The sequence below is a fragment of the Ferruginibacter sp. SUN002 genome, from assembly GCF_050611725.1.
Classification (GTDB): domain Bacteria; phylum Bacteroidota; class Bacteroidia; order Chitinophagales; family Chitinophagaceae; genus Ferruginibacter.
The window spans coordinates 692058-922743 of the sequence record NZ_JBODJB010000001.1; the positions used below are offsets into that span (position 1 = coordinate 692058).

Annotated in this window: 206 protein-coding genes and 3 tRNA genes (2 of these 209 only partly in view); 121 read left to right on the forward strand and 88 right to left on the reverse strand. The window is 36.1% G+C overall.

The window, feature by feature from the left end; all coding sequences use genetic code 11:
* The 3 genes from nrfD to ACQ33O_RS03045 all read right to left on the reverse strand — a co-directional run.
* A protein-coding gene (gene nrfD / locus ACQ33O_RS03035; protein WP_430994080.1) for an NrfD/PsrC family molybdoenzyme membrane anchor subunit crosses the window boundary here: on the reverse strand, nucleotides 1-1288 show its 5' portion. 167 nt of this gene lie to the left of the window's left edge; 1288 of the gene's 1455 nt are visible here — the first part of the coding sequence; the start codon lies at nucleotides 1286-1288; its stop codon lies beyond the left edge, outside the window.
* A gap of 193 nt (nucleotides 1289-1481) precedes the next feature.
* Complete coding sequence (locus ACQ33O_RS03040) at nucleotides 1482-4679, reverse strand: TAT-variant-translocated molybdopterin oxidoreductase (protein ID WP_430994081.1); 3198 nt, start codon at nucleotides 4677-4679, stop codon at nucleotides 1482-1484.
* A 102-nt stretch (nucleotides 4680-4781) separates the two neighbouring features.
* Nucleotides 4782-6020, reverse strand: a complete 1239-nt coding sequence (locus ACQ33O_RS03045) for a c-type cytochrome (RefSeq protein WP_430994082.1) — start codon at nucleotides 6018-6020, stop codon at nucleotides 4782-4784.
* Nucleotides 6021-6258: 238 nt separating this feature from the next.
* Between ACQ33O_RS03045 and ACQ33O_RS03050 the strand changes: the two genes are divergently transcribed.
* Entirely contained in the window at nucleotides 6259-7167 is a 909-nt protein-coding gene (locus ACQ33O_RS03050; protein WP_430994083.1) for a formyltransferase family protein, read from the forward strand.
* Nucleotides 7168-7233: 66 nt separating this feature from the next.
* Nucleotides 7234-7980: a carboxypeptidase-like regulatory domain-containing protein gene (locus ACQ33O_RS03055; protein WP_430994084.1), complete on the forward strand. Its 747-nt coding sequence runs from the start codon at nucleotides 7234-7236 to the stop codon at nucleotides 7978-7980.
* 6 nt (nucleotides 7981-7986) lie between these two features.
* Here the strand turns inward: ACQ33O_RS03055 and ACQ33O_RS03060 are convergent, their stop codons facing one another.
* Nucleotides 7987-9663 (reverse strand): tetratricopeptide repeat-containing sensor histidine kinase, encoded by a 1677-nt coding sequence (locus tag ACQ33O_RS03060; RefSeq protein WP_430994085.1) that lies wholly within the window; start codon nucleotides 9661-9663, stop codon nucleotides 7987-7989.
* 206 nt (nucleotides 9664-9869) lie between these two features.
* Between ACQ33O_RS03060 and ACQ33O_RS03065 the strand changes: the two genes are divergently transcribed.
* From ACQ33O_RS03065 to ACQ33O_RS03075, 3 genes are all read left to right on the forward strand, one after another.
* The gene (locus tag ACQ33O_RS03065) at nucleotides 9870-10415 is read left to right on the forward strand and encodes a hypothetical protein (protein ID WP_430994086.1); all 546 of its coding nucleotides are present in this window, start codon (nucleotides 9870-9872) and stop codon (nucleotides 10413-10415) included.
* 131 nt (nucleotides 10416-10546) lie between these two features.
* Nucleotides 10547-12523 carry a type I pullulanase gene (gene pulA, locus ACQ33O_RS03070; RefSeq protein WP_430994087.1) on the forward strand — a complete coding sequence of 659 codons (1977 nt, stop codon included), beginning with the start codon at nucleotides 10547-10549 and terminating at the stop codon, nucleotides 12521-12523.
* Between the two features lie 66 nt (nucleotides 12524-12589).
* On the forward strand, nucleotides 12590-13231 hold the full coding sequence (locus tag ACQ33O_RS03075; RefSeq protein WP_430994088.1) for a hypothetical protein: 642 nt from the start codon (nucleotides 12590-12592) through the stop codon (nucleotides 13229-13231).
* A 53-nt stretch (nucleotides 13232-13284) separates the two neighbouring features.
* Here ACQ33O_RS03075 and ACQ33O_RS03080 read toward each other — a convergent pair whose 3' ends face one another.
* Both ACQ33O_RS03080 and ACQ33O_RS03085 read right to left on the reverse strand, forming a co-directional pair.
* Nucleotides 13285-13635 (reverse strand): DUF2200 domain-containing protein, encoded by a 351-nt coding sequence (locus ACQ33O_RS03080; protein ID WP_430994089.1) that lies wholly within the window; start codon nucleotides 13633-13635, stop codon nucleotides 13285-13287.
* A 265-nt stretch (nucleotides 13636-13900) separates the two neighbouring features.
* Complete coding sequence (locus ACQ33O_RS03085) at nucleotides 13901-14302, reverse strand: hypothetical protein (RefSeq protein WP_430994090.1); 402 nt, start codon at nucleotides 14300-14302, stop codon at nucleotides 13901-13903.
* Between the two features lie 81 nt (nucleotides 14303-14383).
* Here ACQ33O_RS03085 and ald point away from each other — a divergent pair, with 81 nt between their 5' ends.
* Together ald and ACQ33O_RS03095 are read left to right on the forward strand one after the other, a co-directional pair.
* Entirely contained in the window at nucleotides 14384-15505 is a 1122-nt protein-coding gene (gene ald / locus ACQ33O_RS03090; protein ID WP_430994091.1) for an alanine dehydrogenase, read from the forward strand.
* A gap of 150 nt (nucleotides 15506-15655) precedes the next feature.
* Nucleotides 15656-16783: a hypothetical protein gene (locus ACQ33O_RS03095; RefSeq protein ID WP_430994092.1), complete on the forward strand. Its 1128-nt coding sequence runs from the start codon at nucleotides 15656-15658 to the stop codon at nucleotides 16781-16783.
* Between the two features lie 46 nt (nucleotides 16784-16829).
* On the opposite strand, the gene nudK is transcribed toward ACQ33O_RS03095, so the two are convergent.
* Together nudK and ACQ33O_RS03105 are read right to left on the reverse strand one after the other, a co-directional pair.
* A complete protein-coding gene (gene nudK, locus ACQ33O_RS03100; RefSeq protein WP_430994093.1) occupies nucleotides 16830-17408 on the reverse strand; it encodes a GDP-mannose pyrophosphatase NudK in 579 nt (192 codons plus the stop codon).
* A 372-nt stretch (nucleotides 17409-17780) separates the two neighbouring features.
* On the reverse strand, nucleotides 17781-18134 hold the full coding sequence (locus ACQ33O_RS03105; protein WP_430994094.1) for a helix-turn-helix domain-containing protein: 354 nt from the start codon (nucleotides 18132-18134) through the stop codon (nucleotides 17781-17783).
* Nucleotides 18135-18164: 30 nt separating this feature from the next.
* On the opposite strand from ACQ33O_RS03105, the gene ACQ33O_RS03110 reads away from it, so the two are divergent.
* The 3 genes from ACQ33O_RS03110 to ACQ33O_RS03120 all read left to right on the forward strand — a co-directional run bounded on the left by ACQ33O_RS03110 (nucleotide 18165) and on the right by ACQ33O_RS03120 (nucleotide 21381).
* The gene (locus tag ACQ33O_RS03110; protein ID WP_430994095.1) at nucleotides 18165-18338 is read left to right on the forward strand and encodes a hypothetical protein; all 174 of its coding nucleotides are present in this window, start codon (nucleotides 18165-18167) and stop codon (nucleotides 18336-18338) included.
* A gap of 347 nt (nucleotides 18339-18685) precedes the next feature.
* Nucleotides 18686-20479 (forward strand): diadenylate cyclase, encoded by a 1794-nt coding sequence (locus ACQ33O_RS03115; protein WP_430994096.1) that lies wholly within the window; start codon nucleotides 18686-18688, stop codon nucleotides 20477-20479.
* Between the two features lie 11 nt (nucleotides 20480-20490).
* Complete coding sequence (locus ACQ33O_RS03120; RefSeq protein ID WP_430994097.1) at nucleotides 20491-21381, forward strand: nucleotidyltransferase domain-containing protein; 891 nt, start codon at nucleotides 20491-20493, stop codon at nucleotides 21379-21381.
* 4 nt (nucleotides 21382-21385) lie between these two features.
* On the opposite strand, the gene ACQ33O_RS03125 is transcribed toward ACQ33O_RS03120, so the two are convergent.
* The 4 genes from ACQ33O_RS03125 to ACQ33O_RS03140 form a co-directional block, all read right to left on the reverse strand.
* The gene (locus ACQ33O_RS03125) at nucleotides 21386-22291 is read right to left on the reverse strand and encodes a patatin-like phospholipase family protein (protein WP_430994098.1); all 906 of its coding nucleotides are present in this window, start codon (nucleotides 22289-22291) and stop codon (nucleotides 21386-21388) included.
* Nucleotides 22292-22670: 379 nt separating this feature from the next.
* Nucleotides 22671-24758 carry an alpha-ketoacid dehydrogenase subunit alpha/beta gene (locus ACQ33O_RS03130; protein ID WP_430994099.1) on the reverse strand — a complete coding sequence of 696 codons (2088 nt, stop codon included), beginning with the start codon at nucleotides 24756-24758 and terminating at the stop codon, nucleotides 22671-22673.
* A 592-nt stretch (nucleotides 24759-25350) separates the two neighbouring features.
* The gene (locus ACQ33O_RS03135) at nucleotides 25351-25725 is read right to left on the reverse strand and encodes a phage holin family protein (RefSeq protein WP_430994100.1); all 375 of its coding nucleotides are present in this window, start codon (nucleotides 25723-25725) and stop codon (nucleotides 25351-25353) included.
* A gap of 36 nt (nucleotides 25726-25761) precedes the next feature.
* The gene (locus ACQ33O_RS03140) at nucleotides 25762-27042 is read right to left on the reverse strand and encodes a M16 family metallopeptidase (RefSeq protein WP_430994101.1); all 1281 of its coding nucleotides are present in this window, start codon (nucleotides 27040-27042) and stop codon (nucleotides 25762-25764) included.
* 229 nt (nucleotides 27043-27271) lie between these two features.
* Between ACQ33O_RS03140 and ACQ33O_RS03145 the strand changes: the two genes are divergently transcribed.
* From ACQ33O_RS03145 to ACQ33O_RS03175, 7 genes are all read left to right on the forward strand, one after another.
* Entirely contained in the window at nucleotides 27272-28501 is a 1230-nt protein-coding gene (locus tag ACQ33O_RS03145; RefSeq protein ID WP_430994102.1) for a Glu/Leu/Phe/Val dehydrogenase dimerization domain-containing protein, read from the forward strand.
* A gap of 76 nt (nucleotides 28502-28577) precedes the next feature.
* Nucleotides 28578-29735, forward strand: coding sequence for a homogentisate 1,2-dioxygenase (locus ACQ33O_RS03150; protein WP_430994103.1), 1158 nt, complete (start codon nucleotides 28578-28580; stop codon nucleotides 29733-29735).
* Between the two features lie 145 nt (nucleotides 29736-29880).
* Entirely contained in the window at nucleotides 29881-31029 is a 1149-nt protein-coding gene (gene hppD / locus ACQ33O_RS03155; RefSeq protein ID WP_430994104.1) for a 4-hydroxyphenylpyruvate dioxygenase, read from the forward strand.
* 46 nt (nucleotides 31030-31075) lie between these two features.
* Nucleotides 31076-31495, forward strand: coding sequence for a MarR family winged helix-turn-helix transcriptional regulator (locus tag ACQ33O_RS03160; RefSeq protein WP_430994105.1), 420 nt, complete (start codon nucleotides 31076-31078; stop codon nucleotides 31493-31495).
* A gap of 4 nt (nucleotides 31496-31499) precedes the next feature.
* The gene (gene fahA / locus ACQ33O_RS03165) at nucleotides 31500-32705 is read left to right on the forward strand and encodes a fumarylacetoacetase (RefSeq protein WP_430994106.1); all 1206 of its coding nucleotides are present in this window, start codon (nucleotides 31500-31502) and stop codon (nucleotides 32703-32705) included.
* Nucleotides 32706-32717: 12 nt separating this feature from the next.
* Complete coding sequence (gene phhA / locus ACQ33O_RS03170; protein ID WP_430994107.1) at nucleotides 32718-33494, forward strand: phenylalanine 4-monooxygenase; 777 nt, start codon at nucleotides 32718-32720, stop codon at nucleotides 33492-33494.
* 1 nt (nucleotide 33495) lies between these two features.
* The gene (locus tag ACQ33O_RS03175) at nucleotides 33496-34353 is read left to right on the forward strand and encodes a flavin reductase family protein (RefSeq protein ID WP_430994108.1); all 858 of its coding nucleotides are present in this window, start codon (nucleotides 33496-33498) and stop codon (nucleotides 34351-34353) included.
* Here ACQ33O_RS03175 and ACQ33O_RS03180 read toward each other — a convergent pair.
* The 3 genes from ACQ33O_RS03180 to ACQ33O_RS03190 form a co-directional block, all read right to left on the reverse strand.
* A complete protein-coding gene (locus tag ACQ33O_RS03180) occupies nucleotides 34350-35588 on the reverse strand; it encodes a M16 family metallopeptidase (RefSeq protein ID WP_430994109.1) in 1239 nt (412 codons plus the stop codon). The two genes, ACQ33O_RS03175 and ACQ33O_RS03180, sit on opposite strands and share 4 nt — an antisense overlap.
* A 450-nt stretch (nucleotides 35589-36038) precedes the next feature.
* Nucleotides 36039-36269, reverse strand: coding sequence for a hypothetical protein (locus ACQ33O_RS03185; RefSeq protein WP_430994110.1), 231 nt, complete (start codon nucleotides 36267-36269; stop codon nucleotides 36039-36041).
* 353 nt (nucleotides 36270-36622) lie between these two features.
* Nucleotides 36623-37816 (reverse strand): aspartyl protease family protein, encoded by a 1194-nt coding sequence (locus ACQ33O_RS03190; RefSeq protein ID WP_430994111.1) that lies wholly within the window; start codon nucleotides 37814-37816, stop codon nucleotides 36623-36625.
* A 65-nt stretch (nucleotides 37817-37881) separates the two neighbouring features.
* On the opposite strand from ACQ33O_RS03190, the gene mqnC reads away from it, so the two are divergent.
* Nucleotides 37882-39006 carry a cyclic dehypoxanthinyl futalosine synthase gene (gene mqnC, locus ACQ33O_RS03195; RefSeq protein WP_430994112.1) on the forward strand — a complete coding sequence of 375 codons (1125 nt, stop codon included), beginning with the start codon at nucleotides 37882-37884 and terminating at the stop codon, nucleotides 39004-39006.
* Nucleotides 39007-39034: 28 nt separating this feature from the next.
* Here the strand turns inward: mqnC and ACQ33O_RS03200 are convergent, their stop codons facing one another.
* Nucleotides 39035-39676: a hypothetical protein gene (locus ACQ33O_RS03200; protein ID WP_430994113.1), complete on the reverse strand. Its 642-nt coding sequence runs from the start codon at nucleotides 39674-39676 to the stop codon at nucleotides 39035-39037.
* Between the two features lie 106 nt (nucleotides 39677-39782).
* A complete protein-coding gene (locus ACQ33O_RS03205; RefSeq protein WP_430994114.1) occupies nucleotides 39783-41948 on the reverse strand; it encodes a S46 family peptidase in 2166 nt (721 codons plus the stop codon).
* Nucleotides 41949-42075: 127 nt separating this feature from the next.
* On the opposite strand from ACQ33O_RS03205, the gene ACQ33O_RS03210 reads away from it, so the two are divergent.
* Nucleotides 42076-43611 (forward strand): GH3 family domain-containing protein, encoded by a 1536-nt coding sequence (locus tag ACQ33O_RS03210; RefSeq protein ID WP_430994115.1) that lies wholly within the window; start codon nucleotides 42076-42078, stop codon nucleotides 43609-43611.
* Here ACQ33O_RS03210 and kdsB read toward each other — a convergent pair.
* Nucleotides 43608-44327, reverse strand: a complete 720-nt coding sequence (kdsB, locus tag ACQ33O_RS03215) for a 3-deoxy-manno-octulosonate cytidylyltransferase (protein ID WP_430994116.1) — start codon at nucleotides 44325-44327, stop codon at nucleotides 43608-43610. The genes ACQ33O_RS03210 and kdsB overlap by 4 nt on opposite strands.
* A 121-nt stretch (nucleotides 44328-44448) precedes the next feature.
* On the opposite strand from kdsB, the gene ACQ33O_RS03220 reads away from it, so the two are divergent.
* The 3 genes from ACQ33O_RS03220 to ACQ33O_RS03230 all read left to right on the forward strand — a co-directional run bounded on the left by ACQ33O_RS03220 (nucleotide 44449) and on the right by ACQ33O_RS03230 (nucleotide 47989).
* Nucleotides 44449-45894 (forward strand): circularly permuted type 2 ATP-grasp protein, encoded by a 1446-nt coding sequence (locus ACQ33O_RS03220; protein WP_430994117.1) that lies wholly within the window; start codon nucleotides 44449-44451, stop codon nucleotides 45892-45894.
* A gap of 102 nt (nucleotides 45895-45996) precedes the next feature.
* Nucleotides 45997-46932, forward strand: a complete 936-nt coding sequence (locus tag ACQ33O_RS03225; protein ID WP_430994118.1) for an alpha-E domain-containing protein — start codon at nucleotides 45997-45999, stop codon at nucleotides 46930-46932.
* A 73-nt stretch (nucleotides 46933-47005) separates the two neighbouring features.
* Nucleotides 47006-47989 carry a transglutaminase family protein gene (locus ACQ33O_RS03230; protein WP_430994119.1) on the forward strand — a complete coding sequence of 328 codons (984 nt, stop codon included), beginning with the start codon at nucleotides 47006-47008 and terminating at the stop codon, nucleotides 47987-47989.
* A 28-nt stretch (nucleotides 47990-48017) separates the two neighbouring features.
* On the opposite strand, the gene ACQ33O_RS03235 is transcribed toward ACQ33O_RS03230, so the two are convergent.
* A complete protein-coding gene (locus ACQ33O_RS03235; protein WP_430994120.1) occupies nucleotides 48018-48758 on the reverse strand; it encodes a YARHG domain-containing protein in 741 nt (246 codons plus the stop codon).
* Between the two features lie 98 nt (nucleotides 48759-48856).
* Between ACQ33O_RS03235 and ACQ33O_RS03240 the strand changes: the two genes are divergently transcribed.
* Entirely contained in the window at nucleotides 48857-49465 is a 609-nt protein-coding gene (locus ACQ33O_RS03240) for a DUF2306 domain-containing protein (protein WP_430994121.1), read from the forward strand.
* A 13-nt stretch (nucleotides 49466-49478) separates the two neighbouring features.
* Here ACQ33O_RS03240 and dnaN read toward each other — a convergent pair whose 3' ends face one another.
* A complete protein-coding gene (gene dnaN / locus ACQ33O_RS03245) occupies nucleotides 49479-50594 on the reverse strand; it encodes a DNA polymerase III subunit beta (protein WP_430994122.1) in 1116 nt (371 codons plus the stop codon).
* A 108-nt stretch (nucleotides 50595-50702) separates the two neighbouring features.
* Here dnaN and ACQ33O_RS03250 point away from each other — a divergent pair, with 108 nt between their 5' ends.
* Together ACQ33O_RS03250 and ACQ33O_RS03255 are read left to right on the forward strand one after the other, a co-directional pair.
* Nucleotides 50703-51173 carry a regulatory protein RecX gene (locus ACQ33O_RS03250; protein ID WP_430994123.1) on the forward strand — a complete coding sequence of 157 codons (471 nt, stop codon included), beginning with the start codon at nucleotides 50703-50705 and terminating at the stop codon, nucleotides 51171-51173.
* Nucleotides 51174-51362: 189 nt separating this feature from the next.
* Complete coding sequence (locus tag ACQ33O_RS03255; RefSeq protein WP_430994124.1) at nucleotides 51363-53834, forward strand: helix-turn-helix domain-containing protein; 2472 nt, start codon at nucleotides 51363-51365, stop codon at nucleotides 53832-53834.
* A gap of 9 nt (nucleotides 53835-53843) precedes the next feature.
* Here the strand turns inward: ACQ33O_RS03255 and ACQ33O_RS03260 are convergent, their stop codons facing one another.
* The 3 genes from ACQ33O_RS03260 to ybeY all read right to left on the reverse strand — a co-directional run bounded on the left by ACQ33O_RS03260 (nucleotide 53844) and on the right by ybeY (nucleotide 56807).
* Nucleotides 53844-54359, reverse strand: coding sequence for a hypothetical protein (locus tag ACQ33O_RS03260; RefSeq protein ID WP_430994125.1), 516 nt, complete (start codon nucleotides 54357-54359; stop codon nucleotides 53844-53846).
* Nucleotides 54360-54388: 29 nt separating this feature from the next.
* Nucleotides 54389-56257, reverse strand: a complete 1869-nt coding sequence (mnmG, locus tag ACQ33O_RS03265; RefSeq protein ID WP_430994126.1) for a tRNA uridine-5-carboxymethylaminomethyl(34) synthesis enzyme MnmG — start codon at nucleotides 56255-56257, stop codon at nucleotides 54389-54391.
* A 127-nt stretch (nucleotides 56258-56384) separates the two neighbouring features.
* Nucleotides 56385-56807 (reverse strand): rRNA maturation RNase YbeY, encoded by a 423-nt coding sequence (gene ybeY / locus ACQ33O_RS03270; protein ID WP_430994127.1) that lies wholly within the window; start codon nucleotides 56805-56807, stop codon nucleotides 56385-56387.
* 73 nt (nucleotides 56808-56880) lie between these two features.
* On the opposite strand from ybeY, the gene ACQ33O_RS03275 reads away from it, so the two are divergent.
* Both ACQ33O_RS03275 and nadD read left to right on the forward strand, forming a co-directional pair.
* Nucleotides 56881-57114 carry a FeoA family protein gene (locus ACQ33O_RS03275; protein ID WP_229761705.1) on the forward strand — a complete coding sequence of 78 codons (234 nt, stop codon included), beginning with the start codon at nucleotides 56881-56883 and terminating at the stop codon, nucleotides 57112-57114.
* 13 nt (nucleotides 57115-57127) lie between these two features.
* Nucleotides 57128-57706, forward strand: a complete 579-nt coding sequence (nadD, locus tag ACQ33O_RS03280) for a nicotinate (nicotinamide) nucleotide adenylyltransferase (RefSeq protein WP_430994128.1) — start codon at nucleotides 57128-57130, stop codon at nucleotides 57704-57706.
* On the opposite strand, the gene ACQ33O_RS03285 is transcribed toward nadD, so the two are convergent.
* Entirely contained in the window at nucleotides 57703-58911 is a 1209-nt protein-coding gene (locus ACQ33O_RS03285; RefSeq protein WP_430994129.1) for a chromate transporter, read from the reverse strand. The two genes, nadD and ACQ33O_RS03285, sit on opposite strands and share 4 nt — an antisense overlap.
* A gap of 176 nt (nucleotides 58912-59087) precedes the next feature.
* Nucleotides 59088-60161 carry an iron-containing alcohol dehydrogenase family protein gene (locus ACQ33O_RS03290; protein WP_430994130.1) on the reverse strand — a complete coding sequence of 358 codons (1074 nt, stop codon included), beginning with the start codon at nucleotides 60159-60161 and terminating at the stop codon, nucleotides 59088-59090.
* Between the two features lie 53 nt (nucleotides 60162-60214).
* On the opposite strand from ACQ33O_RS03290, the gene ACQ33O_RS03295 reads away from it, so the two are divergent.
* On the forward strand, nucleotides 60215-60727 hold the full coding sequence (locus ACQ33O_RS03295) for a hypothetical protein (RefSeq protein WP_430994131.1): 513 nt from the start codon (nucleotides 60215-60217) through the stop codon (nucleotides 60725-60727).
* Nucleotide 60728: 1 nt separating this feature from the next.
* Here ACQ33O_RS03295 and mtgA read toward each other — a convergent pair whose 3' ends face one another.
* From mtgA to ACQ33O_RS03315, 4 genes are all read right to left on the reverse strand, one after another.
* Complete coding sequence (gene mtgA, locus ACQ33O_RS03300; protein WP_430994132.1) at nucleotides 60729-61616, reverse strand: monofunctional biosynthetic peptidoglycan transglycosylase; 888 nt, start codon at nucleotides 61614-61616, stop codon at nucleotides 60729-60731.
* A gap of 30 nt (nucleotides 61617-61646) precedes the next feature.
* A complete protein-coding gene (locus ACQ33O_RS03305) occupies nucleotides 61647-62282 on the reverse strand; it encodes a LysE family translocator (protein ID WP_430994133.1) in 636 nt (211 codons plus the stop codon).
* Nucleotides 62283-62342: 60 nt separating this feature from the next.
* Complete coding sequence (locus ACQ33O_RS03310; RefSeq protein WP_430994134.1) at nucleotides 62343-62852, reverse strand: DUF2480 family protein; 510 nt, start codon at nucleotides 62850-62852, stop codon at nucleotides 62343-62345.
* 237 nt (nucleotides 62853-63089) lie between these two features.
* Nucleotides 63090-65222: a peptidylprolyl isomerase gene (locus tag ACQ33O_RS03315; RefSeq protein ID WP_430994135.1), complete on the reverse strand. Its 2133-nt coding sequence runs from the start codon at nucleotides 65220-65222 to the stop codon at nucleotides 63090-63092.
* A 573-nt stretch (nucleotides 65223-65795) separates the two neighbouring features.
* Between ACQ33O_RS03315 and nadA the strand changes: the two genes are divergently transcribed.
* From nadA to ACQ33O_RS03340, 5 genes are all read left to right on the forward strand, one after another.
* Complete coding sequence (gene nadA / locus ACQ33O_RS03320) at nucleotides 65796-66800, forward strand: quinolinate synthase NadA (protein WP_430994136.1); 1005 nt, start codon at nucleotides 65796-65798, stop codon at nucleotides 66798-66800.
* Between the two features lie 77 nt (nucleotides 66801-66877).
* Nucleotides 66878-68029 (forward strand): SIR2 family protein, encoded by a 1152-nt coding sequence (locus ACQ33O_RS03325; RefSeq protein ID WP_430994137.1) that lies wholly within the window; start codon nucleotides 66878-66880, stop codon nucleotides 68027-68029.
* A gap of 242 nt (nucleotides 68030-68271) precedes the next feature.
* Nucleotides 68272-68982, forward strand: coding sequence for a hypothetical protein (locus ACQ33O_RS03330; RefSeq protein WP_430994138.1), 711 nt, complete (start codon nucleotides 68272-68274; stop codon nucleotides 68980-68982).
* 223 nt (nucleotides 68983-69205) lie between these two features.
* Nucleotides 69206-69901 carry a hypothetical protein gene (locus ACQ33O_RS03335; RefSeq protein WP_430994139.1) on the forward strand — a complete coding sequence of 232 codons (696 nt, stop codon included), beginning with the start codon at nucleotides 69206-69208 and terminating at the stop codon, nucleotides 69899-69901.
* A gap of 162 nt (nucleotides 69902-70063) precedes the next feature.
* Complete coding sequence (locus ACQ33O_RS03340) at nucleotides 70064-70711, forward strand: protein-glutamine glutaminase family protein (protein ID WP_430994140.1); 648 nt, start codon at nucleotides 70064-70066, stop codon at nucleotides 70709-70711.
* 15 nt (nucleotides 70712-70726) lie between these two features.
* Here ACQ33O_RS03340 and ACQ33O_RS03345 read toward each other — a convergent pair whose 3' ends face one another.
* Both ACQ33O_RS03345 and ACQ33O_RS03350 read right to left on the reverse strand, forming a co-directional pair.
* On the reverse strand, nucleotides 70727-70957 hold the full coding sequence (locus tag ACQ33O_RS03345; RefSeq protein ID WP_430994141.1) for a 4a-hydroxytetrahydrobiopterin dehydratase: 231 nt from the start codon (nucleotides 70955-70957) through the stop codon (nucleotides 70727-70729).
* Nucleotides 70958-70959: 2 nt separating this feature from the next.
* Nucleotides 70960-71391: an IPExxxVDY family protein gene (locus ACQ33O_RS03350; protein ID WP_430994142.1), complete on the reverse strand. Its 432-nt coding sequence runs from the start codon at nucleotides 71389-71391 to the stop codon at nucleotides 70960-70962.
* Between the two features lie 193 nt (nucleotides 71392-71584).
* Here ACQ33O_RS03350 and feoB point away from each other — a divergent pair, with 193 nt between their 5' ends.
* Nucleotides 71585-73702 carry a ferrous iron transport protein B gene (feoB, locus tag ACQ33O_RS03355; RefSeq protein ID WP_430994143.1) on the forward strand — a complete coding sequence of 706 codons (2118 nt, stop codon included), beginning with the start codon at nucleotides 71585-71587 and terminating at the stop codon, nucleotides 73700-73702.
* A 6-nt stretch (nucleotides 73703-73708) separates the two neighbouring features.
* Entirely contained in the window at nucleotides 73709-74347 is a 639-nt protein-coding gene (locus tag ACQ33O_RS03360; protein ID WP_430994144.1) for a hypothetical protein, read from the forward strand.
* On the opposite strand, the gene ACQ33O_RS03365 is transcribed toward ACQ33O_RS03360, so the two are convergent.
* A complete protein-coding gene (locus tag ACQ33O_RS03365; protein ID WP_430994145.1) occupies nucleotides 74344-74823 on the reverse strand; it encodes an SRPBCC family protein in 480 nt (159 codons plus the stop codon). The two genes, ACQ33O_RS03360 and ACQ33O_RS03365, sit on opposite strands and share 4 nt — an antisense overlap.
* 291 nt (nucleotides 74824-75114) lie before the next feature.
* Here ACQ33O_RS03365 and ACQ33O_RS03370 point away from each other — a divergent pair, with 291 nt between their 5' ends.
* The 8 genes from ACQ33O_RS03370 to corA all read left to right on the forward strand — a co-directional run bounded on the left by ACQ33O_RS03370 (nucleotide 75115) and on the right by corA (nucleotide 85796).
* Nucleotides 75115-75480 (forward strand): PadR family transcriptional regulator, encoded by a 366-nt coding sequence (locus ACQ33O_RS03370; RefSeq protein ID WP_430994146.1) that lies wholly within the window; start codon nucleotides 75115-75117, stop codon nucleotides 75478-75480.
* Between the two features lie 49 nt (nucleotides 75481-75529).
* Entirely contained in the window at nucleotides 75530-77674 is a 2145-nt protein-coding gene (locus ACQ33O_RS03375; protein ID WP_430994147.1) for a PspC domain-containing protein, read from the forward strand.
* 97 nt (nucleotides 77675-77771) lie between these two features.
* Nucleotides 77772-78857, forward strand: a complete 1086-nt coding sequence (gene gcvT / locus ACQ33O_RS03380) for a glycine cleavage system aminomethyltransferase GcvT (RefSeq protein WP_430994148.1) — start codon at nucleotides 77772-77774, stop codon at nucleotides 78855-78857.
* 7 nt (nucleotides 78858-78864) lie between these two features.
* On the forward strand, nucleotides 78865-79401 hold the full coding sequence (locus tag ACQ33O_RS03385) for a hypothetical protein (RefSeq protein WP_430994149.1): 537 nt from the start codon (nucleotides 78865-78867) through the stop codon (nucleotides 79399-79401).
* Nucleotides 79401-79883: an SRPBCC family protein gene (locus tag ACQ33O_RS03390; protein ID WP_430994150.1), complete on the forward strand. Its 483-nt coding sequence runs from the start codon at nucleotides 79401-79403 to the stop codon at nucleotides 79881-79883. The genes ACQ33O_RS03385 and ACQ33O_RS03390 overlap by 1 nt, the downstream gene beginning before the upstream one ends.
* A gap of 21 nt (nucleotides 79884-79904) precedes the next feature.
* The gene (locus tag ACQ33O_RS03395; RefSeq protein ID WP_430994151.1) at nucleotides 79905-80633 is read left to right on the forward strand and encodes a 2-phosphosulfolactate phosphatase; all 729 of its coding nucleotides are present in this window, start codon (nucleotides 79905-79907) and stop codon (nucleotides 80631-80633) included.
* Nucleotides 80634-80878: 245 nt separating this feature from the next.
* A complete protein-coding gene (locus ACQ33O_RS03400; protein WP_430994152.1) occupies nucleotides 80879-84634 on the forward strand; it encodes an SNF2-related protein in 3756 nt (1251 codons plus the stop codon).
* A 70-nt stretch (nucleotides 84635-84704) separates the two neighbouring features.
* Nucleotides 84705-85796, forward strand: a complete 1092-nt coding sequence (gene corA, locus ACQ33O_RS03405) for a magnesium/cobalt transporter CorA (RefSeq protein WP_430994153.1) — start codon at nucleotides 84705-84707, stop codon at nucleotides 85794-85796.
* Here corA and ACQ33O_RS03410 read toward each other — a convergent pair whose 3' ends face one another.
* The 4 genes from ACQ33O_RS03410 to ACQ33O_RS03425 all read right to left on the reverse strand — a co-directional run bounded on the left by ACQ33O_RS03410 (nucleotide 85797) and on the right by ACQ33O_RS03425 (nucleotide 88198).
* A complete protein-coding gene (locus ACQ33O_RS03410) occupies nucleotides 85797-86333 on the reverse strand; it encodes an AAA family ATPase (RefSeq protein ID WP_430994154.1) in 537 nt (178 codons plus the stop codon). It abuts the gene before it with no gap.
* A gap of 1 nt (nucleotide 86334) precedes the next feature.
* Nucleotides 86335-86886, reverse strand: coding sequence for a DNA-3-methyladenine glycosylase I (locus ACQ33O_RS03415; protein ID WP_430994155.1), 552 nt, complete (start codon nucleotides 86884-86886; stop codon nucleotides 86335-86337).
* Complete coding sequence (gene pnuC / locus ACQ33O_RS03420; protein ID WP_430994156.1) at nucleotides 86883-87512, reverse strand: nicotinamide riboside transporter PnuC; 630 nt, start codon at nucleotides 87510-87512, stop codon at nucleotides 86883-86885. Before pnuC ends, ACQ33O_RS03415 begins: the two co-directional genes overlap by 4 nt.
* A gap of 86 nt (nucleotides 87513-87598) precedes the next feature.
* A complete protein-coding gene (locus tag ACQ33O_RS03425) occupies nucleotides 87599-88198 on the reverse strand; it encodes a NifU family protein (RefSeq protein ID WP_430994157.1) in 600 nt (199 codons plus the stop codon).
* Between the two features lie 159 nt (nucleotides 88199-88357).
* Here ACQ33O_RS03425 and ACQ33O_RS03430 point away from each other — a divergent pair, with 159 nt between their 5' ends.
* Nucleotides 88358-89158, forward strand: a complete 801-nt coding sequence (locus ACQ33O_RS03430) for a hypothetical protein (RefSeq protein ID WP_430994158.1) — start codon at nucleotides 88358-88360, stop codon at nucleotides 89156-89158.
* 61 nt (nucleotides 89159-89219) lie between these two features.
* Here ACQ33O_RS03430 and ACQ33O_RS03435 read toward each other — a convergent pair whose 3' ends face one another.
* The 3 genes from ACQ33O_RS03435 to ACQ33O_RS03445 are packed head-to-tail and all read right to left on the reverse strand — an operon-like array spanning nucleotide 89220 to nucleotide 90720.
* Nucleotides 89220-89738 (reverse strand): DinB family protein, encoded by a 519-nt coding sequence (locus tag ACQ33O_RS03435; RefSeq protein WP_430994159.1) that lies wholly within the window; start codon nucleotides 89736-89738, stop codon nucleotides 89220-89222.
* 39 nt (nucleotides 89739-89777) lie between these two features.
* Nucleotides 89778-90221 (reverse strand): SRPBCC family protein, encoded by a 444-nt coding sequence (locus ACQ33O_RS03440; protein WP_430994160.1) that lies wholly within the window; start codon nucleotides 90219-90221, stop codon nucleotides 89778-89780.
* Nucleotides 90222-90240: 19 nt separating this feature from the next.
* Nucleotides 90241-90720, reverse strand: a complete 480-nt coding sequence (locus tag ACQ33O_RS03445; protein WP_430994161.1) for a DinB family protein — start codon at nucleotides 90718-90720, stop codon at nucleotides 90241-90243.
* 125 nt (nucleotides 90721-90845) lie between these two features.
* Here ACQ33O_RS03445 and ACQ33O_RS03450 point away from each other — a divergent pair, with 125 nt between their 5' ends.
* A complete protein-coding gene (locus ACQ33O_RS03450; RefSeq protein ID WP_430994162.1) occupies nucleotides 90846-91835 on the forward strand; it encodes a GlxA family transcriptional regulator in 990 nt (329 codons plus the stop codon).
* A gap of 68 nt (nucleotides 91836-91903) precedes the next feature.
* Here the strand turns inward: ACQ33O_RS03450 and ACQ33O_RS03455 are convergent, their stop codons facing one another.
* Nucleotides 91904-94225: an ATP-dependent helicase gene (locus ACQ33O_RS03455; protein WP_430994163.1), complete on the reverse strand. Its 2322-nt coding sequence runs from the start codon at nucleotides 94223-94225 to the stop codon at nucleotides 91904-91906.
* 142 nt (nucleotides 94226-94367) lie between these two features.
* Between ACQ33O_RS03455 and ACQ33O_RS03460 the strand changes: the two genes are divergently transcribed.
* The 4 genes from ACQ33O_RS03460 to ACQ33O_RS03475 all read left to right on the forward strand — a co-directional run bounded on the left by ACQ33O_RS03460 (nucleotide 94368) and on the right by ACQ33O_RS03475 (nucleotide 97341).
* Nucleotides 94368-94718, forward strand: coding sequence for a plastocyanin/azurin family copper-binding protein (locus ACQ33O_RS03460; RefSeq protein ID WP_430994164.1), 351 nt, complete (start codon nucleotides 94368-94370; stop codon nucleotides 94716-94718).
* 82 nt (nucleotides 94719-94800) lie between these two features.
* Nucleotides 94801-95496, forward strand: a complete 696-nt coding sequence (locus tag ACQ33O_RS03465; protein WP_430994165.1) for an SGNH/GDSL hydrolase family protein — start codon at nucleotides 94801-94803, stop codon at nucleotides 95494-95496.
* A gap of 69 nt (nucleotides 95497-95565) precedes the next feature.
* Nucleotides 95566-96927: a PQQ-dependent sugar dehydrogenase gene (locus tag ACQ33O_RS03470; protein ID WP_430994166.1), complete on the forward strand. Its 1362-nt coding sequence runs from the start codon at nucleotides 95566-95568 to the stop codon at nucleotides 96925-96927.
* Nucleotides 96928-96999: 72 nt separating this feature from the next.
* Nucleotides 97000-97341: a cupredoxin domain-containing protein gene (locus tag ACQ33O_RS03475; RefSeq protein ID WP_430994167.1), complete on the forward strand. Its 342-nt coding sequence runs from the start codon at nucleotides 97000-97002 to the stop codon at nucleotides 97339-97341.
* An 8-nt stretch (nucleotides 97342-97349) separates the two neighbouring features.
* Here the strand turns inward: ACQ33O_RS03475 and ACQ33O_RS03480 are convergent, their stop codons facing one another.
* Complete coding sequence (locus ACQ33O_RS03480; RefSeq protein ID WP_430994168.1) at nucleotides 97350-97844, reverse strand: hypothetical protein; 495 nt, start codon at nucleotides 97842-97844, stop codon at nucleotides 97350-97352.
* 265 nt (nucleotides 97845-98109) lie between these two features.
* Here ACQ33O_RS03480 and recA point away from each other — a divergent pair, with 265 nt between their 5' ends.
* Entirely contained in the window at nucleotides 98110-99129 is a 1020-nt protein-coding gene (gene recA / locus ACQ33O_RS03485; RefSeq protein WP_430994169.1) for a recombinase RecA, read from the forward strand.
* Nucleotides 99130-99185: 56 nt separating this feature from the next.
* On the opposite strand, the gene ACQ33O_RS03490 is transcribed toward recA, so the two are convergent.
* Together ACQ33O_RS03490 and ACQ33O_RS03495 are read right to left on the reverse strand one after the other, a co-directional pair.
* Nucleotides 99186-100049 (reverse strand): glycosyltransferase family 2 protein, encoded by an 864-nt coding sequence (locus tag ACQ33O_RS03490; RefSeq protein ID WP_430994170.1) that lies wholly within the window; start codon nucleotides 100047-100049, stop codon nucleotides 99186-99188.
* A 55-nt stretch (nucleotides 100050-100104) separates the two neighbouring features.
* On the reverse strand, nucleotides 100105-101532 hold the full coding sequence (locus ACQ33O_RS03495) for an FAD-binding oxidoreductase (protein WP_430994171.1): 1428 nt from the start codon (nucleotides 101530-101532) through the stop codon (nucleotides 100105-100107).
* Between the two features lie 86 nt (nucleotides 101533-101618).
* Between ACQ33O_RS03495 and ACQ33O_RS03500 the strand changes: the two genes are divergently transcribed.
* Together ACQ33O_RS03500 and thiL are read left to right on the forward strand one after the other, a co-directional pair.
* Complete coding sequence (locus ACQ33O_RS03500; RefSeq protein WP_430994172.1) at nucleotides 101619-102395, forward strand: inositol monophosphatase family protein; 777 nt, start codon at nucleotides 101619-101621, stop codon at nucleotides 102393-102395.
* Between the two features lie 38 nt (nucleotides 102396-102433).
* Nucleotides 102434-103456, forward strand: coding sequence for a thiamine-phosphate kinase (thiL, locus tag ACQ33O_RS03505; protein WP_430994173.1), 1023 nt, complete (start codon nucleotides 102434-102436; stop codon nucleotides 103454-103456).
* Nucleotides 103457-103458: 2 nt separating this feature from the next.
* Here the strand turns inward: thiL and nhaD are convergent, their stop codons facing one another.
* Nucleotides 103459-104733: a sodium:proton antiporter NhaD gene (nhaD, locus tag ACQ33O_RS03510; RefSeq protein WP_430994174.1), complete on the reverse strand. Its 1275-nt coding sequence runs from the start codon at nucleotides 104731-104733 to the stop codon at nucleotides 103459-103461.
* 523 nt (nucleotides 104734-105256) lie between these two features.
* On the opposite strand from nhaD, the gene ACQ33O_RS03515 reads away from it, so the two are divergent.
* Nucleotides 105257-106759, forward strand: coding sequence for a S41 family peptidase (locus ACQ33O_RS03515; protein WP_430994175.1), 1503 nt, complete (start codon nucleotides 105257-105259; stop codon nucleotides 106757-106759).
* Here the strand turns inward: ACQ33O_RS03515 and ACQ33O_RS03520 are convergent.
* Nucleotides 106746-107537, reverse strand: coding sequence for an amidohydrolase (locus ACQ33O_RS03520; protein WP_430994176.1), 792 nt, complete (start codon nucleotides 107535-107537; stop codon nucleotides 106746-106748). The two genes, ACQ33O_RS03515 and ACQ33O_RS03520, sit on opposite strands and share 14 nt — an antisense overlap.
* A 42-nt stretch (nucleotides 107538-107579) precedes the next feature.
* On the opposite strand from ACQ33O_RS03520, the gene ACQ33O_RS03525 reads away from it, so the two are divergent.
* The gene (locus ACQ33O_RS03525; RefSeq protein WP_430994177.1) at nucleotides 107580-108053 is read left to right on the forward strand and encodes a GAF domain-containing protein; all 474 of its coding nucleotides are present in this window, start codon (nucleotides 107580-107582) and stop codon (nucleotides 108051-108053) included.
* On the opposite strand, the gene ACQ33O_RS03530 is transcribed toward ACQ33O_RS03525, so the two are convergent.
* The 6 genes from ACQ33O_RS03530 to rlmD are packed head-to-tail and all read right to left on the reverse strand — an operon-like array spanning nucleotide 108040 to nucleotide 114501.
* Nucleotides 108040-108651 (reverse strand): DNA-3-methyladenine glycosylase family protein, encoded by a 612-nt coding sequence (locus ACQ33O_RS03530; RefSeq protein WP_430994178.1) that lies wholly within the window; start codon nucleotides 108649-108651, stop codon nucleotides 108040-108042. The genes ACQ33O_RS03525 and ACQ33O_RS03530 overlap by 14 nt on opposite strands.
* A 4-nt stretch (nucleotides 108652-108655) precedes the next feature.
* Complete coding sequence (cysS, locus tag ACQ33O_RS03535) at nucleotides 108656-110149, reverse strand: cysteine--tRNA ligase (protein WP_430994179.1); 1494 nt, start codon at nucleotides 110147-110149, stop codon at nucleotides 108656-108658.
* A gap of 60 nt (nucleotides 110150-110209) precedes the next feature.
* On the reverse strand, nucleotides 110210-111346 hold the full coding sequence (locus ACQ33O_RS03540; RefSeq protein WP_430994180.1) for an endonuclease/exonuclease/phosphatase family protein: 1137 nt from the start codon (nucleotides 111344-111346) through the stop codon (nucleotides 110210-110212).
* Between the two features lie 37 nt (nucleotides 111347-111383).
* Nucleotides 111384-112316 carry a rhomboid family intramembrane serine protease gene (locus ACQ33O_RS03545; RefSeq protein ID WP_430994181.1) on the reverse strand — a complete coding sequence of 311 codons (933 nt, stop codon included), beginning with the start codon at nucleotides 112314-112316 and terminating at the stop codon, nucleotides 111384-111386.
* Between the two features lie 55 nt (nucleotides 112317-112371).
* Complete coding sequence (locus ACQ33O_RS03550) at nucleotides 112372-113079, reverse strand: rhomboid family intramembrane serine protease (RefSeq protein ID WP_430994182.1); 708 nt, start codon at nucleotides 113077-113079, stop codon at nucleotides 112372-112374.
* A gap of 21 nt (nucleotides 113080-113100) precedes the next feature.
* Nucleotides 113101-114501, reverse strand: coding sequence for a 23S rRNA (uracil(1939)-C(5))-methyltransferase RlmD (gene rlmD / locus ACQ33O_RS03555; RefSeq protein ID WP_430994183.1), 1401 nt, complete (start codon nucleotides 114499-114501; stop codon nucleotides 113101-113103).
* A gap of 133 nt (nucleotides 114502-114634) precedes the next feature.
* Between rlmD and ACQ33O_RS03560 the strand changes: the two genes are divergently transcribed.
* Genes ACQ33O_RS03560 through ACQ33O_RS03570 form a run of 3 tightly spaced genes read left to right on the forward strand, consistent with a single transcriptional unit; the run spans nucleotide 114635 to nucleotide 119227 of the window.
* The gene (locus ACQ33O_RS03560; protein ID WP_430994184.1) at nucleotides 114635-116074 is read left to right on the forward strand and encodes a redoxin domain-containing protein; all 1440 of its coding nucleotides are present in this window, start codon (nucleotides 114635-114637) and stop codon (nucleotides 116072-116074) included.
* Between the two features lie 18 nt (nucleotides 116075-116092).
* A complete protein-coding gene (locus ACQ33O_RS03565) occupies nucleotides 116093-118024 on the forward strand; it encodes a peptidylprolyl isomerase (protein WP_430994185.1) in 1932 nt (643 codons plus the stop codon).
* 18 nt (nucleotides 118025-118042) lie between these two features.
* Nucleotides 118043-119227 (forward strand): toxin-antitoxin system YwqK family antitoxin, encoded by a 1185-nt coding sequence (locus ACQ33O_RS03570; protein WP_430994186.1) that lies wholly within the window; start codon nucleotides 118043-118045, stop codon nucleotides 119225-119227.
* A 14-nt stretch (nucleotides 119228-119241) separates the two neighbouring features.
* Here ACQ33O_RS03570 and metF read toward each other — a convergent pair whose 3' ends face one another.
* The gene (metF, locus tag ACQ33O_RS03575) at nucleotides 119242-120195 is read right to left on the reverse strand and encodes a methylenetetrahydrofolate reductase [NAD(P)H] (protein WP_430994187.1); all 954 of its coding nucleotides are present in this window, start codon (nucleotides 120193-120195) and stop codon (nucleotides 119242-119244) included.
* 307 nt (nucleotides 120196-120502) lie between these two features.
* Between metF and lptB the strand changes: the two genes are divergently transcribed.
* The 4 genes from lptB (at nucleotide 120503) to fabG (ending at nucleotide 124470) form a co-directional block, all read left to right on the forward strand.
* Nucleotides 120503-121261: an LPS export ABC transporter ATP-binding protein gene (gene lptB, locus ACQ33O_RS03580; RefSeq protein WP_430994188.1), complete on the forward strand. Its 759-nt coding sequence runs from the start codon at nucleotides 120503-120505 to the stop codon at nucleotides 121259-121261.
* Between the two features lie 333 nt (nucleotides 121262-121594).
* Nucleotides 121595-121999, forward strand: coding sequence for a hypothetical protein (locus tag ACQ33O_RS03585; protein WP_430994189.1), 405 nt, complete (start codon nucleotides 121595-121597; stop codon nucleotides 121997-121999).
* 147 nt (nucleotides 122000-122146) lie between these two features.
* Entirely contained in the window at nucleotides 122147-123658 is a 1512-nt protein-coding gene (locus ACQ33O_RS03590) for a GH3 auxin-responsive promoter family protein (protein WP_430994190.1), read from the forward strand.
* A gap of 56 nt (nucleotides 123659-123714) precedes the next feature.
* A complete protein-coding gene (fabG, locus tag ACQ33O_RS03595; RefSeq protein WP_430994191.1) occupies nucleotides 123715-124470 on the forward strand; it encodes a 3-oxoacyl-[acyl-carrier-protein] reductase in 756 nt (251 codons plus the stop codon).
* 95 nt (nucleotides 124471-124565) lie between these two features.
* On the opposite strand, the gene ACQ33O_RS03600 is transcribed toward fabG, so the two are convergent.
* From ACQ33O_RS03600 to ACQ33O_RS03610, 3 genes are all read right to left on the reverse strand, one after another.
* Nucleotides 124566-126173, reverse strand: a complete 1608-nt coding sequence (locus ACQ33O_RS03600) for a SulP family inorganic anion transporter (RefSeq protein WP_430994192.1) — start codon at nucleotides 126171-126173, stop codon at nucleotides 124566-124568.
* A 12-nt stretch (nucleotides 126174-126185) separates the two neighbouring features.
* Nucleotides 126186-126839, reverse strand: coding sequence for a carbonic anhydrase (locus tag ACQ33O_RS03605; RefSeq protein WP_430994193.1), 654 nt, complete (start codon nucleotides 126837-126839; stop codon nucleotides 126186-126188).
* Nucleotides 126840-126976: 137 nt separating this feature from the next.
* A complete protein-coding gene (locus ACQ33O_RS03610) occupies nucleotides 126977-127345 on the reverse strand; it encodes a hypothetical protein (protein WP_430994194.1) in 369 nt (122 codons plus the stop codon).
* 202 nt (nucleotides 127346-127547) lie between these two features.
* Between ACQ33O_RS03610 and ACQ33O_RS03615 the strand changes: the two genes are divergently transcribed.
* Nucleotides 127548-128198, forward strand: a complete 651-nt coding sequence (locus ACQ33O_RS03615) for a carbonic anhydrase (RefSeq protein ID WP_430994195.1) — start codon at nucleotides 127548-127550, stop codon at nucleotides 128196-128198.
* A 90-nt stretch (nucleotides 128199-128288) separates the two neighbouring features.
* On the opposite strand, the gene ACQ33O_RS03620 is transcribed toward ACQ33O_RS03615, so the two are convergent.
* The 4 genes from ACQ33O_RS03620 to ACQ33O_RS03635 form a co-directional block, all read right to left on the reverse strand.
* Complete coding sequence (locus ACQ33O_RS03620; protein ID WP_430994196.1) at nucleotides 128289-129062, reverse strand: enoyl-CoA hydratase/isomerase family protein; 774 nt, start codon at nucleotides 129060-129062, stop codon at nucleotides 128289-128291.
* 101 nt (nucleotides 129063-129163) lie between these two features.
* The gene (locus ACQ33O_RS03625) at nucleotides 129164-130417 is read right to left on the reverse strand and encodes a hypothetical protein (RefSeq protein ID WP_430994197.1); all 1254 of its coding nucleotides are present in this window, start codon (nucleotides 130415-130417) and stop codon (nucleotides 129164-129166) included.
* Between the two features lie 122 nt (nucleotides 130418-130539).
* Nucleotides 130540-132147, reverse strand: coding sequence for a transcription termination factor Rho (gene rho / locus ACQ33O_RS03630; RefSeq protein ID WP_430994198.1), 1608 nt, complete (start codon nucleotides 132145-132147; stop codon nucleotides 130540-130542).
* 291 nt (nucleotides 132148-132438) lie between these two features.
* Entirely contained in the window at nucleotides 132439-133422 is a 984-nt protein-coding gene (locus ACQ33O_RS03635; RefSeq protein ID WP_430994199.1) for a 2-hydroxyacid dehydrogenase, read from the reverse strand.
* 105 nt (nucleotides 133423-133527) lie between these two features.
* Between ACQ33O_RS03635 and ACQ33O_RS03640 the strand changes: the two genes are divergently transcribed.
* The 7 genes from ACQ33O_RS03640 to ACQ33O_RS03670 all read left to right on the forward strand — a co-directional run bounded on the left by ACQ33O_RS03640 (nucleotide 133528) and on the right by ACQ33O_RS03670 (nucleotide 141322).
* A complete protein-coding gene (locus tag ACQ33O_RS03640) occupies nucleotides 133528-135315 on the forward strand; it encodes a chloride channel protein (protein WP_430994200.1) in 1788 nt (595 codons plus the stop codon).
* A gap of 52 nt (nucleotides 135316-135367) precedes the next feature.
* Nucleotides 135368-136810, forward strand: coding sequence for an asparagine--tRNA ligase (gene asnS / locus ACQ33O_RS03645; protein ID WP_430994201.1), 1443 nt, complete (start codon nucleotides 135368-135370; stop codon nucleotides 136808-136810).
* 148 nt (nucleotides 136811-136958) lie between these two features.
* Nucleotides 136959-139283: a gliding motility-associated C-terminal domain-containing protein gene (locus tag ACQ33O_RS03650; protein WP_430994202.1), complete on the forward strand. Its 2325-nt coding sequence runs from the start codon at nucleotides 136959-136961 to the stop codon at nucleotides 139281-139283.
* Nucleotides 139284-139308: 25 nt separating this feature from the next.
* Nucleotides 139309-139542: a DUF3820 family protein gene (locus ACQ33O_RS03655; RefSeq protein WP_430994203.1), complete on the forward strand. Its 234-nt coding sequence runs from the start codon at nucleotides 139309-139311 to the stop codon at nucleotides 139540-139542.
* Nucleotides 139539-140042 (forward strand): cupin domain-containing protein, encoded by a 504-nt coding sequence (locus ACQ33O_RS03660; protein ID WP_430994204.1) that lies wholly within the window; start codon nucleotides 139539-139541, stop codon nucleotides 140040-140042. The genes ACQ33O_RS03655 and ACQ33O_RS03660 overlap by 4 nt, the downstream gene beginning before the upstream one ends.
* A 3-nt stretch (nucleotides 140043-140045) precedes the next feature.
* Nucleotides 140046-140519, forward strand: coding sequence for a hypothetical protein (locus tag ACQ33O_RS03665; protein WP_430994205.1), 474 nt, complete (start codon nucleotides 140046-140048; stop codon nucleotides 140517-140519).
* Between the two features lie 29 nt (nucleotides 140520-140548).
* Nucleotides 140549-141322 carry a zinc-dependent peptidase gene (locus ACQ33O_RS03670; protein WP_430994206.1) on the forward strand — a complete coding sequence of 258 codons (774 nt, stop codon included), beginning with the start codon at nucleotides 140549-140551 and terminating at the stop codon, nucleotides 141320-141322.
* A 4-nt stretch (nucleotides 141323-141326) separates the two neighbouring features.
* On the opposite strand, the gene ACQ33O_RS03675 is transcribed toward ACQ33O_RS03670, so the two are convergent.
* From ACQ33O_RS03675 to ACQ33O_RS03690, 4 genes are all read right to left on the reverse strand, one after another.
* Entirely contained in the window at nucleotides 141327-142040 is a 714-nt protein-coding gene (locus ACQ33O_RS03675; protein WP_430994207.1) for a hypothetical protein, read from the reverse strand.
* A gap of 70 nt (nucleotides 142041-142110) precedes the next feature.
* Complete coding sequence (locus tag ACQ33O_RS03680; protein WP_430994208.1) at nucleotides 142111-143496, reverse strand: hypothetical protein; 1386 nt, start codon at nucleotides 143494-143496, stop codon at nucleotides 142111-142113.
* 406 nt (nucleotides 143497-143902) lie between these two features.
* Nucleotides 143903-144463, reverse strand: coding sequence for a hypothetical protein (locus ACQ33O_RS03685; RefSeq protein ID WP_430994209.1), 561 nt, complete (start codon nucleotides 144461-144463; stop codon nucleotides 143903-143905).
* Nucleotides 144464-144756: 293 nt separating this feature from the next.
* Nucleotides 144757-145563 (reverse strand): M48 family metallopeptidase, encoded by an 807-nt coding sequence (locus ACQ33O_RS03690; protein ID WP_430994210.1) that lies wholly within the window; start codon nucleotides 145561-145563, stop codon nucleotides 144757-144759.
* A gap of 264 nt (nucleotides 145564-145827) precedes the next feature.
* Between ACQ33O_RS03690 and ACQ33O_RS03695 the strand changes: the two genes are divergently transcribed.
* The 26 genes from ACQ33O_RS03695 to ACQ33O_RS03820 all read left to right on the forward strand — a co-directional run bounded on the left by ACQ33O_RS03695 (nucleotide 145828) and on the right by ACQ33O_RS03820 (nucleotide 167183).
* Nucleotides 145828-146346, forward strand: a complete 519-nt coding sequence (locus ACQ33O_RS03695) for a helix-turn-helix domain-containing protein (protein WP_430994211.1) — start codon at nucleotides 145828-145830, stop codon at nucleotides 146344-146346.
* Nucleotides 146347-146434: 88 nt separating this feature from the next.
* Nucleotides 146435-147022, forward strand: a complete 588-nt coding sequence (locus ACQ33O_RS03700; protein ID WP_430994212.1) for a helix-turn-helix domain-containing protein — start codon at nucleotides 146435-146437, stop codon at nucleotides 147020-147022.
* Nucleotides 147023-147037: 15 nt separating this feature from the next.
* Nucleotides 147038-149689 carry an ATP-binding protein gene (locus ACQ33O_RS03705; protein ID WP_430994213.1) on the forward strand — a complete coding sequence of 884 codons (2652 nt, stop codon included), beginning with the start codon at nucleotides 147038-147040 and terminating at the stop codon, nucleotides 149687-149689.
* Nucleotides 149673-150107 carry a response regulator gene (locus ACQ33O_RS03710; protein ID WP_430994214.1) on the forward strand — a complete coding sequence of 145 codons (435 nt, stop codon included), beginning with the start codon at nucleotides 149673-149675 and terminating at the stop codon, nucleotides 150105-150107. Before ACQ33O_RS03705 ends, ACQ33O_RS03710 begins: the two co-directional genes overlap by 17 nt.
* A 123-nt stretch (nucleotides 150108-150230) precedes the next feature.
* A complete protein-coding gene (locus ACQ33O_RS03715) occupies nucleotides 150231-150992 on the forward strand; it encodes a DUF4382 domain-containing protein (RefSeq protein WP_430994215.1) in 762 nt (253 codons plus the stop codon).
* Between the two features lie 199 nt (nucleotides 150993-151191).
* A complete protein-coding gene (locus ACQ33O_RS03720) occupies nucleotides 151192-151560 on the forward strand; it encodes a hypothetical protein (RefSeq protein WP_430994216.1) in 369 nt (122 codons plus the stop codon).
* A 46-nt stretch (nucleotides 151561-151606) separates the two neighbouring features.
* The gene (locus ACQ33O_RS03725; protein ID WP_430994217.1) at nucleotides 151607-152755 is read left to right on the forward strand and encodes an AI-2E family transporter; all 1149 of its coding nucleotides are present in this window, start codon (nucleotides 151607-151609) and stop codon (nucleotides 152753-152755) included.
* An 87-nt stretch (nucleotides 152756-152842) separates the two neighbouring features.
* Complete coding sequence (locus tag ACQ33O_RS03730; protein ID WP_430994218.1) at nucleotides 152843-153424, forward strand: porin family protein; 582 nt, start codon at nucleotides 152843-152845, stop codon at nucleotides 153422-153424.
* Between the two features lie 55 nt (nucleotides 153425-153479).
* Nucleotides 153480-154238 carry an MlaE family ABC transporter permease gene (locus ACQ33O_RS03735; protein WP_430994219.1) on the forward strand — a complete coding sequence of 253 codons (759 nt, stop codon included), beginning with the start codon at nucleotides 153480-153482 and terminating at the stop codon, nucleotides 154236-154238.
* 4 nt (nucleotides 154239-154242) lie between these two features.
* Nucleotides 154243-155022, forward strand: a complete 780-nt coding sequence (locus ACQ33O_RS03740; RefSeq protein WP_430994220.1) for an ABC transporter ATP-binding protein — start codon at nucleotides 154243-154245, stop codon at nucleotides 155020-155022.
* Between the two features lie 19 nt (nucleotides 155023-155041).
* Nucleotides 155042-155902 carry an MlaD family protein gene (locus ACQ33O_RS03745; protein WP_430994221.1) on the forward strand — a complete coding sequence of 287 codons (861 nt, stop codon included), beginning with the start codon at nucleotides 155042-155044 and terminating at the stop codon, nucleotides 155900-155902.
* A complete protein-coding gene (locus ACQ33O_RS03750; protein ID WP_430994222.1) occupies nucleotides 155899-156297 on the forward strand; it encodes a hypothetical protein in 399 nt (132 codons plus the stop codon). The genes ACQ33O_RS03745 and ACQ33O_RS03750 overlap by 4 nt, the downstream gene beginning before the upstream one ends.
* A gap of 6 nt (nucleotides 156298-156303) precedes the next feature.
* Nucleotides 156304-157236: a YihY/virulence factor BrkB family protein gene (locus ACQ33O_RS03755; RefSeq protein ID WP_430994223.1), complete on the forward strand. Its 933-nt coding sequence runs from the start codon at nucleotides 156304-156306 to the stop codon at nucleotides 157234-157236.
* A gap of 119 nt (nucleotides 157237-157355) precedes the next feature.
* Complete coding sequence (locus ACQ33O_RS03760) at nucleotides 157356-157541, forward strand: Thivi_2564 family membrane protein (protein ID WP_430994224.1); 186 nt, start codon at nucleotides 157356-157358, stop codon at nucleotides 157539-157541.
* Between the two features lie 39 nt (nucleotides 157542-157580).
* A complete protein-coding gene (locus ACQ33O_RS03765; protein ID WP_430994225.1) occupies nucleotides 157581-158651 on the forward strand; it encodes an OmpA family protein in 1071 nt (356 codons plus the stop codon).
* Between the two features lie 17 nt (nucleotides 158652-158668).
* Nucleotides 158669-158854: a CsbD family protein gene (locus tag ACQ33O_RS03770; RefSeq protein WP_430994226.1), complete on the forward strand. Its 186-nt coding sequence runs from the start codon at nucleotides 158669-158671 to the stop codon at nucleotides 158852-158854.
* Nucleotides 158855-159052: 198 nt separating this feature from the next.
* A complete protein-coding gene (locus tag ACQ33O_RS03775; protein ID WP_430994227.1) occupies nucleotides 159053-160279 on the forward strand; it encodes an ice-binding family protein in 1227 nt (408 codons plus the stop codon).
* Between the two features lie 207 nt (nucleotides 160280-160486).
* Nucleotides 160487-160642 (forward strand): lmo0937 family membrane protein, encoded by a 156-nt coding sequence (locus ACQ33O_RS03780; protein ID WP_430994228.1) that lies wholly within the window; start codon nucleotides 160487-160489, stop codon nucleotides 160640-160642.
* Nucleotides 160643-160653: 11 nt separating this feature from the next.
* Nucleotides 160654-160959, forward strand: a complete 306-nt coding sequence (locus ACQ33O_RS03785) for a hypothetical protein (protein WP_430994229.1) — start codon at nucleotides 160654-160656, stop codon at nucleotides 160957-160959.
* Between the two features lie 19 nt (nucleotides 160960-160978).
* Nucleotides 160979-161257: a YtxH domain-containing protein gene (locus ACQ33O_RS03790; protein WP_430994230.1), complete on the forward strand. Its 279-nt coding sequence runs from the start codon at nucleotides 160979-160981 to the stop codon at nucleotides 161255-161257.
* A gap of 11 nt (nucleotides 161258-161268) precedes the next feature.
* Complete coding sequence (locus tag ACQ33O_RS03795) at nucleotides 161269-161619, forward strand: hypothetical protein (protein ID WP_430994231.1); 351 nt, start codon at nucleotides 161269-161271, stop codon at nucleotides 161617-161619.
* Nucleotides 161616-161981 carry a hypothetical protein gene (locus tag ACQ33O_RS03800; RefSeq protein ID WP_430994232.1) on the forward strand — a complete coding sequence of 122 codons (366 nt, stop codon included), beginning with the start codon at nucleotides 161616-161618 and terminating at the stop codon, nucleotides 161979-161981. Before ACQ33O_RS03795 ends, ACQ33O_RS03800 begins: the two co-directional genes overlap by 4 nt.
* Before the next feature lie 28 nt (nucleotides 161982-162009).
* Nucleotides 162010-162510: a hypothetical protein gene (locus ACQ33O_RS03805; protein ID WP_430994233.1), complete on the forward strand. Its 501-nt coding sequence runs from the start codon at nucleotides 162010-162012 to the stop codon at nucleotides 162508-162510.
* A gap of 194 nt (nucleotides 162511-162704) precedes the next feature.
* Nucleotides 162705-163391 (forward strand): DUF4468 domain-containing protein, encoded by a 687-nt coding sequence (locus ACQ33O_RS03810; RefSeq protein WP_430994234.1) that lies wholly within the window; start codon nucleotides 162705-162707, stop codon nucleotides 163389-163391.
* A 297-nt stretch (nucleotides 163392-163688) separates the two neighbouring features.
* Nucleotides 163689-165599 carry a RagB/SusD family nutrient uptake outer membrane protein gene (locus tag ACQ33O_RS03815; protein WP_430994235.1) on the forward strand — a complete coding sequence of 637 codons (1911 nt, stop codon included), beginning with the start codon at nucleotides 163689-163691 and terminating at the stop codon, nucleotides 165597-165599.
* A 237-nt stretch (nucleotides 165600-165836) separates the two neighbouring features.
* Nucleotides 165837-167183 carry a site-specific integrase gene (locus ACQ33O_RS03820; RefSeq protein ID WP_430994236.1) on the forward strand — a complete coding sequence of 449 codons (1347 nt, stop codon included), beginning with the start codon at nucleotides 165837-165839 and terminating at the stop codon, nucleotides 167181-167183.
* Nucleotides 167184-167190: 7 nt separating this feature from the next.
* On the opposite strand, the gene ACQ33O_RS03825 is transcribed toward ACQ33O_RS03820, so the two are convergent.
* From ACQ33O_RS03825 to ACQ33O_RS03835, 3 genes are read right to left on the reverse strand one after another with little or no spacing between them, the layout of a single operon-like run.
* A complete protein-coding gene (locus ACQ33O_RS03825) occupies nucleotides 167191-168198 on the reverse strand; it encodes a GNAT family N-acetyltransferase (RefSeq protein ID WP_430994237.1) in 1008 nt (335 codons plus the stop codon).
* 26 nt (nucleotides 168199-168224) lie between these two features.
* Nucleotides 168225-169109: a hypothetical protein gene (locus ACQ33O_RS03830; RefSeq protein ID WP_430994238.1), complete on the reverse strand. Its 885-nt coding sequence runs from the start codon at nucleotides 169107-169109 to the stop codon at nucleotides 168225-168227.
* Between the two features lies 1 nt (nucleotide 169110).
* Nucleotides 169111-173517 (reverse strand): DEAD/DEAH box helicase, encoded by a 4407-nt coding sequence (locus ACQ33O_RS03835; protein WP_430994239.1) that lies wholly within the window; start codon nucleotides 173515-173517, stop codon nucleotides 169111-169113.
* A gap of 258 nt (nucleotides 173518-173775) precedes the next feature.
* On the opposite strand from ACQ33O_RS03835, the gene ACQ33O_RS03840 reads away from it, so the two are divergent.
* Together ACQ33O_RS03840 and ACQ33O_RS03845 are read left to right on the forward strand one after the other, a co-directional pair.
* Entirely contained in the window at nucleotides 173776-174825 is a 1050-nt protein-coding gene (locus tag ACQ33O_RS03840; protein WP_430994240.1) for a hypothetical protein, read from the forward strand.
* Between the two features lie 114 nt (nucleotides 174826-174939).
* Entirely contained in the window at nucleotides 174940-176040 is a 1101-nt protein-coding gene (locus ACQ33O_RS03845; protein WP_430994241.1) for a Fic family protein, read from the forward strand.
* 16 nt (nucleotides 176041-176056) lie between these two features.
* On the opposite strand, the gene ACQ33O_RS03850 is transcribed toward ACQ33O_RS03845, so the two are convergent.
* The 4 genes from ACQ33O_RS03850 to ACQ33O_RS03865 form a co-directional block, all read right to left on the reverse strand.
* Entirely contained in the window at nucleotides 176057-177013 is a 957-nt protein-coding gene (locus ACQ33O_RS03850) for an SDH family Clp fold serine proteinase (protein WP_430994242.1), read from the reverse strand.
* Between the two features lie 47 nt (nucleotides 177014-177060).
* Nucleotides 177061-177267, reverse strand: a complete 207-nt coding sequence (locus ACQ33O_RS03855; RefSeq protein ID WP_430994243.1) for a hypothetical protein — start codon at nucleotides 177265-177267, stop codon at nucleotides 177061-177063.
* Nucleotides 177268-177778: 511 nt separating this feature from the next.
* Nucleotides 177779-180685 carry a type I restriction endonuclease subunit R gene (locus ACQ33O_RS03860; RefSeq protein ID WP_430994244.1) on the reverse strand — a complete coding sequence of 969 codons (2907 nt, stop codon included), beginning with the start codon at nucleotides 180683-180685 and terminating at the stop codon, nucleotides 177779-177781.
* Between the two features lie 65 nt (nucleotides 180686-180750).
* The gene (locus ACQ33O_RS03865) at nucleotides 180751-181677 is read right to left on the reverse strand and encodes a tyrosine-type recombinase/integrase (RefSeq protein ID WP_430994245.1); all 927 of its coding nucleotides are present in this window, start codon (nucleotides 181675-181677) and stop codon (nucleotides 180751-180753) included.
* An 87-nt stretch (nucleotides 181678-181764) separates the two neighbouring features.
* On the opposite strand from ACQ33O_RS03865, the gene ACQ33O_RS03870 reads away from it, so the two are divergent.
* A complete protein-coding gene (locus ACQ33O_RS03870) occupies nucleotides 181765-182826 on the forward strand; it encodes a restriction endonuclease subunit S (protein WP_430994246.1) in 1062 nt (353 codons plus the stop codon).
* Here ACQ33O_RS03870 and ACQ33O_RS03875 read toward each other — a convergent pair.
* Nucleotides 182819-184024 carry a restriction endonuclease subunit S gene (locus ACQ33O_RS03875; protein ID WP_430994247.1) on the reverse strand — a complete coding sequence of 402 codons (1206 nt, stop codon included), beginning with the start codon at nucleotides 184022-184024 and terminating at the stop codon, nucleotides 182819-182821. The two genes, ACQ33O_RS03870 and ACQ33O_RS03875, sit on opposite strands and share 8 nt — an antisense overlap.
* A 48-nt stretch (nucleotides 184025-184072) precedes the next feature.
* Nucleotides 184073-185662, reverse strand: coding sequence for a type I restriction-modification system subunit M (locus tag ACQ33O_RS03880; protein WP_430994248.1), 1590 nt, complete (start codon nucleotides 185660-185662; stop codon nucleotides 184073-184075).
* A 161-nt stretch (nucleotides 185663-185823) separates the two neighbouring features.
* Here ACQ33O_RS03880 and ACQ33O_RS03885 point away from each other — a divergent pair, with 161 nt between their 5' ends.
* The 3 genes from ACQ33O_RS03885 (at nucleotide 185824) to ACQ33O_RS03895 (ending at nucleotide 191271) form a co-directional block, all read left to right on the forward strand.
* Nucleotides 185824-187197: a hypothetical protein gene (locus ACQ33O_RS03885; RefSeq protein ID WP_430994249.1), complete on the forward strand. Its 1374-nt coding sequence runs from the start codon at nucleotides 185824-185826 to the stop codon at nucleotides 187195-187197.
* A gap of 75 nt (nucleotides 187198-187272) precedes the next feature.
* Nucleotides 187273-187557 (forward strand): hypothetical protein, encoded by a 285-nt coding sequence (locus tag ACQ33O_RS03890; RefSeq protein ID WP_430994250.1) that lies wholly within the window; start codon nucleotides 187273-187275, stop codon nucleotides 187555-187557.
* Nucleotides 187558-187575: 18 nt separating this feature from the next.
* Nucleotides 187576-191271, forward strand: a complete 3696-nt coding sequence (locus tag ACQ33O_RS03895; RefSeq protein ID WP_430994251.1) for an AAA family ATPase — start codon at nucleotides 187576-187578, stop codon at nucleotides 191269-191271.
* A 14-nt stretch (nucleotides 191272-191285) separates the two neighbouring features.
* Here the strand turns inward: ACQ33O_RS03895 and ACQ33O_RS03900 are convergent, their stop codons facing one another.
* Complete coding sequence (locus ACQ33O_RS03900; RefSeq protein WP_430994252.1) at nucleotides 191286-191987, reverse strand: hypothetical protein; 702 nt, start codon at nucleotides 191985-191987, stop codon at nucleotides 191286-191288.
* Between the two features lie 493 nt (nucleotides 191988-192480).
* On the opposite strand from ACQ33O_RS03900, the gene ACQ33O_RS03905 reads away from it, so the two are divergent.
* On the forward strand, nucleotides 192481-192933 hold the full coding sequence (locus ACQ33O_RS03905) for a surface-adhesin E family protein (RefSeq protein WP_430994253.1): 453 nt from the start codon (nucleotides 192481-192483) through the stop codon (nucleotides 192931-192933).
* 22 nt (nucleotides 192934-192955) lie between these two features.
* Nucleotides 192956-193432, forward strand: coding sequence for a hypothetical protein (locus tag ACQ33O_RS03910; protein WP_430994254.1), 477 nt, complete (start codon nucleotides 192956-192958; stop codon nucleotides 193430-193432).
* Between the two features lie 229 nt (nucleotides 193433-193661).
* Here ACQ33O_RS03910 and ACQ33O_RS03915 read toward each other — a convergent pair whose 3' ends face one another.
* The 4 genes from ACQ33O_RS03915 to ACQ33O_RS03930 all read right to left on the reverse strand — a co-directional run bounded on the left by ACQ33O_RS03915 (nucleotide 193662) and on the right by ACQ33O_RS03930 (nucleotide 197897).
* Nucleotides 193662-194579 (reverse strand): hypothetical protein, encoded by a 918-nt coding sequence (locus ACQ33O_RS03915; protein ID WP_430994255.1) that lies wholly within the window; start codon nucleotides 194577-194579, stop codon nucleotides 193662-193664.
* A 4-nt stretch (nucleotides 194580-194583) separates the two neighbouring features.
* The gene (locus ACQ33O_RS03920; protein WP_430994256.1) at nucleotides 194584-194862 is read right to left on the reverse strand and encodes a helix-turn-helix domain-containing protein; all 279 of its coding nucleotides are present in this window, start codon (nucleotides 194860-194862) and stop codon (nucleotides 194584-194586) included.
* A 496-nt stretch (nucleotides 194863-195358) separates the two neighbouring features.
* A tRNA-Phe gene (locus ACQ33O_RS03925) sits at nucleotides 195359-195431 on the reverse strand.
* Between the two features lie 171 nt (nucleotides 195432-195602).
* Entirely contained in the window at nucleotides 195603-197897 is a 2295-nt protein-coding gene (locus tag ACQ33O_RS03930; protein WP_430994257.1) for a RecQ family ATP-dependent DNA helicase, read from the reverse strand.
* A 363-nt stretch (nucleotides 197898-198260) separates the two neighbouring features.
* Between ACQ33O_RS03930 and ACQ33O_RS03935 the strand changes: the two genes are divergently transcribed.
* The 3 genes from ACQ33O_RS03935 (at nucleotide 198261) to ACQ33O_RS03945 (ending at nucleotide 201733) form a co-directional block, all read left to right on the forward strand.
* Nucleotides 198261-199196 carry a KpsF/GutQ family sugar-phosphate isomerase gene (locus ACQ33O_RS03935; protein WP_430994258.1) on the forward strand — a complete coding sequence of 312 codons (936 nt, stop codon included), beginning with the start codon at nucleotides 198261-198263 and terminating at the stop codon, nucleotides 199194-199196.
* Nucleotides 199197-199205: 9 nt separating this feature from the next.
* Nucleotides 199206-200288, forward strand: coding sequence for a mannose-1-phosphate guanylyltransferase (locus ACQ33O_RS03940; RefSeq protein ID WP_430994259.1), 1083 nt, complete (start codon nucleotides 199206-199208; stop codon nucleotides 200286-200288).
* A 296-nt stretch (nucleotides 200289-200584) separates the two neighbouring features.
* Complete coding sequence (locus ACQ33O_RS03945; protein WP_430994260.1) at nucleotides 200585-201733, forward strand: methionine aminotransferase; 1149 nt, start codon at nucleotides 200585-200587, stop codon at nucleotides 201731-201733.
* A gap of 12 nt (nucleotides 201734-201745) precedes the next feature.
* Here ACQ33O_RS03945 and ACQ33O_RS03950 read toward each other — a convergent pair whose 3' ends face one another.
* Nucleotides 201746-202321: an adenylate kinase gene (locus ACQ33O_RS03950; protein WP_430994261.1), complete on the reverse strand. Its 576-nt coding sequence runs from the start codon at nucleotides 202319-202321 to the stop codon at nucleotides 201746-201748.
* Nucleotides 202322-202530: 209 nt separating this feature from the next.
* Between ACQ33O_RS03950 and msrB the strand changes: the two genes are divergently transcribed.
* On the forward strand, nucleotides 202531-202974 hold the full coding sequence (msrB, locus tag ACQ33O_RS03955) for a peptide-methionine (R)-S-oxide reductase MsrB (RefSeq protein ID WP_430994262.1): 444 nt from the start codon (nucleotides 202531-202533) through the stop codon (nucleotides 202972-202974).
* Between the two features lie 3 nt (nucleotides 202975-202977).
* Here the strand turns inward: msrB and ACQ33O_RS03960 are convergent, their stop codons facing one another.
* A complete protein-coding gene (locus ACQ33O_RS03960; protein WP_430994263.1) occupies nucleotides 202978-203226 on the reverse strand; it encodes a hypothetical protein in 249 nt (82 codons plus the stop codon).
* A gap of 204 nt (nucleotides 203227-203430) precedes the next feature.
* Here ACQ33O_RS03960 and ACQ33O_RS03965 point away from each other — a divergent pair, with 204 nt between their 5' ends.
* Complete coding sequence (locus tag ACQ33O_RS03965) at nucleotides 203431-204537, forward strand: glycosyltransferase (RefSeq protein WP_430996151.1); 1107 nt, start codon at nucleotides 203431-203433, stop codon at nucleotides 204535-204537.
* Between the two features lie 37 nt (nucleotides 204538-204574).
* Here the strand turns inward: ACQ33O_RS03965 and ACQ33O_RS03970 are convergent, their stop codons facing one another.
* From ACQ33O_RS03970 to ACQ33O_RS03990, 5 genes are all read right to left on the reverse strand, one after another.
* The gene (locus ACQ33O_RS03970; RefSeq protein WP_430994264.1) at nucleotides 204575-205066 is read right to left on the reverse strand and encodes a SixA phosphatase family protein; all 492 of its coding nucleotides are present in this window, start codon (nucleotides 205064-205066) and stop codon (nucleotides 204575-204577) included.
* A 49-nt stretch (nucleotides 205067-205115) separates the two neighbouring features.
* Complete coding sequence (locus ACQ33O_RS03975) at nucleotides 205116-205493, reverse strand: four helix bundle protein (protein ID WP_430994265.1); 378 nt, start codon at nucleotides 205491-205493, stop codon at nucleotides 205116-205118.
* A 58-nt stretch (nucleotides 205494-205551) separates the two neighbouring features.
* A complete protein-coding gene (locus ACQ33O_RS03980; RefSeq protein ID WP_430994266.1) occupies nucleotides 205552-207399 on the reverse strand; it encodes an amidophosphoribosyltransferase in 1848 nt (615 codons plus the stop codon).
* Nucleotides 207400-207487: 88 nt separating this feature from the next.
* Nucleotides 207488-208204 (reverse strand): outer membrane beta-barrel protein, encoded by a 717-nt coding sequence (locus ACQ33O_RS03985; RefSeq protein WP_430994267.1) that lies wholly within the window; start codon nucleotides 208202-208204, stop codon nucleotides 207488-207490.
* 95 nt (nucleotides 208205-208299) lie between these two features.
* Nucleotides 208300-208373, reverse strand: a tRNA-Ile gene (locus ACQ33O_RS03990).
* 70 nt (nucleotides 208374-208443) lie between these two features.
* Between ACQ33O_RS03990 and ACQ33O_RS03995 the strand changes: the two genes are divergently transcribed.
* Entirely contained in the window at nucleotides 208444-209058 is a 615-nt protein-coding gene (locus tag ACQ33O_RS03995) for an HAD family hydrolase (protein ID WP_430994268.1), read from the forward strand.
* Nucleotides 209059-209082: 24 nt separating this feature from the next.
* Here ACQ33O_RS03995 and ACQ33O_RS04000 read toward each other — a convergent pair whose 3' ends face one another.
* Entirely contained in the window at nucleotides 209083-209328 is a 246-nt protein-coding gene (locus ACQ33O_RS04000; protein WP_430994269.1) for a hypothetical protein, read from the reverse strand.
* 70 nt (nucleotides 209329-209398) lie between these two features.
* Entirely contained in the window at nucleotides 209399-213265 is a 3867-nt protein-coding gene (locus tag ACQ33O_RS04005) for a TraB/GumN family protein (protein WP_430994270.1), read from the reverse strand.
* A 168-nt stretch (nucleotides 213266-213433) separates the two neighbouring features.
* Here ACQ33O_RS04005 and rimP point away from each other — a divergent pair, with 168 nt between their 5' ends.
* The 10 genes from rimP (at nucleotide 213434) to ACQ33O_RS04055 (ending at nucleotide 223586) form a co-directional block, all read left to right on the forward strand.
* Nucleotides 213434-213967: a ribosome assembly cofactor RimP gene (gene rimP, locus ACQ33O_RS04010; protein ID WP_430994271.1), complete on the forward strand. Its 534-nt coding sequence runs from the start codon at nucleotides 213434-213436 to the stop codon at nucleotides 213965-213967.
* A gap of 59 nt (nucleotides 213968-214026) precedes the next feature.
* Complete coding sequence (gene nusA, locus ACQ33O_RS04015) at nucleotides 214027-215277, forward strand: transcription termination factor NusA (protein ID WP_430994272.1); 1251 nt, start codon at nucleotides 214027-214029, stop codon at nucleotides 215275-215277.
* 106 nt (nucleotides 215278-215383) lie between these two features.
* Nucleotides 215384-218188 carry a translation initiation factor IF-2 gene (gene infB / locus ACQ33O_RS04020; protein ID WP_430994273.1) on the forward strand — a complete coding sequence of 935 codons (2805 nt, stop codon included), beginning with the start codon at nucleotides 215384-215386 and terminating at the stop codon, nucleotides 218186-218188.
* 178 nt (nucleotides 218189-218366) lie between these two features.
* A complete protein-coding gene (locus tag ACQ33O_RS04025) occupies nucleotides 218367-219740 on the forward strand; it encodes a peptidylprolyl isomerase (RefSeq protein WP_430994274.1) in 1374 nt (457 codons plus the stop codon).
* Nucleotides 219741-219874: 134 nt separating this feature from the next.
* The gene (gene hflX, locus ACQ33O_RS04030; RefSeq protein WP_430994275.1) at nucleotides 219875-221068 is read left to right on the forward strand and encodes a GTPase HflX; all 1194 of its coding nucleotides are present in this window, start codon (nucleotides 219875-219877) and stop codon (nucleotides 221066-221068) included.
* A 78-nt stretch (nucleotides 221069-221146) separates the two neighbouring features.
* Nucleotides 221147-221220 (forward strand) — tRNA-Asn (locus ACQ33O_RS04035).
* Between the two features lie 206 nt (nucleotides 221221-221426).
* Nucleotides 221427-221981 (forward strand): transposase, encoded by a 555-nt coding sequence (locus ACQ33O_RS04040; protein ID WP_430994276.1) that lies wholly within the window; start codon nucleotides 221427-221429, stop codon nucleotides 221979-221981.
* Between the two features lie 68 nt (nucleotides 221982-222049).
* Nucleotides 222050-222529, forward strand: a complete 480-nt coding sequence (locus ACQ33O_RS04045) for a hypothetical protein (RefSeq protein WP_430994277.1) — start codon at nucleotides 222050-222052, stop codon at nucleotides 222527-222529.
* Nucleotides 222530-222844: 315 nt separating this feature from the next.
* The gene (locus ACQ33O_RS04050) at nucleotides 222845-223078 is read left to right on the forward strand and encodes a hypothetical protein (protein WP_430994278.1); all 234 of its coding nucleotides are present in this window, start codon (nucleotides 222845-222847) and stop codon (nucleotides 223076-223078) included.
* The gene (locus ACQ33O_RS04055; RefSeq protein ID WP_430994279.1) at nucleotides 223062-223586 is read left to right on the forward strand and encodes a hypothetical protein; all 525 of its coding nucleotides are present in this window, start codon (nucleotides 223062-223064) and stop codon (nucleotides 223584-223586) included. Before ACQ33O_RS04050 ends, ACQ33O_RS04055 begins: the two co-directional genes overlap by 17 nt.
* A gap of 104 nt (nucleotides 223587-223690) precedes the next feature.
* Here the strand turns inward: ACQ33O_RS04055 and ACQ33O_RS04060 are convergent, their stop codons facing one another.
* Nucleotides 223691-223930 carry a helix-turn-helix domain-containing protein gene (locus ACQ33O_RS04060; protein WP_430994280.1) on the reverse strand — a complete coding sequence of 80 codons (240 nt, stop codon included), beginning with the start codon at nucleotides 223928-223930 and terminating at the stop codon, nucleotides 223691-223693.
* 424 nt (nucleotides 223931-224354) lie between these two features.
* Here ACQ33O_RS04060 and ACQ33O_RS04065 point away from each other — a divergent pair, with 424 nt between their 5' ends.
* Together ACQ33O_RS04065 and ACQ33O_RS04070 are read left to right on the forward strand one after the other, a co-directional pair.
* Nucleotides 224355-226016: a DUF1800 domain-containing protein gene (locus ACQ33O_RS04065; protein ID WP_430994281.1), complete on the forward strand. Its 1662-nt coding sequence runs from the start codon at nucleotides 224355-224357 to the stop codon at nucleotides 226014-226016.
* A 16-nt stretch (nucleotides 226017-226032) separates the two neighbouring features.
* Nucleotides 226033-227562 carry a DUF1501 domain-containing protein gene (locus ACQ33O_RS04070; RefSeq protein ID WP_430994282.1) on the forward strand — a complete coding sequence of 510 codons (1530 nt, stop codon included), beginning with the start codon at nucleotides 226033-226035 and terminating at the stop codon, nucleotides 227560-227562.
* 140 nt (nucleotides 227563-227702) lie between these two features.
* On the opposite strand, the gene ACQ33O_RS04075 is transcribed toward ACQ33O_RS04070, so the two are convergent.
* Nucleotides 227703-230686 carry the 3' portion of a gliding motility-associated C-terminal domain-containing protein gene (locus tag ACQ33O_RS04075; RefSeq protein ID WP_430994283.1) on the reverse strand. Its footprint extends 1987 nt past the window's final position, so 2984 of the gene's 4971 nt are visible here — the last part of the coding sequence; the start codon falls outside the window, past its right edge; the stop codon is at nucleotides 227703-227705.

Below are 230686 nucleotides of genomic sequence, written 5' to 3' on the forward strand. Positions count from 1 at the left end.
AGAACAAACCAAATGTACCTAAGTAGAAACCGATCTCATAAACACTCGGGCTATAATAAGTACTCCAGCTTGATGGTAAGAAATCTCTGTAAGTAGATGTAACAATAATTACGAACCTTTCGTACCACATACCGATGTTTACGATAATACTCATGAAGAAAGTAAATGCAATATTTCTTCTTAATTTTTTTACCCAGAACATTTGAGGAGATACCACGTTACAGAACATCATCAACCAATAGCTCCAACCGTATGGACTAAATAAGTTCGCTCTGTTTTGACTGAATGCATACCACTCGTAAGGATTTTGTCCGTACCATGCAATAAACAACTCAGTGATATAAGCGATACCTACAATAGAACCCGTCAATACAATTACTTTATTCATTGCTTCAATGTGGCCTAATGTGATATAGTCTTCTAAGAAAAATACTTTACGTAAGATGATCATCAAGGTTTGCACCATTGCAAAACCCGAGAAGATGGCACCCGCTACGAAGTAAGGAGGGAAGATGGTTGTGTGCCAACCCGGAACTACAGAAGTAGCAAAGTCAAAAGATACGATCGTGTGTACAGAAAGTACAAGAGGTGTACTTAAACCCGCCAACACCAATGATAAACTTTCATGACGTTGCCAGTGTTTGGTACTACCACTCCAACCGAATGATGCAACACCATATAATAATTTACGCAATTTAGTTTTAGCTCTGTCTCTTACTGTTGCCAAATCCGGCAATAGACCAGAGTACCAGAACAATAATGATACAGTAAAATAAGTTGATATCGCAAATACGTCCCACAACAATGGAGAGTTAAAGTTCACCCATAAAGGACCACGTGTATTTGGATAAGGTAATACGAAGAATGCCATCCAAACTCTACCCATGTGCCAGATCGGGAACTGACCGGCGCACATTACCGCAAAAATTGTCATCGCTTCTGCAGCTCTGTTCACACCTGTTCTCCAGCCCTGACGGAATAATAATAAGATCGCAGAGATCAACGTTCCGGCGTGACCAATACCTACCCACCAAACGAAGTTGGTAATATCCCAACCCCAACCGATGGTCTTGTTCAGGTTCCACTGACCGATACCGTAGGTAACCTCTCTGTAGACACTGTACACACCGAATAATAACAATGCAACACTAATCCAGAAACCAATATACCAAAGACGGCTTGGCTTCATCTCAATTGGACGTATAATGTCTTCCGTTACCTGGTGATAATCTTTATTACCATCAACTAATGGTTCCCTGATCTGTGATTCGTACTTTAATAATGACATATCTTTTAAAGTCAAAAGTGAAAAGTCAAAAGTGAAATCTTTATACCTTCCTCTTTTTTATTTTTAAATTTTTATTTTTTCTTTTGTTACGAACTATTGCTCTTTATTCAACTTCATTGGCGTCGCACTCTTCAGCATTTTATCTTTGCTGAGCCAATCCTCACATTTTCAAATTTCCAAATCTTCAAATCAACTAGTGATGAGCCGGCTCTGCTTTTTTCTCAGCAGCACTATGTCCTTCACCTTCTTTCGGTTTTTCGTTTGTTACGTGTCTATCGGTATTTTTAATTTTTACCTGATAGCTAACATTCGGTAAAACGTGCAATTGTTCTAATACATAGAAAGTGCGATTATCGTCTTTTCTTAATTTAGCCACTTCACTTTCTTTATCGTGTACATTACCAAAACTGATAGCATGTGTAGGACAAGCCTGCATACAAGCTGTTTTTACAGTTCTGATCATTGTTGGATCTTCTGCTTTTTTAGCGGCCAACTTACTTTCCTGTAAACGTTGTACGCAGAAAGAACATTTTTCGATCACACCTCTTGAACGAACAGTTACATCCGGATTCAATACCATTCTTGTAAGATCATCGTTCATCTGCATTACAGATTCATCCATATCTACACCGATCAATGGTCGTTGATTATCTTTAAAGCTATCTGCACCTGTGTAATCTAACCAGTTGAAACGACGAACTTTAAACGGACAGTTATTTGCACAATATCTTGTACCGATACATCTATTGTATGTCATTTGGTTCAAACCTTCACTGCTGTGGTTTGTTGCAGCAACCGGACAAACGTTTTCGCAAGGAGCGTTATCACAGTGTTGACACAACATTGGTTGGAACACAACATCAGGATTGTTCATATCACCGGTAAAATATCTGTCGATACGTAACCAGTGCATTTCATGAGCTCTCATTACCTGTGTTTTACCAACAACTGATACGTTGTTTTCTGCAGTACATGCTACAACGCAAGCACTACAACCGGTACAGGTATTCAAGTCAATATTCATTCCCCACTTGATACCAGGTTTTTCTTCCATGTTATCAGGGTAAATAGTAGCATCTTTTCTGAAATCTTTTCCTTTGTACGGAAGCAACATTGCTCTTTCGTGACGAGGTTCTGCCAACACCTCTGTAGGATCTTCGATGAATTGTGCCAATGATGTTTCGAAGATCACCGGACGACTTTCTGAAGAACCGTGTACCTGCGTTTGTGCTACAGCGTAAGTGTTACCTGTTTTTACAACATCAACAGGAGCAGAGTATCTGAATCCGTTCTCATCTTTCCAAACCAATGGATAAATATTTACACCTGCACCATTCGCAGAAGGACCTATATTTTCAGCTGTTTTTTCTTTGTTAGCGCTTGAACGGCCATAACCAACGGCTACTGCCACTGTATCTGCCTGAACACCCGGTATGATCAATACAGGCAACTCAACGCTCTTGCCATTCAAAGTAATTTTGATGGTTGGTTTTTCAGGAGTTACTTCATAGCTATCTCCCTGACGTTGGTTACCCAACACATCCAACCCTAATACTGCTTTCGCAAAAGCAGGGCTAACCATTGCGTAGTTATCCCAGGTTACTTTTGAAATAGGATCTGGTAATTCCTGCAACCAAGGATTGTTTGCTTGTTTACCTGTACCAACCGATACTTTTTGATAGATCGCTAATTCAAATTTTCCGCCTTTAGCTTGTGCTAATTTTGCAGAAGCCGCAGCAACACCGGCAGCATTGAATGTACCTGCTGCAACAGTAATTTCCGCAGGTTCAACCAAACCGGTTTGCAATGCAGTGTTATAAGCATCTGCAGAAGTTAGTTTAGTTGTCCAGTATGTTTTAAAGTAAGTTTCGTAATCAGTAACAGTAGCGCCTGCGGTCCATTTCAATAAAGACGTTTGGAATGCTCTTGTTTTAAATAGAGGGTTTATCACCGGTTGTTGGAATGCAAAGAAACCTGTTTTAGGTTCTGCATCGCCCCAGCTCTCTAACCAGTTGTGTGAAGAGATAACATATTTACAAGCTTCTGTTGTTTCATCCATTGTTGCATTGAAAGAAACGGATACAGGAACTTTCTTCAATCCGTCAACAAATTTTTTGCTGTCGTAATATGAATAAGCAGGGTTAGCATCGTAAACGAATACAGCACCAATTGAACCTGCATTCATTTCATCTACCAGTTTAACCACGTCAGCGTCTATCCCTTTACGATAGTTTGAAGTAGATGCCCAGTTAATGGTTTTACCATTAGCACCGATCGCTTCATTGATCGCATTTACAACTATCTGAAGATTTACATCATTGCTTCCGCATACAACCAACGCAGCGCCTTTATTTGCAGCCAACGCAGCAGCAGCCGTTTCAATACCTTTTGCTAATGCAGGATTTGAAATAGAAGGACCTGCAGTGCCTGTTAGTTTAGCCAATAAAGCTAAAGCAACGGCAGCTTTTTCTGATGGTTTGTGTGTAAAACGATCATCTGCATTACTACCTGTTAAACTCAAACCACTTTCAAATTGTATGTGGCGGCTCATTTCCTTTTTATCAGCAGTTACTCTTCTTCCTTTTGCATATTGAGCACTGAACTCAACAGGGCTTAACCATGTGCCTAAGAAATCGGCAGCAAGACTAACGATCACTTTAGCATTATCGAAGTGATAAGAAGGCAATGCCTTTTTACCATAACAAGCTTCGTTTGCCAGCAACATTCCGCTGTAGCTCACCGCATCGTATTGTACGTGGCGGCTGCCAGCTGGTTGTTTTGCCAAAAACTCACTAATGATCTGTAATGTAGATGGAGAAGAAATTGTAGAAGTTAATACAACTACCGGTTTCCCTGCCTGAGCAGTTAATCCTTCGCTAATCAATCTGTCGAAAGCATCGAAAGTAGGTACTTCTTTAAATGCTTTACCATCGTTTTGCATTGGGTAACGCAAACGAGTAATATCATACAGATCTAAAACCGAAGCCTGTGCCTGCGCACTTGTACCACCACCTGTTATTTTAGATGCTTCATTTCCTTCGATCTTAATAGGTCTGCCGTCTCTTTGTTTTACTATAACCGGAACCGCATCACCTTCACTTACATAAGTGCTTGCATAATAATTAGCAACACCTGGAATTAAATTATCGGGCTTTTGTAAATAAGGAACAGCCTTACGTACAGGCATTTCGCAACTTGCAGCAATGGTTGCAGCAGCAGTGCTGAATCCAAGATATTTAAGAAAATCTCTACGAGGCGTTTTTGCATTCAACATCCCATTGTCCAACTCTTCTATCGGCAACAACTCTTCTTTGAATTCGTTCTTTGCCGACTGCTCAAAAGCTTCAGTTTGATTTAGCTCTCCAAAATTTTGCCAGTACTTTTTTTCCATAATATACTATAATGTGCTGATGTGCTGATGTGCTAATTATTAATTATTGTGCTTCGGCCATTTCATTGGCATATCTGCACATTAGCACATCGGCTAATTATTTTAATAGTGACATTTTTGACATTCCGTTCCACCGATCTTTTCTACAGTTACACTATCCATTTTTCCTGCTTTAATATCGTTGTGGTATTTCTCGTAAATGCTGTAGAATTTATTGCCTTCGCCTGTTTCTTTGTTATAGAAATTAACCTTAGACTCTCTGTGACAGTTAATACACCATCCCATGCTTAGATCGCTGAATTGTTTTACTTCAGGCATTTCCTGAATAGCACCATGGCAGGTTTGACACTGTTGTTTACCCACTTTTATGTGTTGGCTATGATTGAAGTAAACATGATCGGGAAGGTTGTGAATTTTAACCCAAGGAATTTCTTTGCCCGGCTTATCGTACACTTGCTTATCAGGATTCCAGCCGGCATAAGCGTATAGTTTTTGAATTTCTGCTGTACCATTTACTTGTTGTCCGTTTTCTTTTACGATCGGCTCTCCTTTGTATTCTTTAATAGATTTGTGACAGTTCATACAAACATTTACCGAAGGTATGCTTGCCTGCTTGCTATCTTGAGCACCGCCGTGACAGTATAAACAACTGATCTGATTGGTGCCGGCATGTACTTTATGTGAGTAGTAAATGGGTTGTTCGGGTTGATAATCTTTCATTCTACCTAAACCAATTGCACCATTGATAGTAAAATAACCACCTACGGCGAACAATACTAAAACACCCAACATTAAATAGCTCTTATTTCTGTAGAAAGGAACCGGCTCTGATCTTAAAATACCTTCTTTTTCGTCTGATAATTTACGAAGACTGCTGTTTACTTGTAATAATATAAATGCAATGACTGCAAGTATGATAGTAAGAATTCCGAAAAGCAGTGAGTTATCTTCTTGGGGCTGATTTGGATCATCAGCTTTTTTTTCTGGTGCTTTGTAAGCATCTACATAATCCAATATAGCCTTAATATCCGCTTCAGGCATATTGAACTGTGTCATTTTAGATTTCCACTTAGCTAACAATGCCTTTGCATAAGGGTCTGTCTCAACCATGGTGTTAACATTGTTAACCCATTTGTAAGCCCAATTAGGATTGGGGGTTCTCTTACGCACATCTTTTAAGGCCGGCCCTGTACGATCCTCTAAGGGATGGTGACAGTTAGCACAATTGGCTTTAAAAAGGGCTTCCCCGTCTTGGGCAAAAGTTGAATTATTGAAAGAAACAAGTGCAACGAATAGTAAACTTGCAAATATTTTGTAAAAGCTTTTACGATAACGACTCATACAGTTTATAGCGGATGTCTTGGTGTGGAAAAATTTCCTTCTTTGGCTGCAAAAATAAGTCAGGATATTGACAATATATCAACATTTTGAAAAAAAATTTTTTCGCATTGGGCGTGAGTTTCAGCCGATTGATAAATTTTCGCCAAAGTCATTGTCATATTTTTGTAACTCGTTTTTGTATTCTAAATTTTCTGAAGATTGCTTCGCATTTCACAATTTTTTAAATGACTTTTGCCAAATGCTGGAAAAACTACAACAACGCTGGAAAGTAAACGGACTGAATCTGGTATTGATCATCTGCACTTTTGCATTGGGCGGAAGCCTCTGTGGATACGCCGGTAGAAAGATCCTTCAATTGGTTTCGATAGATAAAGGGCTACTATGGTTTATAGTATATATAGTCTTAATTACACTTTTGTGGCCAATCTGTGTTTTATTGGTCAGCATACCCTTGGGTCAGTTTGGGTTTTTCAAAAGATACCTTGGGAAGATATGGGGGAGGATCAATGGACGAAGGACGAGGGACGGCAGACAAGGGACAACAGTCCATGAGCCATGGGCCATGGCCCATGGAAGACCAACTATTGCGATTTTTGCCAGCGGAGCAGGGAGTAATGCAAAGAAAATAATTGAGTCAAACCCTTCTTTTACAATTGGACTGATCGTTTGTAATAAGCCGGGGGCGGGAGTTTTACAGATTGCTGCCGACAATAATATTCCTGCATTATTGATAGAAAAAGAACGATTTTTTAAAGATGATGCCTATTTAGAAAAATTAAAGGCGGCCGAAATTGATTTTATCATACTAGCAGGGTTTTTATGGAAGATCCCGAAAAAATTAATTGAAGCGTTCCCCAATAAAATAATCAATATCCATCCGGCACTGTTGCCAAATTACGGTGGTAAGGGCATGTACGGCCATCATGTACACCAGGCCGTTGTAGATGCAAAAGAAAAAGAAAGCGGCATTACCATTCATTATGTAGATGAATTGTACGACCATGGCAATATCATTTTTCAGGCAAAATGTGTAGTTACTGAAAATGATACTGCCGATACACTTGCTCAAAAGATTCATGAGCTGGAGCATGAGCACTATCCAAGAGTAGCAGCACAAGTCATAGAACAAATGCAAAAGCAGCGTTAAAAGAATTTATTTCGGCGAGATAAGAATATGAGTTGGTTTAATATTGTGTTTTGTAAAAAACAACAGGTGGCGCATTTTTTAAAAACATATTTCATTCTTCTGTGCATTTTATCTTTTGCAGGTAACAGCTTGGCGCAACTAACGGTAAGCGGTACTGTATACGACTCAACAAAAATTGTTCCTGTAAAAGGTGTGGTAATAAAAAGCAATAGCGGAACAACTGCTGTTACAGATTCTTCAGGGCGTTATTCTATTGTTACTTCCGACACCGATTCTTTGCATTTTTTTTATAACGATAAACCCACTGTGAAGTTTGCAGTAAAACAAATTGACGACATCAGCAGTTTTGACATTTCCTTACGTATACGGGTAAAGGATAAATACAAACATTTAAAAGAGGTAACCGTTTTTTCTAAATCCTATAAACAGGATTCGGTGGAGAACCGGTTACAGTATGCAAAAATATTCGACTATTCAAAACCGGGCATCAGCACAACCTCTTCGTCTTACTCTGGTGTACCCGGGCTTGATCTGGATGAGTTCGTAAATATATTTCGGTTTAAAAGAAACCGTCAGCTTCGCAGTATGCAGAACAGATTGATAGAGCAAGAACAGGAAAATTATATCAATTACCGATTTAATAAAAGCACTGTAAAAAGAGTTACCCGATTAGAGGGTGCGGCACTGGAAGATTTTATGAAACAATACAGGCCCGATTATGAGTTTACCAAAAACAGCACTACGGTTGAGTTTTATCAATATATATTGAACGCCTCTTATCAATATAAAAAAGATCAATTAATGAAAGAGTGATCTATATTACACCGGCACATGGATCGCTACTAAGGTTCCTTTAGCAGGGGTGCTGTCAAACTCAATGCTTCCTTTTAAATATTCAATTCTTGTCCGCATATTTTTAAGCCCCATTCCCTCTTCGTTCTCTTTAGACCTTACATCAAACCCTTTACCATTATCTTCAATAGTGATACTGATGCCATCCGCATCTTTGATCAAAGAAATGTCGAGATGATTGGCGCCACTATGCTTTATTACATTATTCACACACTCTTGCACTACACGATACAACACTGTTTCTGTATTGGCGGCAACCCGTTCGTTCAACCCTTCGCTATACAATTCAACTTTTAAAACACGACTGTCGATCTTGTCAACAAATTCCCTGATAGCATTTGCAAGTCCTTTTTTAAGCAATGCATTCGGCATCATTTGGTGACTAACGCTTCTTACTTCTTTACAGCTTTCATCTACAAGGCTTACAATTTTTTCATACGCCAATTTTTGTTGCTCATTTTTTAATTGTATATCACTTTCAAAAGCCGATAAATTCATTTTTGCAGCACTCATCATTTGTCCAACACCATCATGCAACTCCTGGGCTATTCGTTTTCTTTCATTTTCTTCTGCTTCTAATATTGCTTTGGTGGAAAGGTCTTGCTGACGGATAACAGCTTCCTGCAATTTTGTTTCCTGACGCAACTTGTATCTTCTGTAATTGGTATATCCGAGCAAACAGATCAACGATAATGCACCAATAGAACCAAAGAGCCAGTAATTCTTTTTTGTGAGTTGAAATTTTTGTTGCTGGATCAGTTTTTCTTTTTGTGCAGTTTGATACTTTGCTTCAGCGTCGGCCATCTGTTTGTTTCTTTCTATGTTGATCAAACTATCGCTGTAAGCGGAATATTTTTGTTGCCATTCATAGGCCTTTGCAAAATTATTCATACCTGCATATTCAACCGCCATATTATCTGCGGCAGCGACTAGAATATCCAAAGCACCAATAGACTCAGCAATGGCAATACCTTTGGTGTTATATTCAAGCCCTTCACTGTATTTATTCATCTTGTTAAGTACACTGCTAATGTTCACATTGTTAGCTGCAATTACAAATTGATCATTTGATCTTTCGGCTATCACCAGTGCCTGTTTATAACAATCTATTGCTTCGGCATATTTGCCCATCTGCTTATACATTACTCCAAGATTATTCAACGCAATAGACACCCGTTGAGTATTGTTTATCTTTTTATAAATATCCAAAGCTGTTTTGTAATATGCCGTTGCTGTATCAAAACGCTTTTCCATTTCATGCACAATTCCTTTATTATTGGCACAGTCTGCAATGGTCAATGAATCTTTAATAGCATAAGCGATCTCTTCTGCCTGTGCATGATAATTTAGTGCCTGCGAAAAATTTTTCTGCTCTCTGTACAATGCCCCGATATTGTTCAATGCTTTCGCTTTTGAAGATCGATCGCCTATATCTTCCGCCAACTTTTCTGATTGCTGATAGTTCTGCAAAGACTCTAAAGGCTTTCCCAACTGTCCGTAAATTTTTCCGATGTTGAAGTAAATACGTACGGCTCTTTTTTTATCTCCACTTTCTAAAGACTGCCTTAAAGTTTTTTGAAAGATCGTAAGCGACTGTTCGTATTCGCCTGTATTGAAAAGTTCTGTTGCCTCTTTAAGCAACATTGTATCAACCTGCGATTGACCAATCAAATTGAGGGAGCAAAAAATTATGAAGAAAAGAAAATGTTTCAATTTGGTTTCGGTTTAGATCTAAAAATACAGATTTTGATTTGAAGAAAACGATTTGTAGACCATTGTACATTTTCTCATCTTCAAATTTTCAAATCATCAAATCTCCAAATTAGAGTATTTTTGGTGAAAATATTTTTATGGATCAAACTACATTAGGCATTGGTACAAGGTTGCAACATACTCAACACGGCCCGGGGGTTATTATTGGAGTGAAATATGCTACCTATATTATTTCTTTTATTAACTATGGTATTAAAGAAATAGATAAAACAGATATACACCTTGAAGAGATCATTGCAGAAAATGCAACACTTGAATTGGAAACCACCAGTGATGTAGAAAAGTCTCTGTTAAAGATATTGCGTTTGTGGAACGGGGTGAGTGAAGTAGTGCCGTTAGGAGAAAAATGGGCAGGAGGCACCATGTTGTTGCAACCTGCCGATAAAACCTTAAAACCCAAAGAAATTCCGGTGGAAGATTTTTTTCACAAAATTGTTATGCTGAGAGATAGATTGAGAGTTTTAGAGCAAAATATCAACAGTAACAAAAAACTCAACGATGAAGAAAAAGTGAACATACAGCAATATATTACCCGTTGCTATGGGTCATTAACTACATTTAATGTATTGTTCAAAGATAAAGAGCATTGGTTTGTGGGAGAGAAAAGCGGCAAAGACGATTAACTCTTAATATTCTACATGCAATACCCGTCAATTCCGGAAGTGTATTTTTATTTATTATTTCATTCAATAATATACACTAAGCCCTTCTGTTTTGTACAGATATATTTACATTCGTTATTCAATTCAGCCAAATGAAAAAAATAACATTGATAGCAACACTACTTGTCGGCTTTCTTTTCAGCAATGCTCAAATGAAAAAAGAAATATATCCAACATATAAGGGTAAAGATCTTGGGTTAATTTACTCACCCCAACAATCTAAATTTAAAATTTGGGCACCTACTGCTACAAAAGCAGTTTTAAAATTATACCAACAACCACTTGATGGTGTTGCAACAAAAACTATTGAGTTAAAAAAATCAACCAACGGAACATGGGTAACATCCCTTAGCGGTAATCATCTTGGCGAATACTATACTTTTTGTGTTGAACATAACGGTAAGTGGTTAGACGAAGTTCCCGACCCTTACGCAAAAGCCGTTGGCACCAATGGTAAACGTGCCATGATTGTTGATCTTAAAAAAACAAACCCGACCGGTTGGGCAACGGACAGATCTCCTGTTTTAAAAAACCCGGTTGATGCTGTTATTTATGAATTACATGTTCGTGATGCAAGTATTGCTGCCAACTCGGGCATACAGCTTAAGGGCCGTTTTTTAGGGCTTACCGAAACCGGTACAAAAAACGCAAACGGACTTTCAACCGGGCTGGACCATATGGTTGAGTTAGGCGTAACACATATTCACTTATTACCGTCATTTGATTTTTATTCCAAAGAAGATGTTGCCGTAGATAAACAGGATTATAACTGGGGGTACAATCCGCAAAACTATAATGTGCCCGAAGGTATGTATGCCACCAATGCTGCAGATGGGAATGTACGCATCAAAGAGTTCAAGCAATTGGTTCAGGCATTTCACAAAAAAGGATTGAGTGTAGTAATGGATGTCGTGTATAATCATACCGGAGCAACCGAGACTTCAAACTTCAATCAACTGGTACCCGATTATTACTACCGTCATAACACCAATGGAAAATTCAGCGATGCAACAGGATGTGGCAATGAAATGGCCAGCGAAGCGCCTATGATGAGAAAGTTTATGATTGAGTCATTGGAATACTGGACAAAAGAATATCATATAGATGGGTTTCGTTTTGACCTGATGGGAGTACATGATATTGAAACTATGAATCAGATATCTGCTGCACTGCATAAGATCAATCCCGGTATATTATTATATGGCGAAGGTTGGACCGCAGGTGCATCTCCATTACCCGATAGCATACGTGCAATCAAAAAAAATGTTTCCTTACTTAATAAGATCGCTGTATTCAGCGACGATATTCGTGATGGCATTAAAGGCAGCTGGTACGATCATAAAGAAAAAGGATTTGTAAGCAACAATACAAAGAAAGAAGAAGATGTGAGGTTTGGCGTAGCAGCAAGCTGTGCACACCCCGGCATCAACTACAACAAAGTAAATTATATAAAAGCTCCGTATGCAAAATCGCCTGCTAGTACTATCAGTTATGCAGAATGTCATGATAATCATGCCCTGTGGGACAAGCTTGCCATTACATCTCCCGATGCAACGGAAGCAGAACGAAAAGAAATGCACAAACTGGCTTTATCCATTGTACTAACGTCTCAGGGTATATCTTTTTTACATGCAGGTACAGAGTTTTTGCGTAGCAAGAAAGGTGTAGAAAATTCTTATAATTCACCGGACAGCATTAATGAAATTGACTGGAGTTTAAAAACGAAAAACAAAGATGTGTTTGATTATGTACAACAGCTGATCAAAATGCGTAAAGCACATCCGGCATTTAGAATGCAGACAACAAAACAATTGAAAGAAAATCTATCTTTCCTATCTTCAAATGCAACAGGTGTTATTGGCTTTCAATTAAACGGCAGCAAAGTGGGAGATAAATGGAAACAAATACAGGTTTGGTACAATGGTACAAATACAGAGCAAGTTATTCGTATTTCAAAAGATATGAGCTGGAGAACGGCCATTATCAATAACCTCTTTGTAACGGAAAGTCCTGTTGCTACACTTACAGTAAAGCCGTATAGTTGCTCTGTTGTTTACAGTAACGACTAAACACAAATACCCACAAAATGGTATTGTTTAGAAATCAACTATTTTTTACTTTTACGAAAACCTTATATGAAAAAGATCTTACTGGCAACAATATTTTTTATTGGCTCTACCGCAGGATATGCTCAAGACGGCTTATTTTTCGTTGATATATTTTCCGGTGCCAGTCTGCCAAAATATACATTTAGCGTTGGTGGTGTTGATAGTGAAAGGGATATCTACCCGGGAGGTATTGTTGGGTCGGCATTATCTTTTTATCCTGAAAGATCTAAAATTGCTTTTCATTTTTCAACCTGCATTATTGGTAAAGGAGCCATCAACAATGCACCGGCAGGCTATTCAAAAGCAAAAAACAGGATCACATATTTACAAGCCGAATCATCACTAGGTTTATGTCTCGGAAAAAAAGAGCGTAAAAAATCTGCACCTACAGAAGTGCTTATTGGGTTATACTATGGTTTTGGGTTATCTGCCAAACAACAACTATACGCCACCGATGGCACCAGATATAAAAATAATCTGAGTTTTACATACGATTATAAAAAAACTGATTTTGGTTTTAAAACCGGACTATCCATTCCTTTAGGAAGCGTATTGTATATCACTGCTGCATACGAACATGGCCTTAGCAATATTGCACAACAAAGCAATACCACAATAAAGAATCGTTGTATATCGCTTACTGCCGGACTTCATCTGGGAGGAGATTAAAGTATTATATATTAGTCGGGTTATAGCCTTAGAAAAATCGTATAGGTTTCTCTCTACTCCCTCAATATCTTCTCCATCTTTTTACCCTTTGCCAATTCATCAATTAGCTTATCGAGATATCGCATCTTTTGAATGATCTCATCTTCAATATCTTCTACACGATACCCACATATTACACCGGTAATTTTTGAAGCATTCGGGTTGAATTTTGGAGCCTGCTCAAAAAAAGTTTTAAAACCATTCTTCTTTTCTATCTGTTGCTGCAGTGTTTTTTTATTGTAACCGGTGAGCCAAAAAATAATGGTATCTACTTCTTCTTTTGTTCGTCCTTTCCTTTCTGCTTTTTGAATATATAAAGGATATACGCTGGAGAATAAAAGTTTATATACCCTTTCTTTGTCCATTTTTATTGGTATTAGTTTAAACGAATTTATAAAAATTTATTTTTTTGTTGATGCTTTTAATGACGAACCATTTGCCTCCACTCCCGGCAGGGATTCGTAACTGCAGCGACATTGATTTTGCTTCTTTCAAAAAATATGCTTCGCATTTTTTGAATTTTGACTTTGTCGGGGCCAAACCAAAATAGACGACTAATGAATTAACTGGTGAAGATTTGAAGAAAAGAAAGCGCAACTTTTTAAGTCCCCTACGACCTAAAAAAACACATTATTTAGCTCTTACAAGTGTTGTCACTTTTTTACGCTTCTTTGTTGAACTAACTTCTAATGTATTCTTATCGATAAATTTTATATATCTATCTAACCCGGATATTTTCACATTCCGGTCATTATACTCTTGCAAATGCCATAAAGTAATATTGTGAGATGTATCCAAAGAATAATTAAATACCATCCCCTGCGGAAATTTCCACGAAAAATTTTTTCTCGGTATTGTTGAGGAATAATAATATTTATAATGAGAACTATCTATAAAAGTATATCGGCAGCTATCTGTTGAAGGTAAGTTATTAGGTATCCATGTAGTTCCAATCAAATCTTCATATGTTACTTTCTGAGAAAACGATTTTATGGAGACGGACAAGCCAAAAAATAATAGCAATATTTTCATTAAAGCAAGATAATAAAAATGGGTAGGAAGAAAGCTAATTTATCAACCAAAAAAGTACTACCTTTTATGTATAATAAGTAAATGATTATGCAAATAGGCGTTCCAAAAGAAATAAAAAATAACGAAGATCGTATTGCTATGACCCCATCAGGCGTTGTTCACCTTGTACGTTCGGGTCACGAAGTGTTTATACAAAAAGATGCAGGCATGGGATCGGGTTTTACAGATGAAGAATATATAGCAGCCGGTGCAAGTATTGTGAATACTGCAGCAGAGGCCTGGTCGAAAGAAATGGTCATGAAAGTAAAAGAACCCATCGCATCTGAGTATAGCTATTTCCGCAAGGGATTGATATTATTTACTTACCTACACTTAGCACCCGAGCCGGAACTAACGCAGGAGCTTATACGTAATGAAGTTGTGAGCATTGCTTATGAAACTGTACAATTAAAAAATGGTTCTCTTCCATTACTAACTCCCATGAGTGAAGTGGCTGGAAGAATGGCTACACAGATAGGCGCCCAGTTCTTAGAAAAACCGCATGGTGGTAAAGGAATCATATTAGGCGGAACCCCGGGTGTTAAAAGAGGCAAGGTAACTATCATCGGTGGTGGAGTGGCTGGTGTAAATGCGGCTAAAATTGCAACCGGCATTGGTGCAGAAGTAACCATTTTAGACCTCAGCCACCAAAGGCTTGGACAATTAGATGATATTTTCGGCAGTATGATCACCACTTTAATGTCTAACCCTCACAATATTGCCCGGTGCGTAAAAGAATCTGATCTGGTGATCGGCGCCGTATTGATACCCGGTGCCAAAGCTCCCAAATTAATTACTGAAGAAATGATCAAATCAATGGAGCCCGGATCTGTTGTTGTAGACATAGCTATAGACCAGGGTGGAATTATTGAAACCACTGATCGTATCACCACACATGATAACCCGGTTTATGTAAAGCATGGCGTATTGCATTATGCTGTGGCGAATATGCCGGGTGCTGTTCCTCGTACTTCTACATTGGCATTGACGAATGTAACGGTGCCGTATGCAGTAGAAATTGCTAATAAGGGTTATAAAAATGCTTGTCTGGAAAACGAGGCTTTATTGAAAGGTATCAATACATTGAATGGCTATGTTACATATAAGGCTGTTGCCGATGCACAGGGGCTTGAATATAGAGATGCGCTTTCATTATTAAAATAGTTAGTTATTTTTAGTGACATACTATTCAATTGCACCCTGAACGCATTCGGGATGTAACCATGCATGGTACAGGTTTCGATCCCTTCAAAAAAAATTTAACCTGAGTTATTTTCATTAAAAAAGTATTTTATTATTTTTATAAAAAACTATATGAGAAATTTACTTTTACTTGTATTCCTTTTTTTATCCGGTAAAATAGTATCACAAAATGTAGGCATTGGCATTACAAATCCTACCGAAGCAAAACTAGTGATCAATCATAACGCTCCTAACCTGTTGGCCATTCGAAATACCACAGCAGGTGCAGCCGGCAACATGACCGAATTCTTATTTCAAAGCGGCACACAATATACCGGTGCCATTAAAAGCATCAATACACAAAGCAATTATGCTCGACTGGGGTTTTTTACTTACGCTACCGGCAATAGTACAAACCTAAAAGAACGTTTATCCATAACCGATAGTGGCTTTGTCGGCATCAACCAAACAGACCCACAAACATTGCTTGTGATCAAGGGCAATTCAGATTACACTGTAGATAAAAGAAGAGTATTAATAGAAAATGCCAAGCTACAAATAAGTGCGCCGCTCAATGAAAATGCACTGGAGGTTGTTGGTGATGCCGTGTTCGATCAAAGTTATATTCAGCTTAATAGCTCCAGGTTAGGTATTGGAATAAGCCCGAGTTATGATCTTGATATAGCCAATTCATCTATCCGAATTGCTGATGGCAATCAAGGTACGGGAAAAGTATTAACAAGTAACAACTTAGGAGTTGCTACCTGGCAAGATCCTGCTAATGCAAAATCGCTTACAGCAACATTCACTGCAGATCAGGTAATTCCACCCAATACCGCTACAGCCATAAAGTTTCTTACAAATGTAGGAGATGGATTCAGCGACTTTGGAATCACCAACTTTAACAACAGCACCAATACTTTTACAGCTCCTGCAGATGGTAACTATCTTGTAGAGGCGCAGGTAAGATTTAGTGTTGCAGGTGGTAGTTTATCTCCAAATTATTATCAGTTCAGATTAGAGATTGTAAGGTCTTCTCCCAGCTTTGCAAGATTAGCCAGTTCATATAATAGCAAAACCACACCAAGCAGTGCCAGCTATTTACTCGACCCCTTTATCACAATTAGTAAAGTGGTTAAACTAACTGCAGGCGACGTTATTAAAATAAATGCCGAACATGATATACCGATAGGCACTTTTACTGTAAGTGTGATTAATCCATTAGGATATTATTCGTATTTGAATATTGTAAAATTGTAGTTGAGGTATTGCTCTTAAGAACTTAACTGTACCCACTTGGTGAGCTTTATAAAATATGATGCAGCTTTATATACTGTAGCAGTATTATTGTCTTTGCATCTTTTATTGCTCCGTTGTCGATCATCGTCATTGCTTGTTCAATGGGCATTTCCAATACTTCAATTTCTTCCTGTTCATGGGCAACTCCGCCACCATCATGTACTTTCATCGACCGATGATATTCCGCTACAAAAAAATGTAAAATTTCTGTGACCGATCCCGGAGACATATAGGCTTCAAATATTTTACGAACATCCGTAATTCTGTAACCGGTTTCTTCTTCTGTTTCTCTTCGGATGCAATCTTCCGGATTGTCTTTATCGAGTAGGCCGGCGCAGGCTTCTATGAGCATGCCGCTTTCGTTACCATTAATAAAAGTGGGTAATCGAAATTGTCGGGTAAGGATCACCGTATGTTGCTCTTTGTTATAGAGTAGTATCGCTGCCCCATTACCTCTATCATAGGCTTCCCTGTTTTGTGTTTCTATTCTGCCGTTCTTTTTGGCATATTCAAAAGTTATTTTTCTTAAGGTGTACCAGTTATCAGATAATATTTCTGTTTGCAGGATCTTTACTTGTGGCGTCATTTGAAAATTTTATTTGTACCAACAAAGTAAAGGAAATTAGTTAGTGTTTTAAATTCGGGTACAAGCAGATGCTCGGGAAAATACTTATCTGCAATTATAAATGTTGTCAGTCTGTACTGAGTTTATCGAAGTGTTGTCGAAGGTGGACTGATTTGTTATTTTTCTTTTTTGCCCCGAAATAATCGGGATTTACAACTTGTCTAAAAAAGAAACAAAAAAAGACCCCGACAAACGAGATTACGGCCCGTTTGTCGGTTGGTTCTTTGATTTGGCTTTTGTACTACTGTGACTTCAACATTGGTAATTCTACTCTTAGGATTGTTACAGTTTACTTTTTCAGGTTGAATTATTAAGGATTGGAAAGTGCTTTAGTTACGAATTTTCTTCAGTTTGTTTGGCAATGATGTTATCAAATTCCTTTAATTGTTTTAAAGGAATAGTGGCAAGGGTTTGTTTGAGGTTGGAAGATATGCTGGTTTGTTTGAGATTATTTAGTGGATGAGTGGTGGAATTGGTCTGGCCTGAGGGTGTCCATTGAAGGAGGTCGTTTGGTTCGCAGTGGAGGATGGTGCAAATGATCTCGATGTGATCTAAACGGAAAACACGGGTGGTGCCATTGAGGATTTTTCCTGCAGACATTCTTGAGATGCCGGCTTTTACTAAGGTACTGTAAGGTCTATCTATTCCTCTTGCCTTAAATATGGGGGCCAGGTTAAGTGTTAGCATAACAACTATGATTATAATGATGATTACGTTGTGAGTATTAAAAACTTAGTCGTTAAAAGTGAGGTGGTGGTTGCTTGTAATGAAAAATATTTTTGGAGTAATGAAATGGACGGGGATAGAAGTGATGTTGTCATTGATAGTAATGAAAATGATGATGTGAGTAGTGAGGCTGATGATGATCAAAGTGAAAACTACTTTGATTAAAGTGAAATGGCTTGTTCGGGATAATAGTTAGCAATTTAAATTCGGGCACAAGCGGATGCTTGCGCCAAGAGATTTTAATTTTGTTGTATGCTTGGCTCCTTGTGGTGATGTAAATAAAATCAACTATTGTAATTATTATTTAGCATTTGCTTTTCAAATGCCGGTCAAAGTCCGGAAGAACTTGTCGGCATCAAGTCATCCTATCGGAAGACTTGCGCCAGAGAGGATAGCGGATGAATAATATATTTCAATTAAATTTGTTTTCACTTCCCAAAGTTTTGCCTAATCTGTTTAAAAAAAAATAATACTTCTAAAATTGTTTCGTATAATTATATTAAACTACCTCAATGGTTAAAATTAAATCAGGATATCCACAGCTACTAAAATACTTTATGTGGGAATGGCAAGTATATTTTTTAATTTCTGCAAAAGTAAGAGCGGAAAGTTTGTTTAACGAGATAAATAGAAAACTTGACCCTGTTATTTTTATGATTGGGGTCAGTACCGAAGATCAAGGAAGCCCTCTTATTTGTTATGAGCCAGAGGATATGGATTACCTCGAAAACGATATTGATAAAGTAAAAGAATTAGCTGAATTGTTAGATTCGAAAGATCCTGATAGAAATATGTATTATACAGGTGATGGCATGAATGCTGAAATGAAAAATCGTCGAGTTCGAAAGAATTTCAGATTGGCCATAGAAAGAGCTCTCGACGAATCTGAATCATTTACAGATAAAATTCATTTTGTTGCTAATCCTGTTAATCGTAATGGTTATGATGTTTTTATTGTTCTTCAATTGAATAGAACCGCTTACAATTCTCATGTTTTTCTACATAAAGTTGATCCAGAAGAGCGATTAAAAAAACATCTTTCATTAATAGAGGCAGCCAAAGATATTTACCTTGAAAATCAATCACATCTTTTACACTTACCAAACGCAGGCAGAGATCGAGGTCCAGAGAGAGACTCCACAGAATTACTTCGTCTAGCAGCTAAAAATTTTTTATATACTATTGGATTAGTTGGAAGAAGTGATGCCCTTTTTAAATTTCAACCTGCTTGTGATGCAGTCAGTCTTACTTCTTATGAACGTTCAGAAAATGAAGGTTATATGATTATTGCTCAACAAGAGCATGAAGATATTGAAATGATACTGGAAATAGACAGCCCATTTTTAATAACTGAATATCGGAAATTACGTAAAGAACTACAACTAACAGGTAATGGATTAGCTGTTATTACAGATGGGCATAAAATTTATGGGTTGGGCAAGCAAAAGAATACATATAATCCTGCAAAAGAGGATATCTTTCATGTTTTTTTTAGAGGAAAATATTGCTATGACATTGTTCATAATGAAAGCACAATCCTTCGAATGCGTTATGGATCTCCCGATCATACGAATGAACAACTTAATAAAGAATCTTTCGCTCTTGATGCAAGACGAATATTTCCAGGAATAACTAGTGACCAAATTAATAATGTTTATAATCTTTCGATGATTCTAGCAAAACAAGATAGGGGTTCAATGCTAGTTTGCATCGATGATGCGGCAAATGAAGCTAACCGTTTGCATAATCAGTGTATTGGCATAAAACCCGTAAAACTTGATGCGGCATTGTTAATTAATTTGTCTTCTATAGATGGCGCTGTGATAGTTGACCGAAACGGGATTGCTTATGCAAAAGGAGCAATACTTGATGGTGTTGTAGGTTTCGAAGGGGATGCCTCTCGTGGATCTCGGTATAATTCCGCTATTACTTATTATGAACATCGAGGTTGGGAAAAGCCTACTATGATAATAGTTATTTCAGAAGACGGTATGGTGGATGTCATTCCTACACTTATGCCACAGATTATGCATTCCGAAATAACAAAGTTGATAAATATATTAGAAGGACTAAGCACCCCCGAAACTTTTGAAAGAACAACTTTTTATGAAATAATGAATCTTCTACAAAGAAGAAAATTTTATCTCACTAATGAGGAATGTAACAATATTAATCTTTTGAAGACAAAGTTGGAAAAACTAGATCAAACTTCAGGGGAATATACAATGTGGATAAAGCACGACAATTTTGTTCCAAATCGATTAATGAATAACCGATACTATCTAAAAGAAAAAGAGGAAATTTAAAAAATAAAATTATGCCAAAATTTACTGAAGACACGCTTAATATCTGGCGAATGCCGCCTAGCGATACGGAAGATACCAAACTTTCAAATGCAGAAAGAATGATACGTGAAGCCATTGCTAACGATGATAAACTCAATAAATTATCATACGAAATATATGGTCAGGGATCTTATGCAAATGATACAAATGTTAGACTTAACAGCGACATTGATATAAATATAAGATTGTTAAGTACTATATATGTCGATGTACCAGTAGGTAAAAGCTCGAGTGATTATGGATATTCTGATTCAAATTATAAGTTTGCAGAATATAAAACGGATGTATTCAATGCTCTTGTAAAATATTTTGGAAGCAGCGAGGTAAAAAGAAAAGATAAATGCATTGAAATAAAAGGTAATTCATATAGAGTGCAGGCTGATGTAGTCCCTACTTTTAAATATATTCGTCATTTTGAAAATGGTATAAAGCGAGAAGGGGCGAAATTTATCAGCGACACTATTGATGCTCATCAAAATTTTGCGTTACAACATATTGAAAGTGGAAAAAAAAAGAATCTTGATACCAGTAAAAGATTCAAACGACTAGTAAGAATTTTTAAGCGAGTACGTTATAAAATGATTGAAGATGGTATTATCGAAAATTCAAATATTACTTCATTTTTGCTTGAAAGTTTACTTTGGAATGTACCTTCAAATATTTATAACGAAAACCTTACTTGGACAGAAAGACTAAGACAATCTATTATTTATATTTACAATCAAACAAAAGATATTGAAACCTGTAAAGGCTGGACAGAAATTTCAGAATGCCTTTATCTGTTTCATTCGCAAAGGAAATGGTCTGTTTATGATGTCAATCAGTTTATGATAAAAACTTGGAACTATCTTGAATTTTCTTAGTCCGTTATAAGAACATTTTTTTTAAAGCATCTTCATTTTTTGCAAAAGATTCCCTTCCTAATTTCTGCAAGCTTTGTAGTTTGTTAGGATTTCTTTCCACCATATTAGTCCCATATTCTGGCTGATTAAAGCTATCATTAATTCTTATAAGGTTCAAGTTAGGAAAAAGATATTTTGATAAAATATCAGTGGTGTTCACATTTGATTTTAATATTTTTTCGAACAGCCTCAAAAACCAGAGCCATTGAAAGCACTTACCCTTAAAACCAATAGGCTTTTCAATAAAATTGCCAGTACCTAAACTTAGAAATTTAACTTCTGTTATTTTGGCTTCAAGAGATCCAAAAACATCTGTTATTGCAAAAAGAATAGGATTATTACCAACAAATCCTCCGTCCATGGCAACAATATCACCTTGGTTCTCGGTATGTATTTTAACCTTTTGAAATATTGGATAAGCTGCAGTTGAAGCCATCAAAGCCTCAACAATGTTGCACCCAAAACCAGGTTTAAAACTATGCTTCATTTTAAAAGCTTGTCGCACATCATTCTTAAATATTAAAGGTCGTTCGCTGTCATAGTTAGTGGCAACGATTCCAATACCAGTTTTAAATTCACTAAACTCTTTTTCTTTTAATACCCCTTGCAATTCTTGACGCAATGCTCTTGTCCTTTTCTTTGCTGTTCCTTTCGACATTATCTTTGGAATTAAATCTGTATACATTGCCTCTATTTTCGTCATGGGATATCCAAGAGCGATGAATGCTGCAATAATTGAACCCGTACTAGTGCCATAGATAAAATCAAATTTTTCATACAATGGCACACCAAACATCAATTCTAGTTCTTTTAAAATCCCTATAGTATATACTCCTTTTGATCCGCCGCCGTCGAGTGTAAGAATGTTCATATTATTATAAAATTATAAAAAGCTCTATTTAAAAATTTACTAATTCCGTAGTTCATGGTAACAACCAATGTACAAATTTTATTTTTATTAACCCGAATAATCCATTTGTTCTTCGTCTACACCAAAGGTTAGTATTATAAAATAAAACCATACAACGTTTCTCCTGTATTTAAAAAGTGTTTTTCCTGTATTTGTAATGTTGCCTATTTGCCCAATCAACATTCAAATGCCCACCGGCTGCCCGATAGAGCGGATACCCCACAGGCCGACGAAGGAGGCCGAGGAGTAGCAGCGATAGCGGGAACAAAAGTTGAGTGATGGTATACAACTCACAGCCCCCATTAAATGGAAAATGAAAAGTGAGAAGTGAAAGCAGGGATCAATAATTCAACAACCTCTCAATCGTTTCTTCCAATCTACTATACGCCATAAAGTTCTTTTCCAGTTCAATATTAAAAGGAATGGGTGTATCCAAAGAGGCACACCTCATAACAGGTGCGTCTAGGTGAGCAAAACAATTTTCAGATATCCATGCGGCAATTTCTCCACCAATGCCGCCGACGAGTGTGTCTTCGTGTAATATTAAAACCTTCCCTGTTTTGAGTACGGCTTTTTTTATCGCATCATAATCCAATGGTAATAAAGTGCGGAGGTCGAGAATCTCTATACTGATGTTGCTATGTTTTGCAGAATAGTCCATTGCCCAATGCACACCGGCTCCATAGGTAATGATGGTGATGTCATCGCCTTCGTCTACCGTACGGGCTTTACCAATTTCTGTTTCGTAATAATCATCGGGCACCAGGCCGCTGATGCTGCGATACAAAGCTTTGTGCTCGAAGTACAACACAGGGTTGGGGTCGTTAATAGCGGCTATCAACAATCCTTTCGAATCTTCGGGTGTGCTGGGATATACCACTTTTAAACCGGGTGTATGCACAAACCATGCTTCGTTACTCTGACTGTGAAAGGGCCCTGCGCCTACACCGCCGCCTGTTGGCATACGAATTACCACATCGGCATTTTGTCCCCAGCGGTAATGAATTTTTGCAAGATTATTTATTATTTGATTGAAGCCTACAGTTACAAAATCTGCAAACTGCATTTCCATTATGGCTTTATATCCTTCCAAGCTTAACCCGAGTGCAGCGCCTACAATGGCGCTTTCGCAGATGGGTGTGTTGCGTACCCTCTCTTTACCGAACTGTTGTACAAAACCTTCGGTTATTTTAAAGGCACCACCGTATGCTGCAATATCCTGTCCCATGAGAATGAGGTTGGGATGGAGTTGCATGCTTTGTTTTAAGGCATCGGAGATGGCATCGACGAAACGTTTTTCTGTGACCATGGACGACGGACCATGGACGACGGATTGGGCTTCTGTAGTCGGTTGTCGGTTGTCGGTCGTCATTTTTGCAAAGCGCCCCACTTTCTTATTCCTTATTTCGATCGCAGTATCTGTGGTTGGTGGTCTATCGTCCGTTGTCTTAACGGCGTATAGATCATTTACTTCCTCAGCGGTATCCGGATGAATAGGAGCAGATTGATTCCCGATCACCAATTCTGCTTCAATATGTTCTTTTATTTCATTGCGTATATTGGTAACCGATTGTTCCGTTAGTATGCCTTCGTTTAATAGATATGCTTCGTAATTCTTTATCGGGTCTTTCTTTTCCCAAAGTGTAAATAATTCCGGTGGCACATATTTTACACCACTAGCTTCTTCATGCCCACGCATTCTAAAGGTCATGCATTCTATCAAATATGGTTTTTGATTGTTGATACAGTATTCTCTTACGCCTTTGATTGTATCGTATACTTCTAAAATATTATTGCCATCGATTCGGATGCCCTCCATACCGTAGCCTTTGGCTTTATCTGCTAAACTAAAACACCTGAACTGTTCACTAACGGGTGTGCTTAACCCATATCCGTTATTCTCAATAATAAATATTACGGGCAGGTCCCACACGGCGGCAACATTCAATGCTTCGTGAAAATCACCCTCGCTTGTACCACCTTCTCCGGTGAATGCAACGGATACTTTATTCTGATGTTTTAATTTATATGCTAATGAAACCCCATCTGCAATGGCTAACTGCGGACCAAGATGCGATATCATGCCACACACGTAATGTTCTTTACTGCCGAAATGAAAACTTCTTTCTCTGCCTTTGCTGTAGCCGTCTTTATTGCCCTGCCATTGTTTGAATAATTTACTCAACGGCATTTTTCTTCCGGTGAATACACCTAGGTTTCTGTGCATGGGGAAGATCCATTCGTCTTGTTGCAATGCGGCTGTAACGCCTACCGCGATGGCTTCCTGGCCGATGCCACTAAACCATTTACTGATCTTTCCTTGTCTGAGAAGCACCAACATTTTTTCTTCGATCATTCTCGGGAGGAGAAGATCTTTATAGAGTGTGATGAGTTCCTGATCGGAAAGATTTTTTTTATCGAAGTTCATTTGGCTTTCGTTAGCGTTGGATAAATTTAAGGATATTCTTTTGTTTGTAGTTAGCTCTTTTAATGACTTACTATTCGCCTCCACACTCGGTCCCGATTGTATCGGGATAACTGCAACGGCGCTAATTTTGGTTCTTTTAAAAAAAATGCTTCGCATTTTTTGAATCCACCTTCGGTGTACCGAAACAAAATAGGCGTCTAATGCATTTACTGTTGATAACTTGAAGAAAAGAGTATTTGAATTGAGATTGCTTTTTGTGCATTGAAAAGTAAACTTCGATTATTGAAGTGCTTCTACGGCCTCATAAAAATGGCGTTAAGAAATTTATGGAATGGAGCGTAAGCAGCGAAAATGATGATAGATAAAAAACAGATGATAGTACTAATCTTTCATTTTTTTTAGCCGGGATTTAGCTTTTTCGCTGTAGCGGAATGCAATAAATTTTAGCCATTTTTATGAGGCCTTGATTTTTTTTGTTACTTTTTTTATCAAGAAAAAAAAGTAAATGAGGTGTAGCTAATTATCTGAATCAGGATTTTTTAAACCGTCTTCAACAAGCTGAAACTGACAGATTTTTAATTTGTAAAATAAACTATTCAGAAGAATTAGGATCCTGTTTCCCAACAGAAACCTTCACTCTTCCATTCACCAACCCATTAAAGAAAGAGAGTAAAATACTGAACAACATGGCGTGCCAAAAACTATCTATGGTAAAGCCATCAACAAGATGTTCGCCTAATAAAATAACGCAGGCATTGATCACAAAAAGAAAAAGTCCGAGCGTAAGTATTGTTGCAGGTAAAGTCAAGAGGATCAACAATGGTTTTAATATCACATCTAACACAGATAAAACCAAAGCAACAAACAAGGCTGTAAGCATATTTTTTATTTCTACTCCGGGAAGTATATATGCCAGCACAAAAACATTTACTGAGCAAACCAGTATTTTAAGTAACCAATTTTTCATATTCTTAAACGGTATTGGAAGGGCAAAGTTATTAGATTAAACCACAACTATTTCATAAAATTGATCGGGCTGCAGGTATTTGTTTGCAAGAGCCTGTAACTCAACGGCATCAATGGTCTTGATTGTTTTGATTGACTCATAAAAATAGGTTTCGTCGAGCCCATTCAGCAGTAAATTCTTCCATCTTGCAATGATCTGAAAAGGGCCTTCAAGATCTCCCAATAATGTACCAATCAAATAATTTCTCACCAACAACAGCTCTTCTTCGCCAATCAATTCTTCTTTCAATACCTTCATTTCCTTATACACTTCTTCGATCGTTGCTTCGCAAACATCTCTGCCTGCTTCAGTGCTGATCACCCAGGCACTTTGCTGAATATTATTTTGCAAATGGCTGTGTATACCATACGTGTAACCTTTATCTTCCCTGATATTGTTCATTAGTCTTGATCCGAAGAAACCACCGAACACTGCGTTCAATACCATCACTTTCATAAAATCAGGATGATGTCTGTTAGGGAACGGTTGTGCAATTCTGATTGCTCCCTGAACGCCTTTTGGATCATTGGTGATCCTATATTTTTTTTGTTCCGCAGGTTGAAAGTTGATTTGAGGAATCGGTTCTTTTCTTTCCTTAAGAGATAGTGTTCCAAAATTATTATTCAATTGCTCTTCGATATCATCGGGTAATTTACCGGCAACAAAAATGGCACATTCTCCGTTCAGGTAATATTCTTTGAAAAAAACTTTTATTTCATCTGCAGTTAAGGCATCCAGATCTTCCGGCACTGTATATTTTCCGTAAGGATGTTCCTTGCCGAATAAATATACATCCATCATTCTGTTAGCAACAAAATCACATTTTTGTAAATTAACAGAAAGGCGTTGTTTGGAATTTTGTTTATAGATGCTCAATTCTTCTTCAGAAAATATGGAGTCAGTGATCATCTCTTTTATCACCGGAAGTAATTTTGATAAATGCTTATTCAATGTATGCAGCGAAACAACAGCTGTTTCATTATAAGCCGCCCTGTTGATATGTGCTCCATAAAACTCAAAATGTTCGTTTATTTCAAAAGCACTTAAAGTAGAGGTGCCGTTCTTTAAAAGAAAATTGGTTGCAGCAGCCACCCCGTTCTTTTTCTCGAATACATTTCCTGCATAAAATACTAGCTCTACCTGCAAAACACTTTGTGCGCCGGCATCAACTGCATATACCGGCACACCATTCTTTAATACAAATTTTTTGTATGGTTTTATTGTCAGATCAAATTCTATTGCATCCTTTATTGGTGGGGCTATCGTTCTATTAAGCATTTGCTGGTTTTCCTTTTTAAGTACAGAAAGTTGATTCATTTGTGACGAACTGTAAAAATAAATTATTCTCTACCAAAAAAGCATAATTCATTAAAATTATGGCCATCAATCTCATTTATTCCCATTATCGGCCTTTCTCGGTTTTAACATACCACTTATAAAATAACCTGAACAATCTTTGTGAAATTCAATATAATGTAGTAGATTAGTTATTATAACAACTAATTCAATGTCTGATTTCTTGCGCAAATTTGAAGAAAAACCCACTGAGATCACTTTTGAATGGAATGATTCAAAAACAGATGCACAGGGTTGGCTTGTCATTAATTCTTTACGTGGAGGTGCTGCCGGTGGCGGACTGAGGATGCGTAAGGGTCTTACAAAAAACGAGGTCGTATCGCTTGCCAAGACAATGGAAATTAAATTCTCTGTGTCCGGCCCTGCAATTGGTGGTGCAAAATCAGGAATCAATTTTGATCCGGCTGATCCACGTAAAAGAGAAGTGCTTGAGCGTTGGTTCAAAGTGGTGGCACCCATCTTAAAAAGTTATTACGGTACCGGTGGTGATATGAATGTAGATGAGATTGACGATGTGATTCCTGTTACAGAAGAATATGGCATCTGGCATCCGCAGGAAGGAATTGTGACTGGGCACTACCACCCTACAGAACGTGATAAGATCAATAAGATCGGGCAGTTACGTGTGGGTGTTTCAAAACTGATCGAAGATGAAGATTATACGCCTTCAAAAAAGGAAGGGTACCGGATCGCTGATATGATCACCGGTTATGGTGTTGCAGAATCTGTACGACATTATTATCAGTTATTTAAAGACGAATTCCTCGATAATAAAACAGCCATCATTCAAGGATTTGGAAATGTAGGTGCATCTGCCGCTTATTTTTTGGCACAACGTGGTGTGAAAATTACCGGCATCATCGATATAACAGGAGCGTTGATCAATGAAAAAGGTTTCGACTTTGATACGATCAAAAAATTATTCCTCACCAGAAAGAACAATAAACTTGATCATCCTGATCTTATTTCATTTGAACAGGCCAATATTGAATTCTGGAAAACAAAGGCTGATATTTTTATCCCTGCTGCAGGTTCAAGATTTGTAACCGAACATCACCTCAATGAAATGATGAAATCGGGTATAGAACTGATTTCTGCAGGTGCTAACGTGCCGTTCAACGATACTGAAATTTTTTATGGTAAAATACTTAATAAAGCAGATGAGAATATTGCTGTCATCCCTGACTTTATTGCCAACTGCGGTATGGCAAGAGTTTTTGCTTATTTGATGCATAAGCATGTTACGATCAGCGATGAAGCGATTTTCAAAGATGTTTCAAAAACAATTTATAAAGCTTTAGATAAAATATACCAAAGAGATAAACAGAATAAATTGATCACACGTACAGCTCTGGAAATTGCTATTGAAGAATTGAGTTAGGCTAGAAACCCGGGGCAGACAGATCCATACCAATGAAAACGGATACATATTTTTTTAAATAAAAAATTAATGAGCTATGCCAATCTATCACCACGTCGGGAAGATTCCTGCCAAACGACACACAGTTTTCAAATCTGAAAACGATACGTTTTACTATGAGCAATTATTCGGCACAGAAGGTTTTCACGGGCATGCATCATTGTTATATCATACACACAGGCCAACACAGGTAAAAGAAATTTTAGGCTCAAAAAATGTTGCGCCAAAAATTGCGGTGGATAAAAACATCAAAGCTCTTTTACTACAGGGATTTAATGTCGATCCTGAAGATGATTTTCTTGATAGCAGAAAACCAATGCTGGTAAACAGCGATTGTGTAATTGGCCTAGCAGCACCAAAACAATCCCTAACAAAATATTTTTATAAGAATGCCGATTCAGATGAAATGTTGTTCATTCATAAAGGCGCTGGCACGCTGAGAACATTTATGGGTAATATTCCTTTTGAATATGGAGATTACCTGATCATTCCCCGTGGTGTTATTTATCAGATAGAATTTAATACAAGCGATAATCGTTTGTTGTATTTGGAATCGCATTCACCCATCTACACACCAAAGCGTTATAAAAATGCATCGGGGCAATTACTTGAACATTCGCCTTACTGCGAACGTGATCTTAAACTTCCTCAAACATTAGAGACATATGATGAAAAAGGTGAATTTTTAATTAAAATAAAAAAGCAGGATATGCTGCATGATTTTATTTACGCTACGCATCCTTTTGATGTGGTGGGGTGGGATGGATATAATTTCCCATTCGGTTTCAGCATTCACAATTTTGAACCGATTACAGGTAGGGTGCACCAACCACCACCGGTGCATCAAACTTTTGAAACCAATGCATTGGTCGTTTGCTCTTTCTGTCCACGTATGTACGATTATCATCCGCAAGCAGTACCTGCACCATATAACCACAGTAATATTGATAGCGATGAAATGATTTATTATGTAGACGGAGATTTTATGAGCAGAAATGATATCAAACAAGGTTATATCACTTTACATCCCAAAGGCATCCCACATGGACCAGCACCAGGTTCAATGGAACGCAGCATAGGACAAAAAGAAACAAAAGAACTTGCAGTGATGATCGATACCTTCAGGCCATTGATGATCACAGAAGATGCACTGAAAATTGATGATGGTAAATATTACAAAAGCTGGCTAGAGTGAGGGAGAAGATAGAAGCTGCAAGCCTCAAGGGAGAAGTCTGATAATTCAATGCTTATTCTTTGCTTGTAACTTATGCATATAAAATAAATCATCTAATTACATGCTTGTCCCTTGAGACTTGCAGCTTGCAGCTAAAAAATTTTTTATGGAACAAAAGACTCAATCCCCTGAAAAGATCTTCAAAGATGCACAGGATTTTTTGCCTTTACTTGGCACCGACTATGTAGAATTGTATGTAGGCAATGCAAAACAATCGGCGCATTATTATAAAACTGCATTTGGTTTTCAATCGCTTGCTTATGCCGGTTTGGAAACGGGTGTTAGAGACAGAGCTTCGTATGTGTTGGCACAGGATAAAATTCGTTTAGTGCTAACAACTCCATTAAACTCTGATTCTCCGATCAATGAGCATTTAGTAAAACATGGCGATGGTGTAAAAGTGATTGCCCTATGGGTAGATGATGCAACCAAGTCTTTTGAAGAAACCACCAAACGTGGAGCTAAGCCATTTATGGTTCCAACTAAAGAAAAGGATGAGTTTGGAGAAGTGGTACGTTCGGGCATTTATACCTATGGCGAAACAGCACATGTATTTGTTGAACGAAAAAAATACAAAGGCCTTTTTCTCCCCGGGTATCAACCCTGGAAAACTGAATACAATCCAGGGGAAATGGGATTAAAATATATTGACCATATGGTGGGTAATGTTGGTTGGGGAGAAATGAATCAATGGGTGAAATGGTATGAAGATGTGATGGGCTTTGTAAACTTTTTATCATTTGATGATAAACAAATTCACACAGAATATTCTGCGTTGATGAGCAAGGTTATGAGCAATGGCAATGGCAGGATCAAATTCCCTATCAATGAGCCTGCAGAAGGAAAACAAAGATCACAGATAGAAGAGTATCTGGACTTTTATGAGGGTCCGGGTGTGCAGCATATTGCAGTTGCAACAGATGATATTATTTCTACTGTTTCGCAATTGAGAGAAAGCGGTGTTGAGTTCTTAAGTGCTCCACCTCACACTTATTATGAACAGATTCCTGATCGTTTAGGTGAGCACATGAGTACAATGAAAGAAGATATCGGCGTACTAGAAAGATTAGGCATTTTGGTAGATGCAGATGAAGAAGGTTATTTGTTGCAGGTTTTCACCAAACCCGTGGAAGATAGACCCACCGTATTTTTTGAGATCATACAACGTATGGGTGCAAAAGGTTTTGGCGCAGGCAATTTTAAAGCTTTGTTTGAATCCATTGAGAGGGAACAGGCTAAGAGAGGTACATTGTAAACAGACCTTGGACAGACTAATTATTAATTTACAACAGCAATAATATATGAGTTTTTATTACGGATTTATTTTTGAAACAACCGCTAAGAAAATTAAAGTGGCGCTGCAACAACAATTCAATGAACATAAAATTGATATTACCGTAGATCAATGGGTAGTTTTGTTGGAACTACATGATTACGGCACATTGAACCAGGCAACACTTTGCAAACTCTGCGGTAAAGATGCGCCAACAACAACGCATATCATTCGTTTGTTATTAAAGAAAGATTTGATAAACCGTGATGTTTCTGTAGATGATAAACGTTGTTTTAATATCTCCCTTAATAAAAAAGGAAAAATGTTGATACAAAAATTATTACCGATAGTAATTGAATTTCGTAAACAAGGCTGGAACGAATTGAATAAAAAGGATGAACAACATCTGATCAGGATCGCAAACAAAATCTCTCAAAACTTAAGTTGACACAATGAATCTTGAACAATCAATAAAAGAGCACCAACATTTTACGATTCATAATTTACCTTATGGAGTATACGCTACACATTTAAAATCTAAACGAATTGGAGTGGCTGTTGGTGATTATATTTTAGATATGGCTGTTCTGTTTGATTGGGGAATTTTTCAGCCGGAAATAAAAGAGAATATTTTTGCCAAAGAGCAATTGAATGATTTTATTGCCTTAGGAAAAAATGTTTGGACAGAAACAAGAAATAAAATTCAGGATCTGGTAAAAAACAAACTAGCTTTTATCAATGAATATGAAGCGCTGCTCATAGATAAACAATCTGAAGCCACTATGTATGTTCCTGTACATATAGGCGATTACACGGATTTTTATTCTTCCGAAGAACATGCATCCAATGTTGGTAAAATGTTTCGTCCAAACATGGAGCCATTGTTACCTAACTGGAAACATATGCCCATTGCATATCACGGCAGGAGCTCTTCCATCATAACTACTAATACACCTGTTAAAAGGCCGTATGGACAAATATTAAAAGGTGAAGAAGTTATTTATTCCGCTTCGCAAACACTGGATATTGAAATAGAACTAGGGTTCATCATCGGTAAAGAAAATAAATTGGGAGAACCAATAAAAATAATCAATGCTACAGATTATGTTTTCGGCTGTGTATTGCTAAATGATTTTTCTGCTCGGGATATACAACGTTGGGAATACCAACCCCTTGGTCCGTTCCTGGGCAAAAACTTTGCAACATCCATTTCACCATGGATCATTACTTATGATGCGTTGAAAGAATTTCTAACAGAAGCTCCTCAACAAACTGTAGAAGTGCTTCCATACTTAGAAGAGATCAATCGAAAAAATTTTGATGTTGAGATCCATTTTGATATCAATAAAGAAAAGGTTGCTGTCACCAATTCAAAATATTTGTACTGGACCATTGAGCAACAAATAGCTCATCATACAGTGAATGGTTGCAATTTACGTATTGGTGATTTACTCGGTACAGGTACTATTTCGGGAAAACAGAAAAAAAGTTTTGGAAGTTTGTTAGAGATAACCTGGAATGGAAAAGAAAAGATCAGGATCAATAATAAAGAAAGAACCTTTCTGGAAAATGGAGATACAGCTACCTTGAAAGCATTTTGCAAAAAAGGTGATAAACAAATTGGTTTTGGAGAATTATCAAATTTGATAACGGCATAAATTCAATGACATATGTACAACCTGAAACAAGATTATGATAAGTACACTGAAGAAGATTTTTTAGTTTGGAAACTATTGTATCAACGGCAAAAAGTTTTGCTGCAAAACATGGCGTCCAAAGAATTTTTTAACGGTTTGGATGAAATGAATTTCAGCGATGATAAAATCGCTGACTTCAATTATGTAAATGAAGTGTTAGCAAAAACTACGGGTTGGCAAATTGAAGTTGTTCCAGGACTTATTCCTGACAAAGACTTTTTTGAATTACTAGCAGATAAAAAATTCCCATCTTCTACCTGGCTAAGAAAATTAGAAACCCTGGATTACCTCGAAGAGCCCGATATGTTTCATGATTGTTTTGCACATATGCCATTATTGACGGAGCAATTCTTTGTTGATTATTTACAGGCGCTTTCAAAAATTGCCTTGAAATACATTGATGATGCATTAGCTATTGAATTGATCGGCAGAATTTATTGGTTCACTGTAGAGTTTGGTCTGATCAAAGAGAAAGAAGGTATGCGTATTTACGGCGCAGGTATTTTATCATCGAGTGGTGAAAGTATTTTTTGTTTGAGCGACAAAGCCAACAGACAACGATTTGATGTTAAAGAAATTCTAGAAAAGCATTATTACAAAGATCATTTTCAGGACAGGTATTATGTTATTCATTCTTACAAAGAATTATTTGATGCCATTCCTGAAATTGAAAACATGATAGCAAAAGCGGTTACAAAAATTCCACATGAAAAAAATATTTATGCAACACCATTAGATTTTAACTTGTAAAATGAAAACCCTTAACCCAAAAGAATTAAGCACAAAAGCAATCGCCAATTTCATAACATCGGCTGTAATTCCACGCCCGATTGCATTTGTAAGCACAATTGATAAAGATGGAAATCCTAATTTGAGTCCGTTCTCGTTCTTTAATGCATTTAGCTCTGTTCCTCCGATATTAATTTTTTCTCCAGCTAAAAGTGCATTGACCGGTAATTACAAAGACACATATCATAACGTAAAAGCTGTTCCCGAATGTGTGATTCATATTGCTAATTATGCCATGGTAGAGCAGCTATCTGTGAGCAGTGGTTTATTTCCTCCTGATATAAATGAATTTACCAAGGCCGGTTTTACAGAGGAGAAATCCGTGTTGGTAAAACCACCACGGGTAAAAGAAGCTCCGATTGCTTTTGAGTGTAAAGTGAATCAGATTATAGAATTAGGCGACCAAGGTGCTGCAGGTAATCTGGTTATTTGTGAAGTATTGCTAATTCATCACAACGAAGATCTGGCTGATGAAAACGGAAATATCATTGCTGAAAAATTAGACCCTATCGCAAGATTGGGATACAATGACTATTTAAGACTCACTAAAGAAAATATTTTTGAAACTCCTAAACCATTAAAATCATTTGGTGTTGGTGTTGATGCCATTCCGGATTGGATAAAAAAAGATAATGCCCTTACCGGTAATGAGCTGGGTAAATTAGCCAGCATATCTGTCGTTCCTGAAAAAACAGAGATCGAAAATGAAACCGGTGAAATGCTCGCCATAAAAGACAAACAGCCTATTGACGCTATTAAATTTTTATTGCACCAAAATAAAATACGAGAGGCTTGGCTGGTTTTACTTAACACCATCTAATTGTTAGAATAATAATACAGCGTATTACAATTCTTCTCATCAAATATAATCTTGCTTTCGTTGATCAATTCTTCTGCGGTTACTGCATGGTATTTCTCCAATTCTGTATTAATCAGACCAGCGTCTCCCAATAGTTCATACATCGCTAAGTTTGTGGCACGATTCATCACACTCATATCTTCAAAACACATCATGCTTTCCGTTTTATTCTTAACTTTTTGCAATTCTTTATCGCTGATGCCTTCTTTTATCAATTTTGCAATTTCTTCATTCACCGCAGCTTCAGCATCTTTCATGTTTACACCCTTCACTAATTTCCCTTCGATGGTAAGTAAACCGGCATCGGTTGTTCCATGATGATAGCATTCAATATTACTGAATAGTTGTTTTTCTTTTACCAGCGATTGATACAATCTTGATGATCCGCCGCCGCTTAAAATTTCGGTGATGAGATCGGTAACATAATAGCGTTTATCTAAACGAGGATAAATATGCCAACATTTATACAATGCATCCAGCGGTACATCGGCTCTTACTTCCAATGTTCTTGCTGCTTCCTGTTTAGGTTCGGCAGGCAGGTTACGAAGATATTTTTCTCCCGAAGGAATAGGACCAAACCATTTATCGGCAAGCGCTTTCACTTGTTCTGTTGTTACATTTCCTGCAACTACCAAAATTGCATTTAATGGATTATAATGTTTTGCAAAAAAAGATCTTACGTCATCGAGGGTTGCATCTTCTACATGTTTCAATTCCTTGCCAATGGTTTGCCATCTGTATGGATGGGTTGTATAAGCAAGCTCTCTCATTTTCTTCCATACATCGCCATATGGTTTATTGATGTAGTGTTCTTTAAATTCTTCGCAAACTACTTTACGCTGAACTTCCAAGCTTTTTTTATCGAAAGCCAAACTCAACATTCTGTCACTTTCTAACCAAAAAGCTGTTTCAATATTCTCTGCAGGTAATTGACAATAATAATTTGTCAGATCATTGGTTGTAAAGGCATTATTATCTCCGCCTGCTACCTGTAAGGGTTCATCGTATTCTGGTATGTTTATGCTGCCGCCAAACATCAGGTGTTCGAACAAATGAGCAAAGCCTGTTTTTTCGGGGTTTTCGTCTTTTGCACCTACATCATATATAACATTCACCACCGCCATTGGGGTGCTTTTATCCTGATGTACCAATACTTTCAAGCCATTGTCAAGTGTAAATCTATCGAATTGAATCATGTGGCAAAGTTAAAGGATGAGGATTGTATTTAACGTAGTGCTTTATCAAAAAAACTCAATATTTATTCGCAGTAACGTTATTTATAATTACTTCGCAATAACCTAAAAATATTTGCAGGTGTCTTCAATAACACCCAATTTCCCTAGTAAGACATAGCAACAGGTTCCAATTATTAAAATGTAATATAATATTAAGTCTGTTTTGGATGGGGGATTGCTTGCTGCTTTAAAGTTGGCTAAAAACTTAGGCTTAAAAAGTATCCATATCAATTTTAATATATGTGATAAAAGCGCAATTGCGACTAATATACCAAAGAAGATACCAATGAAAGTTCTCATGCTCGAGTTTTACAAATTATTCTAATTACCGTTAACTTAATTAGTATGCAGGGGTTTTAAAGTCAGTAAAGACCTTAGTTGTATTAAACCATTTTGCCTACTTAAAAATATTTACAGGTATTTTTCAATAACACCTAATTTCTGCAATAAACCGTAAAAAGTAATTGCCATTGCCAGAGTATAATATATTATTAGTTCTGTTTTAGTTGGGGGAACTGTTGCGGTTTTGAAGTTGGATAAAAACCTCGGCTTGAAAAATATCCAAATCAATTTTGATAAATAAGCTAAAAAACCGATTGCTAACAGGATAGCAAAAAATATATCACTAAAAGATTTTAACATAATTAAATGGTTTAAAATGATTACTCAAAATTTATTGTCAACTTGGTTGCTCTTTTAATATCGCTCTGACTAGGTAATTTTGGAATTACATTGTCTCCTCCCCACCAACCCAAACATTGTCCAACTTCTTTTATTGTGATAGCAATCGCAATTATCCCCGCAAATACCATTAAGATATTAGCAATAAAACATCAAAGGCCTTTGATATAACATTGTTATAATCTGATGGCGTTTGCGATAAAATAAGGTTTGTGAAAATCGTAATAATGGAATCGTCCAGAGGATAAATAAGCAAAACAGATTTGCTACATCGAATGTAAATTTTATTGTGATAATAGCAAAATTTTATTTTATTATTTCAAAATATTTTTAGGTTTGATAAAAAACTCATTTACTTGTCCTTTACGGATAACAATGACCTTTATTTTTTGATTGGTAGTTTGTAAAATATTTTTATACTCATTTATATTGCCACTCAAATTGTTTTCTACCCCTACTATTATATCCCCTTTTTGTAAGCCTGCCTTTGTAGCCGGAGAGTTTTCTATAACATCGTCGATAACAATTTTTCCATCTACATAATAAATCGCCATACCGGTATAGGCATAATCAAACGGGTCATTAAAAGAATTGTTGGGCAAAAGGTGTATCTCTCTTTTTGGATAATTTAGAATGATGTTGAATCGGCGCAAAAGATCATTCCCTATCAATCCGCCTACAAAGGGGTAAGAGGTAACATTGTACAGATCATTATAAATAAAGGTGGGTACTTTTTTGAATTTAAAATGTCCAATTTGTACTTGTTTAATAACTGTTAACTGCATTCTCAATCTTCCGCCCATGCCTTCTGCTTGTGTGGTTACAAGTTTTCTTCGACTCAACAATATGCCACTATCCTTTGCAAAACTTTCACTCATTAAAAAACAAAGTCCGCCTCCTGTATCAAAATAGAAATTAAAATTTTTTCGTCGGGCATCTCTGATGTTTAAAGACACAATTGGCAAAGTTGTGAAAGCAGGTCGTAGTGTAGAACCTCCTTTTGGATAACTTATTTCACCCGGCGTGTAAACCTCTACTTCCTTTTTATCAAAATTCAGTTTTACTATATACCTGCTGAAAAAACTATACCCAATTATTCCATCTATTTTTTCTCCGTAAACACCCGATAATATTTCATAGTCATTTACATGAAAATTTAATTTATCAAGCGTTAGGCCTGGCAGATGCAGCTCCTGATTATATGCAAACGATACTTTGTGTGTACCTCCCATGCCGGTGATGGTTGTATCGGACGGTGTTAATTTTAAGGAAATGTTGGCACAGGTGGTTGAATCCAAAGAAATACCTCCGCTGCCGGTGTCTAAAATGAAATTCAGACTATCCTTTATATTATTCAAAGCAGCCTTAACTGTTATTACGCCTCCACTGTATTGTCTGAATGGAAATCTGGTAATGAATGTTGCCTGCGGTTGCGGATTTAGCAATTCCTGAGCATGGCTGTAAAAAAACAACAGTACAAAGGATAATATGCAAATATTTTTTTTCATCCGGCTGTTTATTAAAAATACAACCTTATGGGTGTACTTTTGTTATTAAATATACAAACGGTTTTATGGAATTAAATAATTTATACGAGAGAGCGCTGAATTTTGAATTTTTGAGTGTAGAAGAAGGTGTTTATCTTTTTGAAAATGCTCCATTGGCAGAGTTGATGTATGTGGCAAACGAATTAAGGATAAAGCAGGTGCCCCATGGTAAAGTAACATGGATCATAGACAGAAACCTCAACACAACCAATGTTTGCATTGCCAATTGTAAGTTCTGTAATTTCTATCGTATTCCGGGTCACCCCGAAGCATATATCACCGATATAGAAACATACAAAAAGAAAATTGATGAAACCATTCGTTATGGTGGGGAGCAGTTACTGTTGCAAGGTGGTCATCATCCAGATCTCGGATTGAGTTATTATGTAAATCTTTTTAAAGAATTAAAATCGCTTTATCCGAATATCAAATTACATACACTCGGTCCGCCGGAAGTTGCTCATATCACTAAACTTGAAAAAAGTACACATAGAGAGGTATTGATGGCGTTGAAAGAAGCAGGACTGGACAGTTTACCCGGACCCGGTGCTGAAATTTTAGTTGACAGGGTTCGTCGTTTAATAAGTAAAGGAAAATGTGGCAGTCAGGAATGGTTAGATGTGATGCATGAAGCACATAAGTTGGATATCACAACATCTGCAACAATGATGTTTGGACATGTTGAAACAATTGCAGAACGTTTTGAACATCTGGTAAAAATAAGAGAAGTACAAAGTCGCAAACCTGAACATGCAAAAGGATTTATTGCTTTTATTCCATGGACCTTTCAGGATGTAGATACACTGCTTGCAAAAATTCGTGGGGTACATAATTTAACTACTGCCGAAGAATACATTCGAATGATAGCAATGAGCCGTATCATGTTACCGAATGTAAAAAACATACAAGCAAGTTGGTTAACCGTTGGTAAGAAGACCGCACAAATTTGTCTGAATGCAGGGGCAAATGATTTTGGAAGTATTATGATTGAAGAAAATGTAGTGAGTGCTGCAGGGGCTCCTCATCGCTTTACCAGCAAGAGTATTCAGGAAGCCATTCGTGAAGGGGGGTTTGAACCGCAATTACGCAATCAACAATATGAGTTTAGAAAGATTCCGGAAGTGATGGAAGAACAGGTGATCGATTATTAGTTTTATTAAACAGATTGAACAAATTTATTTAGTCGGTTACTAAATCTTTTACATAACACTCTTTATTATTAATGAGTTGTTTTTCAAATCCCATTACCGTAATAAATTGTAAATGCTTTTTATTGTGCACGTTGGTATAGATAATTCGTTTTACCCCTTTGCCAATTAAAAAAGGTTTGCCTTTTTCAAAAATAAAACGTCCGATTTTATAATCTCTGTATTTCAGTAATGTGTAGTTGATGATCACTTCTGCATCGCCGTTATCATGCAATGTTGCACTGAAAATATTTGCGATCACCAGATCCCTTATCACCACAAAATTGAGTTTATCTTTTATTTGTAATTGATTCACTCCAGGAAAATAGGTTTCTATATCTTTTTTATAGAATGCTAAGAATTTCAGGATGAGTTTTTCATCTCCGTTAAACTCAAGCAGATCGAATCTTTCCTTTTTACTGTACACCAGTATCAAATAATATAAATTGATGGCCAGTAAAATGCAGTTGGTAATCAATACCGGAATGGCACTGAATACAATAGCATAGGTAATGAAGGCAATATTCCCCAGAGCATTAAACCATCTCGACTTCAAGTCGTGGTTTACCAACAAGGCAACAACCAATAGCAATGATGCTATGTAACCAAAATATGGAGCAATCGTTTGAAACATAGAAGACACAAAGATACATAGAGAGATTTTAGCTACAAGTTTCAATGGATAGCATGAAATTAGCAGACTTGTCCCTTTAAGCTTGTAGCTAAATACTAGGCAAGAACTATTTTCTCACCAACTTCAATTCATTGATCAGATTTTTTGCACCGCCTAATTTATCTATGCACCAAAGTACATATCTCACGTCTACACAAATTGTTCTGTTCAGGTCTTTATCAAAAGCAATTTTATGACTTAAGGCTTCGTAATTACCATCAAAAGCCAATCCTATTAAATTACCATTGCCATCAATAACAGGGCTACCGCTATTACCACCGGTAATATCATTTGTTGTAATAAATCCTATTACTAAATCATTTCTGCCTTTATCAATATACTGACCATAATCTTTTTTCTTCATTAATTCAATTTGCTTTGCAGGTAGATCAAACTCATAATCTCCGGCAACATATTTTTCTAAAATACCTTTACCGGTTGTGATGTAGTCATAATGCACCGCATCACGAGGGTTATAGCTTTTTACATTACCATAACTTACTCTCATGCTAAAGTTTGCATCGGGGTACATTTTTTTTGCTGCCGCAGGATCTTTTTCCATCACACCTTTTAAATAACTTCTGCCTAACTCTGCATTCTTAATGGTGAAAGCTGTATAAAGTGGCAAATATTTGTCGTTATAATTTTTTACAAATGTTGAGGCATAAGCATATGCAGGATCTGCCTGCAAAATTGCAGCATCCGGGTTTGCAACAAAAGCATCCCATTTTTTATCATCACGGATCATCGTTTTATCAAATAGATCTTTTGCAAATTTTTTGTAGGTAGATTCTTCTTCCAGATCTCCGTAATCATCTTTTAGTTTATCATAAAAGCCTGAAGGGTGTTGGCTCTTATCAATATCATGATAAAATAAATTACAGATCGCTGCAATTATTTTTTCATCGCTAGGTCTGTCTGCATCGGTTAAATACGCCTTTCTTGAAGTATTGGCAATATCAATAGCTTTTTGAATATCTTCTTTTGTTGCTCCCTCTTTTGTAATGGCCGTTTCCAAAGCAATTAGTGAAGATGCGTATTTAATTAATGGAGATCCGTTGATTCCTTCGTTTAGGTATTGCCTTTGTTTGCTGTAAGGAGTCCAGGCATCATAATTCTTTGCATACTCCGTAAAAATATTTTCGTACTCGGACTTTCCTTTTGCCCATTTAACAAATTCATTTTCAAACTTTTGTTTCGCTTCGTAAGTGTGGAATTTTTTTAATTGTTTTGTTTCGCCTTCAAAAAATTTCCAGTAGTTGGCAACGGTTGCATAATTATCTGCCAGTTTTAGTTTCACTGCCGGGTCTTTGATCATTTGTTCATGCATCAGTTTTAAACGTACGTCACGTAAATGAACCAATGAAGGATTTTCTATTTCGTTTTTTAATTTTATCCCATAACTTGTTTCATAACGATTGGTACCACCCGGGTAACCATAGATCATTGCAAAATCATTATCCTTGATACCTTTGATACTTACAGATAAAAAATGTTTTGGTTTAAGCGGTATGTTATTTAAACTATAATCTGCGGGCTTACCATTTTTTGCTGCATATACTCTGAATACTGAAAAATCTCCTGTATGCCTCGGCCACTCCCAGTTATCGGTATCGCCGCCAAATTTACCTACGCTTTCGGGAGGCGCCGCTACTAAACGAATATCTCTGTAAGTTTTATATACATACATGATGTATTGATTGCCTTTAAACATACTGTAAACATTTCCGGCCAATCCGTTTTCTTTATCTAATACTTTATCTGTAATTGATTTAATAACATCGGGTATTTTTTTAACCCTTTCATCCCAGCTTAAGCCTTTTACACCGGCTTCTACTTCTTTGGTAACGTCTACAATTTTCTCAAGAAATTGAACAGTTAATTCACTTTGTATTTCCTGATCTTTATTATATGCATAAAAACCATCTCTTAAATAATTATGTTCTACTGTACTTGCATTCGTGATCGCTTCATATCCACAGTGGTGATTTGTAAATATCAACCCCTGGTCACTTACCAACTCTCCGGTACACCCTCGGCCAAAAATTACGATCGCATCTTTTAACGATGATCTATTGATAGAATACAGTTGTTCTTTAGTAAGTTTCAACCCTTTTTTAACCATGTCGTTATAAACCTGTTGGCCTAATAACATTGGCAACCACATGCCCTCATCGGCACTTGCCTTAAATAATGATAAGGCAAAAACAAAAGAAATAATAATCTTCTTCATATAGTAAATTTTAAAGTATCAAGTTATATATTTATACCTGATAATTTGCTAAAGTAAAGGTGCTTTGTCATTTATTTTTGCCATTCATAAAATACTACCTTTGTAACTCTTAAGACAAAACCAACGAATGGGCTATATTGATATAAAACTTCCTAAAAGTATTGCCAAGGCACTGAACCTACCCATCAGCGACCCAAGGCGGCAACAGCTTAAAGTGCTGAAGAAACTTTTACGGAAAGCTCGCTTTACGGAATTCGGACAAGCGTACAAGTTTGATGAGATATTATTGAGCCGACATCTTGGTAAAAAATTTCAGCAACTGGTTCCAACGTATGATTACAGCAAAATTTATGCTCAGTGGTGGCATAAAGCTAAAGACGGTGTACCTGATGTTTGCTGGCCCGGCGTGATAAAATATTTTGCTCTCAGCAGCGGTACAAGCGAAGCCGCCAGTAAATACATTCCCATTACCAAAGAGTTGATCAGAAGTAATACAATTACCAGTTTCAAACAATTACTCAGTCTAGCCAAATATGAAGATGTTCCCCGTAGTGCAATCGGTAAGGGCTGGATGATATTGGGGGGTAGTACACAACTGCAAAAAGGTGCTACTTACTATGCAGGAGATCTGAGTGGTATTCAACAAAAAAATATTCCTTTTTGGTTTCAGGGTTTGGGCTTATACAAACCGGGCAAAAAAATTGCTAAAGAAAAAGATTGGAGTAAAAAGATAGAAGAGATCGTAGATAATGCTCCGAATTGGGATATTGGTTTTATTGTAGGAGTACCTGCCTGGTTGCAAATTTGTATGGAGAAGATCATTGAACGTTACAAGCTCAAGAATATTCATGAGATCTGGCCCAATCTTGCCTTCTATGTGCATGGTGGCGTAGCAATGGAGCCCTATAAAAAAGGATTCGAAAAATTATTGGGTAAGCCTATTACTTATATTGAAACCTATCTTGCCAGCGAGGGCTTTCTTGCTTATCAAAACAGACAGGATGCAACAGGCATGCACCTTGCATTGAATAACAATATCTTTTTTGAATTTGTTCCCTTTGATGACAACAATTTTGATGCCGATGGTAATATGGTGGACGATCCGGAAACATTCATGATACATGAAATAGAAGAAAATAAAGATTATTCAATTTTGATCAGCACTAACGCCGGTACCTGGCGTTATGCCATAGGCGATACCGTTAGACTGGTAGATAAAGAAAAAAGTGAGATCATCATCACCGGACGAACAAAGCATTTTTTAAGCCTTGTTGGAGAACACCTCAGCGTAGATAACATGAACAAAGCCATTGAAATGGTGAGTGAAGACCTGAATATCTCTATTCCAGAGTTTACTGTTGCCGGTGTACCGCATGGTTTATTCTTTGCTCATCAATGGTATATTGCTTCTGACGATAATGTTGACCCCAATGACTTACGCAAACGTATAGATGAAAAAATAAAAGAACTAAACGATGATTATGAAGTTGAACGTAAGCATGCATTAAAAGATGTTTATGTAACTGTATTACCCGAACAAACTTTTATGGATTTCATGAAATCAAAAGGTAAAATGGGCGGCCAGCATAAATTCCCTCGTGTACTAAAAGGTAAGATGCTGGAAGAATGGCAGAAGTTTTTGCAAGGGCAAATGGTAAGTTAACCCAACAACTTCGCCGCCCTCTCCAGATCCTCCGGCGTATCTATCTCAATACCCATATATTCTGTCACGATCATTTTTAAAGGAATACCATTTTCTAAGTAACGCAGACATTCAATTTTTTCAGCGGCTTCTAACGGTGTCATTTCCCAGTTAGTGAAATTGATGAGTGCTTGTTTTCGGAAAGCATATACACCTATATGCTCGTAATAGGTGGGGGCAATATTTTTATCTCGGTGATAAGGTATCGGGCTGCGGCTAAACATCAGTGAGTTCATATTTTTATCAACCGCCACTTTTACATAATTAGGGTCATCAATAAATTTTTGTTCCTTCAATACTTGCATCAATGAAGCTACCTGAACGGTAATGTCATCAAAGACCTGCAATAGTTTTTCCAATGGCGCCCTTTGTACAAAGGGCTCATCTCCTTGAACATTTACAACAATCTCAACATCCATATCTGCTACCGCTTCGGCAATACGGTCGCTACCACTTTCGTGTTCCTTTTTACTCATTACAGCCTTACCGCCATTGATGGTTATCTCATTATATATTATATCGCTATCAGTTACAACAATTACCTCATCAAACAAACCTGTAGCTACTGTATTATCATAGGTATGCTGTATCACGGTTTTATTACCGAGTTGTTGCATCAGTTTAGCCGGAAATCTTGTTGCCGCATACCGAGCCGGTATCATTGCAATTTTTTTCATCAAAAAAATTTAGCGTAAAGTTAATCAAGATGTTCAAATACAAATTTGATTTATTATATTTGAACATATACGTAGTTTTTCAACGATTGCCAGCCTTTTTTATACCGTAAACAGAGAAATTATGCAAACAAGCGAACTGCTGCAATCTTATTTGGTCGACTCCAACACTTGGGATGAAATGTACAAGAACTCTAATGTAAGAGAGCAGTACAAAAAAGCCGTTGAATTTTTACAGCAATTATCTGTTGAGGAATTAAATAAAAAAGAAGAGCTGGCCAAACGTTTGTTCATGAGCCAGGGCATCACTTTCACCGTATATAGTAGTGGCGAGGGTATTGAAAAGATATTTCCTTTTGATATCATTCCCCGTATCATCACCGCTTCGGAATGGGAGTATATCGAAAAGGGTATCAAGCAAAGACTTAAAGCACTCAACCTTTTCCTGAAAGATATTTACAGTACACAGTTCATCATCAAAGATGGTGTTGTTCCTGCGGAGATGATCTATAGTTGTCCGCACTATCTGAGAGAAATGCACAATTTCCCTGTGCCCTATGATATCTATGTACATATTTCGGGTATTGATCTTATCAGAAACAGTGACGGGTCTTTTTATATACTGGAAGATAATTTACGTACACCTAGTGGCGTTAGTTATATGCTGGAAAACAGAGAGATCACCAAAAGGCTTTTTCCAGACCTCTTACCACAAAACAATGTAAGAAGCGTAACAGACTATCCGAACATTCTGCATAGAAACCTGGTATCGCTTTCTCCAAGACAGATATACAATCCTACCATTGTTTTACTTACACCCGGTATTTATAATTCTGCTTATTTTGAACATACAACTTTAGCAAGATTAATGGGAGTTGAGTTGGTAGAAGGAAAAGATCTAGTGGTTGACAATCATAAAGTATTTATGAAAACCACATCCGGCTTTCAACAGGTAGATGTGATCTATCGTAGGGTAGATGACGAGTACCTTGATCCGCTAACTTTTGATCCGAATAGTTTACTCGGCGTTGCCGGTTTAATGAGCGCTTACAGAAAAGGTAATGTTGCCATCGTAAATGCAGTGGGTAATGGCGTTGCCGACGATAAAGCTATTTATACTTATGTTCCGGCAATGATCAGATATTATTTGAACGAGGAGCCAATACTTAAAAATGTTCCTACTTATCATCTGGAAAGAGATGAAGAAAGAGAACTTGTTTTTAAAGACATCGAAAAAATGGTGATCAAAAAAACAAATGCCAGTGGCGGGTATGGTATGTTAATGGGTAGTGCCGCATCGGAAAAAGAGATCATTGAGTATAAAGAAGAAGTGCTTAAAAACCCCAGAGAGTTTATTGCACAACCGATTATCAGTTTATCAACCGTGCCTTGTTATATGAACGGAAAGTTACAGCCACGTAGAGTTGATCTTCGTCCGTATGCCTTATGCGGACCGGATGGTATTGAGATTGTTCCGGGAGGATTAACCAGGGTGGCTTTGAAAGAGGGTTCAATGATTGTGAACTCATCGCAGGGTGGTGGCAGCAAGGATACATGGGTATTGGCTTAATAATATAAACATTGAAAATTATGGGTTGATCGTTTTAGATGTTTTAATCGAAATACCCAATGTTCAACAAATCAAATTCTAAATTAAAAATAGTAGAAACGCATGCTTAGTAGAGTTGCCGATAGTTTGTACTGGATGAGCCGCTATATGGAGCGTACAGATGGAATCTTAAGAACATTAAAGATCAACTACGCTTCCAGTCAGGATGATATACAGGAATTTAGTTGGAAGCCGGTGCTTCAGATCTTTACTTTTTTGAACGAAGAGGAAGCCAATGCATTGGCACACGATTCTAGGGGTGTGCTGGAATACATGGTTGTCGGAAAAGACAACCCGAACTCAGTTTTGAACATTGTTACACAGGCCAGAGAAAATGGCCGGAGTGTGCAGGACCATATCACAAAAGAAATGTGGCAATGCTTGAACGATTTTTATCATGCGGTAAGGGATGAAAGACTTGCAGAACAGTTACAAAAAGATGATCCTATTACATTACTCGATAATTTACTTCGATTTGGTTTGTTGTATTGCGGTACAACAGATGTTACGATGGCCAGAGGAGAAGGAAATTCTTTCATCAACATTGGTAAATATTTAGAAAGAGCCATACAAAGCGCCGATATTTTAGATGTGAAATTTAGTGATGTTTATTATGATGTAAACAGAGAAGCAGATACTACTTACTGGAAGTACTTTTTGATGTCAATATCGGGATATGAATTGTACCTGAAAACTTATCGTGGCGGTTTTGAAGCGAAGAATGTTGTTGAACAAGTTGTGCTGAACGATAAATTTCCACGTTCACTCGTTTATTCTATAAACAGAGTGCACAGGTATTTTGAAAGAATAAAGAGTGAAAGAAATGCATCCGATTTTAATCAGATAGATTTCATGATTGGCAAATTTAAAAGTAAAGTTCAGTTCAGCACCTCCAATTCTATTGTTCAGGAGGGGTTACATAATTTTTTAAACGAATCTAAAACAGGTTTATACGATATCGGTACAGCTCTTGGAAAAAGTTACTTCGGTTATTCATAAACGATATGTCAATATAAAACTGACCGCTTTCCATAATCAACATTCTAATCATTTAATAACTACTTAAAAAAATATGCCTCGTTTCATCATTCATCACGTAACAAAATATACTTATCCTGAACCGGTACGTGACAGTGCCAATCAAATAATACTGTTCCCTATAAGAGATGAATATCAAGATGTATTAAGTCATCAACTGATCATTACCGGAGAACCGAATGTAGAAAAGTATAGAGATTATTATGGTAATGAAATTGGCACTTTCATGAATATTGATCTGCATAAAGAATTAAGGATCGATTCTACAAAAACAATTGTAACTAAAGAAAGAGCTCTCCCGACGGGCACTGAAACAATTGAAGAACAATGGGGTCATCTGAATCAGATAAAAAACGTGGTGCCCTTCATAGATTTTTTGTTGCCTGAATTGTTTGAAGCAATTGATGAAGTTAAAAAAACAGCTAATGTAGATCTATATAAATCAATGAGTGTGTTTGATGCCGCACAAGAGTTGAATAAATACGTATACAAGAATTTTCAATACATCAAAGGCATTACTAATACACAAACTACGATCGATGAAGTTTGGAAATTAAAAGCAGGTGTTTGTCAGGATTTTGCACACATTCTCTCTGTAATGCTACGCTTGATCAACATTCCTGCCCGTTATGTAAGTGGTTATGTTTGTCCGAAAGACAAAGATCTTCGAGGGCAAGGTGCTACTCATGCATGGGTAGAAGCCTATATTCCATTCTATGGTTGGATAGGACTTGATCCCACCAACAACTGTGTGGTAAATGATCTGCATGTACGTTTGGCCATTGGTAGAAATTTTAGTGATTGTTCTCCGGTTAAAGGTACATATAAAGGTTCTGCAAAACAATCTTTGGAGGTAGGCGTATCCGTTAGTTATGAAGACGGGGCTGTTTCTAAAAATGTAAACCCTATTTTAGAGCCGCAATATATTACTCCTGTTACTGAGCCCGATGGCACGAACAATTCTTACAGACGATATACGGATATGATGAAAGTACAACAACAACAACAGCAGCAATAATTTTGTAGGTATTGATCCCGGTTAATACCTATCTTCCAAATTCATCGCCATAGTCCTCGGCGTATTTTTCATATTTTTTAATAAGTGTTACGTTTTTTATCTCTGTATCAGATAATAAATTTTTTACATCGGTTGTATGCGGTACATACCAGTCCCGATCTTCAAATGTCTCTCTAAGATTTTTCTTTTTAAAGCAGTAGCCATGTCTTGCAAAAATTTCGTTTCGCATTACTTCCAGTTCCCACTTAGTAAGATTATTTACGTCGTCGTCCTTTAAAAGTCTTTGAGATGCCTGCGGATAAATCCCTACATCTTTTGAATAAACAAACGATTTACGACTCAATGAAAATTGCTTTGCTTTCAACTGGGGGGTTTCTTTGTAAGGAACCCAGTTTCCTACAACTACATCTTTATTACTTTCTTTATACAATATTTTAAACGCTCCGTCATTTTTATCATCTCCGGGCTCTCTGGCATCTATATTGTAAACACTATCTTTTTTTGTTACAAGACCAATAAATGGTCGATCATTTCCTCCAACCACCGATCTTCCCTCAATAGTATCTTTTAAAACCTTTGTAATTAATAACGTAATTTTATTGGTGCCAAAATCACCAACAAAGGAACCTAAAATGCCGGGAGAAGTACCAGTTAGGGCGGCATCTTGTGTTGAAGGGTTAAGAGAACTGTCGCCGGGGGGTTTGGGCTCGTTACCACAAGCCGCCAAAATACCTAATATTGCAAGCGCAAAAAGATTAGTCAGTTTCATATAGCTTTGTTTTTTACTAATATAACACATTGAAACCAACATTCAAAAATATATCTACCTTGGTGCTCCTGTGTATACTGGCGTTCTTCAGTTTTCTGATGGTTCGAATCATTATTCCCTATCACTCACTGCAAACAGATATAGGATTTTTACAACTGAAACAAGCCGTTATTCATATTGATGTGTGGAGAGTCTCTTTTTTTACCCACGTTTTCACTAGTTTTTTTGTTTTGATCGCCGGCTTTACACAATTTTCCAAAAAGCTTTTGAAACAAAGACCGGTATTACATAGAAGGCTGGGCTATTTTTATGTAATTAATATTTTATTCATAACCGGCCCAGCCGGACTTATTATGAGTTTTTATGCAAATGGGGGTGTAAATAGTATTATTGGTTTTACGCTATTATCGGTTTTATGGATAGGCACAACAGCCATGGCACTTTACAAAGCCATTAAAAAAGATTTTATTGCTCATAGGGCATTTATGATACGAAGTTTTGCGTTGACACTCTCAGCTATTTCCTTGAGAGCAGAAAAGGTTTTGTTTGCAGAGTTTACCAATATTGCACCAATGGATCGCTACAGAATTATTGCCTGGTTGGGTTGGGGGTTGAATTTGATCATTGCAGAGATCATCATTTATCAACTACATCAAAAAAGAAAAATAAAAAACCTCCGTTTCAAAACGGAGGTTAATACAATATAATATTTTTATTAAATTAGTTATTCAACATCAACGGCATCACCAACATTAACAACTCTTCGTTTTTATCGATCTCTGTTGGTTTAATGATACCGGCTTTGGTTGGTGTACTTAATTCCATTACAATTTCATCCGTATCTGCAGCACCAAGCATTTCAATTAAAAATTTTGCATTGAAAGCAATTTGCAGATCCTCGCCATCATATTGACAAGACATGCGCTCATTACCTTCGTTACTAAAATCAACATCTTGTGCGGCTAATTGCAATTCGCTTCCGCTGATGCTTAATGCAACCTGATTTGTACTCTTGTTACTAAATACACTTACACGGCGTAATGCACTTTGAAAATCGCCTTTGTTAATAGTTAGTTTATAAGGATTATCAACCGGTATCACTACTTTATAATCAGGGAAACGGGCATCGATCAGCCTACACACAAGTTCTGTTCCACCATGTTTTACAAATAAATGATTGCTATTATACGATACCGTTAGTTCGTCATCATTATCTGGCAACGCTGTTTTTAAAAGATTCAACGGTTTTTTCGGTGCGATGAAAGTGTCTGTTTTAGGGCAACTTACATCAGTTCTCCTGTATTTTACCAATCTATGGGCATCGGTAGCAACACAGGTAAGGCCTTTTTTATCTAACTCAAAAAACACGCCTGTCATTGCCGGACGAAGATCATCGTTACTCACAGCAAACAAACTTTTATTGATCGCCGTTACCAATGCCGAAGAGGTAATGGTAAAAGAATTAGCATCATCTGCAGCAGGTTCTTTTGGAAAGTTGTCAGGATTTTCACCCATTACTTTATACTTACCGTTATCGCTGGTAATTTCTATTCCAAAATTTTTATCAATTGTAAAAGTCAATGGCTGTTCAGGAATATTTTTCAAGGAGTCCATCAAAATTTTTGCAGGAATACAAACTTTGCCGCTGTCTTTTGCTTCAATCTCTAAATGAACTTTCATCACAGTTTCCAGATCGGTAGCTACCACCGTTAATTTGTTTTTCTCGATTTCAAATAAAAAATCTTCCAAAATAGGTAACACTGTATTAGAATTAATAACCCCGCTGATTTGCTGTAATTGCTTTAGTAAGGCCGCAGACGAAACAATAAACTTCATATTATAGTTGTATTAAAAATCAAAGATAAAATATTAAGGTTAACCGGCTCAAGATAATGAAATAATTTTGGTTCTAATTACCGTGTTTTCAACAGAACTTTGTTCATAATGCTCAATAAACAACATTTAACCCCACAACAGGCTTTTCAAAAAATTAAACAATACTGCGCCTATCAGGAACGCTGCCATTCTGAGGTGAAGGAAAAACTTTATAACTATGGCTTATCTAAGAATGATGTGGAAGATATTGTGAGTAAACTGATCAGTGAAAATTATCTAAACGAGGAGCGCTTTGCCATCCTTTTTGCCGGAGGAAAATTCAGGAGCAAAAATTGGGGGAAAACCAAGATCCGATACGAATTAAAGCAAAAGCAGGTAAGCGATTATTGCATCAAAAAAGCGCTTTGCCAAATAGATTTCGATGATTATTTGTTGACACTTCAAAATCTGGCTGAAAAAAAATTACTGACGCTGAAAAGTGAAAAAAACATCTTTATCAAAAAAAGGAAATTGCAGGATCACTTGTTACAAAAAGGATTTGAATCGGATCTGGTAAGGGATTGTGTGAAAAAGATATGACTCAGAACGAGCTACAACGGTAAAGCCGCAAGGGACAAGCATACTGACCCGAAACTCTTTGCTTATCCCTTGCAGCTTGTGGCTAGTAGCTTACAATTAAATTCTCAGTAAAAAAATACCGAATGCAACCTTTTTTTGAAAAAATGAAACATATATTTAGTTTAATCTATTTTTTAATCTGTTTTTCTCTTGGCTACACAACAACATATTGACCACAACGAGGTTTTTGATCTGGCTTTTCGTTTTGTTACAGAAACGAACGAGAATATTTTTCTTACCGGTAAGGCTGGAACCGGTAAAACTACTTTTTTAAAATATTTAAAGGATAACTGCACAAAAAATGTAGTGATAGCTGCGCCAACAGGCGTTGCAGCTATTAATGCCGGGGGTGTTACATTGCACAGCTTGTTTCAATTGCCCTTTGAACCTTTTTTGCCAACAGCCGTAAATAAAAATGAGTTACTGGCAAAGATCCATTACAATCGTCAGCGACAACAATTGCTACGCAAGATGGAATTACTCATTATTGACGAGATCAGTATGGTTCGTAGCGATGTGATGGATGCTATTGATACCATCTTAAAAAGTATTCGTAGAAATTATGATACACCCTTTGGTGGCGTACAATTATTATGCATCGGCGATCTGCATCAATTAGCACCGGTAGCTCAAAATCAGGAGTGGAGCATTTTACAGGAATATTATTCAACACCATTCTTTTTCGATAGTCATGCTATTAAAGAACAGATGCCATTATTGATTGAGCTGAATAAAATTTATCGACAAAAAGATGAATCGTTTGTTCGTTTGTTGAATAAAGTACGAAACAACCAAATGGATAAGGATGATTTTGAAGACCTGCATCTTCGTTTTGATCAACACTTTACTCCTCCGGTAAATGAAAAATACATTACCCTTACTTCTCATAACAGACAATCAGATCAAATCAATCTGGTACAACTACACAAATTATTTACGCCTGAATTCAAGTATACGGCAAACATCGAGGGTGAATTTTCCGAAAAAGCCTATCCGGCCGAAGTTGAATTGGTTTTAAAGGTTGGGGCACAGGTTATGTTCTTAAAGAACGATGCTATTCAAAAAAGGTATTTTAATGGTAAGATCGGTGTAATTAAATCGTTGGAAAAAGAAAGAATTATTGTTGAAGCAGATGGATTTGATATTGATGTTTCTTTAGAAACATGGGAAAACACCCGCTACACTTTAAACAAAGCCGATGGCAAATTAGAGCAAGAAGTTGTCGGTTCGTTTTCTCAATATCCATTGCGATTAGCTTGGGCTATCACCATACACAAAAGCCAGGGATTGACTTTTGAAAAAGTGATGATCGATGCAGGATCTGCATTCAGCAGCGGACAAGTGTATGTTGCATTAAGCCGTTGTACAAGTTTAGAAGGTATTGTGCTGTTATCAAAAATTCCGAGCTCGGCCATTCAAAACAACGACAATGTTATAAAGGGCCTACAATCTTTAACACATAAGGGCTCTTTAGCAGAACGATTTGCCGGTGCAAGGCAGGTTTATACACAACAGCTCTTAGAAGAAATTTTTTCTTTTGAAGAGGTAAATACTGCTGCTACGCAATTACAATTTCATGTAAAAAAACATTTAGATAAATTAAATCCGGAAAGTGAACCATGGGTGAACGATCTTAAAAACTATATCAACTCAGAACAAGTTGTCGGATTAAAATTTATCAGTCGTACCGGCGAGTTAATGAAAGAAGAAGGCATCATTGAAAAAAATATGTTGTTGCAACAACGTATCATGGATGCAGCCAATCATTTTATTCCTAAGTTTTCATCGCTGCAACAATCTTTACAAAAGCATCCCATTATAACAGAACATAAAGAAGCTGCAACAGAAGTAAATGAATATTTACAGCAGCTTGCGTTATCCATACACACTTTATTGTATTACTTGGAATATTGCAAACAGCCTTTTGCCATTACATCTTTTTTAAAGAAGAAATTAAATTATGCATTGCCACGTATTTCTATAACCTGTTATGCAAGCGGTAAAAAAGAAATTGTTTCCACCGATACCCCTAACCTTGAATTGTACAATACGCTGAAACGTTGGCGGGATATGGTTATTGAAGAAACCCAACAACCAATTTACATGGTTGCCAATCAGGCCACACTAAAAGAAATCTGCACGTACCTGCCACTTACAAAAAAAGACCTAATGCAAATAAGTGGGTTTGGAAAAGCGAAGGTTGAAAAATATGGTGATGATATTATTGAAGCTGTTGAAAGCTACTGTCACCGGCATGGAGTTGAAACAAATATGTTTGCTAAAGAAGGGAATCCCAAAAAAGAAAGAAAAGAAAAAAGCAGTGAACCAAAAGTTGATACTAAAAAAGTTTCTTTTGATCTATTTAAAGAAGGAAAAACAATAGATGAAATTGCAACAATAAGAAATTTTACAAAAGCCACTATTGAAGGGCATTTATCAAATTATATTGGTACGGGTGAAATTAATATTGACGATCTTGTAAATAAAGAAAAACAACTGTTAATTAAAAATGCGATTACGGTACACGGTAGAGAAAACATAAAGATCTTAGTAGATAATTTACCGGGTATTGGTTATGGGGAAGTCAGGATGGTCTTGGCTTCTGGAATGACTAACGAGTAGTAAATTGCGTTATCTTCCAAAATCATCTTGTACCCTCACAATATCATCTTCATCACTTGGGTTTTCCGCATCGGTATGTTGCCAGATCTCTGCTACAATACCCCAGCCATCCAAGCCGATCAAACGGTGGCGTTCGCCTTTTGCTAATTGAATAATGTCACCGATTTTTAGATGAGTGGTTTGTTTCTCATCATCCGTATCGCTTGTAACTACGCCGGCTGTTCCGCCAATGAGTTTCCATATTTCTGCACGACGATGATGGTATTGCCAGCTCAATCTTTTTTGAGGCCCAACCACCAAAATTTTCGGACTCAGTTTTCCGGAAATTTCAAGTTCCTTTTTAGTAAGATGTGAAAAATATTTTGAAATAAATTTATCTGCTTCGTTTTCATCGATCACAAAAAAACCACCCCAGGGACGCTTATCGTCGTATTTATCAACAGCAATATTTTGCTCTTTTAAATACTCGGCAACTTTTTTAAAAACTTTTTCTTTAGAAGTATCTGTGGCAAACGATAAGGACATATTCAGGAATTCTTTGAATCAAATATAAATTATCTTCCCATAAAAACCATTAATATCTGTACATCACTTGGATTTACGCCCGATATACGTGAAGCTTGTCCAAGTGTATGCGGACGAATTTTTTTAAACTTTTGTTTTGCCTCTGTTCCTAGTGAGACTAACTTTTCGTAATCAAAATTTTCAGGGATCACAAGATTCTCCAACTGGCTCATTTTGGTTACGAGCTCTTTTTCCTTTTCAATATAAGTATCGTATTTGATCTGTATCTCTGCTTGTTCAATTGTTTCTGCGCCATATTCACCAAGAGCTGACGCCAGTTTTGGAACAGCATTTATCATTGCACTTAAGCTTAAATTTGGTCTCAATAATATCTGTCCAGCTTTTTGTCTTTTATCTAACGGTGATGAATAAACGCTTTCTAATACTCCGTTTATTTCTTCCGGCTCCAAACTGATCTGTTGAAGCAATTCTTTAATTTTAGCTACATTCTCTTTCTTCGCTATTACTTTGTCCATTCTTTCCTGATCGGCTAATCCCAAGCGATAACTGATCTCTGTAAGACGCAGATCCGCATTATCCTGACGCAAAAGGGTTCTAAATTCGGCTCTACTGGTGAACATACGGTAAGGTTCATCCGTTCCTTTATTGATCAGATCGTCTATTAATACACCGATATACGCTTCACTTCTTTTTAAAACTACCGGCTCCAAATTTCTTGCTTTTTGATGAGCATTGATACCGGCCATTAAACCCTGACAAGCCGCTTCCTCATATCCTGTTGTACCATTTATTTGTCCGGCAAAGAAAAGATTGTCAATCAGCTTTGTTTCGAGGCTGAATTTTAACTGTGTTGGTGGAAAATAATCATACTCAATGGCATATCCTGGGCGGAACATTCTGCAATTTTCAAAGCCAGGAACCATTTTAAGTGCTTGATACTGAACCTCTTCCGGCAAAGATGAGGAGAATCCGTTCACGTAGACCTCTATCGTGTTAAACCCTTCGGGCTCAACAAATAACTGATGTCTTTCCCTATCGGAAAACCTATTGATCTTGTCTTCTATACTCGGGCAATACCTTGGCCCGGTTCCCTGAATTCTACCCTGAAACATCGGACTTTTTTCAAACCCAGTTTTTAGTATTTCATGTACTTCAGGACTTGTATAAGTTACCCAACAACTTCTTTGTTGTTCTGGTTTAATTTTTTCTATTCCTTTATAACTAAACCCCACAATCTCTTCATCACCCTTCTGCTCTTCCATTTTGGAATAATCTAGACTTCTACCATCTATTCTTGGAGGAGTTCCTGTTTTTAATCGATCGCTTTCAAAGCCCAGCGCAACCAATTGCTCAGTTATTCCTGTTGAAGCTTTTTCGGCCATACGACCGCCGCCTAACTGTTTCTCACCAATATGGATGATCCCGTTTAAAAATGTCCCATTGGTTAAAACCACTGATTTTGCCTTGATTTCGTGCCCCAAACCGGTCAAAACACCAAAAACTTGACCATTTTTAATCAAAAGTCCATTTACCATATCTTGGTAAAAGTCAACGTTGGGAGTATTTTCAAGCATTTCCCTCCACTTATTAGCAAAGATCATTCTATCGCTTTGCACCCTCGGACTCCACATGGCCGGCCCTTTGCTTCGATTCAACATCCTGAACTGGATCATACTGGCATCACTTACTATACCACTATACCCTCCCATGGCATCTATTTCCCTTACAATCTGACCTTTTGCAATACCTCCCATGGCAGGATTACAACTCATTTGTCCGATGGTTTGCATATTCATAGTAATAAGCAGCACCTTGCTGCCCATATTAGCGGCAGCGGCAGCGGCTTCGCAACCGGCATGACCGGCACCTACTACTATGATATCGTATTCTGGAAACATGGGTGCAAAGATACGAAATAGAAAAATGTGTTTTGGGAGGAATTGAGTTAAAATGCCCCAAACTATACGAAGTGTTCCACGGGAAACATCTCCCTCTAGCAGAAACTTAAATGTGACACGTGGAACATTATTTAAAATACGACTTCAGGTATTTATCTTCCATTTGTCGCATAAGCTTCTCATCTTTAGTTGACTTATCCTTATATCCACATAAATGCAAGGCGCCGTGGAAGATAACCCGGTGTAACTCCTCTTTAATGGAGGTCTCGTGGTTTTTAGCATTATCCCGAACCCGATCTATACTTATATATATATCCCCATCAACCGGTAAAGACGGTTCTGAAAGACAAAAAGTTATAATGTCGGTGTAGTAGTTGTGATTCAGATAAGACTTATTGATTTCAAGTAAGTAATCATCCGAGCAAAAGACATATGACAAAGAGCCTAGTCGCTTCTCCTCCTTTGAGAAAATTGTTGGAATAAACTTCTTTAACCTTGTCCGATCTTTCAACACGGGCACTTTTTCAATAAAAAAGAATTGAACCTTCATGTGTTTAATTTCTGAATTCGAAATTATCAATCAATCTCGAATAAATACCTTTGCAGGAAATAAATCTGACGGAATGGACAGAAGACTCTCGGAAATTGAAGTAGGCAAAACCGTACTCATTAAATATTTTGAAAAAGACGATATTTTTTTAAAGTTGATGGAAATGGGGTGCGTACCCGGCGAGACAATAATTATTGATCAAATTGCCCCATTGGGAGATCCGATCTCAATAATGGTTGCAGGATATAACCTTAGTTTACGCCTAAATGAAGCCGAAAATATTTGGGTTGAAGAATTAAACAATTGATTATCAATATTTTATGAAAATTGGACTTTATTTTGGCTCCTTCAACCCGGTACATACCGGTCATCTTATCATAGCTAACCATATTGCTCACAATTTTGATCTGCAGCAGGTTTGGATGGTAGTTTCTCCTCAAAACCCATTCAAGAAATCAGTCTCCCTTCTTAATGAGTACCATCGTTTACATTTTATACAAGCGTCTATTGAGGGAGAAACGAAACTCAAAGCATCCAACGTAGAATTTAAATTACCCAAACCTTCTTATACAATCGATACATTGACATATCTGGAAGAAAAATATCCGGAACATCAATTTTCAATTATTATGGGTAGCGATAGTTTTAATAATTTATCTAAATGGAAAAATTATGAACTTATAGTAAAAAAATATAAGCTATTTATTTACATAAGGCCGGGTTTTGAAGTAGATAATTCTATCGGTGCGACGATAGAGATTGTAAAAGCACCATTGCTTGAGATTTCGAGTACCCATATACGTGAGTTAGTAAAAGAAGGAAAGTCTATTCGCTATCTGGTGCCGGATGTGGTGAATGAAGAGATTGAAAGAAATGGCTATTATAGACAACCGGTTTAGAAGAGCCAGCCAAGGCCAAGGCAAATTATTACAATAACAGGAGCTGGTAGTTTTGTATAATTGAGTGCGATAAATGTTCCAAGTATTACACCAATGTTTAAGAGACTAACAAGTTTGAAAGACATAAGGGATATATCTTTCAGCAAATAAAGGGAAGCTGCCCACATTAATCCTACTACAACTGCATTAATGCCCTCAAGGGCCCTGTTGACCACAACAAATTTTTTTAAATATTGCCAAACAGGAAAAAAGAATAGTACCAACAAAGCGCTGGGTAAAAAAATTGCGACTGACCCAATAATACAGCCCAAGAGTTGTCGTTCCTTTCCTTCATTTTTTAAAGCAATACCACCCGTGTAAGATGCAATGGAAAATACGGGTCCGGGAATAGCCCGAACAATTCCTGCTCCGGTCAACAACTCCTGTTTATCAATCCTAATAATATTTTGTGAGCTATCCGAGAACTTTCGGTCAGTAGGTCTGGCAACGTATTGATCTAACATCATTGGAATCAATACATCACCTCCTCCAAAAACCAGACTTCCGAAACGATAAAAGTTTTCGAAAAGATTGTAAGCTTTTCTATCTTCCCAATTCTGCTTTCTTGCCGTTTCGCTAAGAAAACCCGCCAAAGCAAAAACTAAAACAAAAAGCCAGATATTTGTCCATCGCACTTGCTTGGGTTTTACCTTTTCACGTTCCGGAAAACGTTTATCGCTAAAATTTGTGGCTACGCCCCCCAAAACGATCAATAAAGGGAAAACCCAAGGTGCTTTGAATAAAAAATAGGTAATGCCCATTGATAATAACATGATTATCTGTGTAATCAGATTGTTCACAGAAATTTTGAATGCTTTAACGGCAGCATATATCAAAAAACCGATTGCCATGGGCTGAATGAACTGGAAAACACTGGTATGCAAATTGGCTGATCCGATGCTTGCTACAAGAAAAGAAAAAGCCCCCATTAAAATGCAGGCCGGTAATATCCAAATAATCAATGTAATAACCGCCAGCATAACGCCCCCACGTTTATACCCGATCAGAGTTAATGTTTGGGTGGAAGAAGCCCCCGGTAATAGCTGACAAAACGAAGTGTAGTCCATCAACTCCTGACTCGTTACATCTCTTCGTTTGTCAACAAAGGTTTTCATCATCATACCAAAATGGCCTTGGGGCCCACCAAAAGCGGTTATACTGTGCACTAACACAGATTTTAAAAATGGTATATGTCTGAGCAGGTTCAGTGTTGTACAATTAGATTTACAATGGCAAGTCTTAAAGATACAAATTAAATGTACTTTTCATAAAAAACAGAATGGCCGGTTGTAAAATGCTGCACACATGTATTCACGTTAGTGAATATGAAGAAACTTAAGAGTTAGAGTAGTTCGTACAATGCCCTTAGCTTTTCTCTTGATATGATCTTTTCCCAATCTTTACCTAAAGCATTTTCCCAAAGCGGTTTCATACCCAATGAAACATCAATCATTTTATTAAACTGCTCATCGGTTAAATTGGCACAGATATTTTGTGGTATATCAATGTGATTTTTTTCAACCATGTATTTAAACTCTTTTACGCCTTCGGGATAATACTCTTCCAGTTTATCAAAAACAATACAATTACCAATACCGTGTTTGGTACCGAGTAAATAACTTAATCCATAACTAACGGCATGGGCTACCCCAACCTGAGAATAGGCAATGCTCATACCTCCGGCATAAGAAGCCATCATTAATTTATCATCGCATTCATCGTCCCAGACAGGCTTATCAACAAAAACATCTCTACACAATTCAAGAGCCTTTTCTCCGTAACTTTTACTAAACTCGTTCAAATAAGTTCCGGTAAGACTTTCTATACAATGTATGTAACAATCCATACCTGTATAAAATCGTTGGTTTGCCGGAGCGTTGGCACAAAGTTCCGGATCTAAAACAATCTGATCGAAAGGGGTGAAATCTGAATTCATTCCGAGTTTACGGGTTGGGCCTGTTAATACTGTAGTGCGACTTACTTCGGCGCCGGTTCCACTCAATGTTGGGATTCCTACTTTATAAACACCTGCAACTTTAACAAGATCCCATCCTTGATAATCTGCACTGCTTCCCGGATTTGTCATCATTAAAGAAACAGCCTTTGCAAGATCCATTGCAGAGCCGCCACCAATACCAATAATGCCGCTCACGGTTCCAAATTCTTCTTTCAATTGGTTAGCTAATACATCTACATATGTTGTCTTAGGTTCGTAAGTAACATCAACATAAATAATCTTATCTTTTCCCTTTACAGGAACTCTTTGCGCCAGAGGCTTACCTTCAAAAAAATGATCGACTAAAAAGATCATTGGTTTGTCGCCAATTCTTCTTGGTTGAAGAATTTCATCAAGTTGATCAAATGCACCACGTCCGTAAACAACGTAGTCAACCATTTTAAAGTTTCTGAATTTCATGCTGCAATTTCGCTAAAAACTTTTAAAGTGGTATATTTATAGAAACATATTCTATGAAATCCATACTCCTGTCAAGTTTACTATTGCTTTCTTTGGGCTTTCTTCTTACCGCATGTCCGGTGGCAACAAAATTTCCCCTAACAGAAAAAGAAGATCTTTCAACTTTTGATAAAAGACTGATTGGAGAATGGGTAAACAGCGATTCCGCAGCAGAGGCTAAGAAAATAAGAATTACAAAAGGAGAGACTAAAAAAACCTACCATATTGAAGTGTTGGAAAAGGGATCTATGTTTATGGCCGAAAGCGAAACCTTTGAAGCCTGGATCACCGACTTGGATGATAAAAAATTTATTGTACTTCAGGAAATTAAAGACGGGGAAACAGATAAATCTTATTATGTGTATCATTTAGAAATAACTGATGATTATCTGATAACACATGATGTTAGTTTAAAAGTAAAAGGTATCGATGGAATTAAATCTGTTTCAACCTACCGTGAAGAAGTAAGTGCTTCGATGACATTTAAGGATTTTCTTTCCGAAGAAAGAAAATGGACAAAAGAATAGGTCACCTTATTAAATCCTGAACATCGGGGTCTCCTTCAAGGTTATTAATTTGCCGCATAATATCGTCATATCTGCTTGCAACATATCTGCTAACCGGAACAACTGTATATTTTTTTGGATTTGGAAGACAGGCGGCGATCATAGCTGCTTCACTTCGTGTAAGGTCTTTTGCGTCTTTATTGAAATAACTTCTGGCCGCCGCTTGCACACCAAAAATACCTCTACCCATTTCAGCAATATTCAAATAGGTTTGAAGAATTTTTTTCTTGCTCCAGAAAGATTCGATCATAAAAGTAAAATACACTTCTAAGCCTTTTCTGAAAAAACCTCCGCCTTGCCAAAGAAAAACATTTTTTGCGACCTGTTGACTGATCGTACTTGCACCTCTTGTTTTGTTGGGATGCCTTTTATTGTACTTCATCGCCAACTTAATTGCTTTCAGATCAAAACCGTCATGATCGGGAAACAACTGATCTTCGCTTGCCATTACCGCCAGCTTACTATTAGAGCCCATTGCATTGCCACTTACATAATCTCTGCTTAGCCCGTTACCCGTAACTAAACTGCCCAATTGTGTAATGGTAATAGGCGGGTTAACAACGGTAACTAAAAAAAAGTAAAGCAAAGAAGAAATATAACAGATCGACAAAATATTAAATATCAAAGACAAGCTTCGGTTTATAAATGCTCTCGTTGATTTAAAAAACCAATATATCAATCCAACTATTACAACAGGTACAATGACTAAGATTAAACCGATCTTGATAAAAAATTTAGGATCAAAATCATTGAATGGTTGAATTTTTAAAATGAAATATACAGCCCAGCAAAGATGGGCCAGAAAGATCCAGAAAAATATTTTCTTAATGATAGGCCAAGATTTCTTCATCAGATCATTTTATATAAACAAGTAAAGTGATTAATTTTTGAATCCCTGATAAAGTATTCCTACTATCAAGGCAATACCAAATGTGATCAACAAAAAGCCGGATACCTGATCTACTCTATGAACAGTTTTATCATTCAATTTTTTTCCTATTTTTCCTGCTAGTGTTACTTTCAAAACATCGGCTGTCATATTAATGAGTAAACAAGTTGAGAAAAGAATAAAACGGTGTTTGCCCGACATTGTACCGGCTACAGTTGGAGCCGTAAAGGCCCAAAAAGCCACCACAGCAGGATTGAGCGTATTGATCAAAAAGCCTGAAGTAAAAATTCTGAAATATTTTCCGGAAGATATTTGTACTCTGTCCTGATCTTCTTTAACATGTGCTTTTTTGAAAAATAGATTGAATAAACCCATTCCCAAAAGAAAAATGCCGCCAACCACTCCGATAGTAACGGTGTATTCATTGCTAAACTGTTGTATCAGGCCCAAAAAAAGATTGGCTAAAACAACCCACATGATATCGCTTACCCATACACCTGCAACAAAACTAAATCCGGCAGGCTTACCGTAATTAACACTCAACTTAATAATGGTAAATATAACCGGGCCTACAGAAATCACCAGAGGCAAGCCTAATAAAATTCCTTTCCATAAAGCTTCAAACATCAACAGGTGATTTGGTTAATCCGTGAAGTTAATTATAATACTGCAGTGGATAATATCAGTCTATGATTTTTTTTTATAAATGGGCACAGTGCTGCAAGGCTCTCCGTACATAATGCTTTTCACAACAGGCAAAAGAAGCTTTGTAGCTTCAAGGTATGCGGCTTCGTCTATCGGGAGATCTCCGCAACCTTTAATGACAACTCTTTTGTCGGTATAATCTGAAGCAGAAAGTTTTGATATATTTTTAATCAGTATTTTCTTTTTTACATCATCTTCGTTTCCGTAAAAAATTTCTTTTGCAACCGGTTGAAGATAGGTAGTTACCAGCATATAAGCCCACATAGGAATGATGGCATCTGCACTACAGGTAACCGTAACGGTTTTACCGGTGTATGGAGTTGTATCCAATGTTTTTAAAGCTTCTCTGAAATCTTTTTCCTTTAAGATCAATCCCATAAAAAGATGATCTTTCAAATCAAACACCACAATATCTTCCTTTGGATAAAACTCTTCCAGATCGATAGTGGTTAATGCACTCTCGCTTACTTTATTAATAATAGCTCCGTCCATACTGCAAAGTTAGGATTTAAGTAATTGCGGTGAGTTACTGTGAGTTTCGAAACATGGAATAAAAAAGAGGTAATTGCAGAGTCACAAGTCGCAAGCATCAAGGGACAAGCATATTGGTTCAAATCACTTTACTTGCCTCTTGAAGCTTGTAGCTAAAGCCTCAGCTCGCTAACTTGAAATAAAAAACCGGACTTTAAAGGTCCGGTCAAAGGGGTTATTTTCCTCTTTTTGCTATAACTAGTTAAACTTGCTTCGTTCGTCTTTTATGTCTGCGGTCTTTTTAAGGCCTTCAAACCAGCCATATGAAATTTGCTGACGCAGAGATTGTTTTCTGTTCTTTTCTTGTTCTGCAGCAACATCCGGAGCATCGGCAGGTTTAGTACCAATGCTGTTTACTTTGATCACATATACACCGTTGGTACCAATGATCGGAGCAGATTCTTTTGATTGGTAAGCTGCATTAAAAGATGCACCGATCACTTTTGGTTCTTGTCCGATACCGTTTACAATTTGTGCGCCAAAAGTTAATGTTGAATCAGCTCCTGCAATAGCAATCTCTTTTTTGTATGCTTGTGCTGCTGATGCCAAACTTGGAGTAGCGCCTAAGTTTTTTACAATTTCATCTGCTTTTTTAAGATTACGAACCGTTGCTTCAACCAATGGTCTTGCAACTTTTGCATCCGGTAAACCTTCCGCCTGAACTTTTGTAACCGTTGCAACAATAAATTGATCGCTGATATTAAATGGCTCACTCACATCTCCTTCTTTTGCTTCAAATGCCCATTTTATCAATTGTCTTGCTTCTTGTAATCCGCCTAATTGATAATCGTTTTCTTTGATAAGATTCGGCACTTCAATTTTTTTCAATCCTTTTTTAGCAACATAACCATCCAACGCTTTAAGGTTTCTTGCTTCACCGGAAAGTTTAGCTGCTTGAGAACTTGCAGTGTTAATTGTTTCAGGGCTTGGTGTAATTTCTTTAGCCAGATAAGCTACTTTGTAGGTAGGTGCCGGATTTTTCTTTTCCAAAATTTCTATGTAGTGCCAACCGTAATCTGTTTTTACTGTCTTTTTAGTTTCGCCTTTTTCATTCAACAAAAATGCTGCAAACTCAGGAGCAAAACTATTTTTGTTTTGGATGGTTGCAATATCAAAAGTCATAACACCCTTTGTTTGGTGAGCTCCCTGATCATCTGTAAAACGAGCTTCTAAAGAATCGAAATTTCCACCAGCTTGAACCAATCCGGCAATGCTATCAATTTTATGTTTTGCTGCACTGTCAGTTAAAACTGTTTGACCTTTTTCATCAGTTGTTTTAATTAATATGTGACGGCATTTAATTGAATCTGGTAACACTTTGCTACCTACCATTTTGGCCAACACAATATTCTTTCCATCTAAATATGGTCCAAATACGCCACCAACAGGCAATGCAGCGATAGAGTCCTTTTGAGACATGGTCATTTTTTCCTTTGATATATACGCATCATCAAAAGGAATTGTACTCATGCTTCTTGATACAAAATTCTTTGGTGTAGTATCTGCAACAAACTGAGCTTTTAAACTATTCAATCCATCATAGGTGTTTGCAGTATCTTTTGCACTTGGGTTAGCATCAAAAGCAACATATGCAATCAATCTGCCACCATCTTGTTTGTATAGTTTAGGATATTTTTTTACGTAGTTAATAATATCTTCATCGCTTACTTTTACTGCGCTATCGCTGATAACATTATACGGTACACTCACATAAGAAATATTTGCAAACGTTTTTGCGTCTGCAGCATCTTTCTCTTTCATCCAGGTAGGATAATAAGCAGCACCACTGATCATAGCACTATATTTATTATATAGTGTTTGTAGTTTCATTGGTTCAATAACTTCTTCTTCTAAAGCAGCTCTTTGCTCTCCTTTCCATTTTTTTGCAGTTTGCCACCATTGCTGCACTTTTTCAATATCGTATATACCGGTAGTTTTATCCGTATAAGCTTGTTTCAACATTGGCGGAGCATCATCGCTGAACATTAATGCACTCATTTCTTTAGGAGAAAAAGTAAGACCAAGTTTTTCAAACTCTCCTTCAAGAATTTTTTGTCCAACCATTTGGTCCCATGCGTTTTGACGAACCTGATAGGTCATAGCACCGCTCACTCTGCCATTATAATTAGCTTCCATTTGTTTAACTTTTTTGTTAAACTCATCGTTGCTGATCTTTTCACCATTGACTTTACCAATTGTAGTGGAATTTGAAGCAAAGAAGCCATTGCCTCCTTGTTTAGCATCCATCAAAATAAAACCAATTAAACTTAGGGCAATAACACCAATTACTATGGCAGCTCCTTTATCACGAATACTCTGAATAATTTGCATAAACTATACTATATATTAAATATGGAGGGCAAAAATAGGGTAAAATAAGATAATATTACCTAAAAATAAGGGTATATAATATATTGTAAACAAGTACAGATGGGGCTTTTTGAGAATTTTTTATTGATCGCTGCAAAAACAGGCAGAACAGGGATAAAAAGAGTAATTCACATAGCTATGTTTATAAGCACGCTTTTATGTGTATAAACCCATATTTGTAATTTTTACATGGTGGGGAGTTGGGGTAAAATTAGGGGTGTTGGGGTTTGATGACCCCTGATGTGTTAATGTAGACTAATTTATCAGGTATTCAGTTAACATAGATAGATTTCAATTGTTAAATAATATTACTCACCTGAAATATTGTTAACCGATGTTGGAAAATAAAATAAAATTACCTGTAAATAGCTTTACTTGTGATACAGTAAAAAAATTATAATGTTAATTACCTGTGGATGTAACTGTATAAACTGATTGATTTAATTTTACAAATAATTTAAAAATTCTCTTTCCACAAATTCACATCCCTAATAGTAATAGGTTTATTTAAATAATATAGTATTAATAATTATTATGGCAGATATTAACACCGCAAAACAAGCAATTGAAACCGCCGGATTTTTAAACATCGACGTAGATGCTAACATAGATCTTTTTGCAGAAATTGAAAGATTGAAGAAAGAAAAAAATGCGATCGTTTTAGCACACTATTATCAGGAGCCGGATATTCAGGATGTGGCGGATTATATAGGCGATAGTTTAGGACTTGCACAGCAAGCAGAAAAAACAAATGCAGATATCATTGTTTTTGCCGGTGTACACTTTATGGCGGAAACGGCTAAAATACTCAATCCGTCGAAGAAGGTGTTATTACCCGATTTAAAGGCCGGTTGCTCCCTGAGTGACTCAGCACCCCCTGAACTGTTCAAAAGGTTCAAGGATCAACACCCAGACCACCTGGTGATCACTTACATCAACTGCTCTGCAGGGATGAAAGCATTGAGCGACATTATCTGCACCAGCAGTAATGCACAAACCATTATTGAAAGTTTACCAAAAGAGCAGAAAATAATTTTTGCACCGGATAAGAACCTTGGAGCTTACCTGAATAAGAAAACCGGCCGCAATATGGTTTTGTGGAATGGTGCTTGTATGGTGCATGAGATCTTTAGTGTAGAAAAAATTACCAAATTAAAAATTCGTCATCCTCAAGCGAAAGTAATTGCACACCCCGAATGTGAAGAACCTGTTTTACGTTTGGCAGATTATATTGGCAGCACCACCGGTTTATTGAAATATGCTCAGAAAAGTGAAGCCAAAGAATTTATTGTAGTAACTGAAACCGGTATTTTACACCAGATGCAAAAATCCTGTCCGGATAAAACATTTATACCGGCCCCACCCAACAATAGTTGTGCATGTAACGATTGCCCACACATGAAATTAAATACACTGGAAAAATTGTATTTGTGTATGGAATATGAATTGCCTGAAATTATGATGGAAGAATCTTTGCGTATTGCAGCGAAGAAACCAATTGACAGGATGTTGGAAATTAGTAAGCAGTATGGGCTGTAGTTTGGTACACAAAAATATTGAAAATGAATTGGTTAAAGCACCAGAGTTGCGTATATTTATGAGTTAGCAGCAAACCAATGGCAACATCTTTTATACTTGGAGCAGGATTTTCAGTGCCTGCTAAATATCCAAGCGGACATACTTTAAATGAGAAGTTTTTTAAAAATTTAGAAAACAACATTCTTAAGTTTTCATCTGGTGAATGGAAATGGGATGAATATGATATCTCGACCGCACAAAATGGAAGACTTAATTGGGATCATCTTAATATTTCATACTTATTAAGTGTATTGATTGAACATTTTCAAATGGAGACTTTTATGCCCTTTGATTATGAAGAATTCTATGACTGGATAAATAAGGCCTATCCCGAAGAATTAATTAAGAAATGTTGCACAACAGTAAATATTCGTTTGGAAAAGGATTTTAAAGAACTTCCTAAAGTTTACTTATTTCAGGATCCAGGTTTAAATGAATACAGATCAGTTCAAGAATGTTATAGCTATTTAATTGCTGACATTCTAAATAGACCTTATAAGCGTGAAGAAAATGGGAACCTTTATGACCAATTTATAGAATTACTCCGTAAAGAAAGTGCTGCAGATATTTTTACTTTAAATCATGACAACCTCTTAGAGTATTTATTGACCATCCGTGGATTACAGTATTCAGATGGCTTTACAGCCGAAGGCAGTTTGATATGTAACGATCAAAAAAAGCAGTTGCCCGTTTTCAACGATGTATATTCAGAAGCAATAAAAATTCATAAGTTACATGGAAGTATTGATTATTATCAATTTTCTGAAATGGAGCAATCACAAGGTGGTGTGTATTATGACACAGGAAAATATTGGTTTTTCAAGACAAATAATTATTGGGATATTCATACGGCTTCTCTAATAAATTCGGACACAAAGGAAATAGTACAGTCATTAAATCCAGATATTAAACCTCAATTCCTTACTGGCAAATCAAAACAGTTGACAATAAGCGAGCACCAAATATATAAACAGCTTTATTCTCATTTAAAGGAATCTCTTGCAACTACCAATAAATTAGTCATAATTGGATACTCATACAGAGACAAACATATTAATGAAGAAATAAAGCAATGTATTGAAAACAACTCTTGCGAAATTTTCAATGTTAATCCATACGTTGCCTTTCCATTTAGACGAAACTATTCACAAACAAATATTCATGAGCTTGATTCTATCAGCTCTTTATAAGGTCTGCTGCTAACATTGGTATTTGCAAAAGCTGGGCGGACGGAAGCCGTGTTTCAACTTTTGTTTTTCAATTTTGCTTCATATCGGGCAGACGAATAACTATTTAGCTATGTGCAAATCATCAACATTTATTTATAAATTTAGCTTCAGGTAGCCGGGCTGACGGAAGTCTATTTCCCAGCCTTCGCAAATACCTGCTCGTTAGGCGTCATTTTCAAAAAACATCCATTTTAATTTTAGCAATGAAAGAAGAACGAATACAAATTTCAAAGGAAACAATAGAAAGAATTGGAAAAAGTGGAGATTATTTGCGAAAATTAGGAGCAGAAGCTATTTCCTCAATGGAACAGACAAGTGTTATCCTTCACCAAGTTTATAAGGAAATTGCAAAATTTGGATGGTACACAAATGCCACTAGTTCAATTATTGACCTTGTTCCTGTTAAAGCTGCAATTAGAAATAAAAATACCGAAGAAATAAATCGCCTGATGATTGCACAAACAAAAGAGTACTACACCATTAATAAAAAGCACACTCTCGAAACATTTTCAGCAAAAAAAGAAATTCTTTCACGTGCATTTAAAGCTTTTGAGAAAAAACAATATGAATATTCTATCCTACTTTTTCTTACTCAGACTGATAGTATATGCAAAGCCTTAATTGGCACAAGGCTATTTGGTAAAAGATCAAAACAACCTAAAACTAAAGAGTTTGCCGACCAACATTATAATGAACGTTCTTTTATCTCTGCTGTTCTTCAACCATTGACAGATTATGGGGAAATTAATAAAGTTGAACAAGATTATTTGCCTGGTGAATTGAATCGACATAGGGTAATACACGGGGAGGACACAGAATATGGAAATGTTGTAAATGCACACAAGATTCTTTCGCTAATATTTTACTTGACTACCCTTGTTGGTAAAATATCAACAAAACCAAACGTCGCCTAACATTGGGTTTGCTGCAAGGCTGGCAGGACATTGGAGCAATGGTCATTTTATCGCTTTTGTGCTTCATCTGGGCTGGACAAACATCCCTGGGCTTTTGTTTGTTAACCTGTACTTTTATATCTTTAATCAGCAGCGGTCACGGGCGGACCAGCTATGAATTCAAGCCCTGCCCGTTGGCTGCTACCTTACTGCGACACATCAAACCTCTAAATTTTATTACAGTTTGTTTTACAGACTTACAATACCGACACTTTTAATTCTTGCATTTTGGTCTTGCAAAAGTTCGACACAGAAAACTGTTACAACAAATTTTGAAAGAATATTACAGGATACTACAAATAATCACCGAGCAAAATGGGACTTAGAGCAACTTGAACATTACAATAATATTTGTAAAGCAATAAATTTAAATAAGCTTTATGACGGAGTGGACAGCTTTGAAGTGAGATTGTGGCGGCAATTTTCCTTTTTTGGAATGGCAACGGACGAAGAAATTTACTCATTAAAAATATTGGACACTACAGTTAGTTTAACATTTTACAGAGTTTATTGTTCACAAGAAAATTATGACAATCCGAACTATAGAAATTGGAACCCTTTTACAAATCCAAAAATTGACAGTTTTTTTGCCGTGTCTAAATCCTTCCCAACAAAAATAATTGACAGTTTAAACTTGCAAAACCTTTGGACTTTAAAAACTCAAAGTGCTTTAAATATTCCTGACAGCATAGGCTTTTTAGATGGTTCAACAACAAGTATTGAACTTGCTTCTAAGTCAAAGTATACACTGCTAAGACACCATGTAGCATATGCATTCTATGAAAAGACAAAAATGATTGAAATAAAAAAATACATAGATGAATATGACAAATTAATAAGGTTTTTTCAATCAAATAAAATTTATGACCATAGTTATTAAAGACAATGCAGCAGCCAACAAAAGGTTATGTGCAATTTCCATTTGGCGTATCTCCCAAGCCCTTTGCTGATACATCCATTAACTTATACCTACACAATAAAAAAACACAATATTCACCCACGAATATTTGTACCAATTAAGAAATAAGCTACCTTTATTTCAATGACAATGATTACAATTTATCCTACGCTTTTTGATGATAGTCTTTCAGATATTACACCTCCTTACAATACCGTATCCGAAAAACAAGCAGAAAAATTATTTACTTATTTTAAAGAGCACCCACTTTTTAATTGGAAAAATTCTCACAATGGTTGTGAAGGAAAAGCTGATGCTGTCTGTGTTTTGTTAGATGAATGGGGAATACCAAATTATAAAGCATGGGTATTCGGTGGCGCTTATCTTAGAAAAAACTATGTTGGTGAATTAATGAAATACTGGAATTATCATGTTGCTGCTGTGTTAGCTGTGGAAAAGGATGGGAAAATTATACAGTATGTACTTGATCCTGCTACCGCTGATACATTGCAGACTGTAGAAGATTGGGCAGCGGGTATAACCTATATATCCCACAGTTATCATTGTACCCGTCAGGCACATTGGTATATTTTTTCCGGAAAAAGTATCATCAATGAAAAGTGGAATAAACGAAACAGACGGAACCGTAAATGGATGATCCAATGTCTTGCAGGAATCAATAGTCTTACAATAGTGGGTAAAGCTCAGTTGTGTTTTAAAAAGACACAGATAAAAAAAACGCTGTTAGCTTTTCGTGAAGCGAAAAAAAATAAACCGGATTTGAATGATTAATAATAGTGTGAAAAATCACAACAATCCACTAATCTTCTTCGCCAGTTTGTGATCCTTCTCTGTTACAATATCACCTGCATCATGCGTACTCAACCATATCTCCACTTTGTTATAAACATTAGTCCATAGTGGATGATGATCTGCTTTTTCTGCTTCAATAGCAACCCTTGTCATGAAAGCAAATGCCTCAGAAAAATTCTTGAATTCGAACTTACGGTAAAGCGTATTATTTTTTTCTTCCCACATAATTAAAGAATTAAGTGTTGTTTGTTTTTAATTTTCTCGTTGGTCATTTCTACCACCAACTGAACGCCAGTTAGCGATTTAATGGATTGTATCAAAGGAGCAATATCCTTACTATCAAAATCACCCTTTATCAACCACAAAAAATCAAGGTGTTTAAATTCAGGTAAAAGATACTCGCCATCGAACTGATTATTGTAGAGATAGTGTGTTAATGCAACAGCGGATAATCTGTATTCAAAAACAGAAAAAAAATAGGTCCGCTTTTTTTTAGTGAGTTGTATCTCCAGATCAGTATTGATCCTGAAATTAAAACCTAAAACATTGTTCAGGTGCCAGCAAAGCATATAATCTTTTACCGGAGCAACAATGCCCAGTAAAATAGATTCTTCAAAGAATTCCTCCGCTAAAGCTTCGTTGTCTATTTTTAGTTTCATTCAGGTTGTAAAGTTAATAGCAATTAGTTAATCTCATAAATATTAAGCCTCAAGTGGCAAGCTACAAGGGACAAGCATGCTTATTCAAATCTCTTTGCTGCTCCTTTGAAGCTTGTAGCTAACCCCTCAACACTTCTTTCCTGAATCCGTAATTACAAACCATTTATTACAGTTAAATTTGCCACCTCAAATTTTGACAAAGCATATAAACATAGCGTTAGTAGGTAACCCCAATAGTGGCAAGAGTTCATTATTCAATGTACTGACGGGTCTTAACCAGAAAGTTGGCAATTTTCCCGGTGTAACGGTTGATAAAAAAACCGGTCAATGTACTATTGCCGAAAATTTAACGGCAACATTGATCGATCTGCCGGGCACTTATAGCCTTTACCCTAAAAGAGCAGATGAGTGGGTGGCGTATAAAGTTTTACTGCAACAAGATGAAGATATCAAGCCGGATCTGGTTGTACTTGTAGCCGATGCAAGTAATTTAAAAAGAAATCTATTGTTCTGTTCACAGATCATCGATCTTAAAGTGCCTGTGGTTGTTGCATTGTCGATGATCGATCTTGCCAATAAAAAAGGAACTCAGATCGATATCAATGGATTGGAAAGAGAATTGGGTGTGCCGGTAGTAACCATTAACCCAAGAAAAAATAAAGGCGTACCACAATTAAAAAAGGTCATTGAGCAAACTGCACAGTTTCATGCACATACATCTAAAGATTTTATCAGTAGTAAATCATTGGCCGAAGATGCCATTGCGGACGTGAAACAAATGCTGCCTGCACTGAGTGATTATGCAGGGCTGCATTATTTGATCAATCATGAACATTTTTTGCTCAGCGATACTCTGCAAAATGAAATAGAAGCGATAGAAGAAAAAAATAAATTCAATCCAACCAAGACACAGGCAGAAGAGATCATGCAGCGTTATGGCCGCATTAAGCATATAATGCAACAAACGGTGGTAGAAGCAGATCCGCTGAAAAAAGCTTTGTTCACAGAAAAGTTGGATGATATCTTAATGCACAAACGTTGGGGTTATTTTATTTTACTGACCGTTTTGTTTTTAATGTTTCAAAGTGTTTTCTGGATTGCTCAATATCCTATGGATGGAATTGAATGGGTATTTGGTAAGCTCAGTGGTTGGTTAACCGATGTGTTACCGGCAATTTGGTGGAGTGATCTGTTAATAAATGGTGTGGTGGCAGGTTTGAGTGGTATACTTGTTTTTATTCCGCAGATCATGATCTTGTTTGGTATTATAACTATTCTAGAAGATACCGGCTATATGGCAAGGATCAGTTTCCTTACAGATAAACTGATGCGTAAGGTTGGTTTGAATGGTAAAAGTGTAATGCCGATGATCAGTGGATTTGCCTGTGCGGTACCGGCCATCATGACGGCGAGAAATATCGAGAACAGAAAAGAGCGTTTACTAACGATCATGGTTACCCCATTAATGAGTTGTAGCGCACGGTTACCGGTTTATACTATTTTAATTGCCTTGGTTATTCCATCTAAATTGTATTTTGGATTTTTAAGTTTACAAGGGCTGGTGATGATGGGCTTGTATTTACTCGGAACGGTTTTGGCATTACTTGTTTCTTATGTAATGAAATTTTTCATCAATATTCAGGAGAAAAGTTTTTTCATTTTAGAGTTGCCTGTGTATAGGGCACCACGTTGGAAGAATGCATTGACCACCATGATAGAAAAAGCAAAAATATTTGTATTTGATGCTGGTAAGATCATTATGGTGATCAGTTTATTGTTGTGGACATTGAGTACTTACGGACCGGCAAAAAGAATGGCAGCGGTAACAGCTAAATATGAATTGCTCGAAAAATCAAACCCGGATAAGACAGCAGAATTAAATAAACAAAGGCAAACAGAATTGTTGCAAAATTCTTATGCCGGCATTTTAGGAAGATCTATAGAGCCGGTTATTCAACCATTAGGTTACGATTGGAAGATCGGCATTGCATTGGTAACATCTTTTGCAGCAAGAGAAGTGTTTGTAGGTACAATGGCTACACTGTATAGCGTAGGAGATGATGGTGAAGACAATAGCAGCACACTCAGACAAAAAATGAGTGCGGCGGTTAAAGCCGATGGAACAAAAGTTTACACACTGGCAACAGGATTGTCGCTACTAATATTTTATGCATTGGCTATGCAATGTATGAGTACATTGGCTATTGTAAAAAGAGAAACCCGTAGCTGGAAATGGCCGGTTATTCAACTGATCTATATGACCGGCTTGGCTTATTTATTAAGCTGGTTGGCGTATGTGATCTTTAAATAAGATAAAATGAAATGCACATTCTTTATTGTACTGACCTTTAGTGTTCATATTGTTTTTGGTCAGGAAACAAAACTTGATACATATAAAAAATGGTTTGATACAGATCTTGAGAAATGGACAGCATCATTTGAAAATTTTAATCTTTCGGAATTTAAAAGAGAGGATAGTGTTGTTCGTTTTGAAAACAACCAACCTTTAAAATTCAAAACATTAAAGCCTTTTTTAGATATTTATAAACCGATACTCACTTATTCAAAAGATAGCAGCAGTTTTATAGATATTTACAGCTACCAACTTAATCTAAAAAAAGAAGGAGATCAATATTTTCCAACGAGAGATATTGATCAGGTTATTTATTTGTGTAACAAGAAAACTAAATACTGGAACAGGATATTGTTTTTCAGTACATATAGCAGTTGGATAGATGAGGCCATTTGGGTATCAACTGAAAAATTTATTTTGACGGGCAGTAGAAAGAATGAGATATATGCAAATGCGCCTGTAATATATATAGGGGATACTATTAAAAAAACATTTGAAGTTTTTGGCAATACAAATAAGAATTGCATAGAAAACGGCTACGGATACACGTCAGAAAAACTCAAAAGAATAGAAATAATAGATCCGGTGCAAGGTGAAAATTAACTTAGAATCAATTCTGCATTTAATTTTTTTGCCAAACCCTTGGCGCCCCAACGCATTACAACATCATGATTCCATTTAAAGAGCGGCTTTAAAACAGGGGCTAAATTGTTCATCCATTTTTTTGTAGTGTTCACGTTCCAATTGTATTGTAAAGTTGTAACTCCGTCTTCTTCCTTAAAATTCCAACAACCTTCACCCTCTAATTCACCAAAGGCAATACCCTCCATTACAAAAGGAGCTTGTACGTTAATAGACTCCACATCAAAAGTTAGTTCATATGGTAGAAAGCTTTTCCAGGTAAAACGCATTTTCTTTCCAAGATCATTTTTATCACCCTCTCTAAGTGTTTCGGCCTTAACAACACCTTTCCACCATTCCGGCCATTTTTCCTGATCATACATCAAATGCCACACTTCCTGTAAGGAGGCCCTAACCTTCCAAATAGTAACAAAAGTGTACTGGTAGCTATTTTCCATACCTGAAAGTACGTTTTAGGCAACGATTATATTTTTCTAGGGCCAATAAATTTTCCACTTAACTGTTAATATTTACCATTTGTCAAACTCGATTTATTTTTTTTTAATACGTTCAATCGGCCGAAAGTTAGATCAGTAAAGGAATATAGGGCAAAAAGCTATCATATTTACTAAACACTACTAAAAAATAATTGGTACTTTGTGTTGCATAGTACTAAAATTTTATTATCTTTGTGTTAGAAAGGGAGTAAGAGACGGTAATTACTTCCTGAAATATTTAAAAAAGAAGCCATGAATATTGATAACACAGCAAGTCAGATGCGGAAAGGAGTTCTGGAGTTTTGCATTCTTTCGGTAATCAAACAAGGCGAAGCCTACCCTTCGGATATAATTGACAAAATGAAGTCGGCCAACCTGAATATTTTTGAAGGTACCCTGTACCCACTTTTAACACGTTTAAAGAACGCAGAATTTTTAACCTACCGTTGGGTAGAAAGTAATAGTGGTCCGCCAAGAAAATATTTTTCTCTTACGGAAAAAGGTGCCGCATTTTATAAAGAACTTGAAGCAACCTGGAATGAACTGGCCAATGCGGTTCAAAAACTTTCCGAAGCAGAACAACAACACACAAACGACAACTTCAACAATCCACAATAAATACAGTTGGCTATAGTGGACCCAACTAAAGAAACAAAAATTTTTGATCATGAAACAAGTAATAAACATAAACTTTCACGGACAGGTTGTTCCGATTGAAGTATCTGCATTTGATATACTGAAAAAGTATACCGATAGTCTTGGTAGGTATTTTTCCAATGAAGAAGGAAAAGAAGAGATCATCAATGACATTGAAAGTCGCATTGGTGAACTTTTTCAGGAAAGGATCAAGAAAGGCGCAACCTGTATTACAGATGATGATGTAAATGCAATTATCAGAAGTATGGGAAGACCGGAAGATTTTGAGGAGTCGGAAGAAACCGCTTCACCAATCGTTGAACCTACAGCTCAGCAATCTTCACAAAGTACAAATACCAATACAACAGGTACGCACAAACGCTTATATAGAAACGAGAACAATAAAGTAATTGGTGGTGTATCTTCAGGTATTGCTAATTATTTCGGTATCGATGCTATTATTGTTCGTATCATTTTCGTTATTCTGGCCATTGCAGGCGGTACGGGACTAGTAGCGTATCTTATTTTATGGTTAGCGGTGCCTAGTACTGCAACAAATGAAATTGGTGGTGTACGTAAAAAACTGTTTAGAGATACGGACGATAAATTCATTGCAGGTGTTTGTAGTGGTATCGGTAATTATTTCGGTATCAGTGCGTGGGTACCAAGAATATTCTTCTTGTTACCGTTCTTATCTTTTGCATTCAGAATGGGAGACTGGGGTTTTATGAATTTTCCTAATTTTTTAAGTTTAAGTTTTAGTCCGGGAGCTTTAATTGTATACATTATTTTATGGTTGGTAATACCTGAAGCAACCACCACTGCAGAAAAACTGGAAATGAAAGGTGAGAAAGTAGATCTGAATAGTATTAAAAATTCTGTGATGGAAGAAATGAAAGATCTGCAAGGCCGTGTAGAAGAAAAAGGAAAAGCAATGGGAGCAGAAATGAGTGCGGTAGCAAGAAAAAGAGGACGTTCATTTGGTGATGTGATTGTGTTTCTTGTAAAAGCATTTGCATATTTTATTATTGGTTGCGTAGGATTTGTTTTAGTAGCCGCTTTATTTGCATTGGCAATATTTGCAATGGGAATATTTCCACTGTTGAAAGAATATTTATTAAGAGACGGTTGGCAAACAGCTTATGCATGGGGTACGTTGATATTCTTTATTTCGGTTCCCGTTATCGGTGTAATTACCTGGATCATTAGAAGATTGGCCAAAGTAAAACGTGGTAGTAAAGTAATAACATTTGCATTCATCAGTCTTTGGATCATAGGTTGGGTATCGGTTGCATTTTTAGGTGCGTCCTTAACCAAAGATTTTAAAACAACAAACAATATTGTAGAAAAGGAAATTGCCTTATCGAATCCACAAGTTGGCAGTATGGAGTTTACGGCCCCCGACGATATAATTTTAAAGAATCACAAAAATCGATTTTTAAGATTCTCCGCTTTTACAAGTGTTACAGATGAGGATACAGTTTATATTAACAATGTACACTTCAGAATTATTAAATCGCCGAATGATAGTTTTCATTTATCGATTATAAAACAAGCAGATGGTAGAAACATCAGGGAAGCGGAAGCCACAGCATCATTGATTGGTTATAGTGTTGCACAAACAGACAGCATTATAAGAATGCCGATAGGTATTCCGATCAACAGAAAAAACAAATTCAGAAACCAGCGTGTTACAATAACAGTTTCGGTGCCGGTGGGTAAAAAAATTAGGATTAACCAATCTATCTGGGATAGGACATCGGAAGGAACAATAAGTTTTGTCGAAGATCATCATAACGATTGGGAAGATTATTGGGGAAATGAAGAAAGAGGCTGGGAAACCAATGTTGATTATATCATGAAAGCAGATGGCTTGTACACATTAGATGGAATACCTGCAAAAGAAAGCAGAAGCAGGGACAGGCATCTGGAAGACGATGATATCAATATCAATATCGACGGCGAAGGATTCAAGATTAATATAGAAAGACAACAAGACGTTAAAGCAAGAAAACTAGATTCTTTGGAAAGAAGACAACAAATTGAAAAAGATTCAATGAACGCTGAAATAGATAAAAAGCAAGCAAAGGAAAAAGAGAAGATCATAAAAGGGGGAAGCCAGCCAAGTGCGTATTCATCACCCATTGGCTTACCAATAATTAATTCACTGATGTAAAGTTGTTTCAAAAGTTGTGTTGAAGTTGAAACAAGAAAATGTCTTACTGTAATGGTAAGGCATTTTTATTTTACATTTGTGAACAATTGAAAAATGAATGAAAAATACCCCTTTCACCCACAAACACATTGCATTAGGCGCCAAAATGGCCGAGTTTGCAGGATACAATATGCCCATCAGCTACAGCGGTATCAACGACGAACATGCTGCAGTACGCAATAATGCAGGTGTATTCGATGTGAGCCATATGGGAGAATTTATTTTGAAGGGAGAAAATGCGTTGGATCTTATCCAAAGGGTTACAAGTAATGATGCTTCTAAATTAACGGCAGGCAAAATTCAGTATAGCTGTTTACCCAACGATACAGGCGGCATTGTAGATGATCTATTGGTGTATTGTCTGGAAGAGAACAAAGCATACATGTTGGTTGTAAACGCAAGTAATATTGAAAAAGACTGGAACTGGATCGTTAAGCATAACGACAAAGATGTAGAGATGCACAATATCAGCGATAAAACCTGTTTACTAGCAATACAAGGTCCGAATGCCTGCAAAATATTACAACAACTAACGGATAAGGATATTCTAAACTTAACTTATTACACTTTTACCAAAGGTACATTTGCAGGTGTTGATAATGTGTTGATCAGCGCTACAGGTTATACCGGCACCGGCGGCGTGGAAATTTATTTTGAAGATACAGCTGGAGCTGCAGATAAAGTATGGGATGCAATCTTTGAAGCTGGTGCAACAGCAGGTATTAAACCAATTGGCCTCGGTGCAAGAGATACGCTTCGTTTAGAAAAAGGATTCTGTTTATATGGTAATGATATTGACGACACCACATCACCATTAGAAGCAGGTTTAGGTTGGATCACCAAGTTCAATAAAGATTTTACCAACAAAGCCTTTTTCGAAAAACAAAAAGCAAAAGGGGTAGAAAAAAAATTAATTGGATTCGAATTATTAGAAAGAGGCATTGCCCGTCATGATCATGAGATTAAAGATTTTGAAGGAAATATTATTGGTAAAGTAACATCCGGAACACAGTCTCCAACACTCGGAAAACCAATAGGAATGGGTTATGTAGCTACGAAATATGCTGCAGTTGATACCGAAATTTATATTCCGATCCGTAATACACTATTAAAAGCGAAGGTGGTGAAAGTTCCTTTTGTATAATTCTTTTATGAAAAGATCTGCATTATTATGTCTTCTTCTTTTGATTAGCACAACTTTGTTTGCTCAAAGAAAAGATTCTGTAAAGAACTCGATCAGGCTTAAGGTTGAAGCTATTAATAAAGAGAAAAACTATAAAACAATTTCTTTAGATCAGTTACAGTTTATGGAAAACGGCAGTGATGGAGGCGGCAGTGTAACGGGTTATTTTAAAGATAATAGGCTTGTCAAAATTGTCAGATGGATTGGAGTTTCTTATGGTTTCTTTGTTGATGAATTTTATTTGGATAAGGATAAATTAATTTTTGTTCACGACATTGAAAACATGTTTGAATATAATGATTCAACCGGCGAAATAAATTACAGAGCCATTGTTATGGGGTTTGATGGAAGGTATTGGTTTAATGCAGGGAGAAAAATTGACGAAAGCTCTCTTGGCCATAACCGCTTTGATGGCGATGAAGCAAATGCAGAAAAAGAATTTCTTGCTGATGTAAAAAAATATATTCCTTTACTCTACAAAAAATATAAGCTGGGAAAGAAATAATGTCAACCATTCACCTCACCACCTTTATTGCAGCCCCCGTAGAAAGGGTCTTTGACCTCAGTCGAAGTATCAATCTACATAAAATATCTACTGCAGATACAAAGGAAGAAGCCGTGGCAGGAAGGATGTCTGGCTTGATCAATGAAGGAGAAAAAGTGACCTGGAAAGCAAAACATCTTTTTAAAACAAGATTTTTTACTTCTAAGATCTCTTCAATGAAATTGAATGAATCTTTCACTGATGAAATGGAGAAAGGAGATTTTAAGTCGTACAAGCATGAGCATCATTTTAAGCAAGTGGACAATGGAACGATCATAATCGACTTGATTGAGTTTGAAAGCCCTTATGGTGTTATCGGACAATTATTCAATCAGTTATATTTGAAAAGATATTTGGAAGCGCTTTTAATAAAAAGAAATAATGTAATTAAAGAGTATGCCGAAACTCAAAAATGGCAAGCATTTTTAAATTATTATAATTAATACTTTTACAAAAAATAAATTTTGCAAAAACCTACCTTACATACCTGCATTTCTCCTGCATTGTTGCATCAATATCAATTGAGTAACAGCATTGTTGTTATTATAGATGTATTCAGAGCCACCTCCACAATAGCGGCTGTTTTAAAGAACGGCGCCAAATGCATCATCCCTGTAGATGAAGTTGCAAAAGCGATCGACATCAGTAAAAAAATACGTGCCATTGCTGCCGGAGAACGAGATGGACAAATTGCGGAAGGCTTACAACATGGCAACTCTCCTTTAGAATATAGCAAAGAGTTCATTGGTGGTAAAACATTGGTGCTTACTACAACGAATGGTACAAAATTGCTGCAAATGGCATTGGATAATAATGCAGATACGATCATTACAGGTTCGTTTCCAAATCTTTCATCTGTATGCAATTACCTATTAGCACAAAATAAAAATGTTGTGCTCGGTTGTGCCGGCTGGAAAGACCGTTTCAATATTGAAGACACTTTATTCGCAGGAGCTGTGATCAATCGAATCAAAGAAAATTTTACCATTCATTGCGATAGTTCGTTGATGGCCGATATTTTATACGAACAAAATAAACACGACCTAATGGGTTTTGCACCCAAACTTACCCACTATCACCGTCTTGTGGATCGTTTTGGTTTGATCGATGATATTCGATTTTGCTTGACACCTGATTCAGCGGATGTTCTGGTGGTGTATGAAGACGGGAAGCTGTTGTCAAAATTTAGCTAACAAGGAGGGGTTGGCCACAAGCTTCAAGGTAGAAACAAAGAGATTCGGATTTGCATGCTTATCCCTTGAGGCTCAAAATTTAGAAATCCTACTGTTGAAAAACCTTTCATTTTTCCACAAAGTTTCCATTTACTGTTCTTCCCTCACTTATTTTACGTTACTTTTGCAAATTGCCTTTTTCCGAATAGAACAATTTCACAAAAAGGCAAAAAATCGTACATCGTAACTCTTAAATCGTACATCGCTTGGCTTTATCGCATCTTATCAAATACGTTTATAATACCGGCTCTGATGAAGTAATTCGAAGAGGAAAAAAAATACTCTCTTCTGGTTATGTTGAGATGGCAGATCATGACGAACTGTTGAACTCCGTTGCTTTCCGCGTAAAGGACGACACTTATAATACTTACTATAAAGTAAATGTGCAGAAATATAGCGATGCAAAATCTTTGTCGTTAAGATGTACTTGTCCTTATAATCTTGGCGATATATGTCGTCACGAAGCAGCGGCATTATTGCAATTGCAGGAACTGATCGATAAGAATATGCTCAATGGAAATCGCATTGAATACAATCAACGACACACCATTGCAAAGATGAAGTTCATTGATGTGAAGGTAATGCGTTTGTTAGCGTCCATAGCGGTTTTTAATGATGCGGAAAAAATTTTGCATACCGATAAAGCTGTAATAACTTCAGCGGCTAACGAACGTGTGGAAGCAACACTTGAATTAGATGGAGATACTTTTCCGCTGGTTATTCAAAAAAATGACGAACGAAATTTTGATACATCTTGCAAATGCGATGCAACAGATCATCCGTTGTGCGTACATAAAACAATTTTGTTTTTGCAATTGCTGAATGATTTTGGTCCGTACTATTTTGATTCTATTAGAAATTGGGATAAGGATAAAAATAAATTATTGCAGATATATGGCTATAGTTTAGAAGATGACCTTACCGGAAAATTTGAATTTATTTATAAAGAAGGAAAACCGTTCCTGAAAGTGCTGGACACTTCGATAAAAAGAGTGGCTGCACCTGTTACAACAAGCCAGCCATCGTACACCAGGGTGGCAGCGGAGCCGGTAGTAACAGAAACTGCACAACCTGCCGTTGCTGCAAAAAAACTCGGATTGGTATTTAACTTTAACGCCACAGTATATCCGTATTTCAATATTGACGCTATACAGGGAGATACTGATGATGCAGGAAAAAAATATGTGACCAAGGTTGAAAAACTGGATCTCACAAAATATGTTGATACCGAATCGTATAGTGAAGATGACAAGATGCTTTTGCAGCAGATACGCAAACTACAGGCATCTGAAATAAATAAATACCTGAATAGAAACTCTCCTTTTAGTGGTATATGGGAAAACATCATTCATACTGATGGAGATGAATTGCCGGAAGAAACAAAATCGCTGATCGCCGAATATCTACATCCTAAACTGAAAAAAATATTTCAGGAACAAGCGGCCAATAATTTTATTTTTTATCTACCTGAAAAAAAATCGTTCACCACAGAGAATTTAGTTGAGGCAGAACTAAGTGACAGTTTCATAGCGCCGCAATTTAAAATCGCTGCCAAAAATGGCCATTTTGAACTGATAGGAAGATTTAATGTGAACGGCGCCACACAGCCCATTACAGATAATGAATGCAGTAATAGTATTTTGTTTTTATACAATCATACTTTTTACCTGTGGCAAAGAGTAGAAGATGTTTTGCAGGCGGAAAAATTTATTAAAGGCGGTAATATCAAACTTAGCAAAGAAAACTGGGCAAGCCAGATGCAAAAGCTGATCATGCCGTTGACGAAAGAATACAAGGTTGAGTTTGATAAATCTTTGGTTAAGGAAATAAAAAGCGGCGAGCCTGAAACAAAATTATTGTTGCAGGAAAAGGGCGACTATCTTGTGTTTCAACCGATATTTACTTATAAAGGCTTTGAAACAAAAGCGTCGGATAAAGAAACCATCACCATTCCCGATGGAGATAAAATATTGATTGTTCATCGCAACAAAGAAGCAGAACAACAGTTCATAGATAAATTGTCTTCCCTTCACTCACAATTTATTCCATCGCCGGAAGGCGAGGGTCTTGTTCTTAAAGGGGCAGATATACTTCGCAATAACTGGTTCTTCTTGTTTGTAGATGCCATGAAGGAAATGAAAATCCCTGTTTTTGGTTTTGATGCATTGAAGAATTTTAAATTCAATACAGCCCGCCCTTCAACACATATTCATGTAAGCAGCGGTTTAGATTGGTTTGATGCTAAAGTGGAAATAGATTTTGAAGGACAGCGTGTAGGCATTGCCGATATTAAAAAAGCAATAACGGCAAAACAATCTTTTGTGCAACTGGGAGACGGTACACTGGGTATTCTTCCCGATGAATGGTTACAGCGTTATTCGTTACTATTTAAAGTTGGTGATGGTAAAAGCGATAAACTTCGGTTATCGAAATACCACATGAGTGTAATTGATGAGCTGTACGAAAATAAAAATGCAAACGAGTTAAGCTTTGAGCTGGATGAAAAGTTTGAGCGCCTGAGAGAGTTTAAACAAATACCTGAAATTGAGGCTCCGGCTAACTTACAGCCGATATTAAGGCCTTATCAAACAGCAGGTTTTCAGTGGTTAAACTATTTGAATGATGTGGGTTGGGGTGGTATTCTTGCAGATGATATGGGTTTGGGTAAAACCATTCAGGCGCTTAGTATGTTGCAGCATTACAAAACTACAACAGGAGAATTAAGAGCCATTGTTGTTTGTCCTACAACTTTGATATACAACTGGGAAAATGAGATAAAGAAATTTGCTCCTGATCTTACATGGAAAATTCACCATGGTAGCATGCGTACAAGAGATGTGGATGAATTGCAAAAAGTAAATGTGGTGATCACAACCTATGGCACATTGCGTAGTGATATTCACGTATTGCTCAAAATTTTATATGATTATGTAATTCTTGATGAAAGCCAGGCAATTAAAAATCCGGCATCAAAAGTTACAAAAGCAGCCTGCTTGCTTACTGCAAAAAATCGTTTATGCATGAGCGGTACACCATTACAGAATAACACCTTTGATGTTTTTGCACAAATGAATTTCCTTAACCCGGGCTTATTGGGCAGCATGGAATTCTTCAGAAATGAATTTGCCACACCTATTGATAAATTCGGCGAACAAGATCAGAAAGAGCATTTACGTAAACTTTTATATCCGTTTATTTTAAGAAGAACGAAAGAACAGGTTGCAAAAGATCTTCCGGAAAAAACCGAGACCATTTTGTTTTGCGAAATGGAAAAAGAACAACGTAAGATATACGATGCATATCGAAACAGCTATAGAGATAAGATACTTGGTACCATTGATGAACAAGGCATTGACAAATCACAATTGACCATTTTACAAGGGTTGATGAAATTGCGTCAGATATGTGATAGCCCGGCAATATTGAATGAAGAAGAAAAATATCCGAACAACTCGATCAAGTTGGATGAACTGGCAAGAGAAATTTCAGAAAACATCGGCGAACATAAGGCGTTGATCTTCTCTCAATTTTTAGGCATGCTAGGGTTGATCAGAGAAAAACTAAAAGAACAAAATATACCGTTTGAATATTTTGATGGTAGTACAAGCAGTACCGACCGACAAAAGGCCATTGAGAATTTCCAGAATAATGATGAATGTCGTGTATTCTTAATTTCACTCAAAGCGGGTGGTGTAGGGCTTAACTTAACTGCTGCTGATTACGTGTATATTGTTGACCCATGGTGGAATCCGGCTGTAGAGCAACAGGCCATCGATCGTACACACCGTATTGGTCAAACGAAAAATATTTTTGCCTACCGTATGATCTGTATCGATACTATTGAAGATAAGATATTGCAATTGCAGGAACGTAAACGTAAACTAGCCAGCGAGCTCATATCTGATGATACAAGCTTTGTAAAAGCATTGAGTAAAGCAGATGTTGAGTACTTGTTCAGTTAAATATATTATACATACACATTTCATTTCGCATTTCTTTCAATAATAATGTGTAATTTTCTTTTTTCATTTTATGAACAAAAGAAATTACTTCTCTTATATACTTAACCCGTTTGAACTGCTGCGTACAAAAAAAGTATTGCAGGTTAATCCTACTATACCGGCTACACGAAAAGAACCGGAACAAATAAAAATATTTGTGTACGATTTTGATGCCTCTGGCATTACTGTAAATGAGCTTGATAAGGCAACGGATTGTTATGCATTTATAGATTCTCCAAAAGTTACGTGGATAAATGTTGATGGATTGCGAAAGGCTGATGTTGAAGCTATATGTAATCACTATGGAATTCATAATTTGATCATTGAAGACATTTTAAGTGTTGGACAAAGGCCGAAGATGGATGATATGGAGGGTTTACTTTTCTGTGTGTTGAATATGCTTTATTTCAACGTAAACGACTCGGCTGTTGAAAGCGAACAAATTAGCATTGTTTTAGGAAAGAATTTTGTGATCAGTTTTCAGGAAGATGCAGCCAGAGATGTGTTCAACCCTTTGAGAGAAAAATTAAAATTCGGTGCAAGTAAGGTCCGTAATAGTAAAGCCGATTTTTTGTTTTATTCTTTGATCGATCATATTGTAGATAATTATTTTGTAGTGATGGAAAAATTCGGGGAAAAGATCGAAGCATTGGAAGAAGACATCATCAGAAATGCCAATACAAGAAGTCTGGCTAAAATAAATATTTTACGTAAAGAAATGATCGTATTGAAAAGAAGTATTGCGCCGGTGAGAGAATTAATAAGTGGAGTTTTAAGAAGTGAAAATGAACTGGTAGATGAAAGAACCGAAAAATATTTTAAAGATGTGTATGACCATATAGTACAGGCAAATGATCTGGCAGAAAATTATCGTGATATGATGATGAACTTACAGGATCTATATCTTAGCTATGTGAATTTAAAAACGAATGAAGTGATGAAGGTAATGGCCGTTGTAACTTGTTTACTAGCACCGGCAACCGTTATTGGTGGTATATTCGGAATGAATTTCGATAAACTGCCTTATATACATCATCAATATGGATTTTATATAGCTGCCGGTTTAATGTTGGTAATACCGATCTGGATGTATGGTGTTTTTAAAAGGAGAGGTTGGTTTTAGTTAAATGATCTTATCAACCGCAGCAATTGCTGTTTGTAAACGTTCTTCATAATTGCCAGAAATGTCGATCCAGGGTATGTTTTGATTGATCATAATATCCCTATAATGATGATATAGTTTTAATCTGTTCTCCAGATCAGGATATTCTCTTAATTCATCCTTAACCCAGGGAAGATCAACATTACACAATAAATACAAATCGTATTTTCTTTCAACAATTCTGTTCAATATCCAGTGGTGGCATTTTTCAAAAACAAATTCACACCATACTTTCATGACGTAGAGGTCTGTATCTATAAAAAGAGGCTGTCCATGGTCTATGGTCAATGGTCTATGGGTAATAGCCGCTTCCTCTCCGGCGATCTGCCCTTTAGCAATATCCAATAAATTTTCAAAACTGTAATCCGTTCCGTTTTTCAATAAATACTCACGAGCATATTCCTTTACCCATTCTGTTTTATAATGAGCTGCCAATTGTTCAGCCAGTGTACTTTTGCCTGTAGATTCCGGACCTATAACAACAATTTTTTTCGACATACTATTTCTTATTGTTCCAAAGTGGTTTTGCTTTCAATACTTTTTTGTGTACCGGACAATTTTCATCATGTGCGCCGGGAAGATAACCTGCACTCATCAAAAATTCATTCACAATTTCGCCACCGGTAAAGCGAAAGGTTCTTTTGAATAGCTTTGTCCACTCATCTTTTGTTTTTGGATGATGATGTGCCAACCAGTTTTTAAAAGAACCGAATTCTTTTTGTAAACCTATGATCGTTTTAGCGTTTTCAATAGCAGCATTCACTTTGAGTTTGTTTCTGATGATTCCTGCGTCGTTCAATAAACGTTGAATGTCTTTTTCTTTATACGACGCTACTTTTTTAATATCAAAATTGTGATAAGCTTTTCTGAAGGTTTCCTGTTTCTTTAAAATGGTTGTCCAGCTTAAACCAGCTTGATTGATCTCTAATATCAATCTGCAAAACAATTCATTGTCTTCTTCAATAGGAAAACCATATTGAGTATCATGATATATTTTATGAAGTACCAGATCATCAGGCTTCATATATTTCATTGCGGTGCAGTAACTCATAATTTTTTTAAATTATTTTTTATTTTATTTCTCCAGGTAATATAACCCATCACTGCCAATATTAGAAAAATCAAATATTGAAAACTAGTAAATACAGCATGCTTATAAAAATACAGAGGTATCGAAGCAACATTTGTAATGATCCACCAGGTCCAGTTCTCTAATTTCTTTTTTGCCATTAACCACATAGCCGTATATGCCGACGCCGATGCAAATGAATCTGCAATCGGCACATTGCTGCTTGTATAATTTTTCAGCACAAAAAATAGTATTAGCCAGCAGATCAAAAAGAAGCCAATGGCCATCGACCACTCTTTTTTATTAGAGGCAGTAATATGTATCTCTTTTTCGGACGATCCTTTTTTTTGTCGGCTCCACATCCACCAGCCATAAACACTCATCACAGTGTAATAGAAATTCAAACTGGCTTCACCCTTCAGGTTCCACCATGCATAGCACATATATGTGTAAAGGACAGTGTTTACCAATCCGGTTGGATAGACCCAAATGTTTTCCATTCTGGAAAAAATTACACTGACGATACCAAATATTACCGCTGTAAACTCCAACCAATGTGTATTTTTTATACCGTCGATCAGCTGTTGGCATATTTCGGGAAAGGTCATCTATCTAAATTAAATAAAAAAACATCTCATTGAGATGTTTAAAATATTGTGAATTCTTATTCCTCCTTTAGGGGGCTAGGGGTATTTTATTCTGCTTCAGCAACAACTTCAGTTACTTCGGGTATCATTCTTTTCATCATACCTTCAATACCCGCTTTTAAGGTGATCATTGAAGAAGGGCAACCACTGCAACTTCCCTGCAACATCAAATTCACTTTACCATCTTCATAACTTTTAAATTGTATTGCACCGCCGTCCATTTCAACCGCAGGCTTTACATAATTTTCCAGTAACTCTTTAATACGTTTAACCACATCATCGTCATCGGCAGTTACTTCGTTGCTGCTTTCCTGTTTCATGGCCGCTACCGCTTCATCATTTACTACCGGTTTGCCTTCTTCCAAATATTCTTTTAAAAATTGTTTGATGGTAGGGATCACATCATCCCAGTTATCCGCTTCACTTGTTTTTGTAAGTGTAATAAAATTACTTGCTATAAAAACCGATCTTATAAAAGGGAAAGTAAATAATTCCTGCGCTAATGGTGATGGGGTAGCACTTGCTTCATCTGCAAAATCGATGCTTTTACCCGGGTACAATAATTTGTTGGCTACAAACTTCATTGTTTCCGGATTAGGGGTCATTTCTGTATAGATACTAATGATTGTATTTCCTGTTTTTATCATAACTCACTGTTTATGGTACAAAATTAACAATAAACCGAACAGAATCATTTACTAAAAGCGAAAAGACCTTTTTTACAATAGTTTTAAGACCCTTATGCAACCCAATAGCTATGCTTTTTCAACTATTAGGTGTAAATTTAGATGACTAAATATTCGACAATGAAACAAAAATTCCTATTCTCATCTATTTTTTTGCTATTTACCGTATTTTTTGCTGATGCTCAAAAGGTTATACGTAAGGGAACCGAACCGCTGACAAGAGGAGACAAACCCGGAAGCAAAGGAGAAGCCGCATATACTTTAGACCAATTTCAAGGGAAATGGCAGGAAGTTAGCCGTACAACCAAAAAAGGGAAATCGGCCGTAATAAAAGATACCATCTATTTGCACTTTACCGATGGCAATAAGGTAGATACCAGGGAGGGAAATAAACCCAATGTAAAGGGAGAGGCTGATATTGATGTTGATAATACTTTATTAGCTGCGGCAGATTTTTATATTATCAAATCGGTAAGCGAAAAAGAAATAGTGTTGGATGATGATGATAAGTTCGTTCACACATTTCAAAAAGTAGATCATTTTTGGTTTGAACAAGTGGGTAATCTTACTGTTGCCATTGATACTTTTAAAACTGTAACGGAATATGATCCGGCTAATTTAATAGGCGACTGGGGGGTGTACAGAAGACAAGCAAAACCCGGTGAGGTAAAACCACCGACAAAGCTTATTAAATACCTTAAGATAAAAACCAAAGTAGATGAAACAACTTTGAAAGGAGAGATCACTGTTTATGAAAAGGAAAAGACAGAAGAGCTGCCATGTACCATTACTGTTTACAAAACCGGTATGCAGGTAGAAGCCGGAACGTACAAATGGTATTTACCTATTTACAAAGCCGATGGTAAAGAGCTGGTGTTTGGCAATGTGGAGTTGATGTTGAATTATTGTAAGCCATTGTAAAATTGAGATGAACTATTATTTAAAAGGACCGGATTGCCGGTCCTTTTTTTGTTGAGATGCCTTATTTATTTTTTAACGCCTCACAAATATTTTTCATTTGATTCAAATGCCGTTGGGTGTGATATAAAACGAAATGAATGATCTCCAGTTTTGTAATAGGACTAAGTGGGACGCCTTCTATCAAACCATATAAGTTTACATCGCTGGCACTTTCCCGAAAACGATCAAACGACGTATTTAATTCATTAATTGAAGTCTGTTTTTCGTACACTCCTTCTTCGGGAATAATAAATTCCGGTGGGGTCAATTTTCTGGAAAAATCCAGAAATATTTTTTTTAATTGTGCTGCTTTTTCTTCGGGATCTCTTTCGGCAGGTGTTGCATCCTTGTTCATCGCCATTGTCATTCCATCAATAGATTTTGTAACATGGCGAAGCAATTGAGCTGCAGTCCAACTACCTTCATATGGAATTGTGTTCACTTTACTCTCATTAACTGCCGACATTAATTCTGAAAGTTCAGCTACAGCATCAGCTACTGCCAATAAAATTTTGTTTGCGTTCAGCGTTTGTTGTGTCATTGTGTTTTTATTTTCAACCAAAGAGGGATATAGTTTTTTCTATCCAAAAACATTTGTGCCTTTACCCGTAGTTATCAAACTATATAAACTTTGTTGTACAAGTTGTTCCCATGCATTTGAACAATCGCCATAACATTCAAATGCAGGAACCAATCCAATATGTGTGAAACGCAATTGAGTTTTATTATTTATCTCCGTTATTTCAAAAATTATTTTTGTTCCGTTCCACTCCTCATTGTCTTTAAAAGAACTCAGATTACTTTCTGTAACTAACCATACTACTCTTTCATTCGGAATCATTTCCGTCACTTTCTGTTTTGAGTAATGTATGTCCAGCATACGATATTCAAACTCATCATTAACTTTTTTTGAATTCCCTTTTATTGCCCCCTGCCACCAGTCGCTCACATTATTGATGGCATTGAAAACTTTCTCAGGAGATTGATCTACAAAAAAAGCCGTTGTAAAACTTATTGTTGCCATTTCAATTGTTTTTAGAAGATTATTTAAGCAAAGCCAGTTGTCCTGTGTGATAGGTTAAATGTGTGGTTCTGGTAAGGATGATGTTTAGTTTATTACGATGTGGCTCCTTAGCAAAATCTTCGGCAGAAACAGCTGTGTGTTTTTCAAACCAATACTCAGCATTCAGGCCATTGAATTTTTGTTTCAGTATTTCACATTGATTGACCCACATAAGCCTTAGTTCAGCCGTAGACGGAATTTCTGTTACAACTTTGTCGGCCGATTTTATGAATGGTTCGTTTAACTCGGGATACATTTTTTCTCCCATACCCAATAATATCATCATATCATCATGTACAGCAATGAGGTGCCCCAATAAATAAACGCCTCTGTTTTTGCCCGGGGCAATTTCATTTTGAAGCGCTTCGTCTGATAATGAATTCAATAAATTGTCCCAGTTTTTTAGGGCTCCATTCCATCTATCAAAAATCATTTTAATAATTGTTTCTGTTGTTGTCATTTTTACAAGTTTGATTTAATGCTACAAATGTATTGTCTAAAAAATAACTTAAAAGGGTGTAAAATGGACATTATAACGGGTTGATTTGGACAGGCTTGTTTTATACCTTTACAAAAATTTTGATTATGAAACATCTCACTATAATTATTCCAAAGGGGGAAGGAAATAACTTAAGCAGCATAGTTGGTGCTTATAAAATTATGATGAGGGCAAATAATTATTGGGTGCAAAACGGACATAAGCAAATGTTCAACATACAATTGGCGGGGCTTTCAAGATCGGTTGAGTATCACGATGGCTTATTTGTTGTGAGGCCGCATACGCACATTTCAGAAATTAAAAAAACCGACCTCATTATTATTCCTTCACTAAATCACAATTTTAAGCAATCGGTCAATGCTAATAAATTACTGATTGAATGGATTGAACAACAATATAAGAATGGTGCTGAAGTTGCAAGTATTTGTACCGGCGCATTTTTACTTGCAGCAACGGGCTTGGTAGACGGGAAAGCTTGTTCTACTCATTGGGCGGCTGCGGAAAATTTTAAAGCAATGTTTCCAAAAGTGAATCTACAAGCTGATGAATTAATTACAGATGAAAATGGAATTTATACCAATGGCGGCGCTTATTCTTTTTTGAACTTGATGATCTATTTAGTAGAAAAATATTTTGACAGACAAACGGCTATTTTTTGTGCGAAGGTTTTTCAAATAGAAATGGACAGAAATACGCAATCTGAGTTTGCGATTTTTACCGGACAAAAACAACACGATGATGAAATAGTACAAAAGGCGCAGATCTATTTAGAAAAAAATATTACAGAGAAAATAAATGTTGAACACCTATCCTCCAAATTCAATGTAGGCAGGAGAAATTTTGACCGCCGATTTATAAAAGCTACCGGCAATACACCGGTTGAATATTTGCAACGAGTGAAAATAGAAGCGGCCAAAAAAGCATTTGAAACGAATAGAAAAACGATCAATGAAGTAATGTATGAAGTTGGTTACTCCGATGTTAAGGCATTCAGAGAGGTCTTTAGAAAAATTACAGGCATGTCGCCATTGGAATATAAAGGGAAGTATTATAAGGAATCAGGTTATTATGTTTAGAGTTTTCTTAAAGGAACAATTAAGGAAATTTGACTTCCCATGTTCGTCCCTTGTAGTTTCTTTTTTCCCTACTCCACAATCCTCAACTTTGCATAATTCAACATAATTTTTTTCTCGCCATTCAATTCAAATTGCACTGTAGCAATCGGATTATGTGCAGCACCTTCCATTTTCATCACTTCGCCAAACCCAAATTTTTGATGTTCAACTTTTTGTCCGGCTTGTAAGTTGCTGGTGTCGCTGGGTGCAAAATCCGCCGAAGGCGTATGTTCTTTTGTAGTTGGTTTAGGCGGAACCAAATAAGCAGGTCGGCTGCTTTCTGTTTTTTGAGTTGGCTTTTGTTGTGCCCAATAATTATTGGCTGCATTATTACCCCATTGTCTTGCTCCGTTGGTTGATTGGTTTCTGATACCACCGCCGGCAAAACTTTTATCTAAATATTCTTCCGGCATTTCTTCAATAAAACGGCTCGGTTCATTTTGTTGCAACTGGCCAAAACGATAACGGGCATTGGCATAAGTTAACCATAGTTTTTTCTTTGCTCTTGTAATGGCAACATAGAACAATCTTCTTTCTTCTTCTAATTCTTCTCTTGTATTAATGCTCATGGAATTTGGAAACAAGGTTTCTTCCAACCCACCTACAAACACACAACTAAATTCCAGACCTTTTGCCGCATGGATGGTCATCAGCTTTACACAGTCAGTGCCTTCCGGATCGTTATCCGCATCCGTTAGTAAAGTGATCTGTTGTAAATAGCCGCCTAAACTTTTATCACCTACCTCACCATCTTCTTCATTCATTGGTGTTTCGGTAAATTCTTTTATAGAGTTTAGTAGCTCCTGTGTATTCTCATATCTTGCTAAACCTTCTGTTGTTTTATCATTGAATAACTCTTTTACCACTCCCGAATTTTTACCAACTATAAATGCAAGGTCATATGCATTCTTTTTTGTCATCTCACTTTGAAACATTTTTATCATGGTTACAAAGTCATTCACAGCTTCTAATGTACCGCCTTTAAACCCATGCATAGCGGCACTTTCAAGTACCTGCCACAATGTATAATTATTATCGTTGGCAATCAATATTGCTTTTTCTATGGTTGTTTTACCAATACCACGTGTTGGGTAATTGATGATACGTTTCAACGCTTCTTCATCATTCGGGTTTACAACAATTCTTAAATAAGCGATCAGATCTTTTACCTCTTTTCGTTGATAGAAAGATAAGCCACCGTAAATGCGGTAAGCAATATTCATTCTACGCAAACTTTCTTCATAAGCCCGGCTTTGTGCATTGGTTCTGTATAAAATAGCAAACTCATTATTGAAATAATGATTGCGTAATTTTTCTTCTTGTATGGTATCGGCAACAAATTTCCCTTCCTCATTATCGGTAGCCGTACGCACTAATTTTATTTTATCGCCTTCGCCGCTATCGGTCCAGAGTTTTTTAGGTAATTGATTTTTATTATTACCAATGATCTCATTGGCAACATTCAATATGTTTTTTGTGCTGCGGTAGTTCTGCTCCAGTTTTACCACTTTTACATCTTCATAATCTTTTTCAAATTGTAAAATATTTTCGATGGTAGCACCACGGAAGCTGTAAATACTTTGAGCATCATCACCCACAACACAAATATTTTCATGCATAGCTCCGAGGAGTTTCATGATCTCATACTGAGAGGTATTTGTATCCTGATACTCATCCACCATGATGTATTTAAATTTCTTCTGATATTTTGATAAAGCCTCCGGGAAATTTTTTAGTAAGATGTACATCTTGAACAATAGGTCATCAAAATCCATGGCACCGTTCTTAAAGCAACGCTTTGCATATGCATCATAGATACGTGCTGTTGCAGGACGGTTGGCTCTTGCATCTTCTTGTTGTATAGCCCAGTCATTGGCATATTCTGCCGGACCAACAAGGCTATTCTTTGCTGCAGAAATTCTGTTGTAAACCGTGTTAGGTTTATATTGCTTATCATCCAGCTCTAATTCATTGATCACCGTTTTGATCACACTCTTTGCATCATCCGTATCATAAATGGTAAAGTTACTTGGGTAACCAAGTTTAGTTGCCTCTGCTCTTAATATTCTTGCAAACACACTGTGGAATGTGCCGATGTATAAATTTCTGGCTTCACTATTTCCTAAAACTTTTTCAACCCTTTCCTTCATTTCTTTGGCAGCCTTGTTGGTAAACGTAAGTGCCAGAATATTGAAAGCATCGATACCATGATGCCCCATTAAATGTGCAATACGGGTTGTAAGTACTTTTGTTTTGCCGCTTCCTGCACCGGCAATAATGATAATTGGACCGTCTTTATGTAATACCGCTTCTTTTTGCGGCTCATTCAATTCATCTAAATAATTCAACATTCGGCGAAGTTACGAAGAGTGAAATTCAGGTTGTAATGTGTGAAGAAATAATTTAACTACAGCTTTTTTATATCTTACAATGTAGTGACAAAAAAATGCATAATCTTTCTTAAATTAGAGTTGTAACATTAAATGAATCCAAATGAAAAAGAACGGTATTTTATCTATTTTGTTTTTATTGATCGTATTGATAACAACAAATATTGCATGCTCTAAGGACAATGAAGGCGGTGGCGGTGCTACAAATTCCATAAATATTACGGATTTTGCTTTTAGTTCTTCATCTATCACCGTTGCCAAGGGCACTACTATTACCTGGACAAATATTGGTGCTTCGGCACATACGGTAACATCTGACGACGGTACAAGTTTTGATTCTGGAAATTTATCCACCGGAGGAGTCTTTACGCATACATTTAATACTGCAGGTACATTTGCATATCACTGTTCGGCCCATCCGAGTATGACTGCAACTGTAATAGTAAACCCATAAACTATCGAGTTTTACTATAAGCGAACCTTTGGGTGTTTTATTTCGTTAGTATAGCATGTTCCGCTTTATACCTTTATTCCTGATGAGTGCGTTATTTTCTTGTGAAAAGGAAAATACAGCCGTTCCCCCTGTTATTACAGAGGATACAACTGTTGTGATAAAGCCTAAAGACACTATTAGGTCATATCTTGCTCTCGGGGATTCGTATACTATTGGACAATCAGTTTTAGAAGAAGATAGATTTCCTGTGCAAACAGTTCGTTTATTGATCACTGATAGTATAAAATTTTCTTCCGAAATAATTGCCCAAACGGGCTGGACGACCACAAATTTATTGAACAGGATTAATAGTAAACCACCATTAAAATCTAGCTACGATATAGTTACTCTGTTAATAGGTGTAAACAATCAATATCAAGGGTTGAGTCAGGATCAATATCGAACAGAATTTACAACGCTATTGAACAAATCAATAGTATTTGCAGGAAATAAAACAAACAGGGTAATAGTCCTTTCAATACCCGATTACAGCGTAACGCCATTTGCAGATGGCTATAATATTTCAAAAATTGCAGCGGAGATAGATTCGTTCAATGTTATCAATAAAGAAATAACACTGGCAGCCGGAGTAACCTATCTGGACATAACGTCATCAACACGGCTGGCAGAAAATGATGACAGCCTGATTGCTTATGATGGTTTACATCCTTCGGGAAAAGAGTATGCTAAATGGGCAATATGGTTGGCTCCAATGATAAAAGACGCATTAAAAAATTGATACATTTTTTCTTTGGTATCATTTTAGCTGCTAATGGAGTAATTTCATAAGAAATAAAAAATTACTGCAATGAGGCCATTTTTAACGCTGTTTATTTTTTTGCAGATAACCGTTTCTTCTTTTGCACAACCAACATTGTCTTTAAATAGGGTGATCAGGTATTTGAGTGCCCCTATGCAACTGACCAATGCCGCTGATGGTACCGGAAGAATATTTATTGTACAAAAAGGGGGTAAAGTACAAGTATATTCGAAAACCTATGATTCAATAGGTGTTTTTCTTACTGTAACGGGCATAACAACAAATGGAGAAAGAGGCCTCTTGAGCATGGCTTTTCATCCGGATTATAAAAACAATGGTTTTTTCTATGTGTATTATACCAATAACTCGGGAGACCTTGAATTAGCCAGATATAAAGTGAGTGCAAATGCAAATGTTGCTGATGCAGCATCTAAAGTAATTTTAAAAACAATACCGCACCCAGGGCAGAGTAATCATAATGGTGGCGAACTTCATTTTGGAAAAGATAGCTGCTTGTATCTATCAACAGGGGATGGAGGCGGTGCCGGAGATCCTTCGAACAACGGACAAAATACAAGCAGCTTATTAGGAAAGATCCTGCGTTTTAAAGTAAATACCTCTAATATTTCTCCGTATTATGATCTAAGTGCAAATGCAGAGAACCCTTTTGGCAATGAAATTTTTGCATTAGGATTACGAAACCCTTTTCGCTGGAGTTTTGACAGATTAACATATGATATGTGGATCGGAGATGTTGGTCAGGATTCATATGAAGAGATCAATTTCCGCCCGGTTGATTCCTTAAGAGGAGCCAATTACGGCTGGCGTTGTTATGAGGGTTTCAATGTACATAATGTATCATCGGGTTGTGGGGCCATCGGAAACTATATTTTTCCTACATGGTCCTATCCAACTCAAAACCCAAGTGCAGCTATTACCGGGGGTACTGTGTATCGTGGCACAACTTATATCGATCTGAATGGATATTACGTTTCAGCAGATTATTATTCAGGGACCTTCTACATAATAAAGCATGATACGATCACGAATAAATTTGATACATCTAAGCAGACAATTACACCAATCGGACTAGCTGATTTTGGGGAAACAGAAGATGGAGAATTGTATGCAGTTTGTTTGAATAATGGTTCTGTTTACAGGGTAGCAGCAAGCGGATCAATTCATTATGTGTTCAATGGCAATGGCAATTGGGAGAATGCCGCCAACTGGAGCAATGGGGTTATTCCCCCCTTAACCCTGCCGGCGGGGTCTGTAATTACCATTAACCCCGTTGAAAATGGCGAGTGTATATTAAATTTAACCACCATACAAACTATTTCTCCCGGGGCAACCCTGAATATCCTTTCGGGTAAAAAATTCAGGATAATCAGTGATCTTATCATTCAATAATTCATAAAAACGGCTCCAACACTCAATTATATTTTAGAATTTCGTAACTTACGCCTCATTAAAACCTTATGCATGAAGAATAAATCGATTTTTTCACTTACTTTATTATTTGCATTTGTTTGCACGATTACTCTTTCGTGCAGTAAAAAAGATGAAGAAATGTATAGAGATATATCCATTACCGACGCAGGTTTTGTAAGTTCTAATTTTATAATAAGCGATGGTAGACTTACTGTTATTTGGGGAAATGTTGGATCGGTACCACACAATGTAACTTCAGATACGGGATCAGAATTGGGCAGTCCAAATATTGTTCCTGGAAAATCTTTTCCGCATACTTTCACAAAATCCGGATTCTACAAATATCATTGCTCTCTGCATCCAACAGAAACAGGATCGGTAACAGTGCCATAATCTAAAAACTATAAAGCGTATTCAACAACATTTTCTTTTGCCACCGGTAAAAACAAATACCAGCATAAACCTAAAAGAAGAAAGCTGTTATCAATGCCATTTGTATTGTGAGAGAGGGATATCTCTGTAGCACCATTGTCGGGCTTTAAACCACAACTTACTAAAGGAGTACTCGGATTGTTATTATAAATGATCAACTCAGCTAAAGGGTTATTTTGTAACTGATAATTGTATTTTTTATCATCTATTACCACAGAGCCTTTGTTGTGCCATTTGTCTTGATGTAATGACCCAACTTCCAATCCGTATTCATTTTTAAATACAGTTTTCAATTTTAACGAACCGGTAGTTTCTACAAAGATCAACTTATGATGTTTGCCGCAGGTAATTCTTGCTGAATGATGAAGTGGATTATATTTTAAGATCACTTTACACTCGTTATTTTCAATTAAATGATATTCATGTAAAGTAGAAGATGCATTACTAACCAATAGCCATTTCATAAGCAGATTTTTGAGTACCTAAAGTAAGAACCTTTTTAGCAGAAATGCAATACCTGATCAGAGGGTAACAATTAGTTAATGTTGAATGTGAATAAATTGACGATATCAGCCCATTTACCCGATCTTATCCACTTTTCGAATAAAACTAAAAAATTTACTAAAAAAATACTAAAAAAATTAGTGTGAATAAAAAAAACCATTATCTTTGAGGCTGAGTTTAAATTTACAACGCAAAACCAGATACATCACTTTAAAAACAAAAGACATGGCAAACACAGAAAATTTAGAGAAATCAGAAAAATTCAAAGCACTGAAATTAACCATCGATAAGATCGATAAAGATTTTGGTAAAGGATCGGTAATGATGATGGGAGACAAACCCCATTTAGAACAGGAAGTTATTTCAACAGGTTCTTTAGGATTGGACGTGGCATTGGGTATTGGCGGTTTGCCAAAAGGAAGGGTAATAGAAATCTATGGTCCGGAAAGTAGTGGTAAAACAACCATTGCTACGCATGTAATTGCAGAAGCACAAAAGAAAGGCGGTATGTGTGCCATCATTGATGCTGAACATGCTTTTGATAGTTCGTACGCACAAAAATTAGGTGTTGATATTGATAATTTATTGATCTCTCAACCGGATTATGGAGAACAAGCATTGGAAATAGCTGACAGATTGATTTTATCAGGCGCATTAGATGTAGTGGTAATAGATTCTGTTGCAGCGTTGGTTCCTAAAAGCGAATTGGAAGGAGAAATGGGAGATAGCAAAATGGGTTTACAGGCAAGATTGATGAGTCAGGCATTGCGTAAACTAACGGCTACCATTTCAAAAACAAATTGTTGTTGCATATTCATTAACCAGCTTAGAGAAAAAATTGGTGTAATGTTCGGTAACCCCGAAACAACAACCGGTGGTAATGCATTAAAATTCTATGCTTCAGTAAGATTAGATATTCGCAGAATGGCGCAGATCAAAGATGGCGATGAAGCAATAGGTAACAGAGTAAAAGTAAAAGTGGTAAAGAATAAAGTTGCTCCTCCTTTCCGTAATGCAGAATTCGATATCATTTTTGGAGAAGGTATTTCTAAGACCGGTGAAATTATTGATATGGGTGTTGAACTGGGTATCGTACAAAAAAGCGGTAGTTGGTTTAGTTATGATGCAAACAAACTCGGTCAGGGTAGAGACGCTGTAAAACAATTATTGTTGGATAACCCCGAAATGGCTGCAGAGATAGAAGGAAAGATCAGGGCTAAGATTGCAGAGATGGCAGCGGCATAAAAAATTATAGTTGGGTTAGTAACTACTATATAGAGCCACTTCGAAAGAAGTGGCTTTTATTTTCTTTTGAATATTGTTGCTATTGTTAATGGTATTGCTCTCAACCAAATAGCCACATGAATAAAAACACTGAACAATCTATATTTTCCTCCACTATAATGCTTCTTCACAAAAATATTCATAGCACCATAAAAATTCTTCACATAATTTAAGTCGCCGGCTTTAGTACTCTCTCCTTTAAAATGTACGATAGATGTTTCTGAAAAATAGTAATTACTAAAACCACTTTTTTTAATTCGATAACTTAGATCAATATCTTCACCATACATAAAAAATTGTTCATCGAAAGAACCAACAGTATTAAGTACATCTTTTCTCACAAACATAAACGCTCCGCATAAAATATCTACTTCGTTATTTTTATTTTCACTAAGATGGCCAAGATAATAACCGGCAAATAATTTACTTTTTGGGAAAATCGATGTTAATCCAAACATTTTACAAAAGGCATTCCATAAAGTAGGATTGCCTCTTTTACTTTCTTTCAAATAATTTCTCTTGCCATCAAACATTTTCACACCTAAAGCACCGGTAATGCTTTGTGATTCGATATGAGCTAAACATTTTTCAAAACAATCTTCAGGAACAATTGTATCCGGGTTCAAAAACAAAATATATTTTCCGCTTGCTTTTTCTACGACAAGATTGTTTGCTTTTGCAAAACCAATATTTTCTTTATTCCAGATAAATTGTACAGCGGGGAATTTTCCGTTAAAGAATTCTTTACTTCCATCAGTAGAATTATTATCTACTACAAATATTTCCGCATCGATATTTCTAATTGCTTTTTCTACAGCAATCAAACAGTTGTTCAAGAACTGTTTTACATTATAATTTACTATGATGATGGATAGTTGCAATCAGCATTGATTTGTTTGCGAAATACGATTTTTTAATGCAGTATTCAAAATACAATTAGGTGTTTCTTACACTTTGCTCACTTCGAATTAAATTTTGGGGATCATATTTATCCTTTGTTGCTTGTAATCTGCTGTAATTATTTCCGTAATAAGATAGCTCCCAATTTTTGAAATTAATATCTGCATAGTTCCGGTACTGTGTTGTAATACCATTATTACTAAATATCTTTTGAATTATTTCAAAGTTGCTAATTAAGCCTGCTGCTTTTTTCGGATCCTCCCAATAAGCCTGCAGCTCCGAAAAATAAGTACAGGCCCTATGTGGAAAAGCAGCGGTAGCTTCAAGATCCGGCAATTGAATATTGCCGCCTAAAATATTTACCTGATAGATCATACGAGGCATACTAATTACTTTGGCCAGTACATCAGGGATAAAAGATCTGATCTCGTCATAATTTTTATACAATCCGGCCGAAGCGTTTTTAAAATTAACAGGCCCTTTTTGCCCATAATAAGTTTTTAGAGCTTTACTGATTGGTTGCGGACCATTCCTAGTTACTTTATCAACTAGTTTAGTAAGCTTTTGTATAAATGTTAGTGCCGTTCCACTATACTTATCTGTATTGGTCAATAAAATATAAATTGTTTTACCATTTAATACAAATGCTGAGAAACACGATTTAGGCAGATCTGCCGAAAGTGTAAACCATTGTTCCAATATTGATGCAGCTTTTTCTGCAGATACATTAAATGCTTTAAAGCGCATGCTTTGTAAACTAGTAGGAGCTTTATGAACTTTAAATGTCATTTCTGTGATCACACCAAAATTGCCATTACCACCACCCTTACAGGCCCATAGTAATTCTTTGTCATTTGCAGTGGTACAGATATTTCCCTTGCCATCTACCATTGTAACATCGATCAAACTATCGCAAGTCAATCCAAATTGTCGACCAAGTAAACCGTAGCCGCCACCTAATGTAAGTCCGCCAATACCCACGCCACCACAGGATCCTCCCGGAATGATCTTTCCTTTAGGTAAAAGATTATCATATAACTGAGAGAGCGTACACCCCGGGCCGACTTTAATGGTACTGTTATTTAACCACTGAATTGTATTTAATAAAGAAAGATTGACGACCATGCCGCCATCATTACAACTGAGGCCTTCCATACAATGCCCACCGCTTTTTATAGTAACGGCCAGGCTATTTGCAGCAGCATATTTAACAGCATCTGAAACACCTTCGGTGTTTTTGCATAAAGCAATGATAGCCGGATATTTGTTTATTCGTTTATTAAAACCTTGTCGCAGCGTTTCATATGTCACATCGCCTTTTTTAAAATAATCTACATTCTTGTTCGACAGGGTCTCATCTTTCGAAAAAAAATCATTGGCAAAAGAAAGGGCCGGAGCACAAAGAGCTATGTTTGCCAGCGCTGCTAATTTTAAAAATTCTTTTCGATTATACTGTTTTGACATAAAATCTTACTTGTATAAATATACTTATTGTTTAAGCTTGTTTGCTTTTACTATTCTGTTTTTTTTCGTTTCAGTATCTTTGCCGCATGATTAAATCTACACTTATAAAAGCTACCGAAGAAGGAGCAAAAGAATTACAAAGATTTTTTAACAGCGATTTTAAAATATCCAACAAAGAGGGCATGAATAATTTGGTTACCGAAGCAGATCATGCCGCCGAAAAAGCTATCATTGATGTTATCAAAAAAGAATTTCCCGACCATTATATTTTAAGCGAAGAGGCAGGAGAGATCATTACCGATAGCGAATACAAATGGATCATTGATCCGATAGATGGTACTGTAAATTTTGCCAATGGTATTCCTATCTGTTGCGTAAGCATTGGGCTGGAGCATAATGGTAAAATGATAATGGGGGCGGTGTATAATCCGTTCATGAACGAGTTTTATTTTGCACAAAAAGGGTTTGGTGCTTCTTTGAATAATAAAAAAATTTCAGTAAGCGATAAAACAGAATTGATCAAATGCTGTATGGTTACAGGTTTTCCATATTCCTATTTAGATATGCCGAATGGCCCTCTGGAAATATTTGAAAAATTCATCAGAAAAGGAGTTCCGGTAAGGAGATTAGGTAGTGCTGCTATTGACCTTTGCTGGGTGGCTGCCGGAAGGTTCGATGCATTTTTTGAACACAGCTTAAGTGCATGGGATAGTGCAGCCGGTTTTTTAATGGTAGAAGAAGCCGGAGGAAAAGTTACTGATATGGAAGGGAATTATTATTCACCTTACCAAAGAAAAATAGTTGCGTCAAATGGCAAAATTCACGATGAATTATTGGCGGTAGTTCAAGGCGGGAAGTTTTAAGTTTAACAAAATCAAAAATCCCTAATTGTAAATTGAACATGGAAAGAACAGAAATATCATCTCTCGGCGAATTTGGTCTGATAGACCATTTGACGCAGAACAATGAAACAAGAAATGCGTCAACCATTTTAAGTATTGGCGATGATGCTGCAGTGATTGACAATTTTGGCAAACAAACTGTTGTAACCACAGACATGTTGGTGGAGGGAATACATTTTGATCTGATGTACACTCCATTGAAACATCTTGGGTACAAAAGTGTGATCGTGAATATCAGTGATATTTATGCAATGAATGCAACTCCCACACATATAACATTGAGTATTGCATTCAGCAATCGTTTTAGTGTTGAAGCATTGGATGAATTTTATGAAGGCGTTTATGCTGCTTGTGAAAAATATGGAGTTGACTTAATTGGTGGCGATACAACATCATCACAAAAAGGTTTTGTAATTTCTGTTACAGCCATCGGTGAAGTAACACAAGATAAATTTGTAAAAAGAAGCACTGCTCAAAAAGGAGATCTGCTTTGCGTGAGTGGGTTTTTAGGCGGGGCATTTTTGGGATTGACCATTTTAGAAAGAGAGAAAAAAATATTTGCTGAAACCGGCGCTCAGCCTGATCTTGAGAACCAGGCTTATATTGTAGGCAAATTATTAAAGCCGGAGGCAAGAAAAGATATTGTTGAATTTTTAGCAGAAAGCAACATTACACCTACATCTATGATGGATATAAGCGACGGCCTTAGCAGCGAAACCTTACATATTTGTAAACAAAGCGAATTAGGCTGTATTGTATATGAAGAAAAAATTCCGATACATGAAGATGCAAGACAGTTTGCATATAAATTGGAATTGGATCCTACCGCATGTGCATTGAGTGGAGGCGAAGATTATGAATTGCTATTTACCATCGCACAGGCCGATTATGAAAAAATTGTATTGAATGAACAGATCAGTGTAATTGGTTACATGACAGAAAAAAGCGAAGGTGTACACATCTTAACCAAAGGTGGTAATAAGCACCAATTAATTGCTCAGGGTTGGAATCATATGCAATAAACTTAATGCATTAAGCTATGCTGGAAAAGATAAACAACTATTCCTGCAAAATACCCAATGAGTGCTAGCCAGCTGATTCTTTTTAAATACCAGAAGAAGCTGATCTTCTCCATGCCCATAGCAGCAACACCTGCTGCAGACCCAATGATCAATGCACTTCCACCTGTTCCCGTTGCATAGGCCAAAAACTCCCAAAAAAAATGATCGGTCGGGTATTGACTTAAAGGATACATGCCCTGTGAGGCAGCAACCAACGGTACATTATCAACTATTGCTGAAAGTAAACCAATAAGGGTAACAATGATCGTATCGTTTTGGAATGTATTGGTTAACCATCCGGCTAATAGAGTTAATTGGCCGGTAGATTGCAATGCGCCTATGCTGATCAAAATTCCAAGAAAGAATAAGATGCTTGGCGTGTCAATTTTTTGAAGGGCATATACAACCGTTAGAGTGTCTTTATCTTGATTTACTTTTTGTTTGTGCAATAATTCAGTAACGATCCATATTACACCTAATCCTAAAAGAATAGCCATGTAAGGAGGCAGATGTGTGATTGTTTTAAACACCGGAACAAAAACCAATACGCCAATACCTAATAAAAAAACAAAGCTTCTTTCAAATGGGGTAGTCATTATAACCTTTTGATCTTTTTCTGCAGCTTGTACTGTTCCTTTCATTTTAAATGAGATCAATATTAAAGGAACAATTAAGCAGATCAAACTCGGAATAAATAGCTCTTTAATAATATTAACTGCAGTGATCTGTCCGCCTATCCAAAGCATAGTTGTTGTAACATCTCCCAGCGGAGACCAAGCTCCGCCTGCATTTGCTGCAATGATAGTAATACCTGCAAAGAATAAACGTTGTTCTTTATCCGCAATTAATTTTCTTAAAACAGAAACAATAACAATGGTGGTAGTTAAATTATCCAAAACGGCAGAAAGAAAAAATGTGATGATAGCAATGATCCAAAGTAGCCTTACCGCACTTTTTGTTTTTATCCTGTCCGTAATAACCTGAAAGCCATCATGGGCATCAATAAGCTCAACGATCGTCATAGCACCAAGCAGAAAAAATAATATACCCGACACTTCTCCCAAATGCTCCATCAATTGCTCTGATACCAGATGCTTATCGGGCTGAAAAAGAATATAGATGGTCCAGCATACAACTCCCGTTACAAGCGCTGTTGCAGCTTTATTTATTTTTATGCTATGCTCGAGCGTAATAGCAAGGTAGCCGATAATGAATGTGAGAATGATTGCAGTTATCATGATAAATTACTTGTATAAAGATACAGTATATACAAATCAGATAACTCCTTGGAAATATTATTAATAGGAATAAGAGTGTTACTACATTGACGAAAGCTTATTCAAAATCAAATAAACACAAGTGCCAATTGTTAAAGCATAGTAATATAGTAAATGCGTTTTACTTGGAACTGGATTTGAGATTAAGCTATATTTTTCTAAAAACTTAGGTTTAAAAATTAAATAAATTAATCTCAATGTATGCATTATCGTTGTGAGTGCAAGAAGTAAAATAAACGAAAAATTCATTATTATTTTCATAATAGTATTTTTAAAATTTATCTAATTGATTTCTGATTGATCAAAATCAAGCACTTAATAACAGCCCAATCCCTTTGTATGTTCAGTAGAAATTTTCGCAATTTTGGTTGCGTTTTGAAAAAATAAAAATCGACCAATTTGTTTTTTTTAGAAATTTGATTGGAAAAATCCTGATATTTACTGTATTAGAAAAGAGAATATTTTACCAAAGGAGACATAGCACATGCGTTTTTTCATACTACTACTGTTCACAACTTCTCTTTTTTCGTGTGCTACTAATCAAAGGATTTATAACCCCAATAAAAAATATTCTCCATCGGCATTAAAAGAGGATTACACGTTACTGAGAAATGTTCTTGAAAAAAAACACCCCTCACTTTATTGGTACACGCCCAAAGACAGCATGAATTTTTATTTTGATAGTTTGTACAGCACTATCAAAGATTCAATGACCGAATTGCAATTTGGCTGGAAAGTACTAGCTCCGCTGACCAACAAAATTCATTGCGGCCATACTAGCTTTGGTATGAGTAAGGGTTGGAATAAGTTTTACAAGGAAGTTCGAATTCCTTCATTTCCATTGTACATGAAGATTTGGAGTGATACAATGGTGGTAGTAGCCAATCTCAATAGAAAAGACTCGATCATAAAAAGAGGAACACTAATAACATCTATCAATGGAGAGAGAAATCAACAATTACTTCAAAAAATATTTACGTATCTGCCAACGGATGGCTATGCCGACAATGTTAACTATGTAAGACTGAGCAGTAATTTTCCTTACTATCATAGAAATATTTTTGGCTTGTACCAAAACTATCGGGTTGGCTACATCGACAGTACCGGGAAAGAAAAATTAAAATTCGTATCGATGTTTATTCCGGAAATTGACACTACGAAGAAAAATAAAAAAGACCCCGAACAAAAAATATCAAAAAAGCAACTCAAACGGGATAAAGTGTTAAGCTATCGATCTATGTCGATAGACACCGCAGCAAATACGGCTACAATAATATTAAATACATTCACCAAGAATGAAGGCAAGCATTTACGTACTTTTTTCAGGCGTTCATTTAAAAAGATCAGAAAAGAAAAAATAAAAAATATTATTCTCGATATTAGAGGGAATGGCGGCGGTGATATTGGTATGTATATTCTCCTCACAAAATATTTACGAAAAGAACCTTTCAAGGTCGCTGACACTTCTTACGCCATAGCAAAATCTTTAAAACCTTACGGGAGTGTATTTAAGCAACGTTTTTCCAACACAATGGGTTTGTTTTTTCTGACGAAAAAGAAAAGAGACGGGAATTATCATTTTGGTTATTGGGAGCGACATTTTTTTAAACCCAAAACGAGGAATCATTTCGATGGCGATTTGTATGTATTAACGAACGGGCCAACTTTTTCAGCATCTACATTATTGTGTAATGCCCTGAAAGGACAGGATAATGTAAAGCTGGTAGGTGAAGAAACCGGCGGAAGCGCCTATGGCAACAGCGGTATATTTATTCCCGACATTGTTTTAAAAAATACAAAACTTAGAGTAAGGGTACCACTTTTCAGGCTGGTACAGTTTAATCATGGGGTTAAAAATGGTCGAGGTATTATGCCGGACATTTATATTCCACCATCTGTTGAAGCTGTAGTAAAAGGGATCGACAGAAAAATGGTGATCGTAAAAGAAATAATAGCAGATAAAAACAAGGTTGTTACAGCAGAGTAAAATCATCTGCATCTTTTAAGAAAGGAAATTTTTCTCTTGTATTTACTAATGTGTCTTTTTCTAAAGTGATTGTAAACACATCTTCATCATCAGCTTTTTGATACAAAATTTGTCCAAGCGGATCGATCACTGAACTATTACCGCTGTGGTAAATATTGTTTCCATCATTGCCAACACGATTTACCCCCACAACATAACATTGATTTTCTATAGCTCTGGCCTGCAATAATGTTTTCCAGGGAATACTTCTTTTATCGGGCCAGTTAGCAACATAGATCAATACATCATATTCTGCAGTTTCATTTTTCTGTGGCGCTTGTCTTGCCCAAACAGGGAAACGGAGATCATAGCAAACTTGCAAATTAACTTTCCATCCCTTTACAGAAGCGATCAATCTTTTATTGCCGCCGGCATAAAAATTATCTTCCTTGGCATATCCAAAAAGATGGCGTTTATCGTAATAACCAAACTCGCCATTAGGTAACATCCATATAAGTCTGTTATAATATTTTTCATCTTCTTCGATGATGATACTTCCGGTAAGAATGATATTTTTTTTGCTACTGATCTTTTTCATCCAGGCAATAGTTTCCCCATCCATTTTTTCGGCAAACATAGCCGGTTGCATGCTAAAGCCGGTGCTAAACATTTCAGGCAACACCACTATTTCTGTTTTTTGTTGGATAGACAAAATTTTAGCTTCCAGCATTTTCAGATTAGCCGCTTTATCTTCCCAGTGTAAATTGGTTTGTATGGTTGTAATGGAGAGTGATGACATTGCACAAAATTGTAAGTAAATTTACATGATTAAATATTTGTTATGGCAGAAGATTTAAAAATTGTGCAAGGAGATAAGGAGGAAGCTTACCAGTCTTTATTGCCGCAAATAAAAGCGTTAATTGAAGGCGAGCCTGATATGATCGCTAATTTGGCAAATATTACTGCAGCATTAAAAGAACAGTTTGGTTGGCTGTGGGTTGGCTTTTATTTGGTTAAAGGAGATGAATTGGTGCTTGGTCCGTTTCAAGGCCCAATAGCATGTACCCGTATTCGTTATGGGAAAGGTGTTTGTGGTACCAGTTGGCAAAAAGCAGAAACATTGATTGTTCCTGATGTAGAAAAATTTCCTGGACATATTGCTTGTAGTAGTTCATCAAAGTCGGAAATAGTTGTGCCAATCATTAGAAACAATGCAGTTGTTGGTGTGCTGGATGTAGATAGCGAGTTATTAGATGCGTTTGACGAAACAGATAAGAAATATTTGGAAGAAATGATCACACTTATTTCAATTTAGGAACATTATCTTTCCAACCCCATAAATACCTACAGGCGTAAGTTCTATATGGGCTCCATTTAGCGGAGATCTGTAACATCTTTTCTTTCAGTAATTTTTTATTGTCAATTTCTAGTTTGTATAATTTGATAATACTTTGTTGAATACCCAGGTCATCCACTGCAAAAATATCTTCCCTGCCCAACGTAAACATCAATATCATTTCAACGGTCCATTGCCCAACGCCTTTTATTTGTGATAAATAAGCGATCAATGCTTCGTTGCTCATCTTATCCAGCTTAGCATCGGTGATTTTTTCATCAATAAAAAACTGACAAACATTTTTTACATAATTGGCTTTAGCGTTGCTAAGTCCAATACCACGAAGGGTTTCAAAGGGAGTGTCAATAACTAATTGAAGTGTAGGTTTTTTAGGTTTATACAGGTCAAGAAATCTTTTGTAGATAACAGCAGCTACTTTGGTGCTTAATTGCTGACTGATGATCGATGCACATAATTCAAGCCATACATCTTTTTTCTTTACAACAACATGAGGCTCTTGTAAGTCGATTATTTTTTTTAATTTTTTATCCTTACTAAGATGAGTAACGTGTTGCATAAAATTATTTTATTGCCCAGCTTGTTTCTCCGCTTTTTTCATCTTTCAGATCTATACCCAAAGCGCTTAATTGATTTCTTATTTTATCAGAAGTTGCATAATCCTTTTTGATCTTTGCTTCTTTTCTAATGTCAACCAATAATTGCATGATGCCATCTAATTTTTCATTATTATCAGAAGCCGGATTGTGCAATCCAAGAATATCTTCTAAATAAGTTTTGAAAGTTGTTTTCAGTAAAACCAATGTAGATGGAGCAATGGCATCAATAGCAATATGTCCGTCTTTAATAGAATTGATGATTGGCGCAAGGTCAAACATATTGGCAATAACCTTTGCGGTATTGATATCATCATCCATGAATTCTTCCAATTCATTAAGCGATGTCCTTATTTTAGAATCTAATTCAAGATCTTTTGCTTCTCCCTCGTCGCTTGTAGCCTGTAGCTTCTGCAACACTTCGTATGCTTCCCACAAACGCTTAAATGCTTTTTCACTTCCTTCTAATGCAGTGCTGCTGAAATCTAAAGTGCTGCGGTAATGACTTTGCAAAATGAAAAATCTCACTGTCATCGGGCTGAAAGCCTGTGTAAGCAACGGGTGACTGCCACTGAATAATTCGGTAAGCTTAATAACATTGTTATAGCTCTTACCCATTTTCTTTCCATTGATAGTGATCATATTATTGTGCATCCAGTACTTGGCCGGACTCTTATGATTACAGATAGTGCTCTGTGCAATTTCACTTTCGTGATGAGGAAACTGAAGGTCCATACCACCACCATGGATATCAAACTCGGCGCCTAAATATTTTGTGGCCATTGCCGAACACTCAATATGCCATCCCGGGAAACCATCGCCCCATGGGCTTTTCCAACGCATGATATGTTCGGGTGCAGCATTTTTCCAAAGCGCAAAATCTGCTCTGTCTCTTTTTTCTTCCTGTCCATCGAGCTCTCTTGTTGTTTCCAACAGATCATCAAGAATTCTTCCGCTCAACTTTCCATAATCATGCGAAGCGGCATATTTTTTCACATCAAAATAAACAGAGCCGTTCACTTCATAAGCATAACCTGCTTCAATGATCTTTTCTATCATGTTCAGTTGCTCAACAATATGTCCCGTTGCAGTTGGCTCAATACTTGGTTCAATACAGTTGAATTGCTTCATGGCCCAATGAAACAAGTTGGTATACTTTTGTACCAACTCCATTGGTTCCAGCTTTTCTAATATTGCTTTTTTGCCAACTTTATCTTCTGCTTCTCTTCCTTCTTCTTCAAAATGCCCGGCATCAGTAATATTGCGAACATATCTTACTTTATTGCCCTTGTATGTAAGGTAACGATACACCACATCAAAAGTTACATAAGGCCTTGCATGACCAAGATGGCTTTCGCCACTTACGGTAGGTCCGCAAACGTACATACCAACATGACCGGGAGTTATGGAAACAAAATCTTCTTTCTGACGAGTATAAGAATTATATATTTTAAGCGGCATAAATTTCAGTTACAAATAATAGAGTTTGCAAATTACAAATTGAAAACGAAACAACGACTTTTATTGCCCGGAACGGCGGATATCGGCAATGATCGGAAAATGATCGCTTAGTTTACGGGCAATTCTTGTAAACTGAAGTACATCGTACCCTTTATCAAGAAAAATATTGTCTATACGGAGGTTAGGAGCAATGCCACTGAATGTTCTGCCAATACCAAAGCCCTTTTCTTCAAAAGCATTTTGAAGGTTTTCTCCGATGGTTTCATACGCATAAGAATTGGGCACATCATTAAAGTCGCCGCAAACCATTATGCGGTAGGGACTTTTTTGCATTTCTTCACGTATCCAATCTGCCTGTGTTTTACGGTTAATGATGCCGGTTTTTAATTTACTTAGAATGCTTTTTGTTTCCTCAAGATTTTTTGCTTTGTCTTGTAGAGATTCATCCTGTATGTATGAAACATTTTTCTTGCTGAAACGTAAAGACTGTAAATGAATATTAAAAACCCTGAGCGTATCTTTATCTTTTACAATATCGGCATATTGAAAAGTAGCGTTGTAGCTAAAGGGTGGGTGAGATATTTGTTGTTTTTTTATGATCGGGTATTTTGAAAAGATCATTGTTCCGAAATGCATATTCAGTCCAAACCAGTTTTCGTTATTATCATAAGCATAATAGTAATACGGAAAATGCAACGAATCTAAGATGGTTGATAATCGTAAAAAACTTTTGCCAACACTATCGCTGCAAACTACTTCCTGAAAACAAGCTATATCGGGTTGGTTTTCATTTATAAAACCCATCATCTGATTGAACATATCATGCGTTTTAGGAAAATTCAGTACATCGAATTGAGCTACATTCCAACTCATTACTCTTATAGCGTCCGGAGCTTTTTGTTTTGCAAAAGTATAAGGGAGTTTAAATACAAAAATATTTCTAACAGATTGCCAGCTGATAAGAATAGTGATCGCTGAAATAAGTATCCATCTGGGACTTAGAAAGACCCAAAAAATAGCAAACATTACAAGCACCACTAAAAAATAAAATGCTGCAATATTTAATACGCCCAAAAACCACCACTGCTTTGGATCGAACCACTTGGAATAGCAACCTGCCAAAAATAAAATCGCTACAATAAAATTGGAGATGATAAAGAATTTCTTAGATAGTCTGCGGAAAAGACTTTTGGACATGTTGTAAAGATAAAACTTTGCTGTTGAAATAACAGTACTACAGATCTTCTTCTGAAGCTCTTTTTAAAATATTCTTTTCTTCTTCTGTTAAAAACTGATATCCCTTTTGATTGATTTTATCAAGTATTTCATCAACTCTTTGTTGTGTAAGGTTGGCGCTTTTCTTATAAGGTGCCCTTCCATCGTTTTTGTAGAATATTTTTTCTTTTGCACTTACCTGTTTCTTATTCGGATTAAACAGGTTCATAAACCAGTTGTAAAGGTTATTCATCCATAAACTTCCATCGATATCTTTTCTTAAAAAAACAATGAATAAAAAACCTGCCAAACCGCCACCAAGGTGAGCAATACTATATGCTGCACTTTCTGTAGAGATGCCTGCATAATCGATCAATACATACACCAACATTAATACCCATATTGGAATACCACCACCAAGATTCCTAAAGAAACGATAACCGGGTACCAGTGTAGTGACAGCAACCGCAACAGCCATAACCGCAGCATTAGCGCCAAGCAATGCAGCCGATCCAATGTCTTGTCTTAAAGGAGGCAATGCATAATTTGCAAGAATAAAAAAAAGTGCACCGGCAATGCCACCATATATATAAACAGGGATCAGTTTTTTACTACCGGTCAACTCCTGTAAAATAAATCCGAAGGCCCAAAGCCAAAGCATATTGCTTAGAATGCGAAACACTTCAACATCGCTGAACATATAAGTCAGTACTGTCCATGGTTTTTTTGCAAATGAAGATAATTGTGCAGGCAATTCAAAGTATTGTAAGGATCCGGCTCTGAAAGCAATTTCCGGCGACTCAAAAACAAAGTAAATAACCTTGATGGTTTGAAGTAATAGAAAAAAAACGATATTAATGGTAATCAGACTTACAAGCGCATTCCCTTCCTGCCCGAATGTTAACTTCGTTTTGGGTTTTTTGTAATCCGAATATCTGTCCGATTCTCCCATAAAATAGTTGTGCTACAAATTTACAAACAGAGAAGTAAAGATGATTGTTAAGAATTTAGTAAAAAGTTTTTCTGTTTTTTTTGTTCCAGATGTAAACAAGTATAAATCCGACAATGGCTCCGCCAAGATGTGCAAAGTGGCCAATATTATCACCTTCTGTTGGCCTTAAACCACCAAAAAGATCATACAAAACATATAAGGGAATTACGTACTTCGCTTTGAGTGGAATAGGAATAAACATTACAAACATTTCTGTATTGGGAAACAGGTAAGCAAATGCAGCCATAATACCCATGATGGCGCCGGATGCACCCAAGGCCAAATACACTTCTTTGTAATAATTAATAATGTCTTTTACTGGTGCTCCTTTAGCTGCCAACATTAAACCTTCAGATGATTTAAGATATTGATTAGCACTAAACGGCACCGTAAGTTCAATTAAGATACCTGCACCGATACCACATATTAAATAAAAGATCAAAAACCTTTTAGAGCCAAGAAACCTTTCGAGGATGGTACCGAACATCCACAACCCGAACATATTAAAAAGAATATGAGCCACACCGCCATGCATAAACATATTTGTGATGAACTGATGCGGCTTAAATCTGGATGATGTAATGTAATGAAGGGCACCCCATTCGGTTATATCAAAACCGGTGATAACCATTTGAGCTAAAAATACCAGCGCATTAATGATCAGTAAATTAAATACTACGGGGGCTGTTTTTTGAATGGAATTTCCGGAGCTATTGAATGACATATTATAAAGTTGGATCTAAAGTTATTTCAATTTAAGTAAAACCACACATTCAATATGGTGTGTATGAGGGAACATATCTACCGGTTGAATTTTTTCTACTGAATATTTTTCGCTGAGCAGATTAAGGTCTCGTGCCTGCGTAGCAGTGTTACAACTTACATACACAATTTTAGGAGCAACTATCTCTAATAATTTTTGAACCAGTTTTTCATGCATACCTGCACGGGGAGGGTCGGTGATTATCACATCTGGTCTGCCATGTGCGGCAAAGAAATCGTCATCGCATATTTTAATTACATCACCTGCAAAAAAATCGGCATGTGTAATATTATTGAGCGCTGCATTTTGTTTTGCATCTTCAATAGCCTCGGCAACCACTTCCACACCAATGATCTTCTTTGCAAATTTGCTTACAAAAATACCAATGCTGCCTGTGCCGCAATACAGGTCGTATACTACTTCAGTGCCTGTTAGTCCGGCAAAATCGGCAGTGATACTATAAAGTTTTTCCGCTTGTTTTGTGTTGGTCTGAAAAAAAGATTTCGGCCCAATCTTAAAAGTATATTCTCCTAATTTTTCATGTACATATCCTTTACCGAAATAAGCAACAGGGTTAAGGTCATAAATACTATCGTTCCATTTTGTATTAATGGTATAAAGCAAAGTTGTTATGGATGGTACTTTTTGTAAAATAAAATCCATCAGCTTTTTTGTAGCCGCCTCATCTTCATAACCCAAACAAATATTTACCATTAACTCTCCGGTGTTGCACAAACGGATAATGATATTTCTTAACCAGCCTGTATGCCCTTTTATATCATAGAAAGAAAGATCATTTTCTTTTGCGTAGGCTCTGATGGAATTTCGAAGGGTGTTATTTACTTCATCCATCAAATAGCACTCTTCTATATCAATGATCTTATCAAAAATTCTCGGCACATGAAAACCCAATGCATTTTCCTGTGGTAAAATGTCTGCACTTTTTATTTCTGTTTCTGTCAGATAACGTTTGTTACTGAAAGTAAACTCAAGTTTATTTCTGTAATGCTGTGTGTCTGCAGATCCAACAATTGGCATCATTTCAGGCAGATCTACTTTGCCGATTCGTCTGAAATTTTGAGCAACCTCCTGCTGCTTGTACATGAGTTGTTTTTCGTAGGGTAACATCTGCCATTTACAGCCACCGCAAATACCAAAATGTTTGCAGAACGAATCAACCCTTTCTTTCGAATATTGATGAATGTGAGTGGCTTTGCCTTCGCCCCAGTCTTTCTTGTTTTTGCTAACAAAAACATCTACAATATCTCCCGGCACCGCCCCTTCAATAAATATCACTTTACCATCCTGTTTAGCAAAGGATTTTCCTTCAGCGGCATACCCGCTGACCTCAATTTTTTCAACTAAAAATTTTTTTCTTTTCACAGCAGCAAAAGTAATCTATATCTGCTCTAAAAAATATGTTAATGAAATGTAATTATCAATAGAATCGAAATGGTTAAAGTGCTTTTAAACCGTACATTTTAGATACTTTTGTTCAGTCCTATTATATAAAAAAATGAAAAGATTACTTGTTGTGTTGATTAGCCTTGGTTGTTTTTCTCAATTGCAGGCTCAAAATTTTAAGGTTACTTTAAAAACCCCTAACTACAAAAGCGGAATCGCTTACCTGACCTATCACATGGGCAAGAACCTTAATGTAGAAGATTCGGCGGCCATCAATAATAAGGGTATTGCGGTGTTTACGGGGAAAAGAAAACTGCCCGGGGGTATCTACTCTATTGTTTTTCCGGGAAAGAATAAATCGGTAGATTTTTTTATACATAAAGAACAGATCATTTCTATTAGTTCCGACACAACAGATCTCTTGAACAAAACCGTCGTTACAGGATCTAAAGAGCATATACTTTTTGCCCAATATCAAAAGGCAACAGCCGCAAAAATTTCCTTATTAAATAAGGAAAAGGTAGCCTACTCAAAATCTACTACTGCGGCAGATTCTGCAATGCATGAAAAAAAATATCTGGAATACAATACGGAATTGAATAATTACAGAGAAGGAATTATCAAAAAATATCCAAAATCAATGATGACTGTTATTTTGAACGGTATGAGAGATCCGAAAACGATGGACAAAATACCGGTGACACACCAGGATTCATTGGATAATTATTATTATTACAGAGCACATTATTGGGATGGTATTACATTTATGGATGAGAGAGTAATTCGTACGCCGTTCTTCTTACCACGATTTGAAAGATATTACAGAGAGATCATACCACAGGCGCCGGATAGTATCATTAAAGAAGCCGACTATCAGTTACTGCTGGCACGTACCTGTCCGGAAATGTATAAGTTTTTACTAAACTGGCTCACAGATGAGTACATCAACCCAAAATATATGGGGCAGGATAAAGTGTTTCTTCATCTTTTCAATAAATACCATAGTAAAGGACTTACCCCTTGGTTAAGCGAAAAGCAGCATGAAACAATTAGCAGGCAGGCATATATGATAATGGCAAATGTTATTGGCGACCCTGCAGCCAATTTAAAAATGGTAGATACGGCCGGGAACTTAACGCCGTTGTATAGTGTGGCTGCCGATTTTACGGTTGTGTGTTTTTGGGATCCTACCTGTGGGCATTGTAAAGAAGAAGTACCAAGAGTCGATTCTATTTATAAAGCCAACTGGAAAAAACATAATGTAAAAATTTACGGAGTGCTTTCGGCCGATATAAAAGATAATATTGTATCCGACTGGAAAAAATACATTACAGAGCATGCTTTGGGTGAATGGGTAAATGTTTATCAAACAAAAGAAATGAAGGAAGCAGAAGAAAAAGCCGGCGAATGGGGATACCATCAATTATTTAACATTACAACCACGCCTACTTTATATTTGCTGGATAAAGAAAAAAGAATAGTAGGCAAAAAATTAACCTGGGATCAAATAAATGATCTGTTGCAGGTTAAGATGGCCGCTCAAAACAACTAAAGCATACAAATTCTGTTTATGAAGAAATTATTTTTTTTAACAGCCTTGCTGTTTTCGGCTCCGCATATTTTTTCTCAAACACTTTTTACCTATGGCAAAGATGCTGTAAGCAAGGATGAATTTTTAAGAGCCTACAATAAGAATAAAATTGCCGGTACCGACAAGGCTCAGTCCTACAAAGATTATCTGGATCTCTACATCAAATTCAAACTAAAAGTAAAAGCCGCAAAGGAAAAACGTTTAGATACGCTTCAACAATTACAGGCAGATATTGATGGCTTTCGCAGTCAGGTAGAAGAAGGATATATGAACGATGAAAAAGGAGTGAACGAACTTACAGAAGAAGTGCTTGCCCGTCAGAAAAAAGAAATTCATACCCAACATTTTTATGTGCCCATAAATGCAGCTATGTCTTCAACAGACTCTATAAAAGCAGTTAAACTTATTGAAGCTGCTTACGCCGCTTTGCAAAAGGGAAGAAAAGATTACAATGAATTGGCAGGAGAATTGAGTGCAGAATATAAAATGGTCATCAAAACTGCAGATCTTGGTTATGTTACTGCTTTGTCTGTTCCATACGAGTATGAAAATATTATTTACGGATTGGCTCCCGAAAAAATAAGTACTCCACACAGAACAAAAAAGGCTATTCATATTTTTAAAAATATTGATGAAAGACCAAACTCCGGCAAGTGGAAAGCGGCACAAATATTATTGGTTTTTCCTCCGGACGCATCCGATGAAACTAAAAACAAAATCAAACAAAAAGCTGACTCTATTCACAATTTGATCAAATCCGGTGCAGACTTTGCAGAAACAGCAAAAAGATGCAGCGATGACAGAAACACTTATATGGCTGGCGGAGAAATGGCAGAATTTACCACAGGGAAATTCGACCTTTCCTTTGAAAACGCAGTATTTGCACTTCAAAAAGACGGAGATGTTACAGCCCCCATATTAACATCCTATGGTTATCATATTGTAAAACGATTGAAGCATACTCCTTACACTGCAGATGTTACAGACGAAAATTTTATGTATGAGTTGAAACAAAAAATTCAACAAGATGGAAGGATCAATAAAGCAAAAGATAAATTTTTGAAAGATGTGCTTGTGAAGATCGGCTACAAAAAAAATCCGGCGATAAGCGATCAGGAAATAATTGATCTTGCGGATAGTGTTAAGGCAGGAAAAAGCATAGAGAAAATAAAAATTCCTGCAAACAAGGCATCCGTTTTTTCTTTTAATAACAAACAGGTAAGATTAAAAGACTGGTTGAAATATGTAAAAGATTTTGTGCCTAATAGTTTGCAAACTGCAGAAACATCTAAAAGTTTATTTGATAAATACCTAAACGAATCTGCTTTAGCTTATTACAGAAAAAACTTAGAAAAGTACAATAGCGATTTTAAATATCAAATGCAGGAGTTTAAAGAAGGCAACATGCTTTTTGAAATAATGGAAAGAAATGTTTGGAGTAAGGCGGCTAATGATAGTGTTGGACTTAAAAAGTTTTACAATCAGCATAAATCAAAATATTTGTGGGAAGAAAGTGCTGATGTTATCATTTTTAACTGTTCAGATGCAGCGACAGCAACGCATGCTATTGCAGATATTAAGGCAGGTGTAAACTGGAAACAAATTGCTGAAGAGAGTAATGCTACCATTCAGGCAGATTCGGGCAGATATGAAATTTCGCAACTGCCCACAAGCAGTAGGTTAAGCGAAGGATACTTAACCAATACAATTACTAACCCGGCCGATGGCACAGTAAGTTTTGTGCAAGCACTCAAAATGTATCCTGCAAAAGAACAACGTAATTTTGATGAAGCAAGAGGTTTGGTAACGAATGAGTACCAAAACTACCTGGAAGAAAAATGGATAGAAGCTTTGAAAAAGAAATACCCGGTTAAAGTCAATGAGGCCTTGTTCAAGTCCATTATACAATAACCAGTCAGGTTAGCTACCATGAAAATAATTTCCCTTTTAATATTCGTTGCAGTTTTAAATTGTACTGTTGGTAAAAGCTTTGCTCAAAACGGATTTACTGTTAAAGCAGAAGCAAAAAACAGCTACGTACAAGATTCGCTTAAGGAAGGCAAGTGGATAGAATACCTTGATAGCTTACTGAAGCCAATAGAAAAAAATAATGCCAAGTATTATAGGCTTGCTGTTTATCATCATGGAAAGGAGAACGAAATTGTAAGACTTTATTCACTCACAGATTCACTCATACTGGAAACAGCTATGTCGGACGGCGAAAAAAATGGAATTGAAAAATACTTTTACACAGTCGGTTCCCAATATATAAACGATACTGTTTCTCATTACATACAAGAAATCTCTTACCTCCATAGTAAAAGGAATGGCTTTTTCAAATTATATAAAGATGGAGTATTGTTGATGGAAGATTTATATAAACAAGACAAACGTAATGGTTTAAGTAAATCTTATTGGACTGATGGACAAATATCCAAAGAGAGTACATATAGTAATGATACATTAGACGGCTTAGAACGAGATTACTATGCCGGCGGTAGTAAGTTGCATAAAGAGCGGATGTATAAAAATGGAAAATTAAATGGTATTTCAAAGGAGTACGATCTTGATGGAATCTTAATGGAAACAATTACTTATAAGGACGATTTAGCTGATGGGATACGAACAAGATATAAGGATAACAAACTCCATATTACAGCTGAATATAAAAATGGGCTTAGAAACGGTGTCACGAAATATTATTATGAAAATGGCACTATAGGGTCAAAGACTTTTTTTAAAGATGACTTGGAAGACGGTATGTTTGAAACCTATTATAAAAATGGAAATGTTTCTACATCTGGATTTTATAAAAAAGGAGAAATTGATGGGGTGATGAAAGAATATTATGAGAACAAAAAAATTAAAAAAGAGACAGCTTACTTTCACGGGTATAAACATGGGATAGAAAAATGCTACCATCCCAACGGAAGTTTAAAATCTGTAGCAACTTTTTATCTTGACCGGAAAAATGGCATTGAGAAAATATATAATGCCAAAGGAACTTTAATTAGTTCACTAAATTATAAAAACGGTTACGAGGATAATACCAATAAACCATTACCACCAAAGCCACTTCAGCCGGGGAAAAGGGATGTGAAGGCAGGTGATTAGATTTTCTGACGAAACTATCTGATCGTCTTCACAACATTGTATATCACCTTAGGTTTACCCAAGGTATAGTAGTGTAAAACAGGTACACCAAATGCTTTCAATTCTTTCGATTGCTGAATCAACCATTCAGTCCCTATCTGTTCAACATCTTCATCTGTTTTAGCTTTCATGATTGCATTTGAAAGGTCTGTAGGAATATCTACATGAAAAACCTTTGGTAAAATGCTCAACTGTTTTTTATTAGTAATGGGTTTTAATCCCGGAATGATGGGAATTTCAATACCAATGGCCCTGCACTCTTTTACAAAATCAAAGAATTTTTGATTGTTAAAGAACATTTGTGTCATGATATAATCAGCACCGGCATCTACTTTTTCCTTTAGTCTGATGAGGTCCGTTTCAAGATTTGGTGCTTCAAAATGCTTTTCCGGATAACCGGCCGTACCAATACAAAAATCGGGCTTACCGCCGTTCTTAATATCTTCTTCTAAATAAATACCGTTCTTTAAATTCTGTACCTGTTTGATCAGGTCTATCGCATAACCATGACCGTCAGCCTCAGGCTCAAAATGTGTTTCATTTTTAGCAGCATCGCCTCTTAAAGCCAACACATTATCTATGCCCAAAAAATTTAGATCTATCAATGCGTCTTCAGTTTCTCTTTTGCTGAAACCGCCGCAAATTAAATGAGGAACAGCATCTACATTATAATGATTTTTAATAGCTGCACAGATGGCTACGGTCCCAGGACGTTTACGCACTTCTACTTTCTCAAAAGTTCCATCTCCCTTTTTCTTGAACATCGTTTCGCTGCGATGATATGTAACATTAATAAAAGAGGGCTTAAACTCCATCAACGGGTTTAAGTGATCGTAAATAGAATTAATGGTCTTACCTTTTAGAGGAGGCAGTATCTCAAAAGAAACCAATGTGTCTTTTGCCTGGGCTATATGGTCTGTTACTTTCATATTTCTTACAATGTCTGCAAAAATACGCAATAGCAGTTAAAAATTAACGATGTTTAAAGTGACGTGAACCCGAGTTAAAGTATAACATAATGTAGAATTATTGAAGTTGAGTTTACAGTAGCACAAAAGTTTGATCGGAGAACGAATCCGAAATCGGGGCGTTATCGATTTCGGACGGTTTTTTTGGTTACTTTTTTCCGCAAAAAAAGTAACACAAGATTTTTGTGTTAAAATGAAATGTTATATCATATAGACAATGAATTAACCTTTTGTTTCTTTATACTACATTTGTTCAAATATTTAAGCTTTGAATCTCACTATACGCACAAACAATCTTGTAAAATCATATGGCAGCCGTACTGTTGTAAACGGTGTTTCTTTTTCTGTACAACAGGGGGAGATTGTAGGTTTACTAGGACCGAATGGCGCCGGAAAAACAACTTCTTTCTATCAGGTGGTGGGTCTTGTTAAACCGGATGAAGGAGAGGTTTTTTTGAACGACATCAATATTACGAAGCTACCCATGTATAAAAGAGCACAAATGGGTATTGGTTATTTGCCGCAGGAAGCCAGCGTTTTCAGAAAGTTAAGTGTAGAAGATAATATTGCTGCGATATTGGAAATGACCAAGCTCTCAAAGCAGGAGCAAAAAGAATCACTTGAATCTTTATTGGATGAATTTCATTTACAAAAAGTAAGAAAGAATAATGGCGATACTTTAAGTGGTGGAGAAAGACGCAGAACTGAAATTGCCAGAGCCCTTGCCGTTAGTCCGAAATTTGTTTTACTGGATGAACCCTTTGCAGGCGTTGATCCCATTGCTGTTGAAGATATTCAGGAGATCATAGCAAAACTTAAATATAAAAACATCGGCATCCTCATAACCGATCATAATGTAAATGAAACACTCTCTATTTGCGACAGAGCGTATTTGCTAATTGATGGAAAAATTTTCCGTGATGGTACTGCAGAAGAATTGGCGGTAGATGAGCAGGTGAAAAGGCTATATCTTGGTAGAAATTTTGAATTGAAACGAAAAGATTATTTGTTGAATAACAACGAATAACCGCTTATTTACTTTTTATTAACACACCTGCACAAGTGCTTTGGCCATAATAATTACGGCTCGTTAAAACTCAATACAGTAAAGGATTTTAACATTTTTTAAAGCAAATAGGCATAAAGAAAAACAAAAAATTTTGATTGCGTTAAGGCAATAAACCGATATACCTTTGTGTTATCAAGGTAGAAAAACATACCCTAATCGAGTCTTCAAAATTTAGCTAAAACTGAAGTAGCGTTATTACAAACGCAGATCGCTTTCCTCCTGAAAAATATCATCGCATTGCAGCCCTCTTTGAAAAAAGAACAACATTGTTAATTTTTAAATTTATTAAAAATGAAAAAGACATCATATAAAACAGCATTATTATCACTTGCAATAGCAGCTGTATTCAGCACAGCGTTTACGGTAAAAGCAAGTGCAAACAACATTACTGAGCCTGTTACAATATCGTTGAACTACAGCGGTAGCGAAAACAACTCTCCTGCATTTAGCTTAAATATTTTCAATGCAGAAGAAACACAATTTTTGGTAGAAGTAATCGACCAAAACGGAGTAGTGTTATACAGTGAATATGTAAGAGGCAATACAGTTGCAAAGAAATTTGTATTAGATCTGAATGATCTTAAAAATGCGATACTAACTTTTAAAGTTACCGGAAACAAAACCGGCGAGTATGCATCATACGAGATCGACTGTAATACAAAGGCACACGAAAATTGGACAGCCAAAAAATTATAATAACATAGATCATATTTTTCACACAATGCATATCGGTACTCGATTGATATGTATTGTGTGATTCTATACACTATGTTAAGGGATTTAAAACTTTTATTTCTGCTACTGTTTTTTTAACTTGCCCCAACGAGCAATTTATTCAGTAGTTTGAAAATTTTATCTTCAACCATATCTAAGCTGGCCCGTATGCGTTTGTGGCGCATAGAAAACTGGAGTAACAACCCCGTAGCAGTACAGCGTGAAGTATTGCAACACCTGGTAACCTCTGCACAATACACCGAAATTGGAAGAAGGTACTCTTTTCACAAACTGTTTACCATTCGGGATTTTAAAAAAACGGTTCCCATTCATGAGTATGATGATATAAAGCCATACGTGCAAAGGATGATGGAAGGCGAGGATAATATTTTGTGGAATACTCCTATAAAATGGTTTGCAAAATCTTCGGGTACTACCAGCGATAAAAGTAAATTTATCCCCGTAAGCGATGAAAGCCTTAAGGATAACCACTTTCAGGCAAGTAAAGATGTGCTGAGCAATTATTATAAGAATTTTCCTTCAAGCGATCTGCTTACAGGAAAAGGTCTTGTAGTAGGCGGCAGTCATCAGATCAGTAAGGTAAGTGATGAAATCCAGTATGGCGATCTGAGTGCTATACTCATGCAAAACTCTCCTTTCTGGGGGCAATGGCTACGTACACCCGAACTAAGCGTTGCCTTATTGGATGAATGGGAAAGTAAGATCGAAAAACTGGCACAAATAACTGCTAACGAAAATGTAACTTCTCTTGCGGGTGTTCCCACATGGACCTTATTGCTCCTCAAAAGAATTCTTGAAATAAAGAATGCAAAAACCATCAAAGAAGTATGGCCAAACCTTGAGTTATACATCAACGGCGGTGTTTCATTTGTTCCTTACAAAGATCAGTTTGATAAGATCATCGGCGATAAAATAAATTATCTCGAAATATACAATGCCAGCGAGGGCTTCATTGCCGGGCAAGAAAAACCGGACGATGATGGTATGGTGCTTTTCACCGAACATGGAATTTTTTATGAGTTCATGCCCGTAGATGAATATGGAAAGAAAGATCCGCAAACCGTAGGACTTAAAGATGTTGTGATCGGGAAAAACTATGCATTGGTTATTAGTACAACCGGAGGCCTGTGGCGTTACTTAATTGGAGATACAGTGCAATTCACTTCTCTCAATCCTTATAAAATAAAAGTAACCGGTCGCCTCAAACATTATATCAATGCTTTTGGCGAAGAGTTGATCGTTGATAACAGCGATCATGCTATTGCAATAGCGGCAGAAAAAACAAAAGCGATCATCAACGATTATACAGCAGCCCCTGTTTATTTTTCGGAGAAACGAAATGGCGGCCATGAGTGGCTTGTTGAATTTGAAAAAGAACCGGATAATCATACTGCTTTTATTTATGAATTAGACATTGCTTTAAAAGAAATAAATAGCGATTACGAAGCCAAACGCTATAGGGATATTGCATTACAATTACCCATTGTGCACAGCTTACCCAAAGGAACATTTACCGAATGGTTGCGAACAAAGGGGAAAGTAGGCGGTCAGCATAAAGTACCAAGACTTAGTAATGAACGAACGATGATAGAGGAAATACTATCGTTGGTGAAAAAATAAAATGATACAATTATATCTGATTAGAATTATTTTTGCCGGAACATAAAAATTGAACGATGAAACTTCTTGAAGGAAAAACAGCCATAGTTACCGGAGCTGCCCGTGGCATTGGCGAAGCGATTGCGATCAAATTTGCAGAACATGGTGCCAATGTTGCGTTTACTTATGTAAGCGATAGCAGTGCAGAAAGGGCCAAAGCATTAGAAGCTAAACTTGTGGGTTTAGGTGTTAAAGCAAAAGGCTATCAAAGTAATGCAGGTGATTTTGCAGCCAGCGAAGCTTTTGTAAATGATGTGGTAAAAGAATTTGGTACCGTAGATATCTGTGTGAACAACGCAGGAATTTCAAGAGATAATTTATTATTAAGAATGACACCTGAGCAATGGGATGAGGTAATGCAAACCAATCTCAAAAGCGTATTTAATATGACGAAGCAGGTAATTCGTCCGATGATGAAAGCAAAGAGCGGCAGCATTATAAATATGAGTAGTGTAATTGGAGAAATGGGTAATGCCGGACAAAGCAGTTATGCTGCAAGTAAAGCCGGTGTGATAGGATTTACAAAAAGTGTAGCAAAAGAATTGGGCAGTCGTAATATTCGTTGTAATGCAATTGCCCCGGGTTTTGTAGAAACTGATATGACCAGCTATTTGAAAGATGGAGAAGGAGCTGAAAAATATAAAGCAGGCATTCCTTTAGGAAAATTTGCCAGCGCAGAAGATATTGCAAATGTTACATTGTTCTTAGCGTCTAATCTTAGTAGTTATGTAACGGGACAAACAATTAGCGCCTGCGGCGGATTAAATATTTAATTGATTTAACAATAAAGAGCTTCGGTTAACCGAACTAAAAAGCCCGACAAACAGATGTTTGCCGGGCTTTAACCTTACATAACAACACCAGGTTACTAGTGTACGGATTGAACGTTTTGTTCGTTTACTATTTGATACTTTTCTTTAAAGCCTTCCAATTGAAGATTGATATTTTTAAGCGGAGCTTTAATATCCCGAAACTCTTTTATCAATTCAAGTACATCAAAATCGATGTATGTTGTATTGCTTGCATCAATGGTTACTGAAGTATTTGCAGGCATATTATCCAATGTTTGTCTGATAGCTGCTTTATTTAAAAAAGATACCTCTTCAGATAAATGAATATTAATACTATCGCCTTGCTTGTGTTTAGCTTCGTGGAAGAAATATGAGTTTTTTAGATTACCATGCAGAATAGCACCGAATGCAGCAAAGATTCCAGCACCTACACCAATCACAAGACCCTTGCCGCTAACAGGAGGATAGATCTTAAAAAGATCTATAGCTAGAATAACGATCACTGTTACAATAAAAGGAATAAACTGATATTTGCCATTGCTGAACATTTGTTTAAAGAATGATGGCTTTGCTAATTTATAGCCTGTTAATAAAAGAATAGCTGCTAAAGCAGATAATGGTATTTTATTTAATAAAGAAGGAATAGCAATTACGCAAATCAATAATAATAGACCATGGATCACTGCAGATAATTTTGATTTAGCACCTGAGTTAACATTGGCGCTGCTTCTTACAATTACACTGGTAATTGGTAGTCCACCTATTAATCCGGCCACTGTGTTACCAAATCCCTGAGCAAACAATTCACGGTTAGTGTTGGTTACACGTCTTTCTGGATCAATATTATCTACGGCCTCAATACTCAGCAAAGTTTCAAGCGATGCAATGATTGCAATGAATACGCCGTACATGATCACTTTTCCATCAAGCAAACCGTTGAAATCAGGCAATGTAAAAAATCCGAAAAAATCACCTGCATTTTTTGCAATCGGAATTTTCACCAGATGCTCATTTTCGGCAGCCAACTTGCTGCCTGTTGCTCCCCATATCTGATTAATGATAACGGCAACTACTACTGCAACTAATGCACCCGGAATAAAGGGAAGTCTTTTTTTAATAAAGGGTTTTTCCCAAAGAATCATGATAATGATCGAAATAGCACAAATGATTGTGATACCTACTTCTATATGTTGCAAAGGTTGCAGCAGTTCATGCATATCTTCACTACCATAATCGATCAACTCTGTAACATTTCCTTTTGAGTCTTTGTCATATCCAAACGCATGTGGAATTTGTTTTGCAATAATTAAAATACCTATACTGGTAAGCATGCCTTTAATAACACTGCTAGGAATATAGTTAGCAATACCACCAAGTTTTGCAAGGCCAAGTAAAACCTGTAATATACCGGCAACCATAACAGCACATAAAAACAATTCATAATTTCCAATGGCTGTTATTGCACCAAATACAAGAGCCGCTAAACCTGCGGCAGGCCCACTCACACTTAAAGCAGAATTGCTAAGGCTACCGATAACAATACCCCCTACAATACCGGATATAATTCCACTGAAAAGAGGCGCCCCTGAAGCTAATGCTATACCAAGGCATAACGGTAAGGCTACCAAAAAAACTACCAGTCCGGATGGTAGATCACTCTTTAGGTTTTTCAAATTGATTTGCATTTATTTTCTTTTTTAAACTGTTGCCAATTTTTTATTTTCTACTTTTTGATTTGTTAGGTTTTTAAAGAAATCCACTTCTCCGTTCTCAATATTATGAACGCCGCCAACAATACCGATCTGTCCATTTGAAAACATCTCTCTTACTATTTGACTTTTCTGTAAAATTTCTTCAAGACTGTTTTCAACATTAGCATAAGCTACCTTATCCACACATTTATGTTCATCTTCTATAAGCAATGCTTTACTGATAGATGGTTTAATGCGTTTAAGCAATCCCGTTATATAACCATCTTCCACACCCATTTTCGCACTTTTAATAGCCCCACATTCGGTATGACCTAATACTACCAGAATTTTAGAACCTACATATTTTACTGCATATTCAATGCTGGCAATAATGTCATCGTTTACTATGTTTCCGGCTACTCTGATGCTGAACAGATCCCCTAGACCTTGGTCGAAAATAAGTTCTACAGATGTACGAGAATCCATGCAACTTAATATCACTGCGAAAGGGTATTGGCCTTCCCTTGTTTGATTAATTACTTCCAAGTGGTCATGATCTGTATTCAGACTATTAATGAACCTTTGGTTACCCTCAACCAGTATTTCATAGGCTTTGCTTGGGGTAAGATTTTCTAAAAATTCTTTTGAATGCTTTCTCATTGATGTATCTGTATTATACGGCAGAGGTTATCGTTAAGTGATAACATTGCCATGATGAATAAATTAAAAGTAGATATACCGGTACAAGAACTTTTACTTAAAATTCTGCGGTATGTAGAAAAATTTTGTGTTACCGATTAAGCGGCATTGGGGGGTGGAACGTGCAGTTCTCCATGATAGGCGATGTAGTTGTCTGCATTCTCTAATTTGTGGTAGTGCGATACAACCGAAAAGAAATGATGTGTAATATGGTGATCATGTAAAAATTCTTCGGCAAGATTAGTACTGCTTGGTACTTTTTCTTCAACATTATTGTTGGTACAATCTTCACTGTTGCCATCATCGCTGCTAGAAGCTTCTGTTGCCAGTACTTTTTGTTGCTTCGCAAGTTCTTGCTGAGCGGCAGCTACAAAAGGAGTGCTAACTGTTAACCATAACAAGTTAAGCATCAAAAAAATAGCTGTTGCTTTTTGAAATATGGTATATGTTGTTTTCCTTTTGGTCATTCTTAAGGCTGCAAGTTACTTCTTTGCTGCTTGTAAACCAAACCGTCTATCATTGAACAGTGAATATTCTATTGGTTTGATCTACTTTTACCACTGATGTACAATATTCTATATATCTGTTAAAAAAATTAAATCAGAAATGAATAATTATATTGCCTTCGGATACAAATTAACATGACAATAAGTTCATTAAATATTATTTTTGAGTAAAGACTGTTTCATGAAACCATACGAACTATTACTGGAGAACAACAAAAAGTGGGCCACCGGAAAGGTAAAAGGAGATCCTGATTTTTTTAAACGCTTATCTGATATACAAACTCCCGAATTTTTATGGATCGGATGTAGTGATAGCAGGGTTCCTGCTAATGAAATAACCGGCACCGATCCCGGGGAAATTTTTGTACATCGCAATGTTGCCAATCTGGTGATTTATACTGATGTAAACTTATTGAGTGTGCTGGAATTTGCAGTAGTGCATTTAAAAGTGAAACACATTATTGTTTGCGGACATTATGGCTGTGGAGGAATAAAAGCTGCCATGGGCAACAAGGATTATAATCAGGTATTGAATATGTGGTTACGTAATATTAAAGATGTTTATCGTGACAATAGGGAAGAGCTTGATGCTATTGCTGATGAAAATGAAAGAACAGATCGATTAACAGAATTAAATGTTATAGAGCAAACACAACGACTGGCAAAAACTTCTATTATTCAAAAAGCGTGGAAACAAAGAAAGGGTCCTGACCTCCACGGATGGGTGTATAGCCTTAAAGATGGTGTTATTAAACCGGTGTTGGAAATGCAACCGGGAGCTGCAATTGATCCCTTGTATGAATATGATCTGTAAAATTGAGCTTCAAACAATAACCCTCAAGGGACAAGTATGCTATATCAAATTCTTTTGCTTTTCCCTTGAGGCTCGTAACTCGAAGCTGTTTTAATCTCTTGTTTTCAATTTTTCAATTGCCTTCTTTGTAAATTCAGTCTGCACTAACTTACCGCTGATAGCGGCTCTTTCTTTCAACAATGTATCCCAATGATCAGTTCCTTTCCAAAACATTTTTTTCATTTCCGCCATTGCCTCCGGAGAAAAATGTGATAAGTTATTCGATAAACGGCGAATGGATTCATCCATATTTTCTACCGACTCATGCACTTCTGCAAATAGTCCTTTACGTTTTGCCCAGTCGCTGTTACGCCACATGGTGGCATCAATCGATAATGCACTGAATGCTGCTGTACCGATCTTTCTTTCAACAGCCGGCCCAATTACAAAAGGGCCAAAACCAATGGAGAGTTCACTCAATTTTATTTCGGCTTTATCGGTAGCAATAGCATAATCGACAGCAGCTGCAAGACCAACGCCGCCACCAACACATTTACCGTGTATTCTGCCGATGATCAGTTTCGGGCATTTACGCATGGCATTGATCAGATCAGCAAATCCATTAAAAAATGCATGACCATCACCATCAGTTTTAATGGTTGCTAATTCTTCAAAACTAGCTCCGGAGCAAAAAGCTTTTTCACCTCCGCTTTTAAGAACGATCACTTTGGTTTCTTTATGTGTGCCTGCAAAATGAATTTCTTTAGCTAGTTCCTGCAATATCTTTTTGGGTAAGGAATTGCTTTTAGGGTGAAAGAATTCAATGGTGGTAATACCCTGATGTGTTTCCGTTTGTACGTAGCCTTCCTGTATTTCCTGTATCATAAAGTATAAATATGTGTATTCAAGTTAGAAATAATTTTCTATTTATACTATTAATAATTCCTGTTTTTATCAGAATTACCGGCTTGATATGAGGAATAGGTTTAGTTCTTTTTTCTTCGAAGTAATATGGCTGAGTTGGTTTGAAGATCGGCACTGAATCTTACCTCATAAATGTCATTACCGTCGTTTACAACCAACAGGCCGGTATTTGGGGGCAGGCTTCCGAGGTTTTCTGCAAACATTACAAGTTGCAAAGAGTCGGGAGTTGATTTATCTATATAAATTGTTTTTCGTACAGCCTTTGTAGTTAGTGATACTTGTGGCATGATGATCTGTCCATTCATTAATACTGTAACAATATCGCCATCAACTTCTCCATTATCAAATAGAGATAATACCAAACTATCGCTTTTAAAAAACACTTCTTGTGTTTTGATGATCTTTCTTTTTTCCACATCCTTGGCAGGTGGTGGAGGAGTTGTTATAATGGCTGCTGATTTGGCTTTTGCTTCTTCAGCTGCAGCAATCAACTTTTCTTCTTTACGCTTTTTTTCTTCGGCCTCTTTTGCCTCTTGTTTTGCCTTCTTTTCAGCAGCAGCTGTAATTTGTTTTTCTTCTTTGATTCTCTTTTCTTCAGCTTCCTTTGCTTCTTTTTCTGCCTTTTTTTCAGCAGCCGCAATTGCTTTTTCTTCTTTAATTCTTTTTTCTTCGGCTTCTTTATCAGCTTTCTTTTTTGCTTCTGCCATTAGTTTCTCTTCTTTAACTCTCTTCTCTTCGGCCTCTTTCTCTTGTTTCTTTTTTGCGGCAATAGCAGCTTCGTTTGAAGTTTCTTTCGGAGCCTTAGGTGTAAACGATAATTTATCGTCAACTTTTAGATCTTCCAACTTTTTAAATATTTCAAAATTTTTATAATTGCTTGCTTTATGTAATTCAATTTTGCCTGAGAGTGGCGAAAACTTTTTAGTTCTGTTGGAATGCCATTCTCCTTTGAGTGTCATCGTTGTATCCATCACTTCAACAGTTAAAATACTTACTTTGTGAATGCCTTTAGGTGGGGCTTCGCTGTAGTTATGATAAACCAGATCATCGTCCGTTATGGTAAAAACATTTTCTTTTCTTTTTATTTTCAGATCTCTCATACCTACTTCAGGCTTGCCATCAATATCATACACTGTATAAGAGTAACCCGAAAGTTTTCCGTTATCGTCACTGATAACCATTTGGTAGGTGTAAAACTTTTGTGTTGAGTCATTGTATATGGTCCCGTTCCATACGCCAGCAACGTCTTGTGCAAATATTTGCAATGGGAAAGCCAATAAAAATAACAACAGGGTTTTTACTCCAAATTTTTTCATATTGTATAGGTCGATGAAATTAATAGACGCTAAATTACACACATTTATTATGCCATTTGTGCGATAAAAATAAAAAAGCTGCTATTTTCAAGCAGCTTTAACTTTTATTATAAGATAAAATATTATCCGTTCATTGAGGTTAGGAACTCAATATTATCCTTTGTTCCTTTCATGTTCTTCAACAAAGTATTAATAGCTTCTTCTGTATTCATGTCGGCCATATGCTTACGCAATACCCACATACGTTGGAAGGTATCTTTATCAAGCAACAGATCATCTCTACGTGTTGACGAAGCAACAATATCAATTGCAGGATAGATACGACGATTAGACAATTTTCTATCTAATTGTAATTCCATGTTACCGGTACCTTTAAATTCTTCAAAGATTACTTCGTCCATTTTACTACCGGTGTCAACTAACGCAGTTGCAATGATAGTAAGCGATCCGCCGTTTTCAATTTTACGTGCGGCACCAAAAAATTGTTTTGGTTTTTGCATTGCATTTGCTTCCACACCACCCGATAAAACTTTACCGCTTGATGGAGCAACTGTATTGTGTGCTCTTGCCAAACGAGTAATGCTATCTAATAAAATAACCACATCATGTCCGCATTCTACCAAACGTTTTGCTTTCTGTAAAGCGATTGTTGAAACCTTAACATGTTTTTCTGCAGGTTCATCAAACGTACTGGCAATAACTTCTGCCTTTACGCTACGTTCCATATCAGTAACCTCTTCCGGTCTTTCATCAACCAGTACGATCATTAAATAACATTCAGGATGATTTTCTGCGATCGCATTTGCCAACTCTTTGAGCAACATGGTTTTACCTGTTTTAGGCTGTGCCACTATCAATCCACGCTGACCTTTACCGATTGGCGTAAACAGATCCATGATTCTTGTGCTGTAATTATTCGCTTGTGTAGATAAATTCAATTTTTCGAAAGGGAATAACGGTGTCAGATAATCGAAAGGAACACGGTCCCTAACTTCATCCGGACTTTTGCCGTTGATGGTTTCTACTTTTAATAAAGCAAAATATTTTTCGCCTTCTTTCGGCGGACGAACACTTCCATAAACAGTATCACCCGTTTTTAATCCGAATAATTTTATTTGAGATGGGGATACATAAATATCATCAGGAGAAGACAAATAATTATAATCACTGCTTCTTAAAAAACCATAACCATCGGGCATCATTTCTAAAACACCTTCGCCTAAAATAATGCCGTCAAATTCTATATTGAAAACCTGAGGGTCTCTTCTTTGTTGATTTTGTTTTGGTGTGTATTGACGACCATTATCGTCTGTAGGAATTGCTTCCGGTTGTTGTATATCTTCTTCCTGCAAAAGCGATGCAATAGCAGGTGGAACAGTACTTTGCTCATTGGTGATGGGCTGAAGTTCTTCTTCAAAATCTTCGTCTTTCTTTACTGCTTTTTTAGCAGGTTCCGGTTTCCTTGCCGCTTTTTGTTCGGGTTTGGCTTTTTCTTGCATTACCTCTGCATCCTCTGTGCTGTTGGATGTTGTGGCTTTAATAATGCGTTTACGTTTTGGCTTATCGCCTTCTTCGTTTTTAATGGCTGCGTTCATAATAGCTTGTTTATCAAGAATCTTGTACACAAGATCTTGTTTGTCTAGTTTTTTAAAGTTTGGAATTTTAAGTTGCTCCGCTATGTCAAGCAACTCGGGAACGACCATATCGTTCAGTTGTAAAATATCGTACATAAAAGGTTGAAAATAATTTCTTCAAAAATCCGCTCTTAAAATCTGAAAAATGTATGAGAATTATATGTTGATGGAATGTGACTATCTGATGCAGTAAGTGAAATTGGATACTCTTAACCAGCCTTATTCCAAAGCAATATTACGATGTTTTTCAATAAATGCAAATTTTTTTATTTAACGGGCTTTTGAACCCTGACTGAACAGCAGAGGCCGAGTTTACCCTGAGGTAACGAAGGACTCCTTTCATCTTTAGAACTACCATTGGGCCTTTATCGAAATGTATGGGTCTGTTTACACTACTGCATTTTTTAATGGTTCCTTACTTTCAAATGCTTTTATATTGGCCAGTGTTGTTTGTGCAATTTGGTTCAACGCTTCTTCTGTAAAAAATCCCTGATGAGCCGTAATTAAAACGTTTGGAAAACTTAGTAGTCTCATGATCAGGTCATCCTGAATGATATTTTCCGATAAATCGTTGAAGAACAGGGTTTCTTCCTGTTCATAAACATCCAAACCAAGATAGCCGATCTTTCCTGTTTTAAGCGCTTTGATAGCATCAGAAGTTTCTACCAATGCACCACGACTGGTATTGATGAGCATTACACCATCCTTCATCATAGCTATGGTGTCTTTATTGATCATATGTTTGGTTTGTTCGGTAAGCGGACAATGCAATGAAATGATATCGGCTTGTTGTACAACATCTATCAATGGTAAATAAGAAACGCCTTTTTCTTCCAGTTGTTTATTGGCAATAAGATCGAATGCAATTACATCGCAACCAAATCCTAACATGATCTCACAAAATGCGCTGCCGATCTTTCCTGTACCGATGACACCAACGGTTTTGCCATAAAGATCAAAGCCCGTTAATCTATCCAAAGAAAAATTAGATTCTCTAACTCTGTTATAGGCTTTATGTGTTTTTCTGTTCAGTGTCAACATTAATGCCACGGCGTGCTCTGCTACTGCATGCGGCGAATAAGCCGGTACTCTTACAACACTGATATTATTGGCTTTTGCTGCATTCAGATCTACATTATTAAAACCTGCACACCTCAAAGCAATTAATTGTACTCCTGCATTTTTTAATCCGGTGATGACAGTTGCATTTAATTTATCGTTTACAAAAACACAAACAGCACTGCACCCCGAAACAAGGTTTACGGTTTGTTCAGTTAATGCTGCTTCGTAATAATGAATTTCATTCGATTTATTAAAGCGGTCGAAAAATTCCTTATCGTACAGTTTAGCGGAAAAGAAAGCGATTTTCATAGTATAAAGATAACTCTAATATTAGACCGATTGCGATTCTATTAACAACCATACAATTATAAAGAAACTTACTTTTGTAATCTTCTTCAACAATATTGTTATCTATTGAGACCAATTAAACTGCTTTATCAAAGCATCATACAAATTGTAAGGGTAAAACTTACCAGAGTACAGTATATTATGCTGATTGCAACACTTACAGGTCTTGTGTCGGGACTTGTAGCTGTCTTGCTTAAAACCTTAGTACATTATTTAAAAAAATGGATCGAGGAAATGCCGGGGAATCATTTTTCGTACTTATTGTTTCCTACAATTGGTTTAGTAGTTACCGTTTTTATTATTCGTCGTTTTTTTGGCGAACAAATAGAAAAAGGTATTGGTATGGTGCTTAAAGCCATTGCAGGAAAATCGTCTTTTATTCCTTTAAAACATACATATGCACATGTAATTACGAGTTCATTTACAGTTGGTCTTGGAGGATCGGGAGGTTTGGAGGCCCCAATTGTAGCAACAGGCTCAGCCGTTGGTTCAAATTTGGCTCGTATCAGTGATCTGAATTATCAGGAAAGAACTTTGTTGATTGCCTGTGGTGCAGCAGCTGGAATTGCGGCGGTTTTTAATGCGCCGATAGCAGGAGTGATTTTTGCTATTGAGCTTTTACTAACGGAAACGATTGTAAGTTATTTTATTCCCCTGATTATTTCTTCTGTTGTAGGTGCATTATGTTCTAAAATAATTTTGCAGGAATCCATTCTTTTCAATTTTGTTTTAAAACAAAACTTCGATTATAAGAATGTGCCTTTCTATATTCTACTTGGAATTTTTGCAGGATTTATTTCATTGTATTACGCAAAAGTTTTTAAAGCCACAGAACATAAAATTCATGGATGGAAAATAAATGCATATCTAAAAACGATCATCGGCGGTTTATTGTTGATGAGCTTTTATTTTGTTTTACCACCTTTGTTTGGTGAAGGCTATGATAGCATAAAATCGGTTGCAAATGGCTCTTTTACTTCTTTTACAGATAATACAATGTTGCTTTCCGGGCTCGGGAATAATTGGGGTATTCTTGCATTTACAGCGTTGATAATTTTAGCGAAACCAATTGCAACAGCTATTACCATTGGCAGCGGTGGTAATACCGGAAACTTTGCACCATCTTTGTTTACAGGATCTTATCTCGGATTTCTTTTTTCTAAATTAGTTAACCTCACTCCATGGATTAAAATACCTACTAGTAATTTTAGTCTTGTTGGTATGGCGGGGGTATTAAGTGGAGTGATGTATTGTCCCTTGACTGCGATCTTTCTTATTGCAGAAATTACGAATGGGTATGAATTATTTATTCCGTTGATGATCGTTTCTTCTATTTCTTTTTTTATTGCAAAGTCGTATAATCATTTTTCAATGGAGATAAAACAACTGGCTTTAGAGGGGCAGATATTCACAGATAAAAAGGAAAAGAATATTCTTACGTCTATTAAATTGGATAGTATGTTACAAGACACTTACGAAACAATTGCTATTGACAAACAATTAAAAGACCTGATAGAAATTATTAAACGCAGTGAGAAAAATATTTTTGCCGTAACAGATAATAAAGGAAGATTTGCCGGTATCGTCGAATTAAATGATATCAAACAAAAAATATTTCAGCCAGAAGAATTTGGTAAACTATCTGTGAAATCGATTATGAAAAAACCTTCTGCAATTTTAACGATAGATCAGGATATGCATACAGTGATGGAAAATTTCGATACTACACAAAGTTGGTATTTACCCGTATTGGATAATGAAAGAAGATTTCTTGGATTTATTTCTAAAACAAAGCTCTTTACCAAATACAGAGAGATCCTTTCTTCTCAGGGGGATATATATGAAGAGTCGTAAAATATTCAGCTAAGCACAATATTGTATATTTGCACCCTCAAACAAGCGTTTTATGTTCAACAAAAGAATCAAGATCAAAGAATTGTTGTCGAGTGACAAGGTCAATTATGAGGCTACCGTAATGGGATGGGTACGAACTTTTCGTAACAATCAATTTATAGCATTGAATGATGGTAGTACTAATAGTAATATACAGGTAGTAGCAGAATTGGGAAAATTTGATGATGCTGTTTTAAAACGACTTACAACCGGTGCTTGTATCAAAGCAACCGGCGAAGTAATTGCTTCTTTGGGAAAAGGACAAAAAGTAGAATTAAAAGCAACTTCAATAGAAATTTTAGGTGATAGTGATGCAGAAAAATTTCCATTGCAACCTAAAAAACATAGTCTTGAGTTTTTGAGAGAGATCGCTCATTTGCGTTTTCGTACAAACACATTCGGTGCGGTTTTTCGTGTACGCCATACGTTAGCATTTGCGATTCATAAGTTTTTTAATGATAGAGGATTTGTTTATCTGCATACGCCGATCATTACTGCAAGTGATGCCGAAGGTGCCGGAGAAATGTTCAGGGTAACAACTTTACCGATTGATGGAACAGCTCCAAAAAATGACGATGGCTCAATAAATTTCAAAGAAGATTTCTTTGGTAAGAGCACTAACCTTACCGTGAGCGGACAATTAGAAGGAGAATTGGCCGCAATGGCATTCAGCGAAATTTATACTTTCGGTCCAACCTTTAGAGCTGAAAACAGCAATACCACAAGGCATTTGGCGGAATTTTGGATGATAGAGCCTGAAGTTGCTTTCAATGATCTGGAAGACAATATGAACCTTGCTGAAGATTTTATTAAATACATCATCGGCTATGCGATGGAAAATAATAGAGAAGATCTTGAATTTTTAGCACAGCGTTTAGAGGAAGAAGAAAAATCAAAACCACAAGCCGAAAGAAGTGAAATGGGATTGATCGATAAATTGAAATTTGTTGTTGAAAATAATTTTGAGAGACTGACTTATACCGAGGCGATTGAAATTTTAAAGGAAAGTAATCATAACAAGAAAAAGAAATTCCAATATTTGATCGATGGTTGGGGGATAGATCTGCAAAGTGAGCACGAAAGATACCTGGTAGAAAAGCATTTTAAAAAACCGGTTATACTTACCAATTATCCTAAAGACATCAAAGCGTTTTATATGCGTCAAAACGATGACGGTAAAACAGTAGCGGCCATGGATATTCTTGCGCCGGGTATTGGAGAAATTGTAGGAGGCTCTCAAAGAGAAGAACGTTTGGATAAGCTAACGCAACGCATGAACGAAATGCATATTCCTACTGAGGAAATGAGTTTTTATTTAGATACCCGCCGCTTTGGCAGTTGTCCGCATGCTGGTTTCGGGCTTGGGTTTGAGCGTTTAGTACAGTTTGTAACAGGTATGGGTAATATCAGAGACGTAATTCCTTTCCCTCGTTATCCAAAGAGTGCGGAGTTTTAAACTCATAAACTAAATAGAACGTTATTTTGTTTGCCATTAAGCTTGAAAGGCTTCTTCCAAGTTTGATGGCAATTTGTTTTTAGGCAGCTTTATCTTCCTTCAACAAATCTTATTAAAGATTATTAGCATAAATTTACAGGCTCTACTAATGTTGTTGTACAAAGCATATAAATATATATTAACTGGGGTCATTTTTTTGATTGGTGGTTTTTGTGCAAACGCACAATGCACTACTACTATCAATGCTTTTCCATATACACAAGATTTTGAAACTACTGATGGAGGATGGACGGTAGGCGGTGTTAGTAGCGACTGGGGGTATGGTACTCCAAGAAAACCAATCATTAACTCGTCTTATTCCGGAATAAAATGCTGGATGGTAGGAGATCCGCAATCAAGTAATTATAATGGTAGCCAGGCTTCCTGGGTACAAACTCAATGTTTTGATTTTACAAATTTGCAATACCCAATAATATCATTTTCGTTGTGGTCAGAATCTGAAAGAAATTATGATGGCACAGGGTTTCAATATTCAACAGATGGTGGCAATACCTGGTTAGATGCAGGGGTATATAATGGCTTATCGGATTGTTTAAATCAAAATTGGTACAACACTTCTTCAGTGCGGTATCTTACCTTGATGAATTCAAGAAGTGGTTGGTCGGGAAGTTCTAGAGGATGGGTTACCGCAATGATACAGCTTCCAACACTGGGTGGGAAAAACAACATTCGGTTTCGGTTTGTTTTTGGCTCAGGGTCTATCAATAATAATTTTGACGGAGTGGCTATAGATGATTTTAGTGTTAGTAATGCACCGCCCAATAAAGCCGATTTTACATCTAGTTGTGTTGGGAACAATAAAGTTGTTTTTGCTGATCAGTCTGATCTATGCCCCACTTCTTTTCGTTGGGATTTTGGTGATCCTGCTTCAGGGGCTAATAATGTATCTACATTTCAAGGCCCTGAACATATTTTTTCGTCGACCGGTACATTTAATATAACCCTAACCGTTAGTGGCGGCGGAAATGCTCCATCAACCATCACACACCCTGTCACTATTATGACACTTACATCGGCTATAGTAACGCCGATCAACTGCGGAGGAGATAATAATGGAGCTATATCTGTAAGCGTAACCGGAGGTACGAGCCCGTTAACATATAATTGGAATACAAATCCTGTTCAAACAACAGCTACTGCAACCAATCTTTCTGCAGGGTCCTATACTGTGAATGTTGGCTCTACCGGAGGTTGTACGTCTTCGCTTACCATCGATCTTCCAGGACCACCACCATTAAAACATATAATAACCGCAGTTAATCCGGGTTGTATTGCCCCAACCGGCTCAATAACTATTGAGGAGTCTGGGGGAGCTTCTCCCTATACATATAGCTGGTCACCGAATGTAGGCAATACTGCTTCTATTTCCGGATTATTGGCGGGCACTTATACAATAACGGTGACGGATAAATCTTCCTGTACGGATATTTTTTCTGTTGATCTTGTAACAGTAACACCCCCCAATGTAACAATTGCAAACAAAACAGATGTTAGTTGTAATGGAGGCAACAATGGAACAGCTACCGCAATTATAACGGGAGGTACAGATCCAATGATATATAATTGGGATACCAATCCGATCCAAACTTCTACAACAGCAACAGGCTTAACTGCCGGTGTATATAATTTTAAAGTTAAAGATGATGATGGCTGTACTGGCAATGCATCTGTTACAATTACTGAACCACCTTTAACAACCGTAAATGTTGCTACAGCAAATTCAACCTGTGGCTTATCCAACGGAAGTATAAATATTTCTCCATCAGGCGGTGCAGCTAATTATCAATATACATGGACGCCGGCCATCAGTACAAATGCTGTTGCAAATAATGTAAAGCCTGGTAGATATGCCGTTGAGTTGAAGGACAATGCCGGATGCATTACCAATGTATCAGATATACGAGTTAGCAATATTGGCGCACCAACAAAAATATTTTTGGGTAAAGACACAACTATTTGCATAGGCGAAAGGGTTGTTTTATCAACTGCTATTACAGGTAATTATTTATGGTCGGATAATTCCACTTTGCCAACTTATACAGTGAACCAAACTGGTAAATATTGGTTAAGACTTACCAATCAGGATGGCTGTGTTTCTTCCGATACAATAAATGTAGATGTTGTAAGCAATTGTGTTGATATATATTTCCCTACAGGCTTTTCACCCAATGGCGATGGGTTGAATGACCAATTTGGTCCGATTGGTAATTTGAATGCAGTCAGCAATTACACCTTATCAATTTATAATCGTTGGGGAGGATTGGTTTTTGCCAGCAACGATCCAAGAAAAAGGTGGTCAGGAGATTTGAACGGAGCATTAACAGCCAATGCTACTTTTACCTGGCATGCATCTTACACTTTTGAAGGTAGCGGTACAAAATTTAAAAAAGGTGTGATAGTAATTGTGAGATGATACTTTGATACATTAATTTTATCAGATGACAGATGATTTGAAACCCGATGGCGAATTATTGGTGCAATTGGTAATAATGAAAATGCCATTTGGAAAATATAAAGACAGATTACTTTGTGATCTGCCGGTATCTTACCTTGAATGGTTTCAACGAGAAGGATTCCCAAAGGGGAAACTCGGTATGTTGTTACAAACGATGTATGAAATAAAAATAAATGGTATCGAAGATTTACTTCGACCGTTAAAAAATATGCGATGACACTTTCTGCTCAACAACTTATTCAGCAATATCATTTACTGCCACATCCCGAAGGGGGCTGGTATAAAGAAACTTACAAGAGCAACGAATCGATACAGGAAGAAGCTTTACCTGAAAGGTTTGAGCACAGCAGGGTGTTTTCAACGGCTATTTATTTTTTATTGGAGCAAGGAAATTTTTCAGCGTTCCATCGTATTAAAAGCGATGAGTGTTGGCATTTTTATGCAGGGGAAACATTGCAGGTGTTTGTGATACAAAACAACGGCGTGTTAGATATTATTAATTTGGGAAGTGATATTAGCAAAGGGGAATTGTTTCAATATGTAGTGCCTGCCAATTGCTGGTTTGCAAGCAGGCCTGCAGCTAATAGCAATTTTTGTTTTGTTGGATGTACGGTTTCACCGGGTTTTGATTTTGCAGATTTTGAATTAGCTGATGCAAATATATTGGCAGCAAAATATCACCAGCATAAAAAGATCATCAACGAATTGTGCAGATAGACTATGAAAGCATCAAGTATCAATGAAATAAAACAGGAATTACAAAATCTTTCAGCAAAAGAAATAACAGAATTGTGTTTGCGTTTAGCAAGATTTAAAAAAGAGAATAAAGAACTATTAACCTATTTGTTATTTGAAGCACATGATGAGGCAGGATATATTGAAGCGGTAAAGACAGTAATTGATGCGTTGTTTGCAGAAGTAAACATTACCAATCTTTATTTTGCTAAAAAGAGCATTCGTAAAATATTACGTATTACCAATAAGCATATTAAATACACAGCCAGTAAACAGGTAGAAGCTTATCTGCTTATTCATTTCTGCAGCTCATTAAAAGCTTCAGGCATATCAATTGAAAAAAGTTTACTCATTCAAAATATCTACACTCAACAAATAAAAAAAATAAAGACCGCCATTGCAACTTTGCATGAAGATCTTCAATATGATATGCTGAAAGAATTGAGACAAGTTGAGTAGATCATTTTTGATGTTTAATTTTACAGGATATGAATCCAGTGCTTTCGATCATAATATTACTATTGGTTTCGCTTTATTTATTCTTCAAATTGAAGAAAAAGCCGGTAAAGGTTCTCCCGATTTCCGATCAATACAAGGCTATACTAACTGCTGAGGTTCCTTTTTACCGTGAACTTGGTATTGGTAAGAAAAAAGAATTTGAGCATAGGCTGCAACGATTTCTGGCAACAGTGAAAATAACCGGAGTGAATACAATTGTTGAGGATATAGATAAAGTGTTGATAGCAGCAAGTGCAATTATTCCCATCTTCAATTTTTCGGATTGGGAATATCCTAATTTAAATGAAGTGTTACTATATCCCGACTCATTCAATCACGATTTTGATCAGGTGGGAGATGAAAGAAATATTTTGGGAATGGTGGGCACAGGAGCATTTAATAATGTGATGATCCTTTCTCAATTTGAACTCAGACAAGCATTTACAAATCTTACCGGCAAACGTAATACGGCAATACACGAGTTTGTACATCTTATTGATAAAACAGATGGATCGATCGACGGCATTCCAACAGCGATTCTCGAAAAAAAATATATTTTGCCTTGGCTTCAATTAATGCGGCAAAAAATAGAAGAGATCAGAAATGACGATTCTGATATTGCCGATTATGGCGCTACCAATGAGTCGGAGTTTTTTGCAGTAGTATCCGAATACTTTTTTGAACGTCCCGATCTGCTGCAGGATAAACATCCTGACCTGTATGCATTACTGATTAAAATTTTCCGGCATCAGCCTAAGCTGTGATACGTTAAGATTTTTTAGCAAAAAAATACGCTAATCTAAAACCGTATCCATTTACACTTGATGAGTGTTTACCTGAGTACCCTATCAACACATTATCCGACGCTTTGTAAAAGTTATGTTTACTTATGCTGAGGTCGTAGAATGGAATTATTTTAAATGTATTGTTTATTTTTTTTGATGTCGGAATGCAAAAAGCTGTTTGAAATCTTACCATAAAATTGATTGCTCTGAACGGATTGCTTTCGTCGGTAGATTCAAATCTTGATTTTGTAGCACTATTAATAGATTCAACATCGAGTTGTATATCTGTGGAAGAAACCATTAATTGCGTACCAATATAAAAATTTTTATTCAAAATGAAATTCGGACCTAACCGAAGATTAAAGGTCGTAAGATTCATTCTTCCGGCAGCTGTATGTCCATTATCTTGTAATGTTTTTCCAAATGAGCGGCCGTAACTGGCCCCGGCTTCAAAACCAACATGCTTTCCGGCAACCAATCCGGATATACCAACATTGAATTCTCCCGGGGAAGCAGAGAGCGGACTTGCAAGATCAAGTGTATCGGAAATAGTACCAAGGTATGTGTTAAATTCGCTACGGGTCAATTTTTGCCAACCTGTTTCAATTTGCCATCCTGCATCGGAAGCGCTATTATTTTGTGCGAATACATTTATTGCAATAGTAGCGGTAAAAACAAGTAAAAATATTTTCCTCATGATAAAAGTTTTATCAAAGAAAATAAAAAGTCACAACGAATAAAATACCCTCTTGTGGGTATGTTATAAATTATATTTTTACATTTTTACCAAATATTTTTATTAAATCTTCTTCAGAAATATTTTTAAAATTAAGAGCTACTGATTTGCTATTTTTACTTACAGTAAAATCTTCTTTGCACTGAAAGATCTTTCCATTGCTTTTTGCGAAAGCCACAAGTGTTATATCTGAACCAACCGGTAATCTGCCAAGACAAATTTTACTATTATTGATAACTGCTTTTCCGCTCATAAGTCCATTCATCGATCTGAAGAGTAAAAAGTAATTTACGCTTCCTTTAGTCATTGTTATCGGCAGGTCAAAATATGTTTCGGGTTGTTCTTCTAATTGATAAAAGCGGTCACAATTGATCCATCCCAATGAAATGATCTTGCTTGGGCTATAATATTTTTGTAGTTGTTCTGCAAGGGTTTGTGGTTGTCCTTTGTCAACGGCCTCTTGCCTTGCTTTCTTATATCTTTCCAGGCTATCGGCCTGATCCTGTAAATATTGACAACTAATTAATTTATATTGTTTTCTCGGGCCATATCTCTGAAACAAATAATTAGTATCAATATATTGTCCGGGTTTTAAAACTATATCTGCTTTTGGCCACATATCGATTGTATCGATATAAATTTTCATTTTACCTCTGTTGATCGTATCCACAATATTCTTTATGGTGAGTTTTTTATCATAATAGTACACAGGGTCGTTCAATGTTTTATAGATCCTTGGTTGTTTATTATCATCATACATAAATGCCGGAAAGAATGCTGTTTGATAACGGTAGTTATCAGTGAAAGTGAGTTCTTCATCTTTTTGTTCTTCATCATAAAGTTTTCCTGATCCGTTATTACCGGCTTGTATCCAGTTTATTCCGCCTTCGTTTGTACGTTCACCATAAAACAATTCCATTTCCTCTTTCCTAATCTTTGGGAATTGCATATCGATACTTTTACCTTGTTTTATCCGAACATTTTGTCCTCTACATTCCATACCAATAAAATAACTACCACCGCTGGAAAGTAATCTACCATTACTAATGGTTGTGGCATTGCTCTTAAATAACTCGTCTGTATTTGTAAGTTCAATGATAGTCACTTTAATTTTTCCATCAATAACAGAGCCATCTTCCTTTTCCAATACAGTGGGGTCAACAGTAACCTTTAGTCCTTTTTTACCCTTAAGAAGAGAAACCTTATTTGGTAAAACAGTAAAGTTTTGTTTACAGCTTTCCAAATAACTGAAAGCATGATCAGTAAGATTTAGTTGTTCATCTGCAGCAACTTCTACCGTATCGGTTGAAACTGTTGTTGGGACTTTAGAAACTGTGTTGTTTTCTTTTTTGTTATTGCAGGCAAACAAAATACAAGTGCATAGTAAAAATGAAAAAAGAGTACGTAGTGTTGGCATGGCATTGTTGGTTTGTAGTTAAGAATAGAAACTGCTACAAACAGACAAATTATTTTTTTATACTTCAGCAAAGTTTTGTTAAACGAAAAACAGTGTAGATATGTTTTAACAGAGCATTAGAAAGGCCATCTTTTATGAAGTAAAAAATCAAAGGGGCCGGGATAGAAATCCAGCCCCGCTTTAAAATCCAATATCCTATGAAAAACCACTTAATTAACGCTTTGTCAAGTATCTATATTGCTTTTAACTGTAGTTTACTTGCTATAAATAATGTTAAAGCAAATCCGGCTCAATTGATTTTTTGAGAGAAAGTAGTGAGTGGCAAGGGATTAAATAAATAAAAGACAATAGCGGATCATAAAAAAAGCCACCCGAGGGCAGCCTTTTATTTCAAAAAGGGTTAAAATTATTTGATCAATAAGTTTAATCCGAAAACGTTGGTTTTGTTATCGTTCAATCCTTTCATGTATGAAAGCCTTACGCTAACAACCTGACCATCGCCCCATAGGCTTAAAGGGAAACGAAGGCCTGCATTTGCTATCGGACCGGTTGCTTTAGCGCTACCACTTTCAACAGAAGCACCTGTATGAAAGCCATAACCAACGCCACCGAAGAAACCAATGCCTTCGGTTTTATCTGAAGTCGAACCACACCCCGAATTGTAATCTACCATTAATGGCGCATTCAATAAAAAGCTAGCATCACTTGATGCACCCGATCTGCTATTTACTGATCCCGTCATACCCAAAGTAATTGGTGCAGAAATTGAAATAGAAGAAGACTCATTTTCCGTGATGTTATACCTTGGGTTCCCGGTAACACCATAGTTTAATAATAGCGATTGGCCATCAGCTTTTTCAGCTTTACCCCCGGCTAAGAAAACACCAAGGCCATAACTGAAAGAAAACTGTGCATGAGCCGCTGCTGATATTGCAACAACTGCAATAAGAACAAAAACTTTTTTCATTTTTTTTGATTTTGTTAAGTGGTTAAATATTGGCAGCAAATCTAAACGGTTTTTTGAAAATATCATTTTTATAAATGTTAAAATTTTCGAGTATGCTAATGAGTTAGTATAAAACTCATTTAATGATAACAGCGAAGCGTATATGACAATGATTGATCTGGTATAGTTGTGATTTATTTGCATACAAAATCGTTACATATTCAATTCTATTGTAGAATGCCGCTTAACTATTAAAAAATAAAAAGCCTTCCTTTTGGAAGACTTTTAAGTTTGATTCAAGAATGTAGTAATATTTATTTTCTCATTGGCTTGTAATATTTCATTGCTTGCGGCATATTAGCCTTAATGGCTGTAATTCTGCTGGCATCCGAAGGATGGCTACTTAAAAATCCAATTTGTTTCGCTCCACCAGCTGCCGCCATTCTTTCCCAAAATGGTACTGCTTCCTGCGGATTGTAACCAGCCATTGCCGCAAAGTATAAACCATATTTATCCGCCTCTGTTTCTTCTTTACGAGAAAAAGGAAGAATGGCTCCTACTGTTGTTCCAACACCATATGCAGTTAAAAAAAGATTTTGTGTTTCGGCTGGTTTATTTGCTAAAGCAACCTGTAGAACAGTTCCGCCTAATTGTTGTAACAAAGCCTGACTCATTCTTTCGCTACCATGTTGGGCAATAGCGTGAGCAATTTCGTGTCCCAAAACAATGGCCAATGCGGCTTCGTTTTGTGTAATAGATAATAACCCTGTATATACAACAACTTTCCCACCGGGCATACACCAGGCATTTGCTTCTTTATTGTCCACCAAATTAAATTCCCATTGATAACCTTCTAATACAGAAGTTTGTCCCTTGCCATCATAATACGTTTTAATAGCGGCAGCAATCCGGGTACCTACACGACGAACCATTTCGGCATCTTTATTACTGTTGGCATTTACTACAGTATTGGCGCTTAAAAAACTTTGGTACTCTTGCTTGGCCATCGTTTGTAATTCCGATTCGGAAACCAGACTAAGTTGTTTACGACCTGTAACCAGGTTTTGTGTGCAACTGACAAAGAAAATTGTCAGCAACATGAGAGAAAATATTTTTTTCATTTTTCGTTTTTTATAGATATTAAAGATGAGCTTCTTTGTGTAATAAGATGTTATACGATTATTTGAAAAATTTACATGTTTCACAGATTAAAGGAGAAATAATAGTAGTAAATAGATAGCAAGAGTTGTACCTTTATACGAGCGCTAAGTATCAGTCTCGATATCATATCTGCAATTGGGCATATGAAAACAAAAGCACCTATACTTTGAGCCACATCTATTTTGAAGCTCTTTATTAAATACATGGTAAGCTATCGATGCAAAATGATGGTGAAAGAAGAATTAAAAAAACTCGGACTTCATTATGCGAATGTGAATTTAGGAGAAGTAGATGTAATGGAAAGTATTTCGAATGAACAAAGAGAGCAGTTGAAAGCGGCACTTCTCCAATCCGGCCTTGAATTGATGGATGATAAAAAATCGATGCTCATAGAAAAAATAAAAAACGTGATCATAGAAATGATACATTACTCAGATGAGCTGCCAAAAACAAATTTCTCCGATTATTTAAGCGAAAAATTACAATACGACTACACTTATCTGTCCAATCTTTTTTCTGAGACAGAAGCGATCACTATTGAGCATTTCATCATTCTTCATAAAATTGAATACGTTAAGGAATTGATCATTTACAATGAACTCAATCTTACCGAAATAGCGTGGAAACTTCATTACAGCAGCGTTGCTCATCTTTCTCATCAATTCAAAAAAGTTACAGGATTAACTCCTTCTTTCTTCAAATCTCTGAAAAACAGAAAAAGAGAAACACTTGAAAATGTGTGAATTATATAACTTCCTTCAAAAGTTATGTAACACTTAATCGTTCCAACAAGATCATCTTTGTTAGTCTCTATTCAAAAGAGGCACCCAATTGAAATTATTCATAAAATATATGGTAAGCAATCGTTGTAAAATGGTTGTGAAAGAAGAACTAAAAGCGCTCGGACTACATTTTGTTTTTGTTGATCTGGGAGAGGTAGAGATCATGGAAGACCTTTCATTGAAGCAATGGGATGAATTAAAAGCGATACTGCTTACTTCCGGCCTTGAGTTGATGGATGATAAAAAAGGATTGTTGGTGGAGCGAATTAAAAATGTGATCATACAAATGGTTCATCACACAGATGAAGAATTGAAAATAAATTTTTCTCATTATTTGAGTGAAAAATTGAATCATAGTTATACTTATATGGCAAATCTGTTTTCCGAAGTACAGGGAACAACAATTGAACAATTTATCATCGCAAATAAAGTTGAAAGAATAAAGGAATTGATCATTTACGATGAGTTGAATATTACAGAAATAGCGTGGAAAATGAATTATAGCAGCGTGGCACATTTGTCGAATCAGTTTAAAAAAGTTACCGGCCTGTCTCCTTCACATTTTAAGCAATTAAAAAACAAAAGACGCAGCCCTATTGAAGAAATCGGAAACGTGAAAAATGAAAACATTGTATAAGTCATGGTAAAAAAAATGCTAACAATTCAAGAAGAGCTTAGCAGCATGCGAAAGGAGCTGAACTTTCAAAAGAAAGAGAAAGGTAGACTGCAGAATGAATTAGACATTATAAATAAAAAACTAGTTTTTCAAAATAAAGAAAAAGGGAAGCGTGCCACAGAATTGAGCATCGCTAATAAGGAACTGATTTTTCAAACAAACGAAAAGAAAAAAAGAGCAGCCGAATTGGCCATTGCAGATAAAGAACTAGGGTATCAAAATAAAGAAAAACAAAAAAAAGAAATTGCCAGTAAAAAATTGGAGGCTACTAGTTTTTCGGCAAAACAATACTCACAATATTCCAGGAGTTTAATAGAAGCAAGTTTGGATCCGTTGGTTACAATAAATTCTAAAGGAATGATCACCGATGTGAACGAAGCATCAGTGAAAATTACGGGGGTTAAAAGAGAAAAATTGATCGGTACCGATTTCAGTATTTATTTTACAGAATCTAAAAAAGCAAGGGAAGGATATAGGCAAGCATTTGATAAAGGATTTGTTTCGGACTACCCGTTAACAATAAAAGATAAAAAAGGAAAATTAACCGATGTGTTGTACAATGCTTCTGTGTACAAAGATGATAATGGAAAAGTTTTAGGAGTATTTGCCGCAGCACGTGATGTAACACAACAAAAACAAATCTCTCACTACGCAAGAAGTTTAATAGAAGCAAGTTTAGACCCACTTGTTACCATCAATACGGCCGGGATATTAACCGACGTAAATGAAGCAATGGTTAAAGCCACCGATAAATCACGTGAAGAATTGATTGGAACAGCTTTTAAAGATTATTTTATAGAAAAAGAAAAAGCAAAATCGGTTTACAAAAAAGTATTCAGAGATAATTATATAATGAATTACCCATTAACAATTATAGATGGGGTGTTGACAGATGTAATATTGAGCGGATCGGTTTATAAAGATGTGCAAGGAAAGGTAATAGGGGCTGTATTTGTAGCCAGAGATATTACGGAAATAAAAAAAATAGAAAAGGAATTAATAGAAGCAAGAGTTTTTGCAGAGTTGGCAACTTTGATTGCCGAAGAAGCAAAAATTAAAGCCGAAACGGCTACACATAAAGCTGAAGATGCAGTGAAAGCTAAACAGCAGTTTTTATCGAATATGAGCCATGAGATAAGAACACCGATGAATGCCATTATTGGGTTTACAAAAGTTGTATTGAAAACAGAGCTTTCTGCAAAACAAAAGGAATATTTGATGGCCATCAAAATGAGTGGTGATGCATTAATTGTGTTAATCAATGATATTCTCGATCTGGCTAAAGTAGATGCCGGCAAAATGGTGTTTGAACAAACGCCTTTCAAAATGTCTCTCTCTATTGCTGCAATGTTGCATTTGTTTGAAACAAAAATTCAGGAAAAGAATTTGGAGCTGATAAAAGTGTATGACAAAAATATTCCCGAAGTGTTAGTTGGAGATCCGGTTCGTTTACATCAGATCATTTTAAACCTCATAAGCAATGCTGTGAAGTTTACTAATAAAGGAAAGATAACAGTTAGCGTAAAATTATTGAATGAAGATGATGCAAAAGCTACCATTGAATTTTCTGTTTCTGATACGGGTATTGGTATAACAGAAAATAAGATTGAAAAGATATTTGAAAATTTTCAGCAGGCATCCAGTGGAACTTCCAGGTTATATGGAGGCACCGGTCTTGGCTTAGCTATAGTAAAACAATTGGTAGAGCCGCAAGGGGGAACCATTTATGTAAAGAGCAAGATCGATGAAGGTTCTACATTCAGTTTTACACTAGATTTTTTAAAAACGGACGAAAAACCTGAATTAGAGATAGAGATAGTGGAATTAGACAGTGAAATAAAGAATATCAAAGTATTGGTTGTAGAGGATATTGCATTGAATCAACTATTGATGAAAACGCTGCTGGACGATTTCGGATTTGAAAGAGATATAGCATCTAATGGCAAGATCGCTATTGAAAAACTTAAAGAAAAATCGTACGATATTATTTTAATGGATCTGCAAATGCCCGAAATGAATGGCTTTGAAGCCACAGAATATATACGGGAAACTCTTAAATCAAAAATTCCAATCATTGCGTTAACAGCAGATGTTACAACAGTTGACCTGGCGAAGTGTAAGGAGGTTGGTATGAACGATTATATTGCCAAGCCTGTTGACGAGAGATTATTGTACAGCAAGATCATTGGGTTGGTTAAAAAAACACCTACTCAAAATAAGCAACCGGAAAAAGCGGATGAGCTAATAGAAAAGCAAAAATGTATCGACCTGGCCTATTTGATGCATCGAACAAAATCTGATCCTGCATTGATGATGGAGATGATAGCACTTTATCTGGAGCAAACCCCGCCTTTAATTACAACTATCAAGCAAAGCGTTGAAACAAAGGACTGGTCAATGTTGCATTCGGCTGTGCATAAGATGATCCCGTCTTTTTCAATAATGGGAATCAACGAAGATTTTGAAAATATGGCAAAAAAAATTCAAGAATACGCATCAAGTCAACTGCAAACAGACGAAATACTTACAATGGTATTACAAATCGAAAATGTCTGTGTTCAAGCATGTATAGAATTAACAGAAGAGTTTAACAGAATAAAAAATCTAATCAATGAAAACGGAAAATAAGATCAAACTTTTTCTAGTAGATGACGATGCGCTTTTTTTGAAAGGCTTAAGCATTGAATTTAAAAGCAGTGCCGATTTTGAAATCGAAACTTATGCAACAGGAGAACTTTGTATACAAAACCTTTCTCATAACCCCGATGTTATTGTTCTGGATTATCAGCTTGATGGCATTAATCCTAATGCTATCAATGGCATTCAAACTTTAGATAAAATAAAAGCATACGATTCGGATATTCCTGTTATAATGCTGTCTTCACAGGATAAAATAGATGTGGCAATTAATTGCATGCATCACCGAGCTTTTGATTATGTAGTTAAAAGTGAAACAGCTTTTCTTCGTCTGCAAAAGATCATCACTACTATTTTCGGTTACAAAAAAATGGAAAAAGAATTGAATTGGTATATGAGCAAAATGTAATCATCCGATTTTATGAGTATAGCGTAAATCATGTAACTCTTTTGATCATTGATGTAACAATTATCTTATTGAAGTCGATCAACTTTGTATCGTAATAATTCAGTTACGATATAAAATACAAAAATGAAAAAATTTAAAGTAATTATGAGTGTGTTCGTACTTGGCTTACTTATAAGCTCATGCTCAAAAAGCAACGACGGCACTTATTCTTATAACGTTAAAATGACGGATGCTCCCGGTCCGTATAGTGCAGTGTATGTTGATATACGGGCAATAGAATTAACAGGGTCTAACGGAAATGTAGTAACCATGAATACAAAAGCAGGTATTTATAACTTACTTGATTTTTCGAACGGAATTGATACACTAATAGCAACTGGTACACTAAATGTTGCAACTGTTCAGCAGATCAGATTGATCTTAGGTACTAATAATTCAGTTGTGTTAAACAATGTAACCTATCCTTTGAGTACACCAAGTGCTGATCAGTCAGGATTAAAACTACAAGTTAATCATACAATACAGGCGGGTGTAGCTTATACCGTATTACTTGATTTTGATGCTAACAAATCAATTGTTGAAACCGGAGCCGGCGTTTACAAACTAAAACCCGTTATCAGAACAATTGTAGCAGCAACGAGTGGTTCAATCAAAGGAAAAATATCTCCGGTTGGAACATTAGCAATGGTTACAGCAACATCTGCAACAACAAGTATGACCTATTCATCGAATGTTAATGTTGATGGAGAATTTATCATTGCCGGTCTTCCTGCAGATACTTACTCTATTACCGTTACGCCGGCTTTGCCTTTATTACCTGTTACACAAGGAAACATTGCTGTAACAACAGGCGCTACGGCAAATACTGGAACAATGCTCTTTTAATTAGCAGAAAAAAATTGAGCCCCTCTTTATATAGAGGGGCTTTTTTATTTCATTTCTCTCCAAACATTATAGCGGTTTAAAAAATGAATTATCATAATGTGTGAATGATGTAACTCTTAAGAACAAATGTGTAACAATTATTCAACAATGAAAACTCACCTTTAATGTGGCCAAAAGCAACAAAAATAAACTTCAATAAATGATAAAAACAAAAAAAATAGGCATTTGGATGGATCATTCAGTTGCTCATCTGATTGAATTTTCTACAGATCTCATTGAATCCAAATTTGATCTCCAAATAAAAGAAGGAGGACTTGCCAAGAGTGAACATGTAATGCATAATAAAGAACAAGACCAGCAGCATGAATATTATAAAAATATAAGTGATATAATAAAAGACTATGATGAGGTTTTATTGTTCGGCCCAACCGATGCAAAAACAGAGTTGTTGAATATGCTAAAAGAGGATCATCATTTTGATAAAGTAAGAATTGCTACCAAGCAAACAGATAAAATGACCAATAATCAGCAGCGAGCATTGGTTAAAGAGTTCTTTGAAAAAAATTGAATGATACTCTTTAGAAGTAAAAGGTATTAATGTTTTATACAATTAAATGATAGCCGATATTAAATTCCCTTTTTATGCAAAAGCATCACTTGTTTTTATTGGCCTATTTGCCTTTATAGCGGTGTTGTTTTATGTACAGGATATTATTGTGCCTGTGATCTATTCTACCATTATTGCAATAGTACTAAGCCCGGCAGTAGATTTTTTAGTAAGGCGAAAGATCAATCGTGCTCTTGCTATTGCATTTACGCTGGCATTGGTTATTTCAATTTTGATAGCCTTTATTACCTTGCTTTCGGCACAACTAATTCAGTTTAGTGATTCTTTCCCTGCACTGGTAATAAAATCACACTATATACTTGATCAATCCATCGCATGGGTGTCTTCACATTTCAATATAAGCACCGCAAAAATTAATTTTTGGGTTAATGAAAAAAATGCCGAGTTGATGAATGGAAGCGGTTATTTAATCGGCCAAACGATTTTGAATACCGGAGGTGTATTGATAGTGCTGTTCCTGATTCCGGTATATGTTTTCATGATATTGTTTTATCAACCATTGTTGCTTGAATTCATTCACAGGCTTTTTAGTTCCAGCAATCAGGTTGATGTAAGCAAAGTACTTACCGATACGAAGATCATTATCCGGAGTTATTTGGTAGGCTTACTTTTTGAAGCGGTGATAGTGGCAGTATTAAATTCAGTTAGTTTGTTGATACTCGGTGTACAGTATGCGATACTGCTTGGAGTTATCGGTGCCATACTTAATCTCATTCCTTACATTGGCGGTATTGTAGCGGTTGCATTACCAATGATCATTGCAATTGTTACCAAATCACCATCTTATTGTTTATTGGTATTAGGGGCATATATCCTAATTCAGTTTATCGACAATAATTATATCATGCCAAAAATAGTGGCATCAAAAGTAAAAATTAATGCACTGGTATCAATCATTGTAGTAATAGCGGGTGGTGCTTTGTGGGGGATTCCGGGTATGTTCTTATCTATTCCGCTCATTGCTATTGTCAAAGTTATTTTTGATCATATTGAATCGCTCAAACCGTGGGGCTATTTATTGGGAGATACCATGCCTGCATATTTGGGAATAAAATTTCCTTTCAAAAAAAAATATTTAATAAACGCCTTAAAATCATCTGATAAAAACAATTTAAAAAAACATAAAGATCACTAGTGTAATAGAAATACACTTCAGCGATTTGTAGCTATTTAACAATTCACAAAAACAATTCACAAAAACAATTCACAAAAACAAACAATTATGAAATTTTATTTAAACGTAGCTATTGCTGCAATTTTAATGACTGGTCAAGCTAATGCACAACACGTGAACATTGGTATTAAGGGAGGATTGAACCTCTACAATATCAACAATAGCAATGGCTTGAAGTATGATATGAAAGCCGGAGCACATATTGGGTTAATGGGACATATTCATTTAAACAAAATGCTTGCATTTCAACCGGAATTGGTTTATTCAATGCAGGGTGCAAAATACACCACAGGCGGTATGGATACTAAAATAAATTTAGGATATGTAAACGTTCCATTGCTAGTACAATATATGTTCGATAATGGATTCAGATTAGAGGCCGGTCCTCAGGTTGGATATCTTGTAAGTGCAAATACAAAAAGAGACGGAATTAAATCAGATATAAAAGATGATTTAAATGGTATTGATTTCGCACTTGGATTAGGTGTTGGTTATGTGCATCCGTCAACCGGGTTTGGTGTAGATGCAAGGTATAATCTTGGATTAAACAATATTAACGACAACAGTACTGTGAAATCAATGAACAGAGGATTACAGGTAGGTGTTTTTTATCTTTTCAATCATAAATAATCAGATCTAAGCAGAAGAGTATTTAGCTCTTCTGCTTTATTAAAAGCACAACATTTTGATTGCTCATTTAAAAAATATTTTTACTGATGCAGGAAACGTTACTCAATTTACCGGAAGGTTCTTTAAGGAAGTTTTCAAACGTCCTTTTGAAATAAAGGAATTATTCAGACAGTGTTATAACATTGGCTATAAGTCTGTACCCCTCGTTACTATTACAGGTTTCATCATGGGGCTGGTACTTACGTTACAATCACGTCCTACATTGGTAGAGTTTGGAGCAGAATCCTGGTTGCCGGGCATGGTAGCACTTTCATTGATTCGAGAAATTGCGCCGGTCATTACAGCATTGATCTGTGCAGGGAAAATCGCATCAGGTATCGGAGCCGAATTAGGATCGATGAAAGTAACAGAGCAGATAGATGCTATGGAAGTATCCGGAATTAACCCATATAAATATCTTGTAGCTACCAGAATACTGGCGGCAACTTTAATGATTCCTGTACTGGTAGTATTTGCTGATGGCGTTGGTATTATTGGAGGATATGTAGGAATGAATATTCACAGCGATGTTAGTATGTACAGATATTTTTCGCAAGTATTTGCTTCGTTGGAATTTTTAGATATCATACCAGCAACAGTCAAAACCTTTTTCTTTGGTTTTTTTATTGGCATGATCGGTTGCTACAAAGGCTATACTGCAGCTAACGGAACAGAAAGTGTAGGGAAGGCGGCCAATTCAGCTGTGGTAGCGGCGTCTCTCACCATATTTATAGTTGATATGCTTGCAGTACAAATTACAGATCTGTTTTTTTAAAATTATGATACCTGAAAAAATATATACAAAAAACTTGACCGAAGATGGTGCATCAGATCCGGTTATAAATATCAAAGGATTGTATAAATCTTTTGGGGAACATAACAAGATTTTGAGAGGACTGGATCTTACAGTAAAAAAAGGCGAGAATCTTGTAGTACTTGGAAAGTCCGGTTCGGGCAAATCCATTACTATAAAATGTTTAGTGGGTTTGGTTGTTGCAGATAAAGGAGAAATAAAAGTATTTGGAACAGATATTTCAAATTTAAATGACAACCAGCTGAATAATATTCGTGTGAGAATAGGTTTTCTTTTTCAAAATTCGGCTTTGTATGATTCAATGACAGTAAGGGAAAATCTTGAATTTCCATTAAAAAGACACAACAGAAAAATATCCGACAAAGATGTAGAGGAGGCAATTATTCAGGTATTGGAAAGTGTAGGATTGGCAGAAGCAATTGATAAAATGCCAAGTGAATTGTCGGGAGGTATGCGTAAAAGAATCGGGCTGGCTCGTACGCTTATTTTAAACCCTGAAATTATTTTGTACGACGAACCTACAACCGGTTTGGATACCATCACTTCAAGAGAGATCAGCGAACTTATTTTGTCCATTCAAAAAAAATATAAAACATCTTCTGTCATCATTACACATGATATGGCTTGTGCTAAACTAACAGGCGATAGGTTGGCCATTTTAAAAGATGGTGTGATACATGCAGAGGGCACTTATGCTGAATTGGAAAAAAGTAACGACGATTGGGTTCGTTCATTTTTTATTTGATCATTCAAAAAATTATTATATGCTAAAGGAATCGGGGTTTACATGGAAATTAGGAATGTTTGTAATAATAGGTCTAGCACTATTTGTAGCTACGATCTATTTTGTTGGAAAGCAAAAGAATCTTTTCGGATCTACTATTCATTTAAATGTAAAGTTCAAAACAGTCAGCGGATTAAAAGTTGGTAACAATGTAAGATTTTCCGGTATCAATGTAGGAACAGTAGATAACATAGAATTGATAACAGATACAAGTGTAGTAGTAAATCTGCTGATAAAAAAAGAGATACAACAATTCATAAAAAAAGATGCACTTGCCAGTATCGGCTCTGATGGATTAATGGGAGACAAGGTATTAACCATCTCTCCCGGAAAATCATTGCTTGATCCCGTAAAAGACAACGACTATATCGTTTCAAAAACTGCTATAGAAATGGAGGATGTTATGTCTAGCGTAAAAACAAGTGTAGATAATGTAGGTATTATAACAGGTCAGTTAGCACAATTCAGTTATAAAATGAACAATGGAAATGGAGCGTTATCAAAACTGATAAGTGATCAGGAATTTTCTGAAAGTATCAAAAGTACAATTACAAATCTTCAGGCTAGTTCTAATCAATTTGCTCAATTCACTACAAAAATGAATGATGGCAGTTTTGGCAAGTCACTCGATTCTACTATGATCAATATACAAGGTGCTACAAAAGGGTTGAATGAAAACATGGAAGCCGCCAAGCATAATATTTTACTAAGAGGTTACTTTAAAAAGAAAGCTAAGGCAGATGCAAAAAAAATAGCGGACGAAAAAAAGAAACAAAGCTCGAAAAAGGTTGATGTTGATTCGAATCAAATAGACACCATAAAACAAAAACGTATAAAATGAAAAACGAATCCACAGTAAATAAATCCCTTCTTCATTCAGCCGACAGGATACTTGATGCTGCACTGCTAACTTTTGATCTGCAGGCAATTATTGCAAAGCTCAAACAGGAAGATATCTGGAAAATGGGAGAACGGGATTCTGTTACGTTGATGAAAAGCGAGTACATGAGAATCGTACTCATCGCTTTGCATAGCCAAATGGAAATTAATTTTCATCAATCCGGAAATGTAATAAGCATACAGTTAATTGAAGGCGAAGTAATTTTTGAAACGGAGGCCCAGTCTGTGATCCTGAAAGAAGGCAGCTTATTAACACTTCACGAAGAAATGACACATACATTAACAGCTGTAAAAGAATCTGTTTTTCTTTTAACGGTTGCTTTATGTTCTGCATAAATATTTATGAAGAAAAATCTTATAGAGATATATAAATTCGCTAAACAGGTTATTGCTGAATTTATTGAAGACAATGCATTAAAATACAGTGCATCACTTTCTTACTATACCATTTTTTCTTTAGCTCCGATGATGATCATCATCTTTACATTTAGTGGATTTTTATTCAGCCAACAAGCCATGCAAGGGCAAATATTTGACGAAATCAAAAATTTGGTAGGTAGTGAAGCCGCTTTGCAAATTCAAACCACCATAAAAAATATTCATCTTTCGAAAGACACATGGGTTGCTACAACAATCGGTATCATTACTTTGATAGTAGGCGCTACGGGTATATTTGGCGAAATGCAGGATTCGCTCAATAAAATTTGGGGACTTCAGCTAAAACCCACAAGCGGGTTAAAAAAAATATTCACCAACAGGCTTTTGTCTTTCTCGTTAGTTCTGAGTCTGGGCTTTGTTTTAACTGTATCGCTAATTTTAAATGCCATTATATTTGGATTGGGCAGCCACTTGAATAATTTTTTTTCAGGTAAGTTTTATGATTTGATCCCTTTTTTCGAAAATATTTTTTCTTTCTTGGTAACCACGGTACTATTTGCCGCAATTTTTAAAATACTCCCCGACGCAAAAATCAAGTGGAAAGATGTATTTATAGGAGCACTGGTAACATCATTACTTTTTATGCTCGGAAAATTTTTGATAGGGTATTATTTGTCAGCGAGTAAACTAACAACAATTTACGGCGCCGCCGGATCGGTAATTATAATACTTCTATGGACATACTACAGCTCCGCCATTTTGTTTATGGGTGCTGAATTCACAAAGGTTTACGCATTAAGGTACGATCGCAGGATATCCCCTAACAATTATTCCGTATGGACAAAGACCGAAGAACTACCTGTAGAAAATATAACGCCTAAAAAAGATGTTGAATAGAATTATTTGCCTTAAACTCTCTATGTCGAATGTGTGAATAATGTAAATTATTCAGGTCATTGTGTAACATAATAAGTAGGCAAATCAGGCATCTTTGTCTTTCATCTTAAATTATTGCAATGCCTATACTTACTATTCTTATTGTACTCATCGTTGTTGGTATTATTCTTTGGTTAGTTAATACCTACATTCCAATGGATCGAAAGATCAAAAACATACTTAATGTAGTTGTTGTGATCGTAGTGGTTATTTGGCTATTAAAGGTTTTTGGAGTTTTATCTTCTTTAAATAATCTGCACACATAATAATCAATAACTACTTATTAAAAAATTAAAATAAATTTTATGAATATAAAAAAACTAATGTCTCTGTTTGCAATTGTACTTTTTGCAAACTCATTTTTACCGGTATACGCACAGGAAAAAGTAGCCACTCCTTCTAAATACGTTATGAAAAAAGATGGTGATGGTGACGGGGTTAAAAATAAAAGAGATAAATGTCCTACAACTCCCCCGGGTGTTGTGGTAGATGGCAAAGGTTGCCCAATCGATACAGATGCAGATGGAGTTCCAGATTATTTAGATAATTGCCCTGCATTGCCAGGCTTAGCTATTATGAATGGTTGTCAGGATAAAGATAACGATGGCGTAAATGATTATGATGATGTATGTCCTGATGTTCCGGGTATTGGAAGATTTAAAGGTTGTCCGGATAGTGATGCAGATGGCGTTGAGGATTCAAAAGATAAATGTCCGAATGCAATGGGGTCCGATCTGTTTAAAGGCTGCCCGGATACTGATGGAGATGGGATAGAAGATTCAAAAGATAATTGCCCTGCTACTAAAGCCGGGGTGAAAGTTGATTTTAAAGGTTGTCCTTCGGATTCAGATGGTGATGGCGTTGTTGATTCAGAAGATAAATGTCCCGGTACCAGAATGGGAATTAAGGTTGATGCTACAGGATGTACGGTTGATACAGATGGCGATGGTGTTTTAGATGTGGCAGATAAATGTCCATCAATAGCAGGAGATGCTTCTAACAATGGTTGCCCGATGGCTAAAAAAGAAACACCAAAACGTATGCCTTTTGCTACACGTAAAATAAATTTCTCAAGTAAAAATGCATTGATCAATACATCTTCTTATGCAATGCTGGACGAGGTTTCAAATATTTTAAAAGAATATCCGGATTATAATCTGAGACTGAGCGGTCACACAGATGCATTAGAAAAAAAGCTAACCGCTCTTTCTCAAAATCGTGTAGATGCTGTAAAATCTTATTTGTTGAGTAAAGGTGTTCCCGAAAACAGAATTGTTACTTCGCTTTATGCCGGCACAAGGCCTGTAAGTTCAAATGTCACAGCAGCAGCAAGAGCACAAAACAGAAGAGTAGAATTGGAATTATATCTAAGATAATAGCTAAATAAATTAAAATGAATACTACAGAATTGAAGGGCACCTGGAATGAACAAAAAGGCAAACTCAAACAAAAATTTGCTGAGCTTACAGACAATTACCTGCTTTATGAAGAGGGTAAGAAGGATGAAATGCTCGGGAAGCTTCAAATTAAACTAGTAAATACACAACAAGAGTTATCTACGTTACTTAAAAATACTTGATATAGATATAGTATATGTGTTTGAGTTGGTTTTTATTTTCGAAAGGCTGTTGTTCTCAACAGCCTTTTCTTTTTGCATTCCTTTTCGTATAAGCAAAGTAATAATATTGTAACACTTTCCCCTAATTGTGTAATGCTTATCAACGTAAAGTGAACAACCTTTACGCTGTAACAATTCTGTTACATATAAATCTGTAAAATGAAAACAAAATTACTTTTTATCATCACTTATGTTATGCTGGTATTATTGCCGAAAACGAATTTTGCACAAACCCCTCAATTGGGCTCAATCGCAAATTTTGCGTTGTTTAATGGAGGTGGTGTAATTAATAACACCGGTTCTACCATTATTATTGGAGACGTTGGACTTGATAATGGAAATATCGTTGGATTTCCTCCTGGAAAAATCATTGGAGACGTCTACATAAAAAAAGCAATCCCCACTCAGGTGGAGATAGATATGGATGCTTTAAATGATACACTAACTGCAATACATTGTGATAGTACATTAAATACAACTTTAGGCGGCAATCAAACTTTGGTTGCTGGCGTTTATTGTTTAAGCTCGAATTTAATATTAGATGGAACCCTGATCTTAGATGGACAGGGGGATCCGAACGCTATATTTATTTTCAAAATTGATGGAAATTTCTCTGCAGCAAAATATTCAAATGTAGTTCTGATCAACATGGCTTCTTTAGACAATGTGTTTTGGCAGGTTAACGGAACTTTTGAGTTAGGGGATAGCGCAGTTTTTATGGGCAATATCATAACTCAGGGTAACATAAATTTATTAGAAGGGTCATCTGTTTTTGGTAGAGTAATTGCACATCACGGAGCAATTTTTCTAAATAACAATTTCATCACAACCGGAATGTCGTTAGCACCACTTGCTATCAAAGTTTCTCATATCAAAGTTAGCAATATTGATGGCAGCAATAGAATAGATTGGATCAGTGAAACAGAAAATAGAGGCGATTTCTATGAATTAGAAAGAAGTAACAATGGCAAAAGCTTTACGGCCATAAATGTCATCGCAGCAAATGGCCAATCCCGTTCATATGCATTCATTGATAAACATCCATTTGTTGGTATGAATTATTACCGTTTAAAACTAAAAGATGCCTCAGGAAGATTTACTTATTCTTCTATCGTTAAAGTAATTACAAGATCAAATATTTCGCTGATTGTATCAGTATATCCAAATCCTGTTATTAATAACATGACGATCATGATTAAAGGAGCATTGGGTAAACAACCAATCGTTCATATTACAGATATTGCCGGCAGGAAATTAAAAACATTGATAGTGTCAGGTAACAGAATTGATGTAAATACAGCAGCCCTAAAAGCGGGAATTTATTTTGTAAACTATGTTGACGAGAATAACAATCAGATAATTAAAATTAACAAGCTAAAAAAATAGCAAATAAAAATAGTTTTTGGTGTTTAGGTTAAGGATAAGGGCTGTTGTTTTCAACAGCCTTTTTTGTTTTTCATCGAATTTTAGATGTGTGAATTATACAACTTAATGTAAGTATTGTGTAACAGATAAGGCTTTCATTGTGCTCATCTTTGTAATGTTGTTCAGATCATCAATTTCTGAATAACTCAAATCAATAAAACATTCATCATGGGAAATTTGCTTTACGTTGTTGCAGTAATACTTGTTATCGGATGGGCAATCGGTTTCATTGGATTTAATGCCGGTGGTATCATACACGTACTTTTAGTTATTGCAATCATAGCGATCGTTCTCAGAGTCATCAAAGGAAATAAACCAATTTAAATTAAATAATAATGAAAAAAATCAAATTCTTCTTGGTAGCGACATGTTTGTCGTTAACTATTTTATCGCTTCAGGCAAATGCTTCAAATGTAATGCCTACTACACCTTTATCAGATTCGGCTCAAGCCAATGTTTTACTTCTAAGGTTGTATGAAATTAACAGTATGGATAAAACAAATCTCAGTACGTCCGATAAGAAAGTATTGAGAAAAGAAGTTCAATCGATCAACAGTTCACTTAAATCAACCAGTAATGGCGTATACCTTTCAATAGGTGCTGTTATAATTATCATTCTTCTGTTGATCTTATTAGTGTAAACAATTAAAAAATATAAGTATGAAAACAGGAAAAGTATTTTTAGGCATACTTGCAGGTGTAGCTGCAGGAGCATTATTAGGGATCTTATTTGCTCCGGACAAAGGATCAGAAACCAGAAGAAAAATTTCTAAAAAGGGATCTGACACAGTGGATGATCTTAAGGAAAAGTTTGATGGTGCATTAAATTCTATTTCGGAAAAATATGAAAGTATTAAGAAAGGCGCCGGAGATCTGGTTACTAATGTCAAAGAAAAATACGACGGTGTAAAAACTGAAATTAAAAATACAAACGTTTAATTTTTTATTCTATGAGCGATAATGCAACAACAATAGAAACGCTTTTTGAAAAAGCTGAGAACTACGGCCGAACATCTGTAGAACTATTAAGGTTAAAAGCGATCGGCAAATCGGCTGATGTGTTTTCATCTTTAGCGATACAATTGGTAATTACTATTGCTGTTGCAATATTAGCAATATGCCTCAATATTGCTTTGGCTTTATGGATCGGTGAATTGTTGGGGAAATCTTACTACGGGTTTTTAATAATTGCAGGGGCTTATGCTTTTATTACTGTAGTACTTTATATTTTCCGTTATCAATTGATCAAGAAACCGGTAAGCAATGCTATCATCATTCAAATGCAGCAGAAGACAATATGAAACAAAAAAGTGCAGCAGATCTGCTGAACGAAGCAATCAACGAAACTGAAGGCAGACAGGCCTATGAATTAAAATTACTTAAAGCACAATTTAAATGTACAGCCGAAAGTATGAAACCTGCTAATTTGATAAAAAGCTCTTTGCATGATGCAGTCACTTCTCCTGAATTAAAGAACAATATACTTAGTAACGCTGTAGGATTGGCTACAGGTTATCTTTCAAAAAAAATATTAGTAGGCTCATCGCACAATCCAATTAAAAGACTGTTGGGTACATTCTTACAATTTTCTATAGCAAATATTGTTGCAAAAAAGACAGACAATTTTGTTACAACTAAAGAGAGTGCAGAAGCAGCTGAATAGCACCAACAATATTACCAAACTAACTATCATGAAACATTTTATTACGGCATTTATTATTTTATTAAGTGCAACAATTTCGTATGGCCAGGGCTCATTACCTGTTGGCAAAAACCAACTTAATATTGGAGTAGGATTATCTGAATGGGGTGTTCCGGTCTATCTTGGTATCGATCATGGCATTACGAGAGATATTACCCTTGGAGGCGAATTGTCATTTAGGGCTTACCGTGAGCATTGGAAAAGCAATTATTATCGCCATAACATTATTGGTATTTCGGGTAATGGCAATTATCATTTCAACCGGGCACTTAAAATACCTGCCAAATATGATTTTTATGCCGGGTTGAATATTGGATTTTATGTATGGTCTTCACCGACAGGATACGAGGGCACACACAATTCCGGATTAGGATTGGGAGCGCAAGTTGGCGGCAGATATTATCTCTCTAATAAAGTAGGACTAAACCTAGAACTTGGCGGCGGCAGTGCATTTTCCGGTGGCAAATTCGGGATAACAATAAAATTATAATAAACATACTGTACCCCTGTACTCTCTTCAAAACCTGCCTTGTACGGCAGGTTTTTTTATACAATTCTTAAAGATGTGAATATTGCAAGTCTTACAGACAACTGTGTAACACTTATCGTTTGTATGTTGCTCATCTTTACAGTATCAAAAAACATTCTTCCAAACTCAACTTATTCAAAATAAAAATTACTACCATGAGAAAGATTTTAACTACCGCCTTACTTTGCATCATCATTAAGTTTTCATTTGCACAAAATATGTTTGCCCTTAATGCAAAAGCAGATGCTGCAACTTTTCCTGCCGATCCTTTAATAGCGATTACAGCTGAAGGAACAATAACCAATACAACGATTGAAAATAAAATGGAAGCATCCAATGCGGTTATGACTTTTTCGAGAGAAATAAATGCAGGAACGCAATCTAACGATAGACTATTCAACAAGTCATTGATCTGGTTTGCTAAATCTTTTTTTCATAGTTATGATAAAATTTTAAGCAGCGACAGATCAACGGGTATCATCACAGGCAGAACTTTTTTCTATTCAGGTTATAAAGTGCCGGGGAAAACAGACAGTACTAACGCATTTGATTATACCAACTATAATTTTGAGTGGACCATCAAAATTACGAATGGTAAAGTTGATTTTACTATTGGAAATATGTACGTAAATAAAAATATTCATGTAACTAATAATATCGATCAAAAAACTGCCGTTACCAAAGCTGTAAAAATTCCATTTATCGTATTGTTAAATACAGATGAAAAAATGAAAAACGATTGGAAATTGTCGAGGTCTTACTTAGTAAATAATTTAGATGCTTTGGTCGTATCCTTGAATAAGGAATTAGCAGGCGATAGTGATTTGAATTGGTATTTCTAATTTTAAAAAACGACTAATTCAAGAATAGAAATATACAGTAAAAGCCCGAAGATCTATTATATGATTTTCGGGCTTTTTGTTTTCTGTCACTGCGATCCTTTCATTGTATTGGTTCTTTAATATCTCCATAATGACTTAAACGCTTCTGTATATTTTTTCGGAGATCATATATATTTATAGAAAAATATTTATTGCATTACAAATATTTATATTTATCTTGATAAAGCCTATTTCCCACACTTGGTAAGTCTAGCTTCCTATTAAATACCACCATTTTTTAATTTAATAAATAGCGGTATGAAAAAAAACTATCTTCTCATCTTTTTGTTTTTACTTAACCTCAACCTTTTTGCTCAAAATATCGGGATAGGTACAAGTAGCCCTAATGCCAATGCCAAACTAGATGTTTTCGATAATTCTAAAGGGGTGCTGATCCCCAGAATGGATTCCACAGCAAGGAAAAATATTCCGAATACAAAAGGCCTTGTTGTATACGATAGTACTTACAACTCGTTTTGGTTTAACAATGGCTTTCAATGGCAGAAACTGCCTGCAGGTAATGCAGGTGCAACAGCGATGTCTGCAGGCGAAAATCCCGGAGATATATTATACTGGACCGGTACTGCATGGCAATCTCTTTCAGGCGGATTGCCGGGACAGGTTTTAGGTGTAGGAAACAATGGCTACCCGAAATGGATCACAACAAAAGACAGTACAACCATTGGAAATATTTATTTTGATAATTCAACAGATAACTCTCCTTATAAAGCGGGGCTGGGTCTATTGTATGCTCGTTTTTCAGTAGCAGGTCCCGATGGCGAAAATTCCTGTTTTGTACAAAACAATGATGGAGGTGATTGCTCCTTATTAAAAAATTTATGGATACTTCAGGAAATAACAACAGATGAGGCTGTGTTGGCCTGGGGAGATCCCGGCGTACAACCTTTGAATCAATCTAATTTTCAATCAAGCAATATTTTCTTCAGTAAAACATATCAGGTACTCCGTGCTTTAATAAAGTCATCTAACGATTATTTAAGTCAAACAACAGATGCCAAGCTAAACGAAGCCGGTGAAAATGCAACAACTAAAAATAAAGTTGCAGTGTACAGAGCTGAAGCAAGATTTTTAAGAGCACTAACCTATTATTATGCACTTGATCTGTTTGGTGGATTTGAAATGATGACAGAAAACAATGCACCGGGAGTATTGCCTGCTTATGCAAACAGTACAACTTTGGCCGGCTTTATAGAAACAGAACTTTTGGCAATTGAACCAACGTTACTTGCAGCTAAGACAAATGAATATTCCAGAGCAGATAAAGCAGCTGCATGGATGCTGTTAGCAAAACTTTATTTAAACGATGTGAAATATACAGGCGTTAATCGTTACACAGATTGCATCACACAAGTAAATAAAATTATTGCTACTCCGGGTTATACATTAGTGGTGCCTTATGCTAATTTATTTCTTGCAGACAATCATTCCAACGGTGCACAAAATGAAATTATATTTCCAATCAGGTTTGATGGCACTACTTTAAAAACCTGGGGAGCCACTTCATTCATACTTCATGGCCAGGTGGGTGGCTCAATGGTTGCCGCCAATTATGGAATTGATGGCGGATGGTGGGGACTAAGAACAAGGGCTGAATCATCCAATAAAATGCAGGCTACAGGGGTATCAGACCAAAGGAATAAACTATACACCAGTGGTCAAAATATTAACGTTACAAACTTGCAGGATTTTTCAAATGGCTATGCATTGGGAAAATTCAAGAATAAAACATCGGCAAATGCAAATGGCTCAAGTCTGAGTTTTGCCGATGTAGATTTTCCTTTATTCAGATTAGCAGATGTTTACCTAATGTATGCCGAAGCGGTATTAAGAGGTGGTACAGGCGGCTCTTCTGCTAATGCACTGACATATGTGAATCTCCTCAGAACAAGGGCCGGATTATCAGATATTAGTTTAGGCACAATGACACTCGATTATATCTTAGATGAAAGATTGAGAGAATTATATTGGGAAGGACACAGAAGAACAGACTTGGTTCGATATAATTTATTTGCCGGGGGTACTTACTTGTGGCAATGGAAGGGTGGTTCTTATGGAGGAACTGCTACACCCGCTGCTCATAATACATTTCCTGTTCCTCCATCGGCAATTAGCAACAATCCTAATGTACCGCCAACGCCGGGGTATTAAAAAACTTAAAATAAAAAAACCTCAACAATATTGTTGAGGTTTTTTGTGGTGTGGGCCGCACTCGAACTTTTTTGTTTTATTTGCTTTTGCCTGTTTTTGATTTCTATGAAATATCAGTAAAATCAATACTTTAATAAAATAAAGGAAAATGAGAAAAAGCGAAATTAAATAATTTATTGCCCCTATTCTTGCCCCTAAATCAATTTTATTTTTTATCTTTGATTTAAACAATGAAATATGGCAAGAACTAATACTGGCGTACGTTTCGTATTGAAGCGACCAAAAGAAGAAGTAAGTACTATCAAAGTAATTTTTTGCTACGACTACACTCAATTATACTATTACGAAAAGAAGCTATCTGTACCAGTAAAATTCTGGAATAAAAATGCGCAACGAGTAAAGGAAACGAGATCGTTTCCTGAGTATGCAGAATTAAATGCAACATTGGATTCCATTGAAAGTACTATCCTCGACTGTTATCGTAAATATAAAAATGATTTTAACTGTGAGCCGAGTGTTGACCTGCTTCGTGAGTTAATAAAAATAAAAAGGGGAACAAGCGTTAAGCCTGCAAATAAACCGCTTGAATTATTTGATTTTATTGAAGTGTTTATTAATGATGCAAAAGAAGGGAAGTATATAAATCTTGCAAAAGGTACACCGGTAGCTAAAATCACTATCAGGACATACCAACAAACACAAAAGCTATTAAAATCATATGTTGATCATTACGGTAAGATAAAGTTTGAGGACATCAGTACCCAGTTTCATAAAAAATTTACATACTTCCTGGCCAAAGTATATAGAAGCCCAGAAACAAATGCTCCATTGATGATTAATACAATCGGCAAACATCTTACCAATATTAAAACCTTTATGAGCGAAGCAATTGAAAGAGGACTTACCAAAAATCAAAGTTTCCGTAACAAATCATTTAAAGTTATACGCGAAGATGTAGACAAAATATATTTAACTGATCAAGAAATAAAGGCTTTGGAAGGATTGGACCTAAATGATAGTCCGAGGCTTGAAAAAGTAAGAGACATGTTTATCATCGGATGTCATACTGCTTTACGTATTTCAGATTTGAAACGATTGACCAAACAACATATTATTAAAGAAGATGGTGAATTGTTTATTAAAATTGAAATGAAAAAAACAGGAAAGCCTGTAACTATTCCTGTTAACTCTACAGTTAAGAGATTAATTAAAAAATATGAAAGTTCTACTGGAGATTATTTTCCGAGAGCAATATCTGATCAAAGAGCCAATGATTATATCAAAGAAGCTGCAGCTATGGTTGAAGAATTAAAGAAAGAAGTCATAATAAATACTACTGAAGATGGACTTCGGGTTTCTAAATCAATTCCAAAATATGAATTGATAACTAATCATACGGCTCGACGCAGTTTTGCTACGAACTCGGCACTTAAAGGGATGAGTTACCAGTTTATCATGCCAATCACTGGCCACTCTACAACGAAGAGCTTTCTCCGTTATATCAAAATAGATGGAATGAATGCTGCGAAAATGTTTACTGCTGAGATGAAAAGATTAGGAAAGAACAATTTAAAAGTTGTATGATAAAGCTTTAGATTTGAAATTTTTCAAGTCCAATAATATTTTTAATGGTATTATCAGAAAATCGGTTAGGGTTGTGTTTTTTTAAGTTTAAAATAATATTATAAATAATATTTGAACTAATTCCTATTTCATGACCTTCGAATTGTTGATTACCGCCACTTATAGCATCACCCCAGCCAGTAAAAACCATAAATCTTTTTGTGCCCGCAATTTCTTCTCTTACTAACTCCCAAGGAACATTGTAAGTACTTGTAGTATTTGAACTCAATCCAACTACGGCTTCAGTGGTATTACCTTGAAATAAAAAATGATACCGCCCTGTGGGCTTCCTAAAGCTATTCATAAAACCAAAACTCGGACCATCTGATACTTCCTCTTCCCAAACTCTAAAATTTGTATCCGGAGCAAATAGTTTAGAAAAGTCATCTTCCCTTACAACATAAAACTCCAATGATGAATAATCGAATAAATCTTTACGCCATAAATACCTAAATCTTATATCACCATCCCTCATCATCTCAGGATCAATCATTGCACTTCTTTTATCTGTTACAAAACCTAATTTCTGAATTATCTTCTCTGAATTAACATTATCCTTATCAATATCTGCCTCTATTGTTTGAATACCTAATTCTTTTAACTTGTCAATGATAATTTCAGCGATACTTGTAATGATCCCTTGTTTCCTATACTTCGGAGCTAAGGCATAACTAATACGAGCATTTTTCAGGCTGTCACGAAATTCAAAGGCAAAAAACCCACATGGTTTATCCCCGGAGAATAAACCAGTGCCTTTCTTATAAATTACCCAAGCATAACCAGCACCTTTTGATATGTCAAGGAACCAATAATTTACAAGCTGCCTGTAATCCTGTTGTGCTTCTTTCGGAACAATATAATACTTACGAATATCAGGGTCTTGAAAAAGATCACTAATGAATTGACGATGTTCTTCTGAAATCTTTTTCAAAATCAACTTGTCTGTACTTATTTCTTGTAATGGCTGAAAGTTCATAGTGACTATTTAGATAAATATATTATTTAGTTTGAATGCTTCACAAAAAACAAAACGATAAATGATACAATAACAAGAGCGATAGTAATGATGCTTATTATCTGTTGATTTTTCTGCCTTTTAATATTTTCACTATTAAAGGTTTCAATTGAGTTTATCATTTTATCCTGAAAAGAATTTAAAGCCTGTGCTTGCTTTTCTACCGCTTCTCTCAGCCTGTCTTTCACATTGCTTTCAACCAAATCTAATCTGCCTTGCACATTTTGAATAGCAGCAGAAATCCCAGCGATATTAGCGTCTAATTTATCTATGCGGATCGGTAAATTGAGATCAAAAATTGCTTTGCCAGTATCATCTGCGATTTGCTTTGTATTTCTTTCAATTTCTTTATAACCCTCACTAATGCTTTTTGTGACTGACTTCTCAAATTCATCTATTTTTTCAGGAATTTTCTTTTTGTTTATTCCGTCTGCTAATTCCTGATTTGATTTTACTGATATATCTATCCCACTTTGAAGTTTTGAAAATCTACCGTCAAAATCTGCCTGTGTGATTGCATTAGCTGCTTTTTGGACCTCTGCGATTGTGGCTTCTTTTATCTCATTGAGGTTCTTGATGGTGTCTTTGACCGTAGCTTGGATATTATCCAATCGCTCAGGAAAATTGACAGTATCAATCTTTTGAATAACTGCCCAAACAGCATCAGATAATTGAATAAAGGAATTATAAGTATCTCTTAATTCCTTTACTCGATGGTTAAAATTGTCTTCTGCTATATTAACTGCTTCAACAGCTTTGCCGACTTGTGATTTGGCATTGTTGAGATATTCAACTGAAGATTTGAATTGAGAAAGCTGTTTTTGCAATTCCTCCATTTCGGCATTTATCTGTTGTACTACTGCATTAGCCATATTAGTCAAGAATTTGGTTTAGTGAACGTAAAGTAGATGAAGCCAATTTGATTGGTTTTAGTAAGCGTTTGATCATTATTGAACTGAAGTCAAATACAAAATCGTATTTCGCCATGTAATGATCTAATTCAAGATTTTTTTCTTTCAATTTTACCACAAAATCATCGAATATTTTTTCAAGCTTTTTATCATTTATACCAGGTTCTTTATCACTTATGTTAAAAAAAGCATCCTGCATTAATCCTTCAGCCTCATGCAAAAATCTTGGGTTTTTATACTCCAACATGTAAAGCGTAAAAGCATTCAGTAAAAGCAAAGTGTAACTATCTGGCTGATTGCTTAACATTCTTGCACATGCCCCTCTTAAATGCTTAATGTTATCAATTTGACCGGCTTTGGGATCTTCTTCTACAATCTCTATGAATTGCCATACCCATTTCAAATCATCTTCCTTTCCATAGTTTGTTAGGTCAGGTAATGATGCATTAATTTCTTTTCCTTCCTCATTTGTGTAAGAATAACCACTTCTTGCATATTTCGAGTTGAAATAGAGATCAATAAAGTTCTTCAGTTCTATGCTTCCTCTATCTAATCCGAGGCGGCAAGCTGTTTTCATATCATGGATTGCCAATTGTCTCTTCTTTTGAATTTCGTTATAAACAAAGCGTACTAAGAAGTGAAGGCATTTCCGAATTGTCGTGTCTTCGTCAATCGCATTAAGCCCTTTGAGTTTTGCAGTTGTGGATTTTTCTGAATAATATTTTAGAAGATATTCTTTCAAGCAATCCTTGTATTGTTTATCCGTCTTTTTTACCCCCGATAGTGTGAATGTGTTTGCTGAAAAATTTACTGTATAATCATCAATTATACCCAATGTTGAAAGCCTGTATATGGCTTTTTCAGTGTCCATTTTATCCCTGTAACCATTATACAAATCGAAAAACATTCTGTAAGCTGTTCCTGGCGGGTTGCCTTTTGTAATATCTCTTTGTTTACATAACTGCTCAAAGTTTAGTTTACTGCCTGTAAATTTTAAATAATGATTTTCCACTTCTTCAATAAATGCATCTGCATCAGTGCAACCTGCTTTTATTTTCTGAACTGTAGCTTCATTGAAGTTGTTATGAACTACTTTTTGCAGCCATTTTGTAATTGTCTTTACCCGTTCTTTTACATTGTTATAAAAACCTATTGTAACGCTAAATTTCTCTCCGGTTCTTTTTGCTTCTATCAGTTTTTCAATCCCTATTTTTTTGTCACTCCTTTGTATCCACAAATAGGCCGGCTCAGTAAGGGTTTGAGCATCTATATGTTCTTTAATAATTTGAAATATTTTTTGAGACAACTCTGGATCAATCGTATTGTCATTCACTCCATACAATCCGTTTAAATCAAAATACCCCAGCTTTTCTGTAAAGCTAAACCCTACATATAATCTTTTTAGATTTTCTCTTTCCCAATAGTTACACTTAACCTCTACATCAAGTTGCTGTACAATAATATTTTCTATCTCAAAAGTTCTATCAGGAAAATAAATCTCAGTCAACAATTCATCTAAGACTGCTAATTCTTTACTTACGCCTTTAAATGAATTTCGATGGAAGTACATATTAACCTCCAAATCATGATCTATATCTTCCCCTTGAAGTTTTGTTGATTGGTCATTAAACAGGATGTATGATAAGGCTAATTTTCTATCTCTACCTGCCCTACCCGCTTCTTGGACATAGCTTTCAATTGAGCCGGGATAATTAACATGTATGGTGTAACGTATATTCTCTTTATCTATACCCATACCAAAAGCCTTTGTTGCGACCATCAGGTTCAATTTACTTTTGATAAAATCATCTTGGTTCTGAAATGATGCTTCCTGAATTAATTTTGCAGTTCCGTCATCATCACTACTGCTACCCATAAAATAACCTGCCTTTATTGAAGGCTGGGCAGATAAAACATCAAAATAACCTTCTCGAATAACCGGGGCTCCATCTTTACCAATTTTGTATTTATCTGTCACCCCATAATTTCCTTTTGTATGAGGACAAAACACTAACGCCCCATAAGCCTTTTCATAAAACTCATTAGGGCTATAACCGTCAATGCAGATGTTTTGAAAAGAACTTTGCTTCTTTTCCTGATCTAAAGCCCATTCTTCTTCATCGAAAACTGAATAGGGGTTTTGCATCATTTGCGAAAGCTTATCTGGTACATCTTCCAAAAGTGCTTTAACTCTTTCCTGCTTTTTACCGCCAAGCTCCTTTTTCAAATCCCAAATTGTATTAATATTGGCAGTTGAAAATGTAACTTCCTCTACTACAAATTGCAGTTCATCTCGTTTGGTAAATTCAGATCGTACAATTGCATCTTCATCTAATCTTTTTGTTTCATCATTACCAGATAACTCTCGTTGTACATCAGCTAAAACATCATAAGATGCAGTTGCTGTTAAACCAAATATTGGCAGAGTATCAAGATTAGCTGTTTTACAAAATCTCATTGCATTTTCACCAAGACGTAAATATGCAGTTCTGAAGTCATGCCCCCACTCTGACACACAATGAGCTTCATCTACAACACAGTAACTAAAATAGATGTGCTGTCCAAACATATCTTGCAACATGTTTCTGAACTCTTCCATTTGTAAACGTTCTGGTGAAACAAAAACAAACTGAGCTTCACCCTCTGCCATTTTTCGCATGGCTTTCCTTTTGACTTCTCCTTGCTGAGTTGAATTAATAAACACACAGCTATTAATGAAATTTCTATTAAGCCCATCTACCTGGTCTTTCATCAATGAACGTATAGGATCAATAATAATGCAAACACCTGGTTGAAGTAATGCTGATAATTGATATGTCAAAGATTTGCCACCACCGGTTGGCAACAAACCAATAACACTTTTACATTGCAAAGAAGTATGAATGATTGGAAGCTGCCCCTCTCTAAAATCCTTCTTTCTGAATATAGATTGAAGAAAAAACTGCAAGTTAGTTTTTAGCTTATCATCAATAAGCCATTTTTCTTCCAATGTTTTTTTTGCAAAGGCATGGTATTTCACCAATGCAGAAGTAGCTGTTTTCTGCTTGCTGTTTATATAATGAGCACTGCGAATTGTCAATACTTCCTTCGCAGATGTTATTAGCGTAGCCGCTGGCATCGTACGTTGCAAAATGGCTATATCCAAAACTAAATCATACCGTTTCTTCGTATCAAACAACCCTATGTCTTTAGTTGTATTTGAGCAATGTAAAGTTGAGTTGATAAATTCCGAACTACTAAATACATCGAGTTTAATAGTTGGTAATATAAAACTATCATCCGTCAGGTTGTTATAATTTTTAATTACTTCTTTTAAATCTTCCAATGCAATGAAGGCAAATGGAATATCTCTTTCTATAACAGCAATATCCCATTCGGAAGCTAATGCAGATAATTTACCATGAGCCAAAGCTTCGATAATCATTCGTTGAAAACGAGCAATAGCAAAAGGGCTTAATGTAAGTGATAGAATTTCTTTTGTGTCGTTTGCAGATAATAAAGAATTTGTGTAGTTGTATTTTAAAATCTGTATATAATCAACATTGAATGATGGAAGTACTAAGTTCTTAATCTTGCTTTCAAAATTGTTGGTATTAAAATCTGAAGTTTTTAATCGAACCGCATTGTACCAGCCCGATAATGAAATTGCCTTATCTCTTTCTGTATCAAGGTACATCTGCTCACTGTTGTTATGTTGTGAACCATCTACTTCAATTACAATTCCTGATAACTGATTTTCATTTATATATGGAAATTCAATTGAAAAATCTGTTCGTTGCTCTTCAAAGTTTCTTCTTACTTTTTCCTGTAATGTTTGCTGCGGCATCTTCTCATTTATAATATTGCTTATCTTTCTTTGAGTAGCTAATAACTGAATGATGAATTCACCACCTTGTCCTATTGCGTCCGGAAATGATTTGAAAAAAAAATCTTCTTCAAACTGACTATCTAATCTTTCCCAACTATGCAAATAATTATTTCGCCCAGAATTACGGTTAATTCTTGAATCAATTACATGTAGACATCTATAAATTATTTGCGGTAAGTTTTGGTGAATGCCATGCGCCCATTTTATGCCAATTGAATGTTCGGTATTGTTCCATTGAATTAAGGAAGAAGCTTCTACCATCATTTCAAGGGCTTTAATATTCAGCCTTGTTGGTAACCCTCGTTGAAGAAGATTGACAAATACGGCTTGATGATGTAAATATGTTGTAGGGGAAGTTAAAAAATCTGTTTCCGATTGAACATCAAAATGTGACAGCCAATAACATAAGTTAGCTGTATTATTTCGCTGCTCTGAACCATCTTCAAATGTTTCCAGAAGATGATCGAGTATAAAGCCAGCCTTAAATTGCTTTAAGTGCATATTTTCACATTATTAATGATCTATTTTCCTGATCCCCAAAATTTTGTCTTAGTCTTGAATATGGTGCTTTATTAACACTTTGCCAATGTCACTATATAGGATCTACTAAGTTTAATGAGATTTAAGTTAATAATTTAATCATCAATTCGGCGATTTTTTTTATGGTACATCGATTTGGTTATCTAAATATTAGCCATAGAGGGTAAGGGGTTTTATTAAAGAATTAGATTTTTACTTTTTATAACTTGCTAAAAAGCTATGCAACATCAAAAAAATCGACGGCCGGATGCTTATTATATAGATCGTTACGACAGTAGTACAATTAAATTACTCAAAGAAATCGAAGCAAAAAAAGAGCGTTGCCAGGATAAAATTAGTAGTGAATATTTTTCTGCTTACATAGATTTTATCAATACAGGCGTTTTTCACGCAAGACGAAAAAAACAAACAATTGAAGAATGGATAAGGAAAGATGAAAATGATGATATTTTAATTGAAACAACACCAATCCCTCAAAATATCAAATGCAATAAATGTGCGACAGTAATGCGGTTTGAAAGGTTTATATGTATTTATGATAACCCGCCTATTTTATTTGATTTTGTGTGCCACTCAAAATCTTGTAAAGAAAGAAAGCTTATTTATCCTGATGGACATGAATATTACATTCATAAAACCGAAAAACATTGCAGTGTCTGTAATTCACCCGCTAAAACAACAGTTAAGAAAACAAAGGAAAAAATATCTTTCATTGAAACCTGCCCTCAGTGCGGTATTATTTCAACGGAACATTACGATATTAACGAAGATCCGATTGATGAAAATAACCGGAAAAAATATTGCACTGATTTTATTAATCAGAATACTTTCTGGGAAGATTTACAAAAACTTGGGGAAGTATTTATGATAATTGAGGAGGAAAGAAAAAATAAAGATAAAAAGGAAAAAATTGGATTAAATGATATTAACATACTTACTGTACATCAACTCGAACAAAAACTCTCTACATTATTTAATAGTCTGGGCTATCAGAAATTTCGGTTGGGGACTCCTTCGTTAGGTAAATATTTAACAATAACCTTTACAACATTAGATTCTACAATAAGGACTGAACGAGAGAGTACGAAGATGCTTCTAAAGCAACTTGTTGCTTGCTTACTGCCAACTAATTGGAGGGTAATTAATAAAGAAATTACCTATAGGTTAGGCATTCTTACTGGAATTTTAAAAGCCTATGAAACAGATGAGGATTTAAAAAAGATCGCATTACAGATTTTAAAGGAGAAACTTAATCAGGTTAAAAATTAGAGATAATAACTATGTAATAATCAATCAAATAATGTGTTTTGCGGAGATTATATGCGTTATTCTCCGCAAAATATTGATAAAAATGCGGTGAATAATGCCTAAATTCACCGCATAATGTATATCCATCAATTAAATAACTGGCCGGAATTTACTTGGGACCAAGCTAAAATAGCCGATTTATTGGCGTCTATTCGCTATAAACAAGGTAAGTTATTGGGTAGAATGGAAAGTTTGGGATTTGCCCTTCAGGCAGAAGCAACTCTTAAAACATTAACTCTTGATGTTATAAAATCCAGTGAAATAGAAGGAGAGCTTTTGAATGTGGATCAAGTGAGATCGTCTATTGCCAGGCGTTTAGGAATGGATATAGCGGGATTGATTCCTGCAGATAGAAATGTTGAAGGAGTTGTAGAAATGATGTTGGATGCAACGCAAAACTATTTACTACCTCTTACGGACCAACGATTATTTGGTTGGCATGCATCGTTGTTTCCTACTGGTTATAGTGGTATGTATAAAATTATTGTTGGCAATTGGAGAGATAATACAAAGAATGACCCTATGCAAGTAGTTTCAGGACCGATGGGTAGAGAAAAAATTCATTATGAGGCTCCTGGATCTGAACTGCTGCAACATGAAATGAAACAATTCTTTGAGTGGTTTAATAATAACAATACAATAGACGCTGTAATAAAAGCCGCAATTGCTCATTTATGGTTTGTTACTATTCACCCATTTGGTGATGGCAATGGAAGAATCGCCAGAGCTATTGCAGATATGCAATTAGCCAGAACTGACAATACATCTCAGCGTTTTTACAGCATGAGTGCCCAAATAAGAAAGGAGCGTAATGCATATTATGATATTTTAGAAAGTACACAAAAAGGCTCATTAGATATAACGGAGTGGATTTATTGGTTTCTTGGATGTTTAGATAGAGCGATAGACGCTACAACAGAGAATCTCTCAACTATTTTGCAAAAGGCAAAATTTTGGGATAAGTATGCGTCTACCCCTTTAAATCCTCGTCAGATTTTAATGCTCAATAAATTATTAGATGGCTTTAATGGTAAACTGAATACATCTAAATGGGCAAAAATTGCTAAAACATCTCAGGATACTGCACTGAGAGATATTCAGGATTTAATGGAGAAAGGGATATTGATCAAAGAAGAGGGAGGAGGAAGAAGTACAAGTTACAAATTGCCAGGTTAATCCGGTGCCCCCAAACTTATTTATTGCCACGCGGAGCAGCTTGAATTGGAATTGGAATCTGAACCTGTTTTTGTTGCTTGACAAATGCATTTCCATTGTGATTACAAATGATTTTTACTGCCACATTTAAATTTATCATAATTGCGTGGAAGACAGAGAGCACAGACTCTTGTAATTCTTGCGACTCTTCCAAATCACTTATTTTAAGACCTAAATTCTTTGCATCGATATTATTTATATGCTTAGAATGAGTTTTGAAATTACCATGATTGGATAAATGTTCGGCTATTTTTGAAGCTTTACTTCCATCTTCACCTTTAAACATGAAATTGTTCAACCAACTTTCGACCAACTGTCTACCAAAAGTTATTTGATTATTGCATTGAATCAATAATGCAGGACCATATTGATTTAGCATAGGAAGCCATGTACTTAACAATTTAGGATTGTCTACAATTTCTTTTTGAGCTTTTTCAAATTGCTCAATGATAGCATGAGCAGGAACAGATTGGTATCCGTTAGGCGTCGGTAAAATAAATTGCGGGTCTATCGGCCCTATAAATGAATGCTTGCCCATTAGAATTTCATCAGCAGAACAAGCAAGCATTGTTCCTGCTGACATAGCCGCCTGAGGAATAATGATTCTAATGTTGTCAAATTTTTGGCGTAAGTATGAAACAATCGCTTCAGTAGCTTCAGCAGAACCACCACCAGTATGAAGAATTAAATCTAAATTTTTATTTTTAAGTCCATGTATAGCCTCCATAAATCCTTGTAAATCTTCGTCAATAATGGATACTAAATTTGGAGGGGCATCACCAGAAGTCCACTTAGAAGCATATACTATAACATCTCTACCTGTTAATGCGCATAATTGTTGTAAATACTTTTGACGAACCTTATCAAATGGATTAGCAATTCCAGCCCTTTGTTCGGCTTGGACTTCATTTAAAATTTGTCCCCAAGTTGGCATACTACTAATTTAAGTGGTTATTATTAAGAAGAGTTATAGCAAACAAGTTAGCCTACATGATTTGAGGTTGTAATTACTGGAGGTTGGTTTAGAATAGCAATGTATTCTTCATAACTTTCTATAGATATTTTATTCTCATTAAAGTTTTCCATTGTTTGTGATAATTCTGGATAAAGCTCATTGCCTAACTTATTAAAATCGTCAAATATTTTTTTGAAATCTTGAGGTTGAAGAATTTCATTTTCTTGATGCATTTCTAAATTTTTATAGTTTATAATGACTCAAATGCCGGTTAAAATTTTGATAATGGGTACTATTGATTTTGGGGAAATTCTGGCATTTCACAGATATTGGCGCAGAAACAATGCCAATATAAAATCATTTTTTCATTTATTCGACTTTTTATCCTACAAATGCAAAGCTACGTGACTTTTAGATAAAAAGTAAGTTAATTCCCCGTCATTCTGGTTACAAATAAAGAACAAATGCTCGGCTAAAACAATAGGTAAATCAAGCTAATTAACATAAATGCAGCGTTGTTAATAAAAGTAGTTGATTCATTTAGCAAGAGTTATATGAAAAATTCATTGTTTATCGAGTTAACAGGTTTTTACTTGAGTCTTTAATTTTGTGAGTATCAACAATGTTTAAGGCATATTGCCGGGATGTGTTGAGGGATATTGAAGCAGTTTGTAAAGTGGTAGATTTCTTGTCTCAAAGTATATTTTGTGTAAATCAGTCAAATTTTTATTACGAATAATGTTATTATTCATTATTCATCCCATTAATAAATGTTTCTACAAAATCTATAATACGCTTTAAAATTCTATCTCCTAATTTCTTACGTTGTAATAGCCCTGGCTTTTCTCCTTCTATAAGATCCAATACCTCATCTCTTAATGGTTCTCTTTCTGCAAACAGATAGTCTTCAATAAGCTTTTCAGTTTTTTCATAAGAAAGCTTTTCTTCCTTTACTAATGAGTTAAATGCCTTTTTCTGCTCTTCGCTCCAATATTTATCAAACTCTTGTGCTATATCGTCAGCATCAGTAATAACAGGCAAATTTTCCAAAATGAATTTTTCAATTAATTCCCGTTTGCTTCGAAGAGTTGTTTCTGTATTTAATAAATTAAAGATTTCTCTTTCTGCATTCGTGGTGTCTTTTTGAGTTTTTGATTTTAATTTAATTAAAAGCTGAATGATATATGCTACATTAATTTCATCACGGATAATTAGCTCTAACTCAAAATCAACATCATCTAAAATTGAAACCTTTTCCTTTTGAGTTTTTACTTTTTGCCATAGATCAAGGTATTTACTCTTAAAGTCTTCAAAAAGTTGCTCGCTCATTTTCATATCTTCCCATTTGAAGTCTGAAAAGGCTGTGAGTATATTTTTGATTCTCATTAAATCTCGGAAAGCTTTAATAAAAGAAAGCTCATCGTCTTCTGTTTCAAGGTCATTAACACTATCTGTGGTGGGTGTTATCTCTAATAGCTTTTCAAATGCATCATTAAATTTGGCAACATAATCCTCATATGGCTGCATAACAATTACTTCAATTGCCTCCTTATTACTGAAAAGAGTAATTGCTTCATCAGTTCTATTTTTTAAATTTCGGAAAGCAAGAATGTTACCTTGTGATTTCATTTCATTCAAAATACGATTAGTACGACTATATGCCTGTATTAGCCCATGATATTTTAAGTTTTTGTCAACATACAACGTATTAAGCTTTTTAGCATCGAAACCAGTTAGAAACATATTCACTACCAATAAAATATCAATACGATTATTTAAGTTTTCTGATTGTCGCTCTCTGTCTTTTAATTTTTTTGAAATGTCATTGTAATAATTATAAAAATCCTCGCTGGTTTTAGTGGAATATTTTGTGTCGTATAGTTCATTGTAATCTTCTATATACTCATCCAGTTTTTCACGACTATGAGCTTGCAACCCGTACAATGCTTTAGGTTCTTCAACAACTGAAAGTTCATCAGGTAAAAATCCATTAGCATCAGCATCATCTTCGTTAGCGGCATAACTGAAAATGGTAGCTATATTTAGATTGTGTTCACCTGCTAATTTTTTTCGTTTGAATATATCATAATACTTAATAAGACATTTCACACTATCAACAGCAAACATTGCTGAAAAATCACGATTGTGTGTCTTCCGATTATGATGAGCAATAATATAATCAGCAATCTTTTCCAACCTGGTCGAATCTTCCATTAATTCTTGAGTATCTATATCCTCCACTTCGATATCAATTGTGGTTGCAGTATCTTTTTGCTTGTATTTACCAACATACTCGACTGAAAATTTGAGTACGTTTTCATCTTTAATTGCATCAGTGATTACATATTTATGAAGACAATCTTCAAACAGGTCTTTTGTCGTCCGTTTGCCTAATTCGTTTTTATTGGCGTTATCTGCAAAAATAGGAGTGCCTGTAAACCCAAACATTTGAGCTTCTCCGAAATATTCTTTTATACGTTTATGCGTATCCCCAAACTGACTTCTATGACACTCATCAAAAATGAAGATGATTCGTTTGTCTTTCAGTTCTGCCATCTTCTTTTCATACTTCAATTTGCTTATCGCAGTGTTGAGCTTTTGAATAGTGGTTACAATTAATTTTGTCTCCTTAGCTTCTCCTTTTTTATCAATATATGTATCTATGAATTGTTTTACTAAATTGCTCGTATTATCAGTTCCATCAATACATCCATCACTAAAACTATTGAACTCTTTGGTAGTTTGATAATCTAAGTCTTTTCTGTCTACAACGAAAACCACTTTATGGACCTCGGGCATATCCATTAAAATTTGACTGGCTTTAAAACTGGTCAATGTCTTTCCCGAACCTGTAGTATGCCATATATAGCCATTTCTGATAGAGTTCTTTACCCGTTCAATTAAAGCTTCAACTGCATAAAACTGGTAAGGACGTAATACCATTGGGATTTTATAAGCCTCATTTAATACAATGTATTTACATATCATTTTGCTGATATGGCAAGGTTCTAAAAAGGCATCCGTAAAACCATTCAAAATATTAGTTAGACGTTTGTTTTCTACATCCGTCCAATAGAATGTCTGTTTGAAACTTTGATTACGGTTATTTGCATAATACTTTGTATTTACTCCGTTGCTAATAACAAAGATTTGAACATACTGGTATAGCGCCGAATTTGCAGCAAAGGAGTGGCGTTGATAACGATTTATTTGATTGAAAGCCTCTTTCAGTTCTAATCCTCTTCGCTTGAGTTCTATTTGAACCAGAGGAAACCCATTTATTAATAAAGTAACATCATATCTATTTTTGTATTTACCTTCCTGAGCTACTTGATTAGTTACTTGGTATTGATTTTGGCACCAATGTTTGGTATTTAAGAATTCGAAATAAAGATTATCTCCGTTATCCCGTACAATATGCTGTTTTTGTCTAAGGGCCTTTGATTTTTCAAATACCGATCCCTTGTTGAGAATATTTAATACTTTCTCAAATTCACTATCTGAAAGGCTAAAATTGTTATGTTTTTCTAATTGCTTTTTAAGATTATCTAAAAGACTTGCTTCATCAAAAATTGAAATATATTGATAGCCCAATTTTTGTAATTGGGCTATCAATTTCTCTTCTAATATTTGTTCAGATTGTTTCGACATAAGTAGATCCTAAAGAAACGAATATACTAATTTTAGAAGCTCATGATTGTATATACGCTTAATAATCATTTTAAACCTCGGAACATCTGATCAATTGCTTTCTTTTTTTGTTCTAAATTGGGGTGTACATATAAGTTTAATGTTGTGCTAATATTTGAATGCCCTAATAATACGCTTACTGTTTTATAATCGCACTTACTTTCAATACATCGGGTTGCAAAACTGTGTCGTAATCCGTGAAATTTTAATTCCGGCATATCCAATTCTTTCATGAGCTTTTTATAATAGCTTCTATAGGTTCTTGGCTCTGTTGGTTTTGCTTCATTTGTTAATATAAAAAAGGTGTTGTTTACGATTTTTTTTACGGGCTTTAGCATTTTTAATAACTCTTTACTTAAAGGGATTTCCCGAATAGAATTTTTGGTTTTAGGGGCATCAAGTACAAGCTCTGTTTTACGAACACCTTTTTCTATTATATAGATGCGCTGTATCGTCCTTTTTACTTTGATAATTGCAGCATCAATATCAATATCTTCCCAAGTAAGAGCGCATATTTCTCCAATACGCATGCCTGAACATAGACAGATATATATTCCTAAATTTCTAAAAGTGAAATGTTCCTGGATGTGGTTCATTAACTTTTTTTGATTAGTTCTACTAAATACTTCAACATTATGTTTTTCTCTTTCAGTTGGAAATTGGATATTGAATTGTGAATATTTTAACCATTTGTTTTTTGCCCCAAATTTCAGCACCATCTTCAGGACAATCAAAATATCCTTAATAGTTTTCTGGCTTAACCCATGCTCTAATTTTCCAAGAACAAATGTTTGTACTTCTAACTCTTCAAGTTTGTACTTGCTCCCAAATGCTGGCGCCAAGTGATTTTCCAGTAGTAGAGCATAAGCTGAAAAACTGGATTTTTTTACATACATTTTTTTGTCTTCTTTCCATAGTTCAATGATCTCTGAGATTCTTTTTTGTTGATTCATAAATTTTGATTTAAAGATTTTATCCTAATGCCAAAAGATATGAATAAACGATTTTAACAAGGACGAAAAATCTTTAAGGTTCCAAATTTGAGATTCCCGGGATTTGAGGATAGTTTTTGGACTAACAGCAAAATTGGTGAGATTTTAAAAATAGGTAGTGGTAGAGATTATAAACATTTGCAAGAAGGAAATATTCCTGTTTTTGGAACAGGCGGATATATGACTTCTGTTAACGAATATCTTTTTGATGGTGAAACTGTTTGTATAGGAAGAAAAGGTACTATTAATAAACCATTTTATTACAATGGGAAATTGTGGACGGTTGATACATTATTTTATACCCACTCTTATAAAGATATTATACCAAAATTTCTATTTTATGTTTTTGAACAAATAAATTGGTTAAAGTATAATGAGGCGTCTGGAGTTCCAAGCCTCTCAAAAAACACAATTGAGCAAATTGACGTTTTCATTCCATCAAAAAATGAACAAAATAAAATTGCATCACTTCTCTCATTGCTTGACAACAGAATTCAAACTCAAACCAAAATAATTGAAGAGCTTGAATCTTTAAGTAAAGGGCTAAGAGAAAAACTATTTTCGCAGCAGTTACGATTTAAAGATGATAAGGGGAATGAGTTTCCTGATTGGGAAGAAAAAAAATTGGAATATGTATGTGAGAAAAAGTCTTCAAACATTTCGGCAAATAAAATTGAAAACAATTTTGGCGAATATATTATTTATGGGGCTTCTGGTATTTTGAAAAAAGTCGATTTTTATGAAGAAGAATCCGATTATATAAGTATTGTAAAAGATGGAGCAGGAGTAGGTAGACTTTTTTATTGTAAAGGGAAGTCCTCTGTTTTGGGTACGATGGATATTATTAAACCTTCAAAATCGATTAATACTTACTTTTTGTTTTGCTTATTAAGCAATATTGATTTTACAGCATATGTCACTGGCAGCACAATTCCACATATTTATTTTAAAGACTATAAAAAAGAAAGATTGATTATTCCATCTATGGGAGAGCAGTTAAAGATTTCAAGTTTTCTTTCATCAATTAACCAGAAAATTAATATTGGAAAGAAATCATTACAGCAATATGAACATCAGAAAAAGTACTTTTTACAAAACATGTTTATATAAACATCTGCTGCAAAAAATATTTCTTTTGCTTTACTAACGATTCGAAAATTTTTATACTAATATTAATTTTCTGGTCAATCGATAACAACAATTTAGCAATTTTGATTTGTTCTTGTACTGAAGAAGGAATAATCAAAGGACATTTAAGCACCTCCTCTTTTCTTAAATTTGTTTGTCCTACTCCTGAATCAAAAGATAAATAATATTCATTACGATTCAGCATAAAATACAAAAAGGGATTATAACAATTAAATGCCTTCAACCCACAAATACGTTGATTCAATGTATATTTATTATTCTCATCAATTAGAAAACATTTAGCCAAAGCCTTGCCATTCGGAACATCGCTCATAACCATTACTATTTCATCTTTATATAATGGCATGATACATTCATTCGAATATTTTTTAACATCCCCTACTCGAGAAATAAATTTAGAATTTACAACAATGTACTTTCCGTTCTCATCAATATCATTTTCATGAGCTTTCCCATTTTTAAATTCAACAAGATTGCCTAATATTTTTTCTTCCCAATCAGGAAACTCATTCCCCTTATCATCTTTAAATCGTAACTGCTGCGAAAATAGTTTTTCTCTTAGCCCTTTACTTAAAGATTCAAGCTCTTCAATTATTTTGATTTGAGTCTGAATTCTGTTGTCAAGCAATGAAAGAAAAGATGAAATTTTTTTTTGTTCATCAATAGAAGGGAGGTTTATTTCAATTTTTTCAATTTCTGACTTACTGATTTCGGGAAATGTTGAGCCGTTTGAACGTTTTATTAATTCATATTTATTCTCTTTAATCCAATTGTAAATAAAAATATTATTATACCCTTTATCAACTACCAAAGATTGAAACCCCTGATTAGTAGTACATTCCTCAAGTGCGATTGATGCCTCTCCAATAGTTGCTCTTGTTGTCAACAAGATCGTTCCCTTTGGTAATATTTTAGCGGATGACTTTTTTAGCCCTAATTCACTAATTGTCCTTTCACTTTTAGAAACAAATCTGGTTTTTATCTCTGTTGGAGTAAACCATTGAATATTACCATTCCAGTATTCATTTTTATTTGTTTCTGGAGTTCCTCCCCCAATTACCTCACAAATCTCTCCTAATTTCTTTTCCACCCACCCCCCCTCAAATCCCGGGAATCTCAAATTTGGAACGTTAGCTTTATTTTTTCTTTTATCGATCATTAAATGACTTTATTTCTTTTCAGTAAAAATTAAGGATTAATGATCTTATTAAAAAACTAATCCCAATTCTGTAAAATAAACTTCGATTTGTTTATCTAATTCACTTCGTTTTGATTCCAGAGTTTTGATTTCATTCATCACTGCTTCAATATCAATTTCTTCTTCTTTCTCAAAAGTGTCGACATAACGAGGAATGTTAAGATTATACTCATTCTCTGCAATTTCCTTAATCGAAGCAGCATAGCTATATTTATCTATTGTTTCTCTGGTTCTATAGGTATCAATAATTTTAGCAATGTGTTTATCACGTAATATGTTTTGTGTTTTTACTTTTTCAAAATCATTACTTGCATCAATAAACAAAATATCATTGGGATTCTCACGACATTTCTTAAATACTAAAATACAGGTTGGTATACTGGTTCCGTAGAAAATATTTGCAGGTAGTCCAATTACCGCATCTAAATAATTTTTATTTTCAATCAGGTATTTTCGAATATGAAGTTCTGAAGACCCCCTAAATAAAACTCCATGTGGTAAAACAACTGCCATACAACCATTTTCAGCTAAATGATAAACCATATGCTGTACAAAGGCGAAATCAGCCTTACTGCTTGGAGCCAATTTCCCATATTGACTAAATCGATCGTCACTTGTAAATATTGGATTGGCGCTCCATTGGGCTGAAAATGGAGGATTAGCTACAATTGCTTCAAATTGTTTTTCGATGTGTTGCGGATGTTCAAGAGTGTCTTCTTGTTTGATATCGAATTTTCGGTAGTGCACTCCATGCAAGATCATATTCATTCGTGCAAGATTATAAGTAGTACGATTCATTTCCTGACCGTAAAAATTACTTACCTCTTTTACTTCTCTTGCAACACGAAGCAATAATGAACCTGAACCACAAGTAGGGTCATAAACGGATTTTAGCTTTTGCTTTCCTGTGGTAACAATTTTCGCTAAAATTTTTGAGACTTCTTGTGGAGTATAAAATTCTCCGGCTTTCTTCCCTGCGCCACTTGCAAATTGTCCGATTAGGTATTCATAAGAATCGCCTAAAACATCTGCTTCTGTATCTTTTAATTTAAAGTCAATTTTATCAAGGTGAGTTAGAACTTTTGCGATAATAGCATTTCTTGCTTCTGGAGTCTTTCCAAGTTTGGTGCTGTTCAGATCCATGTCTTCAAAGAGGTTATCAAAATCTTCTTCACTGTCAGTTCCCATAGTACTCAATTGAATATTAGTTAGGATTTTTTGCAAATCCTCTAAAATAAAATTGGTTTTTTTTTCATCAAATTTTTCTACATCTTCTTCATTTTTTCCTCTTCCACGTTTCGCTACCTCAGCAAAAAGCTCCTCAGGCGTTAGAAAATATCCTAATTTTTCCAATGCTTCGTCTTTAATGGCTGCTAAAAACTCTTTTGCTTGAGAGTTTTTCGGTGTAATATCTCGAAAAATGATTTTGTCTTGCTTCAGAATTTCATTGGCAAACATTTCCATTTTTTCACTCAGGTATTTATAAAAGATAAATCCCAGGATATAATCCCGGAACTCATCTGCATTCATTTTACCTCTTAAAGTATTAGCAATATTCCAAAGTTGTTGTTCGAGTAGTCGTTTTTGGTCTTCTGACATATTAGTTTAGGGAGTTCCGTTTTTGTTGAAAAATGAAGTATTGCAAAATACGGAATTAATTTGGACTCGATTTAACCTCATTTTCGATTAGTACTTTATACAAATAAAGGCTAAAGTGACTAAAAGATCATTATAAACCCTAACTTTAAAAGTAAAAATTCATGGTTCTATTATTACTTAAAGAGCAAAATTATATTGGGAATCTTTTCGAAATTGAAGCCCAAGATGATGATACAATTTGGTTATTTTTTGACGTTTTTGTTGGAAACCGTGATGTAATATCAAACTATACAACAGAAGGAATTCTAAAATATGAAACAGGGCTATTTAGAATGCGTTTTACAAATGAGCAGTTCTCTAATTTCTTTGGCAACAATGTTTCTAAGGCTCAGGGTATGGTCGACAATTGGTTTACACTAAATGGGCGGGGTATCAAAACTGATAATTCAATTGAAGCCAATTTTTATCCTTTTGATTTTGAAAATGAAGATCAAGTTCAAGTTGCTTACTTTAACAAAGGAGATATTACCGCAATCGGCAAAAGGAAAAGCGAAGACAAAGAATTTTTAAATATATTAAATACATTAGTCGATTTAAAAGATTTGTACAATAAGAATAGAACAAGTGATTTAATTGCTGACTTTGTAGAAAAAAGAAAAAGGGATGAATCTATTTCGGAAATAAATGTTGTTAGTTTTAATGTTGGGCAGGGTAATGCAACCGGAGTATTTGATAAACAATTTGATCCAATCTTTTATTATGATTTGGGCGGAGGTGCATATTGGAATAAAAAAACTTACCCAGTTGTAAAAAATTTTCCTGTAAACGGAAATCCACTAATAATCTTGTCACATTGGGATTTTGATCACTATGAATCCCTTAAAGCCAAGGTAGCAAGATATAATAACTGCAACATAATGGCCCCACTCCAAAAAACTACTCCAAGTATTAGAAAGTTTGCGGCAATGATTTCTACAAATCTCTATTTAATTGATAAAGAATTAGGAAAGGGTAAAAACTATGGATTTTTGAAGATGTTTAGATGTTCTGGTAAAAAACGAAACGATTCTGGAATAGGAATGATTTTGGATCTTCGAAAAAATGATAACATATCTAAAATTCTACTTCCAGGAGATTCCCAATATTTTTTTATTAAACAGGGAAAGGAGGTTGATGCAATATGTGTATCTCATCATGGGGGAAAAATATATAATAAAAAAGGATTTCCTAAACCAACTGAAAGAGGCAATGGTTATTGTGTCTATAGCTATGGTCAAGATAATACATATGATCACCCTCTTTCTGATTCGATTCAGGAACACATTAATAAGGGATGGGGGATTGATAGATTTTTGAAAAAATATTCGTTAAGTACCACGACTCATAATGTAATTTATAGCTCTGATATTAACGTTAGTGCTGCTTTTAATGCTTCAAATTTGAGTATACTTGGAACTTTCAATTCATTTCATGGGTTGGTATATAATCGTAATATAAGAATTAGAACAGTATTATCTTCAGTTGATAATGATTAGCAATTTTTGTAAACATCAAAATAATTTTGTTCAGTTTAAAACATAACGCTCTTTATAATTTTTAAAATAATTTCAATGGAAGTGCAAGATGAAGTTACATTTAGTAATAAAAGTGGGTATTCAATTGAATGGGGATACTCTACATGGTCAAAGAACGAGCCTCAAGATCAAAAAGACTGGTCAATCAGAAACAGGTATTCAAACCAGTATGGGGGCTTTAATATCCGTGGTTCAAGCGAAGTGCCCTGGGAAGATTTCAAGCTGATGATTTTTGAAAGCCTAAAACGTAATCATTTTGAAAAACAAGATCTGGCTGCAATGCTGAAAGGAATATCAGATTGTCTACTTAAAAACTATTAATCTAATCAACACAAGACTATGTCATCAACCATTCATTTCTCCGCAAGATTAACCTGGCATAATGATGGCTGGAACGGCCATATTTGTAAAGAACCATTAAAGAACACGTATTGTACCGGCCAGTATTCTTACCCTGGCGACATGTATAACGAAAAAGTTCATCAGCTTATGGAAGGAAAGGAGTATGCAGGTTGTAATTGTGCTGCTATAAAAGATAAATATATTCCCCCTTGTTGTTTCAGTAATAATGCTTTTGGAAAAGAAACAGTATCAGCACAAGTAAGTTCACCGGAGTGGTATGTAAATCAAGAGCTACGTAAGTGGGAAATGCCTCCAAATACGATTAGTGTATGGCCTTATGAAGAAATGTACAGGGAAGAAGATAAAAATGAAGATGGTACGTTTAACTATGATACCAGAATTAGTAATGTAAAGACTTTTTTAGGGGAGCTAAAAAAGGACGAAAGCCTTATTTTCTACTATAGCAATTATAGTAACCCGTTTAGTGAAGATGAGAATAAGCGATATGTGATTGTTGGTATCAGCAGGTTAAAACATATTCCTGATGAGTTTATGATGTACGAAAAAGCAACTACAGAGGAAAAGAAAAAATACGGTGGCGCTTTTGTATGGCAGATGCCGGTTACATCACATTACCCTGAACAGGGCTTTCGTATTCCCTATCATTTGTATAAAGATAGACCAGATATTCTTGATAAAATTGCTTTATTCCCAGATAATGAGAGGTGTTTTAAATATGCCATGCGGCAAATGAGTGATGATGATGCATTGGAAGTTATTGAAAGAGCATTAGGTATTGTGAATGTATTGCAACACGAAGTTGGCGATACTTCTGAAGATTGGGATATAAGAAGAAAATGGTTAGAATCGTTGATTGGCGAATTATGGAAAAACCGTGGTCGCTATCCTGGGCTACCAAAAGTGCTTAACTATTTGGGCGTTCCAGTAATAAACAGTTGGTTTAAAGAAGAAACAAAAAAAAACAAGGAAGAAGCGGCATACGGTATTATAAAAGATGCGTTTTTGAAAAACAGTCCGGTTCCGGGAATAGAAATAAAAAAACAGGAGTGGGATGAATTGCAGGATTGGATGGCCGGTTGTGAAGAAGAAGATCTTGATTTATTGTTAAATGTATTACCCCGCTTTGATATAGCAGAAGAGCAAATTGAAAAGATAATGGAACCGGGCCGCGATCAGAATAATATCTATAACCCAGTTAAAGAAATTATTGAGAACCCGTATATACTTTGTGAGTCGTATATCGGTGATAACCCCGACGATAAAATTACTTTCAGTAAGATTGACCATGGGATGTTGCCTTCGCCTGATTTGGGATTAGAGCCCTTAACAACAGCAGGCAGTGCTATCAGGTTCAGGGCGCTTTGCGTAAATGACTTAAAAAGAGTTAGTACACATACTTTTACTGCCGCAGAAATAGTATTAGATAATGTTAACCGTTATTTAGCCCTGATGAACGAGTGGCGTACTTATGATTTTAAAAAGAGAAATTTTGAATCGTATGAGGCAGAACTCAATAAGGTGATTGTAAAAAGAAAAGATGCTGAAGAGAATTTACATCTGTATTTAAAACGAATTTATGATGATGAAAGGTATATAGAATCGAAAATTCGGGACATGAATAAAAGAAAGATAAGTTCTTTTAAAAGCCCGGTGACAGAAAAGAACTGGCACGATTTCCTTTACGATCCATCTTCAAAGCTGGCAGAACTTGATCCAAAAAAATATGAGCAAGCAGTAGAAGGACAAATAGCGGTATGTCAGAAAATTTTTACGCAGGGGCTAAGTGTTATTTGTGGTGGAGCAGGTACTGGGAAAACAACAATTGTACGTTCAATTATTGATGCGATTGAAAAAGCACATGGAGCAGGAACTTCATTTCTGTTGCTTGCTCCAACTGGTAAAGCTGCTGACAGGTTAAGAGAAAGAACAAAGAAACAGGCTCAAACCATTCATTCTTTTTTGGCAACAAGAGGCTGGTTGAATGATAATTTTACATTTAAAAAAGAAGGGGGCAAACAGGAAGAAGATGTTAAAATTTTTATTATAGACGAGTGTTCCATGCTCGACCAGTCACTGGTTGCAACTCTCTTTAAAGCTATAAACTGGAATACAGTTCAGCGAATTATACTGGTTGGTGATCCTAATCAGCTTCCGGCTATTGGTATAGGAAAAGTATTTGCTGACATTATCAACTGGATAGATGATGAACATAAAGGCATATTAAAGGTAAATCTCCGCCAGATGGAAAACCGTCTTACCGGAAAAGGAACGGGGATATTAGATCTTGCAAAAATGTTTATTCATGAAAGAGAAGAAGAAAAAGCAATTGAAGATTTGGGAGAAGAGAAATCTGAAACTGTTGATTTGCTTAAACAAATACAGGAACTGGATTTCACAGGTAATTTAAAAGACCTGAACGTTGTATTCTGGGATGATGAGCTGCAGTTGAAAGAATTGATGTTTGAAACATTAATCAGCGATTTGGAAAAGCAACATGGAATCAAGTATGATGAAGCAAGGTATTATGAACTGCTGAATAAGGTTTTTGAGGATAAAGAAAATAAATACAAGAAGCATGCGGATTACTTTCAGGTTATTTCACCTTATAGGGGAGAACAATTTGGAACTGATATCCTCAATAGTTTTTTGCAAAGTAAATTCAATAAGAATCGGGCGGAGTGGAAACAATTTTATGATGGTATAACCTTGTTTGATAAAGTTATACAAATTAGGAACCGAACTAAATCCGATCCAATATTTGCGTATGTTGATGGTGTTAACAAGCAAATTCAAATTTTTAATGGGGAGTTGGGTTTTACAAGACCCCATCCATTCGATAATAAAAAGTTTAAAGACGATGAAACAGGAAGATGGTATAATTATAGGTGGATGGCTGAGGCATTCCGTCCAATAAGGTTCGTAGTTGATTTTGAAGGAAGAAAGGAGGCCGTTGCATATGGTAAGAAAAACGAACTTGGTAAATTTCAGCATAAAAACGGCAAATGGTATAACATGCCTGAAGAAAAGCCAATAGGGAATTTAGAGTTGGCTTATGCCATTTCTGTTCATAAATCGCAGGGTAGTGAGTTTACTTATGTATATCTGGTTTTACCGAAGAATAAAAAAACGTTATTATCGAAGGAGCTAATTTATACTGCAATTACCAGGGCAAAAACCAAGCTCACCATTTTTGCAGAAAAAGATATTAGCTCATTTCTGCAACTAACCCGTCCCGAGGCAAGTAGTATATCTAAAATTAACTCTTCTTTGTTTGACTTTAAACCATTGCCTAAAGAATGGCTGGTAATGAATGAATGGTATGAAGAAGGAAAAATTCATGAAACCCTGTCTTCTCATATGGTTCGTTCGAAATCTGAAGTAATAATTGCAAACAGGCTTTTTGAAAGAAAAATACCGTTTAAGTATGAGTATCCGTTATTCGCTGAAGCAGACGGTTCATTTTATTTACCTGATTTTACAGTTAAAGTAAATGGAGAAGATTATTATATTGAACATTTGGGAAGGCTCGATGATAAAAGCTATAGAAGCCATTGGGAGAAAAAAGAGAAATGGTATAATAAACACTTCCCTGGAAGATTATTAACCACCATTGAAAACGGAAGACAGAGTAAGGATATTGACGCAATAATTGGAGATTTGCTTTCTAAATAATTCATTGCTTAAACTCATTTTATAAAACGCCATTTACCCTTTTTATAATTATCGTAAAGTTTAGGCTGATGCTGTACATTCCGATAAATTTTCTTTATCTCATTATCTAATTCAAAAGAATGTTTTTCATAAACATCCATAAAATGAATCCATCCCTCAAATAATGCTTTATCTAAAGCAAATTCCCGGTATTTATTTACAAAACCGCCTTCCAGCCAAAGTGTGGTAGCTATTTTATTATCCTCGATTTCATGTTCAACTTTCTTAACCCAAAAATAATCCGTTCCAATCTTTGCATGCACAAATGGGAATCGCACTGTTTCAAACTCCCTTGGTAAAACCGACATGCAAGTAGAAAAACAACAACTATTGTCATAAGATTTCATATAAAGCGACACTTTTAGATCATTATTTTGAAATAGTTCGGGTCTATCATTATTGAGCTCAAAAATGTCTTGGTAAATTTCTTTAATCCAAATTGTAGCTTTTGTTGAATCTGCTTTAAAGTCTGCAGCCATTTTCTTTATACTAATCTTTTCATATTTATCGTTATAGAAGTCCTTTTCTATTAACCAACTTAAGAAGGCTGTATAAGTCTTTTCGGGACCATTCTCTAATAATAATTTTGAATAGGTTGGCGTTCTGCTTATACAACCAAATATTTCATGAGTAGAAGGCTCGTGTAGGATTTTCTTTTTCTCTTTTGTTCGTCCCATTTTTTGCTCAAAAAATACAAAATTTATTAAGACAAATAAAGGGGATTGGATAAATTTTCTTAGGGCAAATTATTGCCCTAATCTCACCCTATCTTTTCACATAAATATGAGCAATGATTTTGAAGTAAAATGATAAAACGCAATATGGACCTGAAATTTACAAAAATTATATCCCAAGCTCATAACACAAAAAGTCCTTCTTTTACCAATTTTGGATGAAAACTTTGGGTCAATTACGAGTAAAAAATTAAGTAATTTTGCAAATAGTATTCTTGAAAACAACATAATTTATAATAGTTAGCGTTAGCTGATTTCTTGTTCTGAAAACTGGTAATTTTTATACACCAAGAATGAAAGCAATAACGCTCACGCTATGCGTGGGCTTATTGTCTATTGGTGTAGGGTATACCAGTACCTCAGAACAGTAGCTTTATGTCCCACGCTAATTTTTTTTGTACCTGCCTAAAGGGACTGAGGCGCCAAATTAATAAATATGAAACCGTTGTTTTTGATTTTTTTAATTTCCCTTTGTATCAATTCATATTGTCAGGACATTGTTGTTGATACCTCTGCATCTGTGAAGACTCAAGACCAATCTTCTTCAACATCTTCCTGGTTGTATATCACTTCAACATCTGATGCAAATTCAGATATTTATATGAAGTCTTCTTATGAGAATAAGGAGTATTCAATAATAAAAATTTGGATGAAAATAAAACGTAAAGTTTTAAAATTAGACAAAAAGGTATATCGTAATGCCTATGAACTTTTTTTATATGAATTTGATTGTTATAATAAAAAGATGAGAGCAATAAAAGTTGTATCATATAATTCCAAATCTGAACTTGTTGATAGTTACAACGATGATAACGTAGAGTTTGATGATATAGTTCCAGACACAATTGGAAGCGAAATGTTTAAAAAAGTATGTGAAAAATTTAATTAATATGCCATTTAAAAGGAAATAAATGAATTCTACCGAAAAGAAAATACCCATCTCATCCCTGCCCCCTTCTTTACTAAAAATGTTAGAAGGGTTTCCTCCTGCAATAAAATCAAAAATTTTAGAAGGACTTATAACAGCGGCAACTAAAAAAATAGGAGAACGGAAGTTGGCTAAATTGATCGAAGAGAATAAACTGAATAATGATATTATGGATACCGAATGGGGTAAGATAATAATAAACAAACAGCCACAAGCTTTAGAAAAAAAGATAACTAAAGATGATTTAGAACGTGACGGGCAAATTCTGTACGATTTAATCAAAACTTATAAAAAGACGCTGTATAGGAACCTTAAAAAAAGTGGGACACTTTTCTTCGAAATCCGAGAGGCTGAATTACAGTATCAAAAAGATAAAAAAGAATTAGTGGAAGCAGGGCATAATGATAGTACAGCAAGAGAAATTTTATGGCCAGAAGTAGTGGCCCAATTTGGGTTTTAAATTTCGAGTTTTCTCTGCCCCGGTTATTCGGAGGTTTTAAAAATGTTGCGGAAGCGAAGCGGAGCAAAGGTGCGATAGCACCGGAACATTTTTAAAGCCGGAGGATAATCGGGGCAGAGAAAAGGGGTTACAGGCTGATGATTGGGACGTAGGTAAGTATTGAAAAAGTGATTTTAATAAAAAACCATCCAATGGGGGATGGTCAAAATACGCCAATATATTGGCGTATTTAGTTATAAAGTTTTTCGGTAAGCATGCTTTTTAATTCTTTAGTGTAATTATATTTAGAATATTTATCTGTTATTGCAATAAATCGTTTAGATTTTTTATAAAACTCTTTCGGGTCCCTGCTAATTTTTTCCCATATATTTTTAGAGTTATGTTCGAGATAAAAGATTTTATCTTCTAATAGTATTTCAGTATTTGCCAGGACCTCTTCTTGAAAAATTAGTAATTTACTAAAAGCCTTGATCAGGAAGTTATTCAGCTTTTCAGAATAATCTTTTGTCAATAAATCTTCAAGTGTAAAAATTCCTATTTTTTTAAGCGGCCTTCTTGCCTTATATGCTCTTTCAAAACGAATAATATTTAATTTTTCATATTCTTCTCCACTTTGAGCGCTTTTAAAATAAAATTTATCGGTGAATTCCTTCCGATCAACAATTAAAGATGCTCCTTGATTCTTATGGAGATCATTTTCTATTTTTCCGGTTTTGGTTTTTTTAGTTAAAAAAACCGTATTATTTATAATACCTCTTGCAGTATAACCCCAGGTGTCAAGTATACCTAAGTTTGCACCATATTCTAACTTCATGACTTGAGTAGCAGAAGGATTAATTTGAAATTTTTTTGTGATCTCAAATACTTTGTTTCTGAAATCGATCATTTTTAAATCCTGATGATTTTGCCCTTCAAAACAACACTTATGAAAACTACCAATTATACTAATATGTGTTATTTCATCAAAAACTTTTACTAAGCTTATTTTAAGAAAGCATTCGGTTATGCTATCATATGTAAGTTTATTATTTACTACAATGTTTTTTCCGAATCCTAATTCGTCATAGTTTTCTTGAAAAAAAAGAATTGTTTGAAGGTTATCTGTTTTCAATGAAAAGCCATCAAAAAAACATAATTGATTGTCCATGAATTTATTTTTTAGAGTTATTTAATGCCTTATCGAGGTCCGATTTATAATACAAAACTCTACTTCCAATCCTTGAAGCTTTTATCAATCCTTCATTTGTTCGCAAGGAAAGGGTTGGAAGAGAAATTTTTAAATAGGAGGCCGCTTGTTTTTTTGAAAAAATTTCATCTTGATACTTATTAGTGGTATTTTCTTTTTGGACTGAGACAAGACTTTCCTGAACAGCTTCTTGTATGAGTTCTATAAGCTCTTCTTTTGATTTGGGGATGTAACAATTTTGCATAATAAAAAAATTATTATGCAATAGACAAAATGCTCTTAAGGGGTACAAATTTTATTTTAAACATTGTATTTTATAACCAATTGTATATAAGTCAGTTATAATCAAAATATTGTAAAGAAAGGGTATGCATACCCTTTCTTCTTTATTACTTGAAATCTATACTGTTGTGAGAAATAGAAGAAATTCGATCCAGTGTTAATAACCTAAAAATAAATTCCTTTCTATGTGAGTCGGGACCTCCTCTTATATTTTTAGGGGGGTGGGGTATCAAAAATTTTTGAAATTAATAATTGTGGAATTTTTTATATTGCAAAAGCATCCTTTTTTTTGCTGAACAGTTTCATAGAGGAAAGGCAGAATAATTTGGTAATGGAATATTGCTAAGATTAAAGGGTAGTAATTGGGTAAAATGACTTATTCCTTGCCCCCATTCTTGCCCCTAAATAAAAAATGGTTTGCAAATCATTGATTCACAAACCATTTACGTTTTATTCCGTGGTGTGGGCCGGGATTGAACCGGCGACACAAGGATTTTCAGTCCTTTGCTCTACCAACTGAGCTACCGCACCTTTTAATCCCGACGCTTCGGGAAGCCCTTTTGGGGTTGCAAAAATAAGGGATTCTAGTTGAATAATGAAGAATTTAGAAGAAAAAGACTCAAGTTTCAAGCTACGAGGGACAAGCATACTGATTCAAACCCCTTTGCTTCTTCCTTGAAGCTAACCCCTTGCAACTGTTCTCTAATTACCATACACACTCAAAAACTTAATCCGCATTATCTTCAGCTGCTCCCAATTAAAGCCGCTATCCGCAAGTTCTTCCTGCGCTACCTGCAGACTGCTCGTTTCACAGGCCTTGAAGTAATCGATGATCTCATCCTGTTCATTTTCATCAACTAATTCATCAATGGCATAATCCAGGTTGAGCCTGGTACCACTGGCTACAATAGTCTCCATTTCTTCCAATAATTGATCTATGCGGAGGTCTTTGGTTTTGGCAATGGTCTCCAGTGGTATCTTTTTATCTACGTTCTGAATAATAAATATCTTATTGTTATTCCTATTCACAACACCCTTCATTACAAAGTCGTCAGGTCTTTCAATTTCATTCTCTTCAACGTACGCTGCTATAAGATCAACAAATTTTCTACCATAACGAACAGCCTTACCCTTACTAACACCCTGGCATTTTTCGAGTTCTTCGATTGTTGTCGGGAACATGGTGGCCATATCTTCTAAACTCGTTTCAAGGAAGATCACAAAAGGTGGTAGATTCTTTTCCTTAGCCACTTTTTTACGAAGATCCTTCAGCATTTCTACTAATTTTTCATCAGCCACGGTACCGCCGCTTGCCGACGGACTACCTTCTTCATCATCAGCGTCGGCACCTTCAAATAAATTATTCAATGCTATTTTGAAAGAAGTTGGTTTTTTTAAAAAAGCTTCTCCCTTTGGCGTAAATTTCAAAACTCCGTATTCCTCGATATCTTTTTGTATCAATCGCTCCAGCAACATTTGTCGCATCAACGAATTCCAAAAATGTTCGTCCTTATCTTTTCCTGCACCAAAAAAATCTCTCTCTTCGTGCCTGAACATTTTTACCTGTGGATTTGGTTTCCCTCTCAAAATATGCATGAGGTATTCCATAGTAAACTGTTCATCTAGCCCCTTAATTATTTTCAACACAATATGTGTCTCTGCTTTTGCTTCTATCAATTCTTTAGGACTGTTACAATTGTCGCACATTTTGCTGCACTGCTTGGTATTGTAATCTTCACCAAAATAATTAAGCAATATCTTTCTGCGGCAGACCGAGCTTTCTGCATATGCAACGGTTTCGTTGATAAGTTGTGCGCCAACCTCTCTTTCACTGAGCGGCTTGTCTCTCATCAGATGTTCCAACTTGGCTACGTCTTTGTGAGAGTAATATAGAATACATTTTCCTTCCTTGCCATCTCTTCCTGCACGGCCGGTTTCCTGATAATAATTTTCTATTGATTTTGGGATATTGAAATGTATGACAAAACGGATATCCGGCTTGTCGATTCCCATTCCAAAGGCAATGGTGGCAACAATTACCTGCACATCTTCATTCAGAAAAAGATCTTGTCGCTGAGCCCTTAATTTTGCATCTAACCCTGCATGATAAGCTACAGCTTTTACACCATTGGCCATCAGCATATCTGCCAATTCTTCTGTTGTTTTTCTATTAAGCGTATAAATGATACCACTCTTGCCTTTATTCTGACTAATAAACCGAACAATACTTTTTACTGTTTGATCTTTTTTGATCTTTGGTAAGATCTCGTAATAAAGATTAGAACGGTTAAAGGATGAAATAAAAACTTTTGCATTTCTTAAACCGAGGTTACGGAGGATATCACTTTGTACTTTTGGTGTAGCCGTTGCCGTTAGAGCAATCATGGGAGCATCTTTATTGATCAACTCCATCATTTCTCTTAGTCGACGATATTCCGGTCTGAAATCATGTCCCCATTCGCTGATACAATGGGCCTCGTCCACAGCAAAAAAAGACACATTGAGGTCTTTAAAGAATTCGATATTTTCTTCTTTTGTAAGCGTTTCCGGGGCCACATACAACATTTTGGTTTTACCCGTGGTGAGATCGTCTTTTACGGTCTTTATCTGCCCTTTGTTTAATGTGCTGTTAAGAAAATGTGCTACATCATCTTTACTACTATAACTTCTTACCAGATCTACCTGGTTTTTCATTAATGCGATCAATGGCGATACAATAATGGCACAACCCTCGCTGATAATGGCCGGTAGCTGATAGCACAAGCTTTTACCTCCGCCGGTAGGCATTATTACAAAAGTGTCGTTTCCCGCCAATAAATGTTTTATGATGTCTTCCTGAGGGTCTTTAAATGAATCGAAACCGAAATAATCCTGAAGCTGTGCTGTCAGGTCGAGATTTTTTGTTTTACTGATGGCCTTGATTGGTTTTTCAGTTACTTTCTTTTTTTCAGTCGTTTTTTCTGAAGCAGATTTGTTTTTTGCTTTTACTGTGGCCATAGCTTTCTTTTTCCTTCACACCGAGTTTAATAATGTAATGGTTTTGTTTTGGTTAATGGATCCCGTTCAACCTGAAACTCTTACAAGCCTTCCGGGGCTTGTAAAGTTAGTTCAACTGTGCTTTAATTTCAAATTGAATGGCATTTTAACCTTGCTTTAAGATAAATAAAAAATTTTTATTATCCTAACACCGGAGCTTATTGTTATGGCATCGTTCCCGATAAATTACTTGCTTTCTCTATAACCCTTTATAGCAACGTATTACTTTAAAAATCCTTTCATCCTATTAGCTTTTGTGTTGTCGGGGAATTAAAGTAGGTTTGCGGCTTCAAAATGATTAATCCAGGTATACTAAATACAGCATTGGCTACAATTCAGCTCGAAGCCGAGTCGATTTCCGGCCTCAAAGCATTTATCAATAAAGATTTTGAAAATGCCTTGAACGGGATATTTGATTCTACGGGTAGAGTAGTAGTAAGTGGCGTGGGGAAAAGTGCGATTGTTGCTCAAAAAATAGCCGCTACTTTTAACAGTACAGGTACCCCTTCAGTTTTTATGCATGGTGCCGATGCCATTCATGGAGATCTGGGTATGGTGCAGCCGAATGATGTTGTAATGCTGATCAGCAAGAGCGGCAATAGTCCCGAGATTAAAGCATTAGTACCGTTGATCAAGAGTTTTGGTAATCTTTTGATCGGTATGGTGGGCAATACTACATCTTTCTTAGCATCGCAAAGCGATATAATATTAAATACCACAGTTGATCAGGAAGCTTGTCCGAATAACCTGGCACCAACTACCAGCACAACTGCACAAATGGTAATGGGAGATACCCTTGCTGTTTGTTTGATGGAAATGAGAAATTTCGATTCGGCAGATTTTGCCAAATTTCATCCCGGAGGAGCACTTGGTAAAAAACTATATTTAAAGGTTAGCGATATTGCTTCGCAGAATGAAAGGCCTTTCGTAGATGAATCGGCCCCTCTTAGTGAAGTTATTATGGAGATCACTCAAAAGCGTTTGGGCGCTGCTGTTGTATTACAAAGTAACGGTTCCATTGCCGGTATTATTACCGATGGAGACTTACGCAGAATGTTATCGAAGGGTACTGATTTTAATACATTGAAGGCAAAAGATATTATGACAGCAACTCCGTTAACGATCGGTGCAGACATACTGGCATCCGATGCAATGGATCTGATGAAAGAAAAAGGCATCAACCAGTTGATTGTAGTAAATGAAAACACTTATACAGGTATCATACATCTTCAGGATTTAGTAAGAGAAGGAATTTTTTAATTTATGAACATGAACAAGAATAATTATGTGGCAATAATGGCCGGGGGTATTGGTAGCAGGTTTTGGCCGATGAGTCGTACCAATTTCCCAAAACAGTTTTTGGATATTTTGAATACCGGAAGAACCTTGATACAAGGTACATTCGACAGGTTTGCTATGTTCATTCCAAAAGAAAATATTTATGTTGTAACCTCTGAACAGTACAAAGACATTGTTGCAAAACAATTGCCTGAATTGCCAAAAGAAAATATTTTGTGTGAACCATCAAGGAAAAACACAGCACCCTGTATTGCTTATGTATCTTACAAATTGCAACAACTTAATCCCGATGCAAACTTAATTTGTGCACCGGCTGATCATATCATTTTAGAAAAAGAAGCTTTTCAAAAAATTTGTACAGATGCATTGCACTTTACTGCACACATAAAAGCATTGGTTACATTAGGGATCAACCCTACTCATCCTAATACCGGCTACGGTTATATTCAATATGAACAGCATGCCGTAAGTGACAATGTATATAAAGTAAAAGCGTTCACCGAAAAGCCGGATAAAGAACTTGCCGAGACATTTATAGCCAGTGGCGATTTTTTATGGAATGCCGGCATATTTGTGTGGCAAGTAAAAAATATCATAACGGCATTTGAAAAATTCCTGCCGGAAATTCACGAAGTATTTGATGCAGAGAAGATACATTTTAGTACCGATGCCGAAAAAGCATCTATAGAGAAGATCTACCCTCAGTGTGTAAATATCTCGATCGATTATGGCATTATGGAAAAGGCAGATAATGTTTACATCATTCCTTCTTCCTTTGGCTGGAGCGATCTGGGAACCTGGGCAAGTGCATACGAAAACCTCGAAAAAGATTATCTGGAAAATGCTGTTGCAGGCGATAATGTAATGGTAATAGATGCCACTAAAAATATGGTCCATGCTGACAATAAGAAGCTTGTGCTGCTGCAAGGACTAGATGATTTTATTGTGGTAGATACCAAAGATGTACTATTGATCTGCAAAAAGGATAGGGAACAGGAAATAAAAGAATATGTTGCTGAGGTAAAACGCAATAAAGGAGATAAGTACCTATAAGTTTTTTTTATCAAGCGAATTGGGTAAAAATGTGGATATGTTAATACTTTTTAACAAGAAATACACATTTTTTCTTGTTTCGTCTGATTTAGGGTCTTATATTTGTTCTATCTATTATATTCTATATTTATGAAATCCTTAGTTAGAGTCGCAACAATTCTTGCATTACCCTTTTTGCTGCTGGCAGCATTAGTTCTGTTTATATTTGACAATCAGATATCTATCCCCAAAGTTTAGTCGATAAAATACAGTGCTTAAACGTACCATAATTGTACTTTTGAGGCTTAAATTTTATTTTGAGTCAACATATACAAAGTAAGCTACCCACAGTTGGCACCACCATTTTTACGCTGATGAGTTCTTTGGCAGTAGAGCATAATGCCATTAACCTGGGTCAGGGTTTTCCCGATTTTATGATGAGTGATGAACTGATTGCATTGGTAAACCGTGCAATGCAGAAAGGCAACAATCAATATGTTCACATGAACGGACTCCCTTTATTACGGGAACGTATAGCCGAAAAAATACAATCTTTATATAACGCTTCACTTGATCCGGAAAAGGAAATTACAATTACACCCGGAGGAACCTATGCCATCTATACTGCACTAACTACTATTTTACAACCCGGAGATGAAGCCATTGTTTTTGAACCGGCTTACGATAGTTATATACCAACTATAGAAATGAACGGAGCAATACCTGTATTGATACCGTTGCAATTTCCAGATTATTCTATTGACTGGGAACTGGTGAAAGAAAAAATATCTTCCAAAACAAAAGTCGTCTTAATAAACTCTCCGCACAACCCTACAGGTAGTGTTCTATCGAAAAACGATATTGAGCAATTGCAAAATATTGTAAGAGATACCAACATTTTTATTTTGAGTGATGAAGTGTATGAACATTTAATTTTTGATGACTTGCCACATCATAGTATGTTATTGTATCCCGACTTGTTGGAGAGAAGTTTTGTTTGCTTTTCGTTTGGTAAAGTGTATAACTGCACCGGCTGGAAGATTGGCTATTGTATTGCACCGGCTGCTTTGATGGCCGAGTTTAGAAAGATCCATCAGTTCAATTGCTTTAGTTGTAATAGTCCCGTTCAGTTTGCGTTAGCGGAGTTTTTGCAACAAAAAGATGCATATCTGCAACTGGGAGATACAATGCAAAAAAAAAGAGATCTTCTGCAAAAGTTGATGCAGCAAACGAAATTTATGCCGCTGGTTTCTCACGGAAGTTATTTTCAGTTGTATGATTACAGTAAGATCACAAATGAATCTGAAAAGGATTTTGCTATCCGGCTCACCAAAGAATTTGGTGTAGCTACCATACCAACATCGGTATTTTACAAAACAGAAACCGATAATAAAGTATTGCGTTTTTGTTTTGCAAAAAAAGAGGCCACTTTAGAAGCGGCCGTAGAAAGATTGATAAAACTTTGATAGAAAATGTACTTATATTCTCTCGTCAATTTCTTTAGATAATCTGTTGAAAATATCATCGATAGAGCCTTCTCCTTTTATCATTACTACTTTATCGAAATTTCTGTAGTAATCTGCAACAGCAGTTGTTTTGTTTTGGTATTCGGTAATTCTTGCACGGATGATGCTCTCGTTTGTATCATCACTTCTTCCGCTGGTTTCACCACGTTTTAATAAACGCTTTACCAACTCCTCTTCACTTACTTCTAATGCTAGCATTACACCAATGGATGTATCTTTTAATTCGAGTAATTTATCCAACGCTTCGGCTTGTGCGGCTGTTCTTGGAAAACCATCAAACAAAAATCCCTGAGCATCCGGATTATTATCCAAAGCAGAGCTGATCATACCAATCACTACTTCATCCGGTACTAATTGGCCTTTGTCCATAATACTTTTTGCAGCTAAGCCAAGTGCGGTACCTCCGGCAATTTCGCTACGCAATAAATCACCGGTACTTAGGTGCTTTAAACCATATTTGGCGATTAATTTTTCACTTTGCGTTCCTTTTCCACTACCCGGAGGGCCAAAAAGTATTAAATTGAACATGATTTATTGCTGATTGTAAATGAGTGGCAAATATAATATACAAGTTTAGAAATGCTTTAACAAAAAGGCGAAACTTTTTGAAATTACCTTTCGTAACTATATAACCATTTGGTTATTTACTTGTTTATACAGAAAATAGCGACAATTTCTACCAATTTTGCAATTGAAGATATAAATACAATTAATGTTCATACGAAAAAAATAATACTATGTCAACAGATAAAAAGAACAATCCGGTGTATTCAACAACAGATGATGCCAAAGTCAATATCAGTAATGAAGAATGGAAAACCATTCTTCCTAAGGATGTTTATGAAATTGCCAGAAACAAAGGAACCGAAAGAGCCTTCACAGGAAAGTACTGGGATTTTAAAGAAGGTGGTATGTATTATTGTGCAGCATGTGGTAATCCATTATTTAACAGCAATGGAAAATTTGACAGCAGTTGTGGTTGGCCGAGTTTTTTTGAACCGGTAAACAAGGGTAGTATTATTTATACTCCCGATAATTCTTATGGGATGAGACGCACTGAGGTACAATGTGGAAGATGTGAAGCACATCTTGGTCATGTGTTTGAAGATGGGCCACCACCAACAGGATTACGTTATTGTATCAATTCTGTGATCTTAGATTTTGAGAAGAAAGAAGAGTAGAAATTAATTCTTATTATTCAAGAATATAAAAGGCCTCAACTCAGTTTGCTTGAGCACTTCACGAACATCTTTATATTTATTAGTAACAATATACTTGTTAAGATTGATTACTTCGTGGGCAGTTACTAAATTGTCTATTCGTTCTACATCGTACAATAATTCATGCAACAACCCCACCTCATGCTCAATGGCCTGAGGGCTCATCAGTTCCTGATTAAACAAAACCAATAAATCTCTATTGAGATTATTCATTTTTGTACGTGTTGTTCGAATGGTTTTAGTAGCCGGATAATCCTTTTTTACTAGGGCAACCGCATCCGCTTTTTTTAGATGAATTACAACTTGTAAATGCAACGGACGCTACTAATAAAACCAAGAGCGATATTTTGATAAATCTTTTCATATAATCGATTACTAAATTAAACTATTTTCACAAATAAATATTGCTTTGTGACGATGATTGCAACCGATTTTAACAAAACATATAAACAACCGGTAATATTGGTGGCTCCGCTTAGCTGGGGTTTGGGGCATGCTACACGCTGTATTCCAATTATTAATGAGTTGCTGGCAGAAGGTTGCAAGGTAATAATAGCCGGAGAAGGTCCGGTAGAAATACTCCTGAAAAGAGAATTTCCGAAGCTTGATTTTTTACATCTCGATGGTTATGATATTACCTATAGTCGTTATAAGTTACTGCTACCTTTAAAAATGATCGTACAAATGCCCAAGGTTTTGGCGGCAATACGTAAAGAAAACAAATGGTTGAGAGAGGCTGTAAAAGCATACAAAATTGATGCGGTTATTTCAGATAATCGTTACGGATTGTACCACACCGAAATTCCTTCTGTTTTCATAACACATCAACTACTGATAAAAACAGGTAATCTATTTACTGAGAAGATCGTACAAAAAATAAACTACAGTTTCATAAAAAAATACACAGAATGTTGGGTGCCGGATTTTGGAAGACCGAATAAAATTGCCGGAGACCTTTCTCATCCGGCCGTTGTTCCTGAAAATGAAAAATACATTGGTTGTTTGTCTAGGTTTAAAAAGTTTGATAATGTAAAAAAGAAATACGACCTGCTTGTTCTTATTTCCGGACCTGAACCACAAAGAACAATTTTTGAGGAACTATTATTGTTGCAATTAAAAGATTATCATGGGTATGTTTTGTTTGTAAGAGGTTTGCCGGATGTGAATGATGAAAAGAAAGCAACAAATACTGCTATTACGATCATCAATCATCTTGCATCAAATGAATTAAATGAGGCTATTCAACAGTCGGCCATGGTGATCAGTAGAAGCGGATATACTACTATCATGGATCTAATTAAACTTCAACAAAAGGCAATACTGATACCCACTCCGGGACAAACGGAACAGGAATATTTAGCCAAAAATCTTACCGAACAGAAAATATTTTACTGCGTGGCACAAGATAAATTTATTTTGAAAGAAGCGATTGAAGCGGCAAATAATTTTTCTCCGATGTTGATACATGCCGATATGGAGCAGTACAAAAAACGCATAGAGGTTTTTGTGAAATCACTTAGGTGATGGGAACACAGATATATCCGTACATTCAATGGTTCACTCAAACATTTTTCGGGTAATCGTAAAATAGAAATTCCTTTTTCGCCTTTGTAAAATCGGTCCACTTATCACAATGAACATTTGCTGTGAAAATGCCACAGGTAGGCATATTGCTGATGATCGATGATCCTGAAATTTCATTTACAAAATAAGTAATGCCCGGGTTATGCGTAACGATAGCGACTGTATTGTGGTTGTCTTCGAGTTCAAAAATTACTTCGTGTAATGTTTCGGGAGAAGCATGATAAAGTTTTGAAACAAAGCAAATGTCCTCGGGCTTGATATTCAAATTTGAACAAAATAACTCTGCCGTTTTCTTTGCTCTTTTTGCAGGACTGGCAACAAACAGATCAATATTGATCTTCTTATCGAGCAAGCGCTGAGCCATTATTGGAACATCATTTTTGCCACGTTCATTCAAGGGGCGTTCAAAATCATTACCGAAAAAACTTTGATCGCTTTTAGCATGCCGTATAAGTAGAATAGTTTTCAAAATAATTACAAATTGTAGATTACAAATTACAGATTGATGCAGATATATTCTATTTTTTATCAGGATACTTTTGCAGATATGTAATAAATCCTTTTAACTGTTTAGAAACAGAAACACATTTCTCTTTTAAGCTATTAATTTCTTTTTCGTCGAGAAGATTAATCCTTTGTAGTATAATAAGTTGATTTCTTACTTCACCCGCAGAACCTTTTGCTATTTTCAAAAATCGAATGAAGTCTTTTCTGTTATCATATTCAAAGCCCTCAGCAATGTTATTTGATATGGAACAAGCCGCTCTTTTTATTTGAGCTTTCATTTCAAAATCCTGTTTTAACTTAGTTGTGTTGGAAATTAAATAGACATCTGTTGCTATTTCAATTGCATGTTTCCACACATCTAAATCTTCAAATGTTTTAATTGTAGCCATATTAACAATTTGCTACAAGTTACAATAATTTGTAATTTGAAAATCTGTATTTTGTAATCTAATACCCTCTCACATTCTTCCCTTCCATATAATTCATAAACGCTTTGTTACAAACACGGTTACCTCCCGGAGTAGGATAGTTGCCGGTAAAGTACCAGTCGCCTGTATTGGTTGGACAAGCCATGTGTAATGTTTCAATGGTTTGATAAATAATATCAACGGGTATTTTTATTTCCGGAGGAGTGATCAGTTGAGCAATTTTATTGGAGATCTCTTCCAAAGTAAATGGCTTATATACTTGCCTTACAATATTCTCTGTATGTAGTTGATTGTTGCGTTGTAGTTCTTTGCATTTGTCTAAAAGCTCAGTTAGCAAAGCTTCTTGTTTCGTTTCATGCAGTAATTCGATCGCTGCTCTGAAAGCGATGAAATCTCCTAATTTGCTCATATCAATTCCATAACAATCAGGATAACGTATCTGCGGAGCAGATGAAACAATGATGATTCTTTTGGGTTCTAATCTAGCCAACATTCTGACAATACTTTCTCTTAAAGTAGTACCTCTAACAATAGAGTCATCGATCACAACCAAAGTGTCTTCACCTTTACGAACAGTACCATAGGTGATGTCGTAAACGTGTTGAACCATTTCGTTTCTACTGCTATCTTCTGTAATAAACGTACGGAGTTTAACATCTTTGATCGCAATTTTCTCAAAACGAATTTTTCGGTTGATCATTTCCGTTAGTTTTTCCGGATCAACGTTATTTCCCCATTTTAAGATTCTTTCTATTTTTATCTTTTTAAGATAATCATCGGCTCCTTGTAACAAACCGTAAAATGCAATTTCTGCTGTGTTGGGAATAAAAGAGAAGATTGTATGCTTAAGATCGTGGTCTATTGCTTTCAGAACGGGCTCACTTAAAAAGCGACCCAGCGCCTTTCTTTCATTGTATATTTTTTCATCACTACCTCTTGAAAAATAAATCCTTTCAAAACTACAAGCCTTTCTTTCTTTCGGCTCTACAATTTGTTGTATCGAATAATTGCCATCAGGATCTACGATCAACGCATGTCCCGGCATTAATTCCTGTACTTCATTTTCACCCACATTAAATGCAGTACGGATAGCAGCTCTTTCACTCGCTGCAACAATTACTTCGTCATTTACATAATAATAAGATGGACGAATGCCATGAGGATCTCTTGTTACAAAAGCATTACCATTTCCAATAATGCCGGAGAAATTAAATCCTCCATCAAAAAGCGGAACGGCTTTTTTCAACACTTTTACAATATCTAATTTTCCCGGAAACGCTTCATCTGCCTTTACTAGAAAGTGATGTAATACCTCCATCATAGCGGCAAGATCACTTTGTCGTTGAAAAACTCCGGGATCGATATTTATAAGTCCGAATAACTCCTCAGTGTTTACAAGATTAAAATTTCCTGCTAGCGCAAGATTTCTTGTGGGAATAGTATCACGTTTAATAAACGGGTGACAAAATTCTACATTATTCTTTCCCTGTGTACCATAGCGCAGGTGACCAAGTAATAATTCTCCTAAAAAATTTACATGGCCTTTCATCAGACCCGGGTGGTTTTTAATGGCCGGTTGATATTTTTCTATCTCGTCGATCTCCTTACCTATCTGTTGAAAAAGATCCGCAATAGGTTGCTGAGCACAACTGCGAATACGATGTAAAAATGGATACCCGGGTTCAACATTTAATTTTACGGTAGCAATACCGGCACCATCCTGCCCTCGGTTATGCTGTTTTTCCATTAATAAGTAGAGCTTATTAATACCGTACAAAACGGTTCCGTACTGTTGTTGATAATAACTAAAAGGTTTACGAAGTCGAATGAAAGCAAGGCCACATTCGTGTTTAATTTCGTCACTCATGAGGTGCAAAGTTATAACATTCCCTAACAGCTTCAAACAAAAATCCCGCCAATGGCGGGATATAAAATTTTATAATTTGTAAGCAACTCTATAAGCCGCTTAAACAAAGTCCGAATTGATAAGGATGCATATCTGCTCCGGCGCCATCTTTAAGTAAATTTGTGAATTGGTATGAGCCGAATAACGAAAAATGACCGACACCAACTCTGAAGGTTCCTGCAATTCTGGTTGAATTAAAAAACACTTTTTTGCTTTCTTTTTCGGTATAGGAATTCAATGTTGTACCGTATTTATTTTGCAGGGTTTTGCCTTTTGTATGAGCATTCAGCATTGTACCAACTTTAGCCCCGATAGCAATTTTCCAGCTTTTGTTTTGTTTTTCAGGGTTAAATGTATACCTCAACTCAACCGGAGCTTCTAAAAAAGTAGTAGCTAATTTGTATTTTTTGAATCGGTCGGCCGAGTCTAAATTTCTGAACGGAAGTACCGCTCCGCTTGCTTTTAAATCCACATCCAATTTTTTAAAGCCGATGCTGCTGCTTCCGATACCTGCACCAAATGCCACACTCCAGCGTGGATCTGTTTTAAAAGGCTTATTGATCATCAGGTAAATATTCAATCCTCTAGAAAAGCTTTTCATATGAGAGCTTATGCTGTCCGGAGCGCCGGCCCAGTTATCCAGGCCAAATTGAACCATAATATGATCTCCTGCCTGATTCAGATCAACCTTACTCCAGTCTTTTTTCTTTTGCGCAACTGCTGTTGAAGTAGCGAAAACCAAAAGTGCTAATACAATTTTCTTCATGTTAAAATTTGAATGGCAAAAATAACTGCCATCGGGTTAACGAAAGGTTAAATGAAACGATAAAAAATTGCCCGAAATGAATCGGGCAAATTTTGTGGGCCCACCTGGGCTCGAACCAGGGACCACCTGATTATGAGTCAGGTGCTCTAACCAACTGAGCTATAGGCCCTGTTATTTTTACATAACGGAGGGCAAAAGTAAGTAAAATAAGATATTTTGCAGCCAATTTTTTTAAATTAATGGCACATATCAAAAATATCATTTTCGATCTGGGTGGAGTATTGCTCGATCTGGATTACCATAAAACATCCATTGCCTTTCAAAAATTGGGCGTTACAAACTTTGATGAGTTGTTTAGCCAATTCAAAGCCAATGAATTGTTTGAAAATATTGAAACAGGTAAGATCAGCGATGAGGATTTTTATGACGCAGTTGAAAAATATTGCTATCCGGGAACAACCAGACTTCAGATAGAAGCCGCATGGAACGCAATGTTGCTTGGTTTTAGGGTAGAAGCGCTGGAAACGCTTAAGGATTTACGCAAAAAGTACAGGCTTTTTTTACTTAGTAATACAAACAATATTCATTTGACGGCCTTTAAAAAAATATTTACTGCCGATACAGGACTTCCGTCGATCGATGTGTTTTTCGATAAGGCTTATTATTCTCATCTCATACAAATGCGTAAACCCTATGAAACTACCTATCATTTTGTGCTGGATGATGCCGGCATCATTGCTGATGAAACACTTTTTATAGAGGATTCGATTCAGAATGTTGAAGGGGCAAGGGCGGTAGGCATTCACACCCACTTGTTATTGCCTGCTGAGAGAATTGAAGATCTGCATTTATGATAAGATTTTATCGTATTTGGATATTTACTTTATTTCCTCAAATTCAATATAATCATCACTCTTAGGAGTTGATGCAGTTTTTTTGTTTGCCTGCTGTGTTTGTTCTTGCTTATTAAACTGATTCATTTTTTCTTGCATCTGACTTTGCATATCGCCAAACTGTTTCTTTACAGCCTTGGTGGTTTTTGTCACCGGAATGATAAAATCAAATATCAGTTTGTATAAAAGATACAAAGCGAATAATTCAAAAACGATTCTAAAGAAATTCATACAGTAAAGGTAAAAAGGAATGATGATGAATGTTGTTAAAATATTCAAAATCCCCCAGTCAAATCAACTTTTAGCGGACATATGGAAAACTGCCATAACTATCATTATAATAGCTGTTCGACCGATTGTAAAATTCATAAGCACTTCTGTGCTTTTTGATGAGCATTGTTTTTAATATTTTTTGTAATTGTTCTTTTACAGGTTTGGTTTCATCAAGCGTCATACTTACATCGTTGTTATAACTGTAATAATATTGTCTTAAAACGAACTCATCATTTTCAGTATCAAACTCTTTGGCGTTTTCCGGTTGCATTCCGTAGCTCGTAATTTTCCATTTAGTATCTTTTTTCTTTGTTTTGTACTTGTAGAAATACACAACGCCTTTTTTATTGTCGTAGCTAACGGGTAATTTGTCGATGAATACGATCGTATCGTAGCTATTGCTTCCATAGCTGTTACTCTTGATATCACTTTTGATAAGATCTTGCTGATTGTTGAATTTAGCAGGAAATTTATTTAGCATTTTTATGTCCTTCAATCTTTTATAAAGGTCAATACGGTAATCTTCTTTTTCTGCAAAATTATTGATGACAGAATCCGGTACCTGTTTTTTATTTTTCAACAAAGTAAACATTGTATTAAAACGGATCTTTTCATTTTTAAGTTTCATTAGATCTTCAAAAAAGGTAACTACCCCGGGGTTTTTGTCCCAGAAAGGTATCAGTAAGGTTCCATAACTCTGCAACAGAAAATTGTTTTTATCCTCATCTTCATTATTTCGGTAACTGTAATAATCGTTCTCCTCTTCGCCGTCTGCTTTATTTTCTTTTTCAGCTTTTGCAATGGCTTTTTGTCCTTCTATTGCTTTTTCTTTCTTTAGTTCATGTTTTGCTTCGGTGTAAAATTTAGTGAAGTATTGGTCATAATCTTTCGCATCTACAAAACCACTGTCAACCATACTTTCAAGTAATCCCATTACTTCTCCCTTATAATCATCCAGCGTTATTAACTGCATAATATCCGGGAATAAAACTTTTGCTAAGAGTAAGGTGTCGTATATCGATGACCAGGTGCCTCCATCTTCTGCGTAATCATAGTACGAAGATGTATTGGTTTTTTTGAATGCACTTGTACTCTTTGCAACATCTGCATAAGCATAATCGTAAGATGATGATGACCCGTCAATAATTACCGGTGGTTCAGCAACGATGAGGTCTTTGAAAGCTGTGAACGACGCTTTTGTTTGCATGTTCAACAAAGCATTTAAAATCGTATTCTGCAGGTCGGCCGTGTCTTTAGCTGCAATGTAAAGTTCTTTAAAGTAGTTCACAAGTGTACTGTCTTTGGTATAGGCCAATTTGCTGATAAAAGATTGTTTTAAGCCAAGATAGTCTTTCGTTTTCCAGCTAATGGTATCAATGATTTTTTTTAACGATTGAACATCAGATGAATCAAAATCAATAGAATAAAATTTCTTTAAAGCTTTGGCATGAGCAGCACTATCAGTACTGGCAAAATCTTTAAAAAATTGGGTGCTTGGTTTGGTTGTGTTTATTGTTCCATTAAGACTATCGGCCATTGGTTTAAAAGTAGGGAAGAAGTTTGCAAAAAGAGTACTCTGCTTAGTTGCCATTGTATCTGTTAATGCAACTAAAGCAAGTACATGACCATTTTTATAAAACACTTTTGAAAGAATGGTTCTGCTACTTCCTGTATCTGTTACCTGAGCAAATTTGTACAACATATTATCTTTGGTAACACCGCTGTCTTTTGCTAAAAAAATGTAACTCTGGTCATTATTACTCCCATGACCAAACATATTAAAACCACTTTCTTTAAAAATATCGGCTGTATCTTTTATATACGTACTCTTTGGGATCTTCGCATAAGCCACAAATATTTTTTCGCCTGCGGTATCACTGCCAATTGTTTTAAAGCCCATCGACATGGCATCTTCTTCATCTGTAGTATAACTATCCATCATGTTTTTCAGTACATCCATCATGTCGTTTTGCTTCTTTTCGTCGGGGAAAAGTGGCGACTGTACTGTAAACTTCATAGAAGTATCTTCTCTTAATTTCACTTCCGGATATGTAAAAGGAACCATTTTTAAAGAGTCGAAATACTGCAAAACATTTTTTGTTTCTTTCTTGTAGTATGCTGCTTGAGCATAGTATATCGGACCACGAAGAATATACCTTACTGAACTCAGGCTGCTGTCTTTTAATTTATACTTACAATTAAGCACAGGATATCCTTGCCATTTACCATGTTGCCTGCTTATTTGTCTTTCTACAATATCTGAAGAAGCAAAGCTTTCATCCATCAGGTTAAGGTCAAAAGTATCTTCTTCAATAAAATCGTAATTGTGAATAGTAGTTTGCATCAAAGAGTATGTAATATTTTCTTTGCTATCGTAAGATGTGTATTCAAATCGATCGTTGCTTACATCTTTTTGCAAAAAAGGTTCATTTGGCACCGATAGTTTAAATCCACCGATAGTCGGCTGAAAACTTACCCAGTTTTGATTGCTTTCTTTCTCTTTAAAGGAAATGGAATTAAAAAATTTTTGTGCTTCATCTCCTTCAAGTACATAATCGCCAATACCACTCATCTTAAAAACCAACACTTCAAAAGGTGTGATCAAAATATTGTAGCGTTGTACATTGCCACGTCGTGTACGATTGGTTATATCAAATCCTTTATATCCATTTTTTGTGATTATTTTTTTTGACAAGATCTTGCCCGGTATGTTTTCATACAATAGGCTGTCAACTTTTTCTTTCACTGCATCTGCATTGTCTCCCCACCAAAGTGCGTTGGTTTTAATACGGCTTGTCATATAGTAGGTTCCGTTGCCCATGTCGGCATACTGTTGTATATTAAGATCACTTGTGGAACCTAATGAATAGAATTTCTTTCCTGGAATGGCCACAGTAAAAGTACTGTCTTCCGAACTTACAGTGTTGAAAGCAACAGGAACTCTTAACTTGTCAAGAGCATCCTTTTGTGAGCTATTTCTCTCTCCCCACTTTATCGGAGTTAGTTTATAACCCATCTTTCTTAACATTTCAATTACACCACGAGTACCAGGTAAATGTGCGCTACCTACACCTACAAAAAGACTTTGTTTGTTTTTTATTATAGAGTCTATTGCATTTGCTTGTATCTCATTTCTTTTATATAGAAATTTTTCCAGAAAAGCCTTGTTGCCCAAACGTTTGTTTTCTACACTGTCAAGATGGTCCAGATCGCCTTTACGATAAGCATCTTCAAGTGTATAAGGCTCTTCACCATTGTCATAATTGTTGTAGTCGTAGTATCCTTTGTTAGATTTCTCTTTTGCAGCATCTTTGTAGGCTTCAGCAATTAGCTTTTCACTTTCTTCAAAATTTTCTACACCCGTCAATTTTTTTCCAAGTTTCGAGCCTAATTGAAAAATATACATATCCAGATAAGTGTCTTCCTGAAAATCGGCTGTATAATCCTGTGTACGGTACATCATTCCATTGATCATAGCTGGTTCAATGGCCAATGCATACTTTATGCTATTTTCATATTTATTGATGGCAAAACTATTTTGATGGAAGTAACTTTCCGGCATGCCAAACAGGCTTTTGTAGTTGCTTGCGCCGTAGTAAGAGACGTTTCTGGAATAATTAGCCGGTTTGCTATACTCTTCCTGCCATTGAGATGGGTCGCTTTCCAAAGCCACTACATCTACACTTTTAATTGCTGTAAAAAAAGAATCGATCAGGTTAAATGCCAGTTTATTACTAACATGCATTGTACCAAACAGATAACTCGGCTTTGTTAGCCCGTTTCCGGTAATCTTCCATAAAAGGCTTTGGTATTTTTTATCTTCTTTTTTTGCTTTTTGGCCGGTTGCTGTAATTGTTGAGAATGCAAGTACTGCAAGGATTACTATTTTGTTCATTAAAGTGGGGTTGTTGTGCTAAAGGTAATACAAGATTATGTTTTTTGTTTTTTACATAACAAGTTTAACCCTCAATAGAGCATAATATTTGTATTTTTTAACAAATCGCAGTAATAATGGCTCGCGGTAGCAACAAGTTTTGTCAATTAAAGATAAGTTCGTACATTTGTGTCGGACAAAAGACTCGGAAAGAAGGGAACGGCATCGTTCCCTTCTTCTTTTATCATGACTCAGGATACAACCATAACGGCTATAGAAACATTGGTACACCAGATTTTGGCTCATATTGAGGCAGAAGATGTTTTTCTGGTTTCGATAAAGATCAAGCCTACTAATAATATAAAGGTTTTTTTAGATGCAGATTCCGGCTTAAGCATTGATAAATGCGTAAAAATAAATCGGGCAATGTATAAAGTAGTAGAGGAAAAAGGTTGGTATCCTGATGGTAATTTCTCTCTGGAAGTATCAAGTCCGGGAATAGATGAGCCGCTAAAATTGCTTCGACAGTATAAAAAAAATATAGGTAGAAAAGTAGAAGTAACACTGAATGACGAAAAGAAGACGGAAGGCAAGCTGCTTGAAGTAACAGAAGAAGGCATCACAATAGAAACAACAACGGGTAAGAATAAGAAGGCGATAATCGAACAAAAACAATTTGCTTTCAGCGATATAAAACAAACAAAAATTATAATAGCATTCTAATACTTTAACCACAAAACTCCCCTGCCGACGGGGATATAAAAGTGAGGTCGGTAAGGTTTATGGCACGTATTAATTTAATCGATTCCTTTCAGGAATTTAAAGACGCAGAAAACATTGATCGTCCTACGTTGATGAAAGTTATGGAAGATGTATTTAAAACATTAATCCGTAAAAAGTATGGCAGCGACGAACAATTTGACGTAATTGTAAACGATCAAAAAGGTGATCTGGAGATATTCCGCCGCCGTACGATCGTAGATAACGACGATTTATACAATACATTAACCGAAATTGAGTACAAAGACGCTATCCTGATCGAGCCCGATTATCAGGTGGGTGAAGAATTGTACGAGGAAGTGGATATTCAGAAAGAATTTGGCAGAAGAGCCATCCTTGCAGGCAAACAAACGCTTGCAAGCCGTATCAACGATCTGAAGAAAAACTTATTGATCAAAAAATATGATGATCGTATTGGCGAGATCGTTAGTGGTGAAGTATATCAGGTTTGGAAGAAAGAGGTTTTATTGCTTGATGAAGAAGGCAATGAAATGATCTTACCTAAATCTGAACAGATACCATCGGATTATTTCAAAAAAGGCGAAACAGTAAGAGGCGTTGTTAAAAAAGTAGAATTAAAGAACAGTCAAGCCGTTATTGTTGTTTCAAGAACGAGTCCAGCTTTCCTTGAAAAATTATTGGAAATAGAAGTGCCTGAAATTTTTGATGGTTTGATCGTAGTTAAAAAGATTGTAAGAGATCCGGGAGAAAGAGCAAAGATCGCTGTTGAAAGTTTCGACGATAGAATTGATCCGGTTGGTGCTTGTGTAGGTATGAAAGGAAGTCGTATACACGGTATCGTTAGAGAATTGAAAAACGAGAATATTGATGTTATTAACTGGACAAGCAATATTCAACTGTTGATCCAGCGTTCATTAACACCTGCTAAAATAACCAGCATTGATCTGGATGAAGAAACTAAAAGAGCAACTGTTTATTTAAAACCCGATCAGGTTTCATTGGCTATCGGCCGTCGTGGAGTAAATATCAAATTAGCTTGTGAATTAACCGGCTATGAAATTGATGTTTTCCGTGATGCTGAAGACGAAGTAGACGAATTCGATATTGATCTAGATGAATTTACGGATGAGATCGAACCATGGATCATTGATGAATTGAAAAGAGTTGGATGTGATACAGGAAGATCTGTATTGGCGCTAACTGCCGAAGAATTGGAACGCAGAACCGATCTGGAAAAGGAAACAATCGAAGATGTAAGAAGAGTGTTGAAAGAAGAATTTGAGAAAGAGTAACAAACGATAGTCCACGGACCACAGACCATGGACTATCACTTTATATAAAAGGATCTTTCTGTGGTCTGCGGTCTGTCGACCGTGGTCTTATAACTAAAAACAATAAATGTCAGAATTAGCAACAAATACACCCAGATTGATGGCGGCGGCCAAGGAGTTTAACATTGGTAAAGATACCCTTGTAGACTTCCTTGTGTCTAAAGGATTTAACGGAGATGATCTGAAACCTACGGCAAAGCTTACTGAAGATATGTACCGTGTGTTACAGGGAGAGTTTCAGCAGGATAAGGCTGCAAAACAAAAAGCTCAACAGGTAGATCTTCCAAAAGGTGCCGGTGCAAATGAACCGAAGAAAAAAAGAGACGAAGAAGATCTTTCTTTTAAGAAAAAAGAGACATCGCCACCGCCGGCTCCGGTTGTAGAACCGGTTGCAGCAGTGGTTGAAGAAAAACCTGTAACTCCTGTCGATCAGGAATCTACAGAATTGACTAAGGTATCGGCTCCGGAAATTGACGGTCCGAAGATCATAGATAAGATAGATCTAGCAGCAATAGACTCATCTACCCGTCCGAAAAAATCAACAAAAAAAGCAGAAGAGAAGCCCGTTGTTGATGAAGTAAAACCTGCAAAAAAGAAAGTAGAAGAGAAGCCGGTAGAACCTACACCAGAGCCACCTGTAGAGCCGGATGCTCCTGCGGTGATTGAAAATATTCAGGCAGAAAAATTGACCGGCCCTAAAATTTTAGGAAAGATCGATCTGCCTGTTGATAATGATACAAGACCAAAAAGAGAAACAGACGCTCAACGCAAACGTAAAAGAATACCGATTGAGAAAAAAGGAGGGGCCCCTTCACAACAACAAGGCCCTCAGCAAGGAAATGGCCAGCAACAAGGGAATAGGCCTGGTGGCGGGTATCAAGGTAACAGACCGGGAGGTGGTTATCAGGGTAACAGACCCGGCGGTCAGCAACAGGGCAACAGAGGTGCTGCTCCTCAAAAAGACAGAGAGATTGACGCAAAAGAAATTCAGGATAAGATCAAAGAAACGCAGGCAAAACTTTCCGGTGGAGGCAGCAGAGGTAAAAACCTTAAAGCCAAATATCGTAAACAAAAAAGAGAAGAGCTTGCTGAACAAAGAGGTATAGAGGGTGCAGAAGATAATAAGCTCCAGGTAACAGAATTTATTTCTGTGAGTGAACTGGCCGGTTTGATGGATGTAAGTTTTGCAGACATCATCGGCAAGTGTATGAACCTTGGGATCATGGTATCCATCAACCAGCGTCTGGAAGCAGATGTGATCGAGTTGGTGGCTAGCGAATTCGGTTATGATGTTGAGTTCATCGGAGTTGAAGATGCCGCAGAATTGGAGGAAGACGAAGACGATGACAATGAAGAAGATCAAAAACCAAGAGCTCCTATTGTAACCATCATGGGTCACGTAGATCATGGTAAAACATCTTTACTAGATTATATCCGTAATACAAACGTTATTGCCGGTGAGGCCGGAGGTATTACTCAACACATTGGTGCGTACGAAGTAACGTTGAAGGATGGACGAAATATTACTTTCTTGGATACACCTGGTCACGAAGCCTTTACAGCAATGAGGGCTCGTGGTGCTAAAGTAACAGATATAGCTGTAATAGTGGTTGCTGCAGATGATGCAGTAATGCCTCAAACAAAAGAAGCAATATCGCATGCACAAGCGGCAAATGTACCAATGATATTTGCTATTAATAAAGTAGATAAAGACGGAGCCAATCCGGAAAAAATTAAAGAGCAATTAGCCGGGATGAATATTCTGGTAGAAAGCTGGGGAGGTAAATACCAAAGTCAGGAGATCAGTGCTAAGAAAGGGATGAACATCGACCTATTGATGGAAAAGATCTTGCTAGAAGCAGATATTCTGGAGTTGAAAGCTAATCCTGAAAAAGTTGCTAACGGAACCGTTATTGAAGCATCGCTTGATAAAGGCCGTGGTTATGTTGCAACCATTCTTGTACAAAACGGAACCTTAAACCAGGGAGATATGATCGTAAGTGGTCAGTATTTTGGTAAGGTAAAAGCAATGTACAATGAACGCAATCAGCGTATCGAAACGGCTCCTCCATCTACCCCGGTATTAATATTAGGGTTGAATGGTGCTCCGCAAGCCGGTGAAACATTTAAAGTGTATGCCGATGAAAGTGAAGCAAGAGAAAAAGCATACTCACGTGGTCAGATATTAAGAGAGCAGGGCATGAGAGCTAAGAAACATATTACATTGGATGAGATCGGTCGTCGTTTGGCACTTGGAAACTTTAAAGAGTTGAACGTGATCATCAAAGGTGATGTGGATGGATCGGTAGAAGCGTTAAGTGACTCATTACAAAAATTAAGTACAGAAGAGATCGTTGTAAAAGTGATACATAAAGCAGTGGGTGCCATTACCGAAAGTGATGTTACATTGGCGAATGCATCAGATGCGATCATCATCGGGTTTAACGTTCGTCCTTCAATGCAAGCGGCACGTTTGGCCGAAACCGAATCTATACAGATCAAGTTGTACTCTATTATCTACAATGCAATTGAAGAAATCAAGAGTGCAATGGAAGGTATGCTTGAACCGGGTGTTGAAGAGAAGATACTTGCAAATGTTGAGATCAAAGAAACATATAAGTTTGATAAAGCTACCGTTGCAGGATGTATTGTGTTGGATGGAAAAATTGCACGTAACAACCGTATCCGTTTGATCAGAGATGGTATTGTTAAATACACCGGCGAATTGGGAAGTTTGAAACGTTATAAAGATGATGCAAAAGAGATCACAACAAATATGGAGTGTGGTTTAACCATTAAAAACTACAACGACCTGCAAGTTGGCGATATCGTAGAAGCATTTGAAGAAGTAGAAGTTAAACGTACATTATAAATACAAGCTGCAAGGCATTAGCCTCAAGGGGCAAGTAAGTAAAGCGAATATTCTTTCGGTCATCTTGCTTGTCCCTTGTAGCTTAAAGCTTGTAGCTCGATTCTAATTTCTTGTTAATAAAAAGCTTAAGGGCTTAAATAACTCAGAAGCTCCTTACTTTTGAAAAATATTTTTTTCGATGAAATACATTTTCACATTTTTCATTTTTCATTTTTCATTTTTTATTTCTGCTACGGCGCAATCACAAAAAGTGGTGGCAGATAAGATCATTGCTGTTATTGGTAACAAGATCATCTTAAAAAGTGAAATTGAAAATACAATTGCCGATATGAAACGTCAGGAAATTGATGTTCCTGAAAATGCGATCTGTCTTACATTAGAACAGGCAATGGGTGTAAAGGCATTGGTGCTGCAGGGAGAAAAAGATTCGATTCCGGTTTCTGATGAAGAAGTATCAGCAGACATAGACAACCAGATAAGATATTTTATTCAGGTATATGGTTCCAAAGAAGAACTTGAAAAGATCTCCGGAAAAAGCATTTATCAATTAAAAGAAGATTTTAAAGAAGGCTTCCGTGATAGAAAAATGGCAGCAGCAATGCGTAACAAAATTGTAGATGGTATTCGTATCACACCAAATGAAGTAAAAGCTTATTTTGATCAGTTGCCAAAAGATAGTTTGGCTTTTTATGAAAGCGAATTAGAGATCGGCCAAGTTGTTATTTATCCAAAACCGGGCAGAGATGCGGAAGAATATGCAATAGATCAATTGAAAGAATTTAAATCACAAATAGAAAGCGGCAAAAAGGACTTTTGTAAACTGGCAAGTATTTATTCCGATGATCCGGGAAGTAAGGAGAATTGTGGTAAATATGAAGTGAACAGGGGTGAAAAGCAATGGGATCCTGTGTTTCTTGCAAAAGCATTTACGCTAAAAGAAGGGCAGATATCTGCGCCCTTTAAAACAAGATTTGGTTATCACATCATACAAATGGTAAGCCGTTCCGGCGATGATGCAGTGATCAGACATATTCTTAAAGCACCGCAAATTACAACTGCTGAGATCAAAGCGATCAATCAAAAATTAGATTCGGTAAGAGGGCTTTTGGTGAGTGGTAAAATTCAGTTTGGGGAAGCGGTTTCAAAATTCAGCGATGACGAAAGCAGCAAGTTTACCGGTGGTATGAAGCAAGGTTCATCCGGTGGAACATCACTCACGATCGATGAATTGGATAAAGATATATTGCCTTTGATAAAAAATCTTACTCCGGGGCAGTACTCACAGCCGACAGAGTTTACAGACGAAAGAGGGAAAAGAGGCGTGCGAATTGTTTATCTTGTTTCAAAATCGGAACCACACAGAGAAAATATTAAAGACGATTATAACAAAATTGCACAAAGAGCCTTGGAAGAAAAAAAGAATGAAGCATTGGATAAATGGTTCTCTCAAAAAATTTCAGGTTACTATATCAGGATAGATGACGAATACAAATCTTGTCCGGAAATGGCTAAATGGATACAGCCGGAAGCGAGTGCAGCTGCAAAAAATTAATTTCCTAAACATATTCATACAAACGTTCCGTGAAAACGGAACGTTTTAGTTTTCACAAAGAATACAAAGAATCTTTACGAACTTTGTCACGTTGAATCCTGATAGTGTCCGGATAGCATAAAAACAATAAAAAATTGATAGAAAAAAAACAACAGTTAAAACGAGAAGATAAAGCCGTATTGGTAGGTATTGTTACCTCCGATCAATCTGAGCAGCAATTGAAGGAATACCTCGATGAACTTTCTTTTTTGGCTGAAACAGCCGGTGTTACTGCTGATAGAAGATTCACACAAAAATTGGCTCATCCCGACAGTAAAACCTTTGTTGGTAAAGGTAAACTGGAAGAAATAAAAAATTACGTAAAGAGCCATCGTGATGTTGAACTAGTGATCTTCGATGATGAATTGACCGGTTCTCAAATTCAACACATTGAAAAGGAATTGGGCGTTAAAACAATTGATAGGAGCGATTTGATTTTAGACATTTTTGCTGCCAGAGCAAAAACAGCACAGGCAAAAACTCAAGTAGAGTTGGCGCAGTATCAATACATTTTACCCAGATTAAAAGGTATGTGGAAACACTTGGAAAGACAAGGTGGTGGCGTAGGAACAAGAGGTCCCGGTGAAACGGAAATTGAAACAGACAGACGTATTGTAAAAGATAAGATCAGTTTATTACGTAAACGCTTAGCCGAAATTGATAAGCAATCTTTTACTCAAAGAAAAGAAAGAGGAGAGTTTATAAGAGTATCACTGGTGGGATATACCAATGTTGGCAAGTCTACCCTTATGAATGTTTTAAGTAAAAGTGAAGTGTTTGCAGAGAATAAACTCTTTGCAACGTTGGATACAACAACCAGAAAAGTAGTATTTGAACAAACACCTTTTTTATTAAGTGATACTGTAGGGTTCATCAGAAAATTGCCGCATCATTTGGTAGAGAGTTTCAAAAGCACTTTAGATGAAGTACGTGAGGCCGATATCCTTTTGCATGTAGTCGATATTTCTCATCCGCAGTATGAAGAACAACTGGCTGTTGTGAATAAGACACTAGCTGATCTGGGAGCTTCTGAAAAACCAACCGTTACCATTTTTAATAAAATGGATAAGTATGAAGCCGAAGCTTTTGATGAATGGCTGGAGGATGATGTAAAAAAAGAGATATTGGACGACCTGAAACAACGATGGCAGAATGAGACAAAAGACAACTGCGTTTTTGTATCGGCCCTTGCTAAAAAAAACATAGATGGCTTGCGTCAGACCATTCTCAATAAGGTAAGGGATATGTATCGCATCAGATACCCATATAAAGCAGAGTTTTTTTATTAAAATTGCCAAAAACATTCGATTTTTTGCGTTAAAAAACTAAAAACCCCTTATTTTTGCAATCCTTTTTAAGAGGTACACTCCTCCTTAGCTCAGTTGGTTAGAGCATCTGACTGTTAATCAGAGGGTCGCTGGTTCAAGTCCAGCAGGGGGAGCCTTACTACGCAGCCTTGCAATTTTTGCAGGGCTGTTTTCTTTTAAACCCTTATCCATATTGCATACTAAACTTAAAAACCTCATTCGTTTTAGTGGTTTTGTATTCTGTTCCTTCGCCTTGGTTCCTGGCACACGAACTATTCTCCATTCAATAATGAATCAACTTAAAAGCAACTGTTTTGTGTTGAAATTCGTCTAAATTTATATGAAGTTTTCACAACCAAGGAAATCATATACCAGCATTGGAGAGATTTATTTTTGGACAGCAACTATTCATAAATGGATGTATTTGTTGGAAAATGATTTAAACAAACAAATGATCATTGATTATTTGAAAAAACTTTCTGATGAAAATCTTATAAGTGTTTATGGTTTTGTAATTATGCCCAATCATATTCACTTAATTTGGCAACAAAATAAACTGAATGGAAAAGAAACACCTCAAGGGAGTTTACTTAAATATACGGGGCATGAATTTTTGAAAATATTGAAAACGGAAAATAAATCGCATCTGTATGAAGTAAATGCAGCAAATAAAAAGCATGAAATATGGCAAAGAGATTCATTGGGTATTAAAATTTATAGTGTGAAAGTAGCAAAACAAAAACTTGAATATGTACACAATAATCCTGTCGCTGGCAAATGGCAACTATCAAATGATTATCTCAGCTACCATTATTCATCTGCAAGATTTTATGAAGGCGGCATTGATGAATTTGGTTTTTTAAAAAACATTTTTACAGTTTTGTACGGGGATTAAAAGTGGAAAAGGTTCGTGTGCCACGAACCAAGGCGGAGTAAATTTTTCCCATTAGTTCAAAAAAAGAAATGATGAAATTAATAATTTACGCAGCAGTTGCAGTTCTGCTTTGCAGTTGCCATACATCAAAAAGTACGCAACAGCCAACGACTTATTTTTTTGCAGACATACTATCAAAAGATGCGGATACAACATATAGTTATAACGTAGTAAATAATCTTTTATATCAAGACCATACTCAATATAAATTTATTCTTCCAGATAGTTTAGGAGGTAATAAATTAACGGGGTTCGTAGATTTTTATTCTATGATTAATGCAGATAAAGCAGCGGAGAGTATTGAGATATTGGAATTGGCGTTAAGGAAGAACGATAAGAAATTTATTTACTACAAGAAAGGATATGATACGTTAGCGGCTCAAAAGCCTTACTACGACAGGCTTAAACAATACATTTATGAAACAGTAAAAACCTTGCCATTAAAACAGAATAAGTCAGCAACATTAAAATTGCATCCCACATACTGTTATATTAGATTTGGAGAATAACAGCAAAGCCCCGTGAGGGGCTTTTGCTTTAAATATTTTTTGTCCCAGCAACGTCTCCTTTAGGGACGTTGCGTCTATTACAACAGTTTTTGCAATATAGATATTGATACAACCTTTAGTTGAATTTTTTCGTCTAAAGGTTTGTATTTTACAATGGCAGTAAAACGAGTTATTTCCCGGAATTATGGATGATATGAATTTAATTAAATTGTAAGATTATTAGTAATAGGTACGCAACGTCCCTAAAGGAGACGTTGCTGGGACAGAAAAAATAATATTATAACAGTTGGTAGACAGCAACATACTACTAATGGAATGGTTCAAGAACTCGTGGATTGGCAAACGAATAAAAATACTAGTTCAGCAGATCCGAAAATTATTATGCATTCGCATGCAACTATAGGGCCTAATGCAGCAAATCCTTCGTGGGGGGATAAGGTCGCAGCTAAGGATTATCCCAATACAAGAAATTGTATGTATTATGCTCCAGAGAACTGTACTGTTGAATATAATTCAGAAAATGTTATTGATAATGAAGTCAAGTTTTAAAAAAATTGTAGTAGCTGTACTTTTTTTGATATCCTCAAAATTACTATATGCTCAAAAAAGCTCAGGAGGTTTTATTGGTAATGTAGTGATTGTCGATACTTCATTGAAAAAACTAATTAACAGCTTCGACCGCTATTTATTGGATAAAGGAAATGGTAAAAAATTCAATTCGGCAGAATATTTTGTTGGGATTAATATTTTAAATTCAGATGATAGTACGACTCATATTGACATAACTTTATCTAGTTATGCACTTAGCAGACCTCTTGTAAAAAAACTGCCTGGCTTCTATGGGTTTTTAAAGAAACAAGATGTTGTTTATATATTTTGGAACAAAAGTAAATTGATAAGAAAGTCAAACAAAATACCTAATCCAAATGTTTTTGGGAAATTTAAAAAACCTCGTATCGCAAGCCCTTATGATCCATATGGATGGGAAATTGTTTTAAAGGATGGCAAAGTATTAAATATGTTTCCTATGGAAACGATTCAAAAGTATATGGAATAGAATTATTTTTTGTTCTCCATAGTATGTAACAATTAAAATGCTGTCTGTAGCTTTTAGCTATGTGCATATAAATAATAGAGCCGCAGTAATGCGGCTTTAGTATTTTAGTTCAAAGCTTTTTTAATCTTCCTGTTAGCGATAAACGAATCGAGGAACTCAAACACGAGTTCCTTATCTTTTTCATTCAGTTTATCAATATCGAGTATACGATTAAGTGTGTTAGTGTTCAGTTCAGTATCAGTATTACCTACGAGCCAATCCAAAGACACTTCGAGGATTTTAGCCATGTTGGCAGCAGCTTCAATAGAGGGCTTCATCTCATCCCTTTCATAGCGTCCGATCACCGGCCCTTTGTCCCAGCAACGTCTCCTTTAGGGACGTTGCGTCAATTATACCGGCCTTACAACAAACAAAAGTTTTCTTTCGCCTCTGTGGCGTCCATGGAGTGTCCGCCGTCGCATTTGAAAAAGAATGTTGAAATGTAAATTTGAGCCAAAATATTGGGTTGTCATGCAGCATATTGCAGACATGTCGTATTCTTATTTGTTCTGTTTAGTATATTCCTACAGGGGAGCCATACAAGACAAGAGGTCGTTTTCGACCTCTTTTTTTATTTTCTGAATTCCCTAACTTTTCCGACATTGTATAAACTTAAGCAGGTATGTAGGAAAACATTATACTTTCCTACATGTAGATTAAACTTTTAATGGATCTTTTGGTCTTACAGCCATTATTTTTGACAACAACACTGAAACAAACTACTGCTAAATGGATAGAAGGGCTTTTTTAACTGCTTCCAAAGAAAATAGCAATAAAACTTCTGTTCAATCTTCCAGAACATTATCAGGAATTATCCCATATACAGGTACGTGGACTACCAACGAGATCATCCATTTACTAAAGCGTACCATGTTTGGTGCTAAAAAAGCAGATGTAGATTTTTTTAGCAGTATGACAATGGATCAAGCAGTTGATTATTTATTGAATGTAACACCTGCACAAACCTCACCTCTACCACCTATAAAAAATTATAGCCCGACCGAAGATCTGGCTGTTGCTGTTGGAGAAACTTGGGTCTATACCAACCCTACAGAGAACGGTGTAATGGGTGAAAGACGAGCTTCTTTAAAGAGTTGGTGGATCGGGCAAATGGTTAATCAGGAAAGAAATATTCTTGAAAAACTTACACTCATGTGGCACAATCATTTTGTGATAGAAATGGAAATGGTAGGAAATGCCATTTACGATTATCAGTATAATGTCACCTTACGTAAGAATGCATTAGGCAATCTTAAACAGTTTGTAAAAGAAATTACTCTAAATACAGGGATGCTTAGGTATTTAAATAATTATCTCAATACCAAAACAGCCCCTGATGAAAATTATGCCAGAGAATTACAAGAACTATTTACTGTTGGAAAGGGCGCAGATAATGCATCACCACCCTATACAGAAGATGATGTTAAACAAGCAGCCAAAGTTTTAACAGGCTGGATAATAGATGGCGCCAATAATGTTTCTCTTTTTAAATCAACCCGGCACGATACAACCAACAAACAATTCTCTGCTTTTTACAATAATACTGTGATAACCGGCCGATTGCTGGATGACGGTGCTTTAGAAGTGGATGACTTATTAACGATGATCTTTTCTAAGGAAGATGTATCATTAAATATTTGTCGAAAAATTTATCGTTGGTTTGTTTATTATGAGATCGATGCTGCTATTGAACAAAATGTTATAGCTCCGTTAGCACAAATATTTAGGGATAATAATTACGACATCAAACCTGTATTGGCAGCCTTATTTAAAAGCGAACATTTTTTTGATCTTGTTAATCGTGGTTGTCTTATAAAAAATCCTACAGACGTCGTGGTAGGTCTTTGCAGAGAATTCAATGTTGTTTTTCCTGATGCTGCTAATTATGTTTCAAATTATGATATGTGGAATTGGTTAAATTCTAATTGTACCTCTATGCAACAACAATTAGGCGATCCTCCTAATGTGGCCGGTTGGCCTGCATATTATCAGGCTCCTCAGTATCATCAAATTTGGATAAACTCTGATACCCTTCCTAAAAGAAATATTTTTAGTGATCTAATGGTTACAACCGGATATAAAAAAAACGGAATAACAATTGTAATAGATCTAACTGCATTTGCAGCAACCATGTCTGATCCGGGAAACCCTAATACACTAGTAGATGATGTTGTTTCGTATTTATTAAGGATACCGCTTACACAACAATCGAAAGACCAACTTAAAACAGATATACTTCTAGATGGACAAGCAAATGATAACTATTGGACAAGCGCCTGGAATACTTTTGTTAGTACACCTTCAAATACAACCAATACAAATATTGTAAAAACAAAGCTTAAAAACCTTTATCAATATATAATGCGGTTGCCAGAATATCAGTTATCTTAATTTATTAACTACCAAAATGAAAAGAAGAGATTTTATCGGGAAGGCCATTACAACGGCCGTCATTCCAACACTGGTAAGTGGCTTTTCTTTAAAAGGATTTGCCGCCAATTCTTTGTTGCATAGAGTGCTGGCAAGTGCACCACCGATGAATGATCATGTACTGGTAATGGTTAGGTTAACAGGCGGCAACGATGGATTAAATACTGTAATTCCTATTGATGTTTATGCAAATTATTACAATGCCCGTACTAATATTGCTATTCCTGAAAATAGAATATTAGCATTAAATGGAGTAAGTACAATGGGGCTGCATCCATCAATGACGGGTATGCAAACTATGTACAACGAGGGCAACTTAGGTATTGTACAATCTGTAAGTTATCCTAATCCAAATTTTTCTCATTTCAGAGCTACAGATATATGGATGAGTGGGTCCGACAGTAACGAAGTAGTATCAAGTGGTGTGGCAGGTAGGTATCTGGATTATGAATTTCCCGGTTTCCCAAATGGTTATCCCAATAGTGGCATGGCAGATCCGTTGGCAATACAAATAGGCTCGGTTACTTCACTGGCATTACAAGGTGCTGCAGTTAATATGGGGATGAGTATCAGCGATCCTACTAATTTTTATAATTTTTTAAATGGTGTTGAAGATCCACTGCCTTCAAATAATGCAGGTAAAGAATTAGCCTATATACGTTCTGTTGTTAAACAAACACAGCAATATTCAGCAGTAATAAAAAGTGCTGCTTTAAGTGTTACGCAACAAGTTTCTTATCCTGCAAATAATTCACTAGCTGCACAATTAAAAATTGTTGCTCGTCTAGTGAAAGGTGGATTAAAAACCAGGGTGTATATGGTAGAACACAAAGGATTTGATACACATTCTTTACAAACTGATACAATAGATACTACTGTTGGCGAGCATGCTAATTTATTAGGCGGATTAAGCGAAGCACTAAAGGCTTTTCAGGACGATCTGAATTTTTTGCAAATTGAAGATAGAGTTGTTGGGATGACATTTTCAGAATTTGGCCGTAGAATAAAAAGTAATAGCAGCGGCGGTACAGATCATGGAGCTGCGGCACCATTATTTATTTTTGGCAAGAAAGCAAATGCAACGGTATTAGGGACTACACCGAATTTACCGGTAACAGCTACGGTTAATGATAATATAGCGATGCAGTATGATTTTAGAAGCGTATATGCATCATTGTTAGAGCAATGGTTATGTGTAAGACCAACAGATCTGCAGGAGATCATGTTACAAAATTTTCAAAGCCTCCCAATCATTGAATCACTATCCTGTAATACCACAACTTATGTTTTTAATGGAAACGGCTATTGGTCAGATACAGGAAATTGGGTAGGTGGAGTTAAGCCTCCAACAAATGTTTTCGGTAATGCAGAAATTATCATCGAGCCACAGGTTGGCGGTAAATGTATTTTGGACAAAGCCATTTATCAAACTGTTTCAAATGGAGCAAGGCTAATTGTAAAGTCTGCAAAAAGTTTTGTAGTTGAAGGAGATTTTATACAAAACTGATCAATCATTTCATTTATTCTTAGGTATTCCCAAATACAAAATTGACAAACCTGCTGTAACTTTTAACAGTAAGGAGCGCAACAAAAAGCCTTGAATTATTTCAAGGCTTTTTGTTTATTATTTATTGCATTGCCATCTAATTACCTGATCACCGATACAGACCCACTCAATGGTGTCTTTCCCGGACCTAATTTAATAATGTAGAAATAAGTTCCTACCGGTACAGGTTTTCCTTTATTCGTTCCATCCCACGGAGCGGCACCATAGGCACCAGCCGGCGTTTCAAAAAGAAATTGTCCGTAGCGATTGAATACACTTACAACCGCACCGGTGTAATCATCTAAATATTTTATGACCCATGTGTCATTCACTCCATCTCCGTTAGGAGAAAATGCATTCGGTATTTCTACAGCTTTTAACACCATTATTTGAAGATTGTCTGTTGCAGAACAACCTTCAGTTGAAGTAACCTTCATTGTATATATCATATCCGACAGCGCCGTTATTGTTGGTGTTGCGGTTGCGGTATTGGTTAAATAAGTAGTTGGAGACCATGTTGTAGTAATATTGTTTCCTGTTGCAATACCGTTTATTACAGTTGGTTTACCTTCATCCACTTTTAATATCGGTCCGCCTGCAAAAGCGGTAACCGGATTAACTGTAACGGTTATACGCACTTTTTCACTTTCGCAAGAACCAACAGAAGAACTTACAAAATAAGTAGCAGTGCCGCCGGTAGTTGTCACCGGTGTAGGTGCGGCAGAGGATCCGGTTCCTGCAAAATCGTACCATGTTAAATTGCTTCCTGTTGCTGTTAACTGTACGGCAATATCATTCAAACAATATTTTACTGTTGTATTGGTTGTTGGTGGATTCGGCGGTGCAGTTACTGTCAACTGTGCCGTAGTGCTTGCTGCACATTGTCCTGCATTTGGTGTGAATGTATATGTTGCAGTGCCAACGTTAGCAGTGCTTACGGCCGGACTCCAGGTGCCAGTTATGTTGTTGGTAGAAGTTGCCGGTAAAACAGGCGGTGTTGATCCCTGACATACCGAGGCTAATGTATTAAACGTTGGTACAGTAGAAGGAGAACTAACGGTAACCTGTAACGTAGAGCTTGCCGCACATTGTCCTGCAGTTGGTGTAAAGGTATACGTCGATGTGCCAACAGTGGCGGTGCTTATTGTTGCCGGACTCCATGTACCTGTGAAATTATTGGTCGAAGTAGCCGGTAATAAAGGTGGTGTTGTTCCAACACAAACTGCTGGGATAGCTGTAAAAGTTGGAATAGTTGGGTTGGTAACTGTCAACTGAGCCGTGGTGCTTGTCGCACATTGTCCTGCATTTGGTGTGAATGTATATGTTGCAGTGCCAACAGTAGCCGTGCTTACAGTGGGGGTCCATGTACCTGTAATGCCATTGGTAGATGTTGTTGGTAATATAGGAGCAGTTGCATTCTGACAAACAGATGCAAGCGCTGCAAACGCAGGAATAGTCGGTGTAGTAACGGTAACAGATACTGTGGTTGTTGCAGTTGCACATTGTCCTGCATCAGGAGTAAATGTATAAGTACTTGTTCCTGCAGATGCTGTGCTTACAGTAGCAGGATTCCATGTTCCGGTAATATTGTTTGTAGATGTAGTTGGCAAAATCGGTGCAGTAGCACCAACGCATACATCAGCAACAGGAGCAAAATTTGGTGTAATTGAAGATGCAACTGTTACTTGTAAAGTAGTTGCTGTAGCACACTGTCCTGCTGTAGGTGTAAACGTATAAGTTGTTGTTCCTGCAGATGCTGTGCTTACAGTAGCGGGATTCCATGTTCCGGTAATATTATCGTTAGATGTTGTTGGTAATACCGGTGCCGTTGATCCTGTACATACCGGAGCTATAGCAGTGAATGCCGGTGTTACAGGAGCGTCAATTGTTATTTGTAAAGTAGTGGTTGTAGCACACTGTCCAGCATTTGGTGTAAATGTATAGGTTGTTGTTCCTGCAGTAGCAGTATTTACAGTAGCGGGATTCCATGTACCGGTAATATTATTGGTTGATGTTGTTTGTAAGGTCGGTGCCGTAGCTCCTCTACAAATATTTGGTATTGCAGCAAATCCTGGAGTTATGGATGGAGCGGTTACGGTTACTTGCAAAGTAGTAGTTGTTGCACATTGTCCCGCCGTCGGCGTAAATGTATAAGTGATGGTGCCTACACTTGCAGTGCTAACTGTTGACGGGCTCCATGTTCCGGTAATATTATTGGTAGATGTGGTAGGCAATACAGGAGCTGTTGCACCCTGGCAAACATTTGGAATTGCAGTAAAGGATGGTGTTATTGATGGAGCAGTAACCGTTACTTGTAAAGTAGTTGTTGTAGCACATTGCCCGGCGCCGGGGGTAAACGTAAATGTTGTAGAGCCGACAGATGCTGTACTTACAGTTGCCGGACTCCAAGTACCCGATATTCCATTTGTAGAGGTGGTTGGCAAAACCGGAGCTGTTGCACCCTGACAAACATTTGGAATTGCAGTAAAAGATGGCACGGTGGATGGCGAACTAACGGTAACCTGTAATGTTGTAGTAGTAGCACACTGCCCGGCAGTTGGAGTAAAAGTATAGGTTGTTGAACCAACAGTAGCTGTGCTAACAGTAGCCGGGTTCCATGTTCCCGTAATGCTATTGGTAGATGTTGTTGGTAATGTTGGAGCCGCTGCACCCTGACAAACCGCAGGAATTGCGGTGAATGCTGGAGTAGTAGCTGCAGTAACGGTAACCTGTAGGGTTGCAGTTGTAGCACACTGTCCGGTATTAGGTGTAAATGTATAAGTTGTTGTTCCGGCTGATGCAGTACTTACCGTAGCAGGATTCCATGTTCCGGCAATGCCATTAGTTGAAGAGGCCGGTAAAGTTGGTGGGGTACTACCTGTACATACCGATGCAATAGGATTGAAGGCTGGTGTAACTGAAGGATTAATATTTACTGTAACCGGTAAAATACTTGAACAACCTGAACTTTGTGCTTTGATATAATATGTATTCGCTACGGCCACTGCGTTTGGATTTGCCAGCGCATTGGTAGCATTCGCATCTGTAAAATATGTAAAAGTTAAACCGGCTTGAGAACCTGAAG

Coding starts and splice junctions, on each gene's coding strand:
- ACQ33O_RS03760 (WP_430994224.1), top strand. CDS start 157,356: ATGCCTATACTTACTATTCTTATTGTACTCATCGTTGTTGGTATTATT.
- ACQ33O_RS03325 (WP_430994137.1), top strand. CDS start 66,878: ATGGCAACATCTTTTATACTTGGAGCAGGATTTTCAGTGCCTGCTAAA.
- ACQ33O_RS04000 (WP_430994269.1), bottom strand. CDS start 209,328: ATGAATTTCTTTAGAATCGTTTTTGAATTATTCGCTTTGTATCTTTTA.
- nudK (WP_430994093.1), bottom strand. CDS start 17,408: ATGACGCCACAAGTAAAGATCCTGCAAACAGAAATATTATCTGATAAC.
- ACQ33O_RS03495 (WP_430994171.1), bottom strand. CDS start 101,532: ATGTCAAAACAGTATAATCGAAAAGAATTTTTAAAATTAGCAGCGCTG.
- ACQ33O_RS03695 (WP_430994211.1), top strand. CDS start 145,828: ATGATGGTGAAAGAAGAATTAAAAAAACTCGGACTTCATTATGCGAAT.
- fahA (WP_430994106.1), top strand. CDS start 31,500: ATGAATCTTGAACAATCAATAAAAGAGCACCAACATTTTACGATTCAT.
- corA (WP_430994153.1), top strand. CDS start 84,705: ATGAACAAAAGAAATTACTTCTCTTATATACTTAACCCGTTTGAACTG.
- ACQ33O_RS03425 (WP_430994157.1), bottom strand. CDS start 88,198: ATGATAAAAACAGGAAATACAATCATTAGTATCTATACAGAAATGACC.
- mtgA (WP_430994132.1), bottom strand. CDS start 61,616: ATGAAGAAATCTTGGCCTATCATTAAGAAAATATTTTTCTGGATCTTT.
- ACQ33O_RS03670 (WP_430994206.1), top strand. CDS start 140,549: ATGAATCCAGTGCTTTCGATCATAATATTACTATTGGTTTCGCTTTAT.
- ACQ33O_RS03905 (WP_430994253.1), top strand. CDS start 192,481: ATGAAACCGTTGTTTTTGATTTTTTTAATTTCCCTTTGTATCAATTCA.
- ACQ33O_RS04040 (WP_430994276.1), top strand. CDS start 221,427: ATGAAGTTTTCACAACCAAGGAAATCATATACCAGCATTGGAGAGATT.
- ACQ33O_RS03985 (WP_430994267.1), bottom strand. CDS start 208,204: ATGAAGAAAATTGTATTAGCACTTTTGGTTTTCGCTACTTCAACAGCA.
- ACQ33O_RS03190 (WP_430994111.1), bottom strand. CDS start 37,816: ATGAAAAAAAATATTTGCATATTATCCTTTGTACTGTTGTTTTTTTAC.
- ACQ33O_RS03460 (WP_430994164.1), top strand. CDS start 94,368: ATGAAAAAGAACGGTATTTTATCTATTTTGTTTTTATTGATCGTATTG.
- ACQ33O_RS03560 (WP_430994184.1), top strand. CDS start 114,635: ATGAAAAGATTACTTGTTGTGTTGATTAGCCTTGGTTGTTTTTCTCAA.
- ACQ33O_RS03080 (WP_430994089.1), bottom strand. CDS start 13,635: ATGGACAAAGAAAGGGTATATAAACTTTTATTCTCCAGCGTATATCCT.
- mqnC (WP_430994112.1), top strand. CDS start 37,882: ATGGAATTAAATAATTTATACGAGAGAGCGCTGAATTTTGAATTTTTG.
- ACQ33O_RS03610 (WP_430994194.1), bottom strand. CDS start 127,345: ATGACCAAAAGGAAAACAACATATACCATATTTCAAAAAGCAACAGCT.
- ACQ33O_RS03515 (WP_430994175.1), top strand. CDS start 105,257: ATGCGTTTTTTCATACTACTACTGTTCACAACTTCTCTTTTTTCGTGT.
- ACQ33O_RS03150 (WP_430994103.1), top strand. CDS start 28,578: ATGCCAATCTATCACCACGTCGGGAAGATTCCTGCCAAACGACACACA.
- ACQ33O_RS03960 (WP_430994263.1), bottom strand. CDS start 203,226: ATGAATAATCTCAATAGAGATTTATTGGTTTTGTTTAATCAGGAACTG.
- ACQ33O_RS03390 (WP_430994150.1), top strand. CDS start 79,401: ATGTCAACCATTCACCTCACCACCTTTATTGCAGCCCCCGTAGAAAGG.
- ACQ33O_RS03725 (WP_430994217.1), top strand. CDS start 151,607: ATGATAGCCGATATTAAATTCCCTTTTTATGCAAAAGCATCACTTGTT.
- ACQ33O_RS03065 (WP_430994086.1), top strand. CDS start 9,870: ATGGATCAAACTACATTAGGCATTGGTACAAGGTTGCAACATACTCAA.
- ACQ33O_RS03975 (WP_430994265.1), bottom strand. CDS start 205,493: ATGGCTACAATTAAAACATTTGAAGATTTAGATGTGTGGAAACATGCA.
- ACQ33O_RS03910 (WP_430994254.1), top strand. CDS start 192,956: ATGAATTCTACCGAAAAGAAAATACCCATCTCATCCCTGCCCCCTTCT.
- ACQ33O_RS03430 (WP_430994158.1), top strand. CDS start 88,358: ATGAAACAAAAATTCCTATTCTCATCTATTTTTTTGCTATTTACCGTA.
- ACQ33O_RS03115 (WP_430994096.1), top strand. CDS start 18,686: ATGGTTAAAATTAAATCAGGATATCCACAGCTACTAAAATACTTTATG.
- ACQ33O_RS03765 (WP_430994225.1), top strand. CDS start 157,581: ATGAATATAAAAAAACTAATGTCTCTGTTTGCAATTGTACTTTTTGCA.
- ACQ33O_RS03105 (WP_430994094.1), bottom strand. CDS start 18,134: ATGCTAACACTTAACCTGGCCCCCATATTTAAGGCAAGAGGAATAGAT.
- ACQ33O_RS03370 (WP_430994146.1), top strand. CDS start 75,115: ATGAATATTGATAACACAGCAAGTCAGATGCGGAAAGGAGTTCTGGAG.
- ACQ33O_RS03855 (WP_430994243.1), bottom strand. CDS start 177,267: ATGCATCAAGAAAATGAAATTCTTCAACCTCAAGATTTCAAAAAAATA.
- ACQ33O_RS04065 (WP_430994281.1), top strand. CDS start 224,355: ATGGATAGAAGGGCTTTTTTAACTGCTTCCAAAGAAAATAGCAATAAA.
- ACQ33O_RS03160 (WP_430994105.1), top strand. CDS start 31,076: ATGAGTTTTTATTACGGATTTATTTTTGAAACAACCGCTAAGAAAATT.
- ACQ33O_RS03800 (WP_430994232.1), top strand. CDS start 161,616: ATGAAACAAAAAAGTGCAGCAGATCTGCTGAACGAAGCAATCAACGAA.
- ACQ33O_RS03470 (WP_430994166.1), top strand. CDS start 95,566: ATGAGGCCATTTTTAACGCTGTTTATTTTTTTGCAGATAACCGTTTCT.
- ACQ33O_RS03995 (WP_430994268.1), top strand. CDS start 208,444: ATGGCACATATCAAAAATATCATTTTCGATCTGGGTGGAGTATTGCTC.
- ACQ33O_RS03340 (WP_430994140.1), top strand. CDS start 70,064: ATGACAATGATTACAATTTATCCTACGCTTTTTGATGATAGTCTTTCA.
- ACQ33O_RS03250 (WP_430994123.1), top strand. CDS start 50,703: ATGCTCAATAAACAACATTTAACCCCACAACAGGCTTTTCAAAAAATT.
- ACQ33O_RS03965 (WP_430996151.1), top strand. CDS start 203,431: ATGATTGCAACCGATTTTAACAAAACATATAAACAACCGGTAATATTG.
- ACQ33O_RS03365 (WP_430994145.1), bottom strand. CDS start 74,823: ATGGAAAATAGCTACCAGTACACTTTTGTTACTATTTGGAAGGTTAGG.
- ACQ33O_RS03605 (WP_430994193.1), bottom strand. CDS start 126,839: ATGAGAAAGCATTCAAAAGAATTTTTAGAAAATCTTACCCCAAGCAAA.
- ACQ33O_RS03540 (WP_430994180.1), bottom strand. CDS start 111,346: ATGTCCAAAAGTCTTTTCCGCAGACTATCTAAGAAATTCTTTATCATC.
- ACQ33O_RS03275 (WP_229761705.1), top strand. CDS start 56,881: ATGGACAGAAGACTCTCGGAAATTGAAGTAGGCAAAACCGTACTCATT.
- ACQ33O_RS03825 (WP_430994237.1), bottom strand. CDS start 168,198: ATGAACTTTCAGCCATTACAAGAAATAAGTACAGACAAGTTGATTTTG.
- ACQ33O_RS03140 (WP_430994101.1), bottom strand. CDS start 27,042: ATGCTTAATAGAACGATAGCCCCACCAATAAAGGATGCAATAGAATTT.
- ACQ33O_RS03330 (WP_430994138.1), top strand. CDS start 68,272: ATGAAAGAAGAACGAATACAAATTTCAAAGGAAACAATAGAAAGAATT.
- ACQ33O_RS03045 (WP_430994082.1), bottom strand. CDS start 6,020: ATGAGTCGTTATCGTAAAAGCTTTTACAAAATATTTGCAAGTTTACTA.
- ACQ33O_RS03060 (WP_430994085.1), bottom strand. CDS start 9,663: ATGTTGCTTAAAGAGGCAACAGAACTTTTCAATACAGGCGAATACGAA.
- ACQ33O_RS03305 (WP_430994133.1), bottom strand. CDS start 62,282: ATGTTTGAAGCTTTATGGAAAGGAATTTTATTAGGCTTGCCTCTGGTG.
- nusA (WP_430994272.1), top strand. CDS start 214,027: ATGGCACGTATTAATTTAATCGATTCCTTTCAGGAATTTAAAGACGCA.
- ACQ33O_RS03530 (WP_430994178.1), bottom strand. CDS start 108,651: ATGCAACACGTTACTCATCTTAGTAAGGATAAAAAATTAAAAAAAATA.
- ACQ33O_RS03930 (WP_430994257.1), bottom strand. CDS start 197,897: ATGGCCACAGTAAAAGCAAAAAACAAATCTGCTTCAGAAAAAACGACT.
- ybeY (WP_430994127.1), bottom strand. CDS start 56,807: ATGAAGGTTCAATTCTTTTTTATTGAAAAAGTGCCCGTGTTGAAAGAT.
- ACQ33O_RS04070 (WP_430994282.1), top strand. CDS start 226,033: ATGAAAAGAAGAGATTTTATCGGGAAGGCCATTACAACGGCCGTCATT.
- ACQ33O_RS03410 (WP_430994154.1), bottom strand. CDS start 86,333: ATGTCGAAAAAAATTGTTGTTATAGGTCCGGAATCTACAGGCAAAAGT.
- ACQ33O_RS03180 (WP_430994109.1), bottom strand. CDS start 35,588: ATGATTCAATTCGATAGATTTACACTTGACAATGGCTTGAAAGTATTG.
- ACQ33O_RS03125 (WP_430994098.1), bottom strand. CDS start 22,291: ATGAACATTCTTACACTCGACGGCGGCGGATCAAAAGGAGTATATACT.
- ACQ33O_RS03260 (WP_430994125.1), bottom strand. CDS start 54,359: ATGTCCTTATCGTTTGCCACAGATACTTCTAAAGAAAAAGTTTTTAAA.
- ACQ33O_RS03720 (WP_430994216.1), top strand. CDS start 151,192: ATGATAAAAACAAAAAAAATAGGCATTTGGATGGATCATTCAGTTGCT.
- ACQ33O_RS03480 (WP_430994168.1), bottom strand. CDS start 97,844: ATGAAATGGCTATTGGTTAGTAATGCATCTTCTACTTTACATGAATAT.
- ACQ33O_RS03890 (WP_430994250.1), top strand. CDS start 187,273: ATGGAAGTGCAAGATGAAGTTACATTTAGTAATAAAAGTGGGTATTCA.
- ACQ33O_RS03040 (WP_430994081.1), bottom strand. CDS start 4,679: ATGGAAAAAAAGTACTGGCAAAATTTTGGAGAGCTAAATCAAACTGAA.
- ACQ33O_RS03500 (WP_430994172.1), top strand. CDS start 101,619: ATGATTAAATCTACACTTATAAAAGCTACCGAAGAAGGAGCAAAAGAA.
- ACQ33O_RS04050 (WP_430994278.1), top strand. CDS start 222,845: ATGGTTCAAGAACTCGTGGATTGGCAAACGAATAAAAATACTAGTTCA.
- ACQ33O_RS03445 (WP_430994161.1), bottom strand. CDS start 90,720: ATGACAACAACAGAAACAATTATTAAAATGATTTTTGATAGATGGAAT.
- ACQ33O_RS03525 (WP_430994177.1), top strand. CDS start 107,580: ATGGCAGAAGATTTAAAAATTGTGCAAGGAGATAAGGAGGAAGCTTAC.
- ACQ33O_RS03755 (WP_430994223.1), top strand. CDS start 156,304: ATGAAGAAAAATCTTATAGAGATATATAAATTCGCTAAACAGGTTATT.
- ACQ33O_RS04045 (WP_430994277.1), top strand. CDS start 222,050: ATGATGAAATTAATAATTTACGCAGCAGTTGCAGTTCTGCTTTGCAGT.
- ACQ33O_RS03475 (WP_430994167.1), top strand. CDS start 97,000: ATGAAGAATAAATCGATTTTTTCACTTACTTTATTATTTGCATTTGTT.
- mnmG (WP_430994126.1), bottom strand. CDS start 56,257: ATGTTTCCAGAATACGATATCATAGTAGTAGGTGCCGGTCATGCCGGT.
- ACQ33O_RS03075 (WP_430994088.1), top strand. CDS start 12,590: ATGAAAAAGATCTTACTGGCAACAATATTTTTTATTGGCTCTACCGCA.
- ACQ33O_RS03465 (WP_430994165.1), top strand. CDS start 94,801: ATGAGTGCGTTATTTTCTTGTGAAAAGGAAAATACAGCCGTTCCCCCT.
- pulA (WP_430994087.1), top strand. CDS start 10,547: ATGAAAAAAATAACATTGATAGCAACACTACTTGTCGGCTTTCTTTTC.
- dnaN (WP_430994122.1), bottom strand. CDS start 50,594: ATGAAGTTTATTGTTTCGTCTGCGGCCTTACTAAAGCAATTACAGCAA.
- ACQ33O_RS03050 (WP_430994083.1), top strand. CDS start 6,259: ATGCTGGAAAAACTACAACAACGCTGGAAAGTAAACGGACTGAATCTG.
- ACQ33O_RS03345 (WP_430994141.1), bottom strand. CDS start 70,957: ATGTGGGAAGAAAAAAATAATACGCTTTACCGTAAGTTCGAATTCAAG.
- ACQ33O_RS03830 (WP_430994238.1), bottom strand. CDS start 169,109: ATGGCTAATGCAGTAGTACAACAGATAAATGCCGAAATGGAGGAATTG.
- ACQ33O_RS03920 (WP_430994256.1), bottom strand. CDS start 194,862: ATGCAAAATTGTTACATCCCCAAATCAAAAGAAGAGCTTATAGAACTC.
- ACQ33O_RS03385 (WP_430994149.1), top strand. CDS start 78,865: ATGAAAAGATCTGCATTATTATGTCTTCTTCTTTTGATTAGCACAACT.
- ACQ33O_RS03435 (WP_430994159.1), bottom strand. CDS start 89,738: ATGACACAACAAACGCTGAACGCAAACAAAATTTTATTGGCAGTAGCT.
- ACQ33O_RS03785 (WP_430994229.1), top strand. CDS start 160,654: ATGAAAAAAATCAAATTCTTCTTGGTAGCGACATGTTTGTCGTTAACT.
- ACQ33O_RS03680 (WP_430994208.1), bottom strand. CDS start 143,496: ATGCCAACACTACGTACTCTTTTTTCATTTTTACTATGCACTTGTATT.
- ACQ33O_RS03295 (WP_430994131.1), top strand. CDS start 60,215: ATGAAATCCATACTCCTGTCAAGTTTACTATTGCTTTCTTTGGGCTTT.
- fabG (WP_430994191.1), top strand. CDS start 123,715: ATGAAACTTCTTGAAGGAAAAACAGCCATAGTTACCGGAGCTGCCCGT.
- ACQ33O_RS03950 (WP_430994261.1), bottom strand. CDS start 202,321: ATGTTCAATTTAATACTTTTTGGCCCTCCGGGTAGTGGAAAAGGAACG.
- ACQ33O_RS03675 (WP_430994207.1), bottom strand. CDS start 142,040: ATGAGGAAAATATTTTTACTTGTTTTTACCGCTACTATTGCAATAAAT.
- thiL (WP_430994173.1), top strand. CDS start 102,434: ATGGAAAGAACAGAAATATCATCTCTCGGCGAATTTGGTCTGATAGAC.
- ACQ33O_RS03565 (WP_430994185.1), top strand. CDS start 116,093: ATGAAGAAATTATTTTTTTTAACAGCCTTGCTGTTTTCGGCTCCGCAT.
- ACQ33O_RS03895 (WP_430994251.1), top strand. CDS start 187,576: ATGTCATCAACCATTCATTTCTCCGCAAGATTAACCTGGCATAATGAT.
- ACQ33O_RS03745 (WP_430994221.1), top strand. CDS start 155,042: ATGCTAAAGGAATCGGGGTTTACATGGAAATTAGGAATGTTTGTAATA.
- ACQ33O_RS03775 (WP_430994227.1), top strand. CDS start 159,053: ATGAAAACAAAATTACTTTTTATCATCACTTATGTTATGCTGGTATTA.
- hppD (WP_430994104.1), top strand. CDS start 29,881: ATGGAACAAAAGACTCAATCCCCTGAAAAGATCTTCAAAGATGCACAG.
- msrB (WP_430994262.1), top strand. CDS start 202,531: ATGTCAACAGATAAAAAGAACAATCCGGTGTATTCAACAACAGATGAT.
- ACQ33O_RS03665 (WP_430994205.1), top strand. CDS start 140,046: ATGAAAGCATCAAGTATCAATGAAATAAAACAGGAATTACAAAATCTT.
- ACQ33O_RS03730 (WP_430994218.1), top strand. CDS start 152,843: ATGAAATTTTATTTAAACGTAGCTATTGCTGCAATTTTAATGACTGGT.
- metF (WP_430994187.1), bottom strand. CDS start 120,195: ATGAAAGTAACAGACCATATAGCCCAGGCAAAAGACACATTGGTTTCT.
- ACQ33O_RS03350 (WP_430994142.1), bottom strand. CDS start 71,391: ATGAAACTAAAAATAGACAACGAAGCTTTAGCGGAGGAATTCTTTGAA.
- ACQ33O_RS03620 (WP_430994196.1), bottom strand. CDS start 129,062: ATGATACAGGAAATACAGGAAGGCTACGTACAAACGGAAACACATCAG.
- nadA (WP_430994136.1), top strand. CDS start 65,796: ATGGCAGATATTAACACCGCAAAACAAGCAATTGAAACCGCCGGATTT.
- ACQ33O_RS03710 (WP_430994214.1), top strand. CDS start 149,673: ATGAAAACGGAAAATAAGATCAAACTTTTTCTAGTAGATGACGATGCG.
- ACQ33O_RS03770 (WP_430994226.1), top strand. CDS start 158,669: ATGAATACTACAGAATTGAAGGGCACCTGGAATGAACAAAAAGGCAAA.
- ACQ33O_RS03240 (WP_430994121.1), top strand. CDS start 48,857: ATGGTTCGAATCATTATTCCCTATCACTCACTGCAAACAGATATAGGA.
- ACQ33O_RS03805 (WP_430994233.1), top strand. CDS start 162,010: ATGAAACATTTTATTACGGCATTTATTATTTTATTAAGTGCAACAATT.
- ACQ33O_RS03415 (WP_430994155.1), bottom strand. CDS start 86,886: ATGAGTTACTGCACCGCAATGAAATATATGAAGCCTGATGATCTGGTA.
- ACQ33O_RS03810 (WP_430994234.1), top strand. CDS start 162,705: ATGAGAAAGATTTTAACTACCGCCTTACTTTGCATCATCATTAAGTTT.
- ACQ33O_RS03315 (WP_430994135.1), bottom strand. CDS start 65,222: ATGCAAATTATTCAGAGTATTCGTGATAAAGGAGCTGCCATAGTAATT.
- asnS (WP_430994201.1), top strand. CDS start 135,368: ATGTTCAACAAAAGAATCAAGATCAAAGAATTGTTGTCGAGTGACAAG.
- ACQ33O_RS03450 (WP_430994162.1), top strand. CDS start 90,846: ATGAAACATCTCACTATAATTATTCCAAAGGGGGAAGGAAATAACTTA.
- ACQ33O_RS03650 (WP_430994202.1), top strand. CDS start 136,959: ATGTTGTTGTACAAAGCATATAAATATATATTAACTGGGGTCATTTTT.
- ACQ33O_RS03875 (WP_430994247.1), bottom strand. CDS start 184,024: ATGATCGATAAAAGAAAAAATAAAGCTAACGTTCCAAATTTGAGATTC.
- ACQ33O_RS03440 (WP_430994160.1), bottom strand. CDS start 90,221: ATGGCAACAATAAGTTTTACAACGGCTTTTTTTGTAGATCAATCTCCT.
- ACQ33O_RS03175 (WP_430994108.1), top strand. CDS start 33,496: ATGAAAACCCTTAACCCAAAAGAATTAAGCACAAAAGCAATCGCCAAT.
- ACQ33O_RS03625 (WP_430994197.1), bottom strand. CDS start 130,417: ATGAAAAAATTTGGAGTAAAAACCCTGTTGTTATTTTTATTGGCTTTC.
- recA (WP_430994169.1), top strand. CDS start 98,110: ATGGCAAACACAGAAAATTTAGAGAAATCAGAAAAATTCAAAGCACTG.
- ACQ33O_RS03360 (WP_430994144.1), top strand. CDS start 73,709: ATGAAATGCACATTCTTTATTGTACTGACCTTTAGTGTTCATATTGTT.
- ACQ33O_RS03740 (WP_430994220.1), top strand. CDS start 154,243: ATGATACCTGAAAAAATATATACAAAAAACTTGACCGAAGATGGTGCA.
- ACQ33O_RS03860 (WP_430994244.1), bottom strand. CDS start 180,685: ATGTCGAAACAATCTGAACAAATATTAGAAGAGAAATTGATAGCCCAA.
- ACQ33O_RS03835 (WP_430994239.1), bottom strand. CDS start 173,517: ATGCACTTAAAGCAATTTAAGGCTGGCTTTATACTCGATCATCTTCTG.
- ACQ33O_RS03375 (WP_430994147.1), top strand. CDS start 75,530: ATGAAACAAGTAATAAACATAAACTTTCACGGACAGGTTGTTCCGATT.
- ACQ33O_RS04005 (WP_430994270.1), bottom strand. CDS start 213,265: ATGAACAAAATAGTAATCCTTGCAGTACTTGCATTCTCAACAATTACA.
- ACQ33O_RS03135 (WP_430994100.1), bottom strand. CDS start 25,725: ATGAAAAATTGGTTACTTAAAATACTGGTTTGCTCAGTAAATGTTTTT.
- ACQ33O_RS03915 (WP_430994255.1), bottom strand. CDS start 194,579: ATGGACAATCAATTATGTTTTTTTGATGGCTTTTCATTGAAAACAGAT.
- ACQ33O_RS03900 (WP_430994252.1), bottom strand. CDS start 191,987: ATGGGACGAACAAAAGAGAAAAAGAAAATCCTACACGAGCCTTCTACT.
- ACQ33O_RS03130 (WP_430994099.1), bottom strand. CDS start 24,758: ATGAACTTCGATAAAAAAAATCTTTCCGATCAGGAACTCATCACACTC.
- cysS (WP_430994179.1), bottom strand. CDS start 110,149: ATGCCGCTTAAAATATATAATTCTTATACTCGTCAGAAAGAAGATTTT.
- ACQ33O_RS03865 (WP_430994245.1), bottom strand. CDS start 181,677: ATGAATCAACAAAAAAGAATCTCAGAGATCATTGAACTATGGAAAGAA.
- ACQ33O_RS03290 (WP_430994130.1), bottom strand. CDS start 60,161: ATGAAATTCAGAAACTTTAAAATGGTTGACTACGTTGTTTACGGACGT.
- ACQ33O_RS03205 (WP_430994114.1), bottom strand. CDS start 41,948: ATGAAGAAGATTATTATTTCTTTTGTTTTTGCCTTATCATTATTTAAG.
- ACQ33O_RS03185 (WP_430994110.1), bottom strand. CDS start 36,269: ATGTTAAAATCTTTTAGTGATATATTTTTTGCTATCCTGTTAGCAATC.
- ACQ33O_RS04025 (WP_430994274.1), top strand. CDS start 218,367: ATGAAATACATTTTCACATTTTTCATTTTTCATTTTTCATTTTTTATT.
- ACQ33O_RS03085 (WP_430994090.1), bottom strand. CDS start 14,302: ATGAAAATATTGCTATTATTTTTTGGCTTGTCCGTCTCCATAAAATCG.
- ACQ33O_RS03545 (WP_430994181.1), bottom strand. CDS start 112,316: ATGGGAGAATCGGACAGATATTCGGATTACAAAAAACCCAAAACGAAG.
- ACQ33O_RS03705 (WP_430994213.1), top strand. CDS start 147,038: ATGCTAACAATTCAAGAAGAGCTTAGCAGCATGCGAAAGGAGCTGAAC.
- ACQ33O_RS03940 (WP_430994259.1), top strand. CDS start 199,206: ATGAACAAGAATAATTATGTGGCAATAATGGCCGGGGGTATTGGTAGC.
- ACQ33O_RS03750 (WP_430994222.1), top strand. CDS start 155,899: ATGAAAAACGAATCCACAGTAAATAAATCCCTTCTTCATTCAGCCGAC.
- nadD (WP_430994128.1), top strand. CDS start 57,128: ATGAAAATTGGACTTTATTTTGGCTCCTTCAACCCGGTACATACCGGT.
- ACQ33O_RS03685 (WP_430994209.1), bottom strand. CDS start 144,463: ATGAAAAAAGTTTTTGTTCTTATTGCAGTTGTTGCAATATCAGCAGCG.
- ACQ33O_RS03220 (WP_430994117.1), top strand. CDS start 44,449: ATGCAAACAAGCGAACTGCTGCAATCTTATTTGGTCGACTCCAACACT.
- ACQ33O_RS03235 (WP_430994120.1), bottom strand. CDS start 48,758: ATGAAACTGACTAATCTTTTTGCGCTTGCAATATTAGGTATTTTGGCG.
- ACQ33O_RS03840 (WP_430994240.1), top strand. CDS start 173,776: ATGCAACATCAAAAAAATCGACGGCCGGATGCTTATTATATAGATCGT.
- ACQ33O_RS03210 (WP_430994115.1), top strand. CDS start 42,076: ATGGGCTATATTGATATAAAACTTCCTAAAAGTATTGCCAAGGCACTG.
- ACQ33O_RS03200 (WP_430994113.1), bottom strand. CDS start 39,676: ATGTTTCAAACGATTGCTCCATATTTTGGTTACATAGCATCATTGCTA.
- kdsB (WP_430994116.1), bottom strand. CDS start 44,327: ATGAAAAAAATTGCAATGATACCGGCTCGGTATGCGGCAACAAGATTT.
- ACQ33O_RS03550 (WP_430994182.1), bottom strand. CDS start 113,079: ATGTCATTCAATAGCTCCGGAAATTCCATTCAAAAAACAGCCCCCGTA.
- ACQ33O_RS03635 (WP_430994199.1), bottom strand. CDS start 133,422: ATGAAAATCGCTTTCTTTTCCGCTAAACTGTACGATAAGGAATTTTTC.
- ACQ33O_RS03690 (WP_430994210.1), bottom strand. CDS start 145,563: ATGAAAAAAATATTTTCTCTCATGTTGCTGACAATTTTCTTTGTCAGT.
- ACQ33O_RS03225 (WP_430994118.1), top strand. CDS start 45,997: ATGCTTAGTAGAGTTGCCGATAGTTTGTACTGGATGAGCCGCTATATG.
- infB (WP_430994273.1), top strand. CDS start 215,384: ATGTCAGAATTAGCAACAAATACACCCAGATTGATGGCGGCGGCCAAG.
- ACQ33O_RS03570 (WP_430994186.1), top strand. CDS start 118,043: ATGAAAATAATTTCCCTTTTAATATTCGTTGCAGTTTTAAATTGTACT.
- rho (WP_430994198.1), bottom strand. CDS start 132,147: ATGTACGATATTTTACAACTGAACGATATGGTCGTTCCCGAGTTGCTT.
- ACQ33O_RS03815 (WP_430994235.1), top strand. CDS start 163,689: ATGAAAAAAAACTATCTTCTCATCTTTTTGTTTTTACTTAACCTCAAC.
- ACQ33O_RS03850 (WP_430994242.1), bottom strand. CDS start 177,013: ATGCCAACTTGGGGACAAATTTTAAATGAAGTCCAAGCCGAACAAAGG.
- ACQ33O_RS03095 (WP_430994092.1), top strand. CDS start 15,656: ATGAGAAATTTACTTTTACTTGTATTCCTTTTTTTATCCGGTAAAATA.
- nhaD (WP_430994174.1), bottom strand. CDS start 104,733: ATGATAACTGCAATCATTCTCACATTCATTATCGGCTACCTTGCTATT.
- ACQ33O_RS03790 (WP_430994230.1), top strand. CDS start 160,979: ATGAAAACAGGAAAAGTATTTTTAGGCATACTTGCAGGTGTAGCTGCA.
- ACQ33O_RS03885 (WP_430994249.1), top strand. CDS start 185,824: ATGGTTCTATTATTACTTAAAGAGCAAAATTATATTGGGAATCTTTTC.
- ACQ33O_RS03880 (WP_430994248.1), bottom strand. CDS start 185,662: ATGTCAGAAGACCAAAAACGACTACTCGAACAACAACTTTGGAATATT.
- ACQ33O_RS03145 (WP_430994102.1), top strand. CDS start 27,272: ATGTCTGATTTCTTGCGCAAATTTGAAGAAAAACCCACTGAGATCACT.
- ACQ33O_RS03980 (WP_430994266.1), bottom strand. CDS start 207,399: ATGAGTGACGAAATTAAACACGAATGTGGCCTTGCTTTCATTCGACTT.
- ald (WP_430994091.1), top strand. CDS start 14,384: ATGATTATGCAAATAGGCGTTCCAAAAGAAATAAAAAATAACGAAGAT.
- ACQ33O_RS03310 (WP_430994134.1), bottom strand. CDS start 62,852: ATGGACGGAGCTATTATTAATAAAGTAAGCGAGAGTGCATTAACCACT.
- ACQ33O_RS03660 (WP_430994204.1), top strand. CDS start 139,539: ATGACACTTTCTGCTCAACAACTTATTCAGCAATATCATTTACTGCCA.
- ACQ33O_RS03655 (WP_430994203.1), top strand. CDS start 139,309: ATGACAGATGATTTGAAACCCGATGGCGAATTATTGGTGCAATTGGTA.
- ACQ33O_RS03795 (WP_430994231.1), top strand. CDS start 161,269: ATGAGCGATAATGCAACAACAATAGAAACGCTTTTTGAAAAAGCTGAG.
- ACQ33O_RS03715 (WP_430994215.1), top strand. CDS start 150,231: ATGAAAAAATTTAAAGTAATTATGAGTGTGTTCGTACTTGGCTTACTT.
- ACQ33O_RS03585 (WP_430994189.1), top strand. CDS start 121,595: ATGAAAAAGACATCATATAAAACAGCATTATTATCACTTGCAATAGCA.
- ACQ33O_RS03520 (WP_430994176.1), bottom strand. CDS start 107,537: ATGTCATCACTCTCCATTACAACCATACAAACCAATTTACACTGGGAA.
- ACQ33O_RS03600 (WP_430994192.1), bottom strand. CDS start 126,173: ATGCAAATCAATTTGAAAAACCTAAAGAGTGATCTACCATCCGGACTG.
- ACQ33O_RS03120 (WP_430994097.1), top strand. CDS start 20,491: ATGCCAAAATTTACTGAAGACACGCTTAATATCTGGCGAATGCCGCCT.
- ACQ33O_RS03780 (WP_430994228.1), top strand. CDS start 160,487: ATGGGAAATTTGCTTTACGTTGTTGCAGTAATACTTGTTATCGGATGG.
- ACQ33O_RS03455 (WP_430994163.1), bottom strand. CDS start 94,225: ATGTTGAATTATTTAGATGAATTGAATGAGCCGCAAAAAGAAGCGGTA.
- phhA (WP_430994107.1), top strand. CDS start 32,718: ATGTACAACCTGAAACAAGATTATGATAAGTACACTGAAGAAGATTTT.
- pnuC (WP_430994156.1), bottom strand. CDS start 87,512: ATGACCTTTCCCGAAATATGCCAACAGCTGATCGACGGTATAAAAAAT.
- ACQ33O_RS03820 (WP_430994236.1), top strand. CDS start 165,837: ATGGCAAGAACTAATACTGGCGTACGTTTCGTATTGAAGCGACCAAAA.
- gcvT (WP_430994148.1), top strand. CDS start 77,772: ATGAAAAATACCCCTTTCACCCACAAACACATTGCATTAGGCGCCAAA.
- ACQ33O_RS04055 (WP_430994279.1), top strand. CDS start 223,062: ATGAAGTCAAGTTTTAAAAAAATTGTAGTAGCTGTACTTTTTTTGATA.
- ACQ33O_RS03845 (WP_430994241.1), top strand. CDS start 174,940: ATGTATATCCATCAATTAAATAACTGGCCGGAATTTACTTGGGACCAA.
- ACQ33O_RS03230 (WP_430994119.1), top strand. CDS start 47,006: ATGCCTCGTTTCATCATTCATCACGTAACAAAATATACTTATCCTGAA.